Annotated in this window: 217 protein-coding genes and 3 tRNA genes (1 of these 220 running past the window's edge); 123 read left to right on the top strand and 97 right to left on the bottom strand. The window is 59.5% G+C overall.

Annotation, left to right across the window (positions count from 1 at the left end; genetic code table 11):
- On the top strand, window positions 1-4,339 hold the 3' portion of the coding sequence (locus tag JMN37_RS04480) for an ATP-dependent helicase (protein ID WP_252931126.1). It extends 293 nt beyond the left edge of the window; 4,339 of the gene's 4,632 nt are visible here — the last part of the coding sequence; its start codon lies beyond the left edge, outside the window; it ends in the stop codon at window positions 4,337-4,339.
- 14 nt (window positions 4,340-4,353) lie between these two features.
- On the opposite strand, the gene JMN37_RS04475 is transcribed toward JMN37_RS04480, so the two are convergent.
- Window positions 4,354-5,784 (bottom strand): HNH endonuclease signature motif containing protein, encoded by a 1,431-nt coding sequence (locus tag JMN37_RS04475; RefSeq protein WP_071573781.1) that lies wholly within the window; start codon window positions 5,782-5,784, stop codon window positions 4,354-4,356.
- 75 nt (window positions 5,785-5,859) lie between these two features.
- On the bottom strand, window positions 5,860-6,087 hold the full coding sequence (locus JMN37_RS04470) for a hypothetical protein (RefSeq protein ID WP_070362839.1): 228 nt from the start codon (window positions 6,085-6,087) through the stop codon (window positions 5,860-5,862).
- A gap of 10 nt (window positions 6,088-6,097) precedes the next feature.
- On the opposite strand from JMN37_RS04470, the gene JMN37_RS04465 reads away from it, so the two are divergent.
- The gene (locus JMN37_RS04465; RefSeq protein WP_071573791.1) at window positions 6,098-6,925 is read left to right on the top strand and encodes a DNA-formamidopyrimidine glycosylase family protein; all 828 of its coding nucleotides are present in this window, start codon (window positions 6,098-6,100) and stop codon (window positions 6,923-6,925) included.
- On the opposite strand, the gene JMN37_RS04460 is transcribed toward JMN37_RS04465, so the two are convergent.
- From JMN37_RS04460 to JMN37_RS04450, 3 genes are all read right to left on the bottom strand, one after another.
- The gene (locus JMN37_RS04460) at window positions 6,870-7,508 is read right to left on the bottom strand and encodes a DedA family protein (RefSeq protein WP_143000848.1); all 639 of its coding nucleotides are present in this window, start codon (window positions 7,506-7,508) and stop codon (window positions 6,870-6,872) included. The genes JMN37_RS04465 and JMN37_RS04460 overlap by 56 nt on opposite strands.
- Window positions 7,509-7,575: 67 nt before the next feature.
- Complete coding sequence (pgi, locus tag JMN37_RS04455; protein ID WP_071573782.1) at window positions 7,576-9,216, bottom strand: glucose-6-phosphate isomerase; 1,641 nt, start codon at window positions 9,214-9,216, stop codon at window positions 7,576-7,578.
- 72 nt (window positions 9,217-9,288) lie between these two features.
- Window positions 9,289-9,582 carry a chorismate mutase gene (locus JMN37_RS04450; protein WP_070362837.1) on the bottom strand — a complete coding sequence of 98 codons (294 nt, stop codon included), beginning with the start codon at window positions 9,580-9,582 and terminating at the stop codon, window positions 9,289-9,291.
- Window positions 9,583-9,643: 61 nt separating this feature from the next.
- On the opposite strand from JMN37_RS04450, the gene pcrA reads away from it, so the two are divergent.
- Entirely contained in the window at window positions 9,644-11,974 is a 2,331-nt protein-coding gene (pcrA, locus tag JMN37_RS04445; RefSeq protein WP_071573783.1) for a DNA helicase PcrA, read from the top strand.
- Here the strand turns inward: pcrA and JMN37_RS04440 are convergent, their stop codons facing one another.
- Both JMN37_RS04440 and JMN37_RS04435 read right to left on the bottom strand, forming a co-directional pair.
- Window positions 11,975-12,664 carry a M23 family metallopeptidase gene (locus JMN37_RS04440; RefSeq protein WP_070976111.1) on the bottom strand — a complete coding sequence of 230 codons (690 nt, stop codon included), beginning with the start codon at window positions 12,662-12,664 and terminating at the stop codon, window positions 11,975-11,977.
- 308 nt (window positions 12,665-12,972) lie between these two features.
- Entirely contained in the window at window positions 12,973-13,689 is a 717-nt protein-coding gene (locus tag JMN37_RS04435) for a M23 family metallopeptidase (protein WP_071573784.1), read from the bottom strand.
- Between the two features lie 232 nt (window positions 13,690-13,921).
- Between JMN37_RS04435 and JMN37_RS04430 the strand changes: the two genes are divergently transcribed.
- From JMN37_RS04430 to purH, 3 genes are read left to right on the top strand one after another with little or no spacing between them, the layout of a single operon-like run.
- Entirely contained in the window at window positions 13,922-15,187 is a 1,266-nt protein-coding gene (locus tag JMN37_RS04430; protein ID WP_143110622.1) for a cell division protein PerM, read from the top strand.
- A 15-nt stretch (window positions 15,188-15,202) separates the two neighbouring features.
- Complete coding sequence (gene purN, locus JMN37_RS04425; RefSeq protein WP_070479243.1) at window positions 15,203-15,796, top strand: phosphoribosylglycinamide formyltransferase; 594 nt, start codon at window positions 15,203-15,205, stop codon at window positions 15,794-15,796.
- Window positions 15,793-17,319 carry a bifunctional phosphoribosylaminoimidazolecarboxamide formyltransferase/IMP cyclohydrolase gene (gene purH, locus JMN37_RS04420; RefSeq protein WP_071573786.1) on the top strand — a complete coding sequence of 509 codons (1,527 nt, stop codon included), beginning with the start codon at window positions 15,793-15,795 and terminating at the stop codon, window positions 17,317-17,319. The genes purN and purH overlap by 4 nt, the downstream gene beginning before the upstream one ends.
- Window positions 17,320-17,477: 158 nt before the next feature.
- Here purH and rpsR read toward each other — a convergent pair whose 3' ends face one another.
- The 4 genes from rpsR to rpmB are packed head-to-tail and all read right to left on the bottom strand — an operon-like array spanning window position 17,478 to window position 18,451.
- Complete coding sequence (gene rpsR / locus JMN37_RS04415; RefSeq protein WP_070362830.1) at window positions 17,478-17,729, bottom strand: 30S ribosomal protein S18; 252 nt, start codon at window positions 17,727-17,729, stop codon at window positions 17,478-17,480.
- A gap of 12 nt (window positions 17,730-17,741) precedes the next feature.
- Entirely contained in the window at window positions 17,742-18,047 is a 306-nt protein-coding gene (gene rpsN, locus JMN37_RS04410) for a 30S ribosomal protein S14 (RefSeq protein ID WP_070362829.1), read from the bottom strand.
- A 3-nt stretch (window positions 18,048-18,050) separates the two neighbouring features.
- Complete coding sequence (gene rpmG, locus JMN37_RS04405) at window positions 18,051-18,215, bottom strand: 50S ribosomal protein L33 (protein ID WP_070362828.1); 165 nt, start codon at window positions 18,213-18,215, stop codon at window positions 18,051-18,053.
- Complete coding sequence (rpmB, locus tag JMN37_RS04400; protein ID WP_070362827.1) at window positions 18,215-18,451, bottom strand: 50S ribosomal protein L28; 237 nt, start codon at window positions 18,449-18,451, stop codon at window positions 18,215-18,217. Before rpmB ends, rpmG begins: the two co-directional genes overlap by 1 nt.
- A 374-nt stretch (window positions 18,452-18,825) precedes the next feature.
- Between rpmB and JMN37_RS04395 the strand changes: the two genes are divergently transcribed.
- The 7 genes from JMN37_RS04395 to JMN37_RS04365 all read left to right on the top strand — a co-directional run bounded on the left by JMN37_RS04395 (window position 18,826) and on the right by JMN37_RS04365 (window position 23,832).
- Window positions 18,826-19,098: a type B 50S ribosomal protein L31 gene (locus tag JMN37_RS04395; RefSeq protein ID WP_038589209.1), complete on the top strand. Its 273-nt coding sequence runs from the start codon at window positions 18,826-18,828 to the stop codon at window positions 19,096-19,098.
- 19 nt (window positions 19,099-19,117) lie between these two features.
- Window positions 19,118-19,291, top strand: a complete 174-nt coding sequence (rpmF, locus tag JMN37_RS04390; protein WP_070362826.1) for a 50S ribosomal protein L32 — start codon at window positions 19,118-19,120, stop codon at window positions 19,289-19,291.
- 102 nt (window positions 19,292-19,393) lie between these two features.
- A complete protein-coding gene (locus JMN37_RS04385; RefSeq protein ID WP_070362825.1) occupies window positions 19,394-20,092 on the top strand; it encodes a response regulator transcription factor in 699 nt (232 codons plus the stop codon).
- The gene (locus tag JMN37_RS04380; RefSeq protein ID WP_071573787.1) at window positions 20,089-21,672 is read left to right on the top strand and encodes a HAMP domain-containing sensor histidine kinase; all 1,584 of its coding nucleotides are present in this window, start codon (window positions 20,089-20,091) and stop codon (window positions 21,670-21,672) included. Before JMN37_RS04385 ends, JMN37_RS04380 begins: the two co-directional genes overlap by 4 nt.
- Before the next feature lie 83 nt (window positions 21,673-21,755).
- Window positions 21,756-22,964, top strand: coding sequence for a S1C family serine protease (locus JMN37_RS04375; protein WP_252931124.1), 1,209 nt, complete (start codon window positions 21,756-21,758; stop codon window positions 22,962-22,964).
- A 64-nt stretch (window positions 22,965-23,028) separates the two neighbouring features.
- Window positions 23,029-23,598, top strand: a complete 570-nt coding sequence (locus JMN37_RS04370) for a MogA/MoaB family molybdenum cofactor biosynthesis protein (RefSeq protein WP_070362823.1) — start codon at window positions 23,029-23,031, stop codon at window positions 23,596-23,598.
- Between the two features lie 48 nt (window positions 23,599-23,646).
- Window positions 23,647-23,832 (top strand): hypothetical protein, encoded by a 186-nt coding sequence (locus JMN37_RS04365; RefSeq protein WP_141742264.1) that lies wholly within the window; start codon window positions 23,647-23,649, stop codon window positions 23,830-23,832.
- Between the two features lie 5 nt (window positions 23,833-23,837).
- Here JMN37_RS04365 and mscL read toward each other — a convergent pair whose 3' ends face one another.
- From mscL to JMN37_RS04350, 3 genes are read right to left on the bottom strand one after another with little or no spacing between them, the layout of a single operon-like run.
- Window positions 23,838-24,242: a large-conductance mechanosensitive channel protein MscL gene (gene mscL / locus JMN37_RS04360; protein ID WP_070362822.1), complete on the bottom strand. Its 405-nt coding sequence runs from the start codon at window positions 24,240-24,242 to the stop codon at window positions 23,838-23,840.
- Window positions 24,243-24,295: 53 nt separating this feature from the next.
- The gene (locus JMN37_RS04355; RefSeq protein WP_070362821.1) at window positions 24,296-24,901 is read right to left on the bottom strand and encodes an SAF domain-containing protein; all 606 of its coding nucleotides are present in this window, start codon (window positions 24,899-24,901) and stop codon (window positions 24,296-24,298) included.
- Window positions 24,902-24,936: 35 nt separating this feature from the next.
- The gene (locus JMN37_RS04350; RefSeq protein ID WP_252931123.1) at window positions 24,937-25,512 is read right to left on the bottom strand and encodes a 5-formyltetrahydrofolate cyclo-ligase; all 576 of its coding nucleotides are present in this window, start codon (window positions 25,510-25,512) and stop codon (window positions 24,937-24,939) included.
- Window positions 25,513-25,576: 64 nt separating this feature from the next.
- Here JMN37_RS04350 and JMN37_RS04345 point away from each other — a divergent pair, with 64 nt between their 5' ends.
- From JMN37_RS04345 to JMN37_RS04320, 6 genes are all read left to right on the top strand, one after another.
- Window positions 25,577-26,548: a UTP--glucose-1-phosphate uridylyltransferase gene (locus tag JMN37_RS04345; RefSeq protein WP_070362819.1), complete on the top strand. Its 972-nt coding sequence runs from the start codon at window positions 25,577-25,579 to the stop codon at window positions 26,546-26,548.
- Between the two features lie 26 nt (window positions 26,549-26,574).
- Complete coding sequence (gene glp, locus JMN37_RS04340) at window positions 26,575-27,876, top strand: molybdotransferase-like divisome protein Glp (RefSeq protein ID WP_252931122.1); 1,302 nt, start codon at window positions 26,575-26,577, stop codon at window positions 27,874-27,876.
- Window positions 27,877-27,879: 3 nt separating this feature from the next.
- The gene (locus JMN37_RS04335) at window positions 27,880-28,545 is read left to right on the top strand and encodes a GNAT family N-acetyltransferase (RefSeq protein WP_330166359.1); all 666 of its coding nucleotides are present in this window, start codon (window positions 27,880-27,882) and stop codon (window positions 28,543-28,545) included.
- Window positions 28,546-28,639: 94 nt separating this feature from the next.
- Window positions 28,640-29,809, top strand: coding sequence for a divisome protein SepX/GlpR (sepX, locus tag JMN37_RS04330; protein ID WP_252931121.1), 1,170 nt, complete (start codon window positions 28,640-28,642; stop codon window positions 29,807-29,809).
- A 63-nt stretch (window positions 29,810-29,872) separates the two neighbouring features.
- Window positions 29,873-29,945: transfer RNA gene (locus tag JMN37_RS04325), tRNA-Ala, on the top strand.
- Between the two features lie 231 nt (window positions 29,946-30,176).
- Window positions 30,177-30,785, top strand: coding sequence for a cation efflux transmembrane domain-containing protein (locus JMN37_RS04320; protein ID WP_070362816.1), 609 nt, complete (start codon window positions 30,177-30,179; stop codon window positions 30,783-30,785).
- On the opposite strand, the gene JMN37_RS04315 is transcribed toward JMN37_RS04320, so the two are convergent.
- Complete coding sequence (locus tag JMN37_RS04315) at window positions 30,782-31,387, bottom strand: DNA-3-methyladenine glycosylase I (RefSeq protein ID WP_252931119.1); 606 nt, start codon at window positions 31,385-31,387, stop codon at window positions 30,782-30,784. The two genes, JMN37_RS04320 and JMN37_RS04315, sit on opposite strands and share 4 nt — an antisense overlap.
- A gap of 53 nt (window positions 31,388-31,440) precedes the next feature.
- Between JMN37_RS04315 and JMN37_RS04310 the strand changes: the two genes are divergently transcribed.
- On the top strand, window positions 31,441-31,848 hold the full coding sequence (locus JMN37_RS04310; protein WP_070976133.1) for a DoxX family protein: 408 nt from the start codon (window positions 31,441-31,443) through the stop codon (window positions 31,846-31,848).
- A complete protein-coding gene (locus JMN37_RS04305; protein WP_070479267.1) occupies window positions 31,841-32,509 on the top strand; it encodes a zf-HC2 domain-containing protein in 669 nt (222 codons plus the stop codon). The genes JMN37_RS04310 and JMN37_RS04305 overlap by 8 nt, the downstream gene beginning before the upstream one ends.
- Window positions 32,510-32,513: 4 nt before the next feature.
- Here JMN37_RS04305 and pmt read toward each other — a convergent pair whose 3' ends face one another.
- On the bottom strand, window positions 32,514-34,070 hold the full coding sequence (pmt, locus tag JMN37_RS04300) for a protein O-mannosyltransferase (protein WP_252931167.1): 1,557 nt from the start codon (window positions 34,068-34,070) through the stop codon (window positions 32,514-32,516).
- 118 nt (window positions 34,071-34,188) lie between these two features.
- On the opposite strand from pmt, the gene rsmI reads away from it, so the two are divergent.
- The 4 genes from rsmI (at window position 34,189) to JMN37_RS04280 (ending at window position 40,154) form a co-directional block, all read left to right on the top strand.
- Window positions 34,189-35,064: a 16S rRNA (cytidine(1402)-2'-O)-methyltransferase gene (gene rsmI / locus JMN37_RS04295; RefSeq protein ID WP_070479269.1), complete on the top strand. Its 876-nt coding sequence runs from the start codon at window positions 34,189-34,191 to the stop codon at window positions 35,062-35,064.
- Between the two features lie 117 nt (window positions 35,065-35,181).
- Window positions 35,182-36,999 carry a BCCT family transporter gene (locus JMN37_RS04290; protein ID WP_252931117.1) on the top strand — a complete coding sequence of 606 codons (1,818 nt, stop codon included), beginning with the start codon at window positions 35,182-35,184 and terminating at the stop codon, window positions 36,997-36,999.
- 89 nt (window positions 37,000-37,088) lie between these two features.
- Window positions 37,089-38,933, top strand: coding sequence for a methionine--tRNA ligase (gene metG, locus JMN37_RS04285; RefSeq protein WP_070363552.1), 1,845 nt, complete (start codon window positions 37,089-37,091; stop codon window positions 38,931-38,933).
- Between the two features lie 27 nt (window positions 38,934-38,960).
- Window positions 38,961-40,154, top strand: a complete 1,194-nt coding sequence (locus JMN37_RS04280) for an MFS transporter (RefSeq protein ID WP_252931116.1) — start codon at window positions 38,961-38,963, stop codon at window positions 40,152-40,154.
- Here JMN37_RS04280 and JMN37_RS04275 read toward each other — a convergent pair.
- The gene (locus JMN37_RS04275) at window positions 40,135-40,545 is read right to left on the bottom strand and encodes a DUF3806 domain-containing protein (RefSeq protein ID WP_070362810.1); all 411 of its coding nucleotides are present in this window, start codon (window positions 40,543-40,545) and stop codon (window positions 40,135-40,137) included. The two genes, JMN37_RS04280 and JMN37_RS04275, sit on opposite strands and share 20 nt — an antisense overlap.
- A gap of 12 nt (window positions 40,546-40,557) precedes the next feature.
- Between JMN37_RS04275 and JMN37_RS04270 the strand changes: the two genes are divergently transcribed.
- The 5 genes from JMN37_RS04270 to JMN37_RS04250 all read left to right on the top strand — a co-directional run bounded on the left by JMN37_RS04270 (window position 40,558) and on the right by JMN37_RS04250 (window position 46,382).
- Window positions 40,558-41,397: a TatD family hydrolase gene (locus tag JMN37_RS04270; RefSeq protein WP_070362809.1), complete on the top strand. Its 840-nt coding sequence runs from the start codon at window positions 40,558-40,560 to the stop codon at window positions 41,395-41,397.
- A gap of 188 nt (window positions 41,398-41,585) precedes the next feature.
- A complete protein-coding gene (locus JMN37_RS04265; protein ID WP_070362808.1) occupies window positions 41,586-42,704 on the top strand; it encodes a resuscitation-promoting factor in 1,119 nt (372 codons plus the stop codon).
- Between the two features lie 11 nt (window positions 42,705-42,715).
- The gene (rsmA, locus tag JMN37_RS04260; RefSeq protein ID WP_252931114.1) at window positions 42,716-43,561 is read left to right on the top strand and encodes a 16S rRNA (adenine(1518)-N(6)/adenine(1519)-N(6))-dimethyltransferase RsmA; all 846 of its coding nucleotides are present in this window, start codon (window positions 42,716-42,718) and stop codon (window positions 43,559-43,561) included.
- Window positions 43,558-44,550 carry a 4-(cytidine 5'-diphospho)-2-C-methyl-D-erythritol kinase gene (locus tag JMN37_RS04255; RefSeq protein ID WP_252931113.1) on the top strand — a complete coding sequence of 331 codons (993 nt, stop codon included), beginning with the start codon at window positions 43,558-43,560 and terminating at the stop codon, window positions 44,548-44,550. Before rsmA ends, JMN37_RS04255 begins: the two co-directional genes overlap by 4 nt.
- A gap of 17 nt (window positions 44,551-44,567) precedes the next feature.
- Entirely contained in the window at window positions 44,568-46,382 is a 1,815-nt protein-coding gene (locus JMN37_RS04250) for an ABC-F family ATP-binding cassette domain-containing protein (RefSeq protein ID WP_252931112.1), read from the top strand.
- On the opposite strand, the gene JMN37_RS04245 is transcribed toward JMN37_RS04250, so the two are convergent.
- Window positions 46,379-47,020 (bottom strand): GntR family transcriptional regulator, encoded by a 642-nt coding sequence (locus tag JMN37_RS04245; RefSeq protein WP_070479279.1) that lies wholly within the window; start codon window positions 47,018-47,020, stop codon window positions 46,379-46,381. The two genes, JMN37_RS04250 and JMN37_RS04245, sit on opposite strands and share 4 nt — an antisense overlap.
- Before the next feature lie 171 nt (window positions 47,021-47,191).
- Here JMN37_RS04245 and JMN37_RS04240 point away from each other — a divergent pair, with 171 nt between their 5' ends.
- Entirely contained in the window at window positions 47,192-47,515 is a 324-nt protein-coding gene (locus JMN37_RS04240) for a putative quinol monooxygenase (protein WP_070362804.1), read from the top strand.
- A gap of 47 nt (window positions 47,516-47,562) precedes the next feature.
- Window positions 47,563-48,429, top strand: a complete 867-nt coding sequence (gene ppk2 / locus JMN37_RS04235) for a polyphosphate kinase 2 (RefSeq protein WP_252931111.1) — start codon at window positions 47,563-47,565, stop codon at window positions 48,427-48,429.
- 85 nt (window positions 48,430-48,514) lie between these two features.
- Here ppk2 and JMN37_RS04230 read toward each other — a convergent pair whose 3' ends face one another.
- The 6 genes from JMN37_RS04230 to JMN37_RS04205 all read right to left on the bottom strand — a co-directional run bounded on the left by JMN37_RS04230 (window position 48,515) and on the right by JMN37_RS04205 (window position 54,198).
- The gene (locus tag JMN37_RS04230) at window positions 48,515-48,658 is read right to left on the bottom strand and encodes a hypothetical protein (RefSeq protein WP_168156192.1); all 144 of its coding nucleotides are present in this window, start codon (window positions 48,656-48,658) and stop codon (window positions 48,515-48,517) included.
- Window positions 48,655-49,443 carry an HtaA domain-containing protein gene (locus JMN37_RS04225; protein ID WP_070362802.1) on the bottom strand — a complete coding sequence of 263 codons (789 nt, stop codon included), beginning with the start codon at window positions 49,441-49,443 and terminating at the stop codon, window positions 48,655-48,657. The genes JMN37_RS04230 and JMN37_RS04225 overlap by 4 nt, the downstream gene beginning before the upstream one ends.
- Window positions 49,444-49,542: 99 nt before the next feature.
- Window positions 49,543-50,322, bottom strand: coding sequence for a heme ABC transporter ATP-binding protein (locus JMN37_RS04220; protein WP_070362801.1), 780 nt, complete (start codon window positions 50,320-50,322; stop codon window positions 49,543-49,545).
- Window positions 50,319-51,362, bottom strand: a complete 1,044-nt coding sequence (locus JMN37_RS04215; protein ID WP_070362800.1) for a FecCD family ABC transporter permease — start codon at window positions 51,360-51,362, stop codon at window positions 50,319-50,321. The genes JMN37_RS04220 and JMN37_RS04215 overlap by 4 nt, the downstream gene beginning before the upstream one ends.
- On the bottom strand, window positions 51,359-52,426 hold the full coding sequence (locus tag JMN37_RS04210) for a heme/hemin ABC transporter substrate-binding protein (RefSeq protein WP_070362799.1): 1,068 nt from the start codon (window positions 52,424-52,426) through the stop codon (window positions 51,359-51,361). The genes JMN37_RS04215 and JMN37_RS04210 overlap by 4 nt, the downstream gene beginning before the upstream one ends.
- Window positions 52,427-52,440: 14 nt before the next feature.
- The gene (locus JMN37_RS04205) at window positions 52,441-54,198 is read right to left on the bottom strand and encodes an HtaA domain-containing protein (protein WP_070362798.1); all 1,758 of its coding nucleotides are present in this window, start codon (window positions 54,196-54,198) and stop codon (window positions 52,441-52,443) included.
- 247 nt (window positions 54,199-54,445) lie between these two features.
- On the opposite strand from JMN37_RS04205, the gene JMN37_RS04200 reads away from it, so the two are divergent.
- Complete coding sequence (locus JMN37_RS04200) at window positions 54,446-54,877, top strand: hypothetical protein (protein ID WP_145945257.1); 432 nt, start codon at window positions 54,446-54,448, stop codon at window positions 54,875-54,877.
- Here JMN37_RS04200 and JMN37_RS04195 read toward each other — a convergent pair.
- Both JMN37_RS04195 and JMN37_RS04190 read right to left on the bottom strand, forming a co-directional pair.
- Entirely contained in the window at window positions 54,863-55,516 is a 654-nt protein-coding gene (locus JMN37_RS04195) for a biliverdin-producing heme oxygenase (protein ID WP_252931110.1), read from the bottom strand. The genes JMN37_RS04200 and JMN37_RS04195 overlap by 15 nt on opposite strands.
- Before the next feature lie 102 nt (window positions 55,517-55,618).
- Window positions 55,619-56,197, bottom strand: a complete 579-nt coding sequence (locus JMN37_RS04190; RefSeq protein WP_070362796.1) for a DNA-3-methyladenine glycosylase — start codon at window positions 56,195-56,197, stop codon at window positions 55,619-55,621.
- 148 nt (window positions 56,198-56,345) lie between these two features.
- Between JMN37_RS04190 and JMN37_RS04185 the strand changes: the two genes are divergently transcribed.
- Both JMN37_RS04185 and JMN37_RS04180 read left to right on the top strand, forming a co-directional pair.
- Window positions 56,346-57,884 carry an FMN-binding glutamate synthase family protein gene (locus JMN37_RS04185; RefSeq protein ID WP_070362795.1) on the top strand — a complete coding sequence of 513 codons (1,539 nt, stop codon included), beginning with the start codon at window positions 56,346-56,348 and terminating at the stop codon, window positions 57,882-57,884.
- Between the two features lie 39 nt (window positions 57,885-57,923).
- The gene (locus tag JMN37_RS04180; protein ID WP_168156190.1) at window positions 57,924-58,100 is read left to right on the top strand and encodes a hypothetical protein; all 177 of its coding nucleotides are present in this window, start codon (window positions 57,924-57,926) and stop codon (window positions 58,098-58,100) included.
- Window positions 58,101-58,103: 3 nt separating this feature from the next.
- Here JMN37_RS04180 and JMN37_RS04175 read toward each other — a convergent pair whose 3' ends face one another.
- Window positions 58,104-58,904, bottom strand: coding sequence for an HAD family hydrolase (locus tag JMN37_RS04175; protein WP_252931109.1), 801 nt, complete (start codon window positions 58,902-58,904; stop codon window positions 58,104-58,106).
- A gap of 339 nt (window positions 58,905-59,243) precedes the next feature.
- Here JMN37_RS04175 and JMN37_RS04170 point away from each other — a divergent pair, with 339 nt between their 5' ends.
- The 7 genes from JMN37_RS04170 (at window position 59,244) to JMN37_RS04140 (ending at window position 69,002) form a co-directional block, all read left to right on the top strand.
- Entirely contained in the window at window positions 59,244-60,704 is a 1,461-nt protein-coding gene (locus JMN37_RS04170; protein ID WP_256007874.1) for a glyceraldehyde-3-phosphate dehydrogenase, read from the top strand.
- A gap of 169 nt (window positions 60,705-60,873) precedes the next feature.
- Window positions 60,874-62,892, top strand: coding sequence for a Rib/alpha-like domain-containing protein (locus tag JMN37_RS04165; protein WP_252931108.1), 2,019 nt, complete (start codon window positions 60,874-60,876; stop codon window positions 62,890-62,892).
- A gap of 18 nt (window positions 62,893-62,910) precedes the next feature.
- Window positions 62,911-65,277 carry a zinc metalloprotease gene (locus JMN37_RS04160; protein WP_252931107.1) on the top strand — a complete coding sequence of 789 codons (2,367 nt, stop codon included), beginning with the start codon at window positions 62,911-62,913 and terminating at the stop codon, window positions 65,275-65,277.
- Between the two features lie 163 nt (window positions 65,278-65,440).
- Entirely contained in the window at window positions 65,441-66,397 is a 957-nt protein-coding gene (locus JMN37_RS04155; protein WP_070362790.1) for a metal ABC transporter substrate-binding protein, read from the top strand.
- A gap of 3 nt (window positions 66,398-66,400) precedes the next feature.
- The gene (locus tag JMN37_RS04150) at window positions 66,401-67,150 is read left to right on the top strand and encodes a metal ABC transporter ATP-binding protein (RefSeq protein ID WP_070362789.1); all 750 of its coding nucleotides are present in this window, start codon (window positions 66,401-66,403) and stop codon (window positions 67,148-67,150) included.
- Window positions 67,150-68,103 (top strand): metal ABC transporter permease, encoded by a 954-nt coding sequence (locus tag JMN37_RS04145; RefSeq protein WP_070362788.1) that lies wholly within the window; start codon window positions 67,150-67,152, stop codon window positions 68,101-68,103. The genes JMN37_RS04150 and JMN37_RS04145 overlap by 1 nt, the downstream gene beginning before the upstream one ends.
- Window positions 68,100-69,002 carry a metal ABC transporter permease gene (locus JMN37_RS04140; protein WP_070362787.1) on the top strand — a complete coding sequence of 301 codons (903 nt, stop codon included), beginning with the start codon at window positions 68,100-68,102 and terminating at the stop codon, window positions 69,000-69,002. The genes JMN37_RS04145 and JMN37_RS04140 overlap by 4 nt, the downstream gene beginning before the upstream one ends.
- On the opposite strand, the gene JMN37_RS04135 is transcribed toward JMN37_RS04140, so the two are convergent.
- The gene (locus JMN37_RS04135; RefSeq protein ID WP_070362786.1) at window positions 68,905-69,606 is read right to left on the bottom strand and encodes a metal-dependent transcriptional regulator; all 702 of its coding nucleotides are present in this window, start codon (window positions 69,604-69,606) and stop codon (window positions 68,905-68,907) included. The two genes, JMN37_RS04140 and JMN37_RS04135, sit on opposite strands and share 98 nt — an antisense overlap.
- A 5-nt stretch (window positions 69,607-69,611) precedes the next feature.
- The gene (locus tag JMN37_RS04130) at window positions 69,612-70,055 is read right to left on the bottom strand and encodes a hypothetical protein (protein ID WP_070479302.1); all 444 of its coding nucleotides are present in this window, start codon (window positions 70,053-70,055) and stop codon (window positions 69,612-69,614) included.
- Here JMN37_RS04130 and JMN37_RS04125 point away from each other — a divergent pair.
- Window positions 70,054-71,196 carry a YihY/virulence factor BrkB family protein gene (locus JMN37_RS04125; RefSeq protein ID WP_252931106.1) on the top strand — a complete coding sequence of 381 codons (1,143 nt, stop codon included), beginning with the start codon at window positions 70,054-70,056 and terminating at the stop codon, window positions 71,194-71,196. The two genes, JMN37_RS04130 and JMN37_RS04125, sit on opposite strands and share 2 nt — an antisense overlap.
- A 6-nt stretch (window positions 71,197-71,202) precedes the next feature.
- Here JMN37_RS04125 and JMN37_RS04120 read toward each other — a convergent pair whose 3' ends face one another.
- Entirely contained in the window at window positions 71,203-72,849 is a 1,647-nt protein-coding gene (locus JMN37_RS04120) for a peptide chain release factor 3 (protein ID WP_252931105.1), read from the bottom strand.
- Window positions 72,850-72,981: 132 nt separating this feature from the next.
- Here JMN37_RS04120 and JMN37_RS04115 point away from each other — a divergent pair, with 132 nt between their 5' ends.
- Window positions 72,982-73,536, top strand: coding sequence for an NADPH-dependent FMN reductase (locus tag JMN37_RS04115; protein ID WP_252931165.1), 555 nt, complete (start codon window positions 72,982-72,984; stop codon window positions 73,534-73,536).
- Window positions 73,537-73,546: 10 nt separating this feature from the next.
- On the opposite strand, the gene pth (JMN37_RS04110) is transcribed toward JMN37_RS04115, so the two are convergent.
- Window positions 73,547-74,140: an aminoacyl-tRNA hydrolase gene (gene pth / locus JMN37_RS04110; protein WP_252931104.1), complete on the bottom strand. Its 594-nt coding sequence runs from the start codon at window positions 74,138-74,140 to the stop codon at window positions 73,547-73,549.
- 54 nt (window positions 74,141-74,194) lie between these two features.
- On the opposite strand from pth (JMN37_RS04110), the gene JMN37_RS04105 reads away from it, so the two are divergent.
- Window positions 74,195-75,118 carry a nitronate monooxygenase gene (locus JMN37_RS04105; protein ID WP_071573297.1) on the top strand — a complete coding sequence of 308 codons (924 nt, stop codon included), beginning with the start codon at window positions 74,195-74,197 and terminating at the stop codon, window positions 75,116-75,118.
- Here the strand turns inward: JMN37_RS04105 and pth (JMN37_RS04100) are convergent.
- From pth (JMN37_RS04100) to JMN37_RS04070, 7 genes are all read right to left on the bottom strand, one after another.
- Window positions 75,115-75,690 (bottom strand): aminoacyl-tRNA hydrolase, encoded by a 576-nt coding sequence (gene pth, locus JMN37_RS04100; protein WP_070362779.1) that lies wholly within the window; start codon window positions 75,688-75,690, stop codon window positions 75,115-75,117. The genes JMN37_RS04105 and pth (JMN37_RS04100) overlap by 4 nt on opposite strands.
- A gap of 84 nt (window positions 75,691-75,774) precedes the next feature.
- Window positions 75,775-76,407 carry a 50S ribosomal protein L25/general stress protein Ctc gene (locus JMN37_RS04095; protein WP_070362778.1) on the bottom strand — a complete coding sequence of 211 codons (633 nt, stop codon included), beginning with the start codon at window positions 76,405-76,407 and terminating at the stop codon, window positions 75,775-75,777.
- Between the two features lie 141 nt (window positions 76,408-76,548).
- Window positions 76,549-77,613: a histidinol-phosphate transaminase gene (gene hisC / locus JMN37_RS04090; protein ID WP_252931103.1), complete on the bottom strand. Its 1,065-nt coding sequence runs from the start codon at window positions 77,611-77,613 to the stop codon at window positions 76,549-76,551.
- 33 nt (window positions 77,614-77,646) lie between these two features.
- A complete protein-coding gene (locus JMN37_RS04085) occupies window positions 77,647-79,005 on the bottom strand; it encodes an amino acid permease (protein WP_070976174.1) in 1,359 nt (452 codons plus the stop codon).
- Window positions 79,006-79,167: 162 nt separating this feature from the next.
- A complete protein-coding gene (locus JMN37_RS04080; RefSeq protein WP_070362775.1) occupies window positions 79,168-80,145 on the bottom strand; it encodes a ribose-phosphate diphosphokinase in 978 nt (325 codons plus the stop codon).
- A gap of 9 nt (window positions 80,146-80,154) precedes the next feature.
- Window positions 80,155-81,594 carry a bifunctional UDP-N-acetylglucosamine diphosphorylase/glucosamine-1-phosphate N-acetyltransferase GlmU gene (gene glmU / locus JMN37_RS04075; protein ID WP_071573299.1) on the bottom strand — a complete coding sequence of 480 codons (1,440 nt, stop codon included), beginning with the start codon at window positions 81,592-81,594 and terminating at the stop codon, window positions 80,155-80,157.
- A gap of 66 nt (window positions 81,595-81,660) precedes the next feature.
- Window positions 81,661-82,887 (bottom strand): MFS transporter, encoded by a 1,227-nt coding sequence (locus tag JMN37_RS04070; RefSeq protein WP_252931102.1) that lies wholly within the window; start codon window positions 82,885-82,887, stop codon window positions 81,661-81,663.
- Window positions 82,888-82,941: 54 nt separating this feature from the next.
- Between JMN37_RS04070 and JMN37_RS04065 the strand changes: the two genes are divergently transcribed.
- Complete coding sequence (locus tag JMN37_RS04065) at window positions 82,942-84,474, top strand: multicopper oxidase family protein (RefSeq protein WP_071573301.1); 1,533 nt, start codon at window positions 82,942-82,944, stop codon at window positions 84,472-84,474.
- Between the two features lie 41 nt (window positions 84,475-84,515).
- Here JMN37_RS04065 and JMN37_RS04060 read toward each other — a convergent pair whose 3' ends face one another.
- Complete coding sequence (locus JMN37_RS04060) at window positions 84,516-85,559, bottom strand: DUF3800 domain-containing protein (RefSeq protein ID WP_070362772.1); 1,044 nt, start codon at window positions 85,557-85,559, stop codon at window positions 84,516-84,518.
- A 355-nt stretch (window positions 85,560-85,914) separates the two neighbouring features.
- Between JMN37_RS04060 and JMN37_RS04055 the strand changes: the two genes are divergently transcribed.
- From JMN37_RS04055 to JMN37_RS04040, 4 genes are all read left to right on the top strand, one after another.
- On the top strand, window positions 85,915-86,547 hold the full coding sequence (locus tag JMN37_RS04055) for a TetR/AcrR family transcriptional regulator (protein ID WP_070362771.1): 633 nt from the start codon (window positions 85,915-85,917) through the stop codon (window positions 86,545-86,547).
- 47 nt (window positions 86,548-86,594) lie between these two features.
- Window positions 86,595-90,179, top strand: a complete 3,585-nt coding sequence (gene mfd / locus JMN37_RS04050) for a transcription-repair coupling factor (RefSeq protein WP_083433236.1) — start codon at window positions 86,595-86,597, stop codon at window positions 90,177-90,179.
- A gap of 74 nt (window positions 90,180-90,253) precedes the next feature.
- A tRNA-Leu gene (locus JMN37_RS04045) sits at window positions 90,254-90,327 on the top strand.
- 98 nt (window positions 90,328-90,425) lie between these two features.
- Window positions 90,426-90,986: a hypothetical protein gene (locus JMN37_RS04040; RefSeq protein WP_143110580.1), complete on the top strand. Its 561-nt coding sequence runs from the start codon at window positions 90,426-90,428 to the stop codon at window positions 90,984-90,986.
- An 18-nt stretch (window positions 90,987-91,004) separates the two neighbouring features.
- Here JMN37_RS04040 and JMN37_RS04035 read toward each other — a convergent pair whose 3' ends face one another.
- The 3 genes from JMN37_RS04035 to JMN37_RS04025 are packed head-to-tail and all read right to left on the bottom strand — an operon-like array spanning window position 91,005 to window position 93,697.
- The gene (locus JMN37_RS04035; protein ID WP_070362768.1) at window positions 91,005-91,631 is read right to left on the bottom strand and encodes a class I SAM-dependent methyltransferase; all 627 of its coding nucleotides are present in this window, start codon (window positions 91,629-91,631) and stop codon (window positions 91,005-91,007) included.
- An 8-nt stretch (window positions 91,632-91,639) separates the two neighbouring features.
- Complete coding sequence (locus tag JMN37_RS04030; RefSeq protein ID WP_252931101.1) at window positions 91,640-92,332, bottom strand: SGNH/GDSL hydrolase family protein; 693 nt, start codon at window positions 92,330-92,332, stop codon at window positions 91,640-91,642.
- Window positions 92,333-93,697 (bottom strand): acyltransferase family protein, encoded by a 1,365-nt coding sequence (locus JMN37_RS04025; protein ID WP_256472657.1) that lies wholly within the window; start codon window positions 93,695-93,697, stop codon window positions 92,333-92,335.
- Between the two features lie 205 nt (window positions 93,698-93,902).
- Here JMN37_RS04025 and JMN37_RS04020 point away from each other — a divergent pair, with 205 nt between their 5' ends.
- Window positions 93,903-94,733, top strand: a complete 831-nt coding sequence (locus tag JMN37_RS04020) for a Bax inhibitor-1/YccA family protein (protein WP_071573303.1) — start codon at window positions 93,903-93,905, stop codon at window positions 94,731-94,733.
- Between the two features lie 136 nt (window positions 94,734-94,869).
- On the opposite strand, the gene JMN37_RS04015 is transcribed toward JMN37_RS04020, so the two are convergent.
- The 3 genes from JMN37_RS04015 to JMN37_RS04005 form a co-directional block, all read right to left on the bottom strand.
- Complete coding sequence (locus JMN37_RS04015) at window positions 94,870-95,400, bottom strand: hypothetical protein (RefSeq protein ID WP_252931099.1); 531 nt, start codon at window positions 95,398-95,400, stop codon at window positions 94,870-94,872.
- 52 nt (window positions 95,401-95,452) lie between these two features.
- Window positions 95,453-95,974 carry a transcription elongation factor GreA gene (gene greA, locus JMN37_RS04010; RefSeq protein WP_070362764.1) on the bottom strand — a complete coding sequence of 174 codons (522 nt, stop codon included), beginning with the start codon at window positions 95,972-95,974 and terminating at the stop codon, window positions 95,453-95,455.
- A gap of 107 nt (window positions 95,975-96,081) precedes the next feature.
- Window positions 96,082-96,546: a DUF4307 domain-containing protein gene (locus JMN37_RS04005; RefSeq protein WP_071573304.1), complete on the bottom strand. Its 465-nt coding sequence runs from the start codon at window positions 96,544-96,546 to the stop codon at window positions 96,082-96,084.
- Window positions 96,547-96,661: 115 nt separating this feature from the next.
- On the opposite strand from JMN37_RS04005, the gene mca reads away from it, so the two are divergent.
- The 3 genes from mca to JMN37_RS03990 are packed head-to-tail and all read left to right on the top strand — an operon-like array spanning window position 96,662 to window position 98,719.
- Entirely contained in the window at window positions 96,662-97,570 is a 909-nt protein-coding gene (mca, locus tag JMN37_RS04000; protein ID WP_071573305.1) for a mycothiol conjugate amidase Mca, read from the top strand.
- Between the two features lie 30 nt (window positions 97,571-97,600).
- Window positions 97,601-97,903, top strand: a complete 303-nt coding sequence (locus JMN37_RS03995; RefSeq protein ID WP_141742271.1) for a hypothetical protein — start codon at window positions 97,601-97,603, stop codon at window positions 97,901-97,903.
- Between the two features lie 45 nt (window positions 97,904-97,948).
- On the top strand, window positions 97,949-98,719 hold the full coding sequence (locus JMN37_RS03990) for an isoprenyl transferase (protein ID WP_070363549.1): 771 nt from the start codon (window positions 97,949-97,951) through the stop codon (window positions 98,717-98,719).
- A gap of 14 nt (window positions 98,720-98,733) precedes the next feature.
- Here JMN37_RS03990 and coaA read toward each other — a convergent pair whose 3' ends face one another.
- Entirely contained in the window at window positions 98,734-99,669 is a 936-nt protein-coding gene (gene coaA, locus JMN37_RS03985; protein ID WP_070362761.1) for a type I pantothenate kinase, read from the bottom strand.
- 188 nt (window positions 99,670-99,857) lie between these two features.
- On the opposite strand from coaA, the gene glyA reads away from it, so the two are divergent.
- Window positions 99,858-101,150, top strand: a complete 1,293-nt coding sequence (glyA, locus tag JMN37_RS03980) for a serine hydroxymethyltransferase (protein WP_071573306.1) — start codon at window positions 99,858-99,860, stop codon at window positions 101,148-101,150.
- 3 nt (window positions 101,151-101,153) lie between these two features.
- Here the strand turns inward: glyA and JMN37_RS03975 are convergent, their stop codons facing one another.
- The gene (locus JMN37_RS03975) at window positions 101,154-101,513 is read right to left on the bottom strand and encodes a DUF5997 family protein (RefSeq protein WP_070362760.1); all 360 of its coding nucleotides are present in this window, start codon (window positions 101,511-101,513) and stop codon (window positions 101,154-101,156) included.
- 23 nt (window positions 101,514-101,536) lie between these two features.
- On the opposite strand from JMN37_RS03975, the gene JMN37_RS03970 reads away from it, so the two are divergent.
- From JMN37_RS03970 to JMN37_RS03960, 3 genes are all read left to right on the top strand, one after another.
- Window positions 101,537-102,247 carry a LysR family transcriptional regulator substrate-binding protein gene (locus JMN37_RS03970; protein WP_252931098.1) on the top strand — a complete coding sequence of 237 codons (711 nt, stop codon included), beginning with the start codon at window positions 101,537-101,539 and terminating at the stop codon, window positions 102,245-102,247.
- Between the two features lie 49 nt (window positions 102,248-102,296).
- Window positions 102,297-102,905 carry an LGFP repeat-containing protein gene (locus JMN37_RS03965; protein WP_071573308.1) on the top strand — a complete coding sequence of 203 codons (609 nt, stop codon included), beginning with the start codon at window positions 102,297-102,299 and terminating at the stop codon, window positions 102,903-102,905.
- A gap of 70 nt (window positions 102,906-102,975) precedes the next feature.
- Window positions 102,976-103,527: a GNAT family N-acetyltransferase gene (locus JMN37_RS03960; RefSeq protein WP_071573428.1), complete on the top strand. Its 552-nt coding sequence runs from the start codon at window positions 102,976-102,978 to the stop codon at window positions 103,525-103,527.
- Between the two features lie 16 nt (window positions 103,528-103,543).
- Here JMN37_RS03960 and JMN37_RS03955 read toward each other — a convergent pair whose 3' ends face one another.
- The 5 genes from JMN37_RS03955 to glpX form a co-directional block, all read right to left on the bottom strand.
- Complete coding sequence (locus JMN37_RS03955) at window positions 103,544-105,082, bottom strand: MDR family MFS transporter (RefSeq protein WP_070479327.1); 1,539 nt, start codon at window positions 105,080-105,082, stop codon at window positions 103,544-103,546.
- Window positions 105,076-105,702 carry a TetR/AcrR family transcriptional regulator gene (locus tag JMN37_RS03950; RefSeq protein WP_168161642.1) on the bottom strand — a complete coding sequence of 209 codons (627 nt, stop codon included), beginning with the start codon at window positions 105,700-105,702 and terminating at the stop codon, window positions 105,076-105,078. The genes JMN37_RS03955 and JMN37_RS03950 overlap by 7 nt, the downstream gene beginning before the upstream one ends.
- A 41-nt stretch (window positions 105,703-105,743) precedes the next feature.
- Window positions 105,744-106,259, bottom strand: a complete 516-nt coding sequence (locus JMN37_RS03945) for a hypothetical protein (protein WP_141742272.1) — start codon at window positions 106,257-106,259, stop codon at window positions 105,744-105,746.
- Window positions 106,260-106,320: 61 nt separating this feature from the next.
- Entirely contained in the window at window positions 106,321-107,721 is a 1,401-nt protein-coding gene (locus tag JMN37_RS03940; RefSeq protein WP_070479330.1) for a class II fumarate hydratase, read from the bottom strand.
- A 46-nt stretch (window positions 107,722-107,767) separates the two neighbouring features.
- A complete protein-coding gene (glpX, locus tag JMN37_RS03935) occupies window positions 107,768-108,781 on the bottom strand; it encodes a class II fructose-bisphosphatase (RefSeq protein ID WP_070362753.1) in 1,014 nt (337 codons plus the stop codon).
- Window positions 108,782-109,041: 260 nt separating this feature from the next.
- Between glpX and JMN37_RS03930 the strand changes: the two genes are divergently transcribed.
- Window positions 109,042-109,614 carry a DUF4245 domain-containing protein gene (locus JMN37_RS03930; RefSeq protein WP_252931096.1) on the top strand — a complete coding sequence of 191 codons (573 nt, stop codon included), beginning with the start codon at window positions 109,042-109,044 and terminating at the stop codon, window positions 109,612-109,614.
- Between the two features lie 16 nt (window positions 109,615-109,630).
- Here the strand turns inward: JMN37_RS03930 and JMN37_RS03925 are convergent, their stop codons facing one another.
- Both JMN37_RS03925 and xseA read right to left on the bottom strand, forming a co-directional pair.
- Window positions 109,631-109,903: an exodeoxyribonuclease VII small subunit gene (locus JMN37_RS03925; protein ID WP_070362751.1), complete on the bottom strand. Its 273-nt coding sequence runs from the start codon at window positions 109,901-109,903 to the stop codon at window positions 109,631-109,633.
- Window positions 109,904-109,949: 46 nt separating this feature from the next.
- On the bottom strand, window positions 109,950-111,212 hold the full coding sequence (gene xseA, locus JMN37_RS03920; RefSeq protein WP_252931095.1) for an exodeoxyribonuclease VII large subunit: 1,263 nt from the start codon (window positions 111,210-111,212) through the stop codon (window positions 109,950-109,952).
- A 112-nt stretch (window positions 111,213-111,324) separates the two neighbouring features.
- On the opposite strand from xseA, the gene JMN37_RS03915 reads away from it, so the two are divergent.
- The gene (locus JMN37_RS03915; RefSeq protein ID WP_252931094.1) at window positions 111,325-112,284 is read left to right on the top strand and encodes a 4-hydroxy-3-methylbut-2-enyl diphosphate reductase; all 960 of its coding nucleotides are present in this window, start codon (window positions 111,325-111,327) and stop codon (window positions 112,282-112,284) included.
- A gap of 18 nt (window positions 112,285-112,302) precedes the next feature.
- Here the strand turns inward: JMN37_RS03915 and JMN37_RS03910 are convergent, their stop codons facing one another.
- The 3 genes from JMN37_RS03910 to JMN37_RS03900 are packed head-to-tail and all read right to left on the bottom strand — an operon-like array spanning window position 112,303 to window position 115,454.
- Window positions 112,303-112,962, bottom strand: a complete 660-nt coding sequence (locus JMN37_RS03910; RefSeq protein ID WP_252931093.1) for a DUF6542 domain-containing protein — start codon at window positions 112,960-112,962, stop codon at window positions 112,303-112,305.
- A gap of 57 nt (window positions 112,963-113,019) precedes the next feature.
- The gene (locus tag JMN37_RS03905) at window positions 113,020-114,072 is read right to left on the bottom strand and encodes a DNA recombination protein RmuC (protein WP_252931092.1); all 1,053 of its coding nucleotides are present in this window, start codon (window positions 114,070-114,072) and stop codon (window positions 113,020-113,022) included.
- Between the two features lie 32 nt (window positions 114,073-114,104).
- On the bottom strand, window positions 114,105-115,454 hold the full coding sequence (locus JMN37_RS03900) for an AI-2E family transporter (RefSeq protein ID WP_252931091.1): 1,350 nt from the start codon (window positions 115,452-115,454) through the stop codon (window positions 114,105-114,107).
- 101 nt (window positions 115,455-115,555) lie between these two features.
- On the opposite strand from JMN37_RS03900, the gene ychF reads away from it, so the two are divergent.
- Entirely contained in the window at window positions 115,556-116,659 is a 1,104-nt protein-coding gene (gene ychF / locus JMN37_RS03895) for a redox-regulated ATPase YchF (protein WP_252931090.1), read from the top strand.
- 46 nt (window positions 116,660-116,705) lie between these two features.
- On the top strand, window positions 116,706-118,058 hold the full coding sequence (locus JMN37_RS03890) for a hypothetical protein (protein ID WP_252931089.1): 1,353 nt from the start codon (window positions 116,706-116,708) through the stop codon (window positions 118,056-118,058).
- A 287-nt stretch (window positions 118,059-118,345) separates the two neighbouring features.
- On the opposite strand, the gene JMN37_RS03885 is transcribed toward JMN37_RS03890, so the two are convergent.
- Complete coding sequence (locus tag JMN37_RS03885) at window positions 118,346-118,711, bottom strand: helix-turn-helix domain-containing protein (RefSeq protein WP_252931088.1); 366 nt, start codon at window positions 118,709-118,711, stop codon at window positions 118,346-118,348.
- Between the two features lie 458 nt (window positions 118,712-119,169).
- Here JMN37_RS03885 and JMN37_RS03880 point away from each other — a divergent pair, with 458 nt between their 5' ends.
- The gene (locus JMN37_RS03880; RefSeq protein ID WP_252931087.1) at window positions 119,170-122,991 is read left to right on the top strand and encodes a hypothetical protein; all 3,822 of its coding nucleotides are present in this window, start codon (window positions 119,170-119,172) and stop codon (window positions 122,989-122,991) included.
- Between the two features lie 390 nt (window positions 122,992-123,381).
- On the opposite strand, the gene JMN37_RS03875 is transcribed toward JMN37_RS03880, so the two are convergent.
- The 3 genes from JMN37_RS03875 to arfB all read right to left on the bottom strand — a co-directional run bounded on the left by JMN37_RS03875 (window position 123,382) and on the right by arfB (window position 126,340).
- A complete protein-coding gene (locus tag JMN37_RS03875) occupies window positions 123,382-125,274 on the bottom strand; it encodes a heavy metal translocating P-type ATPase (RefSeq protein ID WP_252931086.1) in 1,893 nt (630 codons plus the stop codon).
- A complete protein-coding gene (cmtR, locus tag JMN37_RS03870) occupies window positions 125,271-125,630 on the bottom strand; it encodes a Cd(II)/Pb(II)-sensing metalloregulatory transcriptional regulator CmtR (protein WP_148792111.1) in 360 nt (119 codons plus the stop codon). The genes JMN37_RS03875 and cmtR overlap by 4 nt, the downstream gene beginning before the upstream one ends.
- 266 nt (window positions 125,631-125,896) lie before the next feature.
- Entirely contained in the window at window positions 125,897-126,340 is a 444-nt protein-coding gene (gene arfB / locus JMN37_RS03865) for an alternative ribosome rescue aminoacyl-tRNA hydrolase ArfB (protein ID WP_148792751.1), read from the bottom strand.
- A gap of 88 nt (window positions 126,341-126,428) precedes the next feature.
- Between arfB and JMN37_RS03860 the strand changes: the two genes are divergently transcribed.
- Entirely contained in the window at window positions 126,429-126,713 is a 285-nt protein-coding gene (locus JMN37_RS03860) for a VOC family protein (RefSeq protein ID WP_252931085.1), read from the top strand.
- Window positions 126,714-126,889: 176 nt separating this feature from the next.
- Entirely contained in the window at window positions 126,890-127,336 is a 447-nt protein-coding gene (locus JMN37_RS03855; protein ID WP_148792112.1) for a GNAT family N-acetyltransferase, read from the top strand.
- 23 nt (window positions 127,337-127,359) lie between these two features.
- Here the strand turns inward: JMN37_RS03855 and JMN37_RS03850 are convergent, their stop codons facing one another.
- Complete coding sequence (locus JMN37_RS03850; RefSeq protein WP_252931084.1) at window positions 127,360-127,908, bottom strand: DUF488 domain-containing protein; 549 nt, start codon at window positions 127,906-127,908, stop codon at window positions 127,360-127,362.
- Window positions 127,909-127,918: 10 nt separating this feature from the next.
- A complete protein-coding gene (locus tag JMN37_RS03845) occupies window positions 127,919-129,409 on the bottom strand; it encodes an HNH endonuclease signature motif containing protein (protein WP_252931083.1) in 1,491 nt (496 codons plus the stop codon).
- A gap of 146 nt (window positions 129,410-129,555) precedes the next feature.
- Between JMN37_RS03845 and JMN37_RS03840 the strand changes: the two genes are divergently transcribed.
- The gene (locus tag JMN37_RS03840) at window positions 129,556-129,942 is read left to right on the top strand and encodes a hypothetical protein (protein WP_252931082.1); all 387 of its coding nucleotides are present in this window, start codon (window positions 129,556-129,558) and stop codon (window positions 129,940-129,942) included.
- Window positions 129,943-129,980: 38 nt separating this feature from the next.
- Window positions 129,981-130,571: a 2'-5' RNA ligase family protein gene (locus JMN37_RS03835; protein ID WP_252931081.1), complete on the top strand. Its 591-nt coding sequence runs from the start codon at window positions 129,981-129,983 to the stop codon at window positions 130,569-130,571.
- On the opposite strand, the gene JMN37_RS03830 is transcribed toward JMN37_RS03835, so the two are convergent.
- A complete protein-coding gene (locus JMN37_RS03830; protein ID WP_177224282.1) occupies window positions 130,482-131,540 on the bottom strand; it encodes an FUSC family protein in 1,059 nt (352 codons plus the stop codon). The genes JMN37_RS03835 and JMN37_RS03830 overlap by 90 nt on opposite strands.
- 150 nt (window positions 131,541-131,690) lie before the next feature.
- Between JMN37_RS03830 and JMN37_RS03825 the strand changes: the two genes are divergently transcribed.
- Window positions 131,691-132,989, top strand: coding sequence for an MFS transporter (locus tag JMN37_RS03825; RefSeq protein ID WP_252931080.1), 1,299 nt, complete (start codon window positions 131,691-131,693; stop codon window positions 132,987-132,989).
- On the opposite strand, the gene JMN37_RS03820 is transcribed toward JMN37_RS03825, so the two are convergent.
- Window positions 132,986-133,783, bottom strand: a complete 798-nt coding sequence (locus JMN37_RS03820) for a spermidine synthase (RefSeq protein ID WP_252931079.1) — start codon at window positions 133,781-133,783, stop codon at window positions 132,986-132,988. The genes JMN37_RS03825 and JMN37_RS03820 overlap by 4 nt on opposite strands.
- A gap of 37 nt (window positions 133,784-133,820) precedes the next feature.
- Here JMN37_RS03820 and JMN37_RS03815 point away from each other — a divergent pair, with 37 nt between their 5' ends.
- Window positions 133,821-134,240, top strand: coding sequence for a GNAT family N-acetyltransferase (locus JMN37_RS03815; RefSeq protein WP_070362721.1), 420 nt, complete (start codon window positions 133,821-133,823; stop codon window positions 134,238-134,240).
- Here JMN37_RS03815 and JMN37_RS03810 read toward each other — a convergent pair.
- Window positions 134,237-135,679, bottom strand: coding sequence for a DHA2 family efflux MFS transporter permease subunit (locus tag JMN37_RS03810; RefSeq protein WP_252931078.1), 1,443 nt, complete (start codon window positions 135,677-135,679; stop codon window positions 134,237-134,239). The two genes, JMN37_RS03815 and JMN37_RS03810, sit on opposite strands and share 4 nt — an antisense overlap.
- A gap of 62 nt (window positions 135,680-135,741) precedes the next feature.
- Between JMN37_RS03810 and JMN37_RS03805 the strand changes: the two genes are divergently transcribed.
- The gene (locus tag JMN37_RS03805) at window positions 135,742-136,695 is read left to right on the top strand and encodes a Dyp-type peroxidase (protein ID WP_252931077.1); all 954 of its coding nucleotides are present in this window, start codon (window positions 135,742-135,744) and stop codon (window positions 136,693-136,695) included.
- Here JMN37_RS03805 and JMN37_RS03800 read toward each other — a convergent pair.
- Complete coding sequence (locus JMN37_RS03800) at window positions 136,692-137,924, bottom strand: DUF4185 domain-containing protein (protein ID WP_252931076.1); 1,233 nt, start codon at window positions 137,922-137,924, stop codon at window positions 136,692-136,694. The two genes, JMN37_RS03805 and JMN37_RS03800, sit on opposite strands and share 4 nt — an antisense overlap.
- A 279-nt stretch (window positions 137,925-138,203) precedes the next feature.
- Window positions 138,204-138,701 (bottom strand): ferritin, encoded by a 498-nt coding sequence (locus tag JMN37_RS03795; RefSeq protein ID WP_252931075.1) that lies wholly within the window; start codon window positions 138,699-138,701, stop codon window positions 138,204-138,206.
- 154 nt (window positions 138,702-138,855) lie between these two features.
- Between JMN37_RS03795 and fdnG the strand changes: the two genes are divergently transcribed.
- The 3 genes from fdnG to nrfD are packed head-to-tail and all read left to right on the top strand — an operon-like array spanning window position 138,856 to window position 144,228.
- A complete protein-coding gene (gene fdnG, locus JMN37_RS03790) occupies window positions 138,856-142,125 on the top strand; it encodes a formate dehydrogenase-N subunit alpha (RefSeq protein ID WP_252931073.1) in 3,270 nt (1,089 codons plus the stop codon).
- A 9-nt stretch (window positions 142,126-142,134) separates the two neighbouring features.
- On the top strand, window positions 142,135-143,133 hold the full coding sequence (locus tag JMN37_RS03785; protein ID WP_070362714.1) for a 4Fe-4S dicluster domain-containing protein: 999 nt from the start codon (window positions 142,135-142,137) through the stop codon (window positions 143,131-143,133).
- Entirely contained in the window at window positions 143,134-144,228 is a 1,095-nt protein-coding gene (gene nrfD, locus JMN37_RS03780) for an NrfD/PsrC family molybdoenzyme membrane anchor subunit (protein ID WP_070362713.1), read from the top strand.
- Window positions 144,229-144,313: 85 nt separating this feature from the next.
- Here nrfD and selD read toward each other — a convergent pair whose 3' ends face one another.
- The gene (selD, locus tag JMN37_RS03775) at window positions 144,314-145,303 is read right to left on the bottom strand and encodes a selenide, water dikinase SelD (RefSeq protein ID WP_071573327.1); all 990 of its coding nucleotides are present in this window, start codon (window positions 145,301-145,303) and stop codon (window positions 144,314-144,316) included.
- Between the two features lie 24 nt (window positions 145,304-145,327).
- Here selD and JMN37_RS03770 point away from each other — a divergent pair.
- The 3 genes from JMN37_RS03770 to selB all read left to right on the top strand — a co-directional run bounded on the left by JMN37_RS03770 (window position 145,328) and on the right by selB (window position 148,521).
- Window positions 145,328-145,422 (top strand) — tRNA-Sec (locus tag JMN37_RS03770).
- 29 nt (window positions 145,423-145,451) lie between these two features.
- Complete coding sequence (gene selA, locus JMN37_RS03765) at window positions 145,452-146,741, top strand: L-seryl-tRNA(Sec) selenium transferase (protein ID WP_071573328.1); 1,290 nt, start codon at window positions 145,452-145,454, stop codon at window positions 146,739-146,741.
- Between the two features lie 7 nt (window positions 146,742-146,748).
- A complete protein-coding gene (gene selB / locus JMN37_RS03760) occupies window positions 146,749-148,521 on the top strand; it encodes a selenocysteine-specific translation elongation factor (protein ID WP_071573329.1) in 1,773 nt (590 codons plus the stop codon).
- A gap of 18 nt (window positions 148,522-148,539) precedes the next feature.
- Here the strand turns inward: selB and JMN37_RS03755 are convergent, their stop codons facing one another.
- From JMN37_RS03755 to JMN37_RS03740, 4 genes are read right to left on the bottom strand one after another with little or no spacing between them, the layout of a single operon-like run.
- On the bottom strand, window positions 148,540-148,965 hold the full coding sequence (locus tag JMN37_RS03755; RefSeq protein WP_071573330.1) for a cupin domain-containing protein: 426 nt from the start codon (window positions 148,963-148,965) through the stop codon (window positions 148,540-148,542).
- A gap of 49 nt (window positions 148,966-149,014) precedes the next feature.
- Entirely contained in the window at window positions 149,015-150,028 is a 1,014-nt protein-coding gene (locus tag JMN37_RS03750; RefSeq protein WP_071573331.1) for a hypothetical protein, read from the bottom strand.
- A 38-nt stretch (window positions 150,029-150,066) separates the two neighbouring features.
- Complete coding sequence (locus tag JMN37_RS03745) at window positions 150,067-150,954, bottom strand: EamA family transporter (RefSeq protein ID WP_071573332.1); 888 nt, start codon at window positions 150,952-150,954, stop codon at window positions 150,067-150,069.
- Between the two features lie 12 nt (window positions 150,955-150,966).
- Window positions 150,967-151,875 carry a DUF808 domain-containing protein gene (locus tag JMN37_RS03740; protein ID WP_070362706.1) on the bottom strand — a complete coding sequence of 303 codons (909 nt, stop codon included), beginning with the start codon at window positions 151,873-151,875 and terminating at the stop codon, window positions 150,967-150,969.
- 268 nt (window positions 151,876-152,143) lie between these two features.
- Here JMN37_RS03740 and JMN37_RS03735 point away from each other — a divergent pair, with 268 nt between their 5' ends.
- From JMN37_RS03735 to JMN37_RS03700, 8 genes are all read left to right on the top strand, one after another.
- Window positions 152,144-153,751: a peptide ABC transporter substrate-binding protein gene (locus tag JMN37_RS03735; RefSeq protein WP_070362705.1), complete on the top strand. Its 1,608-nt coding sequence runs from the start codon at window positions 152,144-152,146 to the stop codon at window positions 153,749-153,751.
- Window positions 153,752-153,869: 118 nt separating this feature from the next.
- Window positions 153,870-154,796, top strand: a complete 927-nt coding sequence (locus JMN37_RS03730; protein WP_070362704.1) for an ABC transporter permease — start codon at window positions 153,870-153,872, stop codon at window positions 154,794-154,796.
- The gene (locus JMN37_RS03725; RefSeq protein WP_083290976.1) at window positions 154,789-155,754 is read left to right on the top strand and encodes an ABC transporter permease; all 966 of its coding nucleotides are present in this window, start codon (window positions 154,789-154,791) and stop codon (window positions 155,752-155,754) included. Before JMN37_RS03730 ends, JMN37_RS03725 begins: the two co-directional genes overlap by 8 nt.
- On the top strand, window positions 155,751-157,430 hold the full coding sequence (locus JMN37_RS03720) for a dipeptide ABC transporter ATP-binding protein (RefSeq protein WP_070479428.1): 1,680 nt from the start codon (window positions 155,751-155,753) through the stop codon (window positions 157,428-157,430). The genes JMN37_RS03725 and JMN37_RS03720 overlap by 4 nt, the downstream gene beginning before the upstream one ends.
- Window positions 157,431-157,638: 208 nt before the next feature.
- Window positions 157,639-158,238 carry an ECF transporter S component gene (locus JMN37_RS03715; protein WP_252931072.1) on the top strand — a complete coding sequence of 200 codons (600 nt, stop codon included), beginning with the start codon at window positions 157,639-157,641 and terminating at the stop codon, window positions 158,236-158,238.
- Between the two features lie 5 nt (window positions 158,239-158,243).
- Window positions 158,244-159,602: an ABC transporter ATP-binding protein gene (locus tag JMN37_RS03710; protein WP_071573334.1), complete on the top strand. Its 1,359-nt coding sequence runs from the start codon at window positions 158,244-158,246 to the stop codon at window positions 159,600-159,602.
- A complete protein-coding gene (locus JMN37_RS03705) occupies window positions 159,599-160,360 on the top strand; it encodes an energy-coupling factor transporter transmembrane component T family protein (protein ID WP_070362699.1) in 762 nt (253 codons plus the stop codon). The genes JMN37_RS03710 and JMN37_RS03705 overlap by 4 nt, the downstream gene beginning before the upstream one ends.
- A 3-nt stretch (window positions 160,361-160,363) precedes the next feature.
- Window positions 160,364-160,843 carry a nucleoside/nucleotide kinase family protein gene (locus JMN37_RS03700; RefSeq protein WP_071573335.1) on the top strand — a complete coding sequence of 160 codons (480 nt, stop codon included), beginning with the start codon at window positions 160,364-160,366 and terminating at the stop codon, window positions 160,841-160,843.
- Here JMN37_RS03700 and JMN37_RS03695 read toward each other — a convergent pair.
- Together JMN37_RS03695 and JMN37_RS03690 are read right to left on the bottom strand one after the other, a co-directional pair.
- Complete coding sequence (locus JMN37_RS03695; RefSeq protein WP_070362697.1) at window positions 160,840-161,376, bottom strand: ribonuclease FAU-1 family protein; 537 nt, start codon at window positions 161,374-161,376, stop codon at window positions 160,840-160,842. The two genes, JMN37_RS03700 and JMN37_RS03695, sit on opposite strands and share 4 nt — an antisense overlap.
- Before the next feature lie 7 nt (window positions 161,377-161,383).
- The gene (locus JMN37_RS03690; RefSeq protein ID WP_070362696.1) at window positions 161,384-162,073 is read right to left on the bottom strand and encodes an Rv1157c family protein; all 690 of its coding nucleotides are present in this window, start codon (window positions 162,071-162,073) and stop codon (window positions 161,384-161,386) included.
- A 181-nt stretch (window positions 162,074-162,254) separates the two neighbouring features.
- Here JMN37_RS03690 and typA point away from each other — a divergent pair, with 181 nt between their 5' ends.
- The 7 genes from typA to JMN37_RS03655 are packed head-to-tail and all read left to right on the top strand — an operon-like array spanning window position 162,255 to window position 169,134.
- Entirely contained in the window at window positions 162,255-164,171 is a 1,917-nt protein-coding gene (gene typA / locus JMN37_RS03685) for a translational GTPase TypA (protein WP_070362695.1), read from the top strand.
- Between the two features lie 30 nt (window positions 164,172-164,201).
- A complete protein-coding gene (locus tag JMN37_RS03680; RefSeq protein ID WP_252931071.1) occupies window positions 164,202-165,881 on the top strand; it encodes an ABC transporter family substrate-binding protein in 1,680 nt (559 codons plus the stop codon).
- Entirely contained in the window at window positions 165,865-166,740 is an 876-nt protein-coding gene (mshB, locus tag JMN37_RS03675; RefSeq protein ID WP_256472651.1) for an N-acetyl-1-D-myo-inositol-2-amino-2-deoxy-alpha-D-glucopyranoside deacetylase, read from the top strand. Before JMN37_RS03680 ends, mshB begins: the two co-directional genes overlap by 17 nt.
- Window positions 166,737-167,114 (top strand): hypothetical protein, encoded by a 378-nt coding sequence (locus JMN37_RS03670; RefSeq protein WP_252931070.1) that lies wholly within the window; start codon window positions 166,737-166,739, stop codon window positions 167,112-167,114. Before mshB ends, JMN37_RS03670 begins: the two co-directional genes overlap by 4 nt.
- A gap of 13 nt (window positions 167,115-167,127) precedes the next feature.
- Window positions 167,128-167,454: a ferredoxin gene (gene fdxA / locus JMN37_RS03665; protein ID WP_070362691.1), complete on the top strand. Its 327-nt coding sequence runs from the start codon at window positions 167,128-167,130 to the stop codon at window positions 167,452-167,454.
- 6 nt (window positions 167,455-167,460) lie between these two features.
- Window positions 167,461-168,567, top strand: a complete 1,107-nt coding sequence (gene dapC / locus JMN37_RS03660) for a succinyldiaminopimelate transaminase (protein WP_252931068.1) — start codon at window positions 167,461-167,463, stop codon at window positions 168,565-168,567.
- Window positions 168,568-168,597: 30 nt separating this feature from the next.
- Window positions 168,598-169,134, top strand: coding sequence for a GtrA family protein (locus tag JMN37_RS03655; RefSeq protein WP_252931159.1), 537 nt, complete (start codon window positions 168,598-168,600; stop codon window positions 169,132-169,134).
- A 13-nt stretch (window positions 169,135-169,147) separates the two neighbouring features.
- Here the strand turns inward: JMN37_RS03655 and JMN37_RS03650 are convergent, their stop codons facing one another.
- The 3 genes from JMN37_RS03650 to JMN37_RS03640 form a co-directional block, all read right to left on the bottom strand.
- Window positions 169,148-170,518, bottom strand: coding sequence for an amino acid permease (locus tag JMN37_RS03650; protein WP_252931067.1), 1,371 nt, complete (start codon window positions 170,516-170,518; stop codon window positions 169,148-169,150).
- Window positions 170,515-171,945 (bottom strand): amino acid permease, encoded by a 1,431-nt coding sequence (locus JMN37_RS03645; protein WP_083329502.1) that lies wholly within the window; start codon window positions 171,943-171,945, stop codon window positions 170,515-170,517. The genes JMN37_RS03650 and JMN37_RS03645 overlap by 4 nt, the downstream gene beginning before the upstream one ends.
- A gap of 93 nt (window positions 171,946-172,038) precedes the next feature.
- On the bottom strand, window positions 172,039-172,977 hold the full coding sequence (locus tag JMN37_RS03640; protein ID WP_252931066.1) for a 2,3,4,5-tetrahydropyridine-2,6-dicarboxylate N-succinyltransferase: 939 nt from the start codon (window positions 172,975-172,977) through the stop codon (window positions 172,039-172,041).
- Window positions 172,978-173,092: 115 nt separating this feature from the next.
- Between JMN37_RS03640 and JMN37_RS03635 the strand changes: the two genes are divergently transcribed.
- Genes JMN37_RS03635 through JMN37_RS03610 form a run of 6 tightly spaced genes read left to right on the top strand, consistent with a single transcriptional unit; the run spans window position 173,093 to window position 176,910 of the window.
- Window positions 173,093-173,896 carry an LOG family protein gene (locus tag JMN37_RS03635; RefSeq protein WP_070362685.1) on the top strand — a complete coding sequence of 268 codons (804 nt, stop codon included), beginning with the start codon at window positions 173,093-173,095 and terminating at the stop codon, window positions 173,894-173,896.
- A gap of 3 nt (window positions 173,897-173,899) precedes the next feature.
- Entirely contained in the window at window positions 173,900-174,736 is an 837-nt protein-coding gene (gene folP / locus JMN37_RS03630) for a dihydropteroate synthase (RefSeq protein WP_252931065.1), read from the top strand.
- The gene (locus tag JMN37_RS03625; RefSeq protein WP_252931064.1) at window positions 174,736-175,509 is read left to right on the top strand and encodes a glucosyl-3-phosphoglycerate synthase; all 774 of its coding nucleotides are present in this window, start codon (window positions 174,736-174,738) and stop codon (window positions 175,507-175,509) included. Before folP ends, JMN37_RS03625 begins: the two co-directional genes overlap by 1 nt.
- 9 nt (window positions 175,510-175,518) lie before the next feature.
- Window positions 175,519-175,875 (top strand): hypothetical protein, encoded by a 357-nt coding sequence (locus tag JMN37_RS03620; protein ID WP_070362682.1) that lies wholly within the window; start codon window positions 175,519-175,521, stop codon window positions 175,873-175,875.
- Window positions 175,847-176,014: a DUF3117 domain-containing protein gene (locus tag JMN37_RS03615; RefSeq protein WP_070362681.1), complete on the top strand. Its 168-nt coding sequence runs from the start codon at window positions 175,847-175,849 to the stop codon at window positions 176,012-176,014. Before JMN37_RS03620 ends, JMN37_RS03615 begins: the two co-directional genes overlap by 29 nt.
- Before the next feature lie 32 nt (window positions 176,015-176,046).
- Window positions 176,047-176,910, top strand: coding sequence for a methyltransferase domain-containing protein (locus JMN37_RS03610; protein ID WP_070362680.1), 864 nt, complete (start codon window positions 176,047-176,049; stop codon window positions 176,908-176,910).
- Between the two features lie 21 nt (window positions 176,911-176,931).
- On the opposite strand, the gene JMN37_RS03605 is transcribed toward JMN37_RS03610, so the two are convergent.
- Together JMN37_RS03605 and glgA are read right to left on the bottom strand one after the other, a co-directional pair.
- A complete protein-coding gene (locus JMN37_RS03605; RefSeq protein ID WP_070479446.1) occupies window positions 176,932-178,320 on the bottom strand; it encodes a GH32 C-terminal domain-containing protein in 1,389 nt (462 codons plus the stop codon).
- Window positions 178,321-178,344: 24 nt separating this feature from the next.
- Window positions 178,345-179,502 (bottom strand): glycogen synthase, encoded by a 1,158-nt coding sequence (glgA, locus tag JMN37_RS03600; RefSeq protein ID WP_252931063.1) that lies wholly within the window; start codon window positions 179,500-179,502, stop codon window positions 178,345-178,347.
- 121 nt (window positions 179,503-179,623) lie between these two features.
- Between glgA and glgC the strand changes: the two genes are divergently transcribed.
- A complete protein-coding gene (gene glgC, locus JMN37_RS03595; RefSeq protein WP_252931062.1) occupies window positions 179,624-180,847 on the top strand; it encodes a glucose-1-phosphate adenylyltransferase in 1,224 nt (407 codons plus the stop codon).
- A gap of 72 nt (window positions 180,848-180,919) precedes the next feature.
- Here glgC and JMN37_RS03590 read toward each other — a convergent pair whose 3' ends face one another.
- On the bottom strand, window positions 180,920-181,612 hold the full coding sequence (locus JMN37_RS03590; RefSeq protein ID WP_252931158.1) for an O-methyltransferase: 693 nt from the start codon (window positions 181,610-181,612) through the stop codon (window positions 180,920-180,922).
- 101 nt (window positions 181,613-181,713) lie between these two features.
- Between JMN37_RS03590 and sigE the strand changes: the two genes are divergently transcribed.
- The 3 genes from sigE to tatB are packed head-to-tail and all read left to right on the top strand — an operon-like array spanning window position 181,714 to window position 183,154.
- Complete coding sequence (sigE, locus tag JMN37_RS03585; protein ID WP_252931061.1) at window positions 181,714-182,337, top strand: RNA polymerase sigma factor SigE; 624 nt, start codon at window positions 181,714-181,716, stop codon at window positions 182,335-182,337.
- Between the two features lie 45 nt (window positions 182,338-182,382).
- On the top strand, window positions 182,383-182,724 hold the full coding sequence (locus JMN37_RS11375; protein WP_305883252.1) for a zf-HC2 domain-containing protein: 342 nt from the start codon (window positions 182,383-182,385) through the stop codon (window positions 182,722-182,724).
- A 10-nt stretch (window positions 182,725-182,734) separates the two neighbouring features.
- Entirely contained in the window at window positions 182,735-183,154 is a 420-nt protein-coding gene (gene tatB / locus JMN37_RS03575; protein WP_252931059.1) for a Sec-independent protein translocase protein TatB, read from the top strand.
- A gap of 11 nt (window positions 183,155-183,165) precedes the next feature.
- On the opposite strand, the gene JMN37_RS03570 is transcribed toward tatB, so the two are convergent.
- Window positions 183,166-184,314, bottom strand: a complete 1,149-nt coding sequence (locus JMN37_RS03570) for an Mrp/NBP35 family ATP-binding protein (protein WP_252931057.1) — start codon at window positions 184,312-184,314, stop codon at window positions 183,166-183,168.
- Window positions 184,315-184,374: 60 nt separating this feature from the next.
- Here JMN37_RS03570 and JMN37_RS03565 point away from each other — a divergent pair, with 60 nt between their 5' ends.
- Complete coding sequence (locus JMN37_RS03565) at window positions 184,375-184,926, top strand: YflT domain-containing protein (RefSeq protein ID WP_252931056.1); 552 nt, start codon at window positions 184,375-184,377, stop codon at window positions 184,924-184,926.
- A gap of 50 nt (window positions 184,927-184,976) precedes the next feature.
- On the top strand, window positions 184,977-185,720 hold the full coding sequence (locus tag JMN37_RS03560) for a type 2 periplasmic-binding domain-containing protein (RefSeq protein WP_252931055.1): 744 nt from the start codon (window positions 184,977-184,979) through the stop codon (window positions 185,718-185,720).
- 83 nt (window positions 185,721-185,803) lie between these two features.
- Here JMN37_RS03560 and JMN37_RS03555 read toward each other — a convergent pair whose 3' ends face one another.
- Together JMN37_RS03555 and JMN37_RS03550 are read right to left on the bottom strand one after the other, a co-directional pair.
- Window positions 185,804-189,517, bottom strand: coding sequence for a multifunctional oxoglutarate decarboxylase/oxoglutarate dehydrogenase thiamine pyrophosphate-binding subunit/dihydrolipoyllysine-residue succinyltransferase subunit (locus tag JMN37_RS03555; protein WP_252931053.1), 3,714 nt, complete (start codon window positions 189,515-189,517; stop codon window positions 185,804-185,806).
- A gap of 560 nt (window positions 189,518-190,077) precedes the next feature.
- Entirely contained in the window at window positions 190,078-190,977 is a 900-nt protein-coding gene (locus JMN37_RS03550; RefSeq protein ID WP_070479458.1) for a hypothetical protein, read from the bottom strand.
- A gap of 102 nt (window positions 190,978-191,079) precedes the next feature.
- On the opposite strand from JMN37_RS03550, the gene JMN37_RS03545 reads away from it, so the two are divergent.
- A complete protein-coding gene (locus JMN37_RS03545; protein ID WP_070479460.1) occupies window positions 191,080-192,645 on the top strand; it encodes a carboxylesterase/lipase family protein in 1,566 nt (521 codons plus the stop codon).
- A gap of 54 nt (window positions 192,646-192,699) precedes the next feature.
- The gene (locus JMN37_RS03540; RefSeq protein WP_252931052.1) at window positions 192,700-193,299 is read left to right on the top strand and encodes a hypothetical protein; all 600 of its coding nucleotides are present in this window, start codon (window positions 192,700-192,702) and stop codon (window positions 193,297-193,299) included.
- An 8-nt stretch (window positions 193,300-193,307) separates the two neighbouring features.
- On the opposite strand, the gene JMN37_RS03535 is transcribed toward JMN37_RS03540, so the two are convergent.
- Window positions 193,308-193,769 (bottom strand): hypothetical protein, encoded by a 462-nt coding sequence (locus JMN37_RS03535; RefSeq protein ID WP_070976259.1) that lies wholly within the window; start codon window positions 193,767-193,769, stop codon window positions 193,308-193,310.
- Between the two features lie 124 nt (window positions 193,770-193,893).
- Between JMN37_RS03535 and JMN37_RS03530 the strand changes: the two genes are divergently transcribed.
- Both JMN37_RS03530 and JMN37_RS03525 read left to right on the top strand, forming a co-directional pair.
- A complete protein-coding gene (locus JMN37_RS03530; RefSeq protein ID WP_252931051.1) occupies window positions 193,894-195,102 on the top strand; it encodes an MFS transporter in 1,209 nt (402 codons plus the stop codon).
- A gap of 9 nt (window positions 195,103-195,111) precedes the next feature.
- Entirely contained in the window at window positions 195,112-195,924 is an 813-nt protein-coding gene (locus tag JMN37_RS03525; protein WP_252931050.1) for a nucleoside hydrolase, read from the top strand.
- A 61-nt stretch (window positions 195,925-195,985) separates the two neighbouring features.
- On the opposite strand, the gene JMN37_RS03520 is transcribed toward JMN37_RS03525, so the two are convergent.
- The 6 genes from JMN37_RS03520 to JMN37_RS03495 form a co-directional block, all read right to left on the bottom strand.
- Entirely contained in the window at window positions 195,986-196,984 is a 999-nt protein-coding gene (locus JMN37_RS03520) for an L-lactate dehydrogenase (protein WP_070976264.1), read from the bottom strand.
- A gap of 142 nt (window positions 196,985-197,126) precedes the next feature.
- Window positions 197,127-198,041, bottom strand: coding sequence for a NaeI family type II restriction endonuclease (locus tag JMN37_RS03515; RefSeq protein ID WP_070479467.1), 915 nt, complete (start codon window positions 198,039-198,041; stop codon window positions 197,127-197,129).
- Window positions 198,042-198,050: 9 nt separating this feature from the next.
- Window positions 198,051-199,100 (bottom strand): DNA cytosine methyltransferase, encoded by a 1,050-nt coding sequence (locus JMN37_RS03510; RefSeq protein WP_252931049.1) that lies wholly within the window; start codon window positions 199,098-199,100, stop codon window positions 198,051-198,053.
- 88 nt (window positions 199,101-199,188) lie between these two features.
- Window positions 199,189-200,571: an amino acid permease gene (locus JMN37_RS03505; RefSeq protein WP_252931048.1), complete on the bottom strand. Its 1,383-nt coding sequence runs from the start codon at window positions 200,569-200,571 to the stop codon at window positions 199,189-199,191.
- A gap of 84 nt (window positions 200,572-200,655) precedes the next feature.
- Window positions 200,656-201,540 carry a trypsin-like serine protease gene (locus JMN37_RS03500; RefSeq protein ID WP_252931047.1) on the bottom strand — a complete coding sequence of 295 codons (885 nt, stop codon included), beginning with the start codon at window positions 201,538-201,540 and terminating at the stop codon, window positions 200,656-200,658.
- Between the two features lie 15 nt (window positions 201,541-201,555).
- Window positions 201,556-202,527: a DUF418 domain-containing protein gene (locus JMN37_RS03495; protein ID WP_252931046.1), complete on the bottom strand. Its 972-nt coding sequence runs from the start codon at window positions 202,525-202,527 to the stop codon at window positions 201,556-201,558.
- Between the two features lie 113 nt (window positions 202,528-202,640).
- Between JMN37_RS03495 and JMN37_RS03490 the strand changes: the two genes are divergently transcribed.
- The 5 genes from JMN37_RS03490 (at window position 202,641) to JMN37_RS03470 (ending at window position 208,445) form a co-directional block, all read left to right on the top strand.
- Window positions 202,641-203,324, top strand: coding sequence for a response regulator transcription factor (locus tag JMN37_RS03490; RefSeq protein WP_252931045.1), 684 nt, complete (start codon window positions 202,641-202,643; stop codon window positions 203,322-203,324).
- Window positions 203,321-204,463, top strand: coding sequence for a HAMP domain-containing sensor histidine kinase (locus JMN37_RS03485; protein WP_252931043.1), 1,143 nt, complete (start codon window positions 203,321-203,323; stop codon window positions 204,461-204,463). The genes JMN37_RS03490 and JMN37_RS03485 overlap by 4 nt, the downstream gene beginning before the upstream one ends.
- Window positions 204,460-206,595, top strand: coding sequence for a DEAD/DEAH box helicase (locus JMN37_RS03480; RefSeq protein ID WP_070976269.1), 2,136 nt, complete (start codon window positions 204,460-204,462; stop codon window positions 206,593-206,595). The genes JMN37_RS03485 and JMN37_RS03480 overlap by 4 nt, the downstream gene beginning before the upstream one ends.
- An 89-nt stretch (window positions 206,596-206,684) precedes the next feature.
- A complete protein-coding gene (locus tag JMN37_RS03475) occupies window positions 206,685-207,503 on the top strand; it encodes a trypsin-like serine protease (protein WP_070362655.1) in 819 nt (272 codons plus the stop codon).
- A gap of 39 nt (window positions 207,504-207,542) precedes the next feature.
- Window positions 207,543-208,445: a trypsin-like serine protease gene (locus JMN37_RS03470; RefSeq protein ID WP_252931042.1), complete on the top strand. Its 903-nt coding sequence runs from the start codon at window positions 207,543-207,545 to the stop codon at window positions 208,443-208,445.
- A 3-nt stretch (window positions 208,446-208,448) separates the two neighbouring features.
- Here JMN37_RS03470 and JMN37_RS03465 read toward each other — a convergent pair whose 3' ends face one another.
- Genes JMN37_RS03465 through putP form a run of 3 tightly spaced genes read right to left on the bottom strand, consistent with a single transcriptional unit; the run spans window position 208,449 to window position 211,189 of the window.
- Window positions 208,449-208,934: a DUF2269 family protein gene (locus JMN37_RS03465; RefSeq protein WP_070479480.1), complete on the bottom strand. Its 486-nt coding sequence runs from the start codon at window positions 208,932-208,934 to the stop codon at window positions 208,449-208,451.
- A 30-nt stretch (window positions 208,935-208,964) separates the two neighbouring features.
- The gene (locus JMN37_RS03460) at window positions 208,965-209,600 is read right to left on the bottom strand and encodes an HNH endonuclease family protein (RefSeq protein ID WP_070362652.1); all 636 of its coding nucleotides are present in this window, start codon (window positions 209,598-209,600) and stop codon (window positions 208,965-208,967) included.
- A 2-nt stretch (window positions 209,601-209,602) separates the two neighbouring features.
- Window positions 209,603-211,189 (bottom strand): sodium/proline symporter PutP, encoded by a 1,587-nt coding sequence (gene putP / locus JMN37_RS03455; RefSeq protein WP_252931041.1) that lies wholly within the window; start codon window positions 211,187-211,189, stop codon window positions 209,603-209,605.
- A 105-nt stretch (window positions 211,190-211,294) separates the two neighbouring features.
- On the opposite strand from putP, the gene JMN37_RS03450 reads away from it, so the two are divergent.
- The 7 genes from JMN37_RS03450 to JMN37_RS03420 all read left to right on the top strand — a co-directional run bounded on the left by JMN37_RS03450 (window position 211,295) and on the right by JMN37_RS03420 (window position 221,289).
- Window positions 211,295-214,420, top strand: coding sequence for a DEAD/DEAH box helicase (locus JMN37_RS03450; protein WP_252931040.1), 3,126 nt, complete (start codon window positions 211,295-211,297; stop codon window positions 214,418-214,420).
- Window positions 214,417-215,280, top strand: coding sequence for an SWIM zinc finger family protein (locus JMN37_RS03445; protein ID WP_252931039.1), 864 nt, complete (start codon window positions 214,417-214,419; stop codon window positions 215,278-215,280). Before JMN37_RS03450 ends, JMN37_RS03445 begins: the two co-directional genes overlap by 4 nt.
- Entirely contained in the window at window positions 215,280-216,485 is a 1,206-nt protein-coding gene (locus tag JMN37_RS03440; protein ID WP_256472637.1) for a metallophosphoesterase family protein, read from the top strand. Before JMN37_RS03445 ends, JMN37_RS03440 begins: the two co-directional genes overlap by 1 nt.
- A complete protein-coding gene (locus tag JMN37_RS03435; RefSeq protein ID WP_252931036.1) occupies window positions 216,486-219,122 on the top strand; it encodes an AAA family ATPase in 2,637 nt (878 codons plus the stop codon).
- A 54-nt stretch (window positions 219,123-219,176) separates the two neighbouring features.
- Complete coding sequence (locus JMN37_RS03430; RefSeq protein WP_252931035.1) at window positions 219,177-219,650, top strand: MarR family winged helix-turn-helix transcriptional regulator; 474 nt, start codon at window positions 219,177-219,179, stop codon at window positions 219,648-219,650.
- Window positions 219,651-219,672: 22 nt separating this feature from the next.
- A complete protein-coding gene (locus tag JMN37_RS03425) occupies window positions 219,673-219,906 on the top strand; it encodes a PspC domain-containing protein (RefSeq protein WP_252931034.1) in 234 nt (77 codons plus the stop codon).
- Window positions 219,907-220,647: 741 nt separating this feature from the next.
- A complete protein-coding gene (locus tag JMN37_RS03420; protein WP_252931033.1) occupies window positions 220,648-221,289 on the top strand; it encodes a CAP domain-containing protein in 642 nt (213 codons plus the stop codon).
- A gap of 135 nt (window positions 221,290-221,424) precedes the next feature.
- On the opposite strand, the gene JMN37_RS03415 is transcribed toward JMN37_RS03420, so the two are convergent.
- The 3 genes from JMN37_RS03415 to JMN37_RS03405 are packed head-to-tail and all read right to left on the bottom strand — an operon-like array spanning window position 221,425 to window position 227,530.
- Window positions 221,425-222,483, bottom strand: a complete 1,059-nt coding sequence (locus JMN37_RS03415) for a hypothetical protein (RefSeq protein ID WP_252931032.1) — start codon at window positions 222,481-222,483, stop codon at window positions 221,425-221,427.
- Window positions 222,484-225,549: a type III restriction-modification system endonuclease gene (locus tag JMN37_RS03410; protein WP_252931031.1), complete on the bottom strand. Its 3,066-nt coding sequence runs from the start codon at window positions 225,547-225,549 to the stop codon at window positions 222,484-222,486.
- A 4-nt stretch (window positions 225,550-225,553) separates the two neighbouring features.
- Complete coding sequence (locus JMN37_RS03405) at window positions 225,554-227,530, bottom strand: site-specific DNA-methyltransferase (RefSeq protein ID WP_252931029.1); 1,977 nt, start codon at window positions 227,528-227,530, stop codon at window positions 225,554-225,556.
- Window positions 227,531-227,706: 176 nt separating this feature from the next.
- Between JMN37_RS03405 and JMN37_RS03400 the strand changes: the two genes are divergently transcribed.
- From JMN37_RS03400 to JMN37_RS03385, 4 genes are all read left to right on the top strand, one after another.
- A complete protein-coding gene (locus JMN37_RS03400) occupies window positions 227,707-227,886 on the top strand; it encodes a hypothetical protein (RefSeq protein WP_252931028.1) in 180 nt (59 codons plus the stop codon).
- Window positions 227,887-228,182: 296 nt separating this feature from the next.
- Entirely contained in the window at window positions 228,183-228,545 is a 363-nt protein-coding gene (locus JMN37_RS03395) for a hypothetical protein (RefSeq protein WP_252931027.1), read from the top strand.
- 310 nt (window positions 228,546-228,855) lie between these two features.
- A complete protein-coding gene (locus JMN37_RS03390; protein WP_252931026.1) occupies window positions 228,856-229,314 on the top strand; it encodes a hypothetical protein in 459 nt (152 codons plus the stop codon).
- A gap of 340 nt (window positions 229,315-229,654) precedes the next feature.
- On the top strand, window positions 229,655-229,952 hold a 298-nt coding region (locus JMN37_RS03385; protein WP_440271438.1), incomplete at its 3' end, for an IS1/IS1595 family N-terminal zinc-binding domain-containing protein.

The following is a 229,952-nucleotide window of genomic DNA, read 5'->3' as shown; positions in this document are numbered from 1 at the left end:
GGACGTCGAAAATAACCTGCGGGCCCCGCTCGGCGGGATTGGGCGCGTGGCGCAGCGCATGGGGATAGACATGCCGGACGTGTCGGTGGCGGTGCGCTCGGGCGACACCCCGCAAGCGGAGCGGTCCCGCCAGGTGCGCAAGCCGCCGGACATCCTGATCACCACGCCTGAGTCGCTGTATTTGATGCTGACGTCGAAGGCCGCGGGCATCCTGCGGACCGTGGACACCGTAATCGTGGACGAGATTCACGCGCTCGCGGGCACGAAGCGCGGCGTGCACCTGGCACTGTCGCTGGAGCGGCTCGGCCGCCTCGCGGGGGACTTTCAGCGCATCGGGTTGTCTGCGACGGTGCGCCCGCTGGAGGCCGTGGCGGACTTCCTCGGGCCTCGTACGACGATCATCCAGCCGCCGGGGGAGAAGCGCTGGGACCTCGCGGTGCGGGTGCCAGTTGCTGATATGAGTGACCTGCCGGTGCCGGAGGAGGCGTCGACAATTGGGGATGCCATCGTCGACGACGCCCTGGACTTCGGCGGGGAGACCGCGGCGCTGATGCCACCGGCGCCGAAGTCGATTTGGCCGCACATCGCGGAATCGGTGTACCGGGAGGTCATGGCGCACCGCTCGACGATCGTGTTCGTGAACTCGCGACGCACAGCGGAGCGGCTCACCAGCCAGCTCAACGAGCTGTGGGCCAAGGAGCACGACCCCGAAGCGCTCAGCCCCGCTACTCGACGCCCCCCTGCACAGCTGGGCAAAGGGGTCGACCTCGCGGGGGAGGCGGCGCCCGTGATCGCGCGGGCGCACCACGGCAGCGTGTCCAAAGATGAGCGGGCCACGACGGAAACGATGCTGAAAGAGGGCACGCTCAAAGCGGTCGTGTCGACGTCCTCGCTGGAACTCGGCATCGATATGGGGGCGGTGGAGCTGGTGATCCAGGTGGAGTCGCCGCCGTCGGTCGCCTCCGGGCTGCAGCGCGTCGGGCGCGCCGGGCACACGGTGGGCGCGATCTCGCACGGCTCGTTCTATCCGAAGCACCGCTCCGACCTGGTGCAAACGGCCGTGACCGTGCCGCGGATGCGCGACGGGCTCATCGAGGAGCTGCGCACGCCACGCTCCCCGCTGGACGTGCTCGCCCAACAGACGGTGGCCGCGGTAGCAGTTGAGGACCTCGAGCTTGATGACTGGTACGAGACCGTCACCCGCGCCTGGCCCTACCGCAACCTCGACCGGGATGTATTCAACGCCGTCATCGACCTGGTCACCGGCGTGTACCCCTCGACTGACTTCGCGGAGCTCAAGCCGCGCGCCTGGCTCGACGGCACCGTGCTCAAGGCGTTGCAGGGCGCGCAGCGCGTCGCGGTCACCAACGCCGGCACCATCCCGGACCGTGGCATGTTCGGCGTGTTCCTCGTCGGCTCCGAGGCCGAAGGCGGGGCGCCGCGCCGCGTCGGTGAGCTCGACGAGGAAATGGTCTACGAGTCCCGCGTCGGCGACGTGTTCACGCTCGGGGCGACGAGCTGGCGCATCGAAAACATCACGCGCGACCAAGTACAGGTCTCTCCCGCGCCGGGGCATACCGGCAGGCTGCCGTTTTGGTCGGGGGAGGGCGTCGGGCGCCCGTACGAACTCGGCAAGGCGCTCGGCGCGTTCAGGAGGGAGGTGCGAGGCGGAGCGGGCGTCGATAATTCGCTCGATGCGTACGCGCGCGACAATCTGCGGGCCTACCTTGAGGAGCAAGAGGAGGCCACCGGCGTGCTGCCAGACGAGACGACGCTGGTGCTCGAGCGCTTCACCGACGAGCTCGGGGACTGGCGCGTGGTGCTGCACACGCCGTTCGGCAAGGGTGTGAACGCCGCGTGGGCGCTGGCCGCCGGGTGGCGGATCGCGCAGGAGACCGGGATGGACGCCCAGGCCGTGGCCGGCGACGACGGCATCGTTCTGCGCCTGCCCCAAGGCGACCACGAACCCTCCGGGGCCCTGTTCCAATTCGACGCCGACGAGATCACCGACATCGTCACCGAGCAGGTGGGAAACTCCGCCCTGTTCGCTTCCCGGTTCCGCGAGTGCGCCGCCCGCGCCCTCTTGCTGCCGCGCCGCAACCCCGGCAAGCGCGCGCCCCTGTGGCAGCAGCGCCAGCGCGCCGAGCAGTTGTTGGATGTGGCCCGGAATTACCCGTCGTTTCCGATCATCCTGGAAACGGTGCGCGAGTGCCTCCAAGACGTCTACGACCTGCCAGCGCTGCAAGAGGTGATCCGTGACCTGCAGACGCGCCGGGTCCGCATCGCGGAGGTGACCACGCAGCAGCCGAGCCCGTTTGCCTCATCGCTGCTGTTCAACTACACCGGCGCGTTCATGTACGAGGGCGACACCCCGCTTGCAGAGAAGCGAGCGGCGGCGCTCGCGCTGGACCCGTCGCTGCTGGCCAAACTGCTGGGTACCGTGGAGCTGCGCGAACTGTTGGACCCGGAAGTGATCGCCGAGGTCGACGCGAACCTGCGCCGGGTGGGCCGCGCCGAGACGCCGGAACAGTTCGCCGACACCCTGCGCCTGACCGGCCCGGTGCCCGTGAACGAGCTCGCGATCTACACGACGGTGCCGCTCGCAGGACTCGAGGCGTCGCTCGGGCCGCGCGTGATGCGGGTGCGCATCGGCGGTAGGGAACACGTCGCGCAGGCGCTCGACGCACCGCTGCTGCGCGACGGCCTCGGCGTGCCGGTTCCACCTGGGGTGGCAGCGCAGGTGGCCACCATCCCCGATGCGCTTGCCCAGCTCGTGCGCCGCTGGGTGCGCACCCGCGGCCCCTTCACGCTGCGCGCGCTTGCCGACGCCTTCGGGCTCGCGCTCGGCGCGGCCTACGCGGTGCTGCAACCGCTTGTCGACGCCAACTCCGTCATCGAGGGGCGCTTCCGCCAAGGCGTCGACGACCAAGAGTACGTGGCGCAAGAGGTTCTGCGCGTGATCCGTTCGCGCTCCTTGGCGGCCGCGCGGGCGCAGGCCCGACCGGTGTCGGCGTCGGCGTACGGGCGTTTCCTGCCAGCGTGGAGTAACGTCGCCGCGGCGGGGACAACTCCGCCCCTCCGTGGCGCCGACGGGGTGTACTCCGTCATCGAGCAGCTCGCGGGCGTGCGGCTCCCCGCCTCAGCATGGGAGTCTCACATTTTTCCGTCACGGGTGGGGGACTACTCGCCGATCATGCTGGACGAGCTGACTGCCTCCGGCGAGGTCATCATCGTGGGCGCCGGGTCGGCGGGGGCGAACGACCCGTGGATCATGCTGCTGCCGAGTGACTACGCCGCGCAGCTCATGCCACAAGTCGATCCGCCGTTGCTGTCGCTTACGCAGCAGCACATCATGGACACGCTCGCAGCAGGTGGAGGCTACCTGTTCAGCGATCTGCTCACGCCCGCGACGAATTCTGAGGAGCTACGCGAATCCATGTGGGACCTCGTCGAGGCCGGACACGTCTCACCCGATTCCTTCACGCCGCTGCGCGCACGCCTCGCCGGCGGTAAGGCCGCGCACCGCGCGAAGCGTAGACCGTCCCGCTCCCGCATCCGTTCCGGCAGGACCTCGTTTACGCAAACCGCCCCGCCAGACATGGTGGGACGCTGGGCCGCCACCCCGCAGCCCGACACCGACCCGACCCGGCGCTCGCTCGCGCTTGGGGAGGCGTGGCTAGACCGGTACGGGGTGGTGACGAAGGGCGCCGTCGTCGCCGAAAACGTCATCGGAGGCTTCGCGCTGGCGTACAAGGTGCTCTCCGGGTTCGAGGACTCCGGCAAGGCGCTGCGCGGCTACCTCATCGAGGGGCTTGGCGCGGCGCAGTTCTCCACTCCTGCGACGATTGATCGGCTGCGTGGCCAGCAGGACAGCGACGACGTCGCCGGTTGGCCCTCTGGAGCGCGTGAACCAAAGGTGTACGTGCTCGCCGCGACCGACCCGGCCAACCCCTACGGGGCCGCGCTGCCGTGGCCCGCGACCGGGCCGACCAGATCGGCAGGCGCGATGGTGGTGCTGGTGGACGGGCTGTTGGCGGCCCACGTCACCCGTGGTGGCAAGAAGCTCACTACCTTCTTCGAGACCTTCCCGGAAGGCATCGAAGATCCGCTACCACTTGTTATCGACGCACTATCGGATGCCGTCGCCGCCGGGAGGATGCGCCCGCTCAACGTCGAAACCGTCAACGGCGAGCCCGCGTTCCGGCTCCGCGATCTTGGCGTGGCGGTGACGCACAAGGGCGTAAGAATCGGAGGCAAGCAGGCCGCGCCCCCGAAGCGGCGCGGGCGCAGCATGACGGAGGCCCTAGGGGATCTGGACGGGCTCTCCTTCGACGATTAGTGTTTCGGCTGGGTTTAGGGTCGCAGTATCACGCGAGGCACCGGCCGGTGAGTAGTCCCCGGTGGCCCTGCCCGCATCGCCCGTTTGTTCCGGATCCGATTCACCGCCGAGTGCATGGCGGGGTCCGAGGTGTTGGTGTGGCGGGTGCCGTCGGCCTTGACCAACAACGCGGTGCCGGTGGTGGAGTCGTAGTCCATGTAGCCCTTGTTGAAGGAGCCGTCCCGGTGGTCGTTGTTGCACCGGTGGTGGGTGGGGCACAGGCCGGTGAGGTTGGTGATGTCGGTTCCGCCGTGGCGCAGCCAGGAAATGATGTGGTGGGCTTCGCACTCGCTCATTGCGGTGGTGCAGCCGGCCCAGGAGCACACGCCCTGGATAGCAAACATGGCGATGCGTTGCCCAACAGAGGCGAGCCGCTTGGACCTGCCCAGATGCAGCGGCACGCCGGTGAGTCCGTCGACGGTGAGCAGGAAGTCAGACGTGCCATCCAAACCGAGGCGCACGAGTTCGAAGGCGTCCAGCTCCACGCCGACGTTGGTTTGGAACAGTGTGGTGGCGTCGGCGTCGGCGAGGTCGTCGAGAGTCACTGAGACCACCACGGAGGCTGCGCCACCGTGAGTGGCCTGCTCGCCGTGCTCGTATTGGCGCATGATGGCCATGAACTGGTCGTAGCGGCGCTGGCCACGGGTGCGGGGGTCGCGGTCCTGCTGGTGTTCGGGCGGGATGTTGGAGTGTGGCGCAAGCCCCTTGTCAGTCAGCGCCTTGTAGAGCGCGTAATCGCCTGCTGTCATGTTCAGGCGCACGTAATAGGTGCCATCGGAGTTTTCCTTGCCGAGCGTGGCCTCGCGCTTCTCAAAGCCCGCGTTGGGGTTCTTCTTCGCGTGTGGCCGGTTCGCCTTATCCACGAGGCGCTTGACCGTGAGGCGAAGGTCCTGCTCGTCTCGGGTCTTCGCTTCCTCCATGGCGTGGGCGTAGATGCTCATGTGCTCGCCCTCGGCGGCCTTGAGCAGCCTGTCGGTTTCACGTCGGATGATGTCCTGTTTGGCCGCGGGAACCGCGTCGGCGTGGCGGCGAGCATGCTCTTGGTCTTTGCGACGGCGCTCCGCCTCCTCCACATCGAGCAGGCCGCCACGGTCCGGCTCCGTCACCGGAGCGAACATCGCTTTGGCGCGCGCGAGCCGGTTATATGCCTCACCCTTGGAGATGCCCAACTTCTCCATGAGGTAGGTATCCGGGTAGTTGGCGCCGACGAGTTTGCCGGCGTCGGCGATAGCGCAGACCTGCGCGAAGGCGGCATCGATGTAGGCCTTCTTGTCCATCGCGTGTTCGAGGCGTGCGATGTCTTCGGCGATGGCGGAAAGGCGGAGGGAGGAGGGGTCGTCGAAAAGCGTGCGCAGCTGATCCAGGCCGTTAATGACCTGGTCAACGAGCTTGGTCACGTCGTTCATGTCCCCTCCTTCAAGTAGCTAAGGGCGACTATACAGACGTGTCAGACATGAAAAAATGAGATTCGAACAAAGATTCTAAAGCAGTTGCTTGACCAGGTGTGCTGCCGCGGCCAGGCCGATGCGCGGGTTCGCCACGCGCACGTCTTTCACGGCGCGAACAAACTCGGCTTCGGGGTCGGTGCCGGTCTCTGCCAGCACACCCCGCGCCCACTCGGTGGCGGCATCCATGTCGGGGAAGAACCCGACGAGCGACTCCTCTGGCGTGGGGCCGTAGTTGAAAAGGTTTTGTAAGAAGCGGAACATGGATACCACTATGCCTGAAGGGGATTCCGTCTATCAGCTGTCAAATCGCCTGCAGTGGATGCAACACCGTGAGGTCACTGCCACGAGCATCCGCGTGCCGCGCTTCGCCACCGTCGATTTCACCGGCATGACCTGCGAGCGCGTCTGGCCCTACGGCAAGCACCTCTTCATGGAGTTTTCCCGCGAAGGCCACGAATCACAAGTGCTACACACGCACCTAAAAATGGAAGGCACATGGGCGATCCATCGTGCGGGCACCCGCTGGCGCAAGCCCGGCCACACCGCCCGGGTGGTGCTGCGCCTCGCGGACGCGCCGAAGCCTGATATCGAGCTCGTCGGGCATTCGTTAGGCCTCGTTGAGGTGTTCCCCGCGCGCGACTACCCGCAGCGGATGGGCTACCTGGGCCCGGACATGCTGGTACGCGACTTCGACCAGGAAGAGGTCGTGCGTAGGATCAGCGAGCACCCGCACCTCGAGATGGGGCGCGCGCTGCTCAACCAGCGTTTCGTCGCGGGCATCGGCAATGAGTACCGCGCAGAAATTCACTTCATCGCTGGTACGCATCCGGCACGCAAGGTGGGGGAGGTGGACGTCGAAAAGCATGTGGCGATCGCGCGGCGCCTCATGTGGGCAAACAAAGACTCCCCGGTGCGAGTGACCACGGGGATCAAACGCGCCGGGGAGACCAGCTACGTATTTGGAAGGAACAACAAGCCGTGTCGGCGGTGCGGCACGCTCATCGAGAAAGGATTCCTCGGGGGAGCGGGCGACTTAGAACGAGTTATTTGGTGGTGCCCTCAGTGCCAGCCGCCTTCTCCTTCATGGAGCGGCGAATGAAGTACGCCAGGAAGCCGAGCATGATCAGGATCAGCAGGACGTAGACCACGGTCGAGTACGTATCCACGTAATGGGAGACCGTCTCCCAGCTTTCGCCGAGGTACATGCCGAGCGTGATCAGGATTGCGTTCCAGATTGCGGAGCCGAGCCCGGTCCACAGGGCGAACATCGCGAGGTTCATGCGGTCCAGGCCTGCAGGAATCGAGATGAGGGAGCGCACCCCCGGAATCAGGCGGCCGAAGAAGACCGAGGATCGGCCGTGCTTATCAAACCACTCGAGGGACTTATCGACGTCCGACGCCTTCACCAACCACATCCAGTCAGCGATCGCGCGCAGGCGCTCGGCGCCCAGCCAGGCACCGAGGCCGTAAAGGAAAAACGCGCCCGCGACGGACCCCATCACCGACCAGATGAACACCGCCAGGTAGCTCAGCGAGCCCTGCGCGACCGTGAAGCCGGCCAGCGGCAGCACTACCTCGGAGGGGATCGGTGGGAAGACGTTCTCCAAGAAAATCGCTATCCCGACGCCGGGGGCGCCGAGAAGCTCCATCAGGTTGACGATCCAGTCGATGATGGCTTGCACGTTCACTCCTTAGTTGTAGGTAAAACAACTGCCTATCTTGCCCTACTAAGGAGTGATGCACCAAGCGCTAGCGACGGTTTTCGCGGTACCAGCCAATCAGTGCGTCGGTGGAGGCATCGCCGGTTGCTGGGGTTTCCTCGCCCGCGACGGCCTTGGCCAGGTCGTTTGCCTGCTGCTTGCCGAGCTCGACGCCCCACTGGTCAAACGAGTTGATGTCCCAAATCACACCCTCGGTGAACACGATGTGCTCGTAGAGAGCGATGAGCGCGCCGAGCGTGAACGGGGTCAGCTCCTCGGCCAGGATGGTCGTCGTTGGACGGTTGCCTGGCATGACCTTGTGCGGGGCCAGCGTGGCGTCGACACCCTCGGCCTCGATGGCGGCCTGGTCCTTGCCGAACGCGAGCACCTTCGTCTGTGCGAAGAAGTTGCCCATCAGCAGGTCGTGCATGGAGCCTTCGCCGGTCATGGTCGGGAAGTCTTCCTTCGGGGTGGCGAAGCCGATGAAGTCCGCCGGCACGAGCGAGGTGCCTTGGTGCAGCAGCTGGAAGAACGCGTGCTGGCCGTTCGTGCCTGGCTCGCCCCAGAAAATCTCGCCGGTGTTGTAGGTCACCGCGGTGCCGTCGTGGCGCACGGACTTGCCGTTGGACTCCATGGTCAGCTGCTGCAGGTAGGCAGGGAAGCGAGAAAGGTCCTCGGAGTACGGCAGGACGGCGTGCGTCTCGGCGTTGTAGAAGTTGCGGTACCAGACGTTGAGCAGGCCCATCAGCACCGGCACGTTCTGGGAGAACTCGGTGGTGCGGAAGTGCTCATCCATGGCGTGGAAGCCCTCGAGCATGCGCATGAAGTCCATCGGTCCGATGACGGCCATCAGGCTCAGGCCAATCGCGGAGTCCATGGAGTAGCGGCCGCCGACCCAGTTCCAGAACGGGAACATGTTCGCGGTATCGATGCCGAACTCGGCGACCTTTTCCGCGTTCGTAGACACTGCGACGAAGTGCTTCGCCACAGCGGAGGCGTCGCCGTCGAACTGCTCGATGAGCCAGCGCTTCGCCACGTGTGCGTTGGTTAGGGTCTCCTGGGTGGTGAACGTCTTCGATGCGATGACGAACAGCGTCTCTTCAGGGTTGCAACGGTCGAGGACTGCGGCGATGTCCGCCGGGTCGACGTTGGAGACGAACTCTGCGGTAATGCCCGCGGTTGCGTAGGCGCGCAGTGCCTTGGTTGCCATCGCAGGTCCCAGGTCCGAACCACCAATACCAATGTTGACGATCTTCTTAATGGTGTGTCCGGTGTGGCCCAGCCATTCGCCGGAGCGAAGCGCCGATGCGAAGTCACGCATCCGGCCCAGCACCTCATGCACGTCCGCCGCTACGTCTTGGCCGTCGACCTCAAGGTTGGCCTCTACCGGAAGGCGCAGCGCCGTGTGCAGCACCGCGCGGTCCTCGGTGTCGTTGATGTGCTCGCCCGCGAACATCGCGTCGATCTTGGTGCGAAGCTGTGCGGTTTCTGCGAGGGAGACGAGCGCATCGACGACGTCGGCGTCGATAAGCTGCTTGGAAAGGTCAACGTGCAGCCCTGCTGCGTCGAAGGTGAGCTTCTTCGCGCGGTCTGCGTCGCGGTCGAAGAGCTCGCGCAGGGTCGTATCAGCCTTGGAGGCGTGGAGCTTCTCCAAGTTAGACCAGGCTGGCGTGGCGGTGATATCGGACATAGTTCCTCCTTGAAACGGATGGTTGTCTGCCTTGATATGGTACTACGAAAGTTGGGGAGTGCGTTGTTGGGGCTAGCCCAGCTTTCCGCGTCCCAGGCGCAGCAAGATATTTGCCAGCGCCGGGCCTTCCTCCCCAAGCTCATCGCGGAATTGGTTAATGATCGCGACCTCGCGGGTGTGCACAAGCTTTGTGCCGCCTGACCCCATCCGCGTCTTGCCGATCGCCTTCGACACCTTGGTGCGACGCTTAATCGCGTCCAAAATCACACGGTCGAGGCGGTCAATCTCTTTGCGGTACTGCTGGATCTCCGCATCGGAGAGCGGATCGTCCGTCCCGGACGGCATGCGGATTTCGAAGTCACTCATGGTTGCTCATTATGCCACTGCTCCAGCGGTTGTGTCCGGGGTGTGAGTTAGGGTGTGTGACATGAATGATCTGACGCTAGGACTCAACCCCCAACAGGAAGCCGCCGTGCGCCACAGCGGCTCGCCTCTTCTGATTGTCGCGGGCGCTGGGTCCGGCAAAACCGCAGTGCTGACCAGGCGCATCGCATTCCTACTGCAGGAGCGAGGCGTCGCGCCCTGGCAGGTCCTGGCGATTACATTTACAAACAAGGCTGCCGCGGAGATGAAAGAGCGCGTCGCTGCGCTGATCGGGCCGCAGACCGAGCGGATGTGGGTGGCAACCTTTCACTCGATCTGCGTGCGGATCCTTCGCCAGCAGGCCCAACTCGTCCCCGGGCTGAACACGAACTTCAGTATCTATGATGCCGACGATTCCCGCCGGCTGCTCTCGATGATTGCTAAAGAGAACAATCTCGACCTGAAGAAGTTTTCACCCCGGGTGCTCGCGAACGCGATCTCGAACCTCAAGAACGAGCTCATCGACGAGCAGCAGGCGGCCGATGACGCGCAGCGCACCCACAACCCATTCGACTCCACTGTTGCCAAGGTGTTTGCTGAGTACCAGCGCCGCCTGCGCTCGGCAAACGCTGTCGACTTCGACGACCTCATCGGGGAGGTCGTGCGGATTTTTAAGGAGCACCCGCAGGTTGCGGATTATTATCGACGCCGCTTCCGCCACGTACTCGTGGACGAGTACCAGGACACGAACCATGCGCAGTACGAACTCATCCACACCCTGGTGGGCAAGGGGCCTGAGGCTTCTGAGCTTGCCGTAGTTGGCGACTCCGACCAGTCGATTTACGCGTTCCGTGGCGCGACGATCCGCAACATCGAGGAGTTTGAGCGCGACTACCCCGACGCAACCACCATCGTGCTGGAGCAGAACTACCGCTCGACGCAAACCATCTTGGACGCTGCCAACGCGGTGATTTCCCAGAACACCGGGCGGCGCCCGAAGAAGCTGTGGACGGACCACGGCACCGGCGACCAGATCGTCGGCTACGTCGCGGACAACGAGCACGACGAGGCTCGGTTTATCGCTGGCGAGATCGACCGGCTCACAGACAGTGGAGTGCCCTACTCCGACATCGCGATCATGTACCGCACCAACAACGCTTCGCGTGCGTTGGAAGACATCTTCATTCGCACCGGGATCCCGTACAAGGTGGTAGGCGGCACGCGCTTCTATGAGCGCAAAGAGGTTCGCGATATCGTGGCCTACCTCAAGGCGCTAGAAAACCCGGACGATACGGTCAGCCTGCGCAGGATTATTAACGAGCCAAAGCGTGCCATCGGGGACAAGGCGCAGTCCACGGTGGCGCTGTACGCGCAGACCTACTCGGTGAGCTTCGGCCAAGCGTTGCGGGTGGCGGCCGACGGCGGCATTGACGCACTGGGTACGCGCGCGAAGAATGCCATCAATGGTTTTGTCACCATGATGGATGAATTGCGCGAGGAAATGGCAGCGGACCAGCGAGAAGAGGCTGGCAACACTGACCTCGGGGAGCTGGTCTCCACGATTCTGGACGTCACCGGGTACAAAGCGCAGTTGGAGCAGTCGAACGACCCGCAGGATGCCACGCGCTTGGACAACCTGAATGAGTTGGTGTCGGTCGCGCGCGAGTATTCCTCGGAGTCTGCACTGCAGCTGGCGTACCTCAGCGACGAGGAAATTTCGGAGATCTTCGACGAGGGCGAACCGCTGCCAGGAACCCTGCAAGCCTTCCTGGAGAAGGTGGCGCTCGTCGCTGACGCGGATCAGCTTCCTGAGAACGATCAGGGCGTAGTCACGTTGATGACGCTGCACACCGCAAAGGGTCTTGAGTTCCCCGTCGTGTTTGTGACCGGGTGGGAAGACGGGCAGTTCCCGCACCTGCGCGCCTTGGGGGATCCGGCGGAGCTCGCCGAAGAGCGTCGCCTGGCGTATGTCGGCATCACCCGTGCGCGCAAGCGCCTTTACCTGACGCGCGCGATGGTGCGGTCCTCATGGGGGAGCCCGGTGACAAACCCGGCGAGCCGATTCCTTGGGGAGATTCCGCAGGAACTCATCGATTGGAAGCGTGAGGAGCCCACGTATTCTTCGGGCTCTTCGCACTCACCGTGGTCCACTGGTGGCCGGAGCCGTAGCAACGGATTTGGGCGGTCGCAGTCGCGCGGCGGTAGCAGCAGGACCAAGGTGAACAAGGACCTGCAGCTAGCGGTCGGGGACCGGGTCAACCATGCAAAGTACGGCCTGGGTACCGTACTGGCCGTTGATGGCGCGGGAGTGCGAGAAACCGTGACGATTGACTTTGGTTCCTCCGGGACAGTCCGCCTGATGCTGATCGGCGGAGTCCCGATGGAAAAGCTCTAGCTACTGGATGCGGATACCGGCCTGCGCGAACCACGGCACGGGGTCTACTGGTGTCACGCCATCTGGGTGGATCTCGAAGTGGAGGTGCGGCCCGGTGGAGAAGCCTTCGTTGCCGATCTGCGCGATCTGCTGGCCGGCCGTCACGCGTTGGCCGACGCTGACGTTGTAGACCGCCATGTGGCCGTAAACGGAGACCTCGCCGCCGTCGTGCTTGATTACGACCCAGTTGCCGAAGCCCTGGGCCGGACCGGCGTTGATGACGGTGCCATCCATCACGGCGTAGATCGGGGAGCCGAGGTTGTTCGCGATGTCGATTCCCTGGTGGACTGTGCCCCAGCGTGGGCCGAACCCGGACGTAAACGTCCCCGTTGCCGGGGTGACGACCGTGCGGCCATCGGCGGTGCGGCCACGCTGGTAGCGGACGCCACCGTTCGCACCTTCCTGCTGGAAGGAGAGACCGAGGTTTTCCTGAATGACGCGCGGGTCGTACACGAGTGAGTAGTCTCCGACGCGCAGGGTTGCACCGCTATCCAGAATCGTGTCTGCTGCTTGCGCAACGGCCTTCACGGCCTGATTGTGGTCAATCGGAGCGCCGTTCAGCGTGAGACCTACAGCGTTCGCAGGGGAAGCGGTGAGAGTGAGCATGGACGCAGTCGCGACGGCAAGTGCCGAAAGTACTGTGCGATTCATACGGAGAAGCAACCTTTTCTAAAAAATCCGGGTGGCCACGCTGCAGCCACATACAGCGAAAAAACTTAGTCACCTCCCGTGGGCTTAGCAATGCGTAACTGCAGGTAGGGAGGGAAAAGTATGTTCGAATGCTTCTAGAATAACCGCAAACTCGCTGGCTGGGCGCCCGTGACGAATGTGACAGATGGGAACAATGGTGCCAATGTGGTTTATGGCGGGGGTAGGTGACGGTACCCCCCGGCTGGTGTGTCGAAAAAGAAAAACCGTCGCAACTCATGTACGAGTCACGACGGTTTGAAGCCTTGGGGTTAGAGCTGAATACCTCGCTCTGCGAGCCACGTCGCCGGGTCAACAGGGGTGTTGCCGTCGGGATGAATCTCGAAGTGTAGGTGGGAACCTGTCGAGAAGCCCTGGCTACCCATACCTGCGATGAGTTCTCCGGCGTGCACAACCTGGCCAACGGTTGCGTAGAGGGAATCCATGTGGCCGTATACGGAGACAGAGCCATCCTCGTGTCGGATGCGGATCCAATTACCGTAGCCCTGTGCCGGGCCGGAGTCGATGACGGTGCCGTCCATGACGGCCAGGATTGGGGTGCCATTCACGTTGGCGATGTCGACGCCAGAGTGGAAAGAGCCCCAGCGTGGGCCGAAACCGGAGGTGAACACACCCTCAGCTGGCTTCACAACCAGCGGTGCGCGAGCGGCTTCATCGGCGCGTGCGACCTCCTCGGAATGTGCGACTGCCTTCACGAGCTGATCCGCAAGGTTTTCAACCGGCTTGTATTCCGCGATAGCGAGGATCTGTGGCGCAGCCTCATCGGTCAGTGCCGTGAGCTGGTCGGTGTCTGCGGCGAGGGTGTAGCTGTCAGCTTGCTGGGTGCCATCGCCCTGAAGCGCAGCTGCGGCAGCGCCAGAGAGTCCGGCGGTGGAGACGGCGCCAGTGGCAACGGCAACCATTGCGACGCGACCCTTGTTAGGGGACTGCTTGCGGTGCTTGCCAGCTGATTTCGTTGAGTGGAGCATGGACCCTCTTTAGACTTCCCGTTGGTTACAGAACTGTAACGTTTGTAACCTTCCTGTTATCTACGAGAGGTAACTGTAATGAATCGAATGCGCTAAGGCAAGCTATAACCTGAGTATTTCTTAATCGTTTTCTTTGCGTATTACGTTACATCGCCTAAAACGCCAGGCAGTGAGTGGAATGCGGTAGTGTCGAACGGCAGAAAACGGTCAACCAATGGCAATATAAGGCGCAATGTCGAAGAAAACAAGACCTCAATCATCACCGGTGGACCGCTCCTCGCGGGGCAGCGGTCGCGGTTTCCTGAGTAATGCACGGCGCGGTGCGAAGTGGGCGTCGAAAAGAAAGCCTGATGCCGACACCGTTCCGCCGGAGGAGCGCACCTGGAAGACGCGTATTCGGACGTACCTCCCTTATATAGGTATCCCGACGCTCGATGTCATCCTTGGCATCGTTGCAGTCTGCGCCGCGACGCTCCTGATTGGTGGATGGAAGACTGCGTACCTGCCCGCCGCAATCGGGCAAACATGGTTTGCCCTTCACGGCGTATCCTTCACGATCGACGGGGTGTACTTGTCTCAGGTGCCGCTGCTTCCAGCCATTGGGATCGTGGCCCTCATGGCGTGGCGAGTACGTGCCGCAACTGCGAAGCAGGTCAGCATCTTGGATCTCGCGGTGATCGCTGGGCTGGTGATTGTGCTGCCGCTACTCGCAAGCGCGATGGCGCTGTTCATGGTGTCTGACGCCTCCGCAGTCTTCGCGATAGAGCCACCACCCGCATGGCAAGCGCTAGTGCTACCGCCTTGTATCCATCTCATCGGCTTCCTCTTTGGCATTCGGCATGTGCTCTGGCAGGCCCTCGCCACCACGGTCCGTGTGCCGGTGGTGGCCGTCGATACGGCCCGCGCTGCGAGCCTGCTTCTCCTCTTTCTATGCGCGGGGTGCGGACTTGTGCTGCTCCTCGTGCTCGCCGCGCGCTACCAGAGCATTGGCGAAGCCTACGCGGCATACCCCAACTCCGGGTGGGGGAGCGCCATCATGCTGATGCTCCTGAGCATCTTGTACCTTCCGAATGCTGTCCTGGGCACGCTCGCAGTGCTTCTCGGCGGATCCTTCCACGTCGGCAGTGGGGAAGTGTCGCTTTTCGACGTCCTCTCCGTCCCCCTGCCCCCGTTCCCTCTCTTTGCGGCAATCCCTGCGACAGTCGCGCCGTGGGCAGCCGTCCTCCTCGCCGTGCCCGTGACCATCCTGTGCGCGTTCTTCGTGCGGCGGACGTCAACGATGGTAGAAGTCGCCGCCATTGGCTCGTGGAGTGCAGCGATGTTCGCCGTCTGTCTCCTACTCGCGCGTGGGCACGCGGGGGCGTACGGCGTCGTTGGCGCTGACCTAGCTTCCGCAGTGCTTTTCCTCTTTATATGGACCGTCGGCGTGGGCGGATTGGTGTGGCTTGTGCGCTTTGTGCGAACTTTCTTGAACCGCTCACACGCGGAAGAAGAATGACTACACTGATGAACCGTGAGTGCTGATAAAGCTTTATCTGTGGCCGTCCTTGTTTCTGGTACTGGAACGCTCTTGCGGGCGATTATGGACTACCAGGACGCCCACCCTTGTGCATACCGTGTTGACCTAGTTGTTGCGGACCAAGTGTGTCCGGCAATCGAGAGGGCGAAGAACGCAGGCATCCCGACTGCAATCGTAGAAATGGAAAAGGACCGCGACGCGTGGAATGCCCACCTTGCGGAAACCGTCTCTAGTTGCAGCCCGGACCTTGTTGTTTCCGCAGGGTTTATGCGCATTTTGGGGCGCCCATTCTTGGATGTCTACGAAGGTAAAACAATTAACACTCACCCTTCGCTCTTGCCTGCTTTCCCAGGAGCGCACGCGGTGCGCGACGCCCTCGCTTACGGCGTCAAGGTCACCGGCTGCACCGTCCACTTTGTCGACGACGGGATGGACACAGGCCGCATCATTGCGCAGCGCCCCGTGCTGGTGCAGCCAGGGGATACGGAGTCCTCGCTGCACGAACGGATTAAGCAAGAAGAGCGCCGTCAGGTTACTGAGCTACTAGCTACTGCTTCGATACATGAAGGAAAGGTCACTTTCGAATGAACAACGCACGCACACCTATTCGTCGAGCGCTCGTGAGCGTGTACGACAAGACCGATCTTGAGCCGCTTGCAAAGGCGCTCCACTCGGCCGGTGTGGAAATTGTCTCTACTGGTTCGACTGCTAAAAAGATCGCCGCAAGCGGTGTGCCCGTCACCGAAGTATCGGAAGTCACCGGATTTCCAGAGGTACTTGAAGGCCGCGTGAAGACGCTGCATCCACACGTGCACGCAGGCATCCTGGCAGACCTCCGCAAGGACAGCCACAAGCAACAGCTCGAGGAACTCGGAGTTGCACCGTTCGAGCTCGTTGTGGTCAACCTGTACCCATTCGAGGAAACGGTTGCGTCCGGCGCGGAGTTCGATGAATGCGTCGAGCAGATCGACATCGGCGGTCCTTCCATGGTCCGCGCAGCAGCGAAGAACCACCCATCAGTGGCGATCCTGACCTCCCCGGACCAGTACCAGCTGGCGCAAGAAGCAGTTGAGCAGGGTGGATTCACCCTCGAGCAGCGCCGCGAACTGGCGGCTGCGGCGTTCGCGCACACCGCAGAGTACGACGCCGCCGTTGCAGACTGGTTTGCGGAGCAGCTCGGCGACGACGAGGACGGTGCGCTGCGCTACGGTGAGAACCCGCACCAGGCGGCAAGCGTCATCAACGAGGGCTGGGGCCTTGCCGACGCCACTCAGTACGGCGGCAAGGAAATGAGCTACAACAACTACCAGGATGCCGACGCCGCGTGGCGCGCAGCCTGGGACCACGAAGAACCGTGCGTCGCAATCATCAAGCACGCCAACCCGTGTGGCGTCGCAATATCTGAGGTATCCATCGCTGACGCGCACCGAAAGGCGCACGCCTGCGATCCTGTATCTGCGTACGGCGGCGTCATTGCAACGAACCGCGAGGTCACGCTCGAGCTTGCCGAGCAGGTCAAGCCAATCTTTACCGAGGTCATCATCGCGCCTTCCTACGCGCCGGATGCGCTCGAGCTGCTGCAGACCAAGAAGAACCTTCGCATCCTCGAAGTGGAGCCAGGCCAAGACACCGAAGAGATCAAGCAGATTTCCGGCGGCTTCCTTCTCCAGGAGCGCGACGCGTTCCAGGCCGAGGGCGATAACCCAGAAAACTGGAAGCTAGTGGCAGGCGAAGCCGTCGACGACGCAACCATGTCGGACCTCGTGTTCGCGTGGCGTGCAGTACGCTGCGTGAAGTCGAACGCAATCCTCGTTGCGCACGACGGCGCTACCGTCGGCATCGGCATGGGGCAGGTCAACCGCGTCGATTCGGCGAAGCTGGCCGTCGACCGCGCTAACTCGCTCGACGAGGGCCGCAACCGTACCAACGGTGCCGTCGCCGCCTCCGACGCGTTCTTCCCATTCGCAGATGGATTCCAGATCCTCGCGGACGCCGGAGTGCGTGCCGTCGTGCAGCCTGGTGGTTCCATCCGCGACGAGGAAGTCATTAAGGCCGCAGAAGACGCTGGCGTCGCAATGTACGTGACCGGTACGCGCCACTTTGCGCACTAGTATCGCCTAACCCGAGACATACTGAAGGCCCCCACGGTCGTGGGGGCCTTTTGTCGTGCCGCGTGTTTGCTTCAACAGGGCATGAAAAAACTCCCGCGCCTGGAGACCAGGGGCGGGAGTTCGTCGAAAGACTCTACGCTGTTATCGTCAACCGAACTTTAGCGGCTGGTGAACGGCAGAAGAGCCATCTCGCGTGCGTTCTTCACCGCAGTAGCAACTTCACGCTGCTGCTGTGGGGAAAGACCGGTAACACGGCGGGAACGGATCTTGTGACGATCAGAGATGAACAGACGAAGGGTGTCGAGGTCCTTGTAGTCGACCTTCTCGATGCCCTTGGCCTTCAACGGGTTCTTCTTCGGGCGGCGGGACTGCTCCATGCGCGCCTTGCGATGGTTATTATTGCGCTTCATTGGTCATCCTCCTTACCACGAAGACTTACGGACGCCAGGCAGCTCACCGCGGTGAGCCATCTCGCGCATACGGACACGGGAAATACCGAACTTACGGAGGTAACCACGTGGGCGACCATCGCGGGAGTCGCGGTTGCGCACGCGAACAGGGGAGGCGTCGCGAGGCTGGCGGTTCAGCTCAAACTGAGCGTCCAGACGGTCCTCGTCAGAGGTCTCCGGGTTGCGGATGATTGCCTTCAGCTCGTTACGACGCTCAGCGTAGCGAGCGACGATCTCCTTGCGCTTTTCGTTCTTGGCGATCTTGGACTTTTTAGCCATAACTTATCGCTCCTCGCGGAATTCGACGTGCTTGCGAACAACCGGATCGTACTTCTTTAGGGAGATGCGATCTGGGTTGTTGCGCTTGTTCTTACGGGTTACATAGGTGAAACCTGTGCCCGCAGTGCTCTTCAGCTTGATGATCGGGCGAATATCGTTGCGTGCCATTAGATCTTCTCACCTCGTGCACGGATCTTAGCGACGACGGACTCAATTCCGTCGCGGTCGATGACCTTCAGACCCTTCGTGGAAACGGTCAGAGTGATGGTACGGCCCTCGGAGGGCAGGTAGAACCGGCGCTTCTGTACGTTGGGGTTCCAACGACGCGAGTGGCGGCGGTGCGAGTGGGAGACGGTCTTGCCGAACTGTGGCTTCCGTCCCGTGACCTGGCAATGTGCCGACATGGGTTGACTTCTTTCTCTTCTGCCGCCCACGCACTGATCACTGAAAAGTTAGATACGGAAATGCGGAGTGAGGGTCCGCGACAAAGTATCTGAGTAATCGGTTGACGTAGGCGTATACGTGTACTTCGACAACAGCGAGAGTCAACAATACACGTCCAGCAAGGAAATGCATAATTCTATTTCGCACACCTACCGGTTGTTTGTCGGTGGCGTTGGTGGAACTTGATTATGTAAAACCGGATTCACCCTGTAGTATGTGCAAAGTTGTCCAGTGAACAGCTGGGCGGACATGAATCATTCGCACCCAACTCAGGCACGATCCCCAAGCGGGGAACCGACCTGAAGTATCAATCCTGAGGGAGACGAACTCACATATGAAAAAGGATATCCATCCGGATTACCACCCGGTAATCTTCCAGGACGCGAACACGGGCCATAAGTTCCTGACGCGCTCCACCAAGACCTCCGACCGCACCGATACCTGGGAAGACGGCAACGAGTACCCGCTCATCGTCGTTGATGTGACCGCTGAGTCCCACCCGTTCTGGACCGGCGCACAGCGTCTCATGGACACCGCTGGCCGCGTTGAGAAGTTCAACCAGCGCTTCGGCGGTATGGCTCGCCGCAAGAAGAAGACCGCAAAATAGGGCGTAAGGAGAAACAACAATGGCAACCCCTAAGTTTAAGAAGTCCCGCGCGAACACCCGTATGCGTCGTTCGCAGTGGAAGGCTGACAATGCGCCGCTGATCACCGCGAAGGTTGACGGCCAGGAAGTACGTATCCCACGTCGTCTGCTCAAGGCTGCACAGGCTGGCTTGATTGACGTCGAGCAGTTCTAAAAGCGCCTTACTATAAGCGTTCGCCGGGCCCAACGGGCCCGGCTTTTTCATGTATCTGACAGTCCGGTGTTAAAAGTCTCTCAGATAGGCAATAATGGGCGTATGAAGATTCTTGTTGCCGATGATGAGCAAGCCGTTCGTGAATCCCTGCGGCGTTCCCTTCGCTTCAACGGGTATGATGTACTGCTTGCTTCTGACGGCGAGGAGGCGCTCGATGTCATCCGTGACGAACAGCCCGATCTGACGATTCTGGACGTGATGATGCCGAAGATCGATGGGCTCGACGTGTGCCGCACATTGCGCTCCTCGGGATACGATCGTCCTGTGCTGATGCTTACAGCGCGAGATGGTGTCGCGGACCGTGTAGCGGGCTTGGATGCCGGCGCTGATGACTACCTGCCGAAGCCTTTCGCGCTTGAGGAGCTGTTGGCACGCGTACGCTCGCTGCTGCGCCGCGCTCAGGCTGACGCCATCCAGTCGCAGTCTGCTCCGAAAACAAAGTACGAGTTTGAGGACTTGTCTGTAGAGACCGATACTCGTGACGTCTTCCGCGGCGACCGCGCTATTTCCTTGACCCGTACCGAGTTCGCGCTCCTTCTCGTTTTGATTGAGAACCCACGCAAGGTGCTGTCGCGCCAGCAGATTCTTGAAGAGGTGTGGGGATACGACTTCCCGACGTCCGGCAACGCCTTGGAGGTCTACATCGGGTACCTCCGTAAGAAAACTGAGGCGGGCGGGGAGCCTCGCCTGATCCATACGGTCCGTGGGGTTGGCTACGTGCTTCGGGAGACCGCACTGTGATTTTGCGCCAGTCGGCGGATCACTTTGAGCGCACTACGGGCATGTCCCTTGAGGGGGTGGATCGCCAAGTGTCGGCAGCCGAGCAGGATCAGGAACCCCCGCGTCCGAACCTGCCGACGATCCTGTTCGATACCTATATTCGTGGTGCGTACCTCGGGTCGGAGATGACGCTTCGCCAGCAGCTTGCGGTGCTGACAGGCGTGCTCGTGGCCCTTACGATTTTGGTCACGGCATCGGTGAGCTACTGGGCGTCGTCGACGTCGATTATCGGCATGATGGACAACGATCTGCGCACGCAGGGCGCGATGCTCGCGTACGACTCGCAGGAAATGTCCAGCGATGAGGAGCTGGCGGCTGAGGTCGAGACTTTTCGACGCCGCAACCCTCACATCCTCGCCACGGCTTCACGCGCGGAGTCGAACCGGTTCGTGGGAGATGAAATTCCCGTGGGTGGGGACTTTGCTCGAATGAACTACGGAGCGGACGTCTCCGCACGCACCCTGCACGGTAACCGTGTGTTGGTTACAAGGCTGGATGATGGGACAGTCGTGGCCCTGTCGAAGGCAGTCGACCCGACGCGTCAGCTGCAGCGCAGTATTGCCGCGGCGCTGTTGGTGCTGCTCAGCTTGGGCTGGATAGTGTCGACGCTGGTGGCGTTCCTGGTTTCGAGTTCCGGTATGCGCCCGCTGCGTAAATTGCACCTTGCGCTGAAGGAAGTGACCAGGACGAAGGAGCTGAAGCCGCTTCCGGTGCAGGGCCATGATGAGATGGCGCGTATTACGAACGCGTTTAATGACATGATGGCTTCGCTGCAGGATTCGCGCACCAGGCAGGCACAGCTTGTTGCCGACGCCGGCCACGAGCTGAAAACGCCGCTGACCTCCATGCGCACCAACATTGAGCTGCTCATGATGATGTACTCCGCTGATCGGCAGGATCAGATTAGTGCGGAGGACCGCGCCGATCTTGAGCGGGATGTGCTGGCGCAGATGACAGAAATGTCGACGCTTATCGGAGACCTGGTGGATCTCGCGCGGGAGGATTCCTCGAACGTTGAGTTTGAGGAGATCCGCCTGGATGTGATCCTGGAGGAGGCCGTGCGCCGTGTTGAGCGTCGTCGGCCTGACGTTACGTTCCAGTTCAACGCTGACCCGTGGCTGATTATGGGTGATCGGTTCGCGATGGGCCGCGCTCCGCTAAACCTGATCGACAACGCGGCCAAGTGGTCGCCGGAAGGCGGAACGGTAAGGATTTCGTTGAAGGCAGCGAAGAAGTACGCAGTGTTGGTTGTCGACGATTCCGGCCCGGGCATTGCTCCGGAGGAGCGTGAGCGGGTTTTTGAACGCTTCTACCGTTCGGCGGAGTCGCGTTCGATGCCTGGTTCGGGCTTGGGGCTTGCGATCGTCAAGCAGGTGATGGACCGGCATGGTGCCCGGATCTTCGTGGAGGAGTCGGATGACCACGGGGCGCGCTTCCGTGTGGTCTTCCCGGGGAAGGCTCCGGATGCTGATGAGGATTTTTATCTGGAAGAAGAAGGCATCGAAATTCCGCGATTGCCGAACAAATCCCAGCTCAGCTAACACAGTGAACATTCAGGAAACATTGCGAGAGAACGAGTTTACTTTTTAGTGCTACCACAGTGGCGTCGTGCATACTACTGCACATGACGAACCCGTATTCACCACAATCAAATACGCCACAACAAAACCCGTACGAGGCCTCCTATCCACAGGAGGCCTCCCCGGAAACCGCATTCGTGCAGTCTGCACCGCAGCAAAAGCAGCAGCGTGGGCTGGGGGCGGCTACAGTGGCGTGCTCCGTAGTGCTTTCGCTGTTGGCCGGCGCCGGCGCCGGGTACGCAGTCGTCGCTGCGAACGATAACGGCGAACAGCAGCACTACAACGCACTTGAGAACCCGAGCCTCGCATCGCCAGAGACTGCGCCTGATGGCTCCGTTGAGCAGGTTGCGGCCGCAGTGCTGCCTTCGGTTGTATCCATCACTGTGGCGACGCCGAATGGTATCGCGGAAGGGTCGGGGTCGATTATTTCCTCCGACGGCTACATTTTGACGAACCACCACGTGATCGGCGCTGCGGCGACCGAACGGTCCGAGATTCAGGTGGTGTTCAACGACGGTTCGAAGCACTCGGCTATGTTTGTAGCGTCGGACGTCAACACTGATATTGGCGTGCTGAAGGTTGATGGCGTCGAAAATCTCCCTGTGCTTGACTTCGGCAACTCGGACGAGCTGAAGGTTGGCCAGCAGGTTGTCGCAGTTGGTTCCCCACTTGGGCTCTCGGCGACGGTAACCAGTGGCATCATCTCCGCGAAGAACCGCCCGGTGCGTGCGGCCCAGGGCGGTGGGGAGAGCTCGTTGATGGACGGGCTGCAGACAGACGCTGCGATTAACCCTGGTAACTCGGGTGGTCCGCTCGTGGATATGCAGGGGCACCTGATCGGGATGAACTCGGCTATTGCTTCGCTCTCGGCGGGCGGCTTTGGTGGCGAGCAGTCGTCGGGCTCGATTGGTCTCGGGTTCGCGATTCCGTCGAATTTTGCCAAGCGTGTCGCGCAGCAGCTCATTGAAACCGGCAAGGCGTCGCAGCCGATGTTGGGCGTCCGCGTTTCGATTCGCGGCACTCGTATCGACGGCGCCGTGGTCGCCGGAGTTGAGCCTGGTAGTCCAGCAGAAAAGGCCGGTGTCCGAGAAGGTGATGTGATTACCAAGCTGGACGGTCGGCTGATTGACTCAGCGGATGCGTTGATTGCGGCGACGCGGTCGAAGGACTTCGGGCAGGTCGTTCAGCTTGAAGTCTTGCGGGAGGGAGAAGAAGCTCCTCATTCCGTAGATGTAACCCTGAGCAACGGGTAAGTTTTGAAGCAAACAATGAAAATGAAACTGTGCGATTTCGCAACGACACGACAGGAGACCTGGCATGCCAACGACAGAAGTATTGCTTGACACGGTTGGGGAGCCCGACGAAGCATCGCTGAAGGCCGCAGAGCTCGCCGAGCAGACTCCGACGCCTCCTGCGGCCATCGCAGTGCTGGTTGGGGACCGCCGATACAGCTCAGAAGGGGATACCACGGGTGACATGCTCGTCGAGTTGCTCAGCGAGTTCGGGTTTACCGTTGACGCGGTGGTGCACGTCAATTCGAGCGAGGCGGAGATCCGCAAAGCGATCGAAACCGGTGTCGTTGGTGGGGTTGACCTGGTGCTGACCGTCGGTGGCACTGGCGTCGGGCCACGTGATACGGCGCCAGAGGCGACGAAGGCCGTGATCGACAAGAACGTGCCCGGTGTAGCACAGGCGGTTCGTTCGTCGGGCCAGGCGTGTGGAGCGGTGGATGCCTGCACGTCGCGCGGTGTGTGTGGCGTCTCTGGTTCGACCGTCGTGGTAAACCTCGCCGCAAGCCGCCAAGCGATACGCGACGGCGTATCGACGATCGCACCACTAGTCCAGCACCTGATCGGCGAGCTGAATACCTACTCCGTACAGGCGTAATCAGGAACGATGGCGAGCATGAAAAAGCCGCGCCACCAGCGGAGGCGCGTGGAGCGACGGTCGGAAGCAGAATACGACCGTAGTCCTGAACGCACGCAACTATTTGGTGACGCGGCTTCTGGGCGGACGGGCTATGATGCCGGGCGCAGCGTCGATATCGACGGCGACGGCGAGCCAGAACTCACAGGCAAAGCCTTTTATGAGTACGAGCGACCACCCCATTACGGAGAATAGCAGTACTACTGCTGCGCGGGCTTCTCGGAGAGCAGGTCGCGGATTTCGGTGAGCAGCTCGGTCTCGGTCGGAGCCGGGGCGTCTGGCTGGATGCCGCGCTTATGCTTCTGCATCTCGTCGAGCTTGTTCATCGGAGCGACGATCACGAAGTAGACGACTGCCGCGATCAGCAGGAAGTTAATCGCTGCAGTGATCAGCGCGCCGAAGTCGAGGAAGGTTGCGTCGTTGCCGGAAATGATGTGGAAGCCAAGGCCGGAGTAATCAGCGCCACCGACGGAAGCGATCAGCGGGTTGATGATGTTGTCGGAGAAAGCGGTAACAACTGCGGTGAACGCAGCACCAATAACAACACCGACTGCGAGGTCAATAACGTTGCCGCGCAGAATAAAGTTCTTAAAGCCCTCAAGCATTAGGGTCTCCTTTGTAAGGTTTGGATTTGGACCTAAAAACTATAGGCAACAAACTATCGTGTGGTCAATACAACTGTTAACGGGTCCGTCAGTGATGCGGCCGCAACGTTGGCTGCATCGACACTGCGCAGCAGTACTAGGATTGACCCCTCCTCGTTCGTCGTGACCACCCTTCCGCCACGCGCAATAACTCGCGGGCCTGGCGCGACCACGTCTACGCCGGCGCCGTGATGCAGCATCGGGATGAGTTCCGGTTCCGCGAGCGTGACCGGAACCATGGTGAAGTCGTGCGGGTCGTCATCGCTTTCGATCAGCGAAGCTTTAAGGTCCGGTCCGACAAGACGGGTGTTGGTAACTACTTCGTTCGCGGATGCACCAGCCGCGAGGACCTGTCCGACGGCGAGGTCTGTACTGCCCAAGGCGTTCGCGGGAACAACAGAGGGCGGCAGCCTGCGAAGCTCCACGTCCGCCGTGGTGAGCACTGTGCCGGCCTCAACGTCGCGGGCGAAGACAACAGCGGGTGGGTCGGCGGAGCGGGCGTCGAAAAGTATGCTTGCGCCTGCTACCAGCAGTAACACGACGGCGATCGTGCGGCGCACTGTGACGGTGCGGTGGTAGCCGGGCATGCGGAGGTCGCGAAGGAATGAGGCGGGCTTCATGCGTCTTTAGACGCGGGTGTGGCCCGGAAGGTTCCCTAGAGTTGGAAAAATCCGCGGTCTGTCACGATTGCATCGACGGGCACATCGTGAGGTTGCGCTGGCAGCGTGTCGACGACTTCTTCGTCAAACACCACCGCAACAATAGGGATGCGGTGGTCGCGGACCTGCTCAAGCGCCCGGTCGTAATAGCCGGCGCCCTTACCCAAACGTTGCCCGCGGCGGTCCACGGCGAGCGCCGGGATCACCAGCGCAGCGCAACCTTTGAGCACTTCGCTGGAGAACCGGGAACCGACTGGCTCCGCGATGCCAAGCGCGCCCGGCTGCTGTTCTTCGGTGCACGCGGCCCATTGCAGCACACCGTCAGGAAGCGAAATCGGCAGCCACACCGTTCTTGCGTGTTGGGCGAGCTGCAGCGGGTAGTCAGCGGCAGCGGGTTCCGTGCGCAGCGGGTGGTAGGCGCTGATTTCACTGCCCACGGCGCCGAAGTGATCGAGAGCCTCGAGCGTGTGCTGGAGAATGCTGGCGTCGCGTTGACGCTTTTCGTCGGGTTTGCTGGCGAGGTGGCGTCGAAAAGTAGTGTGTGCTTCGCGGATAGTTTGCTTGGTGTGCAAGTGGGGGAGCCTCCTCACGAGTCGGAAACGGTAGTCGGGCCATACAGAGGTAAAGTAGATCTTTATGCGGAAGTCTAATGAAGAAACCTCCCAGCAGCCTGCGTCGCGTGGCGTGAAGACCGTCGTGGTGCCGGCAGCTGGCATGGGTACACGGTTTTTGCCAGCTACGAAGACTGTTCCTAAGGAACTCCTGCCCGTGGTGGATACACCCGGTATCGAGCTGATTGCCGAGGAAGCGGCAGAGCTCGGCGCTCGCCGATTGGTGATCGTGACAGCTCCGGCAAAAGAAGAAATCATGCGCCACTTCGGCGAGTTCGAACTGCTGCGCGAGACCCTCGCGGCGCGCGGGAAAGACGACCAAGTGAAGAAGGTCGCCCGCGCCGCGGACCTTATTAATGCAGTCGCCGTGACGCAGGAGAAGCCGTTGGGCCTTGGCCACGCGGTGAGCTGCGCGGAATCTGCCCTCGACGAAAACGAGGACGTTGTCGCCGTCATGCTGCCAGATGACCTTGTGCTTCCCACCGGCGTGATGGAGAAAATGGTGCGCACCCGCGAGAAGCTCGGCGGCTCCGTGCTGTGTGCGTTCAACGTGACGCCGGAGGAAGTCTTTAACTACGGCGTGTTTGATGTCGAAGACGTCGACGAGACTATTGAGGGCGTCGAGGTCAAGCGCGTGAAGGGCATGGTGGAAAAGCCGGCCGTGGAAGACGCGCCGTCGACGCTCGTGGCCACCGGACGCTACCTGCTTGACCGGGCAATTTTTGATGCGCTGCGTCGCATCACGCCGGGCAAGGGCGGGGAGCTGCAACTGACCGATGCGATCGAGCTGATGATCCAGGAAGGTCATCCAGTGCACATCGTGGTGCACCACGGCAAGCGCCACGATTTGGGCAACCCGGGCGGCTACATTCCCGCTAATGTGGACTTTGGTTTGCACGACCCGAAGTACGGACCTGCACTGTACACGGCACTCAAGCAGATCATGAACGACTTTGAGGCCGAACACCCCGAACTCACGGGTGATGAACAACGCTAACGAAGGCGTAGAAAGAGGCGTGGCTGATGCGCGGTGTTGATGAGCAGCTTGCCATAATTGGCGACGCAATCCGGACCCCCGAGCCGATCCGAGTGGGGATCGACGACGCGCTGGGGCTGATGTGCGCCGAGGAAGTCGTAGCGACACGCGCGCTGCCCGGCTTTTCGCAAGCAGCCATCGACGGCTACGCCGTCCGCGCGGTCGACGTCGGAGGATCCGCAGGCCTGCGGGTGAAGCCGCGCCAGGCGGAAGAAGACGGCGAGCCGGAGCACGATTCGCGCCCACGCGCCAACGCCGATCGTGCTCTACCCGTGGTGGGGGAGGTTCCCGCCGGTTCCCAGAAGCCGTTGCGCCTGCAGCCACGCCAAGCGGTGCGGGTTGCAACAGGTGCCCCGCTTCCCACACTTGCCGACGCCGTGTTGCCACTGGAATGGAGCGACCGGGGCACCAAGCGGGTTACGCCGCAACGCCCAGTTGCAAGTGGCGAGTTCGTACGCAAGCCGGGGGCTGATATCCAGCCAGGCGACATCGCAGTGCGCCCCCGCACGGTCCTCGGACCTGCACAAATTGGGCTGCTAGCCGCTGCTGGGCGCACAAAAGTACTGGTGTATCCCCGGCCGAGGGTCACCGTGCTGAGTTTCGGCATGGAACTCGTTGACATCGAACGAGAGCCAGGCTTGGGCCAAGTTATCGACGTCGCCTCCTACGTCGTTTCCGCTGCCGCCGAGGAAGCGGGTGCAGATGTACACCGTGTCGGCATCATGAACGCTGAGCCGCGGAAGATGCGGGAAACCCTGGCTGGCTACATTGGGCGCAGCGAGATGATCGTGATCACCGGCGCTGTTGGTGGTTCAGGCGCGCAGACACTCCAAGAAGTGCTGCATGACCTCGGGGAAATCGACACCACTCGAGTGGCCATGCACCCCGGGTCCGTCCAGGGTTTCGGCACGCTGGGTGAGGAACATGTGCCGGTCTTCCTGCTGCCGTCCAATCCGACGGCCGCGCTCGTGATCGCCGAAACCATCGTGCGACCGGCAATCCGCCAAGCGCTGGGCAAGCAGTCTTGGCAGCGCCCAGTCGTTCGCGCACGCTCGATGCGGGCAATTACCTCGCAGCCGGGGCGGCGTGGTTACATTCGCGCGCGCCTCATGCGGGACACGGAGACCGGCGACTACTTAGTCGAAGGCCTCGGCGGTGCCGGTGGCGAAACCTCCCACCTCTTCGCAGGCTTCGCGGAAGCCAACGCCATGATTCGCCTGCCGGAGTCCACCGCGGAGATCCGCCCAGGCGACGTGGTGGACGTCGAATTCCTCCAGCAGCGGGGATAGACGTTGGGCCTGCTGCGAAGGATTGAAACTTGGCTGCACGGACCCACACCTGGTTGGCCCGAACGCACCCCGTTCGTCAGACTTCCGAGTGGAGAAACCGTCACGCTGCGGCCCCTGCGCTTGCAGGATGGCGGGGAATGGTGCCGTACCCGCCTGCTCGACCAGCAGTGGTTGCAGCCGGTAGAACCAACGATCCATTCCACATGGGAAGCTGCTCACACCAAGAGCGCTTGGGCGGGGCAGTGGACGATGCTCAAAGAAATGGCTGCAGATGGCACCGTCGTACCGATGGTGATAGAGGTCGACGGCCACTTTGCCGGCCAACTGACCCTCGGCGGTATTCAGCGCGGAACCGTCGACGAGTGCTGGATCGGCTACTGGGTGCACAGCCCGTATCAAGGGCGCGGCGTCGCGACGGCCGCGTGCGCCTTGGGCGTTGACCACGCCTTTGCGCGGGTGGGCCTGCACCGCGTGACTGCGACGTACCTTCCAGACAACCCAGCAAGCGGCCACGTCCTGCAGACCGTGGGTTTCCGCGAAGAAGGATTCATGCGGGGAAACATTCATATCGACGGCCGTTGGCGCGACCACTACTTCGTCGCAATGACCGAAGATGACTACCCGACCACGGCCGTAGACAGGCTGCGGCGTTCCGGCCGAATTCGATGACGCGGCCCCGGCGTGGCTCGGGCCGGAAGAGCGGATTGCTCGCTACCGTTAAAGGTCAGTTTCGAGGGTAGTTTTAGGAAGGTGGCTTCGCTGTATGGGTAGCCCGAGCTTGATCATTATCTTGATGATCGTCGTGTGGGTCATCGTGCTGGCACCACTCGTATTTGGCAACAACAAACCAATTCGCCGCTCCGGCGAAGGGTACGACGAGACGAGGGTCCTGCACACCGGTGGTACGGAACCCATGGAGGTTCGTCGCCGCCCACGCGTGACCGCTGCGGACGTGCACCTGCACGACGAAGACACTGCGGACGTGGAACTCGTCGAAGCCGTCGAACACGAGCCAGCTGCCGGCGAAGTGCTCATCGATGACAGTGCGGTCATCCGAAACTTCTTCTCGAAGAACCAGGAAGACGCTGGCTCCGAAGAAGATACCGACTCAAACGTTATTGAGGGAGAGGTCATCGAAGCGGAGCCAGTCGAGGATGCGGCAGTTGAAGCAGAGTCCGCTGAGGCTGAGACTGAGTCCGCCGATGAAGTGGATGAAGCTTCAGACGATTCTTCAGACGACGCCGATGCGGTAGCACTCGAGACTGCGGAGGATCCGGAGGCCTCGGTAGCAGAAGCCGAAAGCATCCCCGACTCGTACTACTCCGCAGCTGACTTCGGATACGACACTGGCGTGACGGCAAAGATGGACGCCGAAGAGCTCACTGCCGAGGAACCTGAGGACGACCAGGACGGTCCAGATGCAGAGGTCGCAGTCACCGACGAAGATCTCGCGTTCGCAGAGGCCCGCCGCGGCCGTGGCGGCTGGGACCCAGACCGTGCACGCCGGGCACGCGAAGACCGCTTTATGCGCCGTCAGCGCACCTTCCTGGGCCTCATCATCGCCTGTGTGGTCACGTTTGTGATCGCGTTCGTCGCAGGCGGCTGGACATGGATCCTGCCAGCAGCCTCCGTTGCCTTGACCGCCTGGTTCATGGTTGTGCTGCGCAGCGTCGTCCGTCAGGAGCGCGCACTGCATCGCCGCCGCATGCGCCAGCTGCGCCGCGCGCGCCTCGGCGTCGCCACAGCAGATTCGACGCACCCCAGGCAAGAGTGGCCACGTCGATACGGAGAATCCGTAGCCCTCGACCTTGACGACGCCCACCCCGACTTCACCGACCTCCCCGAAGCATCCTCCGCAATCTTCGAGGACCACACGGATTCCCCCCACTACCCATACGGCGAGGACGACAACCGCGCCCCACGGGCGAGCTAAATCGCCTGGGTACCCGGACGATTTAGCATCAGCGGAGAAGAGGAGTAACGTCTTCTCCAGCGAGGGGCTATAGCTCAGTTGGTAGAGCGTCGCGTTCGCAATGCGAAGGTCAGGGGTTCGATTCCCCTTAGCTCCACAGTTCCGTAAAACCCCAGGTCGTTGGTGGCCTGGGGTTTTGTTGTGTTTGTGCTGGCTCCAAATTCCGGGTTTTTCGGCAAGCGGGCTGGCAAAAGCCCAGGTCGCATGATTGGGCTAGTGGATTGCGGTGCCCAGCCAACGTTCAGGAACGCTTAGAACAGAGCAACCAACGTCGCTAGAGTGCTACAGGAGTGCTACACGCAAGACAGCCGAAGAAAAGGAGAACCTCGTGGCTACAGAACGGATCCGCCGAGCAGTACTGGTGGTTGCGCTGCTGAACTTGGCGTACTTCTTCGTTGAGTTTGTGGCGGCTGTCTCGATTGGGTCGGCGTCGTTGTTTGCGGACTCGGCGGACTTCCTGGAGGATACAGCGATTAACTTCCTGGTGTTCTTCGCGGTCGCTTGGCCGGCATCGCGGCGTCGTACGGCGGGCAGTGTGTTGGCGGCGTTGATTCTGATTCCGGCGGTCGCGGCGGTGGTGACCGTTGTTGCGAAGGTGCTGGACCCGGAGCCGCCATCGCCGGAGGGCCTTACGGGGGTCGCGGTTGGTGCGCTCGTGGTGAATGTCGTGTGCGCGGTGATTCTGCTGAGGCTGCGGGACCAGGGGTCGTCGTTGGCGACGGGGGCGTGGCTGGCGGCGCGCAACGACGCACTGGCGAACCTGCTCATCATTGCGGCCGGGTTGCTGACGTTCGTGTGGTCCACTGCCTGGTTCGACATCATCGTTGGCGCCATCATCGCAGCGGTGAACTTCTCAGCTGCGAAGGAAGTCTGGGAGGCGTCCCGCGAGGAGTACGACTCGGTGGAGGAAGCCTTCGCAGAGATGGATGACGACTAGCTCCACACCCCGGAGGCTCCTCGCCGGTGCGTGCCGATCAGATTCGTGTCGATGATGCCGGTCGATTCCATGAGCGCGTACATCGTGACGGGGCCGACGAAGGTGAAGCCACGCTTCTTCAGGTCGCGCGCGAGGCGGCGTGACTCCTCAGACTGGGTTGGAACCTCCTCCATCGTGCGGGGCGTAGGTGTGGTTTCTGGCTGGTAGGACCAGATAAAGGTTGCAAGATCCGTGCCGGATTCGCGCAACTCGCGGGTGGCGGACGCGTTGGTGAGCACCGCCTGGAGTTTGCGCCGGTTGCGGATCAGGGAGGCGTCGTCAAGAAGATGCTCGATTGAGTCCATCCGTGCGAGGGCGTCGGGGTCGAATCCGTGGAAGGCTTCGCGTAGGGCGTCGCGCTTTTGCAGAATGAGCTTCCACGACAATCCGACTTGGAACCCCTCGAGGCAGAGGCGCTCGAACATTCCGGCCTCGTCGCGGATGGGCATGCCCCATTCGGTGTCGTAGTAGTGGCGCAGGAGCGGATCGTGTGCGGCCCAGGGCGGGCGGCTGAGTCCGTCGTCGCCGATGATTGGGAATTGTTGCTTCGTTTCTTTATCCATACGTAGTTTGACGTTTTTCTGTCTGGTTCGGTTCCTTGAGTACTCTAGTGTGCATGAACAGGCCAGCAGTTCGAGATTTTGCGCTCTTAGTCATCCGCGCGGTGCTCGGGATCGTGTTTGTTGCGCGTGGGTACCAGCGCTGGTTTGAGCTGGGAATGCGGCGCACTGCGGAGGACTTTGCGGCGATTGGGGTGCCTCAGCCGACGCTGTCGGCGTACCTGGCGGGATTCGTTGAGCTGGTTGGGGGTGCGTTCCTCGTCATTGGTCTGCTGACTACGATCGTCGCGTCGGTACTTGCATTATTGGCGGTGGCGGCAACCTACTTCGTGCATTTGAGCAACGGTTTCTTCATTGCCGATGGCGGTATTGAGTACACGATGGTGCTCGCCGCGGCGTTGTTCGTGGTCATCGTGTTTGGGCCGGGGCGCGCAAGCTTGGACGGGGTGCTCACACGTGATTAGCCATGACGAGATTCAGGCCTGCCTGTCCGCGCGGCTCGACGGGGAGCAACCATCGCTTGACGACGCCATCGTGGACGCCCACCTGGCGCAGTGCGAGGAGTGCGCCGCGTTTTGGGAGCAGGCGCTTTCCTTGTCGCAGACGGTGCGCTTTGCAGAGGTTGACGGCAATGTGGCTCCTCCGAGCGACCTCGCTGACGCGATCCTCGCTGGGGTCAACGACCCGTGGCACGCGATGATGCAGCGCCGACAAGTCAACGTGATGATTGGCAGGGCCGCGCTGTGTGCGATCGCGGTGTGCTGGATTGTGTGGGCCATCGTTGGGGTCGTCGGTGTGGGCGAGGCGTTGGCGCAGACTCCTGAGGTCGCCGCAGCCACGCTGATGGGGGTTGCGGTCCGCTTCGGCGTGGGCCTGTCGTTGGGGCTCGCGTCCTGGAAGCCTGCCCAGATCCCCGGCATCGTGTTGATCGTGGGGACGATGTTCACGTTTACCCTTGGGTTTGCGGTGCTTGATGCTGTGCAGCGTATCGGAGCAGTGGCACCGATGACGGTCATCGCTCCGGGAATCGCGTTGTTGGCGCTCGCCTGGACGTGGATCGCGGACAAAGGCGTGGCCATGCGCCGCGCGTGGCACTTGCTCAACGCAGACCCGACCGGCCTCTAGCGAACTATTTCCAGCTCGGGAACCACATGAGGGACTCGTAGTAGCCGTCGGTGACTCGAAGGCCGTACAGGATCGGACCCCAGTAGACGAAGCTTGCCGCCACAACGGCGAGGTAGACAATCACGATGATTTGGCCGGTGCGAATCGGGGCGCCGGTCAGCTTCACCAGCCACTTAGGTTCCCGTAGCGTGCCTTTCTTCGCGATGTTTCCGAGCGCCAGCGCGAGCAGCACTGCGGTAAACGGAATGAGCGCGGTGGCGTAGAAGAAGTACATCTGGCGGTCGAACGCCGCAAGCCACGGCAGGAAGCCTGCGGCGAAGCCGATGACTGGCACGATGACGCGGAAGTCGCGTCGGGTAATCCAGACCCACGCTGCCCACAGCAACGCGGGGATGGTGAGCCACCAGATCGCCGGGGTGCCGAACAGCGAAATCATTTCGCGGCAGGTGTTGCCGTCGCCGCACTCGATGTCGGTGGAGGAGTAGTAGAGGATCGGGCGTGCTGCGACGAGCCACGCCCACGGCTTGGAGTCCCATGGGTGCGAGTGCCCGCTAGAGCTCGTGAGGGAGCCGTGGAACTCAAGCACGGAGAAGTGGTAGTACAGCCATCCAGCAGCGGCATCCGGCAGGTTGGCCAGCCATGGCCAGTCGGATCCTGCGATCGTGCCGTCCGCCAGGGAGTGGCGGTACACAGAAGTCTCAGAGGCGAACCATGCGCGCCACGACCAGATATAGAGGAGTGCGGGCAACAGCACGATCGAGGCGAGTGCAGAGGGCACGTCGCGCACCAGTGCGCCAGCCAGTGGCTTCTCGACGCCATAACGCTTTCGCAGCCACAGATCCCAAAACGCAGACATCAGGCCGTAGAACGCGATGTAGTACAGCCCCGACCACTTCACACCGAGTGCCAGTCCGAGCAACACACCGGTTGCGAAACGCCACCAGCGGAACCCGAGGCGCGGCCCGTACGGACCCGAGGACTGCACAGCACCTGATAGCCAGGCGTCGTGCCAACGCTGGTGTACCTGGCGCATGTCACCTGCGAGCGTCCACGCGGCGGCGACGATGAACAGCACCTGGAAGATGTCTAGCATGCCAAATTTGGCTGCGACCAGCAGCACGCCGTCGAAAAGCGCGATGACGCCTGCGATGGCTGCGATCGACGTTGACTGGCTCACGCGTCGGGCGAGCAGGAACGTGAACACGATTACTGCGGTACCAAAGAGCGCTGTCATGATGCGCCAACCCATCGGGGTGTAACCGAAGACGGTTTCACCAAGCGCGAGGAGCTGTTTGCCCAGCGGCGGGTGCACCACCAGTCCATAGCCGGGGTTGGACTCGATGCCGCCCAGCACTGGGTTAAAGGAGCTGCGCACCATGTCCCAGCCCTGCGGCACGTAGTGCTTCTCGTCGAAGACCGGGGTGCCAGAAGACGTCGGCTGCACCAGCCCGAGGAAGCGCGTGAACAGCGCGAGGACCGTCAGTACCGCCAGCGTCACGGTGTCCCTGCGATGCCATGGCACACTGACTGGTGCTCCCGGCTGGGGCCTGCCAGGCTTCATCAACGCGGGCGTTGGCGACGCTTCACTCTGGACGGTATCGATGGGCGCATTGGTATTCACGTGAATGGATACTACTGTGTTCGCCGCATTATCTGTAGCTGCACCTAGTATCTATTGCATGGATAGTGCAGACACTCAAGCGACGTTGCAACACCAGTTTCCAACACGTGGGGTAGTGCTGGCCGCTACGCCGCTCGGCAATATTGATGACGCCTCGCAGCGGCTTCAGCACGCACTCGCGAACGCAGACGTGATTGCGGCGGAGGATACGCGGCGCACCCGCGCGCTAGCGGCAGCCTTGGGGGTGGAACCGCGTGGGAAGATCATCTCGAATTTTGACCACAACGAAGAGCAGCGGCGGGACGAGTTGCTCGTGGCTGCTCGCAATGGCGTTGTGCTCGTGGTGACGGACGCCGGCATGCCGATTGTGTCCGACCCCGGCCTTTCACTCGTTGCAGCGGCACACGATGCCGGCGTCCCCGTGACTTGCCTGCCTGGTCCCTCTGCTGTCACGACGGCGCTTGCGCTCTCGGGCCTGCATGTAGGGCACTTCATCTTCGATGGCTTTGCTCCACGCAAGGCAGGCGCGCGGGAAGCCTGGCTCAAGGAGCTTGTGCACCAACCGCGCGCCGTGTGCTTCTTCGAATCACCGCACCGACTGGCACAGACGCTTGCCGACGCCGCTTCGGTCCTCGGCCGCGATCGACGTGCAGCGGTGTGCCGCGAACTGACAAAAACGTACGAAGAAGTGAAGCGCGCAACCCTTGGTGAACTCGCCGAGTGGGCCAAGGACGGAGTGAGGGGAGAAGTCACCGTTGTCATCGAGGGCGGTGATGCCGCAACAGCGGAGCCCGAAGACCTCGTGGAACTCGTCTTAGAGCTGGTAAGCGGGGGTATGCGGATGAAGGATGCAGTGAAGACTATCGCGAAGCAGCACGGGGTGAAATCGGGCGAATTATATGACCTCGCTCAGGAAGCTCGCAGCGCGGAATAGTCAGACTTTTTGGCTGAAAATGGGCACTACGTGGACGAATTGGATTAGATATAGCAGCCGAATTCAGTTAACCTGCTAAAGCTTTCTTATTTTCTATGGAATTGAGGAGAATTTTTCATGTCTCAGGGAGACCTGACCCAGGATCCGCATGATCCTGATGCAGAAACTCGGAGTACTGAACAGATAAATTCCGATGAAACCGAAATTGCCGCACCGTCTGCGACGAGCGAGCTTGCCGAGCTCATCGTTGCAGAGCGGCGCGGGGAGCGTAAAGAATCGGTCGACGCAGAGGAGCAGGTTGAGCTTGCTGCGGAGGACGAGAACGCGAAGATTGACTGGAGCATCGTTGTTCCGCTTCTCGTCGTGGTGGCGGCCGTCGTCGCTTGGGGCCTGTTAGCAACAGATAGTTTCTCGAGCTTTGCTGATACGTCCTTCAGCTGGGTGATTAACAACCTTGGCTGGGCGTTCGTGCTCTTCGGCACGATTTTTGTGTTCTTTGTCTTGGTAATCGCGTTTTCGAACTTCGGTACGATCCGCCTGGGCAAGTCGGACGAACAACCGGAGTTTAGAACGTCGTCATGGATTGCGATGATGTTCGCGGCAGGCATGGGCATTGGTCTGATGTTCTACGGTGCGTCTGAGCCGCTGGCGATGTACCGCGATGGTGTCCCTGGCCACCAGCCACACGAAGTGGGCACTGCGCTCGCGCAGACAATGTTCCACTGGAGCCTGCACCCATGGGCGATTTACGCGATCTTGGGCCTTGCGATCGCGTACTCGACGTTCCGCCTCGGCCGCAAGCAACTGCTCTCTAGCGCCTTCATCCCGCTGATTGGTGAAAAGGGCGTGAACGGTTTCTGGGGCAAGCTCATTGATGGTTTTGCAATTTTTGCAACGATTTTCGGTACCGCATGTTCGCTGGGCTTGGGCGCGATGCAGATTAGCTCGGGCCTGAACGCTTCCGGCTTTGTGGATTCGCCGTCGACGAAGCTGACGGTCGGCATCGTGTCCGTCCTGACTCTTGCATTCCTGCTGTCCGCGATGTCGGGCGTCGGCAAGGGAATCCAGTGGCTGTCGAGCTTCAATATGGCGATTGCTGCGTTGCTGGCTATTTTCGTGTTCGTCTTCGGCCCAACCGTCAGCACCCTGAACTTCTTGCCGACGGGCGTCGGCGCATACCTGTCCCAGTTTTTTGAGATGGCTGGCCGTACCGCTGAGAACCAGAACGGTGAAGCAGGAGACTTCCTGTCCGGTTGGACCATCTTCTACTGGGCATGGTGGATCTCCTGGTCACCATTCGTTGGCACCTTCCTGGCACGAATTTCCCGTGGCCGCACGATTCGCGAGTTCTGCCTTGGCGTCATGCTGATTCCAGCAGGCCTGTCCACCGTCTGGTTCGCCATCTTTGGCGGCACTGCGATCAAGTTCGAGCAGGACGGTCGTTCCATTTACGGCGAGGGTACCTCGGAAGAGCAGCTCTTCAACCTGCTGCACCAGCTGCCTGGTGGCTTCTACATTGGTATTTTCGCGGTGATCCTGCTGGGTACGTTCTTCATCACCTCGGCTGACTCGGCTTCGACCGTGATGGCGTCTATGTCGCAGAACGGTAAATCGGATGCGAACCCATGGATCGCAGCTGTCTGGGGCCTTGGCACCGCGTTCGTTGGCCTGACGCTGCTGATCGCTGGCGGCTCTGACGCACTGGGCGCGCTGCAGTCTGTGACGATTGTTGCGGCAACCCCGTTCTTGCTCATCCTGATCTTGCTGATGTTCGCGATTGTGAAGGACGTGTCCAACGACACTATTTACCTGGACAAGAAGGAACAGGATCGCTTCAACCGCCAGTTGGCTATTGAACGCCGTATGCACCGCGACCAGCTCGAGCTTGATAGGAAGAAGGAGCAGGTCAAGCGCATGTTGCGTCCGCGTAACTAAGCTCTGACATCCTGCGGTGAATACCGCTCATGGCCCCGATATGACCCGAAACATGGGTTGTGTCGGGGCCATAACTTATGCTTAAGGGCATGACTTCTGCGAAGACTCAAAAAAATATCCTTGTGTGCGTTGCGTGGCCATATGCGAACGGCCCCCGCCACATCGGCCACGTAGCTGGTTTCGGGGTACCTTCTGACGTGTTTGCGCGCTATCAGCGTATGGCTGGCAACAACGTCCTGATGGTCTCCGGCACCGACGAACACGGGACCCCGCTGTTGGTGCAGGCGGACAAGGAAGGCGTGAGCGTCAAGGAGCTCGCAGACCGCTACAACGAACAGATCGTGCACGACTTGGCCGGTTTGGGTCTGTCCTACGACCTGTTTACTCGCACGTCGACTCGTAACCACTATGCCGTGGTGCAGCAGCTGTTTAAGGGACTGTACGCCAACGGTTACATGATCAAGGAGACGACGCAGGGCGCGATCTCTCCTTCGAATGGCCGTACGCTGCCGGACCGCTACATTGAGGGCACCTGCCCAATCTGCGGCGCGACTGACGCTCGTGGTGACCAGTGCGATACCTGCGGTAACCAGCTCGACCCAGCAGACCTGATCAACCCTGTCTCCAAGATCAACGGCGAGACGCCGAAGTTTGTTGAGACCGAGCACTTCATGCTGGATCTCCCGGCGCTGCACGACGCGTTGAAGACGTGGCTGAGCACCCGTGAGAAGTGGCGCCCGAACGTGCTGAAGTTCTCGTTGAACCTCTTGGAGGACATGCGTCCGCGCGCAATGACGCGTGACATCGACTGGGGCATCCCTATCCCGGTCGAGGACTGGCAGGACAACCCGTCGAAGAAGCTCTATGTTTGGTTTGACGCGGTGGTCGGCTACTTGTCTGCCTCGATTGAGTGGGCGGAGCGAAGCGGCAACCCGGATGCGTGGAAGACGTTCTGGCAGGACCCAGAAACGGCGAGCTACTACTTCATGGGCAAGGACAACATCACGTTCCACTCACAGATCTGGCCAGCGGAGCTGCTCGGCTACGCGGGCAAGGGCTCGCATGGTGGGCAAGAACACGAGCTGGGCACCCTGAATCTTCCGACTGAGGTTGTGTCCTCGGAGTTCCTGACCATGTCCGGTTCGAAGTTCTCGTCTTCGAAGGGCGTAGTCATCTATGTCAAGGACTTCCTGAAAGAGTTCGGTGCGGACCCGTTGCGCTACTTCATTGCGGTGGCCGGACCGGAGAACAACGACACGGACTTCACCTGGGACGAGTTCGTGCGTCGCGTGAACAACGAGCTGGCGAATGGCTGGGGCAACCTGGTCAACCGCACTGTGTCGATGGCGCACAAGAACTTCGGCGAGGTTCCAGAACCAGGAGAGCTCGCCGAAGTGGACGAGAAAATCCTTGAATTGGCGGAATCCACGTTTGTTTCCGCAGGCAAGGACTTGGCCGAGGCTCACTTTAAGAGCGCGATCACCAAGATCATGCACGTGGTCGGGGAGACCAACGCGTACATCGCGGACCAGGAGCCGTGGAAGCTCGCGAAGGATCCGGAACAGCGCACTCGTCTGGCGACGGTCCTGTGGACCGCACTGCAGGTGGTCAGCGACTGCAATGCGATGCTGACCCCGTTCCTGCCGCACACGGCGCAGAAGGTACACGAGACCCTCGGCCGGACTGGTGTGTGGGCGGCAGAGCCGTCCATCGTTGAGGTTCGCGATGACGCTGACTACGATCTCGTCGGCGTCGGCCTGCCGGAGCGCGGCCAGACCTACCTCACCATCACCGGCGACTACTCCGAGCAGCAGGCGACATGGAAGCGCGTGCCAATGGAGCCCGGCGTGGCACTGTCGAAGCCGAAGCCACTGGTGGCGAAGCTCGATCCGGAGCTCGGGGAGACCGGCCCGGAGTGGGCGCCTGTGCAGTAACGCTGCGGCAGCGCTAGAGTGCTTCGAGTGTTTGCTCTTGTACTTTTCGTCGCTGTCATTAGTGCCTCACTGAATTTGCGTGCGGGCATTGCCTCCGTCGGGTCTGTACTTGACCAGGTCATCGCATACTATGACGCCCCGGCATGGGTCGGTGGCGTCATCACGGCGATCCCCGGCACGCTCTTCTTCCTGGTCGGTATCTGTGCGGTACCGATTGCGCGGCGGTTTGGCCTCACCCCCGTCATTCTGGGCGCTGCGGGGTTGCTGACCGCGGGCTTGGGCTTGCGCCCCTTCGCACCCGATATCGCGATGTTCTTACTCGCGACGGTGGGCGCGGCCGGCGCCATCGCACTTATGAACGTGTTGCTGCCTGCGTGGATCAAGCAGCACGGTGGGCGCTACATCGTCGCCCTGACTACGGTGTACTCCGTAACCCCGGGCTTATCGTCGGCGGCTGGCCCGCTCAGCGCGTTGGTGACACCCTCGTGGCAGTCGGCACTCGGCCTGTGGGCGGTGACGGCTGTCGTGCAGCTGGCGGTTTGGGTATTTGTGCTCTTCAAATTCGGGAGGGACATCCCCGGGAGCAAGGCTTCGACCCCGCAGGACGGCGCGGTTGCTACGCCAGAAGCGCCGGTGTGGAAGTCGCTCACTGCGGTGGCCTTGATGCTCTTCTTCGGGTTGCAGTCAACCAGCGCGTATATCCAGATGGGGTGGTTGCCCGCCATTTTCATTGACGCCGGGGTTGCCCCTTCCACCGCAGCCACGGGACTCGGGCTGCTTGGCGCGGTAGGCATGGTTGGTGGGCTTGTGCTGCCGACGGTCATCTCTCGCGCGCGGACGCTGACGCCGCTGGTGGTGCTGTTTGCGCTCTCGACGGCCACAGGGTATCTCGGTTTGTACTTCGCACCGGCAGCATCACCGCTGGGCTGGAGCTTCCTCCTGGGCTTCGGCGGGTGCTGCTTCCCGCTAGCAATCGCACTGATCCCGGCGCGCACACGCGACCCGCTAGTCACTGCACGGCTGTCGGGTTTTGTGCAGCCGGTCGGGTACGTGCTCGCGGCAACGGGTCCGCTGCTCATTGGCGTGGCCTATGGGCGGATCGGGGAGTTCCAGCCGATCCTGATCGCGCTGGTCATCATGGCGTTGGTCATGGGGATTGTTGGCATCGTGGCGGCGCGTCACGTCGTTATTGACGACGAGCTTAGTGCTGCAAGCCGCTGAGGAACTGCTCCAGGAACGTGGTGAGTTTGCCGGTTGCGTCGTCGTCGAAGCGGGCGTCGACAACCATGATGGGGGCGGTGTATTTGGGGGAGTTGGTGTCGGCATCGCGGACGACGACGAGGTCCGTGCCGTAGTCATCTTTCAGGAGTTTCCAGGTAAATCCGTAGTCGCGGACGAATGCGTCGCCGAGGGCGGTGCCGACGATACGGGCTGTGTCGCCGCGCGGGTAGCTGCGTTGTGCGTCGCGGGGAAGTGCAAGGAAATCCTCGAGTAACCCTTCGAACCGCTCGATGATTACTCGTGCAGGGCCATTGAGCCCCTGCGCCGCTGCCTCGGCGAGTGCGTTGTCGATGCTGGTTTGGGTCTGTGCGTCAATCGCGTGGAATGTCATAGGCTCTATCGTATGAGCAAAAAGAAACCTCGCCCGACACCAGTACCAGCAGCCCCTATACCAGGGCTTATCGACGCCCACACCCACCTGGCCTCTACCGGAGCCACCACGCAGGCGGATATCGATGCGATTATGGAGCGTGCGTTGAGCGCCGGTGTGGAGCGGGTATGCACCGTGGGCGATGGGCTCGCGGAAGCAGAGCAGGCGCTTGCTGCCGCGCACATGCATGAGGGCGTGTTCGCAGCGTGCGCGATCCATCCGACGCGAGCCGCCGAGCTCGACGACGCGACGCGGGAACGGCTCACGCAGATGGCCTCGGACGCTCGGTGTGTTGCGGTGGGGGAGACAGGCATCGATACGTATTGGATCCGCCACGACGCCGAGAACACCGCTGACCTTGCCACGCAAGAAGAGGCGTTTCGTTGGCACATTCAGCTCGCCGTGGACTCCGGCAAGGCATTGATGATCCATAACCGTGAGGGGGATGCGGACATGATGCGGATTCTCGCGGATACGCCGAAACCGGAGCATGTGATTTTGCACTGCTTCTCCTCGCCCCTTGACGTGGCGCGGGAGGCGATTGAGCGTGGCTATGTGCTCTCCTTTGCCGGCAACGTTACGTTTAAGCGCAATGAGGAGCTGCGGGAGGCGGCGGCTCTGGCGCCGGTGGGCCAGCTGCTCATCGAAACCGATGCGCCGTATATGACCCCGGAGCCGTTTCGAGGTTCGCGCAATGAGCCATCGCTGATTGGGCATACGGCACACGTGGTTGCGCAAGCTCGGGGAGTGGACGTCGAGACGCTGGCGAGCGAGGTATCCGCTACCTTCGATCGCGTCTATGGTCTGGGATGATGCTGTGCACGTGTCCGGGAACACACTGGGCGCAAGTAAGCGTTGTCCCAGGTCGGCTGTGAGTGGTGTGAATCGCGTGGCGCGAGTGAACGTGTCCACCATGGTGTGCAAACATGTGCTGGTAAAACGGTAGAAGTTACCGTATTGTTATCGAAGTATTATTTCGTGACGAAGGGGAATGACGCTTTATGGGCTCGCGTATCCAGCACAACAACACCGCAACGAAGCGAATCGCCGTCGGGGCACTCGCAGGTGTTGTCATTGCAGCCGGTACCACCACGGCGCTCGCCGCGCAGAAGGACGTCACAGTGGACGTCAACGGTGAGGCGACCTCGCTGAAGACCTTCTCGGGTGACGTCGCGGGTGCGTTGCAGGCTGCGGGCGTTGAGGTCAAGGACAGTGACGTTGTGTACCCGGCGCCTGCTGAGAAGCTGTCGAACGGCGATACCGTGACCGTTCGTACTGCGAAGCCAGTCGCCGTCGTCGTCGACGGGGTGGCAAAGGAAATCACCTCGACAGCGCTGACTGTTGGGGAAGTCATGGACGAGGTGGGTGTGTCCCCGGCTTCCTCGTCGGACCTGGACAAGGACACCAAGCTTGTCGACGGCCTCAATGTCGACGTGACCACCCCGAAGATCATCGCGATCAATGACGGCGGGAACGTGACCTACGCGTCGGTTGCGAAGAAAACCGTAGGCGAGCTCCTCGCGGACCGTGGCATCACCTTCGACTCCGATGATCGTTTGAACCACCCGCTTGATGCCGCGGTGTACCCGAACATGGAGATCGTGCTCGACCGCGTCAACGTGGTGAAGCGTGCTGAGGTCCTGCCAATCGAGGCACCGGTTGAGTACGTCGATGATGAAGAGCTGGAAACCGGCAACGAAGAGGTGCTGGAGGAAGGCAAGGACGGGGAGAAGGAAATTCTCCACGAGACCGTTCTGGTCAATGGCAAGGTTGAATCCGAGGGCATTGCAGGTGAGCGCGAGGTTCGTGCGCCGAAGGCGGCGAAGGTGCGACGCGGTACCAAGGAGTCGGCGAATGCTCCTGCTGTTGCAGCTGGTTCAGTATGGGACACGTTGGCGCAGTGTGAGTCTGGCGGCAACTGGTCCATTAACACGGGTAATGGCTACCACGGCGGCTTGCAGTTCTCTGCGTCGACGTGGGCAGCGTACGGCGGCACCCAGTACGCGCCGACCGCTGACCAGGCGACCCGCGAGCAGCAGATCGCAATCGCCCAGAAAACGCAGGCATCCCAGGGGTGGGGTGCGTGGCCTGCATGTACCGCACGGATGGGGTTGCGCTAACCTCGTCAGGTATGAGCGAAACCCAACTGCTTGGCCCGGTAGAAATCCGTGAGCTTGCGGCTGCACTAGGTGTCACCCCAACGAAACGGCTGGGGCAGAACTTCGTGCACGACCCGAATACCGTGCGGCGTATCGTTGCCGCAGCGGAGCTTTCCCCAGACGACCGCGTGGTCGAGGTCGGTCCGGGTCTCGGGTCACTGACGCTTGGCCTGCTCGATGAGCCAGCGCACGTGACAGCGCTTGAGATCGATGACAGGCTGGCACAGCAGCTGGGTAAAACGGTTGAGCTTCGAGCACCTTCGGCCGCGCACAAGCTGGATATCGTGCACATGGATGCACTGAAGACTTCGCAGCGTGATGTTTCCGGGGAGCCAACGGCCCTCGTTGCGAACCTGCCGTACAACGTTTCAGTGCCGGTGTTGTTACACCTGCTTGCGGAGTTCCCTTCCATTCGCCGCGTGCTGGTGATGGTGCAGAAAGAGGTCGCTGACCGCCTTGCCGCGAAGCCAGGCACGAAGATTTACGGCGTTCCTAGCGTAAAAGCGGCGTTTTATGGCGAGGTGTCGCAGGCAGGGACCATCGGCAAGCACGTCTTCTGGCCGGCTCCGAATATCGAGTCCGGGCTTGTTCGCATCGACGTCGATCCCGAGCGCGACCGCAGCGTGCGCGACAAGGTTTTCCCGCTTATCGACGCCGCCTTCGCCCAACGCCGCAAGACCCTGCGTTCAACGCTCGCGTCGGTATACGGTTCCGCGGCTGAGGCCGAGGCAGCCCTGCGTGAGGCCGGGATCGACCCCGGACTGCGTGGTGAGAAGCTCGGGGTGGAGGACTTTGTCAGGCTGGGGGAGGCCCGATGAGCAGCAACACGCGGGAGATTGTTGCATCAGCGCCCGGCAAAGTGAACCTGCATCTCGGCGTCGGCAACGCGCGTGCTGACGGCTACCACGAGTTGGTAACGGTTTTCCAAGCTGTTGAGCGGCGCGAGCGAGTTCGCATCGTCGTCGAGGATGAGGCGGCATGCGTCGAATCTGGCTCCGTGGTCGTTGGGATGCAGACGCACTTCCACGTGGACGTACCAGACGAGGATATCGATACGCCTCGAAACCTGACGTGGCGTGCGGTCGATGCCGTCGTCGACGCCGTCCGAGCCCGCAGTGGCGTGCAAGGATTGTCGTTGCCGAAGGCGAAGCTGGTCGTCGACAAGCATGTGTTTGTGGCAGGCGGGATGGCGGGCGGTTCCGCAGATGCCGCGGCTGGGCTCGTCGCGGCGAACGCCTACCTGGAGCGGTACTGCGGTGAGCGGCTCAGCGAAGAAGATCTCTACGACCTTGCAGTCGGGCTGGGAGCGGACGTGCCGTTTGCTCTCCACGGACACACAGCGCTCGGCACCGGGCGTGGCGACGCCCTCGTTGAGGTCCTCGGACGCGGCACGTACTGGTGGGTGTTTTGCAACCCGAAGATTGGGATCTCGACGGGCAAGGCCTTCGAAACACTCGATGACCTGCGTCACGACAACCCGGCGCTCGTACCGCATTTGGACACGGCCGCGCTGTCGCAGGCACTCGTGACGGGCGACCCGCGCGAGCTAGCGAAGCACCTGCACAACGATTTGGAAGCTGCAGCGGTGGCGATGCGCCCACGCATCGCAGCCCTGATCACACGCATCGAATCCGAAACTGAACTTGTAGCCCGCGCGATCGTTTCCGGGTCCGGGCCGACGATCGCCGCACTGTGCTTCGACGAAGATGCCGCGCGGACCCTCGAAACGGTGCTGCGTGACAGCGTCGAGGGCGTCGAGGTGTTCTGTACTTCCGGCCCGTCTGCGGGGGCGCAACTCGAGGCGTAGGCTACGATGGGTTTGCTATGGCGAACCTGATCAACCTCGAAAACGTATCCAAAACCTGGGGCTTAAAAACACTGCTCGACGGTGTCTCCCTCGGAATCCAGACCGGCGATCGCATCGGCATCGTGGGCGTCAACGGCGGCGGGAAAACAACGTTGCTTGAGGTGCTCACCGGCATCGAAGCCCCGGACAGCGGGCGCGTGTCGCACAACTCTGACCTACGCATGGCGGTGGTGACACAACGCTTCGAAATTCAAGACGACGCCACCGTCGGCGACGTCGTCGTCAAACCCTTGGGTCTCGAGACGTACGAGTGGGCGTCGAATAGCAAGGTGCGAGAGGTTCTCCAAGGAACAGGCGTGGCTGCCCTCGGGCTGGACACCCCGGTCGGGGAGCTTTCTGGTGGTGAGCGGCGCCGCGTGAGCCTCGCCGCGGCCCTTGTGCAGGACTTAGATCTCGTCGTGCTTGACGAGCCGACGAACCACCTTGACGTCGAGGGCGTGCAGTGGCTGGCATCCCACCTCATGCAGCGCAAACTCGCAGTCGTGGTGGTTACGCACGACCGCTGGTTCCTCGATACCGTCGCTACGCTGACCTGGGAGGTCCACGACGGCACCGTCGACGTCTACGAGGGTGGCTACAACGACTGGACATTCGCCCGCGCCGAGCGTGCCCGCCAGGCCGACGCCATCGAGCAACGTCGTCAGAACTTAGCGCGCAAAGAGCTCGCGTGGCTGCGCCGAGGCGCCCCCGCACGCACGTCAAAACCGCGCTACCGCATCGAAGCAGCCGAAGCTCTCATCGCAAATGTCCCGCCACCACGCGACAAGGTCGAGCTGATGGCGTTTTCCAAGCAACGCCAGGGCAACGTCGTCATCGAGTTTGAGGACGTCCGTATCGACGCTCCTGACGGGCGCACGCTCGTCGACCACCTCACGTGGCGGCTCGCGCCGGGCGAGCGCATCGGCCTTGTTGGTGTCAACGGTTCCGGAAAGACGACGTTGCTGCGGACGCTCGCCGGTGACTACCCGCTTGCCGCCGGCAAGCGCATCGAAGGCCTGACCACACGGATTGGGTGGCTGCGACAGGAACTCGACGACCTCGACCCAACGAGGACGGTGCTCGACTCTGTGGAGGACGTCGCGCACTACATCACGTTGGGTAAGAAGGAGGTTTCGGCATCCCAGCTCGCGGAGCGCCTCGGGTTTAGCCCGAAGCGCCAGCGCACACCTGTTGGGGACCTCTCCGGCGGTGAGCGTCGTCGACTCCAACTGACGCGTGTGCTGATGAGCGAGCCGAACGTTTTGCTCCTCGACGAGCCCACGAACGACCTTGACATCGATACATTGCAAGAGTTGGAAGACCTGCTTGATGGTTGGCCAGGGACGCTCGTGGTGATTTCACACGACCGCTACCTCATCGAGCGTATTGCAGACACCACCTACGCACTGTTCGGCGACGGCACGCTGAGCAACCTACCCGGAGGGATCACGCAGTACCTCGAGCAGCGAGCTGCCATGGACACCCAAACGGGCCCACTCGATTTGGGGGAGAAGACCGAAAACTCCGAAAAAGCGGCCCCCGTGGGGGAACCACGGCTGTCATCGCAGGAAGAACGTGAGATCCGGAAGCGGATGAAAGCGCTTGAGCGCAAGATCGCGACGGCGGAAGCACGTGCCAAGGAGTTGGAAGCGCAGATTGCCGACATGTCGGGTGAAGACGCGCCGGATTTCGAAGCGATCGGCGCGAAGACGCAGGAATTGCAGCGCACCAACGATGGCCGCGATGAGCTAGAAATGGAGTGGCTTGAGCTTGGGGAGCAGCTCGAGCACTAAATCGGGTACCCGTTATTGATCTTCTCGATCAGGTCGTTCACAATACGACCCTGCTCGAGAAGTGCTTCCTGCAGGTAGTCGGACGCCTCGTGGCGCTTTTCTTCGCGCAGCAGCTCCACAATGTGCTCGTTGACGGAGATGAACTGGCGGTTAAACGACGGCTGCTGCTGAATAATCGGAAGCGTTGCCAAGCGCATGAACGCGTCAAGCTGGTCCATGGTGTCGCCGAGGGTCTTCGAGCCCATTGCGGAGAGCACCACGTGGTGGAAAGCCTGGTTCACGGCCGTCAGCAGGTCATCGTCGTCCTGAGCGATTGCCTCGCGGGCTTCAGTGTTGAGTTTTTCGAGACGGTCAACATCGAGCTCTTCGCCCCAAAGGAGAGCCGCAGGCTCGATTGCGGCGCGCGCACGGTAGGTGTCAGTGACGAAGTCCGGGGAAGGAGTGGCGAGGAATACGCCACGGTTCGGAATGCGCTCACAAAGACCTTCTGACGTAAGCATTGCAAATGCTTCGCGGAGGGTATTTCTGGATACCTCGAAACGCTCAGCGAGGGCAACCTCGTTGAGCTTCTGGCCTGGGGAGAACTCACCACGCGAAATCGCGCGGCGGACCTCAGAGGCAACGTTTTGAGCAAGCATGGCATCCGTAAGTGTAGAACTATTTATTTAAGCTAGTCAGCAATGGTAAATAGAACCATCGGCCGACAACTGTTACGAGTATAACGCATCTATTGTTGAACAATTAACTGAGCAGCTTCGTAGCCAAAAGCGTCGGCTGACAACAATGCGAGATATGCGTAGGGTGGTGGCATGATTTTGATCAACGTTCGTTACAAGCCACTGCCAGAATACGTCGAGACATTTCGTCAAGAGGTAGAGGAATTCACCAACGCAACCCGCGCAGAGCCGGGCTGCATCTTCTTTGACTGGTACCGCAGTGAAGAGGATAAGAACGAATACCTGCTCATCGAGGCATTCCACGACGATGCCGCGGAAGCGCACGTGAACTCCGATCATTTCCGCGCCGCCCAGGAGCTGTTCCCGAAGATTCTGAAGGAAACCCCGACCATCATCAATACCCTGATCGAGGGTAAGACCGAGTGGGATACCATGGCTGAATTCAAGGTGGACTAGCCGAATCGGCTTAATTTCTCCCCGCTTTATGGGTACGGTTAGTACCTATGAGTGAAGAGAAGAATTCCACCAAGCCCCCGAAACTTTCCAAGAAGGCGTACGAGAAAGAACTCGTACGCCTTCAAGCTGAGTTGGTGGCAATGCAGCAGTGGGTCGTCAAGACCGGAGCGCGTGTTGTCATCGTGATGGAGGGGCGCGACGCGGCAGGCAAAGGCTCCGCAATTAAGCGCATCACCCAGTACCTGAACCCGCGCACCTGCCGTATTGAGGCGCTGCCGAAGCCAACTGAGCGCGAGCAGACGCAGTGGTACTTCCAGCGCTACGTCGAAAAGCTCCCCGCCGCAGGCGAGATCGTCATCTTCGACAGGTCCTGGTACAACCGCGCCGGCGTTGAGCGCGTGATGGGGTTCTGCACCACGGAGGAATACCGTCGGTTCCTACACCAGACACCGATCTTTGAACGCCTCCTCGTTGAGGACGGCATCATGCTGCGTAAGTACTGGTTCTCTGTATCGGATGAAGAGCAGTACAAGCGATTCCAATCCCGCCGGGAAGACCCGCTGCGCCAGTGGAAGCTCTCGCCAATGGACCTCGAGTCCATTACAAAGTGGGAGGACTACTCCCGAGCCAAGGATGAGATGTTTATCCACACGGATATTCCTGCGGCGCCGTGGTACACGGTTGAGTCGGAGGATAAGAAGCGCTCGCGCATCAATGTGATTTCTCACCTCTTGTCGACGATCCCCTACGAGCACATTGACCCTGATCTGCCAGAGATCCCTGAACGCCCAGAGATTATTGACTACGAGCGACCTCCGCGCGACGAGTTCCGTTACGTGCCCGATGCTGCTGCAAAGCTGGAACTCTCCAAGGTGAGCAGCAAGAAAAAGAAGAAGGGCAAGAAGAGCTCCTAGTTTGGTGTGTTGCCCAAATGGAGAAACCCAGCCATACCATGAGGTGGCTGGGTTTCTTGTTTTGCGGTCTGTATATCTCTGTATATCAAGGAATCGTTGGTAGCTGGATCCCGAGAATCGTCCCTGCGCCCTGGGCGAGTGCGGCGACGGTCATTACGACGCCAGCGATCGCCATGAGTGAAGTGATCACCGTGGTGATGTGTCCGCCGACGTTATCGACGGCGCTCATACGAGCTTCCCGAGCATCGCCTGGAAACCTGGCTGGCTCGCTGCAAATGCAAGGCCACCGAGGGCCGCGATTGCGGCAAGCACGATTCCGACGATCGCGCCGGTTCCAAGGCTTGATCCTTCCGGCGTGGGAGTGGGCGTCGTCTGTGCGGGAGCATCCTTGAATTTCAGTGCAAGGGCTACCTTGGAATCCGCGAAAGGCTCACCGGCCTTGTACTGCTTATCGAAGATCGCGGAGCCGTCCTCTGTCAGTTTGGTCGGGGTGAAGGTCGCAGCGAATTGGTTGTTCTTGTTAGCCTTCAGCGGCTGTTGGACGTCGAACTCGACGATGCGCTTATCGTCGCCGGTCAACGTGGTGGTCTCTGCACCGGGCATAGCGCCCTTGCGGACATAGTCTGCCTGGAGGAACCCTTTAGCCCCTTCGATGACGACCTTGAAATCAGACAGCTGGATATCCATCGCACCGTGGTGTGCGTTGATACTGATAGCGCCGTCGAGGTCTATGACCCCTTCGCCAGTTGCCGTGAGCTTGGACTCCTTTGCATTTACTGGCAAGGCGAAGTCAACCAGCTTGCTCGCGTCAAGTACCTTTTCTGCCCCATCGGACGCCGTGATGGTTGCTGCGGCAAACGGCTTCTGGATGTAGCTCAGGAATGATCCCTTGATGTTCCAGTTTGCGTGCCCGGACTCGAGCGTTGGGGCTTCCGCGAATGCGCTCGGCGCGACGAGGGCAGTAGAAGCAAGGAAGGCAGCGGTGAGGGTTGCCAGAGTGGTGGAGCGAGACATGTACGTCCTTTCATGAGTAATCGCAACCACACCGAATGGTGAGGTTAGGCTAACCTTAAATATTGGTTGGGGTTTGGTCAACGGCCGGGGGTAATGGGGCTAGGTCGCACCTGTCATAGGGGAGCAGTTTGCCTCATGAGGCGCGATGAAAACACGATTTCCGTCGTGCAGGACCGTAATAGGCCAGTCGTAGATCTCGCTCAGAATGTGGTCCTGGTACACCTCGGCCACCGGCCCCGCTGCCGCAACAGCCCCCTGCTTCAAGCACACCACGTGGTCGCAGTACCGCGCAGCAAGCTGAAGATCGTGGAGCACGACGATCACGGTCGCGCCATCACGTGCCAAGGTGCGGGCGACGCCCATCGTCTGCTCTTGGAAGCGCACGTCCATCGCGGCAGTTGGTTCGTCGAGAAACACCACAGGTGTTCGCTGTGCCAAGACTCTGGCAAAGGCCACACGGGCGCGCTCACCACCGGAAAGCGTGAACATCTCTCGTTCCTGGAGGTGCGTGATGCCCGTCGCGGCGAGCGCTTGGTTGACGATGGTGGCGTCGTCAGGCTGAGTGCCCCACGGATGGCGCCCCATCTCGACGACGTCGCGCACCAAGAACGAAAAGGCGACACTGACATCCTGAAGCATGACGGCACGCGTCCGAGCGAGTTGATGAGCGGTGCACCCAGATACATCCTGACCTACAAGCTGGACGCTTCCGCTCGAGAGGGATGTATCGCCGGAGAGCGCAGCGAGCAATGTAGACTTGCCAGCTCCGTTGGGGCCGATGAGGCCGGTGACCTCTCCACTCTGCGCGGACATGCTGACATCGTGGAGTATTTCGCGCCCCTGTCTATGGACTGTGACATGTGAAGCGGTAACTGTCATTGTGCATGGCCCTTTCGCATCATCTGCCGCAGCAGGAAGAAGAAGGTCGGCCCGCCAATCAGCGCTGTGAAAATACCGATTGGCAGGTCAGCGAATGGAATGATTGTGCGGGAGAGGATATCGCCAGCACCGATCAAAAGCGCGCCACCGAGTGCAGAAGCCGGGACAAGCACCGTATTGGACGGGCCGACCGCAGTGCGCACGATATGTGGGACGACGAGTCCTACGAACCCGATCAACCCAGCGAAGGAGACTGCTGCGGCTGTAAGCAATGTCGATAGTGCGATCGCCAACATGCGCAGGCGTGCGACGTTGATGCCTACATGGAATGCAGCTTGGTCGCCCAAAGCGAGGATGTCGAGCTTGCGCACAAAACACATGGCACATGCCAATGCGAAGGTGACAACGGCAGCTACCACCCCAGTTTGCGCCCAACTCGCCCCAGCGAGACTGCCCATCTGCCAGAAAACGATCTGTTCCCGCGCCGTGGTGGGGGCGATGAATGTGAGTGCTGAAATGCATGCGCCGCAGATAGCGTTCGCTGCGATGCCTACTAGAACCAGGTTCAGGACGCGGACTCTGCCACCTGAACGCGCTAGCTGGTACACCACCACGGTGACGAATATGCCCGTTGCGAACGCGAAGATCGGCACGGTCATCGTTCCGAATATGGTGATGCCGAATACGGTGGCGATTGCTGCGCCTACACCTGCCCCGGTACTGACGCCAACGACGCTTGGTTCTGCTAGGGGGTTGGCAAATACGGACTGCATGAGCGCCCCGCCTGTTCCCAGTGCCGCGCCGACGCAGAGTCCTAGAACGAGCCTCGGGATGCGGATTTGCCACAATACTGATGCTTCGAGTGTGGACGCTGACATTGGCCCTGCGGTAAGGATCGGCCAGAGCTCGCCGGGGGAGAACTCAAACTGGCCTACAACGAGAGAGGCAATGGCCGTGAGCACTAGCAGGGAAGCGGTGGCTGCGAAAAGCACAATTCTTCCAATGCGTCGTGCATGGATTGCTCCGTGGTGCTCGCTCATAGCTGCTCTCCGTAGAGAGCGTGCGCCGCGCGCAGCAGCAGTTCGCCAGTTTGAGGTCCGAACGCAAGTGAGTCACCGTCGGGAAGCGCCAGGACTCGCCGGTGCTGCCCCGCGGTGGTTTGTGCGACGCCGGGACGTTGGAGGAGGCCTTCAATATCGCCTGTGGACTGGAGCCCACCGTTCATCATGACGAACACTTCGGGGTTTACCTCGGCGAGCGCCTCAGGGCTTGCAGGCGAAGGCTGACCGATGCCGTGCTCGGAATTGACGTCCCTGCCACCTAGAGCAGTGATGAGTTCTTCAGTTCCTTCTTCACGCCCGAGTAGATAGAAGACGCCACCGGTGCCGCGAGCATACAAAAACGACATTCGCAGTGGTTCTTCAGGTGCCACCGCAGCGATTGCGTCGAGCGCTTGCTGGACTTCTTTCTCGCTGCGTTCGGCGAGGAGGCGGCCTGCCTCAGGCTCACCGACGAGGGTTGCCACATTAGTGATGTCCTCCGCGATCGAGGCCAGCGAACGCGTCGGCTCCAGCATCACAGTGGTGATACCGGCTGCCCGTAGCTGGTCGATCGCCTCAACTGGTCCTACTGAGCGGTCGACAAGCACCAAGGTGGGACGAAGATTCAGAATGGCCTCGACGTTGAGCGAATGCCCGTTTTCCGTGACTACGGGCAGATGCGCAAGCGACGGCTCCGAGGAACTTACGGTCCGCCCGACGATGTTGTCTGCCATGCCGACACCACGAAGCGTCTTGGTGAATGTGCCGTATAGGTCCAGTGCAAGGATGCGGGAGGTATCAGTAATGGTGACGTCGTAACCGTCCGCATCGGTCACTTCGACGGGCAGAGCTTGTTCCCGTGGCGTATCGATTGGCTCGACCTCGGAGATCTCAGAGACCATCGAAACCCCTTGCGCCTGGTGTGGGTCCCCGTTTGTCTGCAGCGACTCCGCGAGCTCGTTGGTGGTGTGTTGTGTTGGGTTGTCCCACTCCGCACACCCGCCGAGGCTCAGCGTTATCGCAGTCGCGGTAACCAAGGAAAGAGTGGTTTGCAGCATTTTCATAGTGTCATATCTCCCTATCCGATGACCGCGAATCTGATGAGCGCACCGCCTGCGCCAAGCAGCGAGGCAATGAGCACCAAGAGCGTCGCGACGGTCGCGTCATCCCAACCATCCGCCCCTGTACGCGAATTGGGCGCGGTGTTTTTAATCTGGAACTTTCCGCCTTCTGGCTGATCAGAGGACGAAACAGTTGCGTCCCCCAAATGCTCGTCGAGAACGCTTCCGCGGGAAGGCGTAGACGAGGATGTTGTAGACTTCCGAAGTTTCGCTCGAGCGTCGGCCCCCGCCGCATTGTTGGATGGAGAGGACGCCCCTCCGACGGAGCCCTGGCCTTCGGCGCAGTTAGCCGATCCGCCGAGTTGAGCGGTGAAGTGAATTGTGTCGAGCGGATCGCCAGGAGGGTAGAACTGCCCAAACGCTTCCGAACCTGTGCTCGTAAGCGTTGCTTCTGCTGTACCGGTTACCGCAGAGTCGCTCACATCGAGGTTCGTGAAAGTGAGGTCTGCGATGGCGATGCGCCCGTAGTCGCGGGGGTCGCCTTCCATGGTGTTCGACGTCGCGTTGAGGATCAGCTGGCCGGTATTGCCGGAGAACTGGATTTCCATGTTGGAAAAACGAGTGTCCAATACGCCCCCGTGCCCGGTAAAACGGATCGAACCGGGGTAGAGGATGGACCCCGACCGCGTCGCAGAATCAACTGCTCCCGAATTGCCGTTGAAAGTAAAGGTGTTACCGCTGTCTCCAACGCCTTGGAGCTCCCACTTTCCTTTCGCGATATTGCCACGGATGTATGTACGGAACGACTGCCGGATTCCCCACTGTGCCTCAGCAGAGGTGACTCCGTGTGAGGTGCCAGCATCACAGACGGTATTTGAAGATGCATTACCGCCTGACGGTGCTGTGGCTGAGGCATCGCGATTGCTGTGGGCCGATGCGTTGCTCGATGGGGAAGTCGGCGCTGATGCTTGGTTGCGCGCCGGGGCCGTGTTGGCAGCCGAAGCAGTCGTCCCCGGCGCCGTCGAAGAGCGGTTGGGACGGGCTGACTGTTGCGACGATGTAGCGCGCTCGTGTAACGACGTTGCGCTTCGCAAGACCTTGTCGGCGTTGGTAAACAGCCCGTTGACCTCGATGAGCGTGTCGTTTACCTGTCCGAGCCAGAAAGCCGGTCCGCTTGTCGCCTTTGAACGTGTGGCGCCACTGTGCCCCTGAGCAGCTGCGTTGCTATTGTCTCCTGATGGGGACCCGAGTGTGAAGTCCGGGACTGGTCCGGCACCCGAAGCCTCCGTGAGTGAGAGATCGATACTGATCGGGTCGAGGGGCTCGCCTGCTTCGTAGAATCCGGCGAAGATAGTTTCCCCAGAAGCGGTAAGTGAGGTGTGGCCGCTTATTGTCACTTGGCTTGCGGTGAAGTCCGGTGCGGCGTCAAGGGTGATGGTGGCCAGTACTTCTTTTTGTCCTTCTTCGACAGGGCCCACAGCTCCTGCGCCGACATACTTCCGTGTGCTGTAGTCCACCCGGAGTTCTGCGTTAGTGCCGTTGACCACCAAGATCGGGTTGCTGAGCGTCAGCTCGAGAGAGCCATCGTGGCCACTGAAGTGGACTGAGCCGGTGAAGTTGAATTGTCCGGAGGATGGGCCAGTAATCGCGGAGGATTCGGCTGGGAATTGGAATGCCGTCCCTGAGCGAGTTGCCCCTTCATCTGTGGAGATGGACCCCTTGGCGACGCCGGTTTCGATGTACTTACGGAACGATTCTCGCACACCCCAATCCATTGTTCCCGTGGATACAGTGCGGTGTGACGCGGTTTGTTCCTGTGCCGGAGCAGGGGGAGGGGTAATGAGGAGCGGGCTGAACGCTGTTGCTGCAAAGCCAAGCATGCTGGCAGAAGTGGCCAACGCGCATACGTAGCGGATAGACATAGTTCTTGGAAAATACTCTTCGTCGTCGGGATAAATGAGGGTAAGCTTACCTAATTAAAGTTAGGTGAGCATAGCCTTATGAAAGGGTGTTGTTGTGGTAGTGGACCAGGAGCCTGTAACCGAGCTCATTCCAGTCGTCTCAGAGGTGTCTCAAGGGCGGTTCGCGCCGTGGGAGCGTGCACTGTCGGCTGTAATTGCTGGCGTAGTGGTCTTTGGTGTGAGCGCCGGAAATCTGTGGGTAAGCTCCTTGGCCTGCTTGGGGTTGGTTGCACTAGTTTTTGCGCTGGCTGCGCTGCCGTCGCGACGTCGTTACCAGGCATCACCGCGCGGAGGTCGTCGCTCCGGGTTTCTCGTTGGTGTGGTGTGGGCTGGGGTGGTTGCAGTCTCGCTGGTGGTGTTGTTCGCCGTGCCTGAGCGCTACACCCTTACCGGGGGCGTGCTTGCCGCCTTTGTGGCGGCAAGTGCCGTGTGGGGTGTGTTTGCGTATCTCGACAGCAGTGACGCCAAGCGTCGAGGGCTAGTCGAGTCGTGATGTAAGCTCCTGGAACACGGCTTCATTCAGTGTGAAGACGTGCTTTGCTGTCTCGATGAGTTGGGCGCGTTCGTCGTCGCTCAGTTGCATGGCGTCCAGGGATGCTTTGTATTGCGCACGATATGGCGGGATTTTCCCAATCGCGGAAAAGTTATAGAAGTTGAGGGCGTTATCGCCGAGGTTGTATTCGCTGCGAAATACCCGGGCAAGCGCCTGACCGCCAGCGATGTCGCCGAGGTAGCGAACGTAGTGGTGTGCTATCACCTCGGGGCCGTTGTTGGGGGTGAGTGCGTTGAGCTCGGCCACGTAGCGCGACGTTGCCTCGAGTGGGTGATGGTGATCTTGCCAATCCGCGCCGAGTAGCGCTGTGAGGTCGGCGGAGATTGCGTCCACCCGCTCAAGTCTCGGGTCGGCGATCTGGGCCACGGCATGGTGAGTGGCTGTGCGGCGCACCGCGGCTTCGAGCGCGGAATAGATGTGGAAGTACTGCACGGTGAGCTCGGCGACGGCTGTTGCGTTGAGCTGGCCTCCGCTGAGGTGAGACATGAAGCGGGAGGTCTCGGCACTTGCGTGTGCGGCTGTGGTCTGCTCCTTCAGGGCGACGGAAAGTGGCATCTGCGCAGGGGCGATGAGGGTCATCGGTGACTCCGATCGTGTGTAGGTGGGGAGCGAGCGCTCCAAGCTGACCCACCAATAGTAAGGCAAGGCTTACCTAAAGAAAATCGCCCAAAAGTTTAGGATTTATGCCTTGTATTTATTGCTCGTTTTATAACCGCGAGGCGTGGAAACAGTTTTGTCTCCGGGGATCCAGAATCGCCAGGGGGCATCAGCATTCTTCGAGATGCCAATACGGGGGCCACAAACCCACTCCGGGGGAGCGGTAGGTGCGGTCAAAGAGACGGATTTATGGTTATCGGTGAGTTCAAACCCCAACGCTTCGCCCAGGTTTCCGGGGCCACGCGCCAGGTTGTCTTCTTCGATGGGAAGGCGGTCGGGTTTTTGGCGGCGTCGATAGGCGATGTCGTGGCCTTCGATGACCCTGCCTCCACGCAGTAGGCATCCCTGGCCGATGCCCTCCGGTGCGCACACAATGTTGACGTTGTGGTGAATGCCGTACGAAAGGTAGACGTAGAAGTGTCCTGGAGGGCCGAACATCGCAGCGTTTCGTGCCGTTTTGCCGCGATAGGTGTGCGCGGCGGCGTCTTCCTCGCCGAGGTATGCCTCGACCTCGGTCAATACGATGCTGACCCCGCCATGAGTGAGTGTGCACCCGAGTAGTTTCGGCGCGACGATGTTTGCGGGGCGGGAAAAGTCAATCATGGCCCCACCCTAACGAGAGTTCCCCAATGGTGGTTGAACGAAAGGGGGAAACACCACATGAAGTGTGGCTGGAGTTTGTTTTGTTATTTTTTTGCGTACGGTGAAAACAGGAACGCTTTTCTACACGCCACTTAGTCTAAGGAGCATCATGGCAGGCAAGCGCAACTGGGCAGCAACAGCGTCGATCGCGGCAGCGTTGGGGGTAGGAACTGTTGCAGCTGTGGATCTGACTCAGAAGAAACACTCCATTCGAAGAATTTACCCAGTCTTGGGGCGTGCGCGGTGGGCACTCGAGAAGATTCGTCCGGAGCTTCAGCAGTACTTTATTGAGCGTGACTGGGACGGCCGCCCATTCGACCGCCGCACTCGTAGTCTCATCTACTCGCGCGCGAAAGGGCAGACTTCGACCACTGCGTTCGGTACGCAAGAAAACGTCTACGAGCAGGGACACCGCTCCCTGGTGCATTCGATGCGCCCCGTAGATATGCCTGCGGAGCCGCCGCGCGTGCTGATTGGAGGCCCGCAGTGCTCCCAGCCGTACAGTGCAGCATTGCTGAACATCTCCGCTATGAGCTTCGGCTCGTTGTCTGGGCGCGCCGTCGAAGCGATGAACAAGGGAGCCAAGTTGGGCGGGTTCTACCAGGACACCGGTGAAGGCGGTCTGTCCCCGCACCACGAAAAGTACGGCGGTGACCTGGTGTGGGAAATCGGCACCGGGTACTTCGGCGCACGCACTCCGATGGGGGGATTTGATGCAGATACCTTCGCAGAGAAGGCAAAGCGGCCACAGGTGAAGATGACGCTGCTCAAGCTCTCACAGGGAGCGAAGCCTGGTTTGGGCGGTGAGCTGCCAGCCGCGAAGGCGACGAAGGAAGTTGCTGAAATTCGCGGGATCGAGGAGGGGAAGGCGTTCACGTCCCCAGGTGCGCACTCTGAATTTGATACCCCAATCGGCCTCCTGCACTTCATCGACCAGATGCGTACCCTCTCCGGGGGGAAGCCGGTTGGATTCAAACTGTGCATAGGCTCTCGTCGGGAATTCCTCTCGGTGTGCAAGGCCATGCTCGAGACTGGCATTCTGCCTGACTTCATCGTGGTCGACGGTTCCGAGGGCGGTACTGGCTCGGCGCCGAAGGAGTTTGAGGACCACGTGGGCCTGCCACTCACAGAGGGCCTGACGTTCGTGAATAATGCGCTGGTGGGCTGCGGCCTTCGCGACAAGATCAAGATCGGTGCTGCCGGCAAAATCGCCGCCGGCAACGACTTGGTGCGTCGCATGGTGCAGGGCGCGGACTTCCTGCTGAGCGCCCGCGCGATGATGATGGCCGTCGGCTGCGTGCAGGCAATGGAGTGCCACCTCGGTACGTGCCCGGCTGGTGTCGCGACGCAAGACCCGTGGCGTGAGCGTGGCCTGGATGTCGAGGACAAATCAATGCGCGTGATGCGGTACCAGAAGGCCACCGTTTCGTCAGCGCTGCGCCTCATGGCTGCGATGGGAGTGCAAGATCCGAAGGACCTGCGCCCTGAGATGATTCGCTGCAACGACGACTACGGGAAACCCCAGACGTACCGCGAGCGCTACGAGTGGCTTCGTGACGGTCAGCTAGTCGACGGCGACGTCCCAGAGAACTGGCGCGAGGACTGGGAATCTGCGAACGCGGAGTCGTTTCTAGCGAAAGGGAAGTAGCGCTTCGCTTCGGCGCGGAAAATTTGCCACAATAGGGGCATGACCCTAGATGAATCACAACGCGCGAAGGAACTGGCCGAGCTTGAGGAACGCCTCGAGCTCGGCCGTAAGCACCACGAAGAACTCATGGCGCAGATGAAGGCGAAAGTCCAGGAGTTCGAAGAGCGCCAAGCTGAGCTTGAGCGAGCTATTGCGGAGCGCAAGTCCGCAAAGTAAGCGCTATTGCTCACTGAGCCATGCAGCAAGTCGATGCACTGCTGCATGCTCAGCGTTAGTTCCGATGACCTCGTCCGCCACCGTCTTAAGATCCGGGTGGGCGTTGCCCATCGCAACCGCTGTTCCAGCCGCCTGGAGCATCGTGTAATCGTTCAGAAAATCACCGATCGCGGCAGTTGCTTCCTGAGGCACGCCCAAGGCGTCCGCGATCGCCAGCAGCGCCTTGCCCTTGTCTGCCGCTGGGCTCATGATGTCGATCCAGTGCTGGCCACTTACTACGTGGTCCAGTCCAGGCGCGTGCGCCTGCACCCACGCCAGCGCGTCACGCTCTGCATCACCGTCCACGTAGAGCGCGACTTTCACGGGTTGTTCGAAGGGGACGTCGACAAGCGAATCCACGTTTGTGTTGGCGTGATAGTACTTTGCAATCTCTTGCTCGACTTCCTTAGATGCACCGCGCAGCGAGTAGGACTGCTCGGGAGTGCACAGCACCGCCGACGCTGAAAACGGCGCTGTTTCAAACGCGCGTAGAAACTCGCGCACCGGCTGCTCCGGCATGGCAGTCACGTCGATTATGCGGCCGTCGTGGAAGACAACGGAACCGTTCTCCGCGATGAACGTGTGAGGCTGATGAGTGGTGAACATGTCACGAAGCGTCGCGAGCTGGCGTCCCGATGCCGGCGTGACCAGGACTTCGCGGTCGTCGGCAAGGCGAAGGAGCTCCCAGAAGGCGTCGGGAATGCGCCCGTGTTCGTCGAGCAGGGTGCCGTCCATGTCGAGGGCGATGATCTTCGGGCAAGGCATAGATTCGTTTCCTCCAATGCGTTGATGTACGTGCACAGGGTACCGAAGGTAGTTTCGCGCCAGCTTGTCGACGCCACGTTGGACAAATACCGCCATCCAGCACCGGGGGTGTGTTTTGGGGGTGGGGTGCGGGTTTACTTGGCGTTGCACTACAAAGCCCACCTAAGGCGACTGATGTAACCATATCTCGCGGTGCGGTTGGTTTAGCTGGAGTATTTGTAACAAAGATGGACCAATACACGCTACGATAATTCCTGTATTGGGGGTACGGCAGCTGTGTCATGTACCCCCAAGGCAAACGTTTCCCAATTGTTCAATTACCGCATGAAGAGGATGACTGTGTCTACGCCTACGAATACAACGCACCAACAGGACTGGAATCATAAGCTGACCCTGGCCCAGGAAATGCTTCCGCTCATCAGCCAGCTTCACCGTGAAAACAACGTTGTCACCTCGATTTTTGGCCGACTGCTGGTAGGTGTGACGGACATCGACATTATTAAGGCGCACCGGTACGCGCGTCGCATTGTGGAGAAGGAGCTTCCGCTCGAGGACACGTTGCCGGTGCTTCGTGAGCTTGTTCAGATGAACCTCGGCACGGCATCGATTGACCTTGGCCGTCTTGCCAGCGACTACAAGAAGTCCGGCGCGAGCGATCTGCGGGCCTACTTGAACGAGGCGCTTGCCGACGTCGTCGATACGGACTCGGAGCTCGAGCCACGCGATGTTGTGCTGTATGGTTTCGGTCGCATCGGCCGCTTGTTGGCTCGCATTCTGATTGCTCGTGAGGCGATGTACGGGGGAGCGCGCCTGCGCGCCGTCGTCGTGCGGAAGAAGGGTGACGACGACATCGTCAAGCGTGCATCTTTGCTTCGCCGCGACTCGGTGCACGGTCCATTTGACGGCACTATCACTGTGGATCACGAGAAGGAAGTCATCTGGGCCAACGGGACGCCGATCCAGATGATCTACGCGAACGACCCGGCATCCATCGATTACACCGAGTACGGCATCAACGATGCGATCGTCGTTGATAACACCGGTGTCTGGCGCGATGAGGCTGGGCTGAGCCAGCACCTGAAGTCCAAGGGTGTCTCCCGCGTTCTGCTGACCGCTCCAGGTAAGGGTGATATTAAGAACATCGTCTACGGTATCAACCATGCTGACATTGCGGACGGCGACCAGATCCTGTCCGCGGCTTCGTGCACCACGAACGGTATTACGCCGGTGCTGAAGGTCATCAACGATCGCTACGGTGTGGTCCACGGTCACGTTGAGACAGTGCACTCCTACACGAACGACCAGAACCTGGCCGACAACTTCCACAAGGGGGACCGCCGCGGTCGCGCTGCTGGCCTCAACATGGTGCTGACGGAAACAGGTGCCGCAAAGGCTGTGTCGAAGGCGCTTCCCGAGTTCGAGGGCAAGCTGACCGGCAACGCGATCCGCGTTCCAACGCCTGACGTTTCCATGGCGGTGCTCAACCTCGAGCTCGAAACCGAGACGACAAAGGATGAGGTCAATAACTTCCTCCGTAAGGTCTCGACGGATTCTAACCTGCGCCAGCAGATTGACTACATCCAATCGCCTGAGGTTGTCTCGACAGATTTGCTCGGTACCACGCACGCTGGTGTCGTTGACGGGTTGGCGACGATTTCGGCCGGCAAGCACCTCGTGCTCTACGTCTGGTACGACAATGAGTATGGCTACTCCCACCAGGTAGTGCGAGTTGTTGAGGAGATTGCGGGTGTTCGCCCGCGCATTTACCCCGCACGGACCGTTCCGGAGGATCTGAAGTAGTCATTTCTTTCCATGCCCCAGGCTGCACATGGCAGTTCCTGGGGCATGATGAGTTATTGGGGGGTGTACGTTTTGCGCTGGGAGTTCGCAAATTGACGTTCATACACTAAGTTAGAAGCGTACGTCTTTCGGTATGGGTGATTCGAAGAAGTGTAAGGCAGAGGCAATAGTGCGTCGAGGTAAGTGTAAAACCGGGCTCGCGGTCGCAGCGGCGACTTCAATCATGCTTGTGTCCGCAGGTATTGCTCCAACATATGCCCATGCCGAGCAAGATTCTCCGGAAGTGATCGACGAAGTTGCCGTCGATACTTCAAACTCGCTGGGGTTTGAGGAACTTCCGGAAGGGAAAGCGAAGCGCTCGTACCTCTTCCTCGATACCGATGGTTCACCACTGCAGGACACCGAGGTACGGTTCGTGAGCCAGGATGGGAAGACTTCGCACGTTGCGCGCACCAGCGAGAATGGTGCAGTTGCGTTTATCGTCGACCCAGGTTCGTACCGCTACCAAATCTATGGCGGAAAGGACCCGGAGAAACCGCGCTTTATTTCGGGTTGGATCACCGTCAAAGAAGACACGTTCATCATCACCTCGCTGAAGCTGCCTGCTGAGCAAACCATTTTCTATACGTGGCCGAAGATTGACTTGAAGCCAGGTGAGCGCAAAGTGGTCATGCCAAACGAGGAGAATGAGACCGGTACCGAGTTTGAAAAGATCGGTGGGACTCCTGAATGGGTGACTGTCTACCGTGACGGCACGGTGGAGGTTGCACCACTCGAAACGACGAAGGCCGGTGTGTACACCGTCAAGATTCGCGCTTCGAATGCACCTGACTTTGCCGTCAGGATTGAGTTGCAGGAATCAGCTAGTGGCGCTGATCGGTACGCCTTCAAGTACCCAACTAGCTACGTTCGTCCCGGTTCTGTCGGTTCAAGCATCACACCGAGCTTGACGCTGCGTAAAGACGGCTACGACTTCATTAACCAGCCGGTGCCTCGTGGGACGACGTTTGAGACTTCATACCCAGAAGCTACGATCGATAAGAACACCGGCGAGGTCAAGTACGTCGCTTCGAGGGGTACCAAGGTCGGGGAGACCGTCAAAATTCCGGTGACCGTGACGATGCCCGACGGCAGCCAGCTGAAGACGGACGCCGCTTTTGAGGTGATTCCGCCACTGCTCAAGACAGTAACGGACATCTCCTATGATGACGCCCGCGTGGCGCCAGGTGGAAAGTTCGTTGCAGATCTCAACTCCCGCGAACCGCTGCCCGTTGGCACCGAGTTCCGTTGGGACGCTAGAAAGAACGCTGACCTCCGCGGATGGAACGTCGCCGTCGACAGTGCCACGGGGGTCGTCGAGGCTGTGGTTCCCGAAGGCGTCGAGGATAAGGATTACAACTTACACATCCTGGCCAGCTACACGGATGGGTCAAGGGAGTACGTAACACTGCCTGTGCACATCGTGAACCAACTCAGCCCGGAGGAACTCGAGGCACACAAGCTGCGCTATGCACAGCAAATCGTGACCCCTGGTAAGGCGTTCACCGCTGAACCAGAGGGCGATCCTGTCTACGGCAGCGTGTTCTCCATCGAAAACGACGGTGGCATTCCGATCACCATTGACCGCGCGACAGGCCGCGTCACTGCAAAGATTCCGGCAGATACCGAGGCAGACAGCACCTACACCGCGAAGCTGCGCGTTGACTTCCCCGGTGGGCACCAAATCATCGAGTTGAAGGCAACTGCTAACTCGTTAGCTAGGAAGAACACAGTCGACTACGCTGTGCAAGAGGGCTTTGCCAAGCCGAAAGATCAGTTCTCTGGTGTGCACTACGGGCTGCCAAAGAGCTACAAGAACCAGGACGCGAACGTCGATATCAACCCGGAAACGGGCGAGGTGCGAGCTACGGTGCCACGTAGTCAGAAGCCAAAAGAGATTAACGTTCCTGTTGTTGTGACGTGGGAAGATGGCTCACAGCAGCTGATCGACCTACACGTTGTGCCTAAGCAAACAGCGACGCAAAAGGAGCTGAACTGGGAGCGCGTGTGGTGGATCGTGCCGTTCATGATCGCCGCTGAGGGCCTTGGTGTCTTACTCTTCTGGTTGTGGGACAGTAATAAGCATGTTCCGCCGTTTAATGCGGTGACGCATGCGTTGAAGAACGCCGGATTTGACGTTTCGGGATAAAGGACGAGAAAAGTGAAGATGAAACGAGCTCTTGCTATCGCGCTGTGCGCAGGCCTTGCCTTCGGTGGGGTGCAGCCCATCGCTGAGGCTGGCGTTCAAAAGATTCCCGGCGGCGTCTGGATCGAGAACGATTCGAAGACTGAAGGCTTTGCTATCTCGGACCTGGCGTACGGGTCGAAGCTGACCACGACGTTCCAGAACCCGCAGTCGGTCGGCGGTTTGCTCGAAAGCAGCCTGCAGACTGTACTGACCGTCGACGGGCGGCAGGTGGCGTTCCTCCCGACTGAGACGAAGTCTGACGTTGAAGAAAACGAGATCGGTTACAAGGTCATCCTGACGCACTACGATGCGAACACCGAAATCCAGATCACGCGCACGATTGAGATCGGCACAAATTCGATGGACGTGACGGTCGAGGCTACGAACAAGTCGAAGCGTGACCGCAAGATTGACATTGAGATGTTCTCTGCCGTGCCAAAGTATGCGCAGTATCAAGGTACCTACCGAGGCGGAAGGTTTAACTTCGGTCCTGCCGAAAAACCTGGCTACGATGTTTCGGTGAACTTCCGTGGTGCTGACGTCTCAAAGGCGGCGGGGCACGCGATCGAGTCTGGCGAAGCTAGCCGGGTGGGTGAAGTTGCCGAAGACGGCGCCGGCTACCAGTACGCGGCGTGGAACAAGGAACTACCAGTTCAGGGGACGGCGTCGGTTACCGCGAACATCTTCATCCAGACGCAGCCCACGGCGAAAGACACTGACCAGGATGGGCTGCCGGATGAGTGGGAGAAGGTGGGGTTTACCGCTGCTGACGGGACCCCGCTTCCACTCGACAGGTGGGGGGCGAAAGTAGGACAGAAAGATCTGTTCCTGCAGTTGAACTGGATGAAGTCTGAGTGGGAGACGCTGAACTGCAACGAGGTGAATAAGTTCGGCGCGAACATCCAAGACTTTGAGAAGTTTGCGAAGTGCGCTGAGGCGAACGCGAACGTGTACCGGCCTTCCCGTGAGTCCCTGATGGAGCTGGAGGATAAGTTCGCTGCGCACGGGATTCGTCTCCATATCGATGCTGGTGACCTCTACACCTCCATCCCTAACTACGAGAACAGGCACGGTGGCCCAACGGAGGACTTCACCCCGCTGTACTTCGCGGATGGTATGTCGAAGCGAGACAAGCTAGGGCAAAAGCGCCAGGAGCTGCTCGGTACTCGTGAGTCGGTGTTCCGCGTCGGCATTATCGGCGACCAGATGGAGAAAGGCGACTGGTCGACGGGTACCGGCCTGGTCAACGACTCTGCGTTTTACGTGTCTTACCACGAGAACGTGACCAACCAAGAGCAGCTGCGAAACACCATCCTGCACGAGTTCGGCCACAACCTAGGCCTGACCCACAATGGCGCACTGTCGACGAACCCGGTGGATACCGAGGCGTATTTGCCGACGTACAAGTCGGTCATGAACTACCTCTACCAGTGGTCGCACTTCGACTACTCCGACCAGGCCTATGAATCGGTCCCCAAGACCGACAAGAGGTACCCGAAGGAGAAGTGCGAACAGGACGGCGTCGTCTGCTACGAGGGCGAATACTCTGTACCAGCGGACTGGGACAACCTGAACCTCAAGGGCAAATACATTGGCTCAGGTGAAGGCACCGTTGGCACCGACGACATTCCGGAGCCAAGCCACAATATTTCTGCTCGCGAGCTAGAAATCATTGCTGCAGATCAGAACCCTGGAAAGGCCGGTTTCCGTCTGGCCGGTGGTGAAGATGCGGCGGTGGTGACGAACCGTTCAACCGACGTACTGACTGGTGAGATCCGCAACCTCGGTCTGGATCTGCACAAGTTCACGGTGTACGCCAAATACCCGACGATCACGGGTGCGGAGCCAATCGAAGTCACTGTTCCTGGCCAGATTAACGCCAGCGGTGCGGAACCTTCTGCACGTGTTGAAATCCCGATCAAGAATGCAACCTCGCTGCGGGACTCGACGATGCCGCTTGAGATCCGCATCGTTAACGCCGAAGGCGACGAGGTATTCAAGGAGGAGTACCAGGTTTCCGTTCTTGACTACACGGCGGAAGAGATGGAGCGCATCCGCAAGGAGATCGAGAAGGATCCAACCGCTAGTGACCGCCTGAAGGAATCTGCGCGCCGGATTCTGGACCCGAAGGCTGGGCGTCAGGCACCGGAGGAGCCGGACCGCATTGACGTTGAGACGCCGAAGCCTCAGGCGCCACCGACCGATACTGGTGTGAACACGGGCCAGTCGGACAAGTCGTCCGCGTCCGACAACGTGGGGATGATCGTCGGCATTATCGCTGCAGTCGGCGGTGTGTTGGCGGCGGTCTACGCTGCGGCATGGGCATCAGGTCTTCTGAAGTTCTAAACTTCTCTCTACAAAGGCCCCGTGGGAATTCTCCCGCGGGGCCTTTCTCTATTTGTGCAGCTCAACCATATCTTCGTGTGAGTTTGCACATAATAAGTTGCAAGTTCGGTAGGGCGAACTTTAGAGTTGGTGAGGTACACCTTAGTTTGAAAGGAAACACTTCATGTCACGCACATCCAGGATCCTCACTGCATGCGCGCTTGCCTTGGGCGTAGGGCTCGCAGGCTGCTCGTCTACCGAGGACAACCAGGCGACACAGGACGGCATCAACGCCGACGGTGCGCTGCAGGTCTACGCAACCACGGGTTACCTCGCGGATGCCATCGCCAACATTGCGCCTGAGGCGGAGGTCACCACGATGGTTGGCCCGGGCGGGGACCCGCACACCTACCAGCCCTCAACGAAGGACATCGACAAGATTCAGTCCTCCGATGTGGTGTTCTGGAACGGCCTGCACCTCGAAGCTCAGATGATCAAGCAGCTGGAGAGCCTCGGGGACCGCCAGCTGGCAGTAGGAGACAAGCTGCCGAACAATCTGCTGCTTGACTGGCCAGAAACCGATGCTGAGGGCAACCCTCTGCATGACCCGCACGTATGGAACAGTCCAGAGGCGTGGAGCCTGGTTGTCGGCGAGGTCGCAAACAAGCTTGCAGAGGTCGACCCTTCGAAGTCCGATGAGTACCACGAGAACGCCGCGAAATACCAGGCGGAAATCGCGGATGCGAACGAAAAGGCTGCAACCATGCTGGCGAACATCACTGGGCCACGCATCTTGATCACCGGCCACGATGCCTTCAACTACTTCGGCAAGACCTACGGGTTGGATGTGTACGCGACGGACTTTGTTTCCACAGAGGCGAAGCTGTCGGCGTCGGAACTTTCGGACCTTGCGGATCTCATCGCGGACAACAAGGTGCCGACGATCTTCCAGGACAATCAGGCGAACCCGCAGGCGATTAAGAGCCTGCAGGAGGCTGTGCACGCCCGCGGGTGGGATGTCGCCATTTCTGACGAGGAGCTCTTCGCCGACACCCTCGGCCCCACCGCGCCAACGGATACCTACATCGGGGCGTTCCTGCATAACGCTGAAGCAGTTGCTGCAGCGCTCGGGGGCAAGTAACCCATGACTACGCAGACGTTTGCGTGCGCGACGCATAATCTTTCCGTTGCCTACCACCTCGATCCGGTCCTGGAACAGGTGAATGTGCGGTTCCCCGAGGGCGCCATCATGGGGATCGTCGGGCCGAATGGTGCCGGCAAGTCAACACTGATCAAGGCGATGCTGGGGCTTATCCCGACGCTGACCGGGGAGACCGAGTTCTTCGGCCAGCCGCTCAAGGCAGTGCGCCACCGCGTGGGGTACATGCCACAACACGCGAGCGTCGACTGGGACTTTCCTACGACGGTGCTCGACGTGGTGACGATGGGTACGTACGGGAAGCTGGGCTGGTTCCGCAGGGCGGGGAAGCGCGAACGCGCCGCCGCATACGAAGCCTTGGAACGCGTAGGGATGCAGGATTTCGCTGGCCGCCAGATCGGCGCACTCTCAGGCGGGCAGCGCCAGCGCGTCTTTCTCGCACGCGGGCTAGTACAGGACCCGGACTTGTTCTTCCTCGACGAGCCGTTTCAAGGCATTGACGCGAAAAGTGAGGCGACAATTATCGACGTGCTCCGCACCATGCGCGAGAATGGCACAACAATCGTGATGGTGCACCACGACCTTTCGACAGTGCCGACGTACTGCGATGCGGTGACGCTGCTGGATAAGACAGTGATTGCATCGGGGCCAGTCTCCTCCACGTTTACGCCGGAAACGATTGCGCAGGCGTACGGGTTAGGCGCGGACTCGATGAGATTGTTGGGTGTGCTGTGATGGGGACGTCGATAAGCCTTGGTGCGTTCTTTGCGAACCACACCTATGCCATGGTGTTTTGGGGGACCACCATCATTGGCGCAGTGGCAGGGATGCTTGGGACGTTCGCGTACCTGCGCAAGCAGTCGCTGACCAGTGATGTGATTTCGCACTCCGCACTACCAGGCACGTTGCTGGCGTTTTTGCTGTGCGTCGGGCTGGGAGTCGACGGCCGTAACATGGTTGCGCTGCTGGTTGGAGCCGTAGTCACTGGTACGTGCGCGGTGATGGTGGCGAACACGATTACTGCCCGGACGCGGACGTCGATTGACGCGGCGATGGCGATCAGCTTGTCGTTCTTCTTCGGGTTCGGGATGCTGTTGCTGGACGTGATCACGAGCAATCCGTTCCCAGGCAAAGGTGGTATTCAGGACTACCTGTTCGGCAACGCATCCGTGATTACCAGGGCGGACCTGCGAATCAGCATCATCGTCGGGTTGCTCGCGGTCTGCGTGATGTGCGTGTTGTTTAAGGAGTTCGAGCTGCGCTCCTTCGACCCCGTGCAGTCCACGATGCTTGGGTTTCGCCCGAGGGTCATCGACACGGTGATGTTCATGACGATCGCGCTTGCGACGGTGATCGGCGTCAAATCTGTCGGGTTGGTGTTGATGGTGGCATTCGTCGTAACTCCGCCTGCCGCGGCGCGCCAGTGGGTGCAAACGGTGCCAGCGATGGTCGTGCTCGCGGGCGTGTTTGGAGCCGTCGGCAGTGGTGCTGGATCCTACTTGTCCATCGCGCTTGGCAACGTGCCGACCGGCCCCGTTATCGTGCTTGTCCTGTTCGCGGTGTTTCTGGTGTCGTTCATCTTCGCCCCGAAGCGAAGCGTCATCGCCCGGGCCCGTTCGCAGCGGCGAGCGACGGCAGCGCTGCGTGCCCGGCTGGAAACAACAGTTTCGGCGGAGGTAGCGTCGTGAGTTTCATCGTCGGAACACTTTTGCTCGCGGTGGTCACGGCGTGCGCATGCGCAGTGCCGGGAGCATTCGTTGTGCTGCGGAAGCACTCCATGCTCATAGATGCTATCGGGCATGCGATCTTGCCGGGCATTGCCCTGGGGTACTTGTTTACGAACAACCTGAACTCACCGGTGGTGATCGTGTGCGCGGCGCTGGCCGGTGTGGCGGTGGTCCTCGGCGCACAGTGGCTCGGGGATTCGGGACTCGTGACTGGAGACGCCCCGCAGGGCCTCATCTTCCCGGCACTGTTCAGCGTGGGCGTCATCCTGATTACCTCCCACTTCTCGAACGTCCACCTGGATACACACGCGGTGCTCGTCGGCGACTTGAACCTGGCTGCGTGGAATCAGCTTACTGTTGGCGGGGCGCAGCTGGGACCGGTGTATCTCTACATCATGCTCGCGGTGCTAGCGCTCAACGTGGTCGCGATTGGTCTTGTGTATCCGCAACTGCTCGCGTCCACGTTTGATGGCCAGTTCGCACGCAGCATCGGCGTGCCAGTGAGCATGCTGTCCGTCGCGTTTATGTTCCTGGTGTCCTTGACCGTCACAGCAGCGTTCAACGCAGTCGGGGCGATCCTGGTCATTGCACTGGTGGTCATCCCCGCGGCAGCAGCCAAACAGTTGGCCACGACGGTACCGCGCATGATGACCCTGACGGTTCTGCTCGCTGCGGTTGGGGCAGTCGCAGGCTTCGGCGTCGCCTACCTTCTCGACGCCCCCACCTCCGCCACGATGACTGTCATCTACGGGCTCGAGTTCCTCAGCTGCGCCCTCTGGGCACGGCGGGCTCAGCGGTCACCCACACGGCGTCCGCTGCGCGTTTCCCGAGCGCAAGTGGAGGTTGCTGGCCGTCGATAAGCACTTCGACGGTGTCAGAGAACGGGGCTGCCTGCTGGGTACGCAAGTGCGTACCCACCGTGATACCGGAGGTGTCGAAGAACTGCAGCAGACTCGGGTCACCGTCGGAGACACGTTGGACCACGACGTCGTTGTCTGGGGCGATCGTGCTCAGCGGCTCAGCGTGGAATTGCGGCACGGTGCCGTCGGCGGCGGGGATGGGGTCGCCGTGTGGGTCGCGGGAAGGGTAGTTGAGGTGGGCGTCGAGGCGCTGCAGCATGAATTCCGAAACGGCGTGCTCGAGGACCTCGGCGTCGTCATGCACCTGGTCCCACGAGTATCCGAGCGTTTCCACGAGGAATGTTTCGATGAGGCGGTGACGGCGAATCATCGCGACGGCGTGCGCGCGGCCTTCCTCCGTCAGCGTAATGGGCGCGTAAGGCTTATGGTGTACGTACCCTTGCTGAGCAAGCTTCTTGACGGCGTCCGACACGCTCGAGAGCCGAAGCCCCATGTAATCCGCCAGCACCTTGGTGGTCACCTTCGTGTCTGACCATTCGGTGAGCGCCCAGAGTGACTTGAGATAGTCCTGCGTACTGGTGGAGAGCTGGGAAACGGAATCCATGGGGCTTACTGTACAGACTCGAGAATGAACGCGAGGTGCATGGTCTGCAGCTCGAGCTCGCCTTCGGTCGCCGGCAGCGAAGCGATTTCCTGACGCGCCTCAGCGGTCAGCGGGATGACCCATCCAGCATTGGGGTCGAGTACAGGAACAGCGGGCTTTTTGACGGGCACCCAAGTCACGGTGCGCGCGCCGGGGCAGATCATTTGGAGCGGGCCGTCGATACGCTGGAGCTCCGCGAGTGCCGCCGGTGTAGAGGTCACGACGACCAATCGTTCGTCCGAACCTGGAGAGAGCGCCGCAGTCGTGACCTTGAGCACCGGGAGCTCCACACGCTCATACTCCGTCGGGTACTCTGCGAGTGCAGGAGCAGCGCCCGCCCCGAACCATTTCTTGATCTGACCCAACACGCTCATGGTGCACACGATACCCTGTACTAGGGTAAACGCCATGGAACACAGCGAATCGCCTCCGGCGACAGACTACGTCGTGCCCTATGGTCCCGGCGAACTCGTGCACGTGCCGCAGCACAGCGACAGGCCTGACGTGTTCACAAAAGATAACCGAGTGACGCCGCAGGGCTGGGTATACGTGGCCAAGCGTGTCATTGCAGACTTCTCCGTTGACGCGATGCTTGACCGCGCGGCTGCGCTGACCTATTACGCCGTGTTGTCTATCGCTCCGATGATTTTGGCGGTCTACTCGATCGCGACGCTGCTGCTGCCACGTGACGAGGCCGCCGTCAATGACATCATTGACGACTTCATTGCACTCTATGTACCCGAAGCATTGGAGGATGAGGCCCTGCGCTTCCTCCTGACGGTGATTGGCACCCCGGCGCAGAGCACGATTGCGCTGGTGGTATCGATCGTGGTCTCGCTTCTTTCCGCATCCGCGTACGTGCGGTCCTTCTCCCGGAACGCGAACGTCATGTACGGCCGCATAGAGGGGCGCAACCTGGTCCGCACGTGGTTCACCATGTGGGTCACCACGCTGATAATGGTGCTTGGGGTGATCGTGATCATCGTCGGCACGTTTTTGCGCGAGTCAATTGTGAACGGTCTGCTGCAGCCGATCGCAGAACCCCTAGGGATGACAGATACCGTTGATTACCTGACAAAGATCTTCCTGCCTGTCTGGGATTACGCCCGCTTCCCAGTCATCATCGTGACTGCGATCGCGTTGATCTCCGTGCTCTACTACGTTTCGCCCAACGTACGGCCGGAGAAGTTTCGCCTGCTCACCCTCGGATCTTCGATGGCGTTGACGGCGATTTTCATTATTTGGCTTGGCTTTTCGTGGTTTATCGGCACGATGGGGATCTCGAGCGCTTACGGGGCATTTGGTACCGCCGGGGCCGTCCTCGTCCTGGTGTGGGTGATGAACGTCGTGCTGCTCGAGGGCGTCAAGATTGACGCGGAGGTGTTGCGAGTGAAACAGCTGCAGGCGGGCTACGACGCTGAACACATCATCCAAGTCCCACCAAGAAGCACGAAAGCGGTCGACTTCCGGCTGAAAGTGCAGCGCTGGATTGACCGCAGTGCCTCAACGCTCAAAGCACAGGACGGTACAGGGGAGGAGCCGACAGGCTAGTCCAGACTAGTCAGCGACGAGCGGCTCCATCGTCAGGTTCGGGTGCTCCTTCTGGATGAAGGCCAGGCGCCACTTATCGCCGAATAGCGCGATCAGCTCGCCGTCGGAGCGCGTAAAGATCTCGACGCCGCGCTGGCGTCCAAGCGCCTCCGCAGACTCGGCGTCAGTCCGGCGGGCCACCGAGTACGGGATAGGCTCTGTGATGGTTTCCACGTTGTACTCGAGCTCCATGCGAGCCTGCATGACCTCGAACTGCATCGGGCCGACGGCAGCCATGACTGGTGCGGCGTCACCACGCAGGTCGTTGCGCAGGATCTGCACAACACCTTCCGCATCCAGCTGGTCGAGCGCCTTGCGGAACTGTTTGTACTTGCCAAGCGATTTCGCACGAAGCGTCTGGAAGTGCTCCGGCGCGAACTGTGGCATTGGAGGGTACTGCACCTTCTTGCCCGCGTAGATCGTGTCGCCCGGCGCAAGCGATCCGGCATTGACCAGGCCGATGATGTCGCCGGGGAAGGCGGTTTCCACGGTGTCGCGGTTTCGTCCGAACACGGTCAGCGCGTACTTGGTGGAGAAGGTACGGCCGCTTTGCGCATGGGTAACCTGCATGCCGCGGTCGAACTCACCGGAGATGACGCGCATAAACGCCAGGGTGTCACGGTGGTGCTTGTCCATGCCAGCTTGGACTTTGAACACCACGCCGGAGAAGTCGTCGTCGAGCTCGCGGTGGGAATCCATCGCGGTGGTGGAAGTCTCGACGGCCTTGGGGTCGGCGTCGCGGCCCTGCGGGGCCGGCGCGATCGCGCACAGCGTGTCCAGGATTTGGTGGACGCCGAAGTTCAACATCGCGGACGCGAAGATGATGGGGGAGGTCACGCACTGCTCGAACAGGGTCTGATCGTGCACAGCGCCGTCAGCGGCGAGCAGCTCGGCCTCCTCGACGGCGGTTTCCCACGTTTCGCCCTCGCGGTCGGCGGCCTCATCAGGGGAGTAGTGCTCCTCCGGTGCGATAGTGGAGCCGCCAGCAGTACGGATGAAGTGGATGTAGTTGTCTGCCTCGCCGTCAGCGTTGATGTGGGCGAGCCCGCGGAAGTCGCCAGCCTCGCCGACAGGCCAGTACAACGGCGTCGGCTGTAGGTCAATCTCCTGGACAATCTCGTCGACCAGCTCGAGCGGTTCGCGACCGATGCGGTCCCACTTGTTGACCACAGTGACGATCGGCAAGCCGCGCGCCTTGCAGACGCGGAAGAGCTTCAGGGTTTGCGGCTCGAGGCCCTTGGCGGCGTCGATAAGCATGACAGCGGCATCGACGGCGGACAGCACGCGGTAGGTGTCCTCGGAGAAGTCGGCGTGGCCAGGCGTATCAACCAGGTTGATCATGTACGGCGTGGTCGCCTCTGAGCCTTCGGGGAGGTACTCGAACTGGAGCGCCGAGGACGCGACCGAAATGCCGCGCTCCTTTTCCATATCCATCCAGTCAGAGACCGTCGACTTGCGGTTGCCCTTGCCGTGCACCGCACCTGCCTCCGAAATAATGTGCGCGTGCAGCGCGAGCGCCTCCGTCAGTGTTGACTTACCAGCATCGGGGTGGGCAATGACTGCGAACGTGCGGCGACGGTGGGCCTCTGCGCGGGTACCAGTAGACGTGCTCATAAGTGCTCAAGCGTAGTCGCAAGGCGGGGGAGATAGACAACCGGAGGCAGGTAGGGTGAGAAGCGGCGGTGCTATAGTCGCCGCGGTTGGGAAAGAATTAGGTCAACGTAACGCAACACTGTGAGGTTTGTGATGAAAGTCGGAATCGTGCTCGGATCCATTCGCCAAGGCCGCTTCGGCGAGCAAGTTGCCCACTGGGTCGCTGAAGCCGCTGCGAACAGCCCCGACATCACCTACGAGATCCTTGACCTCCAGGAGTTTCAAGTCCCGCTGCTCGACACGGCGACGCTACCAGGGGGCGCGAACAAACAGTACGCCGACGAGCGCGTTACCGCCTGGTCTCGCGCAGTCGATAGTTGCGACGGCTACATCTTTGTTACACCTGAGCACAACCATTCCGTGCCCGGCGCGATGAAGAACGCCTACGACAGCCTTAGCGATGAGTGGGCCATGAAGCCCGTCGCATTCGTTGGGTACAGCGCCGACGGCGCGATTCGCGCGGTGGAGCACTGGCGGCAGATCGTCGCAAACTTTTCGATGTTCGACGTGCGCAACCAAGTTGCCCTTTCACTTTTCGACGACGCCACCAACGGCACCCTCACCCCGCGCCCGCAGAAGAACACAGACCTGACGAAGATGCTGAATGCGCTGGAACAGTTTTTGCGTCACCACCACGCTTCCCAGTAGGAGAGCCGGGTTAGCTGCGCGGGTGGATCTCGTTTTGCGCTTGCGCGAGCCCGGTGCTGGTGATTGCGTGGACGGCATCGGCAGCTAACGCGATTGCGTCAGTGGGGGTGGTTGTGAATTCCGCAAGCACCCAATCGGGGATAGCGATGCCGCTTGCTTTCGGCGGCCTGCCGATGCCGACGCGCACCCGCACGTAGTCGCGCGTCCCGAGCTCCTGCGTGAGCGACTTCAACCCGTTGTGGCCGTTCTCGTTGCCGCCCTGCTTCAAACGAACCTTGCCCGGAGGCAGGTCCAGCTCGTCGTGGACGATCACGATCCGCTCCGGGGGAAGTTTGTAGCGCGCGGCGAGCGGAGCGATGGCCTTGCCGGACTCGTTCATGTAGGTGTGCGCGCGGGCGTAGGCCACACCGTCCTTCACCGCGAACGAGTAATCGCGACCTGCGATGACCGGAAGCGATTTCGCGAGCGCGTCCACAACGAGGTAGCCGACGTTGTGTCGCGTCCGCTCGTACTCGGTACCAGGATTGCCCAGCCCAACCACGAGCCAGTCGATGCTCTCAGGGGCGGGGTTGGCGCGCTTGAAGCGGCGGAAGAAGTTCAACACGGAGGCTAGTGTAAGGCAAAACCCCTCGATTCTCACGGTGGGAGCCGTTAGCGTATGGGTATGCAGCTACCGAAGATTATTGCGGCTCCGATGGCGGGAGGACCCTCCACGCCGGCCCTTGTCAACGCCGTGACGTTTGGGTTCCTTGCGTTTGGGACCTGTAGCGTCGCGCAGGCCCGCGAAGAACTTGCGGAGGTCGACGGCAACTTTGGCGTGAACTTCTTCATGCCACAGCAGATTGCGCCCGATCAGCGTGACGTCCGCGCGCTGGCCGCGGAACTTGGGGTGGAGGTGCCGGATGTTGACTTGAGCTGTGGCTTCGAGGATAAGTTTGCGATTGCGCTCGAGGCTGGCCCTGCAGTGGTCTCCTCGACGTTCGGGTGTTTTTCCGAGCACGAAATTCAACGCGCACACAACGCCGGCGCGCAGGCCTGGGCGACCGTCACCAACGAAGAAGAAGCGAAGGTTGCCGTCGCGCGTGGCGTTGACGCACTTGTGGTGCAAGGAATTTCTGCAGGAGGCCACCGCGCAACGTGGTCGCCGAACGACACTCCAGACCCGCGGGACACTCCGGAGCTCGTCCGCGCGCTCAAGGGCATTGGGGTACCAATCATCGCCGCCGGGGGCGCGCGGACCCCTGAGGAAGTCGACCTCCTCATTGATGCCGGTGCCGTGGCGGTCTCCTGCGGCAGCGTCTTCCTCCTGTCGGGCGAAGCCGGAACGAGTCCACGCAACCGAGAGCTTCTCCAAAGCGATCGACCAGCGGTGGCCAGCAGGGCGTTCAGCGGACGGGTCGCCCAGGGCATCCAGAGCGCATTCACGGTGGCACACCCAGATTTGCCACCGCTGTACCCCTACCTGCGCCCCATGACCTTGAACAATGACTACTGCCTAGTCGGTGCCCGCCGAGGCACCTTGCCTACGGGGCCCGCGGCGGCCGTGGAAGCGTGGATGGCAGGTACCGGCAAACTCCGTTAACCCTGCGCGTGGGCGATGAACGCGTCGGCCGCATCGGCAACAGCAATCGCGACATCGATCTGCTCTTTCGCCGCGAACTGGCGCAGCACGTAGTCCGCCGGCGGCATCTTGCCAGGCGGGCGTCCAATCCCGACCGCGAGCTTGTTGTAGTTCTTGCCGTTTTTCAGCTTCGACAGCGACTGGGTCACTGACTTCAGCCCGTTATGCCCGTGGTCGCCTCCGCCGGTGCGCAGCTTCACCTCTCCCAACGGAAGGTCAAGCTCGTCGTGGACCACGTACAGGTCCGCGGGGGAGGCGTCGAAGTAGTCAAGCAGCGCCTTGACCGGGCCGCCGGACACGTTCATGTAGCTTTGCGTACGTGCCAGGACTACTCGACGGTCCGCCAGAAGCCTGCCTGCGGCGAGCTCCGCAACCTGGGTATTCGTGCGCTTGTGCAGCGCAAGCGTTGCCGGCGACATCGTTGCTCTGCCCGCGAGCTCCTCAATAACAGACACGCCTACGTTATGGCGCGTTCCTTCGTATTTCGGGCCAGGGTTTCCAAGGCCTACGACGATGATTGGTGAAGCAGTCATTCCCACATCATAGGCAAAGACAGCAAAACGCCCCGTTCGCATGTGGAACGGGGCGTCGAAACGTTGTGAAACGCAGCGGGAGGATTACTCAGCTTCCTCAGTGGACTCTGCGCCAGCTTCAGCGCCGCCCTCTTCAGCTTCCTCAGCTGCAGCCTCGAGATCCTCGTCAACCTGCTCGTAGGTGAAGTTCACCAGCAGGTGATCCGGAGCGGACACCAGCTCAGCGCCCTCAGGCAGCGTGACGTCGGCAGCGGTGATGAGGTCGCCGATCTCCTTGCCATCGATGTTGACCTCGATCTCGTCCGGGATGTTCAGAGCGTCGATCTCGATCTCGATCAGGTCGGACTCGACCAGGACGACTGCGTCTGGGTGAGCCTCGCCGACAGTGACAACAGGGACCTCGACGACAACCTTCTCGCCGCGCTTAATACCGAGCAGGTCGATGTGGTCGATATCGAGGGTGATCACGTTCTGGTCGATGTGCTTGACCATCGCGAGCAGCTTCTCGCCGTCGAGCTCCAGCTCAACAATGGCGTTGACGCCCTCGTTGCGCACGATGGAGGTCATCTCGATGCGGTCGACAGAGAAGTGGATGTTGTCGATGCCAGCTTCGTAGAGAACGCCCGGGATACGGCCGTCGCGACGCAGGCGACGTGCAGCGCCCTTGCCGAACTCTTCGCGCTTCTGACCTGGGACAACAACTGGGGTAATAGCCATGTTTGTGACTCCTTTTGTAATTGGGCCACAAAAAACCTGTGACCACTGAACGGACAAATTGCTCGTCGAGTGATCACAGGCCAAAGTCTGAGATACATATCGCGTCGATAACGGCCAAAATCAGCCCTCGCCGAGACCCAGCTAGCTTAGGTTTCGACGCCCACCATTGTCAAGCGCCCGCCAGGCGGCAGTGCACGCATTGGTTTCTTCCTCGTTTGTCACCGTAATACGGATGCCTTCATCAAAGGCGCGAACAAGCACCCCGTGCGAAGCAAGCTGCGCCGCCAGATCCTGTGGTGATTCGTTCAAACTCTCTGCCGGAACCCACACGAAATTCGCCTCGGAGTGGGGAGTACCGTATGCAGCGAAGAACTCCTGCAGCCGCTCACGCTGCGCGCGCGTCCGGGCGACGCGGTCGTGGAGCTCGTCTTGTGAAGACAAGGAAGCAAGCGCACCGACCTGTGCCACCGAGCTCACACTAAACGGAACGGCGACCTTATTCAGCGCATCGATCGTCTCCTCCTGGCCGAACGCGTAGCCAACGCGCGCTCCGGCCAGTCCGTACGCCTTGGAAAAGGTCCTAAGGCACACAACGTTGGGATACACCTGAATTTCATCGACACCGCGCGGGGAGTCGGTAGCTGCGTTGTATTCGAAGTAGGCCTCGTCCAGCGCGACGATAACGTCTTGAGGGACGCGGGCCATGAAGTCAGCCCACTCGCGCTCCGTGATTGTGGTGCCCGTCGGGTTATTCGGGTTGCACACAAACACCAGGGAAGTTCGTGGGGTAATTGCATCCGCCATCGCTGGCAAATCCATCCGGTGGTCAGCCGTCAATGGCACTGCAACCGGCGTAGCTCCCGCGATCTGAGCGAAAATCGGGTACGCCTCGAACGACCGCCATGGGAAGACGACCTCGTTGCCCGGCTGCGAGGTCATGGTAACCAGCTGCTGGCACAGCGCTGAAGACCCGGTGCCGACAGCGACCTGCTCCGACCGGACGCCGAGCGAGGCAGCAATCGCCTCGCGCAGTTGCATCGCACCCATGTCCGGGTAGCGGTTCACCGACCGCAGTGATTGTGCCATCGCCTCCTCTACTGCGGGCAGTGGGCCCTCAGCAATCTCATTGGAGGAAAGCTTCACCGCACGCTCGTTCCTCTGGCCGGGGACGTAGGACGGAAGGCTATCGAGATCTTTGCGAATCAACTCGGATGCTCCTTGAGTAGAGAATAGAAAATTTTAGGCGCGCGACTTCGGCTTCAACGCCCAAATGATTGAAAGCGCGATCACCCAGCCGATCAGAGCGAACAGGCCGGTGCGGTAATCAGGCAGGAACGCCATCAGGACCAGCACCAGGATGAAGAACCCTGCACAGATCCAGTTTGCCACTGGGTACCACGGAGCGCGGAACGACACATCGGGGTGCGTCTTCCGGAAGTTCAGGTGCGCGAAGCACACAGCAGCCCAAGTAATCAGCTCGGAGCCGACGATGATGGCAAGCAGGATGGCGAACACACGACCCTCAAAGAAGTAGTTCATGAAGACCACAATGCCCATCAGCGAACCGTTGAACAGCAGAGCTCGAAGCGGCAACCCCTTTTTGGTCGTTGCGGCGAAAAATGAAGACGCCTGGCCATTGCGCGCGAGATCGCGCAGCATGCGGCTTCCCGAGTACGTCATTGTGTTACACACTGACGCAACCGCTACCAAAATAACAAGGTTGAGCAAGTGGGCGGCGCTGTCGATTCCCACAGAGGAGAGCACCCTGACGAACGGGCTGGCGGAAATATCCTGTTCGTCCCACGGCGCGAGCAGCAAGATGACGCTCATGCCACCGATGTAGAAGACCAAAATGCGCCAAATAACAGAGTTCACTGCGCGTGGGATCGTCTTCTCCGGGTGCTCTGTCTCGCCAGCTGCCGTGCCGATCGACATGATGCCGCCGAATGTAAAGGTCACCGCTACCAGGGAGAACAGCACACCAGATGCGCCATTCGGGAAGAATCCGCCGTGGACAAAGAGGTTGCCAAAACCGACTGCTGGTTCCGGACCAAGACCAAGCACCAGCACAACGCCCAGAATGATCATCAGGATCAGCGCAATGACCTTAAACAGTGAGAGCCAGTACTCGGCCTCTGCGAACACGCTCACGCGTGCTGCGTTCACAAGCATCACAACGACAAGCGTGACAAGCGCAGTGAGCCAGTGTGGAATGTCAGGGAACCAGAAGTCGAGGAAGGTACCCATCGCGGTGAGCTCAATCATGCCCACCACGATGGTGGTAAACCACCAGTTCCATCCCGTGATAAACCCGGCGCGCGGGCCGATAAACTCACGAGCATAGGCCGCGAACGAGCCTGAGACAGGATGCGCTACTGCCATCTCGCCGAGCATGCGCATCAGCAGATAGACGATGAACCCGACAATTAAAAATGTGAGCAGGACCGCTGGGCCCGCATAGCTAATGGATTCCGCAGAACCAAGAAACAGGCCAGTTCCGATACAGGAACCGAATGCGATCATCTGCAGCTGGCGGTTTTTCACCTTGCGCTGCAGGCCACCATCGCTGGTGACTTGGTGTTGTTCATCGCCGCTCATTGGCGTACTCCTTGCGATAAAGATTGCCGGATAGCCGGAGGCTTCCTCACACATTAATCAATTGCGTGTGTCAGACAACCGTTGGGTGTGCACAAAGAACCCCCTTGACGCCGCTTCGCGGGGAAGCGCGCAAGGGGGAGATCCCGAAAGTGAGGCGTAAGGCTATGCCTGTCCCTCGAAGAGCGTCGTTACCGAGCCATTTTCGAAAATCTCGTGAATGGTCTTTGCCAGCAGCGGAGCGATGGAAAGCACGGTGAGGTTCTTCCAGCCTTCGGTGCTCTGCGGAAGCGTGTCGGTCGTGATCACTTCCTCCGCGCCACAGTCGCTCAGACGCTCACGTGCCGGGTCAGAGAAGACACCGTGGGTACACGCGATGACGACCGACTTCGCGCCGGCCTTCTTCAGCACGCCGACCGCACCTGCGATGGTGCCACCGGTATCAATCATGTCGTCCATCAGGATGCAGTCTTTGCCGTCGACGTCGCCGACAACGCGGTTGGAGACAACCTTGTTCGCGGCGTCGATGTCTCGAGTCTTGTGCACGAACGCCATCGGGGCATCACCCAACATATTGGCCCACTTCTCAGCCGACTTCACGCGGCCAGCGTCAGGGGAGACCACCACGAGGTTGTCCATCGGGTACTTGGACTTGATGTAGTCCACCAGGATTGGCTGAGCGTGCATGTGGTCGACCGGGCCATCGAAGAAGCCCTGGATCTGATCCGTGTGCAGATCCACGGACACGATGCGGTCTGCGCCGGCAGCGGTGAGCAGGTCAGCAACCAGGCGGGCGGAGATAGGCTCGCGGCCACGGTGCTTCTTGTCCTGGCGGGCGTACGGGTAGAACGGCAGAATCGCGGTGATGCGCTTTGCGGAACCACGCTTGAGTGCATCAATCATGATGAGCTGCTCCATCAGCCACTTATTCAGCGGCTGCGCGTGCGACTGCATCACAAAGCAGTCCGAGCCACGCACGGACTCTTCGAAGCGGACAAAGATTTCACCATTCGCAAAATCGCGCGCGGTGGTCGGTACCAACTCGATGTTCAGACACTTTGCGACGGCCTCCGCAAGCTCAGGGTGGGCGCGTCCAGTAAATAGCTTGAGGTCTTTTTGGCTTTCCGTGGAATATCCAGTCATGGTGATCCTTTAGTTCTCGCGTGCTTTCTTTGCAGCATTCGCTGCGTCCGTACCCGGGCGGTTGGCCTCAACCCAACCTTCGATGTTGCGCTGATGGCCTTCCTTGATGGCCAGCGCACCCGCCGGCACATCCTTTGTTACCACCGTACCTGCGCCAGTGTACGCGCCATCGCCTACGGTTACTGGCGCTACGAACATCGTGTCCGAGCCAGTTCGGCAGTAGTCACCGATCGTGGTGTGGTGCTTCTGGACGCCGTCGTAGTTGGCGAACACAGACGATGCGCCGATGTTGGACTCGCGGCCAACGGTGGCGTCGCCAATGTAGGTCAGGTGTGGCACCTTTGAGCCTTCGCCAATCTTTGCGTTCTTGGCTTCGACGAATCCGCCGAGCTTGCCATTCGCGCCAAGTTCGGTGCCTGGGCGGATGAACGTGAATGGGCCGACGTTCGCGTTCGCGCCGATGACGGAGAGGGAGCCCTGCGTGCGGACAACCTGTGCACCCTCGCCGACCTCCATGTCCGTCAAGGTGGTATCTGGGCCGATGGTCGCGCCGTTGCCAATCACGGTTGAGCCCCACAGCTGTGTGTTTGGCTGAATGATGACGTCCTGGCCGATCTCAACATCCACGCCGATCCATGTCGTAGCAGGGTCGACGACAGTGGCGCCGGCGCGCATGGCGCGCTCGACCAGGCGACGGTTGAGTTCCTTGCCGGCCTCGGCGAGCTGCACGCGGTCGTTCACGCCGGCCAACTCGCGAGGGTCCTTCGCCACGTAGGCGCTGACGGCTTTGCCGTCGCCGCGCGCGATGCCGAGTACGTCGGTGATGTAGAGCTCGCCCTGCGCGTTGTTGGCGTCGATGCGGGTCAGCGCATCGCGCAGGACCGCGGCATCGAAGGCGAACACGCCGGAGTTGACCTCACGGACCTTCTTCTGTTCCTCGTTAGCGTCCTTTTCCTCCACGATTTCCAACACGTTGCCGGAAGCGTCGCGGATGATGCGGCCGTAGCCAGTTGGGTTGTCGAACTCGAGCGACAGCACGGTGACGGCGGCGCTGGTGGCTTTGTGGGCGTCGATAAGCTCGGTGATTGTCGATGGCTGCAACAGCGGCACATCACCGTTCGTAACAACGACAGTGCCCTCGAAGTCTGGGATGACCTCAAGCCCGCACTGCACCGCGTGGCCCGTGCCGTTTTGCTCCTCCTGCACTGCCTGCTTGATGCTGCGCCCCATCTCCTCGGCGATGGCATCGACGGCGGGGGAGACCTGGTCGCGCTGGTGGCCGACAACCGCGACGAGCTCCTGCGGGCCTACCGCATTGGCTGCGTGCAGCGAGTGCGCGAGCAGACTGCGTCCGCCGATCTCGTGCAGTGTTTTCTGGATGCTGGACTTCATGCGCGTGCCCGCACCTGCGGCGAGGACTACGACGGCGCATTCAGGATGATTTACCACTGAACGGGTACTCCTTAATTCATCGGTGAATGAGGTATAAAACCAACTGCACAACAGCATAACGCGCTACGCGCGCGAGTTTGCAGACACATCCTTCAAACCTGCCGCGCGCCACACACCCACCGCGCCGACTGCGGCCAGGAACAGCAGCGTTGCCTCAGGTCCAAGGGTCGAAACCGCCGATGAAATCGCACCGACGATCAGCAGGACGATCCCCATCGCTGTGTTCGCGGCGCCGGTGATCATCGTGCGTCGATCACCCTCCGCCATGTCCACGAGATAGGTCTTTCGGCCCACGCGCACCGTCGTGTGCGCCAAGTTGACCAGGAAAAACCCGTTTGGCATGATCCAGCGGTTGACCTCGGGAGCAAGCCAGTGCCCAGACATCACCAAGAGCACGAGCACGACGGATGCGGTGCCAGCAGCCCACGCCATCGCGTTTTTCGACGACTTATCCGCCCACATACCGGAGACCTTTCCACCAACGAGTGCGGCGCCACCCGACGCCAGGATGAAGCCGCCGAGTGAGGAAAGGTTCGTGCCCTGTTGCTGGGCCAGCACGACAATAAATGGCGTCGATAAGGCGGTGACCAGCATGAGGGAGCGAACGATGAGGAACTTCTGCAGGTTCCTGTCGTCCTTAATCAGGTCCCACGTTTGGCGTGCCCACCCCTTGCTGGAGGCCTCCGAGGGTTCCTCTTCAGGCTCCTTAATGGTGCGGAAAACCAGGGAGGCGAACGCCCACGTGGAGGCGCCCGCCGCAAGAAGCGTCACCAGGACCCATCGGGGTAGGTCATTCGGGAGAATTGCGAACAGGACACCGATCGCGAGGGTGACGGCGCCAGACAGCGCGGTAGCCCGCCCCGTGATGAGACCACGGCGACCCTTCGATACGGTTCGTCCCTGCACATCTTTGCCTGAGATTGAACACAGCGCACGGAAGATCGAGAGCGCTGCAAGCAGGATGACAACCGCAACGCCTAAGGCAGCACCACTGAGCAGCGCCGCAGAAAGCGCGATCAGACCAGCTGATGCGGCCTGGCCCCACGAACCAACCAACCACACCCATTTTCGCGAACGCTGCGAGGTGACCCATGGGCTCAGCGCGGCTTGCGGCAGCATTGAGCCTGATTCGCGGATCGGTACCAAGAATGCCGTGAATAGGGCTGGTACCCCGGCAGCTGTGAACAGCCACGGTAATACTGTCTTTGCAGCAACGATTTGGTCACCGATTCCCTGCAAGCCGTTGGCCCACACGAATCTGCGTGCGTTGTACTCCTCGTGAGACGTCATACCAAAGATAGTAGGGTCGGCAGCAGAGTTTACGCATTCGAAAGAGGAGAACCCATGGCTTCGGCACGCGCTCACCGCAACGTCATCAGTAGAAGGACATTCTTTAAAGGCGCACTGTTTACGCAGGTTGCGCTGTTGGCGGCGTGCGCCGGGGAAGGCCCGGGAGGGGTACGCTCCGGCCAGGCGACGCCCGAAGGCGCTGAGGCCGAAGCCCGCCCGCTTCCTATCCCGCCGCTGGAGCAAGGCACGCTCAATGGCACCACGCGCAGCTTTGAGCTGACCGCGCAGCAAGGCGAGTACGAAATCGTGCCCGGCACCACGACGAAGACTTGGGGCTTCAACGGCCCCTGGCTTGGTCCTACGCTGTACATGCGGCAGGGTGAAACCATTGAGATGAAGGTGAACAACGCGCTCGATGAGCCCACGGTGGTGCACTGGCACGGCCTGCACTTGCCCGCGGCGGCGGACGGCGGTCCAGCGCTCATCTTCGATCCAGGCACGAGCTGGGAGCCGACATGGCAGGTCGAGCAGGCCGCATCCACCTGCTGGTACCACCCGCACCCGCACGAGATCTCCGCTTTGCACGCCTACCGCGGGCTCGCCGGAGGCATTGTCATCGCCGATGACGCAGCTGATGCACTCGGCTTGCCGCAGGAGTACGGCGTCGACGACATCCCCGTCATCATCACCGACGCGAAGTTCACCGAGGACGGCCAGCTCGACGAAACCATCGACCCAACTTATGGCCTCCTCGGGACAACGCCGCTGGTTAACGGCATCACGAAGCCGCGCTTTGAGGCGTCGACAAGCCGTGTCCGACTTCGCATCTTCAACGGTGCAACGATGCGTTTCCACCACCTGAGCCTCGGCGTGCCGTTCAACATCATCGCAACCGATCAGGGGCTTCTCGACGCCCCCATCGAAGCCGACGCGGTCCTGCTGAGCCCAGGCGAGCGTGTGGAGATCATCGTGGACCTTGAAGTCGGTAAGGACTTGGTGCTGCGCAGCGACGGCGTCCCGAATGGGGGAGGCCTGCCTGACGAGGAAGTTGCTAACGGGTTCGGTCTGCAAGACACCTTCGACCTGCTTGAGATCGCAGCCCCGACACACGACACCCCTCTCGACGCGCTACCGACGCAACTCATCCCCGTGGTGCGCCCCGATGTCAGCGGCGCGCCGACGCGTGAATTCCGGCTCAACGGCTTCCAGATCAACGAGCAATCCATGGATATGGAACGCGTCGACTTTGTCATCGACCACAACGGTCCGGAAATCTGGCGCGTCACTAACGAGAACTCCGACTGGCCACACAACTTCCACGTCCACAACGCCAGGTTCCTGGTGGACAAGGTGGACAACGGCGAGGTTGCTTTCACCGAAGGCTGGCACGACACGATCTATGTACCGCCACTGTCAACCGTCACCCTCATTGTGGAGTTCGGCTGGCACCCGGATCCGACCTTGGCGTACATGTACCACTGCCACATGCTCTTCCACGAAGATGAAGGGATGATGGGGCAGTTCGTCATGGTTGAGCCTGGGCAGAAGGCGAACCTGCGGCCGATGCCGGAGGGGCATCACCACTAGGCTAAGTTCCAGGAAGACCACGACCTGAAAAGGTTTAAGAATTACTTGGAAGCTTTGCCTCCGCGAATGGCGTCTAACTTCCGTTGTAAGTCAGGGGAACCTGCCGAGACGATGCGCTGCAGCATTTGTTGGTTGCCTTGCATACGGCGTTTGTTTCTGGCTTCGTGCTCCGCAGCGATTTCCCAAAACTTTGTCGTGTTTATTAGATGCTTTGGAGAGCACTTCAATGAGTGATCGGTTGAATTGCTCCAAATAATCGAGTTGCTGGAGGGCGAACAGCGCTTGAACACATCTCTACAGAGGTCGACCGACCAAGCAAATTGTGACCGTTCTGCGAAGTGGTAGTCTGTGAGCCGTCCGAGCAACGCACACGTCCAGTCAGCAAACTGGATAGTTCCGTATAAGTGACTGTCGGCCTGAATCGGAACTTCAATGATGCTGCGGTTATCTTTGTTGGTTTTGCTGTAAATAGTTTTGCCAAGTGTTGCGACCGCACGTTCACGGTTGTCCGTATCAGTTGCATCCATGATGACCAGCAGCTCTTCATTGGCTTTCGTCGCTATCCTGCCAAGCCTATTGATGGCTTGGATCAAACAATGTTCCTCGCGCTCTTGAGAAGTCTCTTTAGTGACGCTGACTGGGCCAATTGGCTTCTCTTGTCCAAAGAAGAAGAGTTGACCACCAAGATTTCCCAGTTTTCGGTACAGCCTCTTAGTCGCTGGGTTGATTTCATCCTTGTACTCGCGGATATTCGCGGTGGTAAAGAGTGCTGATCCCTTCTTTTCCCACCGTCTTGGATGCGCATTAGCTTGCGTAATTTCCCAGTCAAGAAGCTGTTCTTTTACGTACTCAAAATAGCCACCAAATTGCCGAACGCTGTGCGACGGTATCAAATACCCGGCATAACCAAATACTGGGTGTGTATTAAACTTTTTATGGTCATGTCGGATGTAGGGGCCCTGGTGTCCGAATTCATCGAGGTAGGCTATGAGCATGGCGGTTCCTTCGAGATAGCTCAGCGGCCAGAACAATGCTTTGCTCTGGCCGCCGGAATTAGCGCGGTACGCGTGTTTCAGCGCCGCCACTGCAATTTCAATATAGCTTTTCCGGTAAACGGAGTCAATCGTGCAGTTTCGTGACTACATTTTGACTACATAAACCCCCACAAACGCCCTCAAACGCCCCACAGTTCACCCCGCTGGAAAACGAAAAACACCCCCAACCCAGGCAAAGCGCCAGGTAGCGGGGGCAATAAAAAGCTTCCCCACCAGGACTCGAACCTAGAATGACGGTACCAAAAACCGTAGTGTTGCCGATTACACCATGGGGAATTACTCGACCTAGTGTAACCGAAACCTCACGAAATGTTAAAAAGTGTGATGAGCTGGCAGTTTACGGGCTGTCGGGGTGATGCCCGGGGTGGGCTCTAAGCTAGAATGCATGGCTCGGCAGCGAATGACAAGAACGCAGCGCAGGGACCAGTTGCTCGCAATTGGTCGCGCTGCCTTTGCAGAACGTGGATTTGATGGAATCTCCATGGAGGAGATTGCGCTGCGTGCAGATGTGTCGAAGCCCGTCGTGTACGAACACTTTGGCAGTAAGACCGGGTTGTACGACGCCGTCGTTTCGCAGGAGATGGCGCGGTTCGAGCGCACGATTGTCGAAGTGATCCAGAACGGACGCTGGCGAGAGCGCATTGATAATGGCGTGTTGGCTCTGCTGACGTACATCGATGAGGAAACTGATGGGTTTATCATCCTGGTGCACGGTAGGATCCTCGGACGTGAACGAACGTACTCGACAGTGCTGAACCGCGTAACTGCGGAGGTGTCCTACCTGCTTGAGCGTGCGTTTGAGCACCGCGGCCTCGATGCTTCGGTGGCGGCACTGTACGGGCAGGCGCTGGTTGGGACCGTGTCGAATACGGCGTTGTGGTGGTTGGACCAACGGGGCGTCGATACGCGGTTGGATAAGGCGACGGTCGCGGCGCACATTTCGAACCTGTGCTGGAACGGGTTGAGCGGGTTGGAGGCACAGCCCCGCATCATGACGAACGAAGTGGAGGAACAGTAGTGGAAGAACAGACAGCTCAGGCGCCTGCGTTGGGTGGTTTGCTCACTATGGCGCTTACCGACCCGAAGCTTAAGGGCTTGGTGGGTAACATCGGCGTCGACTCGCTGCACGTGACTGGAATTGACCAGGTTCGTTCGTGGGCTACGGGTGCGCTGGCTCGCCAGGTTCCGGTGCTGTTGGTGACCGCAACGAGCCACGAGGCGGAGGATCTGACTGCTGAACTGCAGGCGATGCTCGGAAAAGGCAAGGTCGCCAACTTCCCCGCTTTTGAGACGCTGCCTCACGAGCGGTTGTCGCCGGCGCCTGATGTCGTGGGTGCCCGTGCGAAGGTGCTGTGGGAGATGCCCCAGGTCATCGTCGCCTCGGCGCGCGCCTTCTGCCAGCCAGTGTTGCCCGCGGTGGAGCCGATTACAGTGAAAGTCGATACCGAGTGGGACTTCACGGAGCTGACCGAACAAGCCGTCAACTTCGCCTACGAGCACGTCGACATGGTGGCAAAGCGCGGGGAGTTCGCCACGCGCGGTGGCATCATCGATATCTTTCCGACCACCGCCGAGTACCCAGTGCGCCTCGAGTTCTGGGGCGACGAAGTCACCGACATCCGAAGCTTCGCCGTCGCCGACCAGCGCACCATCGAGGAGCTCACATCCGTCGAGCTTTTTCCGGCGCGCCAGTTAATTATCGACGCCAGCGTGGCCAAACGCGCCGATGAGCTTGCCCGCACGAACCCGTCGAATACCACGCTGGTGCAGCTGCTCACGCGGATCTCTGAGCACACCCACGCCGATGGGGAAGAGGTACTCATCCCGGTGCTCAGCGACGCGAAGTACTCGGTGCTGCCGGAGCTCATGCCGAAGGGCAGCATTGTGTTCGTCTCTGGGCCTGAAAAGGTGCGCACCCGTATCGCGGACCTCGAAGCCACGGACCAGGAATTCTTGGAAGCTGGGTGGGAGGCCGCGGCGATGGGTGCGGAGGGCCCGCTTGCTGTGGAGGGGCTGGACGTATCGGCGTCCTCGTTCCGTTCGTTCGAGTCGTTGGAAGTGTCGGCACGCAACGCGGGCAACGCGTGGTGGACATTCGCACCTCCAGGCATGTTTGCCGCCGATGATGCGATGACGCTGCCGCTGGAATTCGAGGCTGCACCCGCACCGAAGGGCGAGCCCAAAGCAATTGAGCAGCTCTACGCGACGTTGAAACTGCACGTGCAAACCAACGGGGGCAAGGTAGCGTTCGTGGCGCCAGCGAAGGGCACCGTTGAGCGCATGGCGGAGCGACTGAGGGAGCACGGTATCTCGGCGCGCATCGCCACCCCTGGGTTGGAACCCGTCGATGGCGCGGTCACGGTCTACCAGTCCCTTTCACATGCAGGTCTCGTGTTCCCCGGACCCAACCTCGTGGTAGTGACAGAAACCGACGTGACCGGCAACCGCGTCGGCGACATCGCTGGCGCGAAGCGGCGCCGCCCGCGGCGCCGGAACCGGGTGGACCCACTCGCGCTGACTCCCGGTGATTTTGTTGTGCATGACACGCATGGCATCGGCAAGTTCATCAAGATGGCCGAGCGCACCATCAAAACCGGTGACGAAGCCTCCCGGCGCGAGTACATCGTGTTGGAATACCAACCAGCTAAGCGCGGCCAGCCCGGCGATCAGCTCTGGGTGCCGATGGAATCCCTCGACCTGCTGAGCAAATACACCGGCGGCGAGAAGCCTTCGCTGTCCAAGATGGGCGGCTCCGACTGGAAGAACACCAAGCGCAAGGCGCGCGCCGCCGTACGTGAGATCGCCGGCGAACTCATTGAGCTTTACGCTAAGCGTCAGGCCGCGCCGGGCCACGCTTTCGGCCCAGACACGCCGTGGCAACACGAGATGGAGGACGCGTTCCCGTTCGTAGAAACGGAGGACCAGCTCGCTGCCATTGAGGCGGTCAAGGAGGACATGGAGAAGCCGACACCGATGGACCGCGTGATCGTCGGTGACGTGGGATTCGGAAAGACCGAGGTTGCTGTTCGCGCCGCGTTCAAGGCAGTGCAAGACGGACAGCAGGTGGCGGTGCTTGTGCCGACGACGCTTCTTGCCCAGCAGCATTACTCCACGTTCAACGAGCGCATGGACGGCTTCGGGGTCACCGTTCGCGAGCTGTCGCGCTTTACTTCAGCGAAGGAAGCTAAGGAGATTATGGCAGGGTTGGCGGATGGTTCCGTCGACGTTGTGATCGGCACACACCGTCTGCTGCAGACGGGCGTGTTCTGGAAGCAGCTTGGCCTCATCATTGTGGATGAGGAGCAGCGCTTCGGCGTAGAGCACAAGGAGCACATCAAGGCCCTGAAGAGTCACGTCGACGTGCTCACGATGACCGCGACGCCAATCCCGCGGACCCTGGAGATGAGCCTGACGGGCATCCGCGAGATGACCTCGATCACGACTCCTCCGGAGGACCGCCACCCGGTGCTGACCTACGTTGGCCCGCAGGAAGAGAAGCAGGTTGCGGCAGCTATTCGACGCGAACTGCTCCGCGACGGCCAGGTGTTTTATATCCACAACCGCGTTTCCGATATTGAGAAGACGGCGCGCTCCCTGCGGCAACTCGTACCCGAGGCCCGCGTCGTGGTCGCGCATGGGCAGATGGGTGAGCAGCAGCTTGAGCAGACAGTCCAAGGGTTTTGGAACCGCGAATTCGACGTGCTTGTCTGCACCACCATCGTGGAGACCGGCCTGGACATCGCCAACGCTAACACCCTGATCGTGGAGAACGCGCAGAACATGGGTCTGAGCCAGCTGCACCAGCTGCGCGGGCGCGTCGGGCGTTCCCGCGAACGCGGCTACGCGTACTTCCTGTACCCGAAAGAGAAGACACTCACCGAAACGTCCTACGACCGACTTGCGACCATCGCACAGAACAACGACCTCGGCGCCGGCATTGCTGTCGCGCAGAAGGACCTGGAGATGCGCGGTGCCGGCAACGTGCTCGGCGCGGAGCAGTCCGGCCACATTGCAGGTGTTGGCTTCGACATGTACGTCCGGCTGGTCGGGGAGGCCGTCGAAACGTACAAGGCGCTCATGACCGGCGAAGTCGTCGACGCGACAGACCAGGGCCCGAAGGAGATCCGAGTGGATCTGCCTGTCGACGCCCACATCCCCGAAAGCTACATCAACGCCGAGCGCCTGCGCCTGGACGTGTACCGAAAACTTGCCGAGGCCCGCGATGAGCAGGACCTGCGCAAGGTTGCCGAGGAAATGATCGACCGCTTCGGACCACTTCCGACCGAGGTCTTGCGCCTCTTCGCGGTTGCACGCGTGCGCCACTTGGCTCGAACTGCTGGAATCTCGGATATCTTGACTCAAGGCACGAGGATCAAGTTCCACCCCGTGGAGTTGCCAGACTCGAAGCAAGTCAGGTTGAAGCGCCTGTACTCGGGAGCGAATTACCGTGCTGCGGCAAAGACACTGCAGGTACCAATGCCACGTGAAGGCAAAGGCATCAACCAGCCAAACCTGCGCGACATGGAGCTGCTGCAGTGGGTCGCCGACTTCATCGCGGACATTTTCGATGCCGAGAAGATCTCCGTTACTGGTGAGTCCGATGGCGACGGTGGCAGGAAAAAGAAACGCATCATCAGTGTGAGCCAGTAGCGGTTTCTACCGGGCTTTGTCCGGTGGTGCCTATTGGGAGTTTTCCCGGTGCTGCCTGTACTATGGGCCCGTGCGCCCCTATAGCCCAATCGGCAGAGGCAGTTGACTTAAAATCAATTCAGTGTGGGTTCGAGTCCCACTGGGGGCACAACGCAACGTCCCGCATACCTACAGGTAGCGGGACCTTTTGTGTTCCTATCGGCTATGCTGTGGGCACCCCTTTTCTCCGAAGACCTTGAGGAAGCAATGAAGCAATACGCAGCAGTCGGGATGATCGCAGTCGCTTGTTTGGGCGTTGTGGGTTGTTCCGGTGACAGTGGTTCGAGCTCCAGCAGCAACGATGCAGCCCCGGCCACGATCACCCAAACAATCACCACCACAGATTCACACGCGGAGGACACCGCCGCCCCAACCAGCGCCTCCGAGGATACCGAGACTCATACATTTTCAACGCGCCACTCCATCAACACTGGTCAAGTAGGAGGGGAGTGTGGCGCCACTGAGTTCGGCGACCGAATCAAGGCGGGACCCGCAACATCGTGCGAATTTGCAGCTGAGATCTTCGACGTCGCCTACGCCGCAACCTGGCGCTACGTAGCGGCGAACCCCAACGTGAACGCGGTGCCGCGGGCTGATATCTCGGTGACGAGTCCCGTCACCGGCGAAACCTACCCGATGGTGTGCAAGATGGGCAGCGATGGCCGTGACATGTGGTGCGATCACCCCGAAGACGAGAACAACTCGGTGCACTTCTACACGTCTGGCGGTAGCCAACGGATGGCGAATCGCGTCAACCTTGTTCAGTAAGGTCGGGCCAGCGAACTATTAGAGTAGGTTCGTTAACGAGCGAACGGCCTGCTCATCAACCTTTGGCTTTTGCAACACAGCAACCAAGAACCCGGACTGCTCCGTGAACGGCTCCAAGTCCCAGCTCGCAAACTGGTGCTGTGGCTGGAACCCGACTTCGTGGCACATGGTGAGGAAGTCGTCGAACTCCCATCCGCGCCCACGCCCGAAGCCGACGACGAACCGTCCGCCCGGACGTAGCGTTCGGAAGATGTTCTCAAGCGCGGGCCTGCGACCGTCGACGGCGAGGAACCCCATCACGTTGCCTGCCGAGACCGCAATATCGATATCGCGGACCTCGATCGGATCGGCGGAAAGGTCGCCAACTACCCAAGTTGCTTCGGGGAAGTCTTGCTTCGCGTACCCGATCAGCACCGGGTCGATGTCCACACCGAAGACGATATGTCCACGCTTTGCCAGATAGCCGCCAAGGCGACCAGTCCCGCACCCTGCATCGAGGATGCGGGAGTGGCGGGCGGAGAGGGCGTCGATAAGCCGGGCCTCCCCGTCGATATCTTTGCCCTGTTGCACGAAGTTGCGCCACCGCTGGGCGTAATTCTCGGAGTGGTCAGGGTTTGCAGCGACAATTTCTTTCCAAGTGGCCATGCCCAAAACTATAGCTTCGGCCCCTTGGAAGTCACCTCCGCGTCCGTTGGGATGGCGTCTACCGGGATATCCTTCGGGAACGCGTGAGCAAGTGCGGCAGCAAAGTGCTTGCCACGGATGTCATTGCCGGTGGCGTTGTAGTGCACCTCGTCGTCTGCGAGGAACCAATCCAAGTTGGAGCGCGCCTCGCTCGCCCAGTCGTAGACGACTACGTCTCGACGCTCCTTCGCAACCTTGCGCAATGCAACATTGAACTCGTCCATGTTCTCGTTGGCGTAGTAGCCATTCGACGGGTTACCCGTTGCGGCTGTCGGCCACATCACGCGGTAGCCCTCCAACAGGTCAAGCATCTTGCGGATGTTTGCCTCCAACTCACCCGTGGGGTCGTAGCCGTAGGAGCGGGCAGCGTCTGCGTTGGCGGCGTCGTTCACGCCGGTGGCGATGACCCAGCAGGTGCCATCGTCAGCTGCACCCTGGGCGAGCAGTTGCTGCACGGACTCAATCGCAGACGGGTAGTTCTCTCCGTTGCCGTTGAATCCCTGATTCGTCGCGCGAGCGCCAAACACGCTCGTATCTACCTCGCTTGCGCCAGCGTCCAAGTATCGGTCAATCGCAGTGACCGCGCCTTCAGGAAGCTGGTTGATATCGAACATGCCAATCGAGGTGGAATCGCCGACGTGGATGACCTTCTCGCAGCTCATCTACACGTCCGAAGGCTGGTCCTCCCATGAAGCTTTCTCAGAGGCGGACGTCGTCAAGCTTTCCTCAGTTTCCTTGGCTTTGTCCTTTCCCTCGCGATGGTCGCGCGTGCCTCCGCGTTGCGCATCCTGAGGCAGGGACATGGTGGTGTTCGGCTTCGAGGTATCCATGGCGAACACAGCCGGGATGCCTATTGCAATGATTGCGGCGAGCGTAATCGTCGAACCAAGCGTGATCGGGCGGAGTGCCTCCAACGGGTGTGCGCGGAATTGCTTCAGGGGCCCGAACACGCCATTGCGACGGATTGGGTTCTCAAACATGGTCCAGCTCAGCGCAGCAAGTGCAGTCGAAAGCACAAACACGAGGATGGAGGACCACACGCGGTGATCCTGCAACCACGCATCCGGCATGAAGTAAATCACCGGCATGTGCCACAGGTAAATACCGTAGGAGCGTTCGCCGATCCAGCGAAGCGGCTCCCAGCTGAAAATGGTCGTCCAGGGGCCGCGCGCCCCAATGACTGAGTAGATAGCAGCAACTGACGCAAGGTTCAGAAGCAGGATCCCACCCTTGTACAAGAACATGTTTTCCTGCGCGACGAGCATGCTCAGCGCGAAGATGCCGCCGAAGCCGAGGGTGCCAACAACGGTGCTCAGAACAGGGGAGGAACCAATGTTCTTACCGGCGTGCTTCCGTGAGGAAACCACGATTGCTAAGACCGCGCCGAGGAGCAGCCCGCCCGCACGGGTATCAGTGCCCTCGTAGACGCGAGTCGCGTCGATAGAAGGATCAGCGAGCACCCACATCCAGATAAAGGAAGCTCCGGCGAGCACCGTGGTCACGACGGCGACAATCCACCCACGACGGAACACCCTCAGCAGCACCCACAGCAACAGCGGCCACAAGAGATAAAATTGTTCCTCGATCGCCAGTGACCACATATGGTCCAGCGGACCGGGGCCATTGAACTGATCGAAGTACGATGAACCGACGGCGATGTTATGCCAGTTGTTCACGTAGAAAATGGAGCTCAACGCTTCAAACGAGCGGTCACGAAGGTTGCCCGCATCGAACGCGACGGAAAGAATCACGACTGCCAACACTGTGGTCAGCATCGCAGGTATGAGACGGCGGAAACGCCTGACCCAAAACGTCTTCAGGTGCAGCGAGTTATCCCGGTAGTGCCCACGCATGAGGTTAAGCGTGATCAAGTACCCCGAGAGGGTGAAGAACACGCCCACGCCTAGCAGGCCACCGCTGAACCCAGGGAGGTTGAGGTGGTACGCGATAACCAGCATGACCGCTAGCGTTCGGATCCCGTCGAGGGCGGGGACATAGCGGTGAGAACCTGATATTGGGGGCGGCATGGGATGGCGACCTTCCTGGAGTGCGACAAACGTACAGAAGTATAGCGCTGCCAGAAAGATGGACATGAATTGTGGTGCAGATTGCTGCAGAGGCCACGCTCAGTGGCGTGATCCGGACAAATTCTTTGGGCGCATGGAACTAAAACAACACCCAGTGCGTTGGAGTAGGTGAACGATTGTTCTCAAAAGAAAGGATCAGGGGTCCGTGAGTAGCAACAACCCTGTATTGAAAACTCTGCAGGGAGTAGATTCCCAACGTGGCACTGGATACCAGGGGTACGGTGCCGCGAACCCGTACGAGCAAGCACCCATGGGTGCACCGGCGGGCACAGTGTCTGAGGACCGTCCAATGACGGTTGACGACGTTGTCACTAAAACCGGCATTACCCTTGCCGTAATTGTCGCCTTTGCAGTAATTAACTTCGGACTGTACCTCGGTGGGTACGGCTCCATTGCCAGCATTCTGACGCTGGTCGGTGCCGTCGCCGGTTTCGTCCTCGTGATGATTCACGCATTTGGCAAAAAGTACGGTTCCCCAGTTATTACCCTGGCGTACGCGGCTGCTGAGGGCCTGTTCCTTGGTGGGTTCTCATTCGCCATCACCGGGCAGTTCAGTGTCGCCGGCGCGGACGCAGGCGCGTTAATCTTCCAGGCGATCTTGGGCACCTTCGGTGTCTTCGCGGGCATGCTTGTGGTCTATCGCACCGGTGCCATTCGCGTTACCCCGCGGTTTAATCGGATCCTCACCGCAGCCATTTTCGGCGTGCTCATCCTGGTTGTCGGCAACCTCTTGTTGAGCATCTTTACAGGCATGAATCCGCTTCGCGGTGGTGGCACCATCGCCATCGTGTTTAGCCTGGTCTGCATCGTGCTGGGCGCACTTGCGTTCCTGCAGGACTTTGACGTCGCCGATAAGTTGGTGCGCATGGGCGCCCCATCGCAGGCGGCCTGGGGCGTTGCACTTGGCCTGGCAGTGACTCTGGTGTGGCTCTACACCGAGATCCTGCGCCTGCTGTCTTACTTCCAACAGCGATAGCGCACGCGCTCACTGCAATAAATACCCGGCCCCACGACTGTGAGGCCGGGTATTTTTGTCTAGTTGCGCTCAAAAGCGCCCCGGCCAACAACATCGCTGGGCCGGGGCAGGGAGCTAATTGCTGTATTCAGTGTACTTAGCGTGCACCCTCAGGGTTGATAGACGTGCCGTCAACGGTGATGGTTTTAAACACGAGCACACCATCTATGATGTCTGGGTTGCCCAGGACAACCTGCACATCTTCGATTTCGCGGTTCGGATTGACCGTGGTGCGGGTAGCGGTGCCCTGCGCGAGCTGCTCAGACCAGGTATCCCACACGATGTCCTGGAGGAAATCGTTCTGGTCGCTGCAGTTGAGAGTCAGCGAAGCTGGACGCTCAAGGCCGACGCTGCCGCAGTTATTGACCAGTGGGGTCTTGTCCGAAGCACCCATAGCGGTGACAGTCTCGGTGACTGCAGCCTCAGAGGTAGCGCCTGCTGCATCGGTTACGTTCGTCGGGGTTGCCTTCGCGCGCTCACCAGGAAGCGAAGTTGGGTCCTGGCTTTGTGCCGTATCAACCTTCAGGTCCGACGGGTTTTGGTGTGGTGGGTGGCAGGCAGTCAAGCCCACAGCACCGAGTGCGACCACGCTGGTGAGTACTAGCTTGCGGGAAAAGAACTTATTCACAGGAATTCCTTCAATGTCAGCGATCACGGATAACGCCGATGGCGTAGACAGGCTACTTCGCCCGTGGCGTGGAAGCCTTAACAGAATCATACGGTTCTGCGGAGACGATTGTTACCGAAATCTCTCGGCCATTTGGGGCGTTGTAGGTGCGGGTTTCACCCTCGGAAGCACCGACTACGGCTGCGCCGAGCGGAGAGTTCTCCGAGTAGGTCTCCAGGTCCTCGTTGTCCGTCGAAGCCGCGCGGGTACCGATCAGGAACGTTTCCTTATCATTTTCGTCATTGTTGTAGTAGACGTGCACGACGGAACCTACGTGGGCTACACCCTCGACGATGCCGGAGCGCTCCGTGGTGGAGTTAGCCAGCAGTTCGGAAATCTGCTTAATGCGAGCTTCTTCCTGGTCCTGCTGCTCACGCGCGGCGTCGTAGCCAGCGTTTTCCTTGAGGTCGCCTTCTTCACGGCGTTCGTTAATTTCGGCTGCGATGACAGGGCGATTGTCGATGAGCTGCTGAAGCTCAGCTTCAAGCTTGGCCTTCATCTCCGGGGTGATGTACTGCTGCTGAGTTTGCGCCATCAGGTAAAAACCTTCCCTATATATGTCAAACGAGCCCGCCGGTTGGCGGGCAACTTTACCAGGCGGATAATAGCACAGCTGCCGCGCAGGTGGTGCACTGGTGAGGCTTAGCGGGCGTCGTAAAAGGTGCTGGTGGGGTCCATGTAGAACGGCAGATTGTCCGAGCAGCCGTAGACACGTCCTGAGACTGCCGGCTCGCGCACCGGTAGTTCGACGACGACCCGCTCGAGCTCCTGCCCGCCAGCGGGGAGTACTACTTCTCGACGCCCAACTTCAGCATGCGCGTAGTTGACCGCAGTGACGATGCAGTACGAAGGGGCCTCGAGGTCTCTGCGTGATACATCGATCCACATGCGTGTGGTGTTGTCGTCGACAGCTTCGAGCGAGATGAAATCCGCAGTGACGGTGCGGGACTCCTGCTTCTTGAAGTAGTCAAAGACGCTGTAAAGCAGCACGACGACGAGGCCGATGGCGATCAGCGCGACGATCCGGCCAGCGGCGTTGCTGCGTTTCGTGGCTGTCGGGGTGGTGCTGGAGCCGTATCGGGATGTTGGGCGACTGGGAGAAGTCACGGTTACCTACCTCGCTGAATGACGCTGGATGACGCTGTAGCTGCAATCCGTTCCAATGGTACTAAGATGGCGCGAAGTTACGGAATCAGACCTCGAAGAAGTTCTAGGAGGAATAGTGGCCGGCTTGCGCTTGATGGCGATCCACGCACACCCAGACGACGAGTCCTCTAAAGGTGCAGCAACGATGGCAAAATACGCATCGGAGGGGAACCGGGTGCTCGTCGTCACGTGTACTGACGGGCGACGAGGCGACATCTTGAACCCTGCGATGGATCGGCCGGGCGTGCTGGAGAACATCCTCGAGGTCCGGGAGCAGGAGATGGCGGAGGCCGCGGCGGCCCTCGGCGTGGAACATCAGTGGATGGGGTACGAAGACTCGGGTCTGCCACAAGGCGACCCGCTGCCCCCGCTGCCGGAAGGCTCGTTCGCGACCCAAGACCCGGAGGCAGTGACGGCGCATCTCGTCGAGTCGATTCGAGAGTTCAGGCCGCATGTCATCATTACCTACGACGAAAACGGTGGCTACCCGCACCCCGACCACTTGATGGTCCACGAAATCTCGATGCTGGCCTGGGACAAGGCGGGAGATCCATCCTTTGCTCCCGAAGCAGGGCCGGCGTGGACACCATTGAAGCTGTACTACAGCCATGGATTTATCCTCCAGCGGATGCGTCTTCTGCAGGACCGCTTGTACGCGCAGGGAAAGAAGAGCCCGTACGAGCTGATGATTCAGCGGTGGGAAGAAAACAAAGCGGATGTGATGAGTCGCGTGACCACAAGGGTGGAGTGCGCGGAGTACTTCCCCCAGCGTGCAGCAGCGCTGACGGCACATGCGACACAGATTGATCCGGCGGGCGCGTTTTTGGCGAGCCCAGTTGAGGACCAGCAGGAGGTATGGCCGACAGAAGAGTTTGAGTTGGCCAGAACTCGCGTAGCATCAACGTTGCCGGAAGATGATCTCTTCGCCGGTATTGACCCGAAGACCGCGGACGCGCTCGCTGAAGGTTTCGGGCAAGAGCGCTAACATTTTCAGCACAAGGAAGACGAAATACACATGATGACGACAGCACACGCAGCGATTATCAACACCTCTGCTTACTTGGTGGCGCAGGCGCCGAAGGAAAACCCGGTGGGGCCTGACTTTGGCAAGGCTTCGCCATTCGGCCTGTTGCTGTTGGTGATGCTGGCTGTGGTCATTTTGTCTCTGGGGTTTGCGTTCCATCGCCGGTACTCGCGGTTCCGCCGTCGCAGCCTCTTCGCTGAGAAGCACGGAATCGACCCGTTTGACCAGGAGGCGCTGGATAAGGCCATGGCGGAGGCGGGTGTGCTTGATCGCCGGAAGAAGCGTTGGATCTAAGGCATCTAACATACATACCGTTGATTGGTGAGTAAGGTTGGGTCCGTGAGTAGCCTCCAAAAAATTCTGTATCCGCTGTATGAAGCGCGCCTGAAGCGTGAGCTGAAGGGCAAGAAACGCCCGAAGCACATCGCGGTCATGGCGGACGGCAACCGACGGTGGGCCCGTGAGGCTGGGTTCACCGATGTTTCTCATGGCCACCGGGTGGGTGGGGCGAAGATCGGCGAACTTGTGCGGTGGTCGGCGGAAATGGACGTGGACGTCGTTACGATCTACCTGTTATCAACGGAGAATTTGCAACGGACTTCGGAAGAAGTTGAGCTGCTGTTCGACATTATTTCCGAGGTGATCGAGGACCTTGCGACGCAGTCTTACTCCTGCAAGGTTCGGCTCGTAGGGCACCTGGAGCTCTTGCCGGATGAGGTTGCAGAAAGGATGCGCCGATCTGCCGACACCACCACAGGCAAAGCTGGCCTGACCGTCAACATTGCGGTGGGGTACGGCGGCAGGCAAGAAATTGTCGACGCCGTTCGCAGCCTCATTAGCGACGCCGCTGCCAGCGGCTGCAGCGTGGACGAACTGGTCAACGCAGTGACCGTCGAGTCCGTGTCGCAGCACCTGTACACCTCAGGTCAGCCCGATCCAGACTTAGTGATCCGGACGTCGGGGGAGCAGCGCCTCTCCGGCTTCCTACTGTGGCAGGCGGCGTACTCCGAGATCTGGTTTACGGACACGTACTGGCCCGCGTTCCGCAAGATTGACTTCCTTCGCGCGTTGCGCGAGTACTCGCAGCGCTCCCGTCGCTTCGGCAAGTAGGCAGCTACCTGGCGCTACATTTTGCGCATGCGGACCCACTGCACTGAATGGTCGGCGCCTTTGCGTAGCACGAGCGAGGCACGGATACGGGTGGGGGCAATGTTTTCCACTAGGTTCGGCAGGTTGATGGACTGCCAAATATCGCGTGCCTTGTGACGGGCCTGCGCCTCATCGATGTCGGCATAGTGCGCAAAGTGCGCGCCGGGCTCTCGAAATGCCGTGTTGCGAAGCTTCATGAAGCGGTCGATGTACCAGCGTTCAATATCGGTGGTGAGGGCGTCGACATAAATTGAGAAGTCGAAGAGGTCGGACACCATGAGGGTCGGGCCGGTTTGGAGGACGTTGAGCCCTTCGAGAATGATGATGTCCGGCTGGCGGACCTCAATGAACTCGCCTGGGATGATGTCGTAGGCGAAGTGAGAATATATCGGCGCTTTGACCAGTGGTTGACCCGACTTGACCTCGGTGACAAAGCGCATGAGGTCGCGCCGGTTGTAGGATTCCGGGAATCCTTTGCGGTCCATCAGGTTGCGCTCTTTGAGCACTTTGCTGGGATAGAGGAATCCGTCGGTGGTGATGAGGTCTACTCGAGGATGAGAGTCCCAACGCTGCAGCAACACTTGCAGTACACGGGCAGTCGTTGACTTGCCGACGGCCACCGACCCCGCAATCCCGATAATGAATGGCACGTGGCCTGGGTCATCACCGATGAACGTCTCTGTGGCCTTCGTAAGCTTTTGTCGAGCCCGTACCTGGAGGTGAATCAGGCGAGAGATCGGCAGGTAGATGTCTTCAACTTCCTGCATATCGAGGTTCTCGCCGATACCACTGAGCTTGGCTACTTCGTCCTCCGTCAAGACTTGTGGCATTTGCGCACGTCGGTGCCGCCAATCGTCGCGGTGAAAGTCCAAATAAGGGCTCGAATCCGAAGTGCGGGGAGATTTCGCCATGCGTATCATTGTTACATTTGTTGTTTCGTGTCGGGGAACTCAGGTGCAGATACTTCTGAAGTTCCTGAATAAAGTGGACGTCTTTCGTAGCGCTGATGCTTATACTGCTTAGCAGTGCCAGGCATAGGTGTGCCTGGACATGAGCTAAAACATGATTGACTGTCTGATCTTGAAAGGACCCGGTGCACGTGTCTGAAGACCTCCGCTACCAGGATCTCGCTACTTTTGACCCCGAAGTTCACGAAGCGATCGTTCAGGAACTGTCGCGCCAGCGAAACACGCTGGAGATGATTGCCTCCGAGAACTTCGTCCCGCGAGCAGTGCTGCAAGCACAGGGTTCGGTGTTTACGAACAAATACGCCGAAGGCTACCCAGGTCGTCGCTACTACGGTGGCTGCGAGCACGCCGATATCGTTGAAGACCTGGCGCGCGACCGCGCGAAGGAGCTCTTCGGCGCGAAATACGCGAACGTGCAACCACACTCCGGTGCGCAGGCGAATGCGGCTGTGTTGATGGCGCTGTGCGAGCCGGGCGACACCATCTTGGGCCTCAGCCTCGCTCACGGTGGCCACCTGACGCACGGTATGAAGATCAACTTCTCCGGCAAGCTGTACAACGTCGCTGCGTACGAGGTTGAAAAAGACACGTGCACCATCGACATGGAGAAGCTGCGTGAACAGGCACGCGAGGTCAAGCCGAAGGTGATCATCGCGGGTTGGTCCGCGTACCCTCGCCACGAGGACTTTGCTGAGTTCCGCTCGATCGCAGACGAGGTTGGTGCGTACTTGTGGGTCGATATGGCGCACTTCGCTGGCTTGGTTGCTGCTGGTCTGCACCCGTCGCCAGTGCCTCATGCACACGTTGTGTCCTCCACGGTGCACAAGACGATTGGTGGACCACGCTCCGGCTTCATCCTCACCAACGATCTCGAGCTGCACAAGAAACTCAACTCCGCAGTGTTCCCAGGCCAGCAGGGTGGCCCGCTGGTGCACGTGATCGCTGCGAAGGCTACCGCCTTCAAGCTCGCCGCGACGGAGGCTTTCCGTAACCGCCAGGAGCGCACGCTCGAGGGCGCAAAGATTCTCGCCGAGCGCTTGACCCAGCCAGACGCCAAGGAAGCCGGCATCGACGTCGTCTCCGGCGGCACCGATGTCCACCTTGTGCTAGTGGACCTGCGTAACTCCGCGATGGATGGCCAGCAGGCAGAGGATTTGCTGCATAAGGCTGGCATTACGGTGAACCGCAACGCCGTTCCTTTCGATCCGCGTCCGCCAGCCGTGACGTCGGGGCTGCGTATTGGCACCCCGGCGCTGGCGACCCGCGGCTTCGGCAAGGAAGAGTTCGAGGAAGTTGCGGAAATTATCGCCGAGGCGCTTATCCAGGGTGAGAACGCCGACGTCGACGCCCTGCACGCCCGCGTAGACGCGCTGGCGGAGCGGTTCCCGCTCTACCCGGGCCTCGAAGATTGGAAGATGCTCTAAGAGCTACTGCTGCTGCTCGGCCTGGCGCTGCTCTGAATGAGTGGTGCGGGCCGAGCTCAACCATTCCGGCTGGTTTTTCAACAGCTCGTTGATCTCCTCAGTGGTGAGCGGCTTGTCCATGTCGTTTGCTTTGAGTGCGGTGATTGAGATCCCGAGTTTGCGCGCCACCTCGGGGCGGGGGTGTGGCCCATTGCGGCGCAGTTCCTGCAGCCACTCTGGGGGATTGTTCTGTAATTCGCGCAGTTGCGCGTGCGTCACGGCATTGTCTTGGAACTCCTGCGGCGTCGCTGGCAGGTAGATCCCGAGTTTCTTCGCGGCGGTCGCGGCCTTCATCGCGGTTCCGGATGGCTTCTGTGTAGTCATACACCAAACGGTAGCATTGTGCCATGCTATCGCTTGCTTTCGTCACCGGCACAGAGCCAGGGAAGTGGTTTAAACGCTTCGCACAGTCCACACCGCACTCGCTCGATATACAAGGTGTCGACGACCCCTTCGCTGATCTCCTGGACGAGACGACTTCTACATCGCTGGCGCTGATGCGCCTGCCCGATGACCGTATTACCGATGAATTACACGTGGTCCGTCTCTATACCGAGGCTCCCGGCGTTGCCGTGCCCAAGGACTCTTTGTTTGCAGAGCTTGGGGAGCGCGTCGATTACGCGGACCTCGAAGGCGAAATCATCAACTGGGTCTACCAGCCGGAGGCGTCACTTGAAGAGCTTCGTGGTGCATTGCAGGTCGTTGCGGCAAACGTTGGCGTGGCATTGGCTCCGTTGCCGTTGTTGAAGGTGCTTTCGAAGAAACAGATCGCGTGTTTGGAAGTTTGGCACGCTCCGCTGGTTGAAACTGAGATTGCGTTGGTGTGGCGGAAAGCCGACGACGGTGACGAGATCCAGGACTTTGTGGGCGTCGCAAAAGGGCGCACCGCTCGCTCGTCGAGGGGGAGTGAGCCGACTGCTGGGACGAGGCGGCGCAAACAGGTGTCAGACTCCCGTGCTGCGCAGGGCAAACGCTTATATACGAAACGTGGGCAAAAGCGCAAGGGTGCAGCCGGGAAAACACCCCGAACGGGGGTGAAACGGAGGCGGCGAAAGTGAAATTTGCATAATGGACACCAGACAAATTCAACAACGAAAGGAAATTTTGATGAATTACAAGAAGGTTTTTACTTCCGCCGTTGCTGCTACCGCTCTGACCGCAGGCTTGGTTGCTTGCTCTGACGGAGAGGGCGCCGATAGCACTGCTACCACCGCTGCGGATGGTGCTTCCGGCACCGCAACGGTGACCAACATCGAGACAGCTACAGAGGCAGCCGAGACGGAGACTGCTGCTGAGACCGCCACCGACGCTAATGGCGCAGAGGGCTCTACGGAGTCTGTCTCCTTGACTACCGCAGACGGTGAAGAGGTCAAGGTTCCAACCGGTCTGGTCCAGGCAATCGGCCAGTACGCTGACTCGGAGTGGGGCGAGCCAATGAAGGTTACGGAGCACGATGGCAGCTGGATCGTTGACTTTGACAATGACCACCACGTCGCCTGGAATGAGAACACCGGTGGCGCTCCGATCTGGGGCCAAATTGCTAACGTGTGGCTGACGAATGAAGGCGTTATGGACAAGGTTGGCTTCCCAACCGCAGCCGAGACCCCACTTCCAAATGAATCTGGCTGGTCCCAGGAGTTCGAGCACGGCACCATCGAGTGGACTCGTGAGAACAACGACACCGGCGCGTTCGCTGCAAACATCATCGAGAAGTAATTTGTAGCTCTACAACGGCTTTTGTCCCCGTTGGTTGCACGATGTGTGACCAATGGGGACAATGTTTTTTATGACCAAAAAAGGGTTTACCATTCGACCAATCCGGCCAGAAGACTACCCGCAGGTGCGTAGCATCTACGAGATGGGTCTGAGTACCGGAAACGCAACTTACGAGACGCGCGGCTTGACATGGGAGCAGTTTTCCAGGGCGAAGATCATGGAAACGGTGTTTGTTGCCGTTGATGAACACGATGACTCGCGTGTGCTCGGATGGGTAGCTGCGGCGAAGGCGTCGTCGAGAAGCGTGTTCCATGGAGTAGTTGAAGACTCCATCTACGTGCATCCGGATGCGCGCGGCATGGGGGTATCCGGTGCGCTGCTAGACAAGCTCATCGCGACGTGCATCGAACTTGATAAGTGGTCGATTCACTCGTGGATCTTCCCGGAAAACGAAGGATCGGCAGGGCTGCACAAGTCGCGCGGGTTCGAGAAAGTTGGCACCTTCCATCACATGGCGAAAATGTCCTACGGTGAGCGGGAAGGCCAGTGGCGTGACTCGGACATCTACGAGCTGCTGTTGCCGAAGCCGGGAGAAAAGAAACCAGGCGAAAGCCAGGTCTAGTCACGCCTCATCGTTCCTAGTCCAGCGTCTCTTTCAGCGGGTCCTCCCGGACCGGGAAGAGCAGCACCAACGCAACGGCGGCCAATGGGACCATCAGTAAGAACACTGGAGTCAGGCCGTCGTTGTAACTATTAAGGACGGCGTCGCGCAGTACGTCAGGCAGTTGTGCAACCGCGTGCGGGGTGAGGGAGTTGTGCCCACCGGCGCTCGAGAATTGCTCGGCGTAAGGGGCTGCCTCGCTAGGGGCCATCGAGGCCAATGCTTTTGGCAGGCGTTCCGCGAGCTCCTCCGTCATATTGTGAATGAACAGCGAACCAATAAGCGACGCACCGATCGCGGAGCCGATCTGTCGGAAGAAGTTGTTCGTCGCTGTTGCAGTACCGACCATTGCTAGTGGGAACGAGTTCTGGACAATAAGTACCAGTACCTGCATGACTAAGCCGAGTCCGAACCCGAAGATGAACATATAGATACCCAGCGTTGTCAACGGTGTGGACACTTCGAGCTGCGAGAAGAGGAAGAGTCCGACCGAAACGATGGCCATACCGATGATCGGGTAGACCTTGTAGCGGCCCGTTTTCGCGATAATGAACCCCACGGTAGTGCCAGTGCCCAAGATGCCGATGACCATTGGCAGCATCATCAGCCCCGCGTTCGTTGGCGTGAGTTCGTGCACCATCTGCAGGTAGGTAGGCAGGTAAGCAAGCGCACCGGTCATAGCCAGTCCCAGCACGGTGCCGGAGGCCGTCGTCAAGACCATGTTGCGATTGCGGAACAAGTGCATGGGGATGAGCGGGTTCGGTACGCGCAGCTCAACGAAGACGAACAGCGCTGCAGCGACAACCGCAAGCGAGGAAGTACCCAAAATGATAGGCGAGGACCACTCATACTGAGTGCCGCCCCACGTCGTGGTCAAAATAAGAGAAGTCGTGGCAACCGCCATGAGCACGGTGCCCAGCCAGTCGATGCTCTGTGCTGACCGCGAACCCTTGCGTAGGTGGAGCACGATTGTGCAGACCGTCATCGCGAGAAGCCCCAGCGGGATGTTCATCCAAAGGCCCCAACGCCAGCCGGGTCCATCCGTAAACCATCCGCCCAGCACGGGGCCAAGCACGGAAGAAACACCAAATACTGCCCCCATCACACCCATGTACTTGCCGCGGCTACGGGCTGGAACCACCTCCGCGATGATTGCCTGGGAGTTGACCATCATGCCGCCAGCGCCGAAGCCTTGGACGGCGCGCCCGATAATGAGCAGCTGCATCGACTGTGCAAGCCCACCCAAGGTGGAACCAATGACGAACAGGCCAATCGAGCCAATATAAGGCCACTTGCGTCCGACCCTGTCACCGAGCTTGCCATTAATTGGCATCGCGATTGTCATCGTGACCAGGAACGACGAAATCACCCAGCTCATGTGATCTACGCCACCAAGCTCACCGACAATTGTCGGCAGGGCAGTGGAGAAAATCATCTGGCCCAATGAGCTCATCAGCATCGTGATGAGTAGCGCTCCAAAGATCAGGCCAACGTGTGGCTTAGTGTTGTTTACCACTGCAACTCCTTTGCATACTTCGTGACGACGGCAGCTACGCTACGAGCCTGCTCCTTCGGCGAACCCTCCTCTTGGAAATGAAGGCTTCGCGCATAAAGCACAAGCGTTGTCCGAAAAAGTTCCACAACGATTCGGGCTTCTGCCTCTATGGTGACATCTAGACGGCGGTCTTCGGGGTGGCTCGCAAAATGCTCACGCACAGCCTGCTCGAGGTGTCGTAGCGTATCGCGTTTGCGGGCCAGCATCGCGTTTGCCAACGATGGGTTGTCCTGCATGAGCCGCTGGATTCGGCAGGCATCCTCGGCTCGATCTTCGGCACCTGATTCTTCCATTGCATCGATTACCAGGGACAACATGTTCGTGGACGACTCATCAGCAATGCGTGCAAAGCTCTCGCTGGTGAACTCGAGAGGGAAGGGACCAAGCACAGCGTCATCTTTTGAGTCCATGTAGTTGAAGAACGTCCGCCGTGAAATGCCTGCACCTTGGCAGATCTCCTCGACTGTGACATTGTCATAGCCGTCGCGTGCCACAAGCGATGCAGCTGTATCGAAGATTCGCTGCCGTGTTTCGCGGCGCTTTCGCTGCCGGAGACCTTCTGACTGATCGGGAAAATTCACGGAGTGCAATCTTACACTCCGTGCAAAAATATCAAAGAAACCTATTCAACCAGGAGCGATAGTGAGCCTTCCACGTTTGGAGAGCTATCACCGCGGCGCTCGAAAAACTGTGCCTCAACGATTCCCGGCTCCGGGCTGGAGAAGCTCCAGAAACCATCATCAGTAGTTGGAGGGCACTGTTTCGTCAGAGCGGAAGCACTGCCATCATGCGCGATAAGCGCCACGCAACCGCTCAGAGGATAGCTGACCATCCCTTGTCCTTCATGGAGGGAGAACACCGCCGGCCACGCCGCTACGGCAGCATCAGGGCTGTGCGATTGGAGGGTGCCTTGGAATGTTCCAGAGGGGGCGTCGTCACGCACTTGCGGAGCTTCAGGAAACGCAGTCACCGTCACAACTGTAGGCACCCCGTTAGGCTCCGGCTTTGGCTGAGCGGACCAGTACGCTGCGGCGAGCGCTATCCCGATAAGCGAGACCACCAGAGCTAAGACACCGCCAATAACCCATGGCTTATTTGAGCCCCCAGCTGTACGAAGCTGCGAAAAAGAATCAGACATAAAAATCATCCCTGGTCGTGCTCATGAACATGGGCAGTAGCAGGGATGATTGTAGCGAAGACTAGTTGCGTTCGGTATGAGCCATCGACAGGACGTTCAAACGCTTGTCGAGCTCCTCCTCAGTCAACGTTTCGCCGTCCACGAAGCCGAGGTCAATCACAGCCTGGCGGATCGTGATGCCCTCCTTCACCGCATGCTTTGCCACTTTCGCAGCGTTCTCGTAGCCGATTGCACTGTTCAGAGGGGTGACGATTGATGGTGAAGACTCCGCGAGCTGCTTCATGCGGGCCTCGTTCGCCTCGATACCGTCAACCAAGCGGGTAGCGAACTGTCGAGAGACGTTCGCCAGCAGGCGAGCGGACTCCAGCACGTTGCGCGCCATCATCGGGATGAACACGTTGAGCTCGAACTGGCCTTGCGAGCCGCCGAATGCCACTGCGGCATCGTTGCCGATCACCTGGGCTGAGACCTGGGTTGCCGCCTCGCACAGGACAGGGTTCACCTTGCCAGGCATGATCGACGAGCCTGGCTGCAGATCTGGGAGGTGAATCTCCGCGAACCCTGCGAGTGGGCCTGAACCCATCAGACGGATGTCATTTGCAATCTTGTACAACGAGACTGCAACAGTGCGCATCGCACCGGAGAATTCCACCAGAGCGTCGCGTGCGGCCTGGGCCTCGAAGTGGTTCTTTGCCTCCGACAGCTGTGTCAGTCCGGTGAGCTTCACCAGCTCTGCGGTCACCTTTGCGCCAAAGTCTGCTGGGGTGTTGATGCCGGTGCCAACCGCGGTGCCGCCAATGGCGAGCTCGCCGAGGCGGCCAACAGTTGCCTCAACGCGCTCGATGCCGAGCTCGATCTGACGCGCGTAGCCGGAGAACTCCTGACCAAGCGTGAGCGGGGTCGCGTCCATCAGGTGAGTGCGGCCCGACTTCACTACCTCGTGCCATTGCTCAGCCTTCGCAGCCAGTGACTTCTGCAGCACCTGCAGGGCCGGGACCAGCACTTCGACGGCAGCTTCGGTGGCAGCAATGTGCGTTGCAGTTGGGAAGGTGTCGTTCGAGGACTGTCCCATGTTGACGTGGTCGTTCGGGTGGACTTCCACGCCGTTTGCGTGCGCGATCGAAGCAATGACCTCATTAGTGTTCATGTTCGAGGAAGTGCCAGAACCCGTCTGGAAAACGTCAATTGGGAACTGGTCGTTGTGCTTGCCGTCTGCGATTTCCTTCGCCGCAGCGATGATCGCGTCAGCCTTTTCCGCATCGAGCTTGCCCGAATCCTTGTTGACCTGCGCACACGCGGCCTTGAGGAGCCCAAGGGCGCGGATCTGCTGGTTCTCGAGGCCCCGGCCAGAGATCGGGAAGTTCTCTACAGCACGTTGAGTTTGAGCACGCCACAGTGCATCAACAGGTACTTTGACCTCACCCATGGTGTCGTGCTCGATACGGTACTGCTTATCGGCCATTCAATCTTTCCTTTACTTGATACTTACAGAAAATCGACGCTTTGAATTACTTGATCGGGCCGGAGTAATCGATCACCGAGTACTCCTGAAGCTTCGGCAGCTGGTGGAGGGACTCCACGTAGCGGACGGTGCCAGACTTCGAGCGCATTACCAACGAACGGGTGGTAGCGCCATTCTTACGGTAGGAGACGCCGCGCAGCATGTCGCCGTTGGTGACACCGGTAGCCGCGAAGTAGCAGTTATCGGAGGCCACCAAGTCGTCGAGGCCAAGCACACGGTCGAGATCGTGGCCCGCTGCCAGCACGCGTTCGCGCTCTTCATCGGACTGCGGTGCGAGCTGGCCCTGGATCTCACCACCAAGGCACTTCAATGCACACGCCGTGATAACCCCCTCCGGTGTGCCACCGATGCCCATCGCCATGTCAATGGAGTTGGTGTTCTGGGCAGCAGCGATGGCACCAGCAACGTCTCCGTCCATAATGAAACGTACCTTGGCACCAGCCTTGCGAATCTCCGCAACCAGCTTGTTGTGACGTGGGCGGTCGAGTACCACCACAGTCACGTTACCAACGCCGACTCCCTTGGCTTCTGCCACTGCCTTAATGTTGAACTCGACGGACTTCGTAATATCGATGACCCCGACAGCCTCAGGGCCGACTGCAATCTTGTTCATGTAGAACGCGTCCTGCGGGTTGAACATGGAACCACGGTCGGCAGCCGCGATAACCGAAATAGCATTCGGGCGACCTTCCGCCATCAGGCGCGTGCCGTCGACTGGGTCAACCGCCAGATCAACCTGTGCGCCAAAACCGTTGCCGACACTTTCGCCGTTAAACAACATCGGCGCCTCGTCCTTTTCGCCCTCGCCAATGACGATGACGCCGTCCATCGTGACGGAGTTGATCATCTTGCGCATGGCGTCGACTGCGGCGCCGTCACCTTCATTTTTCATCCCGCGACCTACCCAGCGGCCAGAGGCAAGCGCAGCAGCCTCGGTAACGCGCACGAGCTCCATTGCAAGGTTACGGTCAGGGAAGTTTTCAGAAGTTTGTTCAGACATGAAACAGTGCCCTCCTGCGGCAAACTAGTTTTAGTTGTGACAACATCGACATCATGCCGCGTTGCAAAGCCATACCACTGCGGTCTGGCACACCTCTATCATGGCACTTTTGCCAGACATGAACCGTCGTTTCTACACCTAAAATAGGGCAATGCTGCGAATAGTGGTGTCTGAACTGGGGACTTCCTGCGTAAAAAGCCAACGCGCGGGGGTAAAAGACAAATTCGGGGGTATCAGGAATCCATGTCATACTGGAGCGCGTGGCTCAAGAAAACAAACCTCGCATTTTCCAAGACGGCAGAGACATGCTCATCAACGTCATCTTGATCGTGGTCGTCATGATCATTGCCGTTGGTGCGACCGGGCTGTGCACGTTCAATCCCGGTAAGCCCGAAAATGGGCCTGTGCAAGAAGTCGATGCGAAGACGTTCCTTGGCCTTGAGGCTCGCGGAGTCGATTTTCCGGTGCGCTACCCTCAAATGCCAACAGGTTGGGTGACGAACTCCGCGCGGCGAAGCATGATCGCTCAGCAGCCAGCTCCAGTCGTAGGGTGGGTCACGCCCGATGGTGGCTTCATCCAGCTGACGCAAACGGGTGCGGACAGCAAAACGGTCCAGTCCGAGGTCGACGGAAAGCAGCGCACGCTTGACCGCCAGGACACGATCGATGGCTACAGCATTGAGATATTTAAGGGTACCGAGGCGAAAACTCGCCCACTGTGGGTTATCGATGCTGGCGACGCACGATTCGCCGTCACAGGTGCCGGAACAGACGCCGAGTTTGAGGAACTGATACGTACTGCGCTCGCGACCGAGCCGCTGTCAGCGCAGTAGATGCCGTGGCAGCAGGCTATTCCGACTGTGGTGTTTGCTCAGTCGCGTCGCGCTGCTGAATAGCGGCCTCGACACGTTTTGATGCTCCCTCGAGTAGCTGCTCGCAGCGCTTCGCGAGCCCCTCGCCGTACTCCCAATACTTCAGTGATTCGTCAAGGCTCATTTGCCCGAGCTCGAGGACCCTCACTGTTTCTACGAGTTGCTGCCTAGCTTGTTCGAACGAAAGCGTTGCGGGGTCGGGGAATGCGGCGTCGGTGGGTTGGCCATTGCCATACGTGTTTTCGGACATGGATTGTCTCCTTGATGCTAGATGCTAGTGAAATTGCTGTGTGGATTTAATCGGCGGGGGTGGTCCCCATTGCTGCTGCGGTGATGGAACCGTCCGCGACGCGGATGCGCAGCTGCGATCCGGGTGGTGATTGTTCGATGCTGGTGACAACCTCAGGATCGGCATGGTCGCGGGGGAGGACTTGTACTACGGAATATCCGCGCGCCAGAGTTGCTGCTGGCCCTAACGCCGAAACTTGTGAGCGGAGCGCAGCGACCTGCTGCGTTTCTCGTGCCAACAGGTGGCTGATCTCTCGTCGCATCGAAGCAACCTGCTGTGAGACCTCTTCGCTTCGACGCTCAATTGCCAGTAACGGGTTCTGCATCACCGGACGCGAGCGCCAGTACTGGATCTCTTCGGCTTTGGTGGAAACCCAGGTACGCAGCGCCTGCGCGCTGCGTGCGCGCGCCTCAGACAGAAACGCAAGCTCCTGGGCCGCGTCGATGACGACGCGCTTTGCCGCATCAGTTGGCGTCGCGGCACGGAGGTCTGCGACGTTATCAAGCACCGGGTTGTCTGGTTCGTGCCCAATGGCGGATACCACCGGCGTTCCCGCCGAAGCCACAGCGCGCTGCAGTGCCTCCTCAGAAAACGGAAGGAGGTCCTCGACCGAGCCTCCGCCACGGGCAATGATGATGACCTCAACATTGGGGTCCGCGTCAAGCGTCTGCAGGGCCTGAATGACCTCGGGTACCGCGTTCGGTCCCTGTACCGCGGTGTTGATCACGCGGAATTGGACCGCGGGCCAACGGCTCTGCGCCACGGAAAGCACGTCGCGCTCGGCGGCTGAGCCGCGACCAGTAATGAGGCCAATCGTGTTCGGGAGCAGGGGAATCGGCCGTTTGCGGGCGCGGTCAAAGAGACCCTCACTTGCAAGCTGTTTCCGAAGCTGCTCAATCTTCGCGAGCAATTCACCGATACCGACGTGGCGAATCTGCGTCGTCCACATCGAAAAGGAGCCGCGGCCCTCGTAGAAGGCCGGCTTGCCGTAGATGACGACGCGGTCACCGTCCTTTGGTGGCGTCGGCAAGCTCCTTAAGTAGTCCGAGGAAACCGTAAGCTGCACGCTCGTTTCCTGCTGCGTGTCGCGGAGGGTGAGATAGGAGAATTTCCAGCTCGGCTTGTAATTCACCTGCGTGAGCTGGCCTTCAACCCACAAGTGGCCCAGACGGTTAATCCACCCCTTGACCGACTTATTCAACTTTGCCACTGGCCATGGCTGTTCAGGGCTACTTGGTGAGGCTGAACGCTCACCTTGTGCTTGTGTCAACACCGCTCCTTTCCCAGCGTGTCGATGGAATACGCTGTCATTGTTTCATAGATAGATCACCACAAGAATGTGTACCTACTGTTTTAGACGTTGATTCGGTAGGGTCGGTTCCATGACAAATCAGGGTAAAAAAGTTCTTCTGGCAGCACCTCGCGGTTACTGCGCAGGTGTGGATCGTGCAGTTGTCACTGTAGAAAAGGCGCTGGAAAAATACGGAGCCCCAATTTATGTGCGAAAAGAGATCGTCCACAACAAGTACGTAGTGGAAACACTAGAGAAGCGCGGCGTCATATTTGTTGACGAAACCGACGAGGTCCCCGAAGGCTCGCACCTTGTCTTTTCCGCGCACGGAGTTTCCCCCGCGGTCCGCGAAGCAGCGGACGGGCGCAACTTGCTGGCGCTCGACGCCTCGTGCCCGCTCGTGACCAAGGTGCACAACGAGGTGAAGCGGTTTGCCAAGCACGGATACCAGATCTTGCTTGTCGGCCACGAGGGCCACGAGGAGGTCGAAGGTACCGCAGGTGAGGCCCCGGAGGTCACCCACCTCGTTGACGGGGTCGAGGGTGTCGACGCCCTTCCCGACTTCCCAGAGGGGACGAAGCTAGTGTGGCTATCCCAGACCACCCTGTCTGTTGATGAAACGATGCTGATCGTTGAAAAGCTGCGCGAGCGCTACCCAGATCTAGAAAACCCGCCTAGCGACGACATCTGCTACGCAACGCAAAACCGTCAGGTAGCAGTGAAGAAGATCGCACCGCAGACGGAACTCGTTATTGTGGTCGGCTCGCAAAATTCTTCCAATTCGAAGCGCCTGGTGGAAGTAGCGCTCGACGCTGGTGCCAACAACGCATACCTCATCGACTACGCCCACCAAGTACAAGACGAATGGTTCGAGGGCGTCAACACCGTTGGCGTAACATCGGGAGCTTCGGTGCCGGAAATTCTGGTTCAGGAGCTGCTCGCGGAGCTGGCGAAGCGCGGTTACACCGATGTAGAGGAAGTCACCACTACGGTAGAGACGATCACGTTCGCGCTGCCGCGGGATCTGCGTCAGCCGCGCCGTAGCAGCTAGTGCTCGTCTAGCCTTCGCCTAGCGATCTTCGTTTTTGTACAGGTCCTCGCCAAGGCGTGAGGCAACTCGCCGGGCCCGCTCCCCACGGGGGCGGGCCTGACTGCGTTCTGCCTTCGTTCGCTTCAACAGCTCATCGACCGTGATGCCACCCTGGCTGCGTTCACGGGCCCGACGACCTTCGCTATTGGTCCTGCGGTTCGACTGGCTCATGCGGCGGCGCTGCGCTCGCTCCCGGCGCAGGACTTCATCGTTATGGCGTTGGATCAGCCAGTAGCGCACGATGGCGATCACCAGGGCACCAGCAGTCACCGTGAAGAGAATAGGGAAGTGCTCGATTACTGGGTAAAGCACCATAAGGATAGCGGTTTTCCCGCCTGCACCAGCGGCCCCGAGCTGATTGCGTGCTGAAATCAATCCAAACCCAAGCAGCGCAATGACGAACAAAAGCGGGGTAGCCGCGACGGTAAGGAACAAACCCCGCGGGTCTACCAGCGTTGTCACGGCGATGACCGCGACGCTGAACAGTACGAGCAGAGGCCATCCGATGTATCCCGCCGACGTTGCGATGACGACGCCGGTCAGCAGCGCAGCAAAGATAATGCCGATGCTGGAAACGGTAGGCAAACCGTGGAAGGTGGCGGTACCAGGGCGCGGGGATCGGAGAGAGTTTTGAGACACGCTGGGCATTCTACCCGGCCTACCCCCGAGTCTTGCCAGTTTGACCCGCTCCAGGGGCTAACAATTCGACGAATCTGAGTCGCGGAGTCTCGGTCGCGCATCGATAGGGTGAAGCTCCGGCGCGCTCGACGAGTGCCCCGCTGCACCTAGTTCCTCGAGCTTACGAGCGGTGACCATCACCCGACTCTCGAGCGACGCCAGTGTTGCGTTGTACGACTCGACCGCCTTCTCAAGACTGCTCCCGACGCGGTTGTAGTGCTCTGTCAGCGTGCCGAGACGCCGGTACAGCTCTTCGCCAAGACGCTGGATGGTCTGTGCCTCCCGATTCATGGAATCTTGCCTCCACCCAAGTTCAACCGTGCGCAGCAGTGCGAACAGCGTCGTGGGGGTTGCGATGACGACGTTGCGGGCAAAAGCGTAGTCGAGCAGCTCCGGGTCGATAGCGAGACCGGCGTCCAAGAATGGGTCTGCTGGGACAAACATCACGACGAATTCTGGGCTGGGCTGAAATGCCTTTATGTATGACTTTGAGGACAGCGTATCGACGTGGCTTCGCAGCAGGTGAGCGTGTCTACGCAGGTAACCTTGCTTTTCTTCCGGGTCTTCCGTGTTGAGCGCATCGAGGTATGAAGAAAACGGGACCTTGGCGTCGACGATGATGTTTCGATCCTGGGTGAGCCGGATAACCATGTCCGGGCGTAGCGAGGCGCCGTCGAAACGCATGTACGCCTGAGTGTCAAAGTCGACGTGCTCTACCATCCCACCCAGCTCTACCACGCGCTGCAGCTGCACCTCACCCCATCTGCCTCGGACCTGCGGTGAGCGCAGTGCAGTGATGAGCTGATCAGTCCGGTCCCCGAGCCTGGATGAGGTGCGCGCAATTGCTTGTACTTGTCCTGCCAAGGCAGACTGCGCTACTGCTTGCTCTTTATCGATGTCTTCGAGACGAACCTGTAGGTCACGAAGTGCCTGTGCCAGCGGGCGCAGATCAGTAGGCGGGTGCTGCTGGGGGTTGGTACGCTGCATCCAAAACGTTCCGCCGAAAAAGCCCACGATGGCCCCGACGAGGAGGCCCGTAAAGATCAATAACAGTGCAGTCGATGCGTCCATGTGCATTAGTAGAGCACATGGGCGGGACAAGACTATGTGTTAGGGCGCAGTCGCTCGAACATATGTTTTAACTTGTCGGGCTTGTATCGCGGGCGGAAACGGCGATCGGGCTGATCAGGATCCTCCTCTATGGCCTCTCCCTGTGCAGCCTCCGAGGGGACAGTGGCTGCCCATTCATCTTCCTCGCGCAGCGCATCGCGCTTGTGTTGGCTTTCGATGCTTTCCAGCTCAGCAATCGCACGACCTTCCTCGGTGATGAAAGAAAGATCTTCCGGGCGTACTTCCCCTGAGTGGATGCGCACGATATCGAGCGCGTAGCGGTAGCAAACCGCGATCATCGCAGCTACGGGGACTGCTAAGAAGGCACCAATCAGGTTGAAGAGTCCACCACCTACGGTCACGGAGACCAGCACGATCACCGGATGCAAGTTCATCGCACGGGACTGCAGCATCGGGGAGAGCACATTGCCCTCCAGCTGCTGGACAACAATGACGATGGCAAACACAATCAACGCTTGGGTTACGCCAAGCGACACCAACGCGACCAAAATGGCAAGCGCGCCTGCCACAACCGCACCCACAATCGGGATGAACCCCGCGATGAACGTTAAGACGGCGAGCGTAAAAGCCATTGGGACGCCTACGAAGTAGATGCCGAGGCCGATGAAGATGGCGTCGACAAGTGAGACCACTGCCTGGGCGCGAATGAACCCCCCAAGTGTGTTCCATGCACGGGTGAAGAGCTCAGTGAAATGAAGGCCTGCGCGGCCACCGGTAGCGCTGCGAAGCCATGGCAGGAACTTGTGTCCGTCTTTGAGGAAAAAGAAAGTTAAGACGAGCACGACGAACAGTGTGACAATCAGGCCTGCGGCAGTGCCAATGCCTGTGAATACACCACCAGCGATTGCCCCGGCCTGTTTCTGGAGCCACTGCGCAATCTCGTTCACGCCCTCATCAAGATCATCGGGGTTGACGTTCAACGGAGGGCCCTGGAGCCAGAGCTGGAGACGCTGCACGCCTTCGAGAGCCTGCAAATACAGGAGCCTCGAGTGAGCTGCGATATCCGGAGCAATGAGAGAGATGAGGAACCCAAGAAATCCAAAGAATCCAAGCAGCGTCAGCAGCGCGGAAAGACCGGCTGGGAGGCCATGGCTACGAAGCCATCCTGCGACAGGGGCGAGCACCGTACAAATGATGAGTGCAAGCACAACGGGGAGGATGCCCGCCCAAAACATGCCAATTACTTTGCCAAGCGCGGCCAAAAACACTGCGACAATGAGGACCCGCAGCGTCAGCGTTGCTGCGGACTTGATCCACGCGCGGTAGACAATGCCACGATCGATCGGATTGGCGTCGTAGTCGAGAGGTTTTTGAGTGCTCACCCGACCTATTGTGCCCCATCCGAGGGGGAAAGAAACGTAACCCGACCGCGAGCTGCAAACTTTTCGACGGCAACGTGATCGGTGGGCTAGGATTGGCCAGCGTGAGTCTTACACTTGGAATCGTCGGTTTGCCCAATGTTGGAAAGTCAACCCTATTTAACGCGTTGACGCGGAATGATGTGCTCGCTGCGAACTACCCGTTCGCAACCATCGAGCCGAACGTGGGGCTGGTAGAGCTGCCAGACCCACGTCTGAAGCGGTTGGCTGAGATCTTTGAATCTGAGCGCATTCTGCCTGCCACTGTGTCGTTCGTTGACATCGCCGGCATCGTCAAGGGTGCTTCTGAAGGCGAAGGCATGGGCAACGCGTTCCTTGCAAACATCCGAGAAGCCGACGCGATTTGCCAGGTGGTGCGCGCGTTCGCCGACGACAACGTCATTCACGTTGACGGCAAGGTAGACCCGGCGTCCGACATCTCCGTCATCAACACCGAGCTGATCCTCGCTGACCTACAGACAATTGAGAAAGCATTGCCACGCCTAGAAAAAGAAGGCCGTAAGAGCAAGGACGTCGCCGCGGAAGCTGAAGAAGCCAAAAAAGCACAAGCAGTGCTTGAGGACGACCGCACCCTCTTCGCCGCGGCAAAGTCAGGGGACATCGACCTCGATTTGCTGCACCACCTGCACCTCATGACGGCGAAACCATTCCTGTACGTCTTCAACTCCGACGAAGCCGTGCTCACCGACGAAGCCCGCAAGCAGGAACTGCGCGAACTTGTCGCGCCTGCTCAGGCCGTCTTCCTGGACGCGCAAACCGAGACCGAGCTACTCGAACTTGATGAAGAGGACGCATCGGAGCTCCTCGCATCTGTGGGGCAGGACGAGCCCGGACTGGAGACGCTTGCGAAAGCAGGTTTCGCAACCCTCGGCCTGCAGACGTACCTCACTGCAGGTCCGAAGGAAGCTCGCGCCTGGACGATCCACCAGGGTGACACTGCGCCGAAGGCCGCGGGAGTCATCCACACCGACTTTGAAAAAGGCTTCATCAAGGCCGAAATCGTAAGTTTTGAGGACCTCGATAAGTTTGGCTCCATGGCGGAGGCCCGCGCCAACGGCAAGGTGCGTCAAGAAGGCAAGGACTACGTCATGGAAGATGGGGACGTGGTCGAGTTCAAGTTCAATACAACTGCTGGCAACAAGAAGTAATTTATTACTTTGAGCAACTCGAATAGCCGAGGTCTGGTGTTATTGAATGAAGGATTTAGGACAGGTTGAAAATGAAATTCGGGATTCGAGAACTAAGCCACTCGTCTCGGAAGCGATCAGGTGTTACAACGCAGGTGCATATAGAGCTGCGCTAGTTTCGCTTTGGATAGCCGTAAACGTCGATCTTATTCAGAAGCTGCAAAACTTGTCCGATACCGGTGATGGAGCAGCTCGGGATTACTTAAGTACGTTCACGAAAGCGATTGAGACTAGAAACGTGCATCAAGCGCAAAACTTTGAACGAAACCTTCTCGAAAAATGCAAAGATGATTTTGACCTGCTAACGCATCGTGAGTATCAAGAGCTCAAACGGCTGCGGGAAGATCGTGATTTATGTGCACACCCAGGATTTACCGATACCGACACCCTCTTTCAACCGGGTAACGAACTTGTTCGGGCCCACATCATTTCAGCGCATCTAGCTACTTTTTCACATCCGCCGATCGCTGGTAAAACCCAAATTCAGCTCTTGGAAAGTGAAATCGCTGGTGATGGCTGGCCGGACACTAGTGACTACTTTGTCGAACGGTTCTTTAAACGATCCACAGAGTCAGTTCAAAAAAACTTGGTCAAACTTATTCTTAAGTGGAGCCTGAGGCCTGAGGCCAATGGCCAGCAACTCAACCCTCGAGTCGGTACTCGAGCGCGGAAATCGATTCTCAGGCTGGCAGAAGAAGCCCCCGCGGTTTTCAACGAGTCCTTGGAGTCGGTCCTATTGAACTGGGAAGACAGTGGTAAGCTCGATGATGCGACGCTTATAAGAGCTGTGGGAACCTTTGGCGCGTACCAAGTATTTTGGGATTTACTGCCATCTACCGCGGAGAGGCGAGCATCAACTTTAATCTCGGGAGCAGACGATCGAAAACTTTTAAGCCAGGGGTTCCTTGTTGGTGGTGTGCCGTTGAGGGACGAATACGCTTGCCGATGGAGGAAGATTTTAGGAACTCTGAATGCAGATGACTTGGTAGGGTTACAAGAGTTAGCTACACGACACGATCTCTTACTCAAAAGAGCGTTCGAGCTCGTTGAGGAATCGGGCAACTTTCGAGTGGCAGAGGCGAATCTCCGGGTTGTTGAGACTTTCGCGTCTTGGCTGCAACCCCAGCATATTGAAGCTCTTGAGTATGCGATCAAACATAACGATCACGATCAGGTTCGTTTGGCAGCAGCCACCGAGGCGATACTAATGAGCATCCTTGATCAGCAGGTGGAGCCGGTAAAGGCGAAGAGTGCTTGGACCTCTTTAGCGGAATGGCTATCGAAGCGAGGGGAGCAAGACGGGGGAATTGACTACCGTTATTCGAATTTGCGCGAAGCCGTACTGATGCTGGGAGACTAGCAGAGCGGTAGTTTCGAAGTGGTATGAGACAGTGAACTCTAAGCAAGCACTGCCCGATGGAGGTCAGGCTAAGATCCGTATCGCGGTATTCGGAATCCGGAAACGTGCCCAGCGGTGATGACGAGGTAACTTTGCAATGGCATCCCGTTTAATTCAAGTTCAACGTGTAGCTCCGGGCATTAATGACGCTTCGCGTTATTGGGGGGGGTAGCTTGAAAGGTGGCCCAGTAGGTCACAGACAAGGACGCTGAAAGATTGTGGAATTGAGAGCGCGGTGGAGAGTTTGATTACCTCTGCCAAGCTTCCCCTGTCCAAGCTGGTGGGGTTTTATTTGTGCTCATTGCTGGCCACCGCCCAGGAGCCGAGCGAGACGGTGGATCTGCTGATCGCTCAGCCGGGGGAGCAGCGGCGGCGATGCGGCTCACGGCCGACTCGATATCCTCAAATGTCGGCTGGCGGCCGGTGGGGTGTTTGAGGGCCTCGAGGTCAGCCCTCTCGATCTTGATGCGCCCACCGATTTTGCTGGCGCGCAGATATCCCTCGGAGATGTACTTGCGGAGGGTGGAGTAGCCGCCGAAACCTTCGGCCACCGCATCCTGCAGGGTAAGAAGTGTTTTCTCGTCTTCTAGTGACGGTAACGCGAATGCGCTCATGGAAACTCCCGGTAGCGTTTCTCCTTCTGTCAAGAAGGCGCTACCGGAGCCAATTGGCGCTCCGGCCCGGGGTCCATCCCCTCAGGCGTGTTCGGCGAGCTCGTTCCGTCGCGCGGGCCAGTGGCGACCATTGTCGCCAGACGTCCAATCCAGTGACGTCCCAGGCAATTACTCCCGTCATGCTTTAGATGAAGGATGGTCACACCATCACAACGTGACGCCAGAATAACACGGATGAGCGGACCAGAGCGTGACTGAGCGTTGTGAAGTTATAGTTATGTGAAACGTGGTGGTCCAGTTCAACATATAGTGCTCTGTCGTAATTACACTTCTGATATTGATCAATTTTGGGCTGCGCGTTCAGGTATAAGGAATCGTTTATCCATTAAACTCTCTAAACCTGGATCTGGAGCGACCTAGTTTATGGGGAGTAACTTGCGCGACTGGAGGCGTAACCCGTGAGGACTAGAGCAGGCTACATTGACCGAAGTAAGCTGAAGAACTGGGCCGATACTCGTAATTCGGAGTCTGAACTCCCGCGTCTGGTGCGTCGTCTCATCCTTGAAACGACACCGGGGTTGGTCCAGCTAGGGATGCCCGCAGGCGACGGTGTGGCAGCAGGGGATTGGGACGGTTCTGTTCGGGCAACCGAAGCGACGGCTTGGGTTCCAGATGGTTTGTCGGTATGGGAGCTGTCGGTTAATTCCAGCCCTAACAAGAAGGCCGATGAGGACTATTCTAAGCGAACAGACACTCCAGACGGCACATGGACCGCTGAGTGCACCTATATCGAAGTGATCCTGCGCACTTGGACGGCACGGGACAAATGGGCTAAAAATAAGCGAAACGACCAGGTCTGGAGAGACGTCAAGGCTTTCGGGCTTGATGATATCGAGACCTGGCTTGAGGCCGCCCCAATTACATGGGCGTGGCTATCGGAAGAACTGGGACTTTCTCCATACGGACTTCGCACCGGTTTGACCTGGTGGCGAGATTGGGCAGCACAAACGAATCCAACATTGATACCGAAAGTTGTGCTCGCCGGTCGAACTGACACTGCCAAGGATCTTGAAGACCGGCTTGGTTCATCCGGCTCCGTCACTACGATTGCTGGTGCCTCGATGGAGGAAGTATGCGCCTTCATCGCTGCGATCGCCGTCAACCTTGATGACCAGAGCAGCGGCGAGATGCTCGCACGGCTCGCATTCGTCGACGACATATCCACATGGAGGCAGTTGACAACCTCGTCCCAACCGCTCGTCTTGGTCCCTCTCAAGCCCGAGTTGGCAAGCGAGATCCCCGCAGGTTCTGTGCATAACTTTTGCGTGCCGGTTGTCTCCAACGAAGGTGCCGACGTCACACTTCCAGCGTTGGATGCTGCTGAGGCAGCAGTCGCGCTGACGAGCGCCGGAGTCACAGATGGAGATAGGGCCGATGAGCTCGGTAGGCTCGCACGGCGAAGCTTGACCGGTCTGCGGCGAAACTTGGCTGTAAAGGCCGTCCTGCATCGACCGACCTGGGCTGATGCGAGTCCGTCCCGAAACTTCCGATCAATCCTGTTGGCTGGCTCCTGGGGAGACAATGCAGAAGGGGATCGTTCGATCCTCGAGGCGCTCACGGGAACCGACTACGAATCGTTTAGAGAGGCGATCACAGGAATAGCCGATAATCCTACCGATCCTCTGGTAATCCGCACTGGCGAAGCTTGGCATCTTGTCTCACCGGTGGATGCTTGGATGCTGTTGGTGCCGAAGCTGACTCACGATGACATGAAGCGGTTCGGGACCATCGTCGAGAGGGTCTTCGCAGAGGACGATCCGGCCCTCGACCTACCGCGGGATCAACGGTGGAGAGCATCGATTGATGGCAAAATCCGTCGCTACTCCGGTGACCTCCGCCGCGGCCTCGCTCAGTCGCTCGCTCTATTGGGAATGTACGGCGAAACTGTCGTCTTGTCGGGTGGGGTATCAGGGGCAGAATTCGCAAACTATCTGGTTGGGAAGCTACTCGAAAGGGCGTCGACAGATGATACCGGGCGAGCGTGGCAATCACTAGCTGACATCTTGCCTCTCCTCGCTGAGGCCGGGCCGGACGCCTTCCTCGAAGCGGTCAGTGCAGCAACAGCGGGCGATGCCCCTCTATTGGCCACCATGTTCCAGGACAACGCCGACGAGTCGGGAATCTTCTCGGGCGGAACTCCCCACAGCAATCTGCTGTGGGCGCTCGAGTGCGTGTCCTGGTCCTCTGATCATTTCGGACGTGCTGTCGATCTCCTGGCACGCCTTGACGAGATCGATCCGGGTGGTCGGCTGGCTAACCGTCCCGCGGCCTCTTTGGCTGCAATATTCCGCCCGTGGCATCCAGATAGCTCTGTCGATCCTGACCGGCGACTTATTGTCCTCGACACGTTGCGCCGAAGACGCCCTGGCGTTGCTTGGAAGTTGGAGTGCAGCATGCTTCCTGAGGGGCACGGGACACATTTCCCGATTAGTACACCTGCGTTCCGAACTTGGAGGCCGGACAAACTATCTGTGACATACGGCGAATTATGGAAGATGACGACCGCCGCGGTAGAGCGTTGCATCGAAGATGCTGGTCAGGATGCGCAACGCTGGTCAACGATCCTTTCTCACACGGCAGAGTTACCACCAGCAAACCGAACTCGAGTGGTGGATGCTCTCGAATCGATGGCCGACCAGCCGCAGTTTACGGCTGACTTTCGAGAAGCGGTGTGGCGAACCCTGGTGGACCTCATCGGCCGTCATCGTAAGTTTCCGGATGCTGCCTGGACACTTCCAGACGAGGAACTCAGCAAGCTCGACTCACTGGCAGCGCGCTACCAGCCAAGGTCTGCGTATGTCCGACTGATCGGACTCTTTCAATCATGGACTCCGTATATCGGCGCTCACAAACAAGATGATTATGAAGCCTTTGAACGTGAGCTCGGGCGCCGACGCGTCCAAGCCGTAGAGAAGATCGAGGCCGAGGGCGGTTTTGACGCCATCACGAGACTGGCACGAGACGCGTCGGTACCGGGGGCCGTTGGTATCGCCTTGGCGAAAATCGGCTCGTCGCACGATGATGAGTTGCTCGGTTGGTTGACATCAGCCGACCAGGATCTCGCCAGCACCGCGATGTCGTATTTCTCGACTCGCTATTCCCTAGAAGGTTTCGCTCTGATCACAGACTTCCTTGAACAGAGCGATCTTACGGTCGATCAACGTGTTCGACTCCTGCTTGTCGCGCGCGGCAACCTCGCTGAGGTATGGGCTCTGGTTGATACGGACCCGGATCTTGCGGCCCGATACTGGAGGGCATTCCAGACAATCGGCTTGGGGCAAGAAATTGACAAGATCGACGAGATTGCTGAGCACTTGATCCAAGTTGGCCGCCACGCCGACGTCGTACATCTCATGAGCATGTACACCCACATCGACAAGGACGGCCCGCGTCCCCAGGTAGCGAAACTCATTGTGCGAGCACTGGACGGGCTCCTGGCAGATCAAACTCTATCTGCCGCAGCTCGTGATCTATCGTCCTATGATTTTCAGCGGCTCTTCGCCTACCTCGAAGCTATGCGCGAGCACCTTGAGCCTGGCTGCCTTGTTCGACTGCAGTGGTCGTACCTTCCGGCGCTCGGCTATGACGCGAGAGTCCCAGCGCTATCCGAAGGCTTAGCTGCCGACCCTGAAAAATTCGTCGAGATCGTATGCACTCTTTACCGTGCCCGGCCGAGCGGTGAGGACGAAGAAGGCGCCGAGGACTCGGCTGGCGAAGAACAACACGACGCTTCCCTGGCAACCAATGCGTACCGCTTACTCAATGCATGGGACACACCGCCCGGCCTCGTCGATGGCGTCATGAATGCCGAGGTGCTTCGAACCTGGCTTGATCAAGCTATGGAGCTCCTGGCTGAACGAGGCCGGACCGAGGTCGGCCTGCAGCAGATTGGCCAGGTTCTGGGCCACACCCCACCAGACGCTGACGGCACCTGGCCGGGCAACGTCGTGCGGGATCTCATTGAAGAAGTGCAGCTTGATCACATTGAGACCGGCTTGTACCTCTATATCCTTAATAGTCGTGGAGTTACTAGTCGCGGCTTGGAAGACGGCGGCGAGCAGGAGCTCAGGCTTGCTGCGGACTATCGAGTCAAGGCCCAAGTATTTGCCGACATCGCGCCTCGAGTGGCTGGTTTATTTAGGAGAATCGCTTTCTCGTACGAAAACGACGCACGACGGAACGAGGAGGACGCAGAACGTTTCCGGCGCGGGCTGCACTGAGCGGCATAAATCGCGTCACACAGCGAGTTTGCAGGACACTGTGAGCTGGAGTGTGTATGCGCATCGCTCGAGACGTTATAGGGATATGGAATGTGGTGGAGTTCAAATTTAACGTGTAACGCGGAGCGTTAATGACGTTTCGCGTTATTGGGGGGTAGGTTGAAGAGCGCTGTCTCTAACTCCGGTTTTCGTTCGGCCTCGGTCCATTCCGCTACCTCGTGTGTAGAATCTGCAAGCGGTATCGGGCCGTTGAACTATTAGGTTCACCCACAGTTCCCGTGCCTGCACGCATCGAGAAGGACCAGGTGGTGAACTCGAATGACTCGCCTGGTCCAACGTGTGTGCGCTCGGCGCGTGGTTTAACTCTTATAAGACTTGCCGGTCACAGCCTCAGCGTTTCGCTCGTGCAGCCCGCAGGCCGTTCAAGATCACGATGACTTCGGCGACTTCGTGAACCAACACGACGGCGGCCAGGCCCAGCACACCGCTGATAGCCAGTGGCATCAACACGATAATGATGGCCAGAGACAGCACGATGTTTTGGTTGATGATCCTGCTGCCTCGGCGGGCGTGTTGCAGTGCCTGAGGGATCAGCCGGAGGTCGTGGCCGGTGAAGGCGACGTCAGCGGACTCGATCGCGGCGTCAGAGCCGGTCGCTCCCATCGCTATACCCACCGTTGCGCCCGCCAGTGCCGGAGCATCGTTGATGCCGTCGCCGATCATGGCCGTCGGTGTCTTGGAGGAGAGTTCGGCGACGATGCTTGCCTTGTCCTCTGGGCGTAGCTCGGCGCGCACATCGTCGATCCCGGCGATCTCAGCCAGCGCCCGGGCGGTGCGAGTGTTGTCGCCGGTGAGCATGCTCACCTTCACGTCGTTAGCGTGCAGGGTCTGCACAGCTTCGGGAACCTCGGGACGCAGCTCGTCGCGGACCCCGATCGCTCCGGCGAGGGTGTCATCGACGGTGACCAGGACGCAGGTCTGACCTTCGGACTCCATGCGCTCAACGTCTGCCTTCAGTGGCCCGGCGTCGATCCACCGGGGGCTGCCCACCAGCACCCGTCGACCTTCGACGGTGCCGCCGATGCCATGCCCGGCTTCCTCGCTGATGTCCAGGGCGGCGGGCGCTTCGGGCTCCGCTGCCGCGATCGCCGCGGCGAGGGGGTGCGTCGATTGCTGCTCAACTGCCGCCGCGAAGGCAAGCACCTGCGCCCGATCGAATCCCTCTGCCGGGACCACTCCGGTAACCTCGGGCTGGTTGCGGGTAAGGGTTCCGGTCTTGTCCACCGCCAGGTGACGGACGCCACCGAGCCGCTCGAACGCCGCGCCGGACTTGATGACCACGCCAAACTGGCTGGCCGCGCCGATTGCGGCCACGACCGTCAGCGGCACGGAGATTGCCAGTGCGCACGGCGACGCTGCGACCAGGACCACCAACGCACGGGTGATCCACGTCTCGGGGTCGCCCAGCAGTGAGCCAATCACGCCGACCAGCACCGCCAGGATCATCACCCCGGGCACTAGGGGTTGGGCAATTCGGTCGGCGATCCGGGCGCGGTCACCCTTCTTCGCCTGCGCCTGCTCGACGAGGTCGACGAGTGTGGTCAGCGAGTTGTCCGTTCCAGCTGCGGTCGTCTCTACTTCCAGCACACCGGCGGAGTTGATCGCACCCGCGGGCACCTCGTCGCCGGGTGCAACCTCCTCCGGAATGGATTCTCCGGTGATCGCTGAGGTGTCAAGGCTGGAACGTCCAGACTGAATGATGCCGTCCGTGGCGATCCGCTCTCCGGGGCGCACGAGCATCAGTTCGCCAGCCACGAGGTCCTTCGCTGCGACCTTGACCGACGTGCCGTCGCGCAGCACCGTCGCGGTCTGCGGTACCAACTTCAACAGTGCCCGCAGTCCGCCCTGTGCCCGATCCATTGCCTTGTCTTCCAGCGCCTCGGCGATCGAGTACAGGAACGCTAGCGCCGCGGCCTCTCCGACGTAACCGAGGATTACCGCGCCGACCGCGCTGATCGTCATCAGCAAACCAATGCCGAGCTTGCGCTTCGTGACAAGGTTTCGGATCGCGCCGGGCGCGAACGTATACGCCCCTAGCAGCAGGCCGACCCAGAACAGTACTGTCGCGGGTGTCTCTACCCCGGACCAGTCCAGCGCCAGGCCTATGCCGAGGGCTACGCCGGAGAAGATCGGCAGTAGCAACTCGGGGTCCTTCCACCATGGCCGATCGAGTTCTTCGATCTCTGTGGCGGGTTCGTGTGCGCATCCACACGCCGAGCTCATGCGTCCGCTCCCTGCTCACCGCAGCCGAGCACCGAGCATTCAGGGTCGATGCACGGGGCGTTTTCGTCGACAGCCAACGTCGCGTTCACCAGCGCGTTGAGCGCTGCCGCGAGGTGCGGATCGGCGATTTCGTAGCGTGTCTTGCGGCCCTCCGGCTCGGCGACGACGATGCCGCAGTCGCGCAGGCAGGTCAGGTGGTTCGAGACGTTCGAGCGGGTCAGGTCCAGGTCGCGCGAAAGCACGGCCGGGTAGCTCGGGCCGTCGAGTAGTGTCATCAGGATTCTGGAGCGCGTCGGATCCGCCATGGCCCGGCCGAGCCGGTTCATGACGTCTAGGCGTGAAGCAATGGTCAGCATGTGCTGAACAATACATCGTGTGCTGAACTATTCAAAATGTGCTGAACTGACAGTTACGCGAAGGTCCTGCGACCTGCAAGAATTAGTCGATGGGATAGCAGATGACTGATCCTTTGTGGTTCGGCTACCACCCAACGCGGGAGCGACGTGGGCGGCGAGGTTCTCGAGAAAGTAACTTTGCAACTACATACCGTCGAGTTCAATTTCAACGTGTAGCGAAATCGTTTCCTGGAAGCGAGCGGTGGCTGCCGATTCCGCTCTTTGCTCTACGGGATCTGCGGCCGTCGCCTTGTGGACTTGAGCTCCGAGCGCCGCTTCTTCGCTTCGAGACGGCGCCGTACTGACCCCCGCGTTGGCTTCGTTTTGCGGCGCGGAGGAGGCGGCGGTGCGAGCGCCTCGCGCAACAGGGCAGACATGCGTTGACGTGCCTCGGAGCGGTTGCGGACCTGTGACCGCTGGGTCGACACCGCCACGGTGAGGACGGTGCCATCCAGGCGGTGCTCGAGGTTGCGGAGCGCGCGGCGCCGCTGGACGTCGGTAAGTGAGGTGCACGTGGCGATATCAAGGGATAGCTGGACCTTGCTGTCCGTGGTGTTCACACCTTGTCCTCCTGGCCCCGACGCCTTCGCGAACCGTTCCGACAAGTTGGCGGCGGCGATGACCACACCGTCGGGGATTCCCGGGCCGGGTGCGATGGTCAGGTCGTTCATGCCGTCCACCCTACAAGCACAGCCCCACAGGTACCGCCAGGGGCTCGGGGACTTCTCTGCGGATGCTTGTCTCCCCACACTGGCACTCATGAAGACTTCGCTTTACGTATCTTTCCCCGGCAATGCTCGCGAAGCGCTCAAGTTTTACCATGAGGTGTTTGGAGGTGAGCTCAACATCATCACGTATGGCGAGCAGCTCGACCGTGGCGCGCAGTTCCCGTTCGACCCGCCACGCGACGCTGTCGCTCACGGCACCCTGACTGGTCCGTTTACGTTTGGGGGCGGCGACGACCTGCAAAACAACGCGAGTATCTTGAACCGCGGAGTTTTCGGCTTTACCGCCGAAGTAGATTCGGTGGAGGAAGGTGAGTAGCTCATCGAGAAGCTCACCCGCGACGGCGGAAATGTCACTATGCCGTTCGCGCAAGCTCCATGGGGTGCGCATTTCGGTGTTGTCGAAGACAAGTTTGGGCTGGCCTGGAACATTACTACTGGAGATGGGAGATAGGGCCAGGATGTGATTGTATCGGCCTGGTACCATCTGCATCTATGACTACAGCAAGTAAAATCCGAGTGGCTGGCGTGGGGGATGCGGAGCTCGTCGCAAAGCTTTTGCGCGACTTCAACGTTGAATTCGACGCCCCGGTGCCCGACAACCTCGAGCGGAGGTTCCGGCAGATCATTGCATGTGACGACGCCACCGTGTTGCTCGCCGACGATATCGGGTTTGCATTCTTCACGCTGCGCCCCAGCCCCTATTATGACGGTCCGGTAGCGATGCTTGAGGAGCTCTACATTGCACCATCCTGCCGCAATCGAGGCATCGGTACGGCGCTGCTGCGACGGGTATTCTCGGAGATCCAGAACCGCAATGCAGGCGAATTGCAGATCAACGTCGACGAGGTAGACACCGATGCGCGACGCTTCTATGAACGCCATGGACTGACCAATATTGAGCAAGGCTCCCGAATGCTTCTATATGCGTGCGAGTTGTGATGGAGTGTGGAGGGGAATGAGCATTATTTGGTTTCTTGCTGTGGGTAGCGCACTTTCATATCTTTGCCGACTACGGCTCCGTCATTGAGCTTTGCTGCGTTCAAAGTAGGGCCGTGCTGCGTTATTCCCATGATGTGTTGCACGTCGTCGCCGTGGGCAAGCAGGTGGTCTGCAATGATGCGGCGGTGGCAACGCCACCAAACAGCTTCTGAGCACATGATCACCGTCGGGGTTTCGGCGGCTTGTGTCCTGAGCTGCTGGAGTGCCTCTGCGAACTCGTGGCCAAGAGCATGGTTTGCGTAGTTGTGGAAGCTTCGGTTGCGCCAGTTGCCGTTGATTTCGAAGGGAACTGTTTTGGACACGTTGCGTCGCCCAGTGAGCCCTTCGCTCCGGGAGTACTGGATGCCGTGGTCAGGCAAGTGCTTGGCGAGGTAGCTGTCATTGAACCAGGGATACTTCTTAGACCCGGGAAGCTTGCGTACGTCCACGATTGCACGCACGCCGGAGGCTTCGAGCATGCTTACGAATTCGTCAAACTCGAGGTTGGAATGGCCGACGGTGAAAATGCGCATGACTCCGACCTTAGGCACCTGTTGATAAAGGTGCGGTGTTGGGTGGTGCCTGGCTTCGTGGATACAGCACGGGGTCTCGTTCACCGATCTGAGCGCAGTCGCATCTCCCTTTTGTTGCGAATATCCTGCTCACAGCGGAGTGCTTTGCTGGGACGGATTGGTTGAACTTCATCGGGGCAAACGGGTGCTTTCGGTGCCCAGCCTTGCCGGTTTGTGGGTCGAAATCCATGTAGCCCTTGTTGAAGGATCCGTCTCTGTTGTCGTTGTTGCATCTGTGGTGCTCGCGGCAGAGCCCAGTGAGGTTTTCGATGTCGGTCGTTCCGCCCTTTACCCAGGCGAGAATATGGTGCGCCTCACACTCTGTCATTGAGGTTGTGCACCCGAGCCAGGAACACACCCCTTGGATGGCAAACATCGCGATGCGCTGCTCGACCGAGGCGAGCCGGGTGGTTCTGCCCATCCACAGCGGTACTGAGATGACACCGTCCACTTGGAGGAGGAAGTCTGTAGTTCCGTCCATGCCGAGCCGGACAAGGTCGAAGCAGTCGACTTCGATGCCGGTGTTGGTGTCGTATAGCATGGAGGCGTCGCCGTCGGCGAGATCGTCGAGTGTAAGTGAAATGACCACCGAGGCAGCGCCACCGCTCATTTTCTGGTGCGATTGCTCATGCTGCTGGAAAATGGCGAAGAACTGGTCAAAGCGACGTTGCTGTGGGGTGCGGGTGTCCGCTTCGCCGTGTAGTGCTGCGGGCAGGTTGGAGTTCGGCGCGAGGCCTTTGTCCGTATGTGCCTTGATCAGCGCCGCAGCACCGGCCGTGGCATTGATGTAGATATCTACGGTCCCGTCTGCTTTCCGGCGGCCAAAGGATAGACCGCGGTTCTCGTGGCCTGCATTGGGGTTAGATCGTGGGGCATGCTTCCGGTTGATGTCGTCGACTGCGCGGCGGACGAACTGGCGGAGGTCTTCCGGGTTTCGTTGCAAGCCTTCGGTCATAGCGGCGGAGTAGATACGGGTGCGCTCACCTGCGCCCGCTTTGAGCAGCCTATCGAGCTCACGCCGGATGATGTTCTGTTTCTCCGCACTGACCTGGGGAGACGTCTTTCTGGCAGTTGCCTGCTGTTGCTCCACTTCATGGGTACGGGAGAAAAGGTCTTCGGCGCCTTCTCCACTCTCGGGATGAGCAGTGGGCTCTGGCGGTGGGCCGAAGAGGAGCCGGCCACGTTCGAGGCGGTTGTAGGCCTCGCCTTTTGATAAGTCGAGGCATTGTTGGAGGTATGCGTTGGGGTAGTTGGCGCCGACAATGCGACCCGCCTTTTCGCGTTCGGCGATGAAGGCGAAGGCGGCGTCGATAGTTGCTTTCTTTTTAAACTGCTCCTCGAGGCGCTCAATGTCGTGTCGGATGTCGTCGAATGTGAGAGTGGAGGGGTCCTCGAAAAGCTTGCTTAACGTGCGTAGCGCTGCGGAAATGTCGTTGACGCATTGGGTGATTTCGCTGGTCATGGCCCCTCCTTTCCTGAGTTGTCATCACCCTATCAACCCAAACGGACATGAACGTCCGGCATCCGAACAAATGAGCGAACTTCCTAGGGGTTTGGTACGTTTGGACATAACCGACACAAACTTGAGGGCGGAGGTGCTTGAACAGGATGGTGAGCAACGACATTGAAGACCGCTACCGCTACATGGGCCTCGAGATGATTCCGACACCACGCTACGACGCGAAAACCAGTGAGCCCTGCCCGGGAATAGGATGGATGTGGCGGGTTGAAAACGGTGTTATAGCGCTCGAGTTCAACAATGACGAAGTGCTTACCGGCACTGAATATGGGTTTGAAGACTATGTGGACTGGGGCCGAGAAAACGCCCTACAAGACGTGATCTTAGGCGCTTCCGCCGACGGGTTAAGCATTCCCGAGGCCCTCGAGCGCGTCCGCAGTGCATTCGGTAACCCCGACGTGATTGTGGAGTTGAAAGACTTAAATGAATCGGCAGACGAGCTCCGCCCCGCGGCACAACAACGCCTGAAGTTGTAAAAAGGAAGCGTAAAAAGGAAGCCGTGGCGGTTGAGTGAATGTCTCCAGAGAATATTTTGCTGCGCTTGCCTGAATCCCAGGAGCAGGAGATTCGCAAGATTTATGAGGAGCTGGCGCAGCGCGGATTTCCCGTTCAGCAGCAGCGCCCGCACGTGTCAGTGACGTTCGCTCCTCAGATGGCTCGAAAGGTGATCGCCCGAGCAGGGGAACTCCTGCCCCAGTTATTGCCTGCGCGTCTGGACAGGGTAGGCACGGTGGTGTTCGGGACGAAGTCGAAGCAGACGGTGGCGTGGCTGCTGCAGGGCCCGGACGAGCTTGAGCGAGCAGCGCGGGAGCTCAACGAGCTCAATCCCGATGGCCGTGGTGCTCGGTGGATTCCGCACCTAACGATGGGGCTGCGCCTGCCGAAGGCGATCGTAGGGGACTATATCCAGGCACTTGCTGAAGTGACATCGCCACACTTCAGGGCTGTGGATGTGGAGTATGCGGCGCTGTACCAGCCGCGGTATGGCTCCGAGTATCGGTTTGAGGTTTATGCCTTAGGCTTTAGGGGTGGCAGCCTTGAGGCGTTGGCGTACCAAGTGCGGGTTGGTTCTGGTATATCCGATGGCGATAATTACGAGCGCTGAGGCAGCACCGAGGATGGTTTCCGCACTGCGCGCAAGGAGCATTGGCGCGACGGGGGCAGGTTCGACGGCTTGGATCATCAGCAGGGCGGTCGGGGTGATGAAGCTCGCTGCCAGCGTGTAGTTGCGGGTGACATAGGTTTCGGTCAAGAACTGCAGGATGATGATCCATATCACGAACTGCCATTCCTGCATGTGGTGCGAGAGGAGGAACCCGGCGACGAGAATGCCGGAAAGGGTGCCGAGCATACGTTGCAAGGCACGAAAGTACTGCACGCGGTAGCGGTTGTTGACCAGCGGCACTACCGCAGCGACCATCGCCCAGTAGAAGTGCGACAGCGGGTCAATGAGAGCGACGGAGATGATGCCGATCGTTCCAGCGAGCAGGGGAGCGAGGAAGAATCGCGCTGCCTCTCGCTTCAGCGCCTGCTTATCGACGCCCACTTCCTCCCCTCGCGGTTCACGCACATTGGGACCTTCCCCTATGAGGTGCGATATTCTCCCGAGCCCAAAGCAAAGACCGGCCGTCGCAGCAGCGACTGCTGTAGCGATCAGTGGGTGTGCCGGGTGGGCAAGGGACCCTACCGCGGCGATTGCGAAGAGTACGAATACGGACCCGGTTGGGCGTGTGCCTGACCACAGTGCGATGGTCGCCCACACGGAGGACGCGACGGCAGAGATGAGCATAATGAGCCATTGGTTGGTGTGGGTCCAGGACATCGTCGCGCCAATTGCGATCGCGACCACGATGGCGGTACCTGCAAGGAGCTGGTGCCGTGCCCTATCCTGTCGGGTTTCGTGGCGTCCATAAACACCCGTAAACGCGCCGAAGTTGGCGTAGATGGCAAGGTCGAAGCGGCCGATCCAGAGCAGGAGTAGGAGTGGGATGGCTACTCCGGCGGCTGTGCGGAAGGCAGGGATATGGTCCCGGCGTGCGGGTGCCATCGTGAACATGGCGCGAAAATGGTTCAAAGATCAGCCCTTTCTCCCGGAAGTAACAGAGTTGTTACCTTAGCCCTCTGCCAGCCCTCTGTCACAGAACCCAAAAACGCCAATTGTGTCGGAGGCGGACGTACACTAAGTCCATTCAAATTCTCTTTTGACTGCGAGGGAGTAGCGGACATGGCTGCGACTGAAGGGCATATTCAATCCGCTGGGAAAATCCCGGCACGTCACCTGATGGTCATTATCGGTGCCTTGCTGGTAGAGGTGGCGTTTTCAATAACGCTGACTGGTCTGAGTTTCTTTACACCGGCGGTGCTCGGGGACTTTCCTGGGACCCGTGCAGGTGCGTTTATGATTCATTTCACTTTGTATGGCTTCGCTTCCGCGGCGTCAATGCCGGTGGCTGGCATGCTCATTGACCGAATCAAGGCGCCTGGCTTGTTGGTCCTTGGTGGTCTCATTGCTGCGGGTGGCTTGGTTGTCTTTTCCGCCGCACAATCTCTGTGGTGGTTTTATGCAGCCGGAATCGTCATTGGTATCGGCGTGGGGCTTTCGCTGCAGTACGTCCCGATCGTCGTTATCAATCGCTGGTTTGTGGCTAAACGAGGAACCGTGTTGGGCATCGTCCTGGCGGGAACAGGAGTGGGCGGTGTGATCCTCGGCGTAGTAGTGCCGATCCTGCTGAGGACCGTTGGATGGCGGACCTCGATGGTGATTATGGCCGTCGCAATGGTTGTGCTGACAACGGGACCGGCGTTGTTCTTGCTCCGCAGCAATCCTGAGGATCTCGGCCTACGCCCGTACGGTGCGGAGGTGGCACCGGCAGATGAAGTGACCACGAAAACTGGTAACGAGCCGGGAATGACGCAGCGGGAGGCTTTTGGCAGCATCTGGTTCTACGTATTGGCGGCCTCATTGCTGTTGTTGGGCGCGATCTACGGGATGACGCAACACTTCGTGAACTATCTTTCTGGCAAGCCGTGGGGTGTGGAGCTTCGCCCAGAGGAAATTTCAACAATCATTATCACGGCAACGATTTGTCTGATCGTGTTCAAACCGTTTCTTGGCTGGTTCATCGATAAAATCGGCCTGGAGCGGGCCCTGTGGATCGTGCTGCTGATTGCGGCCGGCGCGACCGCGGCGTGGGCATACATGACCACGCTCCTGCCTTACGTGTTCTTCGTGATCTTCATCTTCCTCGGTACTGCAAGCGGCACCGTCGCCCCACCACTGATCGCAGAGCACTCGTTTGGTCAGAAAGAGTTCTCGAAGATTTGGGGCACGCTGGGGATGGCCTACCCAATTGGGCTTTCAATTGGTGCGGCTGTCTGGGGGTGGGTGAAAGACTACTTCGGCTCCTACGGCTACGGTTTTGTTTCTGTGCCGGTGTTCACATTGTTGGTGCTGCTCGGAGTGAGCGCAACGTTCCGCGGTGCCCGCAAGCTTTGGGTGCCGGAAGCGCAGCAGTTAGCCTAGTCGCGCCGGGCAAGGCTGTCAGTGGAAACGCCCGTGAGCAGGGCCGTACCGTCTTTCACGGCCACGGTGGGGTCGGAGGTGGCGTCGAAAAGTAAGGGTGCGTTGCTCGCGGCGACGATGACGTTGCCGTACTCGTGGCCGTCGAGCATCGCTGGTGGTGCGACAACCGCGGTGTGGGGGAAGACCTCGAGGAGCCCGGCTATTTCGGCTCGGGTGTTGGGAAGCTGCTGCCTATCGCCGATGTTCGCGATGTAGATGCCTCCCGGGCGCAGTGCCACGGTGCACGCGCGGAAAAACTCGACGGTGGTCAGTGGGCGTGGAGTGTCGGGGCCGCTGAAGACGTCACGAATGATGACGTCGAGGCTGCGTGGTTGGCAGGCATGAGTGAACGCGCGTGCTTCTGCGCAGCGAATCGTGACAGGCTCGACGTTTTCGTGAAAGGCCCAACGCACGAGCTGCGCAAGCTTGCGGTCGATCTCCACCGCCGTTTGATGGCTTTCGGGGTAGCGGTGCGCGAAATGCGCAGGCAGGGTGCACGCGGCCCCGCCGAGATGTACTGCCCGGAAGTCTGAGGGCACGGTGTCGCCGGGGCGGATGAATCCCGTGATCCACTGCATGTAGTCGAAGGTGAGCACCTCCGGCGCACCGAGTACAACGTAGGAGCTAGGGACGCGGTTGAGTTCGAGGGTGTAGCCGCCGTCGCGAAGTTTGTCGGCGATGATGGTCGCTCTGCCGGTGTCTACGGGGAATGTTCCCGTAATGGATTTCTTTGGGGTGCGGGGTTTACGTCGCATTTCATGCTCTACCTTTCAGCGTTTATTCTTACCTGTTATGTACACATTGCGTGAAGCCCGCCCTGAGGACCGCCAGGCGGTCGTGGATGTTTGGGACGAATCTGGCATTACCCAGGAATGGAATGACCCGCCGACTGACTTCGATCTTGCGATGGAAAGCCCCGGCAGCACAGTACTCGTAGCGGAGTCGCCCCAAGGTGTCGTCGACGGCGCGACCATCGTAGGTTTCGACGGCCACCGCGGGTGGATCCACATGACCGGTGTGCGTCCTAACGCACGGGGAGGCGGCGTTGGACGCCTGCTTTCCGACGGCTGCGTGGACTGGCTGCGCGAGCGCAAGGCCCCCGCAGTGCACCTGATGGTGGCGGAAGGAAATGACGCAGGGCGTGCTTTCTGGGAGCACCTCGGCTACTTCAAGATTGAGCCACCTGTGTACATGATTTCCCTGGAAGATTAATCGTTCCAAGACTGGGTGCGCACAAATCTGGTGGAAACCAGTACACCAACGATGACGAGGCTCAACGGCAGAAGCATAGACGTGGACATCGCCTGCGCGAATGGTTGGTGAAGCACGTCGGGGAGCGCTTGGGTGCTCCCGCCGCCGGAAAAGTCGGCAGCCGTCGGCCCGAGCTGGCGCGTGAGCTGCTGCGACATCATTGCCGCGATACCTGCAGAGCCAATGACCGCGCCAAGTTGGCGCACGGTGTTATATACGCTGGAGCCCGCCCCTGCCAGGCGCGGATCGAGGTTTCGCGTCGCGATCATGGACAATGGCCCCCACACCATGGAGTTGCCAAACCCGTTGATCACGGAGACCGCGAGTAACCACATTGGGGAGACACTCGGGTCGGTAATGAAGGCCGCGGCACCAATCGCGACCGCGACGAGCGAGAGCCCTGCGATCGCGAACGGCTTGGGCTGATGCGTGTTGGTGAGCTTGCCGACCCAAGGCGAGAAGCATCCAGAAATCAATCCCGCGGGAAGCAGGAGCAGCGCTGCTTGGGTTGGCGAGTAGTGTTGCACGTTTTGCACGTAGATCATCCACGGAATGACGTAGGTGGAGATTGCAAACCCAACCGTAGAAATTGCTACGCAGGCGAGGGAAAAGTTTCGGTCAGAAAACAGCTCCAACGGCACCAATGGATCCCGGGTGGTTTTCGCTTGCCACCATACGAAGAGCGACAGCAACACGGCGCCGGCGCAAATGAGTGCAACGATGGCGAAGCTCCACGAAAATGTCTGTCCTTCCTGGATGCCGAACACCAGGCAGAACATGCCCGAAGCCGACAGAGCGACGCCAACCCAGTCAAACGTCCGTGCATTTTGCTCGAGCCTCGGCACGAAGACCCACGCCAATGCGATGCCAACAATGCCCACCGGGACGTTGATGATGAAGATCCACGCCCAGCCCCAGGCGTCCACGAGGAGACCGCCGAGCAGCGGCCCAACGATTGTCGCTACCCCTGCCGTTGCGCCCCAGACGCCCATGGCGCCACCCCGCTGCTGCGGTGCGAACGTGCGCAGCATCACCGACATCGTCTGCGGTGTCACTAGGGCACCGCCAAAGCCCTGCACAGCCCGGGCAAGAATCAGTGCCTCGATCGAGGTCGCCAAACCGCACGCCAGCGAGGCGACCGTGAACAGGCTCAAGCCACACAGGTACACGGTCCGCGGTCCGATCCTGTCTCCTAGCCGCCCCGTAATCAGCAGCGGCACCGCGTACGCCAGCAAGTACGAACTGTTCACCCAGATAATCTGGCTGTAGGTGGCGTCAAACGCGGTGGAAATCGCAGGAATAGCGACGGCAACGATCGTCGAGTCCACCAGAATCACGAAAAACCCGACCATCATCGACCACAACGCCGCCCAAGGCCCTGTGCTGCGGGAAGTCTCCATCGCACTGACTCTACCGGGTGGTCGCCAGTGGCGAAAGAGCATAGGGGCATATGATGGCACCTATGAGCGACATACATTCGACAGAAGTCTCCCAGAACGTCATCCTCCCGCAGTCAAAAGACGCAATCTTTTTGACGTTGACCATCGCGCCGGGTCATGAGGGGGAGGTGGTGGACATCATCGGTGGCCTCGCGGGGCTCGTCAACGGCGTCGGCTTCCGCTGGCCCGAGGCTCACTTGAGCGCAGTGCTCGGCATCGGTGCCAAGATGTGGGATCGCCTCTTCACCGTGGAAAAGCCTGAGGGCCTCCACGAGTTCGTTGAACTGCAAGGAGAGAAGCACCACGCGCCGTCGACACCAGGCGACCTGTTCTTCCACATCCGTGCCGACGAATATGACGTCGCATTCGAGCTTGCTCGCCGCATCACGAAACAGCTCGGTGACGCCATCGAAGACTTTGACGAGACGCACGCTTTCCAGTACCAGGACTTCCGCGACCCTCTCGGGTTTGTCGACGGCACTGAGTCCCCGCGCGGCCAAGACGGCATCGCAACGGCGATTATCCGCGAAGGAAAGTGGGCGGGTGGCAGCCATATCGTCCTGCAGAAGTACGTTCATGACCTGAATTCCTGGGACGATCTCCCCGTCGAGGAACAGGAGCGCGTCATCGGCCGCACGAAGCACGAGGACATCGAGTTTGACGACGACGCGAAGCCTGCCAATAGCCACGTCGCGGTGAACTCCATCGAGGACGAGGATGGAGAATCGCTCGAGATCGTCCGCAACAACCTCACCTTCGGTGACGCAGCCGGCCAGCAGGGCACGTTCTTCATGAGCTACGCGAAGGACGTCGCCATCACCGAGCGGATGCTACGCCGCATGTTCATCGGCGAACCAGTTGGCAACTATGACAGAATCCTAGACTTTTCGACTGCGCTGACGGGCTGCAACTTCTTTGCACCGCCGAAAACATTCATGGAAAACGTCGAGGATTACGTCAAGGAAGAACTGCGCTAACCCACAAGCTGCTGTAACTGCGGTGGTAGGTACTCGCGGATGGTGGGCCATGCCACCGCACCGATAAGGCCCAGCCCGGCGAGCACACCAACCGTGATGAGCGCCGCCTTCGTCTTGGAACTGCCCTCCGAGGACATCAGGTTATCTTCGGCGTCCATGTCGTCGGTCTGCGGTGGGTTTGGTGTGACGTTGACGTCGACATCGTTTTGGTCGTGCGGGCGCATCGATTCAGGGTCAATACCGAAGAACGTGTCCAGGCCCTTGACGTTGAACTGCGTCGACATGTAGCGCTCGTTGGTGTTCGTGTTCCACTGCGAAATGACGACGTCGAGGTTCGCGATCGTGGAACCCGGTACGATGTACCCACCGTAAGGTTGGGAGAAATTCATCGGCGTCTGCTGAAAGTCCCAGTAGCCATTCTTGGCGATTGTCGCGACAGGCACGTCGTTCCAGCTTTGTGGCAGCGTATCCGAAATGCGGACCTCGACGGCGAGCGTGGCCTCGTTGAACATCACGAACACCCAGTGGTTGTCGATGAAGCGCAGGTTCATCTCGCCGGCCTTGATCTTGTTACCGTGCAGGATCGCGCCAGCTTCGTTGCCCCACTCGCCGGTGTTCGGATTAAACAGTTCCCAACTTGGCTGGTCGCCGATCTGGTCCTCGGTAAAGCGAGCCAGGTACACGTCGTGTTTGCGCTGGAAGCCCGACATCACTGCATAGATGTAGCCGTCCGGGCCCTTTTCCCAGGAAATGAGCTGGCCAAGTCCATTGAGGTAATGGTTGGGAGTGCGCCCAATGCTCTTCCACGTTTTCCCTTCATCGGTGGACTTCCATGTCTGTGTCTCGAGCACATTGCCGATGCCACGGTTCCACATGCCCTGCATGTACAGCGTTCCGTTGATGTTGATCACGTCGGACGGGATGAGGGTCAGGTTGTCGCCTTCTTTCCGGTAGTAGTTGATCAGGCCGTATGCGTCACGGTGCCCCTTGAGCGGGCGAAGGATTTCGATCTGTCCGTTATTCATTCGTGCAACCACGCCAATGGGGCTGATCCAGTCGCCTTCCCCAAACTTTTTGCCGCGGAATGAGTCGCCGAAGATCATCGCGAACTCATCACCGTTGAGCGGGGTCATCGTACCTAGATCGCCAGCCCCGATACCGACGTGCGCGGCCCACGGGCCGAGCACATCACCCATGATTTGGACGACGGTGCCATCTGGCATCTTCATCGGTTTTTGCTTTGGCTTCGATGGAAGGTCTTCGGGTCCATTAGGACGAACAGTAGGCCACGCGGGCAAAATCGAGTTGGTTTGCGCCTGCGCGCAGGGAACCGAAATCCCCGTCGCAGCAAGAGCAAGAGTAGTGGCACAGGCGATAATTCGGGTCAAAGGCGGCAAAGGCATGGGGCTCCTGGGATGAAACGTCGTGAGGCAAAATATTCGACGTCCCCTTTCACCGCAGCAGGCTGTGGGGAAGTGGACGTCGATAATTATTGGGCGAATATTGGGTTAGTTCGAAGAATCGTTACGCTGACCAAGACCCGAGTCCAGGCGCAGCAGTCCAGAACCATCATTGCCGACAAGTGTCAGCTGGTCAACAATCTCGGAAACCGTTGCCTCTTCGCTGATCTGCTCGTCGAGGAACCAGGTGATAAGTGAGCGCGAGTCAAAGTCCTTGACCTCATCGGCGATGCCGGCGATGTTGCGAATCATCGCGGAGACCTTGCGCTCGTGCTCCAGCGCTGCCTTGAACGCTGCGAGCGGGGAATCGATCGATGGGGCGTCGAGTGCGACAGTGTGCAAGGTGACGTCGTGGCCGCGGTCGATCAGGTGCGTTGCGAACTTCTCCGCGTGGTCGCACTCTTCCTGCGCCTGCTCTGCAAACCAAGAGGCGAAGCCCGGGAAAGACTGTGCCTCCATCGTGTATGCGAGCTGGCGGTACAGTAATGCCGCCTCGTATTCCGCAGTGACCTGCTCGTTCATTGCATCTTGCAATTTCTTGTCCATAGTCAAGCTCCTTTGAAGGTGTAGTTGAAAACTGATGTTACGGCGCTATTTTACGCCTGCGAGGCAAAAATGCATCAAAAGTAAGGGTATCCTAATCAATGACCTGGGGGTATGTCGATGGGGAACCTTCGCAAAATGGGCTATCCTTGCCGGTATGTCTCGTTTTAGTCCCTTAAATTGGCCGGTTGTGCGCCAGATACGCGGTGGTGACGCCTTCGCCCGAGGCGAAAATACCGAATCTGCGCGCAGCCAAGAAATGGAAGGCCGCATTGTAGAAGCGGACCGCGTTGTCAAGAGCGTGTGTCCGTACTGCGCTGTTGGCTGTGGCCAGCGCGTATATGTAAAAGACAATAAGGTCATTCAAATTGAAGGCGACCCGGATTCTCCGCACTCACGCGGACGCCTGTGCCCGAAGGGTGCAGCTTCCGAGCAGCTCGTCAACGCGGAAAACCGCGTGACCAACATTCTGTACCGAGCACCGCGCTCCAAGGAATGGGTCAAGCTTGACCGCGAAACCGCCATGGAAATGGTCGTCGACAGGTTCCTCGAAGCCCGTGAAAACGGCTGGCAGGACTTCGACGACAAGGGGCGCCCTGTGCGTCGAACCATGGGCATCGCAGGCCTGGGCGGCGCCGCGATGGATAACGAGGAAAACTACCTGATCAAGAAGCTGTGGACTGCAGCGGGCGCGGTGCAGGTAGAAAACCAAGCTCGTATATGACACTCTTCCACGGTTCCCAGTTTGGGATCCTCGTTTGGACGCGGTGGAGCGACCCAGCCACTGCAGGACATGGCGAATGCGGACTGCATTGTCATCCAAGGGTCAAACATGGCCGAAGCGCACCCAGTTGGGTTCCAGTGGGTCATGGAGGCGAAGGCGCGTGGTGCACGAATCATCCACGTTGACCCTCGATTCACGCGTACGTCGGCGATGGCGCATAAGCACATCCCGATTCGTGGTGGTACCGACATTATTCTGTTGGGTGCTGTCATCAACTACGTGCTGGAAAACAACCTGTACTTCGAGGAGTACGTCAAGGCATTCACCAACGCTTCGACGTTGATCAGTGAAGACTTCCAGGATACGGAGGACCTTGAGGGTCTGTTCTCTGGATACGACCCTGAAACGGGTGGCTACTCCAACGATTCGTGGCAGACGCGTAAGAAGTGGGATGCGCAGACTTCGTGGGACGTTGAGAAGGATGAAACCCTTCAGGATCCGCGAACAGTCTTCCAGATTTTGAAGCGCCACTACTCCCGCTACACCCCGCAGGTTGTTGCTGAGTCGTGTGGTATTTCCGAGGAGGACTTCTACTTCCTCGCGAACTCGATTGCGGAGAACTCTGGCCGCGATCGCACCACCTGCTTCGCGTACGCGCTTGGCTGGACTCAGCACACGTTGGGCGCACAGTTCATCCGTACGTGTGCGATCCTGCAGACGCTGATGGGCAACATCGGCCGTCCGGGTTCGGGCATCATGGCGCTGCGTGGCCACGCATCGATTCAGGGCTCCACGGACGTGCCGACGCTGTTCCACATCCTGCCTGGCTACCTGCCGATGCCGCAGTCCACGCACCAGACGTGGGACGAGTACTTGGCAGCAGTGTCGAAGCGTGATCAGAAGGGCTTCTGGCAGACCGGCGACACCTTCGCTGTGTCGTTGATGAAGGCCTACTGGGGTGACGCCGCAACCGAGGAGAACAACTGGGGCATGGACCTCATGCCAAGGTTGACTGGTGCGCACTCGACGTACCACACGCTGCAGCTGATGAACCAGGGGCTTGTCGACGGCTACTTCGTCTTCGGCCAGAACCCTGCGGTTGCGCAGTCGAACGGTCGCATTCAGCGCATGGCGCTGACCAAGCTGAAGTGGCTCGTCGTACGTGATTTCTCTGAAATCGAAACGGCAACGTTCTGGAAGGACTCTCCAGAGGTGCAGTCCGGTGAGATTTCGCCGGAGGAGATCGACACTGAGGTGTTCCTCTTCCCAGCTGCGAACCACGTTGAGAAGGCAGGTACGTTTACCCAGACCTCGCGCGTGCTGCAGTGGCGCTACAAGGCCAAGGATGCGCCGGGCGATGCCGAGAGTGACCTCGAGTTCTTCTACGACTTGGGACTTCGCTTGAAGGAGCGAGTCAAGGACTCGACCGACCCGCGCGACGTGCCGTTGCAGAAGATCACCTGGGACTACGAGTGCGATGAGCACGGTGAGATTCTGCCGGAGTCGGTGCTGAAGGAGATCAACGGCTACTATCTCGACGGTCCTCGCAAGGGACAGCTTGTAGACAAGTTTGCGGATCTCAAGGCTGACGGCTCAACCTCCTCTGGTTGCTGGATTTACTGTGGTGTGTACGCTGACGACGTCAACCGTTCGGCGAACAAGCGCCCAGGCCAGGAGCAGAACGCGATGGCGTTGGAGTGGGGCTGGGCATGGCCGATGAACCGCCGCGTGCTCTACAACCGTGCTTCTGCGGATCCGGATGGCAAGCCATGGTCGGAGCGCAAGAAGCTGGTCTGGTGGAACGAGGACAAGGAGCTGTGGGAGTCCGACGATGTTGTGGACTTCCCGGTCAACCGTGCTCCTGGTTTCAAGCCGGAGCGCGACGCGGTCGGTCCTGCAGCGCTTGCAGGCGACGATGCGTTCATCATGCAGGCGGACGGCAAGGCCTGGCTGTTCGCGCCAACCGGAATGGTTGACGGCCCGATGCCGACGCACTACGAACCACAGGAGTCCCCGTTTGCGAACCCGCTGTACAAGCAGCAGCAGTCGCCGTCGCGAATTGTGATGCGTGGGGAGGACAACCTCTCGGCGCCGAACTTTGGCGAGCCGGGTGTTGGCGTGTACCCGTACATGCTGAACACTTACCGTCTGACGGAGGCGTACACCTCTGGTTCGATGACGAGAAGCTTGCCGTTCTTGGCGGAGTTGCAGCCGGAGCTGTTCTGTGAGGTCTCGCATAAGCTGGCCGAAGCGGTCGGGCTCAAGAATGGTGACTGGGCGACGATCATCTCGCCGCGCAACGCCATCGAGGCGCGAGTGCTGGTCACGGAGCGCATGAAGACCCTGGTCATCGACGGTCATGAGTTCCAACAGATCGGTATGCCGTATCACTTCGGCGCAGGTTCCTACGCCGAGGTCGAAGGCGATGGACCGAACGACCTTTTGGGCATCATGCTGGACCCGAACGTCAACATCCAGGCGTCGAAGGTTTCCGCGGTTGATATCCGGCCGGGCCGACGCCCGCGCGGCGAGGACCGCATGAAGCTGGTGCGTGAGTACCAGCGCCGTGCGCGCCTGACGGAGGACACCGGTACCAAGCTGACCGACGAGTCGAAAGACGTCATCGTTGGTGAGCAGCTCGGTGACACAGAGGCGGCGAAGTACGACTCGACGAAGAAGAATATGGCGAACGGGGAAGGATAGGTTTTGACGATGAAAACGAAGAATCAGATCACCGAATCCCCAGCCAACATCGGGTACGAGAAGGAAGCTCGTAAGGCTTTCTTCACGGATACGTCGATTTGTATTGGCTGCAAGGCGTGTGAGGTTGCATGTAAAGAATGGAACCGAAACCCGCAGGACGGCTACAAGTTGTCTGGTAACTCCTACGACAACACCGGTTCGCTGAACGCGGACACGTGGCGCCACGTGGCGTTCATTGAGCAAGGCGAGGACCGGATTCTGCAGGCTCGTGAAGAGGGTGCAAAGCTCGTCGGGCTTGGAATGCCGAGCGTCAAGCCTGCCGAAGAGGCTTCCACCCGCGCGGTATTGCCGGATACACCGGATTTCCGCTGGCTGATGTCCTCCGACGTGTGCAAGCACTGCACGAACGCTGGTTGCTTGGACGTGTGCCCGACGGGTGCGTTGTTCCGCACCGAGCACGGCACCGTCGTCGTACAGGATGACGTCTGCAATGGCTGCGGTACCTGCGTTGCTGGCTGCCCGTTCGGCGTCATTGAGCGTCGTAGCGATGGTGGCGTTCGCAAGCGCAACGAGCGTTCCGGCAAGGGCGAGGACTTCACACCTGGTGAGAGCGCGCCGATTAAGAACATCGGGGTGGCCCAGAAGTGCACCATGTGCTTCGACCGCCTTCAGGTCGGCGAGCAGCCAGCATGTGCCAAAACCTGCCCGACGACGTCGATCAAGTACGGCACGTACGACGAAATGCTCGCGCTTGCGAAGGCGCGCGTGAAGGAACTGCACGCGCAGGGCATGACGGAAGCTCGCCTGTATGGCGCAAACCAGAACGACGGTGTAGGCGGTACAGGCTCAATCTTCCTGCTGCTGGATGCGCCAGAGGTCTACGGGCTTCCGCCAGACCCAGTGGTTCCAACGGCGAACTTGCCGGAGCTGGCGAAGCGCGGCGTCATTGCCGCAGCCGGAATGGTTGGCACTATTGCAGCCGCGGTCCTGATCGGAGGTAGGAAGTAAATGGCTGAGTTTGATAGCTACCGTCCACCGCAGGAGCCGCGTCGTCCGCGGCGACGTGATCAAGCGGAAGGCGAGCGCCCACGTGGCCCGAAGAAGCGTCGTGGCGAGGAGCTAATGGTGCCGGAGGCAAGCTTTGAGCACTTTGACTCCTACTACGGTAAGCCGATTGTGAAGTTCCCGCCGTGGGAGTGGCCGATTGGTGTCTACTTCTTCCTCGGCGGCCTCGCCGGAGGCTCCTCCTTGTTGGCCGTGGGAGCTGACGCGACAGGCAACAAGGAGCTGCGTCGCAACATGCGGATTAGTTCGATGGCTGCCGCCGCGGTGGGCTCCGGTTGCCTGGTGCTCGACCTTGGTCGCCCGGAGCGCTTGCTGAACATGTTCCGCGTGTTCAAGCTGTCGTCCCCGATGAGCGTTGGCTCTTGGTTGCTGGGTTCGTTCTCCGCGCTGCAGGGGCTTGCTATGCTTCCGGAGCTCGACGAGCTGACTGGCAAGAAGCTGCCGCTGCCAAGCCCGCTGCGCTCGTTTATTGAGTTCGCAGCGACCCCGGCTGGTATTGCTGGCGGTGTGCTTGCCTCGCCGCTCGCGGCGTACACCGCGGTGCTGATCGGCAACACGTCGGTGCCTGCATGGCAGGAGGCGGGCAAGAACCTACCGTTCGTGTTCGTATCATCTGCGACCGCAGCGACGGGTGGCATGGGCTTGCTCACCACTTCGACGGAGAATGCTGCTGTGCCGCGAGCACTCGGTGTCGTGGGCGCAGCCGCCGATGTAGCAGCGACGTCCTACATGACGAGCCAACTGGACGACGTCTCTAAGGAAGCGTTTTCCACGGGCAAGGCAGGCAAGCTTTTCAAGGCTTCCGAGGTTTGCCTCGCGGTTGGTGGCGTTGGCGCGCTGTTCAGTAAAAAGAGTCGAGTACTCGCAGGTATTTCGGGTGTCGCGTTGATGGCGGGTTCCTGCCTGACTCGTTTCGCGGTGCTCGAGGCCGGTAAGCAGTCCACCGAGGACCCGAAGTACGTCGTTGAACCGCAGCGGGAGCGCCTGCGCAAGCGCCGTGAAGCGGGCAAGGTTGATGACGGCATCACTACCGCCTAGCTGCGACTGGAGCTAACACACAACACTGCCCCTCTCACACACCGTGTTGGAGGGGCAGTGTTGTATTTCTAGTTTGGTATTTCGGCTACTTCACCTGAACGCGGCCGGTGCCTGCGACAGTTTCGCCGATGACGGGGTAGCCGGGGATCTCGCCGATGACGAGCAGCCCGCCGGAAGTCTGGGCGTCCGCAAGGAGCAGCAACTCGTCGCCGTCCAGATCGGAGTCGACGTTGGGGCGTACCCAGTCAAGGTTGCGCTTCGAGCCGCCAGGGATGTAGCCGGCCTCGAGCGTTTCACGGGCGCCGTCGATAAATGGGACCTTCGTGTGGTCGATGACGGCGTCGATCCCGGAAGCGCGTGCCATCTTGAACAAGTGGCCGAGGAGGCCGAAACCAGTGACGTCGGTAGCGGCTTTCACACCGGCGGCGACTGCCTTTTCGGAGGCTTCCTTGTTCAGCGTGGTCATTACTTCGATGGCCTGCGGGAAGACATCGCCGGTTGCCTTGTGGCGGTTGTTCAGTAGGCCAGAGCCGATCGGCTTGGTCAAGGTGATGGGCAGGCCGGCCTCTGCGGCGTCGTTGCGCATGAGCTTGGCCGGGTCCACGATGCCGGTGGCAGCCATGCCGTAGATCGGCTCGGGTGCGGTGATCGAGTGCCCGCCGGTCACGCTGATGCCGGCTGCGGTGGCGGCGTCCATGCCACCGTGCAGTACGTCGCGGATGAGCTCTGAGGGGAGGACATCCCGTGGCCAGGCGAGCAGGTTGATGGCGGTGATTGGGGTGCCGCCCATCGCGTAGACGTCTGAGAGCGCGTTGACGGCCGCGATCTTGCCCCAGGTGTAGGCGTCATCGCAGACCGGGGTGAAGAAGTCGGCTGTGGAGATGACGGCGAGGTCGTCGCGGACGTGAATCGCGGAGGCGTCGTCGCCGTCGTCGAGGCCAACGATCACGTTCGGGTCAGCGAATCCAACCAGTCCCTGGACGGCTTCTTCGAGCTCACCGGGTGGAATCTTGCACGCACACCCGCCACCGGATGCGTACTGGGTCAAACGAATCTTAGAATTATCAGCAGTCATACCCACATGGTAGCGTTGCTTTTCGGAGGCGTACGTGTCCTGGTGGCCACCCCAGTCTTCAAAACTGGTGAGGTCGAGCATCTCGGCCTGGCAGGTTCGATTCCTGTCCGTCTCCGCCAAAACGTTGTGTTGTTGTAAGGGGAAGCACATGAATGATCCTCGCCGTCGAATCCCTCGCACAGACGCACTGCTTGCGCTTGCAGCGCAGGAGCACACCGCGTTGGCGCCACACGCGCTTAAGGCGCTCGCAGGGAAGTTGCAGCAGCGCGCCCGCGACGGCGAGATCACCCCTGAAGAGGTCACCCCGGAGTTTCTCCACGCTTGTCGACGCCACCCCGGGTCCCTGACGCCAGTCCTCAACGCAACAGGCGTGGTTGTGCACACCAACATCGGCAGAGCACCGCTTGCCCCGCAGGCAATAGACGCGATGGTGGATGCTGCGCAATATGTGGATGTAGAGATGGACCTCGCAGCAGGCGTTCGATCCCGCGATAGAGGCAGGGCGGCCACGGATGCAATCCTGGCTGCATGTCCAGCGGCGGAGGACGCGCTGGTAGTAAATAATGGCGCAGCAGCGTTACTCCTTGCCGTGGCTACGTTCGCCGAGGGGCGTGACGTCGTTATCTCTCGCGGCGAACTTATCGAGATTGGGGCGGGGTTCCGCCTGCCTGAGCTCATTGAGAGCGCGCGAGTGTCTTTGGTTGAAGTCGGCGCGACAAACCGTACGCATCCTTTCGACTATGAGCGGGCGCTCGACAACGCGGGAGCGGTGCTGAAGGTGCATCCCTCGAACTACAGGGTGCACGGGTTTACCGCGGAGACCACTATCGCGCAGCTTCGCGAGCTTGTCCGGCCCCGCGGCTGCGCCCTGATCGCTGACATCGGCTCGGGCCTGCTTCACCCTGATCCGCTGCTGCCGGACGAGCCAGATGCCACCACAGCTTTGGGCGATGGCGCGGACGTGGTGCTGTTTTCCGGCGACAAACTACTTGGTGGGCCGCAGGCAGGCGTTATGGTCGGAACGAAGAACGCCATTGCGAAGCTGAAGCGGCACCCGCTGGCGCGCGCAGTGCGCATCGACAAGCTGCGCCTCGCGGCGCTGGAGGCAAGCCTGAACATCGCCAGCACACCAGTCCACGACTACCTACACGCAAACTCCGACCAGCTCAAAGCCCGCGCAGTAGCGATTGCAGCGGAGGTTGGAGGCAGTGTGGTTCCGCACGACGGCCGCGTTGGAGGAGGCGGCGCGCCGGGCTTCCCACTGCCCGGTTGGGCTGTTGCGCTTGATCAGTCGTTGGCAGCCCCGCTACGGGCAGGTACCCCGGTTGTGCTCGGACGTGTCCACGAGAATGAGTTGTTGATTGACTTGCGCTGCGTGCCACCCGAGCGCGACCACGAGATCGCAGCCGCGATTCGAGCGGCCCAAGGAAAGGACTGAGTGTTACGTGTTTGTAGTTGCGACAGCTGGCCACGTCGACCATGGAAAGTCCACCCTGGTCAAAGCGCTTACCGGAATGGAGCCGGACCGCTGGGATGAAGAGAAAGACCGGGGGCTCACGATCGACCTCGGGTTCGTGTGGACCAACGTCGATGGCGAAGACATCGCGTTCGTGGACGTCCCTGGGCACGAGCGCTTCATCGCGAACATGCTCGCGGGTGTTGGGCCAGTCACGGATGTCTTGTTTGTCGTCGCTGCGGACGAGGGCTGGATGCAGCAAACATTGGATCACCGGGACGCTATCGACGCGTTCGGCGTCCAGCACGGTGTTATCGCGATGACACGGGTGGATAAGGCGGATGCTGGGCGTCGACAAGCTGTGGCTGAAGAAACTCGCCGGAATGTCGCTGGTACCAGTATGGAGCGTTGGCCTGTTGTCGAAGTTTCTGCCAAGACGGGCGAGGGGGTTGAAGAACTCAGGAGCGCGCTTGTGACGATGCTGCGGCAACAGCCGACGGCGGACCCCGCCGGGCGAATCCGGATGTGGGTCGACAGGGCGTTTCACATCAAAGGCGCCGGCACCGTTGTTACGGGGACGCTCACCAACGGAACAATTCAACCTGGGCAGACGCTGACGCTACAGACCGCTGCAGGTCAACGCGAAGTCACCGTGCGTGGTATCCAGTCGGAGGACACCGCAGTTGAAGAAGCCAAGCCGACGATGCGCGTCGCGCTCAACCTTCGCGGAGTGAGCGTCGACGAAGTTTCGCGTAGCGCGGCGCTGTGCACGCCAGAGAAGTGGCACACGACCTCTGTGGTGGATGTGCGCCATACCCACGGGGCTGCACTGAACGACGTGCCGCAGGAGGTTGTGGTGCACGTCGGTACTGCAGGAGTCAGCGCGAAAGTGCGACCGTTCGGTGCAAAGCACGCCAGGCTCATCCTCGAGCACGACCTGGTGCTGAGCATCGGGGACCGGTTGGTGCTGCGAGGCTCCGGTGCGCAGCAAATTCTCGGCGGGGTAGAGGCTATCGACGTCGACCCGCCCGCCCTTCCCCGGCGCGGCGACGGGCGGAGGCGCTCGGCGCAGCTTGAGGAGCTGCCGGATATCAACGTGGAGATCGCCAGACGGGTGGCCGTGCGGCCAGAACTGTTGGCAAGCCTTGGATTTGAGGTCGGCGATAAGCCCCCGCAAGGTACCGTGGCGTTTGCCGGGTACTGGATTCGCGCGCAGCAGGTAATGGAGTGGAAAGACACGTTGCTGCAGGCATTGCAAGCACACCTTGCGGCGCATCCACTGTCGGCTGGGTTAGCTACTGGCGCGGCCGTGGAAGCTCTGCATCTGCCAGACGCGAAGCTGTTGCCGCTTGCTGTCGCCGCTGCGAAACTCAACACTCGCGACGGGTACGTCTGCAACACCTCCGAGGTCGATCTCGGGGAGGCAGAGCCAGGGGTCCAGAAACTCGAGGCGCAGCTTCTTGCCCATCCATTTAAGGCGCCCGAGGCGCGCGATCTCGAACGGCTCGGCCTGGGGGCGAAAGAGCTTGCGGCAGCGGAGCGGGCCGGAAGGATTCTACGACTCGGTGGCGGCGTAGTCGTTGCCGCAGATGCGATCACGCTTGCAACCGCGAGGCTGCGGGACTTGCCTCAGCCTTTCCGCACGACGGACGCGCGCCAGGCGCTCGAAACGACCCGCCGCGTTGCCATCCCGCTGCTCGAGCTTCTAGACGCACGCGGAATCACCCGCCAGATAGAGGCGGGTGTTCGAGTACTGACGTAGCAGCCTCGTTCGGCTGTTCTAGTGTTCGTGCTCGTCTGCGTCCGCGTCGGCCTTCGTCTCGTGGACAGTGCCAGGCTTATGCTCTGGAGCGGCGTAGATTGAGTACACCTTCGCCGGGGCGTCGGACTCGTTCACGAAGTTGTGCCACTGGCCAGCAGGAACGAACGCTGCGTCATCGTCGCCGATGACCTTGTCAACAGTCAGATTGTCTTCGGATGGGCCGATCATCGCGCGCAGCTTGCCGGATTCGACGCGAATGAACTGGTCGTGATCGTCGTGAATCTCTGCGCCAATCTCGCCACCTGCTGGGATGCTCATGACCGTCAGCTGAAGGTGCTTTCCGGTCCACAGAGTGTCACGAAATGCATCGTTATCAAGCGTTGCCTGCTCAATGTCGAACGTAACTGGGTTCGGCCCGTGGTCAGTGCGCAAAATCTTGGACATGATTCCTCCTCGCAAATAGGTTCGGTTTCACTCCACAGCATAGCGCGCTTTAGGGCTTGCGGTGCCGGCCTGCGTCTTGGCTGCGGCGCCGCCGTGCTTTTTGAACCTCGGTCAGGTAATCGCCGTCGTCGCTGCTAGGGGGCTCAGCAGTAGCTGTCTCAGCAAGTATCGACGCCTCTTCGTCCTCCACGACGTCGATGTCCACCAGCGGTGCAGGCTCAGCACCCTGAGTGTTCGTTCGCGGCCGGGTAGGAACTGCGGCACGGGAACGATCAACGGTGACAGCCCACGAGCCGTCGGGGAACTGAACCGTTTCAAATTGTTTCCCACCGTCCGGGCTAGAGTGCGTGAGGTCAGGCACGTGCAGCCACATCGGGTCTGCTGCGTCTGAATAATCAGCAATGTCGAGGGCCGCCATGCCATCCAAGAAAAATGCGCGGGCGACTACACATCCGTTGTCGGGCGAAGGGGCGTCGAGAAGCATGGCACGAACATCGTCAAGGTCAGCTGCCGAGACGCAGCCGAGCACGCGCTCACCCAACGTCACTACGACGTCGGCGTCACCCGCGGTTTGTAGTCCAACAAACCACTGGCCCGGCGCGAGACTTGCGAGCTGCTCTGCGCTGAACTCGCCCCGTTCCGTATCGATGATAGCCATGTCACCACTTGGCAGTACCAGGCTATGCAGACCTGCGTTGTTGCGCGGTACCGCCAGCTGGGGCGGCGGCAGAATTACATCAACAGCGAATTTGCCTTGCTCGGCGTCGAACTTGACCGCAGCTAAAGTCACCGGCAGGAGCTGAGACTTGTGGATCCGCTCCAGGTCGACATAGCGGGCCCTATCGAACTGAGAAATTTCTCCGACAATGCCATGGCCGAGCCTGCGCACCCGCCAGCTCTCCTCGACCGCGTTTGGCTCGAGCACTACCGGCACGTATGACGTGTGGCGCGTGCCGCCGAATTCAGCAAACAAAGGCGACTGCACGACGTCAACGACAGTCACCTCCTCGCCGGCGCCCCACGTCGATGGCGCAAGCGGGTACACGGGGAGAGAGAGTTCCACAGCGTCATACTCCTATCTGCATCCAAAAAGTCACAACCTCATTGCTGCGGCCAGCGCCGCGGGGCCTGTTCAACAGGCGGTGGGGGAGCAGCGCCAAACCATGCGATTACAACACCCGCGACCGTGACACACAAGATACCTAACACCAGATGGGGAGTGAGCACGTCACCACGAAACACCACGCCGAGAACCGTGCCCAGCACCGGCTCCATCGCGAACAACGTGCCGACAATCTGCGCCGATGTAAACCGTGCAGCCAGCGTGTCCGCCATATAGGGGATGACGACGCCAACGAAGCCCGCCAACGTCAGGAGCATCCAGCTATGCGCATCGAGCCTGACTGCATCATGAATTGAAAAAGGCAACGTAAGCAGAGCTGCGATCGTGATTGCGATTGCAAGCTCTCCCATTCCACCCGAGGACTTGCCCACCTTTTCCGCGAAGATTGTGTAGAGCGCGCAGAACGCGGCGCCGCACAACGCGAACACCACTCCCAGGGGATTGAGCCCCGACGAAGGCCCAGCAATCAATGCAACCCCGGCGAGAGCAACCAGCGCCCACAGCCGAATCCACCATTGCCGAATACCAAAAAATGTCACGCAGCACGGGCCCAAGAAATCGATAGTGATTGCAGCACCCAGGGGGATACGTGCGATAGCTGCGTACAAAAACTGATTCATCAGCGCGATCGACGCGCCGAAGATGAATGCCTGCTTCCACTGCTCTTTCGACATCTCACCAGGGTTCGGCCGAAAAAGTACGAGAAGAATAACGGCGCCCAGCAAGAAGCGCAGTGTTGAAATGCTGACGGTACTAGCGACGACGAACAGGGAAGCAGCTAGCAACGCGGAGACCTGATTGCCCAGGGACCCAACGAAGATAAGGCCAATGGGGCGAACCAACGTACGGGTCGAGCGCGCTGCCATGGAACCTCCCCCTTACCGGACGCGCCGAATCGCGGACACCACACCGACCACGATCAGGCCAACTACCAGGCCCGCGGTCAGAGAAATCCCAGTCTCCACGAACCAACCAAGGACACCGTTATGCACGGTGTTCACAGCGCGTTCGATCACCTCATGAATCACATGCAGTCCAAAGACCTCGTCGAGGCCACGAAGGATGAGGTGCCCGCCAACCCACAGCATCGCAACGGTGCCGATCACACCGATCGCCGAAAGCACAACGGGCATTGACTTCACCATCGCGCGCCCCAGCCCCGCTGCGCGATCGCGTTGGATCATCGCTCGGCCGATGTCATCGATCTTGACTAACAGCGCCACAGCGCCGTAGACCGCAAGGGTGATGAAAATGCCCACCGCAATGAGCACGGCAGCTTCCATCCAAATGGATTGATCCGCCACCTCGTCAAGGGAGATGATCATGATCTCCGCGCTCAAGATGAGGTCTGTTCGAATTGCGCTTTTCACGAGTGCATCTTCGTCCTGAGCAGTACGGTGTACGGCCGCATCTTCGTCAGCCTCAACATCACTGGTCAATTTGTGCACGATCTTCTCGGCGCCCTCGAAACATAAATATGTGCCACCAATCATCAAAATTGGCACCATTGCCCACGGCGCAAACGCGTTGAGCGCCAACGCGATCGGCAAAATGATGAGCAACTTGTTCCGTAGCGAACCTTTCGTGATCTTCCAGATCATTGGAAGTTCGCGCGCCGGGGTGACGCCGGAAACGTATTGGGGCGTGACGGCGGCGTCGTCGATGACGACACCTGCGGCTTTGGCAGACGTTTTCGCCGTGAGGGAAGCCACATCGTCTGCAGAAGAAGCTGCGGTTCTGGCGATGAGGGCGACGTCGTCAAAGAGGGCGAGGAGACCTCCGGCCATGTGTATTTCCCTTCCTAGGAATCGTTGCGGTGGGCGACCGAAAGTCTACACGGCGCTCTCTAGATACCTTTGTGCGCTCAAGGGCGAAGGAACTGTGAAAAGGCTGTCAGTAAGCACCCCCAAAAGTGTAGAACCATGTCAGAAACCTGAATTATTTACCATTGTCGCAATCTTATGTGGTGGAATAGAATGCATCTCATCGGGTGTGATGTAGTCCACTTGAATGAAGGTAATTGAAGCTAGCTAACAACAATCTGAAGGAGGCGCTGTGCGGACAGTAAAAGCTGCAGCGATCTTGGCGGTAGGAACCCTCACACTCGGATTGGCTGCGTGTGGTGGATCCGGCAACGATGAGGCTGCGAGCGGTCAGACTGAGTCGACCGGCGGCGACAACTATGTACTGGCATACGGCACCGAGCCACAGAACCCACTGATTCCGGGCAACACGAACGAGACTGGTGGCGGACGCATTATTGATGAGATCTTCTCGGGCCTCGTCTACTACGACACCGAGGGCAAGATCCACAACGACCTTGCAGAGTCCATCGACCTTGAGGGCGACACCCTCTACAAAGTCACGCTGAAAGACGGCGTGAAGTGGCAGGACGGAACTCCAGTTACGGCGAACGACTTTGTTGACGCATGGAACTACATCGTTGCGAATTCGCTGCTCGGCGAGAGCTTCTTTGAATCCATCAAGGGCTACGACCCAGAAGGCGTGCCAACCCTTGAGGGCCTCAACGTCATCGACGATAAGACCTTTACCATCGAGCTGAGCCAGCCTGAGGCGGATTTCCCAACCCGCCTTGGCTACTCCGCGTTCTTCCCAATGCACCCTTCGGCGTTCGAAGACATCGACGCCTACGGTGAGAACCCGATCTCCAACGGCCCATACAAGCTGGCGGAGTGGAACCACAACCAGGACGCAACCATCGTTCCGAATGAGGAGTACGCTGGCGACAAGAAGCCGCAGAACGATGGCGTGACTTTCGTCTTCTACGCACAGCAGGATGCTGCATATGCTGACCTGCTCGCGGGCAACCTGGACGTTCTCGACGCTATTCCAGATTCCGCATTCGCAAGCTACGAAACGGAATTGGGTGACCGCGCAGTAAACCAGCCTTCGGCAATCTTCCAGTCCTTCACCATTCCGGAGAACCTGGAGCACTTCAACGGTGAGGAAGGACAGCTGCGTCGTCAAGCTATCTCGATGGCGATCGACCGTGATGAAATCACGAAGACGATCTTCCAGGGCACCCGCACCCCGGCGACCGACTTCACCTCGCCAGTCATCCCTGGCCACTCTGATTCGCTCAACGGGGCAGAGGTACTCGAGTACAACCCAGAGGAAGCAAAGCGCCTGTGGGCTGAAGCAGACAAGATCAAACCATTCACCGGCGAGTTCTCCTTGTCCTACAACGCTGATGGCGGCCACCAGGCATGGGTCGATGCAGTTGCAAACTCCATCCGCAACACCCTTGGCATCGATGCAGTTGGCAACGCATACCCAGACTTCAAGTCCCTGCGTGATGACGTCACGAATAGGACCATCAAGGGCGCATTCCGTACCGGCTGGCAGGCAGACTACCCATCGCTGGGTAACTTCCTGAGCCCGCTGTACGCCTCCAATGGTGGTTCCAACGACGGTGACTACGCTAACCCTGAGGTGGACAACCTGCTGAAGGAAGCCGCTGCTGCGGGCGACGTCGAAGCCGCTACACCTATCTACAACAAGGTGCAGGAGCAGCTCCTGAAGGACTTGCCGGCAGTTCCGCTGTGGTACGCGAACGTCAACGGTGGCTCCTCGGAGAACGTTGAGAACGTCGCGTTCAACTGGAAGTCCGTTCCGGTGTACACGCAAATCACCAAGAAGTAACAAAACCCCTACGCTCTGACCCATCCCACCCCGCCTGCGTACAAGCATGCGGGGTGTTGGGTTTGGGTGCGTCCATAAGCTCATGTTCAAAACGAAGAATTAAGGAGAGCCTGCAACCATGTTGCGATATATCGGGCGACGGCTCCTTCAGATGATTCCCGTGTTCTTTGGGGCCACGCTGCTGCTCTATGCGCTGGTGTTCCTCATGCCCGGTGATCCTGTCCAGGCCCTCGGCGGCGATCGTGGCTTGACCGAGGCCGCGAGAGCGCGCATTGAAGCCGAATACAACCTCGATAAACCTTTCATCGTCCAGTACCTGCTCTATCTGAAGGGCATTATGGTTGGCGACTTCGGAAAGACATTCTCTGGCCAGCCCGTCGCCTCTGTGATGGCAAATGCGTTTCCGGTGACCATCAAGCTCGGCCTGATGGCGCTCGCGTTTGAGGCGTTCTTCGGCATTCTCTTCGGATTCTTCGCAGGAATCCGCCGCGGTGGAATTTTTGATTCGACCGTGCTGGTTGTGTCCCTGTTTGTAATCGCAGTGCCGTCCTTTGTCATCGGCTTCGTGCTGCAGTACCTCGTGGGCGTGCGGTGGGGCTTGCTCCCCGTGACAGTGGGCAGGAATGAGTCTTTCATTGCCTTGTTGATGCCGGCCGTCGTGCTGGGCGCCTTATCGTGCGCGTACGTGATTCGGTTGACCAGACAATCCATCAGCGATAACCTCCGCGCGGACTATGTGCGCACCGCACGTGCTAAGGGTCTGTCTAAGGGCACAGTGATGTCCCGCCACGTGCTGCGAAACTCCCTCATTCCAGTGGTGACGTTCTTGGGTGCTGACCTCGGTGCGCTCATGGGCGGTGCGATTGTGACAGAAGGCATCTTCGGCATCAACGGTGTCGGTGGCACGATTTACCAGGCCATCATTAAAGGTGAGCCCGCGACAGTCGTGTCCTTTACCACCGTGCTGGTGATCATCTACATCGTTGCCAACCTGATAGTTGACCTGCTCTACGCAGTACTTGACCCAAGGATCCGCTATGCATAACTCTCAAGATCTCACAGCAGCTGCCCGCGCTGGGCAGGAGTATTTCATCGCGGAAACGGACGAAACCGGACTCGGTGCTGTTGACGCAGTCCAGGACGAGTCCGCTCCTACAAGCCAGTGGGGCGAGGCCTGGCGCGCGTTGCGACGCCGTCCTCTGTTTTGGGTATCCGCACTCCTGATTTTGTTCGCCATTCTGCTTGCCTTGGTGCCGGGCCTGTTTACTAGCGTGGACCCGCGTGAGTGCATGTTGTCGCGCTCACTTGGCGCGCCGGAGTCCGGTCACCCGTTTGGCTTTGACCGTCAAGGCTGTGACATTTACGCTCGCACAATTTATGGTGCGCGGGCATCGGTCACAGTCGGTGTGCTTACTACGATCGTCGTGACGGTCCTAGGTTCACTGATCGGCGCGATCGCCGGTTTCTACGGCGGTATCTGGGACACCTTGCTGTCTCGCCTGACGGATATCTTCTTCGCTGTACCACTCGTGCTGGCAGCGATCGTGGTGATGTCCATGTTCCAGAACCAGCGCTCCATCTGGATGGTGGTGTTCGCGCTCTCTATGTTCGGTTGGACGCAGATCGCGAGAATCGCGCGCGGCGCGGTGATGGGTGTGAAAAACGACGAGTTTGTGACTGCCGCCCGCGCATTGGGTGCGAGTGACGTGCGGATTATCTTCTCGCATATCTTGCCCAACGCGGCAGCACCGATCATTGTGTACGCTACCGTCGCGCTGGGTACGTTCATCGTCGCAGAGGCAACGCTGTCGTTCCTCGGCATCGGTTTGCCGACGACAGTCGTGTCGTGGGGCGGCGATATTTCTGCCGCACAGGCATCCCTGAGGACCCAGCCCATGGTGCTGTTCTACCCTGCAATTGCTTTGGCACTGACAGTGCTGAGCTTCATCATGATGGGTGACGCCGTACGCGACGCCCTTGACCCTAAATCGAGGAAACGATGAGCGAGTTACAAGATCAACCGCTACTCGAGATAGCGGACCTGAAAGTTACATTCGAGTCAACTACCGGTGTTGTCGAAGCGGTGCGTGACTTCGACCTGACGGTGTATCCAGGCCAGTCGATCGCTATCGTGGGCGAGTCCGGGTCGGGAAAGTCCACTGCAGCGATGTCCATCCTGGGATTGTTGCCCGGAACAGGCAAGGTCACCAATGGTTCCATCAAGCTCAACGGTGAAGAGCTCACCGAGCTTGATGAGAAGGGGTGGCAGAAGGTTCGGGGTAACAAGATTGGTCTGGTGCCACAGGACCCGATGAGCAACCTCAATCCAGTGTGGAGGATTGGCACACAGGTAGAGGAGTCCCTCCGCGCAAACCATGTTGTGGAGGGCTCTGAACGTCACGCACGCGTCGTCCAACTGCTCGAGGAAGCGGGACTTCCAGAGGCCGAACGCCGCGCCAAACAGTACCCGCACGAGTTTTCGGGTGGTATGCGACAGCGTGCGCTCATCGCTATCGGTCTCGCGGCACGCCCAGAGTTGTTGATTGCCGACGAGCCAACATCCGCGTTGGATGTGACGGTGCAGAAGAAGATTCTCGACCACCTGGAGACGCTGACGGAGGAACTCGGCACAGCGCTGCTGTTCATCACGCACGACTTGGGACTGGCCGCCGAGCGCGCAGATCACCTGCTAGTCATGCACCGCGGACGCATCGTTGAAAAAGGCCCGAGCCTGCAGATTCTGCGCAACCCGCAGCACCCGTACACGAAGCGCCTCGTTACTGCCGCACCTTCCTTGGCATCCGCTCGTATCCAGAGCGCGAAAGCTCAGGGCATTGAGTCCAGCGAGGAGCTCGCCTCGGGACACCACGACTCCGAAGAAGTGGTGCTGAGCGTGCAGAACTTGGTGAAAGAGTTCGACGTCCGCGGGCAGAAGGGCAAGCAGAAGGTGCTTCGTGCTGTAGACGACGTCACGTTCGATGTTCGCCGTGGCACAACGCTTGCGCTCGTCGGTGAGTCCGGCTCCGGTAAGTCCACGGTGGCGAACATGGCGCTTCGCCTCTTGGAGCCAACGAGTGGCCGTGTCTTGTTTGAAGGACAAGATATCGCGAAGCTTAAAGGGCGCGAGTTGTTTGAAATGCGCCGCAAAATGCAGGTGGTGTTCCAGAATCCATATGGTTCGCTGGACCCGATGTATTCCATTTACCGCTGCATTGAGGAACCGTTGACGCTGCACAAGGTCGGTAACCGAAAGGAGCGCGAGGCGCGAGTCGCCGAGTTGCTTGATTTGGTGCAGATGCCGCGATCGGCGATGCGCCGATACCCGAATGAGCTATCCGGTGGCCAGCGCCAGCGCATCGCAATTGCACGCGCGATGGCATTGGGTCCGGAAGTGATTGTCCTCGACGAGGCTGTTTCGGCGTTGGACGTGCTCGTTCAAAACCAGATTCTCCAGTTGCTGACTCAGCTGCAGGAGGAGATGCGCCTTTCATATCTGTTCATCACTCACGACCTAGCGGTGGTTCGCCAGACTGCTGATGACATCGTGGTGATGCGGCAGGGTAAGGCAGTGGAGCAGGGCCGGGCCGATGACATCTTCGATAACCCTCAGGATCCGTATACACAGAACCTGATTAATTCGGTGCCTGGTCTCAACATTGAATTGGGAGTAGGAGAGTAGGTCCCACCTGCTGATTTGTTACGTGTGCTACGCCACAATCGCAGCGATGAATACTGCGATTGTGGCGTAGCGTTTAGGGAATGTACAGTATTGTCACAACTTCATACACGGGTGTCTTCGTTGGAGAGAAAAGCGAAGGCTGAGATGCACAAGCGAACCGTTGAACCTGATCCGGGTAATGCCGGCGTTTAGGAAGGAATGTAAGCGTATGAATACGCGTGGAAGCCATTCGTGGCGTGTCATTGATATTGTTACTGCAGCCGTTTTGGGGGTGGCATGCGGGCTCATTTTTTGGATGTGGAACAGCGTCGGGTACGCAGGATTTAAGGCCTTTGATGCGCTCACCCCGGGGCTTGGTGGCCTGTTCACCGGTATCTGGTTCCTCGGTGGCACGCTTGGTGGGTTGGTAATTCGCAAGCCTGGCGCTGCGGTGTTCGTGGAAGTGCTGGCGGCGTCTGTGTCCGCGGTCATCGGAAGCCAGTGGGGGATCGAGACGCTGTATTCAGGATTGGCACAGGGTCTCGGTGCAGAGATCGTGTTCCTGATCTTCGCCTACAAGAAGCTTTCGACGACTGTGGCGGTGCTTGCCGGTATGGGCAGCGCAGTGGGCGCGTTCGTGCTTGAGCTGTTCCTGTCCGCCAACTTCGCGATGGGCCTGGCGTTCAACGTGATTTACCTCAGCTGCATGCTGGTATCGGGCGCGTTGCTTGCTGGTATTGTTGCAAAACTCTTGGTTGATGCTCTGGCTAAGACTGGTGCGCTTGACCGCTTCGGTGCAGGACGCGAGCGGTTCCAACAGGAGGTGTAGCCTCGGTGGCTACGGGGGACCAGGTCATCCAGGCACAGGGCCTGGGCTATAAACACGCGACTCGCCCGAAGCCTGCGTTTACCGGGGTGGACTTGACCGTCTCTCGTGGGGAGCGCGTGCTGCTCACGGGAGACTCTGGCGCTGGCAAGTCAACGCTGCTTGCCGTTTTAGCTGGGTTGGCGGCAGATGGTGAGGAAGGCCAAGTTCTTGGCTCCGTGAGTGTCAACGGCACGGTTGGCATGGTGATGCAGGACCCAGAGGCACAAACGATTTTGACTCGCGTTGGCGACGACGTTGCGTTTGGTGCCGAGAATATGGGGATTCCGCCAGAGGAAATCTGGCCCCGTGTGCGCGCTGCGCTGGATGCAGTGGGCCTGGATGTGCCGTTGGACCACAACACCGCGCACCTTTCTGGTGGGCAGAAGCAGCGACTCACATTGGCGGGAGTATTGGCCATGGGCGCTGACATCATTCTGCTGGATGAGCCGACGGCAAACCTTGACCCGGAAGGGCGCGACGATGTTGTGCGGGCAGTCGATGCCGTGTGTCGCCGCACAGGGGCGACCTTGATTGTGGTGGAGCACCGACCTGCACACTGGGTAGGCTTCGTGGACACGTTCTATCACCTCACCGCGGATGGGCTACAGCGCAGCGGCCCGGATCAGCTCCCAATGCCACCGCAGTTGCCGCCAGCGTTGAAGGTCCCTGCCAGCGCGGTAAGCGCGCTGCGTACTGAGAATCTCCGGGTTGCATTCGGTTCACCCCGCAACATCGCGGTACCAGAGGGCTTTTCTACCGTGATTACAGGCAAGAACGGTGTTGGAAAGACGACGCTAGTGCAAGCGCTCGCTGGGCTCGTCGCGCCACTCAGTGGCACTTTGGAGTACTCGCCGCGGATTCGAAGCGGGCTGACTACACCGTCGCACCGCTGGAAGTCGAAGGACTTGGCCCAACGGATTGGTTATGTGTTCCAGGAACCGGAGCATCAGTTCGTGACCGCGAATGTGCGCGATGAAGTTGCGTTGTCGGGTGCGTCGGCACACCGCGTCGATGAGCTGTTGCAACGACTGAAGCTTGAACACGTAGTAGCAGCAAATCCCTTTACACTTTCAGGAGGAGAGAAGCGCAGGCTTTCGGTAGCGACTGCGCTAGTGAATGCCCCTGAGCTCCTCATTCTTGATGAGCCGACCTTTGGGCAGGATGACAAAACCTTTGTAGAGATAGTTTCATTGATCCGCGAGTTGGCCGACGAGGGGAAAACCATCATCTCAATTACTCACGATGAGGCCTTCGTCAGTTCGTTGGGCGACCATATGGAGGAGCTGCGCAACGAGACGAATGCGGAAGGCGGGGTGCGGGAATGAACGTGCTCAATGGGGTGAATCCGGTAACACGGATTCTGGGATTGGCGTTGCTGACTACACCGCTTATGGTGACGATCGATTGGGTTTCTGCAGTTGTCGCCATTGCGTTTACGCTGGCAGTCGTGCCGCTGTGCGGGCTGTCATTTAGGACGTTTTTCAAACGCGCGTTACCAATTCTTGTTGTTGCCCCGCTCGCGGGTATCCCGATGGCGCTATACGGCCAGTCAGGTGGGGAAACCTACCTTGAGTGGGGTCTCATCCATGTGACGGAGCTGTCCATTTCGCTCGCATTATCAATGGTGCTTCGCGTGTTTGCCATTGCGCTGCCCGTCATTGTGTTGTCTGCGCACGTGGATCCAACGGATCTTGGCGATGGGCTGTCCCAGGTGTTGAAGCTGCCAGAGCGCTTTGTCCTGGGATCAGTCGCTGCGTTTCGTATGTTGACGCTACTTCGTGAGGATGTTGAGGCGATGCGGATGGCGCGTCGTGCCCGAGGTATCGCGGATACGGGACGCGTGAAGTATTGGTTTTCGTTGGCTTTCGGCTTGCTGGTGATGTCTCTGCGCAGGGCAGGCAAGCTTGCTACCGCGATGGAGGCTCGCGCATTCGGCGGCCCGCAAAAGCGTACGTGGGCTCGAGAGTCGCGGCTTACCAGGCGCGATTGGGTTGTCATGGTTGTATGCATCGCTGTCGCGTGCGTCGCGCTGGGGCTTTCAGTTGCCACTGGGTACTTCCGGCCAGTGTGGAGCGTCTCGTAGCTCATGGCTTACACACTGCTTATCGACGGCCCCTCCGGCGCCGGCAAAACCACATTGGCTGAACAAATTGGTGCTGCGCTCAGCGTTCGAGTGGTGCATTGCGATGAGTTTTATCCTGGCTGGAGCGGGCTTGAAGAAGGATCCAGAATTGTGGAGCGGGATGTACTTTCGCTCAATGAGCCGGGATACTGGCGTTGGGACTGGGAGCGTCAACGCCGCGGGGAGTGGGTCAGCCTTGACCCAGAAGGCGACCTTATTATTGAGGGCGTTGGTGCAGTGACCGAGGCGTCGATCGCGGCGGCGCGGGCGCGTGGCTGTGTGAACACGCTGTGGGTAGAGGCGGCAGAGTCGCTGCGTCGTTCGCGGGCGTTGCAGCGTGACCCAGGGTATGCGCCGTTTTGGGATATGTGGGCGGCCCAGGAGCAGGAGCACAGAGCTAGGCGAGGTGCCGTTTACTTCGACGTGACTATTGAGCGGCGTTAGTCAGCCGGGGTGAGCGTGACGCGCTCTGCCCAAGTGAGGTCGATGCCGAGGCTGGAGAGCCACCGCATCGCGTCGTCGCCGTGGCGGGTAATTCCCTCGACGGCGTTGAGGGTCACTTCCATGGCGCGTTCAGCTTCTTCTGCAGTGATAAGCCCTGCGGACGTCGCCGCGGCAAGCTCGTCGATGTCAAGGACTTCGATCGGACGTCCGGTCAGGGACACTAGGTCGACGTAGAGGTCGCGCGTCTGCCAGACGCCATCTGTTTCGGTGATATCTGCGACGTCGAAGTAGAAATCTTGTTGTACATCGATGCCTTGGCGGAAGTGGAAGATGTTTGCGCGGAGACCAAGCGATGGAAGCAGCCAGCTTTCCAAGTATCCAAACCGTGGGTGGTTTGCGCCTCGGGCCATGTAGAGGCCGAAGTTGGTCGTCGTGAAGACATCCACCTGGCGTAGGAACCCCTTCGGATCGGTGTTGACCTTCGCGGAGATGTCGAAGGTTTCCTGCTTCACTGGATGAAGATCGACGGTCATAGGCTGGCTACCTTACGTTGAACTGTGCTGCTGTTGGGGCGAAGTGACAGACATTGTTTTCGGTGCGCGCGGCACCATTGATCACTGCGAGGACTTTGCCGGGCCCTGTTTTTGCGGTTGCGGACAGGGTGGTTGGTCCTGTTGGGTTTATCTGATTATTCGCAAGCGGCGTTACACCGGTCTTGCCCGAGTTGAGGTTGATCCAGTACGCGTTCATGAGGCCTTGACGCTCTGCCGCTGGTGGAGTACCGAGGGCGGTAAACACGAATGTGGCTTCCCCAGCTTTGGCGCCTGGGGCTGGTGCGGGTGCGGGTCCAGGTACAACGAGTGCGGAGGCCGTGGAGTGCAGGCCTGGACCGATACAGTTACTAGAGACCGTCGGCCAGTAGAACTGCGTAAACGCCGGTGCGTCTTTTGGCAGTGGCGGGCCGCCAAGTTCGCCTGTACCGGCGAAGAAGTTTACGGCGGTGCGCAGTGCGTTAGCTACCTGTGGCGGTACGAAGGGTTGATCTGCGAATTGGTTGACGCGAGCAACGGTGTTGTTCGTGGGGCGTCCGAGTCCATCAACCGCGGATGAGAGAGATGACGGGATGCTGGGCTGTTGAGCGCTCGCGAGTGGTGCAGTAACGAGGGCGCACGCAGCGCAGAGCGTAGTAAGGCGGATCGCGGCGCGACGCGTGAAGTGGGAGGGGCGCACGTGGTGACCTAACTTTCCTTCGCATGACAGGTAGGGTGGCCGTCGAAAAGCCATAACCCTAGTCACAATAGTCACTTTTGTAACAGGGTCAAGTGGGGAGCGGGCTACAAGGTGCATGTTTTGTGCTTTGCGAGTAGCATTTAACCGTTATTTCCACCTATGCGAAGGAGCACCGGTTTCAGTGTCGCATCCTGAATTTCGAAACGTAGCGATTGTCGCTCACGTTGACCACGGCAAGACTACATTGGTCAACGCAATGCTGGAGCAGTCCGGCGTATTCTCTGACCACGGCGAACACGGTGACCGCGTGATGGATTCCGGCGAGCTCGAGTCCGAGCGTGGCATCACCATTTTGGCGAAGAATACCGCTATCCGCCGCAAGGGGAAGGGCAAGAACGGTACAGACCTTGTTATTAATGTGATCGATACGCCGGGTCACGCCGACTTCGGTGGTGAGGTCGAGCGTGGCCTGTCCATGGTTGACGGCGTTGTCTTGCTTATCGACGCCTCCGAAGGCCCACTGCCGCAGACTCGTTTCGTGCTGGGCAAGGCACTGGAGGCGAAGAAGCCGGTCATCATCTGTGTAAACAAGACCGACCGCCCGGATGCCCGCATTGACGAAGTTGTTGAAGAGGCCCAGGACCTGCTGCTCGAGCTTGGTGCGGGGCTGGAGGATCCGGAGGCAGCAGAGGCCGCGGAGAACCTGCTCGAGCTCCCTGTGCTGTACACGTCGGGTCGCGCTGGCCGGGCTTCGCTCGAGAACCCAGGCAACGGTAATCTGCCTGACAATGATGATCTGCTCCCGTTGTTCAACGTCATCTACGACGTGCTGCCGGAGCCTTCCGCTGAGATCGATGCACCGCTGCAGGCGCAGGTCACGAACCTTGACTCCTCTTCGTTCCTGGGCCGTATCGCGCTGATTCGCGTGTACAAGGGCACCGTCAAGAAGGGCGACACTGTTGCTTGGGTGCACTATGACGCCGAGGGTGAGCAGCACGTGAAGAACGTGAAGATTGCCGAGCTGCTGGTCACCGAGGGGCTCGACCGAGTTCCGGCGAAGGACGGCGTCGTCGCGGGTGACATCGCTGCAGTGTCGGGCATCGACGAAATCATGATTGGTGACACGCTGTGCGACGTCGACCACATTGAGCCGCTCGAACGCATCAAGATTGACGATCCCGCAATTTCTATGACGATCGGTGTGAACACCTCGCCGATGGCTGGGCGCAACGGTGGCGATAAGCTGACCGCCCGCATGGTCAAGGCGCGCCTGGACCAGGAGCTCATCGGTAACGTCTCCATCAAGGTGTTGCCGACCGAGCGTCCGGATACCTGGGAGGTGCAAGGACGCGGTGAGATGGCCCTGACCGTGTTGATTGAAACGATGCGTCGTGAAGGCTTTGAGCTGACCGTTGGTAAGCCACAGGTCGTGACCAAGGAGATCGACGGCAAGGTGTACGAGCCGTACGATCACATGGTTATCGACGTCCCCTCCGAACACCAGGGTGCTGTTACCCAGCTGATGGCGGCCCGCAAGGGCCAGATGACGGCGATGGGCAACACGGGCTCCGGCGATTGGGTTCGCATGGAGTTCGACGTTCCGGCTCGTGGCCTGATTGGCTTCCGCACGACGTTTCTGACCGAGACCCGTGGCGCTGGCATTGCGAACTCCTACTCGATTGAGCACCGCCCATGGGCGGGCGAGATCAAGGGTCGCCCGACTGGTTCGCTGGTCGCTGACCGCTCTGGCCAGGTCACCGCGTACGCGCTGACGCAGCTCGCGGACCGTGGCGATTTCTTCGTGGAGCCTGGTGCAGAGACCTACGAGGGCATGGTCGTTGGTGCGAACAACCGTGATGAGGATATGGACATCAACATCACGAAGGAAAAGAAGCTGACGAACATGCGCTCCGCAACCGCCGACGCGACCGTCACGTTGGCGAAGGCCCGTACGCTGTCCTTGGATGAGGCAATTGAGTTCTGCGACGAGGATGAGTGCGTTGAGGTCGCTCCGGAGGCGATGCGCGTGCGCAAGATCATCCTCGACTCCACGGAGCGTGGCCGTGCCCGTTCACGTGCAAAGCAGCGCAATAAGTAGTTACGCACTGGTGCGGTAGTATCTACTGCGATGAATCCGCACATCTTTTCAGCGCCACGTCGCTCGCGATCACTGCGAGTCGGCGTGGCGCTGTTTGCGTGCTCTGGCGTGGTTGCGCTTTCTGCATGTGCCGCGTCGCCTGGCCCGCCGCCTCTCGTTGATCCGAACGATGTTGCTGCTCGTGAGATGTACGAGCAAGAGGATTCCACGACTACTTCCGCTCGACCGGAGGGCAAGACTCGCGTGCGCTCCCAGGTGGAGGTTGGTGTGGATTCGCTCCGAAACGGGCTGAACCCGCACCTTATCGCTGATGAATCTGCGGTTGTGAAGAGTGTGGCGAATCTGGTGCTTCCCAGCGCATTTCATGATGGGGTGAGAAATTCCGCACTGCTCAATGGGGCGACGGTGCTCTCAGAATCGCCGCGTGCAATGACGGTGCGCTACATCATTCGCGAGACCGCGCAATGGTCTGATGGCACGCCGGTGACCGGTGCGGACTTTGTGTACCTGTGGCGGGGGATGCGGGACACGCCAGGAGTGCGAAACCCGGCCGGGTATCGCGCGATCGATGCCGTGCGTGTCAGTGGCGCGACGGGCAAGGTCGTCGACGTTGACTTCGCTGAGCCGGTTGCGGATTGGCGTGGCCTTTTCGACCACTTGTTGCCGGCGCATGTGTTTGCAGCCGACGGCTCTGATTTCGGGGTGGCGCTGCGCGACACGATTCCGGTTTCTGCTGGCCGGTACATGGTGCGCGGGGTAGACCGTGGTCGTGGAACGATTACGCTGAACCGCAATGATAGGTTTTGGGCGGCCAATCCTGCCAAGATAGATATCTTGACGCTGCATGCGGTACGCGGGACCACCCAGATTGCAGATCAGCTGCGCACCGGCCAGCTGGTGTTTGTGGATCGGGTTCCTAGCGAGACGACCGGGCGTGTGCTCAGCCTGGTACCGGGTGTGCAGACGCGGATGCTCGATACGCCACGGGTGCTAGGCGCTGTGCTTTCTGCGACGTCTGGGATGTCGCCTGAGGTTCGTTCGGAGCTTCGTTCGCTGATCGACGTTCCGCTGCTTGCAAGCATTGCGTTGGACCGCACGGCTGATGTTTCGGTTGCAAAGCACGGTCAAGTGAGCACGCATGAGCCGCACGCGGTGTATCAACACGTTGCGGCTCACGGTGCGATACGCATTGGTGCCGATCTTGCAGATCCTGCAGCGGTAGCAGCGGCTCGATCGATGGCGGACATGCTGCACGATCGTGGAGTGTCGGCACGAGTTGTCGCGACGGATTTCGGTTCGCTGATTCGCTCAGGTCTCGAGGGAAATACCGTCGATGTTTTGGTGGCGTGGCAACACGATCCGGAAAATTTGCCGGATGCTGCGAGTCGCTTGGACTGCGTCGCGGACGCCCCTCGTGCAGGTAACCTCGCCGGTTTTTGTGAGCCTCAGTCGGTGGGGCTTGCGAAAGAAATCTTGGCCGGTTCGTACGGGCTTAAGCAAGCCACCGAGGCGGTCAATGAGGTGCTCGAGCAAGAGGCGCTATGGATGCCGATTGCGCGCGAGCGTCGTATTATCGCCCTCGGGGAGGGCATCATCGGGCCGGATGCAGATTTGAATAACTGGAAAGCAGGCTTATCGACGGCCGCTTCGTGGCGCCTGCAACCGAAACGAAACGAAGGAGATCGGATTAATCATGCACAACTCCCGTGACCTACAGGGCTACCGGGTGCTCGCCGTGCACGCGCACCCCGACGACGAGTCCATCACCATGGCAGGAACGCTGTTTGACCTTGCGCGACGCGGCGCGGACGTACTAGTGGTGACCTGCACGTTAGGGGAGGAAGGCGAGGTCATTGGAGAGCCATATCAACTGCTGACGAATGACCATGGTGATCAGCTAGGCGGGTTCCGCATTGCGGAGCTGCACGGCGCGCTCCAGGCGATCGGCGTCCGCGGTGAGTTCCTTGGTGGCGCTGGTTGCTTCCGTGACAGTGGGATGGCGGGGTCGGAGGCCAGCAAGAACCCACGTGCATTTGTCAATAGCAGGCGTCGCGCAGTCGACGCGTTGCTGGAAGTACTGCGCCGGGAGCGTCCACACCTCGTTTTGACCTACGGTCCCGACGGTGGGTACGGGCACCCGGATCATATTCGTGCGCACGAGATTGTGCACGAGGCCGCTGAGGAGTTTGATATCCCGCGCATCCTGTGGGCAGTGCGCAAGAGGGAGGAAACCGACGCACTTTTGCCTGAGGTCGCGCCTGAAGGCTGGCGCTTGCCAAAGCCTGGCGAGCTCGACGGCGTGGACAGCGTCGATGTTTCGGTGCGCCTGGACGGTGAGGCGTACAGCGCCAAAATCGCTGCGATGGCGACGCATGCGACACAAATCTGGGTTGCGGACGGGCGGACCAGCGCGACGAACCCGCACGCGGTGCTGGGCAAGGGGCCAGTCATGTACTACGCGCTGTCCAACTTGATTGTGCAGCCGATTCAGCCGTGGGAGCATTTCCAACTGGGCGGTGGCGAAGCAGTCGTCGATACGTCGGATGTGCTCAGCGGACTTGAGCGATGACTGAAACCCGTTCCAAGGCGGACATTGCCCGCGGCGAGAAAGCAGCAGGTCTCATCTGGCTTTCTGTCGGCGCGCTCATTTCACTTTTGTTAGAAGCTGTCAACTTGGACACACGTATTGTTGGAATCGCGGTGCCGTTTACGGTAGTCATCGCTGCGCTCTTTAATGCGGTGCTCACGAAGACTGCGGCGCTGTGGTCAGATCATCTGCTGGTCAAGCTCGTTCCACTCATTGTTTGGGTGGTAGGTTTCTTTGTTCTGCTTATCGCTCTCCCGGCGCGGGGAGCGGTCGTGCTCCCCGCGAGCCCGCTGACGCTGCTGCTCCTTTTTGCGGGTTTGGGTGGGGGCGTTTGGCCCCTTTTCGGTCGAAAGTGACATACTGGAACGCATGACTTATGTGATTGCTCAACCATGCGTGGACGTAATGGACCGCAGCTGCGTCGAAGAATGCCCAGTCGACTGCATCTATGAGGGCAAGCGCATGCTCTACATTCACCCAGACGAGTGCGTCGACTGCGGTGCATGTGAGCCAGCTTGCCCGGTAGAGGCCATCTTTTACGAGGATGACACCCCGGAGGAATGGGCCGAGTACTACGACGCAAACGTCGGCTTTTTCGACGAGCTCGGATCGCCAGGCGGGGCGACAAAGCTTGGGCCACAGGATTTCGACCACCCATTCGTGGAGGCGCTACCACCGCAGAACCAGGACGGTTAAACCTGCATGAGCACGCACCATCGCGCCGGCTTAGGGGAGCAGCTACCGGAGTTCCCTTGGGATACCATCCTCGATGTCAAGCAGAAGGCAGCCAGCCATCCCGGCGGACTCATTGACCTCTCCGTCGGGACACCGGTAGATTCAGTCGACCCTTCCATCCAGCTTGCCCTGGCTGAGCATGCCGCTGCGCCTGGCTACCCGCCGACGCAGGGGTCGGTGGAACTACGCCAAGCGATTGCCGACTCGCTGGAGCGCCGATACAACATTCAGGGCCTGAACGCAGACGCCGTGCTTCCCGTCATCGGCACAAAGGAGGCTGTCGCGTGGCTTCCAACCCTGCTCAACCTGCGCGGTGGCATAGTGGTGATCCCGGAGATCGCGTACCCAACCTACGAGGTGGCCGCGATCATAGCGGGATGCAAGGTCGTGCGATCTGACGTTCCAGTCGATGGTGCGTCGCTAGTATTCTTAAACACCCCGAGCAACCCAACCGGTCGCGTCCTCTCCGCAGAGGAGATGCGCGTATGGGTTGACTACGCGCGGGAAACCGGCGCGATCATCGCCTCAGACGAGTGTTACATGGGCCTTGCCTGGGATGAGGAACGCAGGCCGGTATCGCTGCTTGACCCGGCAGTCAGCGGTGGTGACAACACCAACCTCTTGGTCTTGCATTCGCTGTCAAAGACATCGAATATGGCCTCCTACAGAGTCGGTTTCATCGCTGGTGACGAGAAGCTGGTGCAAGAACTTCTGCTGTTGCGCAAGCACACCGGAATGATGGTGCCAGGACCAATCCAAGCAGCAACGCTGACTGCACTCCGCGACGATCAGCACGAAACACTCCAGCGGCTTCGCTACGCCAACCGTCGGGTGACACTCTTGCGCGCGCTGCTCGCGGCAGGGTGCAGCGTTGAGCATTCCGAGGCCGGGCTGTACCTGTGGACACGCAGGGAAGGCGCAGATGCCCGCCAGACGCTCGACTGGTTCGCGCAGCGTGGAATCCTCGTTGCGCCAGGGGACTTTTACGGCCCTGGCGGCTCGCAGCATGTTCGAGTTGGCCTCACGGCTTCCGACGAGGCCATCGCTGAGGCCGCACAGCGACTCTCGGAGTAACACGTGACCACTCCAACAGAGCATCGTGGGATGCGTGCGCTTCGAAGCCTGCGCGAGTTTTTGCGCTTCGGCATTGTGGGAGGCTCCGGCGTCCTGGTCAATCTTTTGGTGTTCTACCTCACCAAGAAAGCGATCGAAGTCGGCTTCAATCTGCATGAGAGCGATATCTTCTTCAACCTTTTCGGCACCCGCTTTAACGTCCGCTGGTATCACGTGCTTGCTACCGTGGCGTTTCTCGTGGCGAACACATGGAACTACCAGCTCAACAGGTCGTGGACCTTCCGGGGCCCGCAGCGGCGTTCGTGGATCCGCGGGTTTTTCCCGTTCCTCACCACCGGCGTGATGGCATTCGTTGTTTCGCTGGTGTTCTTGACGTTGTTTATGAACCCGAACTCCCCAATTGGCTTGCCGGACAGTATTTTCGACGACTCCACCGGTCTTCGCACGAAGTCCTACTGGTCGCAGGGCCTGGCGACGCTGATCGCGACACCGGTGAACTACATCATTAATAAAATTTGGACGTTTTCGAAGCCGAAAACAGCTCCGAAAACGTCCGCGTCTTCCTAGTTTTGCTTGCCCGTTAGACGCTTTCCTTGGATGGGCGCACCAGGAAAGATGCGCCGATCAATACCGCGGAGACGATGAGGACCGCGATAATTTGGCCTCTGGTGGAGGCGTCGAAAAGCATGAGGACGGTGAGTCCCACGAGGGCAATCAGCGTTGCCCACGGAACCCAGGTCGCTCCGCGAACCTGCACTGCGGAGTTCTTGATCTGCGGGTGCAGTCGGATGTAGCTCAGCGTGATCATTACCCACGTGACCATGAGGCAGCCGCCGACGGCGTTCATGAGGAAGTCGAGCAGCCCTGGTGGGTTCCACCACTGCAGGCCGACTGCGGCGAAGGCGAAGAACATCGACACCAATACGGAGTTCATTGGGACGGCGTTCTTGTTCGTGGCGCGAAGCCAGCGCGGCGCGTCGCCTTCGAGCGCCTGTTGGTAGGCGAGGCGAGACGTGCCGTAAATCTGGGCATTGAACGCGGAGAGCAACGCCAGGACGATGACGGCCTCCATGAACCCGACCACGCCTGGGATGTTTGCCATGCTGAGCACCTGGGTAAATGGTGAATCTGCTGCGGAGTCGGCACCGTCGATCTGTGCGTATGGGATCAGCAAGATGATGACGATGATGCTTCCGATGTAGAAGAGTGCGATGCGCCAGATAATGGAGTTGACCGCGCGCTTGACGGCCTGTGCGGGGTTTTCCGACTCCGCCGCCGCGATGGTGACAACCTCGATACCGCCGAAGGCGAACGCCACGGCGAGCAGCCCAGCGGCGACGCCGGCGAAGCCGTTCGGCATGAAGCCCGACTCTCGGACGTTGTCCAGGCCGACGAAGTCGTGGCCGGGGAGGATGCCGAGGAAGAGCGCGGCGCCGATGGCCAAGAATAGGATAATGACGGCGACCTTAATCATGGCGAACCAGTACTCAAACTCGCCAAAGCCTTTCACCTGCGCGAGGTTGATGACAGCGAAGAATACCACTGTGACCAGCGCTGGAACCCATTGGGGGACGCCAAACCAGCCAGACATAATTGCGGCTGCGCCGGTGATCTCGGCGCCACCAACCATGATGAGGAGGAACCAGTAGAGCCAGCCCAACAGGAAGCCGGCCCAGTGGCCGAACGCCTGGCGCCCGTACGTCGCGAACGAGCCGGAAGACGGGCGGGCTGCAGCCATCTCGCCGAGCATGCGCATAACCGAGATAACAATCAGGCCTGCGATCGCGTATGCGACCAAGATGGCGGGGCCTGCGGCCCGGATGCCGACGCCCACTCCGAGAAAGAGACCGGCGCCTACCGCCATGCCCAGACCCATCAGGGTCAGGTGACGCGATTTGAGGCCGGTGCCCAGCGTGGCGTCGTCGGATTCAGTGTTGCGTTGAGTTGTCATCGGATGTTCCTCTCGGCGGCGTCCTTAGCGCGTTGTTGGAAAGTGTCGGTGCGGGTCCAGAGGACGCCAGCGATTGAAATGATGCCCACGACGACTGCTACCGCGAACATTTGGAAGCGGCCGTCAGGGTTGGTCAGCATGAGCACCACGATGGCTCCCGCCAGTACAACCGTTGCCCACGGCAAGACTCCTGGAGCCCACATGCGAACGTGCGTGATCTCGTTGCGCTTCACTAGCTGCGGGTGGATGCGCAGGAACGAGAATGTGATGGCGAACCACAACACGATCAGGCAGCCGCCTACCGCGTTGAGCAGGAATGCGAGCAGTCCAGGGGGATTCCAGTACTGTAGTGCGACAGCTACGAAGCCGAAGAACACGGAGAGCACGACGGCGCGCATCGGTACGCCGCGGTGGTCGGTGCGTGCGAAAGCCTCGGGGGCGTCGCCGCGCAGGGCCAGGTTGTGGAGGAACCTGGAAGAACCGTAGATCTGTGTGTTGCACGCGGAAAGCAGCGCGATGACGATGACGGCTTCCATAATGCCTACCGCGCCCGGAATGTTTGCCAAGTGCAGCACGGCGGTAAACGGGGACTCGGAAGCGTCGTTCGCCCCACCGATGTCTTCGTATGGCAGCAGCAAGACGATGAGCAACACGGATCCGATGTAGAAGACGCCGATTCTCCAGATGATGGAGCGGATCGCAGAGTGCACGGCAACCTCGGGGTCTTCAGATTCGGCCGCCGCGATGGTGACCAGCTCAATACCGCCGAATGCGAACGCAACTGCAAGCAGTGCCGTGGCGACGCCACCCCAGCCGTTCGGCATGAACCCGAACTCGGCAATGTTCGTCGTGCCGACGAACGACGTTCCCGGCAGGAGCCCCAGCCACAGCGCCACGCCGAGGGCGAGGAAGAGACAAATCACGGTGACCTTAATCAGGGCAAACCAGAACTCGAATTCGCCGAGGTTTCGCACTGCGGCGAAGTTAATCGCCGTGAAGATAACAATCGCTGTCAGCGCCGGGATCCACGGAGACACCGCGAGCCATGATGCGATGATGGCGGAAGCGCCGGTGATCTCGACGGCCATGATCATGATCATCATGAACCAGTAGAGCCAGCCGATGGCAAAGCCTGCCCACGGACCGAAGGCCTGCTCCGCGTAGGTAGAAAACGTGCCCGAAGAAGGGCGCGCGGCAACCATCTCCGCGAGCATCTGCATGATGCACACGGTGATTGCGCCAGCGATCATGTACGCAATGATGACAGCGGGGCCTGCTGCGGCGATACCCACACCAGTGCCAAGGAAGAGCCCGGCGCCAATTGCTGAGCCGAGGCCCATCATGGTCAGGTGCCGGGTCTTCAGTCCGCGCTGTAACGATGTCGACGCCCGAGTTGGGGCCACAACCGGTGAAGCTTTCAAAGACATGGCAATTACCTTAAACACTCATGTACTTTCATGCCTATCATTCGCAGTTGTGTCGCCCCGTGCTCTGCGAATTCGGCCCGTAAAAGTAGAGCGTTAGCTGTTTCGCGCGCGCAGTACGGGCGTGGTGCTTGCCGGCTCTTGGTGGATGCTGATATCACTCTGACCAGCAATCTCACTTGCTGGAATGTGTGTCTCATTTCTTGTGTCGTAGATAATTGTCGACGGCTCCAGCATCACATTGACACCGATCTCGCAGTTGTCCCCGAGATCCACCCCGATTACACCCGATGCGGGGTGAAGCGTGCAATTGTGTCCGACTCGTAGCGGGATCCGGTTATGTCCGCTGCCGCGCGCAGCCATCAGCACCGCCGACAACGCAACCTCGGTACCTTCACCAACCGTGACAGCGGAGGAGAGCCGCCCCTCAATCTTTGCCGGTCCAAGAGCTCCGGAGTTGTGCGAGACGTAGCCCTCACGGATCACGGACGTTCCCGGAGCCAAGTAGGCCCCGAGGCGGACGCGCTCCGCCTCAGAAATTGAGACCCCAGTCGGCACCACGTAGTCGACCATGCGGGGAAGCCGCTCGATGCCGTAGACGTGGATGTTGCCCCTGCTACGCAGGCGAGTTCGCACGAATTCGAAGTTATCCGCCAAGCATGGGCCCTTATTCGTCCATACCACCGGCTCGAGGTGTTCGAGGCAGTCTTCCATGTTGACTTCGAAGGGACGCACCAGACGGTGGGAGAGCAGGTGGAGCCGAAGGTATACGTCGTGGGCATCCACAGGGGGTTGGGACAGGTCCGCGATTGTGGTGCGCACCGGCACGTGCTCGACGAGCCGGTCCGAGTCCATGCCCACCAGGCTGAGGAATGCGTCCCCAAGTTCGTGCGCGCTGACTCTGCGGGATCCGGAAGTGAGGCCGGAGGGGTCGTCGATAAGTGAAGGGGAAGGGTACCAGGTGTCGAGTACCGTACCGTCCAGCGAAATATTGGCAATACCTGTGGCCTGCGCTCCTTGTAACATGCTTGTCATCTTAAACGCACAGTCACAAAGGGCCGGACTCGGACGACAAGCGGGGGAGGGGTTGGCCTAGCATATAAGTTTTTGGCAGAGTCGAACTCAACGTGTTTTGAGGAAGGAAGGACCCATGGCACCTCACAAGTCACCGCGACCGGACAAGGAGCGAAAACTGCGCGGCCCAATCATGCTGCGAAGCGAGGACACCGAACAGCCGACGACGCACGACCGTCGCCTCCTGGAGTCCTTGGGCTACAGCGACCACGACTGGAAACACGCGGACCCGTGGCGTGTGATGCGAATCCAGTCTGAGTTTGTCGCAGGCTTCGACGCACTGAGCGACTTGCCGAAGGCGGTCACTGTGTTTGGCTCCGCGCGCCTCAACGAAGGCACGGAAGAGTATGCGCTGTCATGCGAGGTAGGCAAGGCGCTCGTCGAGGCGGGATACGCGGTCATTACTGGTGGCGGTCCAGGCTTGATGGAGGGGCCGAACCGCGGTGCTCACGATGCCGACGGCATCTCGGTGGGGCTCGGCATTGAGTTGCCGTTCGAACAAACGCTTAACGATTGGGTCGACCTCGGCCTGAACTTCCGCTACTTCTTCGCGCGCAAGACAATGTTCTTGAAGTACTCGCAGGCGTTCATCGCGCTGCCGGGCGGGTACGGGACCATGGACGAGCTGTTCGAAACGCTCGTGATGGTGCAAACCCAAAAGGTCACCAACTTCCCGATAGTGCTCATGGGCACCGAGTTCTGGTCCGGCCTGGTTGCGTGGATTGAGGAGCAGCTGCTCGGCCGCGGCCTCATCTCGCCGGGCGATGAATCCTTGTTCTACGTCACCGATTCCGTCGACGACGCGATCGCGCACATCGTGCACGCACATAAGGTGATGACAGACGCGCGCCTGCGAGATGCTCACAACGAGGACGTCTAACAGATGCCTGGCCGCATCGCAGAGGTAATGGCGATCATCAACCGGACGCCAGATTCGTTTTACGACAAAGGAGCAACGTTCGCGATAGAGCGAGCACTTGATCGAGCCGATACGGTGATCGCGCAGGGCGCGTCGATTGTCGACGTCGGCGGGGTAAAAGCAGGTCCCGGCGACGAAGTCGACCCCGCAGAGGAGATCGAACGCGTCGTCCCTGTCATCCGAGGCATCCGCCTCCGGCACCCGTCAATACGCATCAGCGTGGACACCTGGCGCGCCGACGTTGCACAGACTGCAATCGAGGCGGGTGCCGACCTAATCAACGACACCTGGGCTGGCTACGATCCCGAGCTCGTCGAGGTCGCCGGAGCGCATCGCGTAGGGTACGTCTGCTCCCACACCGGCGGTGCGGTACCTCGCACACGCCCACACCGCGTCCACTACGACGATGTCGTCGCCGACGTCATCCGGGAAACCACAGCGCTCGCCGAGCGCGCCGTTGCTTGCGGCGTGCCCGAAGAGCTCGTGATGATCGACCCAACGCACGACTTCGGCAAGAACACCTTCCACGGACTGGAGTTGCTGCGCCGAGTCGACGAGCTCGTCGCAACAGGGTGGCCAGTGCTCATGGCGCTGAGCAACAAAGACTTCGTCGGCGAGACGCTCGACCGTGCAGTTGGCGAGCGAGTCGCAGGGACGCTCGCAGCGACAGCGTGGTCCGCCGCACGCGGCGTCGCAGCCTTTCGCGTCCACGAAGTCGCCGAAACCCTCGACGTGATCCGAATGACCGCCGCCATCCAGGAACATATGCCACCGATCAATACCGTGCGGGGGCTTGCGTAGTGCGCGTCAGTGTGGTCATCCCGGCGCTGAACGAGGCCGCAACCGTCGGACACGTTGTGCGATGCTGCTGCGTTGCAGATGCAGTTCGGAGTGATGGGGAAGTACTGGTCATCGACTCAGATTCACACGACGACACCGCGGCGCTTGCCGCCAGGGCGGGGGCCCGTGTGGTGAACTGGCGCGAGGTCAGCGCGATTGAACCGCAGGAAGGCAAGGGCGAAGCACTGTGGCGCGGTGTGAAGGCCGCGCGCGGAGAGTTCGTCGTGTTTATCGACGCCGACGTCACCTCCCTCGAGCCGTGGTGGATCGATGCACTCATCGAGCCCTTCAAGACCCCGGAGATCCACCTTGTGAAAGCTCGTTACAAAAGATCCCTGGACGGGCGGCCTTCTGGCGGCGGGCGTGTCACGGAACTGACTGCAAAGCCTTTGCTACGACAGTTTTTCCCAGCATTGAGTGATATTGGTCAGCCACTGGCCGGCGAATATGCAATACGTCGAGATACAGCGCTGCAGCTGCCGTTCGTTGCGGGATACGGCGTTGAGTCGGGGCTGCTCATCGACACTTTTGCAAGGTATGGACGCAATGCTATTGCGGAAGCGGATCTTGGAACTCGCGTACACCGCAACCGCCCGCTTGAGGAACTGCGGCCGATGGCGGACGTGGTGGCGTCGACAATTCTCGACAGGGCGTTGGTATCCGGACAGCTTGGTTCCGAGCAGAAGACGAGGCAACGGCTGCCCTGGTGCGAAATTCTGAGCACTGAACGCTAGTATGATGACATGCTTTCTTGGATCATCCTGATTATCGCCATTGCCGTTTTTTGCGTGCTTGGTTTCTTGCTCTTTAGCCAGCTGTTTGGGCGCGGCGAACAGCTGCCACCCATGATGGAGACCGAGGACGTCAAGTCCGCGAACCGGCTCGCAGTTGAGGAGGGCAACATTGGAGACGTGCACCTTGAAGTGGTGCACCGTGGCTACCGGATGGACCAGGTCGATGACCTGCTTACCGCACTCGGTGAAAAGTACGGCTTTGCTCCGACTATCAGTCAGCTAACCGAAAACAGCGTAGTATTGGATACAAACGTTTTGACTGAAGGAGAAGCGACAGATGGCAGCAATGAAGCCGCGCACCGGTAATGGACCAATGGAAGCCGCAGAAGAAAGCCGGAAGATTGTCATGAGAATTCCGTCCGACGGGGGCGGCCGCCTGGTCATCGAGATGAGCAAGGAAGAGGCAACTGAGCTCGGAAATCTGCTGATTGAAGCCGTAGGATAAGAATTCTCTAAACTTAAGGTAATATATCCAGCATGCTCAAAGACATAATTGATGTGCTGGCAGATCCTATAGACCTTACCCCTCTTTGTGGTGAAGAGGAGTTTTCACGCCTCGTTTCCGAAAGTGGCCACTCGTACGATGTGGCGAAGCAGGGCTACGTTACGCTGGCGAGCGGAAAAGGTCTGCAACATGTCGGTGACTCGTTGGAGATGGTCCTCTCCCGCGAGTCATTTTTGTCGCAGGGGCACTTCGCCCCGTTCGTTGAAGCGATGACGGAGCACGTAGAACACGTGCTTGACCTCAGCGCGCCTGAGGAAGACCACCCGGCGATCCTCGAGGTTGGCGCGGGGACCGGCTACTACCTGTCGCACACCCTGGACTCCGTGGTTGGCGCGCGCGGCGTCGGACTTGATATCTCGGTTCCAGCTGCGAAGTATCTTGCAAAGGCACATCCGCGAATCGGCTCGATTGTGGCCGATGTGTGGCAACAGCTTCCAATTGCGACCGGGAGCATCCACGCGATTACCGTGGTGTTTGCCCCGCGTAACCCAGCAGAATTCGCTCGCGTGCTTGCGGATGACGGCCAGGTTGTAGCGCTCATTGCGGATCAAGGCCACCTCGATGAGCTGCGTGAACCCCTCGGTATCTTAGGCGTCGAGCCCGGCAAGCTGGACCGCCTCGTCGAGCAGTCAGAGGGCCACCTGGAGCTGGCCGAAGACCCAAAGGAACTTGTCTTCCCGATGCGTTTGGACCGCGAATCTATCGCGGCCCAGGTCGGAATGAGCCCATCCGCCCGCCACATTGAGCGGGGCGAGTTGGCGCGTCGTCTTGACGCCCTGCCGGATCACATGACCGTAACCGCGCATGCACAGCTCGTGCGCCTGCGCAAGGCGTAAGCCGTTCCGCTCAGGAAGCACCTAGCGACTACGACGCCACTCGTTCAAGATGCTGGCGTCGCCCTTTGCGCGGGAGCGGATGCCGATGCATCCGTTCTCCGGCCAGATGCGCGAGGACATCACTACTGCACCGCCGTCGGCATAGACCTCGAGCGTCGAACCGTCCACGATAACCGTGATGGTATCTTCCTCGTCCTCGCCGATTTCGGCTTCCGCAACTTGGCCATCGAATCGATCGACGGTGAGCTTGTCGCCAGCATGGGTGACCCGAGCCGCGACCTCACCATTACCGTCGACAATCTCAGCGACGACACTGCCACCTGCGGAGATCTCGCATAGCGCAGTCCACAAATGGGCGCCGCGCGTCGTGCTCACCGCCTCGGGGAGCCCTGGCGCAGGTACTTGGTACAGGTGGCCATCCTGGAGTGTGACATAGCGTGGCAGTGTGAGCGTATTTGCCCAGCCTTCGGTTTCCCAGTTCGGCTCTTTCGTCGGGGACCCTTGGCGGCCAGAGGGCGTCATAAAGCCAAAGAGATAGGTGCCTTGGTAGCGCTGCGCCGGGTCCATCGCAACCGGGAGGTAGTTGGTGTTGCGGGGGCGAGTGAAATCGTGCCCGAAATCGAGCGCCTGTGCAGGTGTGGTTACCCGGAACGTGTTGTTCTCCAGCTTGCCGATGATGTAGGCCGAACGGTCTTTGCCACCGCGCTCAAGCGTGAAGAAGAAGACGTCGTAGATCTTGGAATCAACTTCATCGCGGAGCCTGCAAATACGTGGCGCTACCAGCGTCTCATCGAGGTCGATTCCGGGGTCGCCATCAAAAGTGAGAGGTCCTTCGAAGCGCCACTCAACGCCATCGATAGAGCGAAGCACGACTGGCTTCGGCGTATCGACGCTGCCCGTGATCGCCAGCATGAGCCAGCCATCGTGCTCCTCGCGCTCGTCATCTTTCCAGTCAGGAACGACGCAGGGCGAGCGGAAGTTGTTGTACTCAGGCGTGTCCTCGACGATATCGCCAAGTCGCTGCACGCCAGGTGTGGCGTTTGTATCTTCGAGGAGTTCATCGCACAGCCCTTCCAGCTCAGGCGCGTGGGCGAGCTGGATGGTGTTGCCAGCAGCAGTTGCTGAAGTGAAATACAGGTAGATGCCTTCCGGCGCACCAATTACGGCACCTGCTCGAACCGCGGATTCGCCACCGGCGGGGACAATGGCATCGTTGCATTCGACCCAGCTAAACGGGTCGCCGTCGCTGACGTTGTGGCCCCAGCGGCTCGGGGCTTCGGGTGTGGGGCGGTATTGGTAGAAAATATGCCAATTGTTTTCTCCTTCGCGCCCGTCGAAAATGACACCAGCTGGCCCCTCGAGGATGCCACTGTCTGCGGTGACGTGAAGTTCTGGTCGGAAAGTACTCATCGTTAAGTGGTGTTCACCCCTGCGTTATTTCGTGAGTTGTTCATAAATCTTGACGGTGTCTTGCGCAATTGTCTTCCACGAGAAGTCATTGCGGGCGCGCGTCAGGCCAGCTTGGCCCAGCCTTCGGGAGAGATCCTTGTCACCAGCCACCCGGTTGACTGCCTCGGCGAGATTGCGCTCGAAGGCTTCCGGCTGAGTTTTGTCGTAGTCAACGAGCACACCCGTCTCACCATCCACGACGACCTCCGGGATGCCACCCACGCGAGATGCCACAACAGCGGTTTCGCATGCCATGGCCTCCAAGTTCACGATGCCAAGCGGCTCGTAGATTGACGGGCACACAAAGACGTCGGCTGCGGAGTAGACCTCGCGGATCTTTTCTGCCGGCAACATGTCCTGTACCCAGAACACACCATCGCGCTCAGATTGCAGCTTTTCGACGAGCCCCTTCGTCTCTGCGGCGATCTCCGGTGTATCAGGCGCACCTGCGCACAGCACGAGCTGGACGCCTTCCTCAAAGTGCGACGCCGCCTTGAGGAGGTGCGCGACGCCCTTTTGGCGCGTGATTCGACCAACGAACGCGACGATCGGCTTCGCCGGGTCTACACCGAGGTCTGTCAGGACGGTTCCCTCGGTGGGATACCACTTTGCCGGATCGATGCCGTTGAGTACGACGTGAATCTTGTCCGCCGGGATGCTCGGGTACGCACGAAGGATGGCTTCTTTCATACCCGCGGAAACGGCAATGACTGCGTCCGCATTCTCGAAAGCGTTCTTCTCGCTCCACGAGGAAACGTTGTAGCCACCGCCGAGCTGCTCGCGCTTCCAAGGGCGGTCAGGCTCGAGAGAGTGCGCAGTGACAACGTGCGGAATGTCGTAGAGGAGGCCTGTGAGGTGGCCACCGAGCCCGGCGTACCACGTATGGGAGTGAGCCACGTCAACATTGTTGGCGGCGTGGGCGATCCGAAGGCCCGTCGATAAGGTCTTGATGGCACCGTTCGCGTTTTCAAGGGCAGGGTCAACCCCGTGGACGTAAACGTCCTTCATGTCGCGGGGAGTGCCCATGCAGTGAACATCGACGTCAACGATCTCCCGCATAAAGCGAGTGAGCTCTGTGACGTGGACTCCGGCTCCCCCGTAAATCTCGGGAGGATACTCTTTGGTCATCATTCCGACTCTCATACCGCCCGAGCATAGTGACGAATTCACGTCGGTGCAGGAAAGCAAAAACTGAAATGTAGCGCTGCCCACTTTAGGAGGCAAAAGGCTGCAAGGTCACGAAGTTTTCAATAGGCTCGGAAGCGTGAGAAGTCAGCCTAGAGTACTTGCAATTGTCCTTGCCGGTGGCGAAGGGAAGCGCCTGTTTCCGTTGACCGCCGACCGAGCCAAACCGGCCGTTCCTTTTGGAGGCAACTATCGATTAATTGATTTTGTTCTGTCGAACTTGGTCAACGCTGGGTACATGCGAATCGCAGTGTTGACACAGTACAAGTCGCACTCGCTGGACCGGCACGTGGCGACGGCTTGGAACGTATCGGGCCCGACTCCGCAGTACATCGCATCGGTGCCGGCGCAGCAACGCCGTGGCAAGCGCTGGTACAACGGCTCTGCAGACGCGATTGTGCAGTCACTCAACCTCATCTACGACGATAAGCCGGATTATGTGCTGGTCTTTGGCGCAGACCACGTCTACCGGATGGATCCTTCGCAGATGGTGGAGAACCACATCAAGTCAGGCAAGGCTGCAACGGTGGCCGGTATCCGCGTGCCTCGATCAGAAGCTACGGCGTTCGGCTGCATCCAGTCCGAAGAGGACGGCACCATCACCGAGTTTTTGGAGAAGCCCGCGGATCCACCAGGAACCCCGGACGATCCGGATATGACGTTCGCTTCGATGGGTAACTACGTATTCTCTACGGAACCGCTGATTCAAGCGCTGCTCGAGGACGAGCAGAACGAGGACTCTGATCACGATATGGGTGGCGACATCATCCCGTACTTCGTGCGCAAGGGCGAAGCAAACGTGTACGACTTCTCGCAGAACGAAGTACCCGGCGCGACAAAGCGCGACAAGGGATACTGGCGAGATGTCGGTACGATTGATTCTTTCTACGAGGCGCACATGGACCTCATCTCTTCGTACCCAGTGTTCAACTTGTACAACTCGACGTGGCCGATTCACTCCACAGAGGACGGCAACCTTCCACCAGCGAGGTTTGTCGTGGGCGGTATCGCACAGGAGTCGATGGTCGCGTCGGGATCAATCATCTCGGGCGCTACCGTACGCAATTCAGTGCTTTCCACGGATGTGCGTGTTGAGGAAGGCGCGACCGTTGAAGGTTCTGTGCTGATGCCAGGTGTGCGCATCGGTAAAGGGGCGGTGGTCCGCCACTGCATCCTCGATAAGAACGTCTATGTAGCTGACGGTGAAATTATTGGCGTCGACCTTGAAAAGGACCGCAAACGCTACACTGTTTCGGACAACGGCGTAGTGGTCGTCGGCAAAAATCAGGTGGTTCAGGAATAACTGACACTCATAGGCAAGGCCCGCTCGAAGCTCAGCGAAGTTCGAGCGGGCCTTGTTCGTGCGTACGTAGAGCTAGCGCTTCGTAATGATGGTCAGGCCACCGTCGAGAGGCAGGCGAGCTACGAGCGCTCCGTGGTCGGCGGCGAGGCTGCTCACGTACCTATCTGCCTCTCGTGCTGCCTCGGTTTCGCGGTCCCTGCGTGTCGAATCGCTGACGGTACCGTCCAGCAGAGAGTCGGCGAGAATCAGCGTGCCGCCCTCGCTGAGGAGCGGCCAGGCGGCATCAATAACCGCGGTGAACTCGATCGGCGAGACATCCGCGTAAACGAGGTGGTAGGCGTCGTTCGCAAGCCTGCCCATAACCTCAAGCGGGCGCGCGGTGAGGAAACGTGTGCGGGAGGTTGGGTACTCGGCGGCACGGAATGCCTCCTTTGCGCCGGTTTGTAGCGTGACCTCGGGTTCGATGCAGGTAAGCGATGCGCGCTCTGGAAGACCACGCAGCAAGTGGAGCCCGACGACGCCTGCAGCCGGAGTGATGGCGACTGCGCCTTGCGACTGACCATTTGGGCAGGCTGCAGCGAGCGTCGAAAGTAACGTGCCGACGATGACCGACGGCGCACGGACTCCGTTCTCCTGCGCTTCTACGCTGGCGTACTTCAACGCTTCGCGGAAAGCAGCAGGGAACGGCTGTTGCTCGGCATCAGTGAAAGACTGATGGATGTAATTTGTCAACTGATCAAAAGCGGTCGCACTCACAGCCAACATCATAACCAGAACTGTCCTCACAGCGTGTGCGCTACGCGCATGCAGTAACCTTTACGTTTTTCCGTTGGTGAATGGGATTTCAATCTGCCACAATATGAAGCATGCAACCTGATGATGCTGCCGCCCAACATGATTCCGTCGCGCCCGAAGATTTGCGCGGTACGGCTGCATTTGATGCTGGGGTGGGGGCGATGCCTTCGTGGGCTGAGCTCGTCGCAGAGCACGCCGACAGTGTGTATCGTCTTGCGTACCGTCTTTCAGGTAACCAGCACGACGCGGAAGATCTTACGCAAGAAACCTTCATCCGCGTGTTCCGTAACTTAAAGAGTTACCAACCGGGTGCGTTCGGTGGCTGGCTTCATCGGATTACAACGAATCTGTTCCTTGATATGGTGCGTCACCGGGCGAAGATCCGGATGGAAGCACTCCCGGAAGACTATGAGCGCGTTCCCGGCACTGATATGACTCCGGAGCAGGCGTATAACGTCGCGCACCTCGATCCTGCCCTGCAGCACGCACTCGATGAATTGAGTCCGGACTTCCGCGTTGCCGTGGTGCTTTGCGATGTCGTCGGTATGACGTACGAAGAAATCGCTGAGACGCTTGGAGTCAAGATGGGTACCGTCCGTTCACGCATCCATCGCGGTAGAACTCAGCTGCGTGAATCGCTCGAGGAGCAGGCGCGGCATGACATCGCCACCGAAGAGTTAATTCGACTACGCTAGGGCGCGAGATAGTGGTTGACTACGGATGCGAAAGGAGCGTTACCGATGCGAGCGTTTTGTTCCACTGAGCATTTGAACCCTGAAGCAATTGCAGCTTTCGCAGACGGTGAACTTTCGCGCTCTGCAAGCCGTCGCGCTATGAAACATATGTTGGAGTGCCCAGAGTGCTTCCAAGATGTTCTTGTGCAGCGGCGAGCGTCCGCACGTGTAAAGGCCTGCAAGGATGACGACCTGCGAGCCCCAGATTCGCTGGTGGCGAAGCTCAGCGGTCTGTGCCACGAGATGCAACCTGCCGAGCCTTGCGGTGAAGATGCTCATCACAAGGAACGATCACCGATTGTGGCCGCCGTTGACGCCACGCTTCGGGCGCTGCAGCACCGAGAGTAGGATGTGATCCGTGTTTTCCAGTATTGGCTGGGGTGAAGTCTTTTTCATCCTGATCATCGGCCTCATTGTGATTGGTCCGGAGCGGCTCCCAAGCGTTATCGAGGATGTCCGCGCAGCCATTTACGCTGCGCGCAAGGCGATCAACAACGCGAAGCGGGAGCTCAACGGTGAGCTCGAGGAGTTTGAGGAGCTACGCAAGCCACTGGATACGGTGTCGCAGTACGCGTCGATGGGGCCAAAGCGCGCGATGGCGAAGTTTTTCTTCGAAGATGACGAGGAATTTCTCGAAAGTTTTGATCCGCGCAAAATGATGGAAGACGATGCGCCTCTGGCTCGCCAACCATCAAAGCCACAGTCCCGGGCAAAGAAAGGGCCGGAGGACGGGGGACAGCCCAGTGGAGGGGGATTCTCCTGGGCTGACGTTACCTAGTTCCCACCGATCTATTCGTCAGTGTGCTTCACACCAAGGTTGAGGGACTTGCCAGCAAGTGAGTTACGGCGAATCTTCAGCTTGGTGACGATCTCCTGGATCGCCGCAGCGGCAGGGGAGTCTGGTTCTGCTGTGACGACAGGGGTTCCGGTGTCACCGTTTTCTCGTAGCTTCGGATCCAACGGGATGGAACCTAGCAGCGGCACGTCACTATCTGTGAGCGCGGTCAGGCGCTCCGCAACCTGCTGGCCACCACCTTCACCAAAGATATTCATGACGGAGCCGTCAGGCATGACCATCCCGGCCATGTTCTCGATGACGCCAGCAATTCGCTGCTCAGTCTGCTGAGAAATTGTGCCGGCACGCTCAGCGACCTCAGCTGCGGCTGCTTGCGGAGTGGTAACAATGAGCAGTTCGGCATTTGGAATCAGTTGCGCCACTGTGATCGCCACATCGCCGGTCCCCGGTGGAAGGTCAAGGAAGAGTACGTCAAGATCGCCCCAGTACACATCAGACAGGAACTGTTGGATTGCGCGGGTGAGCATCGGTCCACGCCACACCACAGGGGCATTGCCCTCCACAAATTGCCCCACAGAGATGTGGCGGACGCCGTGTGCGATCGGCGGCATGATCATGTCTTCGACCACAGTCGGCCCCATGTCGGAAGAGCCGAGGAGACCAGGGACGGAGTGTCCGTAAATGTCGGCGTCGACAATTCCGACGCTGAGGCCCTGTGCTGCCATTGCAGTGGCCAAGTTCACTGTCATCGAGGACTTGCCGACGCCACCTTTGCCTGAAGCTACCGCGAACACCCGGGTGTGCGACGACGGGTCAGCGAAAGGGATGTCGGGCCCGGGCTGCTGTGCACGCAGCTTCGAAGCCATTTCGCGACGCTGCTCCGCGCTCATAGTGTGAAGCGTGACTGTCACGTTCTCCACGCCGTCGATTTCCTCTACGACTGCGCGGACGTTGCCCTCGATGGTGTCACGCATCGGACAGCCGGCGATGGTGAGGTAAATGCCGACGGTGACGTTGGGGCCGTCGATACGTACGGACTCCACCATCCCGAGTTCGGTAATGGGTTTTCCAATTTCGGGATCGTCAACGCGAGCAAGCGCTTCGCGGACCTGGGATTCTGAAATGAGTTCTGCGTTTGCCATAACGGGCTTCAGTATAGTCAGAGAAGCTGGATGTTCATACGAGCAGAGGAGTGACAACGAATGGCCCAACTCAGCAACAACCGCCTGGTAGCGCGCGAAGTGCCAACAGGGTGGCCGGTAGGCAGTTTTAATACCTACCAGGAGGCGCAAGAAGCTGTTGACACGCTGTCGGACAAGGAATTTCCGGTAGAGAAGCTCACAATTGTCGGTGTGGACTTGATGCAGGTTGAGAGTATTACGGGCCGCCTCACGTGGGGAAAGGTACTTGGTGGCGGCGCACTATCGGGCCTGTGGATGGGCATGTTCATCGGCATCATTTTCTCGCTGTTCGCGGAAGAAGGTGGGTGGGGCATCTTCGCCTCGTGCGTCGCGATGGGTGGCGTGTTCGGAGCAATTTTCGCAGCTATCGCTTACGCGTTTACCGGTGGCAAGCGTGACTTCGCCTCAGCGACAAGCATCGTCGCGCGCCGATACGATGTGCTGTGTGCACCTGACGCTGCGCGTCGAGCCCGCGACATGATCGCCGCAATGCGCCCACAGCGCGACACTGGACGGCCAACTGAGCCGTCGTCCACCGATAGCGACGCCTCCGAAGACAACGCAGCGCGCTAGACTAGCTCTGTTTTCCAGGCTCGTCTGAGCACACTACGAAGAAGGTATTTATGGTGTCCCTGCGTCCTCTCCGTACACTGATTGCTGCGGCACTGGCAACGAGCCTTGTCGGCGGGTTGACTGGCTGCACAGATGACTCGCTTTCACCGGTGAAGTTTGTCAACGGCGAATCCCGCGGCAACATCGTCAAAATCGGGATTGATACCTCAGAACCTGAACAGGTAGTGCTGGGGGAGATCTACTACGAGATCATTACAGCGATGGGGCACCCTGCCGGAGTAGTCCCGTTCAATGACGTCTACTCCCGAAATGCAGCCGAACTGCTGCAAGAAGAAGACGTCGATATGGTCGTTGCGTGCTCTGGTGTTCTGTTGCAAGCGCTAGACGCACACGGAGCGAAGGAGCTCGACAACGATATAGCGCACGATCGTCTCGACGGTGCGGATCCGTCAGAAGCGACGTTCGCTCTTCTTGCGGGTGCGTTGCCCGGCAACATCCAATCGGTTGACCCTTCCCCTGCGCAGGGCTGTGCGTCGCACGTGGAGCTCGAGCACCTTCCTAACAGCGTCATCCCGCTGTTCTACAAATCAAAGTTTGCGCGCAAGGAAGTCAGGCGCATCAACGCAATGACGCGCGTGCTCAGCACAGCGCAGTTGGAAGAGATGAGCGAGGAAGTCGAGCAGGGCAAAGAACCCCGCGCTGTTACTGCGGATTGGCTCCGTGAATACGCCAGCATCAACGTTGAAAACCCCGATGCCAACGGCGGGGAAGCCGAAGCGACAACTACTCCGTAGGCGCAAGCCAAATGAGTGAATCCGCAACAGGGAAGCGCCCCAACCGCAGTAAGCGGTTGGGGCGCCATTGTGCGTAGCGCTAGTTACTTCGCAAACGCCTCATCCAGCAGAGTCTTCTCCTCTTCCTGGTGGACCTTCGCCACGCCGGTTGCAGTGGTCGACTGCGCACGGCGAGAGACGCGGACCATTTCAGGCATGTCCGGAATCAGTGTGCGCAGGTGCTCGTTGTAGAACGGCCATGCGCCCTGATTAGCAGGCTCATCCTGAACCCAGCGAATTTCCTTCGCGTTCGGGTAGTTCTTGAACGCATCCCGAATGCGGTTGAATGGAATCGGGTGCAGCATCTCGATACGGATGATGGCGACATCGTCGCGCTTATCCTTCTTACGACGCTTCTCCAGTTCGTAGTAGATCTTGCCGGAACACAGCAAGATCGTGGTGACCTTGTCGTGATCGGCGCCGTCAACCTTGACGTTGCCACGCTGTACGAACTCGGGGTCGTCGATAACTGACTGGAACTTGTCCACCTCGATGAAGTCTGCAGGTTGCGAGACCGCCGCCTTGTTACGCAGCATCGACTTCGGGGTGAAGACGACGAGCGGGCGCTTCATCTCGCCGAGCGCCTGACGGCGCAGCAGGTGGAAGTGGTTTGCCGGGGTAGAAGGCTGGGCAATCGTCATCGAGCCCTCGGCGACCAGCTGGAGGAAGCGCTCGATACGGGCGGAGGAGTGGTCCGGGCCCTGGCCTTCGTAGCCGTGTGGCAGGAGGGCAATCATACTGGAGAGCTCGCCCCACTTGGTCTCGCTGGAGGACAAGTACTCGTCGATGATGGTCTGCGCGCCATTGGCGAAGTCGCCGAACTGCGCCTCCCATGCGACCACAGCGTCCTTGTTGCCAAGGGTGTAGCCGTACTCGAAGCCCATACCTGCATATTCGGTCAGTGCAGAGTTGAACACCTCGAAGCGTCCGCCGTTGTCTTGTTCTTCCGCGTTTGCGTCGAGTGGGTTGTACGGAGTGCCGTTATTCGGGTCGTAGAGCACCGCGTGGCGTTGCGTGAACGTACCGCGCTGTGAGTCCTCACCTGCAAGGCGGACAAACTTACCCTGCTCTGCAAGGGAACCAAAAGCGAGTAGCTCGCCCCAGCCCCAGTCGATGTCGCCGTTTTCGAAGGAACCACCGCGCTTCTTGAGCACGTTGTTCAGGCGCTTGTTCGGCTCGAATTCCTCAGGCAGCTTGCCGTACGAATCCGCAAGGCGCTTGAACGTGTCCTCGCTGATCGAGGTATCCAGGCCACGAGTGAGCTTCTGCGAGTCCGTGATGCCGGTCTGCTCGCTTGGCTTGCCCTCAGCGGACTTGACGTCGGAGAAGACTGCGTCAAGCTGATCGTGGAAGTCCTGTGCCGCGATCTTGGCTTCTTCCTGCGTGAGGTCGCCACGGCCGATGAGGTCCTTGGTGTAGCGGGTACGCACCGAGTCGTGGGAGTGGATGCGGTCGTACATCACTGGCTGCGTCACGGTCGGGTCGTCTGCCTCGTTGTGACCGCGCAGACGGTAGCAGATGAGGTCGATGAAGACGTCCTTGCCGAAAGCGCGGCGGTATTCGGTTGCCAGGTGCGCAACCCAGGCGGCTGCCTCCGGGTCGTCGCCGTTGACGTGGAACACCGGGCAGTTGAAGCCCTTGGCCAGGTCGGTGGCGTAGTAGGAGGAGCGGCCAGAGTCAGGGGTAGTGGTGAAACCAATCTGGTTGTTCACAACGATGTGGACGGTGCCACCAACGGAGTAGCCAGGGAGGCGAGACAGGTTCAGTGTCTCCTGCACGATGCCGAGGCCAGCGAATGCGGCGTCGCCGTGCAGCATAATCGGAACCACTGGATTGTCGTCGCGAACACCGTTTTCACGCAGCGTGTCCGCCTTTGCGCGGGCAATACCGACGAGCACTGGGTCAACAGCCTCGAGGTGTGACGGGTTCGCAGCCAGCGAGACCTTGATCTCGCCGTCGCCGAACATCTGGATGTGCTTGCCCTCGAAGCCGAGGTGGTACTTCACGTCGCCGGAGCCACCTTGCTGTGCGGACTGCATGTTGCCCTCGAACTCGTTGAAGATCGTAGCGACAGGCTTGCCCACGATGTTAAACAGCACGTTCAGGCGACCACGGTGCGGCATGCCGATGACAGCTTCGTCGAGGCCTTGGCCAGCGGCGGTATCAATCACCGCGTCCATCAATGGGATGAGTGTTTCCGCACCCTCGAGGGAGAAGCGCTTCTGGCCGAGGTACTTCGTCTGGAGGAAGTTCTCAAATGCTTCAGCAGCATTGAGCTTCTGCAGGATGTACTTCTGCTCAGCATTCGTCGGCTTCGGCATGCCAGCCTCGATGCGCTCGAGTAGCCACTCACGCTCATCGCGGTCGAGAATATGGGTGTATTCAGCACCGACGTGCAGGGTGTAGGCCGCACGTAGGCGACTAAGCACCTCGCGCAACGTCATTGTTTCCTTGCCCCCGAAACCACCGACGTGGAACGTGCGGTCGAGGTCCCACAGCGTCAGGCCGTGGGTTTCCATCAGCAGGTCACGGGAGTCCGGTTGCTGCAGGCCCGGCTGGCGCCAACGAAGCGGGTTCGTGTCAGCAATGAGGTGGCCGCGGGAGCGGTACGCCTCGATGAGCTGCATGACACGGGTGTCCTTGTTCACGCCGGAATTCGGCAGGTCCTTCGCCCAGCGCATCGGGAGGAACGGGATCTCGAGGGACTCGAAGATGGAATCCCAGAACTTATCGTCGACGAGGAGCTGCGAAATATCGCGCAGGAACTCGCCAGACTCTGCACCCTGGATGACGCGGTGGTCATAGGTGGAGGTCAGTGTCACAAGCTTGCCGACGCCCAGCTCCGCCAAACGGTCCTCGCTGGCACCTGCAAACTCTGCAGGGTAGTCCATTGCGCCGACACCAACGATGGTGCCCTGGCCCTTTGTCAGACGCGGAATCGAGTGGCGGGTACCGATGCCACCTGGGTTGGTCAGCTGAATGGTTACGCCAGAGAAGTCGTCCATCGTGAGCTTGCCGTCGCGCGCGCGACGCACAATGTCTTCGTAGCTTTCGACGAACTCCGCAAACGACTTGTTCTCGCACTCCTTAATCGCAGCGACGACCAGGGAGCGGGACCCGTCTTTCTGCGGCAGGTCGATTGCTAGACCCAGGTTGATGTGCTCAGGCTGAACTGCGAAGGACTTCTTGCCGTCCTCCTTGTAGTTCTTATTCATGTCCGGGTGGAGCTTGGTGGACTGAATGATTGCGTAGCCAAGGATATGCGTGAACGAAACCTTGCCGCCGCGAGTGCGCTTGAGGTGCTCATTGATCAACGTGCGGTTTTCAAACATGAGCTTGACCGGCATATCGCGCACGGTGGTGGCGGTTGGCACCTCGAGCGATTCGTTCATGTTCTTCGCGATAGCGCGGAACGCACCCTTGAGCTGTTCCTCGCCTGGAGTGACCTTGACACTATCGAGCTTGTCCAACGGGGAAGCGGTCGGCTTCTTGGTGCGCTTTGGAGCTGCTTCGGCGGCTGCGCGGTCTACCTGGGTTTGACGGCCGTCCTGGGTAGGAGCGCTCGTGGAGCTGGTGACGCTCGTCGCAGTCTTCGAGGAACCTTTTGGCGCCGGGGTGTTTGTCACCGTCGGCGGGGTGCCCTTCTTCTTGAAAAGATCGCGCCACTCCGCGTCAACGGAGTTGGGATCCTGTTTGTACTGCTGGAACATCTCCTCAACCAGCCAGTCGTTCTGGCCGAACGTATCTTCGCTGCTCACGGCAGGTGCTCGCCTCTCTTCTTGGGTTGTATGTAACTTTTCAACGACTTTAATTGTCTGGGATTAGGTAGTGCTACCTTACATTCCCGAAAAGCCCTCGTACTTGTGAGATCTACCCCCTTTAGCGGTTGATACACCACAAATGGGCATATCTTCCGTTTTGAGTGAGAAGGGTCTCATGAGAACCGTTATCAATGATACGTCCTCATTCGACAACAAGTATTTGAACGGTTGCTTGCTCGTGATTGATTGATTTCGAACTCTTGAAGAGGTGGGGCGGGCACGTCGACTTTGGCCTGGTGCGTGGGGAAGTGCAGAGTGGGCGTCGAGCAGTATTCACGGTGGCAGCTGTCGAGAAGCGCTCGTGTGCAGTCTCGGGGGGACCAAGAAGGTGGGGCCAAAGCAGGCTCGCGTATTTGAGGGGGCGCTGTGTTTCGGCGGCGGTGCAGGGTGTGGATCTCCAACTAAAGCAGAGGTGCTACCGGGGGTAGGCGAAAGATGGAAGTGCGTGATTCCCGCCTCAGTTTTGGGGGAGGCGGGAATGAACTTCGGAGCCGAAGCTATTTGGTAATTTCTTGCTGATTGGTGTCGCGTACTTTGTCGTCGTCACCAAAGAGTCGGAGTACCCAGCGCAGAAGGTTCTTTGGATTCGCACTGAGGCCAGCCTCCTCCTGGTCAGGCTTTTCCGGAAGAGGGCTCAAGAATTGGGAGGGAGGAGTGCCGAGGGCGACGGCGATGTTATCCATCAGGTGGTCGGCAAGCTTGCGGTTGGCGGCGGTGCCCGCGATCGCGCCGAGCCCCAGAGGCAGCATCTTGCCAATCCATGCTCGGCGGAACCGCTTCGTAAACGACTTCATGGCCACACGAGACAGGATGCCATTGACTTCGGCGAGGCCCGGGCCAGCAAAGCGCGTCAGGACATTTTTCGACGCCAACTCCCTCGGCCGAGCTCGGTCCGCGCCGAGCAGCGTGTCAACAATCGCAACGCCCTGGGCGCCCATCATGACCGTGAGCACGCCTGCGCGTCGGCGCTCTTTGTCTTCGATATTGACGTCGCGCAAGTACATGGAGGAGAGGGTGTAAAACGCGGCAAGGTCTAAGAAGACTACCGATTCGCCAGCAACGGCTGCTGCGCCGGTGACGAGCCCTACGCCAGGAACCGCGGCTGCTGCGCCCACGCCTGCACCTGTTGCGGAGACTACGTTTTTAAAATGCTTGTCCATCGTGTGCTGGATTTCCGCAGGACTTTGCTCCGGGTGTTGACGGCGAAGCCAGTTCACGTAAGCCCGAATGGCACCGGACTGAAGATGGACAGCCTTATCTACTGCTGCGATAAACGCTCGGCCTGCTGGGCCTGCTTCCTCCTCGAGGGAGCTTAAGTCTTCAGCACGGGCGTCTTCAATAATTTCGACTACAGGTTCGTCGTCTTCGTGCTTGTCTTTGCGGAACTTTTCTAACATGCTGTGTGTTTTTCTCCTTATTAATTATTGGTACGAGCGTTCATCGTACCCGCCTTAGAAACTCCACGAGAATAGACAGAATTCCGGGCTAGGCTAAAAGGCATGCATCTCAACAGCAACAATCCGCAGGAGCACCTCCAGGTGCAGACCACCTCGGGAATCGTTGCTGGCACTATTGATCCACAAACCGGGGTTCGCACTTGGCGCGGGGTACCCTACGGTGCAGATATGGGCGGTGAGAACCGATTTCGGGCCCCACAGCCTGCGCCTTCGTGGTCAGGTGTGCGCACCACAACCAACTATCGGCCACCTGCGATGCAGACGAATTTCGGGTGGAAAGACACAGTAATCGGCACCGAGGACTGCCTACACGCAGACATCGTTCGGCCTGATACGGACGACGTACTCCCCGTCGTCATCTATTTTCACGGTGGATCGTTCGTAAGCGGATCGAGTCATGAGAAAGTACTCCAGGGGCACTTTCTGGCTAATGCCACCGATATCGTCTATGTCTCCTTAAACTTTCGCCTCGGGGTGCTTGGGTACTTGGATCTGCGCAGTATCGGCGAGGACTGCGCTGCCAACCCCGCCATTTTGGACCAGATCCTCGCGCTGCAGTGGGTACACGAAAACATCGCGGCCTTCGGAGGGGATCCGAACAACGTAACCATCATGGGCGAGTCAGCCGGGGCAGCTTCAGTAATCCATATGATGTGCGCCCCGGCGGCTCGGGGGTTGTTCCACCGGGCAATCGCCCAGTCCACTCCGCTTTCTTCCGTGCATACGAAGGCACAAGCCGCGATGTGGACGTCGACACTTCTTGACGGCATGGGGCTATCGCGACTATCTACCCTCGAGCACCTCCGGGAGGTACCTGCCGAGGAACTGGTTAGAGTGGGGCAGTCCATGCTGTTTACTGGCCGCGAGCTGCGCGAACTGAATTTGAGCTTCATGCCGACGGTCGATGGCACCACGCTACCAGCTCACCCGCTGGACATGTTCCGCGCCGGGCAACAGGCGCCGGTGCCGTTGATCATCGGGACCAATGCGGATGAGGCCAGCTTTGCAAAGGCGCTGTATCAGCGGACGAAAGCCCGTCAGCGTGCAGCACGCCGCTTGCTCGAGGCGTATGACGCGAAGAACGCGACAGCGGTCATCCAGGCGTATAGCGACGTGAGCCAGCGAACGGACTTCGCCGAGTTTCTCGCTGACGCCGTGTTTTGGGGACCGTCGGTGATCGCTGCAGGGGAGCACCGTAAGGTGGCTCCGACTTGGATGTACCGCTTTGAATACGCATCGGCGACAATGCGGCGGCTCGGGTTGGGAGCAATGCACACAGCCGACCTGATGGCGGTGTTTGGCGATAGGGAAGGTACACGCTCATCGAAGATCGACCGGTTTGGCTCCACCGTTGCGTTTGAAGCAGTAGTTGAAGTGATGCAGCGCAACTGGGGGTCGTTCTTTCATACCGGCGAACCAGGGCCGAACTGGCCCCGCTACGATTTTCGTGGCGACGACCACCCCGGGCGCGCGACCGCGATCATCAACGAACATCCGTCAATCGTGTACGACCCAAAACGTCACAAACGCCGGGCATGGGAGGCTTTTGATATGCGTAGCTGGCAGGGCCGCGAAGCGTGGATGCGCATCATGGGGCCAGAACAGTAGGCTTGGCATCGTCCGCCGGTGACAACCACGATGAGGAAGAGTAGAGGATTCTTCGTGAGCTTTTTAGAAGACATTGCCGCGGCTCTAGACCGTGAAGGTATTGAGTCTCGTGTGCACGATGACACGATGTTTGTTCCTATCACCCCCGAGATTGAGATCCAGTTCGTTGTTATCGACGAGCAACTGCCAGCGGCGAACGTGTATATCGCGGCTGCTGACGTTGATGAAGACGATGAGGACTTTGAAGCAGCATTAGTCGCAGTCATTTTTTCTGCCGAAGATGCTGTGTCTGCTGTCGCTGAGCACATAGCCACTGACGAGGTGGTTACCGTGTTCCGCAGCCTGCTCGAGGCTGCAGATGAACGTATCGCCGGGCTTGAATTCTTTCCGGACGCCGAAAACCATCAACTCGTCTTCGCAGAAGTTGGTACAGAGGCTGAAGTCCACGTGGAGGTCGAAGTTATCGACGCCACAGCCACTGCCCACGTGCAGTTCGTGGTTCCTGGAGACGATGAGGAAGCAGATTCCGAAGAACTTGACTTGGGAAGCTTCACCGACATCGACAGGCTTTTCGATGTCTTGAATCTGGTAGCTGACCAGGCTGAAGACTGGGAGAGCCAGATGCTTCCGCTTGACGACGAACCAGGGCAGTAGCCAGCCGGTTACGCTACGTTCAGTCCGGCGAACAGGGATGAAGGAGAGCGGACGGGATCGAAGTGGCCGTCGACTAGCCAGACATACGTTGCCGCGTATGGATGTGGCAGTAGATGAAGCATGTCCTCCGTTGCGTCGGGGTAGAGCGCACGCATCCAGCCCTCAGCTACCGCGGGGTTGACCGGCGCACCCGACTGGACGGTGAATCGTGCTTCGATGATGTACGCGGGCCGCGCAGACGCTCCGTAACCTTGCACCATCGCCTGAGCCCGCGGGCCGACTCTCCGCCGCGTAAGCGCAAGGTTGATGTGTTGCTTGTCTATGACTCGCGGCAATGCGATGACCGGCGGGCGCCACGAGCCAGTTGGTCGTGCAAGAGAGCGAGGGTGCTTGACTGTGGCGCTGAGGGCTTGGACGGTGTCGTCAAAGCGATGAATAATTTCTTGAGCAATCGTTGATTCGTAGAACATGCTTCGAAGCGTACGAGAGCAGCTAGACACGAAGTGGCCAAATCACCCATAGATTCGAACAACCGTGCTAATGTTATTGCGTAATGGGACGCGAACGCGAAGAAAGACTAGTGTTGTCGCTGGTATGACGGAACAAACATATAAGGGCGGCGCGTCACCAAAGCTGCCTTCAGTGATATGGGTGCTGTGCACCGCAGCGTTTATCATTGCGCTCGGCTACGGGTTCATCGCCCCGGTGTTGCCACAGTTCGCCGCCAGCTTCAACGTGTCCATGGCGGCCGCTGCAGCGGTGATCTCCGCGTTTGCGGCAGCTCGCTTGCTTGGTGCGCCAGGCGCTGGCGCTCTGGTGGATAAGCTCGGATCGCGGCCGGTGTACCTCACCGGGCTGAGCATTGTTGCGACTGCAACCTTTGCCGTGGCGTTTGCTCAGGCGTACTGGCATATTTTGGCGTTGCGCTTTATCGCTGGCTTTGGATCCACGATGTTTACGCTCTCAGCACAGGCCTTCATCGTTCGCGTGATTCCTCCTGGCATCCGTGGGCGAGCGAATGCACTTTATGCATCGTCATTCTTGCTTGGCAACATCTTCGGGCCAATCATCGGCGCTGGCCTCAGTTTCCTTGGATACCGAATTCCGTTCGCAGTCTACGGTGTTGGTGTCGCTCTTGCGGCAACTATCGTGTGGGTTGCTACGTCTCGGCAACACAAGCCAGAGGCGCCGAAAATACAGCGGCCGCCAATGCCACTGCGCCGAGCCTGGAAGCAACCCACGTACCGTGCGTTGCTCGCCGTCGCCTTTACAAATGGTTTTGTGAACTTCGGTGCGCGCGTTTCGGTCCTTCCGCTGTTCGCTGCGGCGATATTTGCAAATGGTGGCGCGGCATCCGGACTTGCGTTGACTGCGTTCGCGCTGGGCACGGGCGTCACGCTGCAGTTTTCTGGTCGGCTGGCTGACCGAATCGGACGTCGTCCTTGCATTCTCGCAGGTCTTGCGGTCTCGGCAATATTCACGGGCACACTCGGACTCGCCACGACAGTGTGGGTGCTGTTGCTGGTCTCAGTGTGCGCGGGTGTTGGCGGTGGGCTGATGAGTCCTGCCTCGCAGGCGACGTTAGCTGACATCATCGGCAATGACCGCTCGGGTGGCAAGGTAATTTCTACCTATCAGATGGTGCAGGACTCCGGCCAGATTGCGGCACCGATTGCGATCGGCTTTCTGGCGGAGGTGTTCGGCTTTGCTATCGCGTTTGGCGCCTGCGGAGTAGTTGCTCTGGTCGCTCTATTGCTCTGGGCAATGTACGGTAAGGAATCTCTGCACAGGTCCACTGCGTAAAGGAGCACGGTGCGAATTATTATTGACTGCGCCCCGGGGGTCGAAGACACGCTTGCGTTGGCATATGTCGTGGCTGCGCACCATCGCGGGCGAGCTGAATTGGAGTGCGTGACAACCTCAAGCGGTAGCGTCTCAGCTGCACAGTGTGCCCAGCATGCTGCGTGGGTGTTGGCACGCTGTGGCCTGCCCGCTGTTGCGGTCGCAGCAGGTTGTGACGCGCCAAAACATCAACCGACGCGCGATGCTGGTCTGGGCGACGCCCAAGTCCCAGAGCGGTACGTTGCGAATGACTGGGACCTGTTGTGGGCCGACGCGTGCGCGCGAGGTACACGGGACCTGTGCTTGATTTGCACGGGCCCGTTGACAAACCTCGCCGAGTTTTCACGGCGCTACCCCGAGTACTTCGACGCACTTGAGCACATCGTTGTGTCTGAATCCAGCCTTCTACTCGACCGAGAAGCCTCCGATGTGGTGTTGCAGGACACCCCGGTGGCGATCACCGTCTGTGCAGCACCGGAAACGTTGGGGCAGGTAGATGTGCAACGGTGCGCACCGCTGGCAGAAGTCGGGGCCACCGCGGTTACTGGCGTTTCGCTTCTCGCGGCCCAGGTCGCGCTAGGTGATATCCAGACTGGTGGGCAGTGTGTGACGCTCGCGCCTGCCGAGGAAGATGATGACCCGAACGCGCTGGTGCTCGACACCGCGGATGTAGACGAAGAGGACGTCGTCAAGCTTTTCGACGCCTGCTGCGCCACGTTTGACGCTCTTGCACGCGGCGATGATGCTCTGGACGTAACGAGGCACCTCCGGGCGGAGGACTAACGCAGACAAAACGCCCGCCGGGGTGTGTCCGGCGGGCGCAATCGAAGGGTATGGGAAAGGCTTATGCCTCGGTGAGGCCAGCTTCGACCATCACGCCACGAAGGGTGTTGGCGGAGTGATCGAACTTTTCCTTCTCGCTATCTTCAAGGTGCAGCTCGACAACCTCGCGGACACCGTTGCGGTTGATAACAGCCGGGGTGCCGATGTAGATGTCTTCCTGACCGTACTGGCCTTCAAGGAGAGCAGAGACTGGCAGTACGACGTCCTCGTTCATCAGGATTGCGCGGGTGATGCGGGCAAGGCCAGCACCGATACCGAAGGACGTGGAGCCCTTGGCTTCGATGATCTTGTAGGCGGCATCGCGGGTTGCGACGAACATCGCGTCGATGCGCTCGTAGATCTTCGGATCGGTTTCTGCTTCCTTCTCCAGACGACGACGTAGCGAAACGCCAGCGACGGAGCCGGATGCCACGACAGGCAGCTCGGTGTCGCCGTGCTCACCGATGATGTAGGAGTGGACAGAGCTTGCGGAAACACCGAAGTACTTGCCGAGGTTGCAGCGCCAGCGTGCGGTGTCCAGGATGGTGCCGGAACCCACGACCTGTGCGGAGGAAAGACCGGTCTGCTTCCACGTGGCGTAGGTCAGGACATCGACAGGGTTGGTTGCAACCAGGTAGATGCCGTTGAAGCCGTTGGCCATCACTTCCTTGTTGATGGACTCGAAGATCTTCACATTGCGGCCCACGAGCTCAAGGCGGGTTTCGCCGTCGCGCTGTGCAACACCTGCACAGTTGACGATGAGCGCTGCGTCGCGGCAGTCCTCGTAGGTGCCGACCGTGATCTTGGTGTTGTGGCCTGAGTACGGCATTGCGTGGTTGAGGTCCTCGACCTCACCCCACGTCTTCTTCTCGTTCAGGTCGATAATTGCGAGGTGGTCGCAAATACCCTGGTTGAGGATTGCGTATGCGAACGCGACGCCGACATCACCAGCACCAATCAAGACAATCTTGTTGCCTGGCGTGATGTTGTTCGACGGGGTAGACGGATTGGTGATAGTCATGTGATCTCTCCTGAATCCAGTAAAACTATGTTCCGCTACCCATCATTGCAGATTTTCCACCACAATGGGAATACCAATCGAAATATGTAACCAAGATAACGGAAATAGGCGGGCATAACCGGGCATTGATGGCTTTGGGGTATTAAAAGGGGAGGCGTGGCGCACGATGGAGTGAGTCGGCGCCCGTGGCGATTCGCCAAGTTTGACCTTCGATATCTACTGCAGGACCAACAAAATGCGGTTCAGCTGGAGTTACTCGTACGGCGAGGCTATCGCCATTCTTGCAAATCGGAAGGCAGAGGGCCTCTGCGATAGCTTGGTGGCGCCGGTAGTCCCCAAGGATCAAGATGCCTTCCTCCTGGAGGCGTGACCTTGATCCGCCGTTGTATCGAATGCGCTTCATTGGGTCTTTCTGCTGAGCGACAGTGTAAATGATGCCGCGCGGAATGAGCACCTGCTGGATTGAGCGAAACAACATGTCGAGGCGCTGTTGCCCAGAAGGCAATTCCATAATTTTGGCGACAGTTTCCTCATCCGCATGGAGGAGCACGTTATTCGGGTACGGGTGATCGAACCAGGCCCACGCAATTTTGTTGCGTGCTGCTGCCATGATGGTTCGCTTGCGGTCACGGTTTCCACCTGCGGTGAGGATGTCGTCGGTGATTTTGACGAAGCCTACTCGGAAAGTGGAAGTAACCTCATTTGCGTGGCAGAGCATGGCGTGGTGGCCAACTGCTTCCATCGGGATCATCCAGCCGTAGGGGTTTTTGGAGTATTTACAGTCAACTTCATGGCCGAGGATCTTGAAATCCATCTTGTCGCCGTCCGTGATAGTGCCGTCAAACCCTCGGCGAATGTTAATTTCAACCAACGATCCAATGTGGGCAAGTTCTGTCTTGCTCAGCTGCGCTGGGTCGAACCGGCCCGTGTGCTGGCCGTCATAGGCCTGGTCGAAAGTTTGTCGAAATATTCTTCCCATTGCTTCGCCGTCGGGAAACTCGTTACGGAAGAGCTCGGCGAGTTCATGGGAAAAATCGCCATCAAGGTTGTGTGTCATGGGCAGATCCTATGCGTGCGTTTGAAGCGCCAGTTGTGGGGCCACCTCGGGGGCTTTCGTTACGGCATTGCAGGAAAGTAGTGCGTCCTTGATTGCGGTTCCGATTGCAGCCGCAACCGGTGGCGGAAATGCATTGCCGACTTGGCGCCATTGGGCGGTCTTGCCACCTTGCCAATCCCAATCTTCAGGGAACCCTTGGATAACGCCGCCCATCCGCACGGTAAGGCGGGGAAGGTTGTCCGGGTCATCGACAGGGAAGTCGGGGCCTGGTGCGCTGTCTGCGATCGAAGTTCCTCGGACGCCGAGCTTCTTCCATGCTGCCTTTGCTCGAGTCGGGCCAACGTCTGGTCCGCCGTGCTTCTTTGATCCGCCAACGAGCGTCGGTGCTACCGTATCGGCTCGATCTGCCCATGCGTCCGCTCCCGGCCAGCCATTTTCTCCCATTAGGTGGCGAAGTGCGCTACCAACGGATGCGTGATGCATATTCGGGGTCGGCCATTCGAAGTACTCGGCAAACTCGTGTTTCAGGGCTACCAAAATAAACCGTGGGCGCAGTTGGGGGACACCGAAGTCTGCCGATTGAAACAGTGACCAGTAGGTGGTGTAACCCATCCGATCGAGCTCACTGACAATTTCATTGCGGTAGGAATCAAACCGCTTTTGGCCAAGGCCTCGGACGTTCTCCAGCATGACGGCTTTTGGATTGATTTCTCCTACCAGTCGTAGGGCTTGCGGGAACAGATCACGCTCGTCGTCTGCGCCGAGCTGTTTTCCCGCGATGGAAAAGGGCGGACACGGAACGCCACCTGCAAAGAGATCGACCTGATCGCGCCATACGGTGCCGTCGAAGTCATGTACATCCATTTCGTGTACTGGCCACGGATGGGGATGGTCGCAGCCGCGATTGGCTCGCAGTGTCTCTGCTGCCCAGTTGTCGATTTCCACCACGGCTAGATGCTGGAAACCTGCTTGCTCGAGCCCAAGTGCTTGGCCTCCAGCGCCAGCGCAGATCTCGATAGAGGTCAACGTGGGCTCGGAAGTAACCGTAGACAGGCGCATCGCGTCTCCTTCTGGCTAAAACTTGGAATATGTAGGCATAGGATAGCGTGCACAGCAGACAATGGATACTTTTATTCGAAATTATGTGCTACTTCATCTCGTAAGTGACGTGCGCTGCCGCAACTGCCTTTGGGCGCCCGGTGACAAAGTAGAGCACAGTCATGATTACCACGAACGCAACGCCTACGGCGAGCGCCATGTGATACTGCGGCAGCCACACCATGATGCCGAATGTGAACAAGATGAAAATGATCGCGAACCACTGCCCGTAGGGCCAGAACGGTACAGGGAAGCTCAAGGTCTCGCGCTCTGCCGCGGACATGTTGCGACGAGATGCGACGTGTGCCAGCAGGATCATCAGCCACACAAACACGGTTGCGAAGGTGGCCAGCGCTGCGATGGTCTCGAAGACGTTCGGATAGAGCGCGTTGAGCACCACGCCGATGATGAGTACGAGCAACAGGGTAATGGTCGTCATTACTGGGATGTCGCGGATGGTGCGCTTCATGATCTTCGGGGCTAGGCCTTCCTTCGCCAGGCCAGTAAGAACGCGCCCAGTGCCGAACAGGTCTGCATTAATTGCAGAAAGGGCAGCAGTGATGACCACCAAGTTGAGCAGTGCAGCGGCCCAGTTCACGCCAAGTGTGTCAAAGATCTGAACGAAGGGGCTTTCTTCACCAGTCATTGCACGCCACGGGTTGAGCATCAAGATAACCAGGATGGCGAGGACATAGAACAGAAGGATGCGCAGCGGTACGGTGTTGACGGCCTTCGGGATCGAGCGGTCCGGATCGTCTGCTTCGGTGCCGGCGACGCCGATGATCTCAGTTCCGCCGAAGGCGAAGAGTACGAGGATGAACGCTGCGATCATGCCTTCGATGCCGTTCGGGAAGAAGCCACCGTCGTTCCAGAGGTTAGAGATTCCGGTCGTCTCTGGGTCGGTACCCAAACCAAATGCGAGGATGGCAGCACCGCCGACGATCATCGCCATTACGGCGACGACCTTAATGAGCGTGAATGCGAACTCCAGCTCGCCGAACCAGCGCACGGATGCGAGGTTCGCCGCACCAATGACCAACAGAGTAGTGGTAATCCATACCCATGCTGGGGTGTCGGGGAACCAGAACTTCATATAAATGCCGATGGCAGTCAAGTCCGCAAGGCAGACGATCATCATCTCGAATGCGAACATCCACCCGGTAATGTACCCGCCCAGGCCACCAAGGTGCTCCCTGGTGTACACCGCGAACGACCCACGAACCGGGTGCTGCACACTCATCTCACCCAGGGCGCGCAACATAAAGTAGACGACGGCCCCTCCGAGCAGGTACACGAGGAGCACCGAGGGGCCGGCGGCCTGAATCGCGCCGGCGGAGCCGTAGAAGAGCCCGGTGCCGATCGCCGAGCCGAGGGCGATGAAGTGAATATGGCGGTGTGTAAGCCCCTTGGGCTTCGACGAGCGGGAAGTCATGGCAGACATCATAACGTTTAATTACGCTGCTCTGTAAATTATTCACAGGTAATTCTGTGAGTTCGGTCGCGTTTTCAGGCAGCGCTACTGCGCAGTATCAGCATCGCGCTTCCGCGAGCGTGCAACTGCGGCAACTGCCAGTGCGATAACGACGGCGGCACCGGCAGTGATGAGCATCCACGTCGGCATACCACCGTCATTTTCTGTGGCGGTCGTTTCGGCCGAGTCTTCCTTGGCGGAGATTTGCTCACGGATCCAGTCCGCCTGCGAAGCAACTGGCGCAAACGCGACCTTCGGGCTCACTCCTTCCTCAGCGGAGTCCGGGTTGTCTGGATCCATGAATAGTGATGCAGACGCGATGGCTGCGACTTTGCCTTCGCTGAAGAGCGCGCCGCCGGAATCACCGGGCTGGGTTGCTGCCCCACCTTTCATGGTGGCTTCGACGCCGTCGGTGCCGTCAAACAGAATCATCGGAGTTGGGCCGTCGACGGTAGCGTCTGCGTACGGAAGGGTGCGTCCGGCACCAGAGCCATCAGAGGACCAGCCGTAGAAAGTAGCGTCGCTGCCTGCAGCTGGGATATCGCTAGCAAGCTCAGGATAAGCATCGAGTCCGAGGTCCTCAGAGGTGTGCAGCAGCGCGATATCGCCTTTCGGGGTTGTCATCCACTTATCGACGTCATAAAACTTCTGGTTATCACCCTGGCCAGTACGCACGGACCCGCCAGCTTGTGGCAGGTGGTCCATACAATGGCGCGCAGTAATAACCCAGTGGGACGCAATTGCGGTGCCGGTGCACACGCCAGTGTCCGGGTCATCGTCCGCGGTGCGGACGGAGACTACTGCGTTGGACTCTGCCGAAGGCTCAGCGAACGTATCGGACTGCATTGCCAATGCAGGTGCTGCCGGGAGTGCTACGAGCGCGGCAGCGACGCAGGAGCTAAGAATACGAGTGGAGGTGTGTAGTTTCATGAGTTTTCCTTTTCTTTAGTGTTGGAGCGGAGGAAGATCGGTCCGGGTTGCGCGAGCCACGACCATGCGCATCGCGGCCTCGAGTGGTCCGCGGGCGTAGAAGCTGCGCCACAGCACAGCGAAGGCGAAAGCAAGTGCCAGCGTGAGTGCTGCGTATATCACCCCGCTGTGGCCGTTGGCGGTGACAACGTGTGCGCAGTACACCGTCAGGGGCATCCGGCCCATGTCACAACCGAATGGAACAAACTGTGCGAGGATGAGACACAGCGCAGTGATACCAGTCGCGACGGCGCACTCGCTGATCACTGAAATGAGTCCCCCGGTGTGCCCATTCGGATCGATCGCGGCGATGAATAGGCCAGCACCTGCCGTGTTGAGGTGCAGCCGAGCCGCAATCACCGCAGGCAACGCCGTTGCCGCGACAATGACTGCGCCCCAACGACGCCATGGGTGGTGGAGGATGACACGCCACGACACCATGCCCGCAACCATGAGTGCCGCCCACGAAAAGACCGGGTAGGGAGCACCGAAGACTGCGGCCGGTAGCGCAACAACCGTGCCGAGCGCCGTCGTTGCAGCCGAAGCAAAGAGCAACCCCGCAAGCAGCAAGCCCAAACGCGCAGTTGGCCAGTGGGGAAGCGTCGCTAAGCAGAGGTAGCAGATGCCAAAGACAAGGAGCACAACCTCGATGTCGCCAGCGAACGGCACGAGGAGCACATGCAGCACAATCAGTAGCGTCCCACGAACATAAAAGCCATGGCGACAGCGCGCGACAGCCTCGCCGCCTACCGCTTGGGCGCGCCGGGCCATCAGCTCCATCGAGATGCCAGCCAGGAACGCGAACGTTGCCGCGGGGAAGCCGTAGAGCAACTGACCCGTGACGCCAGCAGGATGGGTGAGGTGCGCGAAGATCATGGCTGCGAGTGCTACGGCTCGCGCGTAATCAATACCGTGAACTCGCAGATCCGGTGTGGAAGTCTTTGACATGCTCCTCACGCTATGCAGGGCGATGTTGCGAGAGCGTTAACATTGCGACCCCGTAAGAAGCCCCAATTAGAATCACAGCAGAATACAAGAATTCCAACGTGGAAGGGGCTGTTGTGGCTGCACCGCCGAAGATTTTGATCGTTGAGGACGAGACGCTGCTCGCCGATGCGTTAGGCAAAGCACTGCGCCGTGAGGACATGCTCGTTGATGTGCGTTACGACGGCCGCTCCGCGCTCGACCGCCTGGAATCACAACCGATAGATGTGATCGTGCTCGACCGAGATATCCCCGAGGTTCACGGCGACGACGTCTGTGCAACCGTCCGTGAGCTGTACCCAAACACGCGGGTGCTGATGCTCACGGCGTCCGCAACACTTGAGGATCGTCTCGAAGGCTTCGAGATTGGGGCGGACGACTATCTGACTAAGCCGTTCGAGCTGCCCGAGTTGCTGGCTCGCGTCAAAGCCTTGTTGCGACGAGCCGCACCCGAAATAGCCTCGACGCTCACTTGCGGCGACGTCATCCTCGATCGAGGCACTCACCAAGTCCGCCGAAGTGGCGCGTCGATTGCGTTGTCGCCGAAAGAGTTCGCGGTGCTTGAAACACTGATGCGAGCACAGGGGCACGTTATTTCCGCGGAGCAGCTCTTAGAAGAGGCATGGGACGCGAACGCGGACCCGTTCTCCAATTCGATTCGCGTCACTATCTCGCACTTGCGGCGCAAGCTGGGGCAGCCTTGGATTGTGCAAACAATGCCCGGCGCTGGCTACTACGTTGCGGAGGAGCCGTACCAATGAGGCTTTCACTTCGCGCGCGTACGTCGTGGTTGTTCGTGGCAACGGTTTTTACCGCAGGGCTGAGCCTGACCGCGGTGGTGTACCTCTACCTGCGCCTGACTCCGGTACCTGTGCAAGCTGTCATCGAGGGCGTCGGGGGCGTTCCCGGCAGTGACGGAGCATTTATTGATGGGTCCGTGCCTATCTCGCACGAGGTGCTCAATGTGATGCTTGGTGCCTCACTCGTCGCTCTGTGTGTGCTGACCGCTCTAGCCGGCGCCATCGGTTGGTTCGTTGCGGGTGCGCTGCTCAAGCCCGTACGCACCATCGCGACGACTGCACGTTTGGTCTCTGCCGGCGACCTTGACCAGCGGTTCGACTACGAAGGCCCTGCTGACGATGTCGCTGACCTCGCGCACGCACTCGATTCGATGCTGGAGTCCCTGGCACGCTCCATCGCGGCGCGCCAGCGCTTTGCTTCAAACGCATCCCATGAGCTGAAAACCCCGATCGCTACCATTCAGACCATCGCAGATGTCGCGCTACTAGACCCGAATGCGCCTGCAGAGGAGCTACGCGACGCCATCCGCGACATCCGCACCGTGAATGCGTCGTCTGCGGAGATGGTCACGTCGCTGCTGAACTTCAGCCAGGCCGAGGCCAAAGTACTCGAGGCGCGCGACATTGACATCTCAGAGCTCATTACCACTGTCGCCTCGAGCGCCGAAGGTATCGACGCCACCATCGAGCCAGACATTCACGTCCTCGGCGACGTCGTGCTATTGCGCCACGCGATCCAAAACCTCATCGAGAATGCTCGTATCCACGGCGTGGACGGGACTGTGCAGGTGCGTGTTTGCCGGACTGGATCCGGTGATGGGGCCGAAGTGGGCGTCGTCAATGATGGGGACGTGTTGGACCCTGCCACAGTCAGCCAGCTCGTAGAGCCATTTAGCAGGGCGAATGCGCGCGTTGCTGGTGCGCGTCCGGGGCACGGACTAGGGCTGGCGCTGGTTGATACGATTGCGCGTGCGCACCACGGGGAGTTGGAGCTCGAGGCGCGAAGCGCTGAAGTTGGTGGCGGACTCGTGGCGCGGATGACATTGCCAGTGGCGAATAGGAAAATCACTGCAGGGTGGCGTACTGTGGGGAAACAATGATCACTTCCGAAAACGCCACCGGCGGCGAGAAAGAGCCGGATATGAATGTGTCGGAAAATCAGGAAAACCCGCAGGATGTCGCAGCGGATGCTGCACGTGAGGACACCAGGGATGCGGGAGTTTCTGAGGAAACCGGCGCTGCGCAAGACGCAGCCAATGCCGAAACTAATGAGACTGAGCAGATTTTGAGCCTTGCCGACGTCGTCGGTGGCGACGTGGCGGACCTCGCTGGGAGCGAGGCGGACGAGGCCACAGAGGCAGACGAGACCGCTGAAGAGCCAGTGAACGGGTTCGAGAACCTGAATCTGCCTGAAGAAGTCGTGGATGCCGTGAAGAAGGTTGGCTTTGAGCAGCCATCCGCGATTCAGGCTGAAACCATTCCACTGTTGATGGAAGGCCGCGACGTTGTCGGCCTTGCGCAAACGGGTACCGGTAAGACGGCCGCGTTCGCGCTGCCGATCCTTTCGCGGATCAACCGCAAGGAGCGCTACCCGCAGGCACTGATCCTCGCGCCAACACGTGAGCTTGCGCTGCAGGTATCAGACTCCTTCCAGTCGTTTGCAGACCACCTTGGCGGGATCTCCGTGCTTCCGATTTACGGTGGCCAGGCATACGGTATCCAGTTGTCCGGTCTGCGCCGCGGTGCCCAGATCATCGTGGGTACTCCGGGCCGCGTCATCGATCACTTGGAGAAGGGTTCGTTGGACATTTCCAACCTGCGCTTCCTTGTCCTCGATGAAGCAGACGAGATGCTGAACATGGGCTTCCAGGAAGACGTGGAACGCATCTTGGAGGACACACCGGAAGAGAAGCAGGTTGCGCTGTTCTCTGCGACGATGCCGAATGCAATTCGCCGTATCTCGAAGCAGTACCTCGACAACCCGACTGAAGTCACGGTGAAGTCGAAGACGCGCACCAATACGAACATCACCCAGCGTTACCTGTTCACGGCGCACCGCAACAAGCTCGATGCGATCACCCGAATCCTTGAAGTCACTGAGTTTGAGGCAATGATTGTCTTCGTGCGTACGAAGCAGGAGACTGAGGAGCTGGCTGAGAAGCTGCGTGCCCGCGGGTTCTCCGCAGCTGCGATCAACGGTGACATCGCTCAGCAGCAGCGTGAGCGTACCGTTGATCAGCTTCGCGACGGCCGCCTTGACATCCTGGTCGCTACCGATGTCGCTGCTCGTGGTCTGGACGTCGAGCGCATCAGCCACGTGCTGAACTACGACATCCCGAATGACACCGAGTCATACGTGCACCGCATTGGCCGCACCGGGCGTGCAGGCCGCACTGGTGAGGCGATCCTTTTTGTCACTCCGCGTGAGCGTCGCATGCTGCGCTCCATTGAGCGCGTAACCAACGCGACCATCGAAGAGATGGATCTGCCGACGGTCGACGAGGTCAACGAGAGCCGCAAGACGAAGTTTATGGACTCCATCACCGAGTCGCTCGAAGCGAGCGAGGTGCAGGTGTTTAGGTCCATGGTCCGCGAATACTCCGCAGCCAACAACGTGCCGATGGACGACATCGCCGCTGCTTTGGCAACGCAGGCTTTGGCGGGTGACGAGTTCCTGATGAAGGAGCCGCCGAAGGACCGTCGCGATCGGCGGGACCGTGATCGGTGGGATCGCGACGACCGCCGTGGCCGCGGGCGTGACCGTGATGACCGTCGTGGAGGCCGCAGCCGCTTCGACCACGATTCGGAGAACTTCGACACCTACCGCCTGGATGTTGGCAAGCGCCAGCATGTTCGCCCGGGTGCAATCGTTGGTGCGCTCGCCAACGAGGGGGGCTTGAGCTCCAAGGACTTTGGTCGCATCACTATCGGTGGGGACTTCACCCTGGTTGAGCTGCCGAAGAACCTGGACAGCGCGGTCCTTGATCGTTTGACGGATACCCGTATTTCCGGTCAGCTGATCAATATTCAGCGTGATCACGGTGCACCTCCGCGCGGACGCGGCGGGCGCGGGCGCGGTGGATACGACCGCGATGATCGCCGCGGTGGCCGCGGGCGCGGGCGTGGCGGTTACGACCGCGATGATCGCCGGGGTGGCCGCGGCCGGGGACGTGGCGGTTACGACCGTGACGATCGCCGCGGTGGACGCGGGCATGACCGCAACTGGGACTAATTGCCCTTGATCCTGAGCGCACCTGCTGAGTAATGACTACTCGGCGGGTGCGTTTTTCATTGCTTGGTTGTGCAGTAGACTGCACAGGCATGAAGTTGAATCGCCGTTTGCTCACGCTGGGGTGGGCGCTTGCGCTCGGAGTGGGCGTCGTAACGAACTTGCCAACTGCGCAGGCACAGAACCTGCAGCGAGTAGAGCAGGGCGGAGCCGTGATGGTTGAAGGCGGCGGTTACTGCACCGTCGGATTTAATGAACCGTCTCGCAGGCGAAGCCTGGTTGCGGCGCACTGCGGACCGGACGGTGCGCGTGTGCGCATCGTGGACCACAACGCGAGGGTTGCTTCGCCACAGCTCGGCACCCTGTATCGCTCGAAGGCGTACGACGGCCGCCTTGGCAATGACTGGGCCGCTATCCAGTGGGACGCGCCGGTGCAGATCGGCGGCAACCGGTTCTCCGGTGACGCGTGGGTAAACCCAAACACAATCGCCGTCGGTGAGCGCGTGTGCTACTTCGGGCAAACCTCGAACCGGCCGACGGGCGCCCCCACGTGCGGTCGCTTCGGCGGAGCAGAAGGAAATACGTTCTTCGTCGAAGCGCCGATGACCCGTCCCGGCGACTCCGGTGGCCCGCTGTGGATTCCGGGCCGCGGATTTGTTGGCGTTGTTTCTTCGCAGTGGGTTGCACAAAAGGTACCGCTGCTGGGCTCGCGCGACCTGGTCGTTGGCGTGCACGCTACTGATGGGCCTCGCGTCGCTGAGTCACGCTTGTTGGGCCTGTATGCGCAGAACCTCATGATGCCGGCTTCGGGCTCGGCCGTTGGCCCGGCTGCTGATGCGGTTCGTGGCGCTGTGACGGACGGGTTCAGCGCACTCGCAGGGTTCCTACCAGGTGTAGTGAATTACAGCTAGCTCACTAGCATTCCTGCAGAACTGTGCCAGTATAGAAGTATGTTGACAAGGAAATTCATATCTTCGCTGGCCGTCGCAGCATGCTCGACTGCAGTCCTCGTGCCAAGCGCTACAGCGGCACCAATCCAGCCGACCCAGGGTGATGCTATTAGCACTGGATATAGTTCATGCACGCTAGGCTTTAACGACCACGAAGCCGGAGTCAGCTACACCGCAGCGCACTGTGGACGCGATGGCGACAGGATCTTGTTGGTCGACCGAAAAACGAGCCGTCCGTTGTCGAAAGACATTGGGACATTGCGTATTTCACCAGGCTACGACCGGCAGTACTCGAACGACTTCGCCTGGATCGAGTGGGACCGGGGCGTCACGATGGGCGAGAACATCTACTCAGGTGACATCAAAGCGGATGCCACTTCCATCAAGCGGGGTGCGAAGACGTGCTACCACGGGGAAACAGCCCATACGGGGACAAACGATGTCACGTGCGGGAAGTTCCACCGCGCTGCGCGTGGTGGAGGCGGGTTTTCTGCCACGATACGGTCACCAAAGTCAGGCGATTCCGGTGGACCGATCTGGATCGAAGAACAGGACGGGGCAAAGAAATTCGCTGGTGTCATTTCTATAGGTCCTGCGTTCGAAAACTCCACCTACACTCGGATCAATGGCATAAAGATTGACGGGAAAGACTGGCTCTGGGGAGCACCAATCGCTCAAGGAAAGGCAGTCAGCCAGTCCGAGGCGTCGGACCTGGTTTTTGGAGCTGCTGGCATAAATGAAGCCGGTCTCTATGACCGGCTGCTGTCCTCTGATAAGAGCTCGGAGCGGGACTCCTCGTCGAAGTCCGAAAGCTCCAGCGATATGACACCGGGTGAGATTGCCGCGATCGTTGTTCCGATCGTGTTGGCGTTGCTTAGCCTGGCGTCGTCGATAAAGTTCTAGTAACTACACAGTTGGTGCTGGCAAGAACATCAGCACCAACACGATGAACCACAAAAGGTTAAAGACACCAGCGAACGCGGAAGCCTTAGCTTTCGACTTTTCAAAGTTCGCGGTGACATCGGCTGGGTCGGCCTCGGCTGGCTCCAGCTCACCGAGTGTACCGACCATCTTGCGCTGGGTCGGGATGACCACGAAAAGCAGCAGTGCCCAGGCGATGACTGCCAACACGATAGAGGTGTGCAGGAAGTAGTTCGTCTTGTACGCAGCCCAGTCGCCGAAGAGGATGGCGACACCGAGCAGCGGAACGAGTGATGACGCGATGCCGTAAGTGCGCGAGATGCGGTACAGGATCGACGCGCGACCGGCAGCGGCCGCATCGCCCGCCTGTGCTTCGGCGGCCTGGCGCGGGAACATCGAGGTGGATACGACGATCGGGCCCAGCAGCAAGATGGCGGCTGCGACGTGAAGGAAAGTTAACAGAGTAGTCATAGGCAACCACTGTACTTGATACGTCCACCATCATCTAGGCGAATTGGTGGTAGGGAACATACCAATTCCAATGAGGTGGGCGGCGACGCCTCGCCATCCCTTGCATGCACGGCGCATTGTGCGAAGGTCATTGGTGGTTACGCGCAGGTCGTACATGTTTGCAACGCGTGCCAGCTGCCGTGCGTATGCGCATTGCTGCGGGATCGATGGAGGCATCCACTCGCTCGGAAGCATGTCTGACTTTTGTTGGTTCGCCTTGCTCGAGGTCACGATGAGGTTGTGGGGGTCATTCGCGAACCGGAGTCGCTGCTCGTCGCTCCAGGCGAAAGCACCCATGTCCCATGCTGCGGAGAGGGGGAAGAGGTGGTCGAGCTCCACATCCTTAGGTCTGATGCGTTCGCGGGTGTACGGATCGATAGCGTCAACCGGCTCCCACTGCCGGTGGGGAACGTTGCAATTAGGCTGCTCAAACGCGTACGCCATGGCATGCTCGCGAGTCGTACATCCGGTGGCATGGCGCTGCCAGCCTGGTCCGAAGTTGTCCCGCTCGTAGCCGATGATAGTAACGCGTTGGCGGGTCGTGGGGGCGTCGATACGCGAAAACCCCGTTGGAAACGGGGCGTACGCGATGGTCAGGATAAGTAACAGAGTGAGGTAAACACGCACGTCTAGTTAGACGCGTGGGAGGCCCCTTCGGTTCCCGCAGTCGCCTTGAGCGCGTCAGCGAACGTTGCGTCCGGAGTGGTGAGCGCAAAGTTTGTCACTGCAAGAGCATGGTCAAACTCGTCTTCGACGCCCTGCTTCGGCTTGGTCAGCAAGGAGACAGCGACAAGCGCGATCGTCGCGAATGCGATACCCGGAACGATTTCGTAGATGATGCCGGACAGCGTGTCGGAGGAGCCCCACACGAATACCGTGATTGCACCGACGATCATGCCAGCGATGGCGCCCGGGGCAGTGAGACGACGCCAGTACAACGATGCAATTACAACGGGACCGAAGCTTGCGCCGAAGCCTGCCCACGCGAACGCGACCAGGCCCAGGATCGTGTCCGATGGGTTGATTGCCAGTACCATCGCGACCGCTGCAACCAAGACCACCATCGTGCGCGAGAGCACCAGCAGCGCCGTCTGGCTCGGACGCTGCTTCGCCACGGCCCGATAGATGTCTTCAATAAGCGCGGAGGAGGTGATCAATAGTTGGGAGGACATTGTGGACATAATCGCCGCGAGCACCGCTGTAAGGACGATACCTGCAATGAGTGGGTGGAAGAGGATGCGGGCCAGGTCCAAGAAGATGGTTTCGAAGCCGCTTTGGTCAGTGACACTGTGCGGTGTTTCAGCGAAGAAGACCGTCGATACGAGCGCGGTGAACACCGCACCCGCAAAGCAGATGGTGACCCAGCTGATTCCGGTCCGGCGTGCGCTGGCTGCCTCAGCCGGGGAGCGCAGCGCCATGAATCGGGTAACAATATGTGGCTGTCCCAGGTAGCCGAAGCCCCACGCCAAGTTGCCGATGATGGTTGCCAACGAGACACCGGCGATCATGTTGAAGTAGTCCGGATTGCCGGCCTCCCACGGGCCGTAGGCGTTGTGGGAAGCGAACGAGAAGATATCAGAGGGGGTATCGAGCGAGAGCAGTGCCATCAGTGGCACCGTGACCAGCGCCAAGAACATCAAGACCCCTTGGACAACGTCGGTATAGCTCACAGCGAGGAAGCCGCCGATGAACGTGTACAGCACAGTAATCGAACCGACGATGAGCACGCCTGTGAGGTAGTCACCATGGAAAGTGGATTCGAAGTAACGGCCACCCGAGACCATGCCTGACGAAACGTAGAACGTGAAGAAGAAAATAATGATCACGGCCGCGACAAACCGCAGGACGTGTGAGGAGTCTCGGGTGCGGTTCTCAAAGAAGGACGGCAAGGTAATCGAGTTATTTGACACTTCCGTATAAGCGCGGAGGCGTGGTGCGACGAACTTCCAGTTCGCCCACGACCCGACCAAAAGTCCAATAACGATCCACAGCTCGCTCATGCCGGAAACGAACAATGCGCCCGGCAGCCCCATCAGCAGCCAGCCCGACATATCTGATGCGCCCGCGGATAGGCCTGCTACGAATGGGTGCAGTCCACGGTCGCCAAGAACGTAGTCGTCATACTTGCTCGTCTGGATCCACGAATAAAACCCGATGGCAACCATGACTCCGAAATACAACACAATGGCAAGGACAAGCCAGAAGCTATCGGCCATGTTTGCCTCCCTAAAGCAATAGAAAAAATAAGCGAGTAGAGTTTTAAAGATTACCGTTAGAACCGTAGTCGATGTAGCGAAATCAAGGATGGTATAAGGGTGGGCTTGCCAAAATTCCTTCTTCACGGGCTGTGGCTGCCAGATTCTGGCTTGCAGGTCTGGGTCGAGCAGGTGGCTGGCCATAAAATCATCACACTCGACGAAGTGCCGAAGGGGACCTTCCCCAAACCGGTCCACACACTGCTCGAAGGGGTCAAGTTCCGCCACCGCGGCAAGGTCATGTTGCGCACGCCGAAAGGCAAACTATTGCGGCTCCGGGTGCCGACGGCAGCATTCGCCCCCGATGAGGCAGTACAGTTTCTACGAGCAATGTCCTTCCTCCTGGACCCAGACGTTCCGGCACCGGAAGGTTTCACGGAGCAGCAGCGGGCGTCGGTAGCTCCGGATCTTTTGTGGCTCATCCAGATGTTTCTCGGGCTGGAGCGGTTTGTGCAGGCTGGGAGGGTGTCGATTCACGTGCCGTCTCAGGACTTTCAGTGGTTCGCGCAGTGGCAGCTCGGCACCGGGGTGGAGGAACGCGGTTGGCTCGCGGACATGATTGCGGCTGCGCCAGGCGTACTTACGGAGAACAACCGACGGCTCGACGAAGACTGCTCGCGCACATTTGTGCACTGGATCGCGTCTGCCCAGCTGCGTAACTCCCCTATGCTGCGCGGTGAGCGCCCGTTTCCGTGGCACGATTTTGTACAGTCGTTGCTTCACGGGACGCCGTTACGGCGAGGCTCTAGCGCGTTTTCGCGACAGATGAGCCAGTGGAACGGCTCAATCACTGCGACGAATTTCCAACTGGTCTTCATCGTGGAGCAGCCCGCAGACGCAGAAGATGGGGGCGATGAAGCGTTCACGCAGTGGCCGATCCGGGTGAACGTGCGCTCCGGCGATGAATCGCCGCGGCCTATCCGGCTGTCGGAGTATGACGCCTATACGGTGCAGCAGCTCCACTCCGTGCTTCGCGACGCCATCAGGGTCTCCGAACTGATTGATCCGGCAACGCACCGTCGTGCCGCGACAACGCCGGGCTCTGCGCTCGATGGCGACTGGGACGTGTACCTGTCCGCGGAAGAGATTGTGCAATTCGTGGAGACTGAGGTGAGCAAGCTTCGGCTTGCGAACTACGCGGTGATGCTGCCACGCGCCTGGACAACTGCAGAGACAACATCGAAGCTGCACCTTTCGGAAGCGAAGAACCCGTACGACGCAACAGCGGTGACCCGGCTTGGCTTCGGCCAGCTGGTCAATTACGACTGGCGCGTCAGCATCGGCGGCACTGAACTGACGGATGACGAAATGCAGCGGCTCGTCGAGTCGAAGTCTGGGCTGATCAAGTTGCGCGGTGAGTGGGTGCTTGCCGATACGCGCCACCTCGAGCGCACGAAGCGCTACATGGAAAAACTTCATGGGACCGCGCTTGCGCGTGCAAAGCGTGAAGCTGAAGAGGCACGGATGACGGCGCAGCTCGCAGCAGATGCGGGAGCAGACGATGCGGAGGCCCTTGCTGCTCGCGCAGATCAGCTTGAGGAGGAGTACCAAAAGCTCGAAGCCTCAGAAGAACACGGCGCGGTCACCGCCGCGGAGCTTCGCCAACTTGCGCTGGAGGGCGGGCCGGAGTCGCCGCTCGAATTCACCGGTTCCCGGTGGTTTACTTCCCTGGTTGGTGGGATGGACCGACCTGCGCCGGAGCGCGTCGACATCCCAACGACCGTGCACGCCGAGCTTCGTGAGTACCAACGCCGCGGCGTGGACTGGCTGTACTACATGTCGCGCAACCATCTAGGTGCGGTGCTTGCCGATGACATGGGACTCGGCAAGACGCTCCAGCTGCTCACGCTGCTTGCCGTCGAAGAGGAACGGGGGCAGCGCACCGGCCCAACTCTTGTCGTCGCGCCGACCTCAGTGGTAGGCAACTGGGCCCGTGAGGCGGCGAAGTTCGTCCCGCACCTCTCCGTATATGTCCACCACGGCAGCGCCCGATACAAGGCCGAGGAGCTCCGGGATGCCATCAAGAAGCACGACATCACCATTACTTCCTACGGGATTGCGTCGCGCGACGTCATCGATTTGTCTCTCATCGAATGGGATCATGTAGTGCTCGATGAGGCCCAGGCGATTAAGAATGCGGGGACGAGGGCGTCGAAAAGCGTGCGAGCGCTGCCAGCTCGCCACCGCATCGCGCTGACAGGCACCCCGATCGAAAACAAGCTCTCCGAGCTACGAAGCCTCCTCGACTTTGTGAATCCAGGCATCCTCGGCTCGCAGTCCTTCTTCCGCAACCACTTCGCTCGAGCAATTGAGTCGCGCCGGGACGAGGGCCTCGCCGACGAGATGGGGGAGCGGCTGCAGCGCCTTACCGCACCGTTCATCCTGCGCAGGCTGAAGACGGACACCGCGATCATTGACGACCTGCCGGAGAAAGCCGAGCACGTACTGACCGTCGACATGACCGCTGAACAAGCGGCGCTCTACACAGCGCTTGTCGACCGCATGCAGCGCGAACTGCAGGAACGCCAGGGCATGGCGCGTAAAGGCCTGGTGCTTGCCACGATTACTCGCATCAAGCAGATCTGCAACCACCCGGCACACTTCTTGGGCGACGGCTCGCCTGTACTTTCCGACGGCCACCACAGGTCCGGCAAAATCGCGCGCCTTGCGGAGCTACTCGACGAAGCCGTACGCAGCGACCAGCGCGTCCTGATTTTTACCCAGTACAAGGCCTTTGGCGACATTCTGCAACCATTCTTGAGTGACTACCTCGGTGAGATCATCCCGTTTCTCCACGGCGGGGTAGGAAAGAGCACGCGCGATGCTATGGTCGCGCATTTCCAGGAGCCGAACGGGCCGCGCGCGATGCTGCTGAGCCTCAAAGCCGGCGGCACCGGGCTCAACCTCACTGCCGCATCGATGGTGATCCATCTCGACCGATGGTGGAACCCCGCCGTGGAAAACCAGGCGACCGACCGCGCGTTCCGAATTGGCCAGAAGAAGGACGTCACCGTGTACAAGATGATTACGCGCGGAACCATGGAGGAATCAATCCAGGACATCTTGGACGGCAAGATGCACCTCGCGGGCGCCGTGATCGGTGAAGGCGAAGGTTGGATCACGGAGCTCGACGCGGACGACCTTGCACAACTGATGAGCTACCGAGGCAACGGAGGCGAGCGCAACCTATGAGCACACAGCGGCCACATGAAGATAACGTCATCTACGCCAACTTTGGTGCACGGCGACGCTCACCGGAACAGAAGCAGGCGAAACAAGCAGCGGAGACTCGCTCCCGTTATGGCGATGTACCCGCGACATGGAATGCAGCCGGCGGCAGAATCTGGGAAGCAGTAGTACGCTACAGTGATGCCGGTCGCATTAAGCGGGGCATTGCGTACGCCAACGGCGGCCACGTCGCCGAGCTCTATCCGCGGTTAGGCGGGATTGATGCGGTTGTGACGGGCTCACAAATCGAACCGTTCCACACCGTGATCGAGCTGCCACGACGCACTGCTGCTGACATAGGCGGGCTGCTTTCCGACATTGCGCATGATTCAGCCGCGCTGATGAAGGCACGCAACGGTCTGTACACCGACGAGGCACTAGACACACTGATCGCCAACGGGCCCGAAGAGTTCCGGCTGCACTGCAGCTGCCCTGACCCTGTCGTGGCCTGCAAACACATAGTGGCCGTGGGGTACCAGGCCGCGCAGCGCATGAGTGAGCACCACGAGTTCATTCTGCAACTTCGGGACAGCTCGATTGCGCGTTTGACCGGCATGGCACCGCCGACCGTGCAGTACGAGGCAGCACAGCCGGATGCGCCAGGCGAGGTTCCTTCACCTGGGCCACGCCCGGAGGCAGACTTTTGGGAAGGCGGCACGCTTCCAGATTTGCCCACGCCACAGGTCGCGCCGATGATCGAGGATTCCGACATCACGATGTTGCATAAGGCCATGCAGACGATCTCGTTTACGAACATCGATCAGCTTCGCGCGGTCTCCGATATCGAAGATCTGTTCTATGCCATGACTGAAACTGAGGACTAATGTCCGGGCCGTTTGGTAGTAGTGAATATGTGAACACTTTTCGATTTATCCACTCCTCTGACCTGCAGCTTGGCATGACTCGGAAGTTTCTGCGCGCCGAGGCTCAATCAAGGTTTGACGACGCCCGCTTGCGCGCCGTCGAGCGTCTCGGGCAGGCCGCCACGGAGCATGATGCCTCCTGCATCGTGATCGCCGGCGACGTTTTTGAACACAACGCGTTGGAACAGTCGACGTTGGGCAGGGCGCTCGAGGCGCTGAAGCGTCTCCCTGTGCCCGTATTTCTACTCCCGGGTAACCACGACCCGCTGGTCGCTGACTCGATTTTCAACGTCACCGAAGATCTTGAGAATGTTCAGGTGCTGGATTCCTTCGACCCCGTGGAGGTGGCGCCCGGTGTCGAGTTCGTCGGCGCACCCCTGAAGGCTCGGTATGCTTCCGAGGACCTCTGCGCCCGTGCCGTACGTGACTTAGCGCCGACGGATACGATCCGTGTCCTCGTCGGGCACGGCCAAGTAGACGGCTACGGCAAAGAGCAGTCCGAAGCGCTTATCGACCTGGATTTGCTGGAGGAAAAGCTGGACTCGGGGGTGATCGATTATGTCGCGTTAGGGGATACACACTCTACACAGTCACTCGGCACGAGTGGGCGCGTGTGGTTCTCGGGTAGCCCGGAAACCACTGATTTCCACGACTTCGCCACCGGCGGCCCCGACGGTGGCGGCGAGGTCAACTCCGGTAATGCACTCGTCGTCGAGATTACAAAGTCCTCCGCGGAAGACTGCACTGTGAACGTCGAGCCAATTGAGACTGGGGCCTGGACGTTTGAGGCACTGGACTGGGAGGTCAGTGACGAAGGAGACGTCGAAAAGATCGTGGATGAGCTCGAACGCTACGAGCATAAGGACCGCACGGTGGTGAAGTACTCGGTGCGTGGCACGCTCGGACTTACGGCGATGGCGACCTTTGAGCAGGCGATCGGGCGGCTTGAGCCGGTGTTCGCCGCCTTGTATGAACGTGAGCGCCTTATGAGCCTGCACCTGGCGCCTAGCGATGAAGAGCTCGAAAACCTTCCGCTGAGTGGGTACGCAGCCGAGGCGATGCGGGATCTGATCTCCCAGGCATCCGCGCAAGATGATGCCACAGGCTCCGCGACAGCACGTGACGCAGTGAACCTTCTGTTCCGATTCTCCAAGGAAGTGAACTAAATGCGCATCCATTCGATCACCATTGAAAACTTTCGTGGAATTCAGCGACTAGAGCTCCGCGACCTGCCAGATACCGGCGTGATCGTGATCCATGGCAATAACGAAGCAGGCAAATCCACCATCCTTGACGCACTGACGACAGTGCTCAACGAACGCCACACTGCCGGAGGCAAGAAGATTGGTGTGCTCACTCCGATCGGGAGGGACGTTTCGCCTGCGGTACGGCTTGAGGCGACGGTTGGCGATTACAGCTTCACCATTGCCAAACAGTGGGGGAAAGGGAAGTACTCGGAGCTCAACATCACCAGACCGCAGCTGCGCCAGTACACCGGGCGTGAGGCTGACGACGAGCTTGCACGGATCCTCGCGGAAAACCTTGACCAAGAGCTCGCCTCGACGCTCTTCCTGCGCCAAGGACAGTTTGCGGCAGGGATCAGCGCAGCTGGTATCCCAAGCGTTGTTCGGACCCTTGACGGGGACGCTGGTCTTAGCGCCGAGGAGTCTGCTTACGATGACACCGCGCTCATGCAGCGCGTCAGCGACGAATACGCAGCGTTCTTTACCCCCACTGGTCGCCCGCGTGGCGAATACGACAAGCTCCGGAAAGCCGCCGAAGATGCGCGTCAACAGCATGAAGAGCTGGTGAATCAGAAGCGGAAGTTCGACGATGAAGTCGTAGAAGTAGAGCGGTTGCAGCAGCAAATGCAGCAGATTCAGGATGAGCTGCCCCAGGCGCAGCAGAACCTCCAAGCCCAACAAGTCGCCGCAAAACATGCCGAAGAGGTCGTCGCTCAGCGCCAGGCTGCGCAAGAAGCCGTGAAATACGCGGAGCTTACAGCACAACGCGCCGCACAAGACGTGGAGAACAGGAAAAAGCTTGAGCAGCGCCTTGCGCAGTTACGTGAGCAACACGTCGCGCTCGAGAAGGAGAGAGATCTCGCGCAGCAAGCCAACGATGAGGAAGCAGTAACCATTGCCTCACTCACCGATGCGTTAAAGCGGCACCGAACCGAGTTGGCGAAAGCACGTGAGAACGCACGTCGTACCCGCGCCATGCGGGAGTACGCGCTGTGCCAGCAGGAGCTTTCAGAATTGCAGGTAGTGCTTGACCAGATCGAGTCCGCACAGACTGAATATCAAAAGCTTGTTTCCGAATCACCCGTCCGACCTATCACCGACGTGGACGTGACTCGCGCTGAGGAAGCTGCAAGCGAGGTGAAAATCCAACGCACCATCCGCGCCGCGGCGACCGCAAAGCTGACCGTGCGTGCCGAAGACGCCACGTTCGTCCACGATGACGCCCCCACACACGTTGATGGGGAGCACACCATCGAGCTTTTCGACGCCACCACCCTCCAATTCGGCGAATTCCACCTCACGTACCGCGCGGGTGCCAACAGTGTGGGTGAACACGGCGCTGTGGAGGCCGCAGAACGTGCGCTTGAAGAGGCGCTCGCGGAGCTCGGTTGCGAAGACGTTGCGGAAGTGCGTGCGAAGCGCGACGAGCACCGAGCTTTTGTCCAGGGCGTGGAGGATGCGAAGCGGCGTCGAGAAGATATTCTCGCAGGCAGAGACCTGTCTGCGCTCCAGGAGCGCCACGTGCGACTGCAGAAGCTGCGCGCGGAACACGCAGCAACCCTGGGCGAGGATCCCACGGCGTTGGAACGAGAAGCTGCGGAGCAGGAATTCGAAACCGCCGAAGCAGCCTTACAGACGGCACAGCATGATGCAGAAGTAGCTGCCGCCGCATTGGAGCCCCACCGAGAACGCAAAGCGCAAAAAGCGCTACTGGTTCTGGAGACGAAGCTTTCGACCCACGAGGAAGCTGTGCAAAACGCAAAAGAAGAGCTGCGCGCAGACCAGGAACACGCCACATCTGAAGAATTGGATGCGGCTCAGCAAGCCGCAGCAGAAAGCCTTAGCGCCGCCCGTGCCACGCTGGATGAAATGACGGCGGCGGCACAGGACGCAAATGTTGATATGGCACAGGCACTGCTCGAGAGCGCACAGACCCGTTTAGTGAACCTGCAGGATCGCTACACAGCGGCCGACAAGCGCATCGCGGAGCTGAAAAGCTATTTCGAGATGGCCTCTGGTATCGCAGAAAAGGTCGACCGCGCTGAAGCAGTACTCGATGCTGCCGAATCTGAATACCACCGCACGAAGCGTCGCGCTGATGCAACCAAACTCTTATACGACACACTGCAGCGCTACCGCGAAGAAGCGAATGCGCGCTATGCGGCACCGTTCGCTGCGGCGCTCGAAGGATACGCGGGGGCATTGTTCGGCCGAGATGTTGAATTTGAGCTGGACGATCAGCTCCAAATCACTCGACGAAATGCTGCGGGCGTGTCACTACCGATCGAGGAGCTATCCGGTGGTGCACAAGAACAGCTGGCGCTGCTGACCCGCTTCGCGATTGCAGAGCTTGTCGCACGCGACGGAACCTCGCCGGTTCCTGTGGTCATTGACGACGCCCTCGGGGCAACAGACCCGCACCGCCTGCAACTGATGAACGCACTGTTTAATAGGGTGGGCAAGCATGCTCAGGTTATTGTGCTGACCTGCTATCCCAACCGTTACGATGGCGTGGCCAGCGACAACCGTTACGAAATTGAGCAGCTGAAGACTAATTGATGGATGCTATGAACATGATTGGGGAGCGCTGAGATTTCTACTACAGTGAGAGGTATGTCTGACGCACCACACTGGCTCAGCGACGCCGAACAGGACCTCTGGCGGCTCATGCTTGCCACTTCGCGGAAGATTTCTCGCGCTCTCGACGACACCCTCCAGGCAGATTCCAAGCTCTCTTCGCCAGAATTCTCGGTGCTTGTCAGTCTGTCTGAGGCCGAAGAACACACGATGCGGTTGCGTGATCTGTGCTGGGTTCTGGAGTGGGACCGTTCTCGCACTTCGCATCAGGTCACCCGCATGGAGAAGCGCGGGCTCGTGTTGAAACAGAAATGCCCTGGTGATGCCCGGGGCGTTCTGGTCACCTTGACTGACGACGGCCTGCATCGCCTCGAGGCTGCAGCACCAGGCCACGTTGAAAGTGTTCGGCGTCTCGTCTTTGACCATCTTGACCCCGACGATATCCCGACACTGACTAAGTTCTTCCAAGGAGTACTTGGGGCTCAAATCAACTCTGAACTCCATAGATAGCAAAGAAGGAAAGTGAGGCGTCATGTCCTTCCCGACAAACCAACCCCAGTACCAGCCAAACCCTAGCCCAAAGCGACTGCAGCGCTCCATGGTGGACAAATATATTGCCGGGGTCTGCGGGGGAATCGCGGAGTATGCTGGTCTCGACCCTGCTCTTGTTCGAATCGGTATCGTGCTTATTGGGCTCGTTACGGCGTTTGTGCCTCTGTTCATTCTTTATCTTGTGGCCTGGATCGTGATTCCGCCGGAGTTCTAACGCATGAAGGCTCTCTGACGAAGCTGGAGTGATACACTCATCCCATACTGTACCGAGCTGTCTATTGTGTGTAAGGGAGATGTTCGCGGTGCCGGAAACCAAGAATGAGATGCGTAATCGCCGACCGGCCTCGGCCCGTCCACTGGCGTTCGTAAAAGTTGACCCCGATGAGATTGATTCGAGTGATGACTTTCAGTGGATTGTGGATCTGGTCAAAAGGAGCGTAGAGAAGGGAAGCGGGCAGTAGTTGCCGCTTTGTTGTAAACGAAGCGAGAACCCCGCCACCAAGCAAAACGCCAGGCAGCGGGGGTAATGGAGCCATTTGCGAAACTCCCTAACCTCCCCAAACGCAACCCCTTACAAAACGTTTCCCGCCAAAACCCACGCACATTTCCCGCCCACTCCTCGAAAAACGTTATCACCAGCACAAATGCACTCCTACCATCGGATCTAAAATCGCTCTCGGATACCCCCTTCCCTCGACTGAGAGCAAGCCATTGTGCATGGTGATGGTGTGGAATGAGTCATCTTTCATGCTTGTCTACTGCGTAAATGACAGCGCCAGTTTTGACCACGCCGAAAAGATTGTGATCACTGGTGTAGTTGATGATGCGTATCAGGAGATGAGAGTAGATCCTACGGGAACGATGCCGGACTACCGCGCAGCCTAAGTGGGGTGGGAGGTTATGATAATGAAGACTTCATAGTTTTCGTATCAACTTTTCCAAGAAAGTGTTTACAGTGCCTAACCCGCAACAACTCATGCAATACGCCGGTGCTGCTGTTACCGTCATCGTCCTGATCCTGGGACTTATTTTCGGGACAGGGGATTTATCCTCGTCTTCCGATAATGGGGCACAAACGCCCCCATCGAACAGTGCGAAACCGTCGAATAGTCCTGCGCCCTCGAACGGTGGGCGCAAACCGGATGCTGACGGGTGCGTGAAAAACACTCCTGATTATTTCAAGTGCAAACAGGAAAACAGCAAGCTTGGTAAGAAGAACCCGCCTTTAACCTCTAGTGATATTCAGCAAGCGCGTAGGGCTCAATTCATGCAGATTGTCGAATGGCGGTCTAATGATAAGCACGCTAACCCACTTACGTATGATCTTTCTCTAGAAGCAACAGCACAGCGGTTTGCTAATGAACTTGCTCAAACGCCTGGGGATGAGATCTGGCACTCGAATTATAATACTCATGGGCTAGAAAACGTGGCATTTGATACATACACTTACAAGAATTTCTTTAACATTTTCGCTGGTTCGGTTGGGCATGCAAGTACCATGGCAACGAACGGGCGTGCTCCTAAAGTCGGTATCGGTATTGCTCAAGACCCCGTAACAGGACATTACTTCTGCGTACAACACTTCGCAGACAAGTAATCGGGTATCTGGGGAGAGCACACCTACTAGGTAGTTGGAATAAACCTACCTAGTAGGTTTTTCTGTTTGCGCTGGGTGGTGTAGGAACAGGCGTGTGCCAGATTGACACAGCGTGCCCCCATGCGCGAACCTTCCTCAACTCGATGGAGGATTCTTCCTCTTGCGCGTTGAATTCGCTTCAAGATCAAACCCGAGTTGATCAAACAGTTTCTGCTGGTGTCCTAGCACCCGTTGAGCATCTGCCTGGATCACTTTCTGCCTGACACTTAACGCGACACTGCGCGCAAACATCTCTTCAGCAGAAAACTTCCCTGAATCCTGATCCGCTTCGAACTCCTGATAATCCTCGGTGAACTGTTGAACTTGCTCGATGACTCTTTCAACATCATCTTTTATCTCAAATACTTCATTGCGCCGTGGCAGACCATCCCAAAGATTCTGATATGGCAATTCGGATACATCTCGCATGTACGCCACCGGCTGAAAACCGAAACAAAATGTTTCTGTTCGTCGGGATGGATCGTCAATCCAGTGGAACGTCGCCCCGATAAAACCATCTTGAAGACACGCTCCAAAACCAATCTCGTCGTGCATCTGCAAATCGAGAATCTGACAGGCGTTTGAATACGGCGCGAACCAGTCCTCTGGGCAGGTTGGATCAAGTCCTCGCACGTGCTCGTAATCCTTGTAAAGTAGAAGATTGAACGTTTGAACCATGTCAAGATCGTGCAAGTAGCGCCGAAGATCTTCCGGTACCTCATAACCTACGTCGTACATCTTGCACCCGAAATGCTTCACGTAATACCGAGCAAGGTGACGCTGATCAAAAGGGGTATCCGCAAAAATCTCATCCCAGTTGAATTTGCGCCGGTTTTTGAAATACTCCAGGTCATCCAAGATGAAATCCATGAAATGGTCATACGCCATGTCAAACGGCTGCGAGAACTGGTTATTGCAGTAAGCACAGATGGTTTTACCAAACATGAAGATTCCATGATTCGGACCACTCATCTTGTAAAAGCGTCCATCACTGCCGATAGTGCCTAACGGTTGTCTACCGCCTGCTTCCCAAATCTTCTTGATCCGGGAACTCTTGAAAGCGTGTTCCTGGGTATCAGCGGGACGTTCCTCACAAATCCAGCACATCTTGCGATCACGCCGAGGAAACGCCGGGTTCGACTTCTTCTTCACCATTTACTCGCCCGCTTTCGTCCTCGCTTTCACTCCCACGGACTTACCCTCGTGCAAGTCCTCAATGATCTCGATGACCCCATCTGAGTTCAGCACGGATGTGAAATACACGTCCACGTCGTTGTTCCGCAGTTGCTCGAAGAACTTAGATGCACTCGTAATTGCTTTTACTTCAGTCCCGCGCAGTTGCGAATCCTCATCCATTCCCTTCGTTTCAGCCACGAAGTTGACTGATTTGCGCCCGTTCTTGCGCTTGATCACGTACATAAAGTCAGGCGAAGTCGTTTGCCCCGAGTAGGTGGGGATCTTGATCGAACGGGTGGGGATCTTGCCGAATACTTCAACTACCCCGTCGAATTTCTTCGAGAGTGAATCCATGATGGTGTCGCGCTCAATCGAACTATCCCAGTCGAACACGTCATACAGGTACGTCTCCGGGGGAACCTTTTCGTTATCCTGGAAGCGTCCCAAGCGGGTGCGCTCGATGGTGTCTTTCGGGGGACCGTCAGTCTTGGTCAGCGGATTGTCACCACCGCGCACGCCGACGAGGGCGTATTCAAACCGGGTAGCGAACTCCCGGTCAAACCATTCGTGGAACCGGCGCAGGAACCTATTGAGACTTTCTATGTTGAAGTGGGAGTCTTGCAGGTTGAGCACATCATTATTCCGCGCGAGCGCCCGGTGGATCGTGTCCACGGGAAGTGCCGTGGACGTGTGCGCCCGCTTCAAGAACTCCCCGTAAGGCAGATGCGTGTTCGACTCGTGGTGTCCCGCGACCGTATAAGTCTCCGGCAGGGACAGTTCCCGCCCGCGTCGAACCTCTTTTTCTAAGACCTTCCTCGTATCGCGCACGAAAATGCGGGCATTGTTTTGCAAGACCTCATCCAGCCCCGCGTCGATCTGCTCCGGCGACAACTCTTGGATGAGCAGGATGTACTTCTGCGTGAGCGTTTCCCACAGCGAGTGCAAACGCTCGTAAGCCCTCGGGCGAATCTTGGCGCTGCGCTTGAGGGCTTCCTTGTGTCCTGGTTTCTCTTTCCTGATGCGATTCTTGTTCACGCCCGTTGCGAACTCGGGGTAGGTCTGGAGGAACGCGCCTAGTTTGTCCTCTTTCACCTCGCCGGACGGTTCGATGAAGCCACCCATAAGCATTTCAGCCATGAGGAACGTCGGCTCCACCCCACGCGCCTTCGCCACGTCCGCCAGCCGGTCATTCACGTTAATCACGCGCACGGTGTCCGCATTAATCTCATCGACCAACTGATCAGCAAACTCGCGCTCGGTGAAGTCCACGAGATAGGTCAAGAAGAACTGATCAGCATCAGCAGTCACCCGATTGCCGTACTCATCCACCGGAAGGCGAAGCCCACGCCCAACCTCTTGCAGTTTCGAGTTCTCCGAACCGGACGAGCGCATCTTCACGATCTGGAATACCGTGGGCAAATCCCAGCCTTCTCGAAGGGTCCACTTCGAGAAGATGAACCGCATGACGTTGTAGTGCCCACGCTCATCTCTAAACGACATGAGTTTGTTCTTATCGCGCAGAATCGCTTGAACCTGTTTGGTCACCTGCTCATCAGTAGCGTTCAAGTCTTCCGCGAAATAGCCACCATGAGCACCTTCTATGTTTTGCAAGGTCGCTTCCAGATACGGCAGGTACTCCTGCATAGCCGGGGTGAGCGCCCCGTCCTCGTAAATCTCGGTGATTGTGTCCTCGATGGACTTTCTCAGTTTGCGCTCGAATGCAACCTTTAACCAACCGTCGTTGTTTTCCCCACGGTAGGAGTGAATGGAGTCGATGAAAAACAGCGTGGACGGCTTGATCTTGCGCTCACGCTCAAATAAGTCTCGCTCGATCTTGAAGTGGTTAGCGAGCGCTTGCTCCAGCATCGTCTCCTGATAGGACTGGGAGAACGAGCCGGTCATGATTGCGTAGTCCTTGGGCAACTCCGCACCGTTAGACAACATGGCGACGTTTACGCCGGAATCTTTCGACTTACCCACGTTCTCTAGCAAGATCCCGGATAGTGACGGGTGAATCATCCCGAGCAGGTTGTTCTGTTTATCCAGGTGGTAGGACTTGCCGGTGGACTCATTGCGGATCGTGACCGTCTTCTCCTTTGCGTTAAGCGCGGTCACTTTCAGTTTGACCTCATCTTCCCCGATAGCATCCGGGTACTGCACCTTCACACCCTTGACGAGCAAGTTGTTGAAGGCTTGCGCTGAGTTCAGTTCGTAGACAAGGTTTTCATAATCCGGCGTGGACGGCTTGGTTTTCGTCCCTTTAGTTCTGGGGAAGGTCGCGCCATAGCGGATGATGACCCCTGGCTGAAGCTCTTCGACAATTCTCTTGAAGGTGGCTTGGTTGCGGGCGAAACGGTGTGGCTCATCGATAATCACGACTGGACGAGTGCGGGCGAGAATATCCAACGGGCGAGACGAGTCATATCCATCAGCGGTAAGCGTTTGGTCGTAATCGTCGCGCGAGAGCGTGGGAGATTGCAGCATTGCGCCGGTCATGATGAGCGCGTCGATGCGTTTAGCATCGTAATCAGCACCTTCGGCGTACTCCCGAATCTCGGGCGGGATCATCCGTCGCCGTCCCCGCTTGTGCTTCGGCTTGCCCGCGAGCGTTTGCAGCACAATCTGTGAATCGTAGAACTTACGGAAGTGTTCGTCCGCGTAGTCCGAGCGGATGAAATCACTCGTACCCTCTCGAATCGGCGCTGATGGGGTAAGCAAAATGAACTTATTGAACCCGTAGCGAGCGTGAAGTTCGTACATGGTGCGGGTAAACACATAGGTCTTGCCCGTACCAGTTTCCATGCGCACGTCTAGCCCGAGGTAGTTCTTCGCGCTGGACATGCGCTTCTCAGGAGGAATCATGGGTAAGTCGATAACGCGCCCACCTTGTATGTCCTCGATGTTCTCCTGAATCGTCGGGAGCATGTCCGAGGTGATCTCGGGGTTGACGGCTGATCTCGCACCGAAGTCCACTCCCTCAAACACGGTCGTGACCGCTTGCACCGCTAGGCGCTGATGCTCTAATTCCTGGAGCCTGACTTTCATTGTCCTACCACCGCGCTTCCACGTGAATCTTGCCAGTAGAGACCTGGTTGAGCGCCTGCTTCAACTCCGTGAGCACTACGAATGACAGTGCCGTATTGAAGTATGCGAGGTGGTTAATATGAAGTTGGTCGGACTCAATTAAACGGATGAGCGCAATTACGTCCTTGGGGGTGAACCCGCCATCGATGATGTAGGCGGATGAGCCAACCACGTCGAGCGTGTAGCCGTCGAGCTCAACTTGTTTGACCTCTGGGGTGAGTCCGTAACCGTCGTGAACCGCCCAGGTTGTGAGCATGACCGTTTTCGCGGGCGCGTCCTCGAAATTCAAGCGCTCTAATGGATCAATATTGAACAACCCCTCGCCCGGATTGAAAGATTCCAGCCGGTCGATTTCATCCTGCTCTGGAGTGACTAGCGTGTAGTGCTTGAAGCCGTAGTCGATGCTCGCGCCGGTGTCTTGGGCGATCTTGTCCGCTGCGAGTTCGATGCGCTTGCGCCCGATCTCATCGATGGTGGAGAATCCTTGGGCGAGAGCATTGCGCCCAGTGTCATTTTTATCCGTGATCGGCTCCGCAATCTGGACAGTGATCATGCGCCGGTTCGCCCCGTCTCGGGCGTTAAGCGCCATGACCGCGTGTGCGGTAGACGATGAGCCGGAGAAGAAATCGAGAACGGTGTCTCCGTCCTTAGCAACAAACGAAAGCAACTGGGTAAGAAGACTCACCGGCTTGGGGTTAGTAAAAACCTTCACGCCCCCGAACAATTCTCGAACCTCGTTCGCCCCCGTGCGACTATCCAGATTAATCACGCTCGGGAGTTTCACCGCGTACTCGTGCGCGTAGACCTTTAATTCCACGATCTTGTTCTCATCTGCGCCGAAGATGATCTTCTCCTGGTCTAGGAGTTCGCGCATGGTCGATTCGGGGAAGCGGTAACCCATCATGGGCTGCGTTGTGGGCTTGCCCGTTTCAGGGTGAATCACGTCGTAGCGGTATCCCTCTTTACCGGGGTTGTGAACGGAACGACTGCCCTGGTAGATGCCTTCCTGGTCGATGTATTTGTAATTATCGAGTTCACCCATTTCCTGACGGTGCGCTCGCAACCATGCTGAATACTCAGCCTGAAGACGGTCAGTTTCCCCGTACTTCTCGATGAGTTCCTCACCCTTGGCAACGAGCATGTCTTTAATTGCACTTTCGGGTGAGCGCCAAACCTCTTCGACCACGCGCTCATCCTTGGCGAACACGACAATGTACTCATGCTCTTCAGCGACTCGTGAGGGGTTGTTGTCTGTGGCATTTTTCCAAACAATCGTTCCCAGCCGGTTCTGTTCTCCGAACACGTCACTATCGAGCAGCAGTTGCAGGTTGCTGAGTTCGTTTCCATCGATGGAGATGAAAATAACCCCGTCATTGCTTAAGAGGTTTCGAGCGAGCACGAGACGGGGAAGCATGAACGTCAGCCACGCCGAGTGAGAAGCCTTGCCGTGCAGGTCAAGAATGTGCAGCGCTTCTTCGTGGGAAACCCCGATGAGTTCTTCCAAGTCTTTAGGCGTGAAATCGAACGAATCTACGTAGGCGAAATCGTCCTTGCCGGTGTTGTAGGGAGGATCGATGTAAATGCACTTGATCTTCCCCCGGTACGACTTCGAGAGGTGCTTGAGCGCGTCCAGGTTGTCGCCAGTGATGTAGACGTTGTGACTATCAGCGTTGCGCTTGTCCTGGTTGTGCGCGGTGTTTGGCACGATGACGGTTTCTGTCTGTGCGGACGTGAGTAGTTGCGCGTAGGACTTGCCGAGAAAACCGAGTTCGTAGGACTCGCGGGAGAGTTCGACTTCCTGCTCTTTCAACATGGTTTGGAACTTCTCTAGTTGGAAGTTGCCGTCCGCATCGAAGTAATTCGGGAGCGCTTCTTGTAGGCGCTGCACTTCGAAGGAGTTCGGGGAGATTTCCTCGTTTGCTGCTTGCGCGTCGCGGATCATGAACTACCTGCTTCCATTGGGGTAAGTACTGTTTCGCATTGTCTCATAACCCGCGCGAAGAAACGCGAGCGACTTGGGAAGTGATCGCACACCTACTATGTCGAACAAATGTTCTTGACATTTCGCACGAAACGGCGCTACCGTACCAAGCGGTCTAGTTGTGCAAGGAGGGCATATTGGACAAACCAGGAAAGAAGCGCCCCTCGATAGACGATCTGATCCCAATAGCGATGATCGATACCGATGACGAAATTGATTACGGCTGGATCTGTGATCTGATCAACGAACTGCGTGGTAATGCAGGGTTGGAACCACTTTCACACGAGGAACTCAACGCTGATCCGGGCGAGGAGTAGTCCAGTCAGCACGAGCGGGAACAACTGCCTGCTTGCGTCCTGATTCGCCCTTACTTTCTATGTAGGTTCACCTTCATTGAATGCCAGCTTCTTCCGTGGAAACGCACGTCCCCAGCTGCTGATCGCGCGACACTTTCACACCCCAATATAGCGCCATAAAACACCTCTACTTACTACGTGTATCCCACGCCTACTAAGTGATAAAAATACCCCTTGAAATGCGCAAACACCCTGGACTAAGGTTCTAAAATCGTTGGCGCAACTCCGTGCTGGCAACCCAAGCAAAAGGAGACAATTTGGGAGAAATTCTCAACGACGCAGTGATGCAAGTGATGACTCCATCACTGGAGTACTACGACAAGACCGCGCTCGCACATGTGAGCAAATACGCCGATGACTACACCGGAGAAATCACCGACCGTCACGGGAACTTCCGCCATGGTTGTGTCGGGATGATTCACTACATCCCGGAGGAAGCCTACGAGCGTCCCTGGTGGCGCGAACCGGAGTATCCACTCAAAGAGTGCATTGAGCGTTTGGTGCATGCCGGGTGGGTCAAGCGTGTAAACGGTGAAGCACTTGATGGGGCGATGATTCTCAACACGTCTCGTTTGATCCGCCTGATGGACATTGCCGAGACGGAAATGGCGCAAAACTAGCACGTCATCGACTACGAGTACTTGCCGGATGGCACTGTGGTGGAACCGCCATGCGAGGACTTTAACGACCCGTTATTTCTGCCATTTATCCGATGGGCCGATGCTCTATTTCCTGGCGATTTCGCTTACACACTGGCAGGTGACGTAACGGACGCGACCGCCCGCCTTCTAGACGGGCATCTTTCTGTCGAGCGTGACCACGGGTGGCAAGAGACTGATCCCACCCGTTGGAAACGTGCCATTTTGGATTGGAAGGACCATTACCTCGATGATGGCGGTTTTGCAATCCCGGAGCAGTGGAAGGTGACTGATGATTGCTAATTTCAAACCAAACGTAAGTGCTGGACATCTCCGCGCAGAGGTTGCGCAATGGCGCGAAGTCGATGAGATCCCGGACGAGTTTCTGGTCCTAATCGACCCGCGCGAGAACCCACTTCTGAAGCTTCTGCAAATCGCCAAACTGCATGCTGCAAATGCTTGGGAGCCAGGATGCGACCTCACGTTCGGGGACGTAGACGATGCTTCTACTCGCTACATGGCGTTTACGTATCGCGGGAGTCGTGAGGATTTCTGGTACGGACTTTCCGTGCTGACCGAGCAAGTCATTCTGGATGCTGAGGGGCTAGAAGATGAGCACTATCCGAGTCAGCGACCGTTTGGGCGCATGCTCATGTCGTTTGGGATTCCACCGTTAGAGGTACTTCCCGCTGTAGGCGTGTCCGATGACGGGACTGTGCTGGTAGATGCTGAGTGGGAAGAACTGATGTAGTCGGGGGAAGTGAGTGTTTGGGGTGCGCTCACAGGTGCCGAGAACACATAGAAGGTATGTGGGTTCTCGGCGTTTTCGTCATTTTGGAGCGAGTTTCCCATTTTGGGTTAAGCGACAAAATGTGTGCTTTTTTGGATATGGATTCCAGGTCCTGCCTGGGCCTACGGCGGGACAGTGCTCGTTGAATCGGGATTCCCTGCCGTAGACCGGAAGGTCCACCACTTCAGGCGTTGGATGTGCTATGACAGCAGACTGTTAAACCAGCTGCATGCCAACTCAACACAGAAAGAGAAAACACAACAGGCCCCTATGCCCGGCATGCGAACACACCGCCACAAAAATGGGCACCACATCCAGCGGAAAACAGCGATGGCGCTGCACAGACTGCGGGCACACCTTCACCAACCCCAACACAGCCAAGACCAGCGCATATCGGTTTGCCATCTTCATTGACTGGATCACCAACCAGCGTCCCCTCGACGCTGTCGCTGCTGCGCACAACGTCTCCAGACGCACACTCATCCGCTGGTTCACCTACTTTTGGTTCATCATCGTCCCGTGCAAACCGGACCCGTACCGCGTCTACGACCAGCTCTTTATTGACGGCACCTACTTCCACAAAAAATGCCTGCTTGTCG

This window comes from Corynebacterium lipophilum (genome assembly GCF_024102595.1).
In the GTDB taxonomy this organism is placed as follows: Bacteria; Actinomycetota; Actinomycetes; order Mycobacteriales; family Mycobacteriaceae; genus Corynebacterium; species Corynebacterium pseudogenitalium.
This window is presented reverse-complemented; position numbering and strand designations above follow the sequence as displayed.

Coding starts and splice junctions, on each gene's coding strand:
- JMN37_RS04475 (WP_071573781.1), bottom strand. CDS start 5,784: ATGAACGACGTGACCAAGCTCGTTGACCAGGTCATTAACGGCCTGGAT.
- JMN37_RS04470 (WP_070362839.1), bottom strand. CDS start 6,087: ATGTTCCGCTTCTTACAAAACCTTTTCAACTACGGCCCCACGCCAGAG.
- JMN37_RS04465 (WP_071573791.1), top strand. CDS start 6,098: ATGCCTGAAGGGGATTCCGTCTATCAGCTGTCAAATCGCCTGCAGTGG.
- pgi (WP_071573782.1), bottom strand. CDS start 9,216: ATGTCCGATATCACCGCCACGCCAGCCTGGTCTAACTTGGAGAAGCTC.
- JMN37_RS04450 (WP_070362837.1), bottom strand. CDS start 9,582: ATGAGTGACTTCGAAATCCGCATGCCGTCCGGGACGGACGATCCGCTC.
- pcrA (WP_071573783.1), top strand. CDS start 9,644: ATGAATGATCTGACGCTAGGACTCAACCCCCAACAGGAAGCCGCCGTG.
- JMN37_RS04440 (WP_070976111.1), bottom strand. CDS start 12,664: ATGAATCGCACAGTACTTTCGGCACTTGCCGTCGCGACTGCGTCCATG.
- JMN37_RS04435 (WP_071573784.1), bottom strand. CDS start 13,689: ATGCTCCACTCAACGAAATCAGCTGGCAAGCACCGCAAGCAGTCCCCT.
- JMN37_RS04430 (WP_143110622.1), top strand. CDS start 13,922: ATGTCGAAGAAAACAAGACCTCAATCATCACCGGTGGACCGCTCCTCG.
- purH (WP_071573786.1), top strand. CDS start 15,793: ATGAACAACGCACGCACACCTATTCGTCGAGCGCTCGTGAGCGTGTAC.
- rpsR (WP_070362830.1), bottom strand. CDS start 17,729: ATGAAGCGCAATAATAACCATCGCAAGGCGCGCATGGAGCAGTCCCGC.
- rpsN (WP_070362829.1), bottom strand. CDS start 18,047: ATGGCTAAAAAGTCCAAGATCGCCAAGAACGAAAAGCGCAAGGAGATC.
- rpmG (WP_070362828.1), bottom strand. CDS start 18,215: ATGGCACGCAACGATATTCGCCCGATCATCAAGCTGAAGAGCACTGCG.
- rpmB (WP_070362827.1), bottom strand. CDS start 18,451: ATGTCGGCACATTGCCAGGTCACGGGACGGAAGCCACAGTTCGGCAAG.
- JMN37_RS04395 (WP_038589209.1), top strand. CDS start 18,826: ATGAAAAAGGATATCCATCCGGATTACCACCCGGTAATCTTCCAGGAC.
- rpmF (WP_070362826.1), top strand. CDS start 19,118: ATGGCAACCCCTAAGTTTAAGAAGTCCCGCGCGAACACCCGTATGCGT.
- JMN37_RS04385 (WP_070362825.1), top strand. CDS start 19,394: ATGAAGATTCTTGTTGCCGATGATGAGCAAGCCGTTCGTGAATCCCTG.
- JMN37_RS04375 (WP_252931124.1), top strand. CDS start 21,756: ATGACGAACCCGTATTCACCACAATCAAATACGCCACAACAAAACCCG.
- JMN37_RS04370 (WP_070362823.1), top strand. CDS start 23,029: ATGCCAACGACAGAAGTATTGCTTGACACGGTTGGGGAGCCCGACGAA.
- mscL (WP_070362822.1), bottom strand. CDS start 24,242: ATGCTTGAGGGCTTTAAGAACTTTATTCTGCGCGGCAACGTTATTGAC.
- JMN37_RS04355 (WP_070362821.1), bottom strand. CDS start 24,901: ATGAAGCCCGCCTCATTCCTTCGCGACCTCCGCATGCCCGGCTACCAC.
- JMN37_RS04345 (WP_070362819.1), top strand. CDS start 25,577: ATGCGGAAGTCTAATGAAGAAACCTCCCAGCAGCCTGCGTCGCGTGGC.
- glp (WP_252931122.1), top strand. CDS start 26,575: ATGCGCGGTGTTGATGAGCAGCTTGCCATAATTGGCGACGCAATCCGG.
- sepX (WP_252931121.1), top strand. CDS start 28,640: ATGGGTAGCCCGAGCTTGATCATTATCTTGATGATCGTCGTGTGGGTC.
- JMN37_RS04315 (WP_252931119.1), bottom strand. CDS start 31,387: ATGGATAAAGAAACGAAGCAACAATTCCCAATCATCGGCGACGACGGA.
- JMN37_RS04310 (WP_070976133.1), top strand. CDS start 31,441: ATGAACAGGCCAGCAGTTCGAGATTTTGCGCTCTTAGTCATCCGCGCG.
- pmt (WP_252931167.1), bottom strand. CDS start 34,070: ATGAAGCCTGGCAGGCCCCAGCCGGGAGCACCAGTCAGTGTGCCATGG.
- rsmI (WP_070479269.1), top strand. CDS start 34,189: ATGGATAGTGCAGACACTCAAGCGACGTTGCAACACCAGTTTCCAACA.
- JMN37_RS04290 (WP_252931117.1), top strand. CDS start 35,182: ATGTCTCAGGGAGACCTGACCCAGGATCCGCATGATCCTGATGCAGAA.
- metG (WP_070363552.1), top strand. CDS start 37,089: ATGACTTCTGCGAAGACTCAAAAAAATATCCTTGTGTGCGTTGCGTGG.
- JMN37_RS04275 (WP_070362810.1), bottom strand. CDS start 40,545: ATGACATTCCACGCGATTGACGCACAGACCCAAACCAGCATCGACAAC.
- JMN37_RS04270 (WP_070362809.1), top strand. CDS start 40,558: ATGAGCAAAAAGAAACCTCGCCCGACACCAGTACCAGCAGCCCCTATA.
- JMN37_RS04265 (WP_070362808.1), top strand. CDS start 41,586: ATGGGCTCGCGTATCCAGCACAACAACACCGCAACGAAGCGAATCGCC.
- rsmA (WP_252931114.1), top strand. CDS start 42,716: ATGAGCGAAACCCAACTGCTTGGCCCGGTAGAAATCCGTGAGCTTGCG.
- JMN37_RS04255 (WP_252931113.1), top strand. CDS start 43,558: ATGAGCAGCAACACGCGGGAGATTGTTGCATCAGCGCCCGGCAAAGTG.
- JMN37_RS04250 (WP_252931112.1), top strand. CDS start 44,568: ATGGCGAACCTGATCAACCTCGAAAACGTATCCAAAACCTGGGGCTTA.
- JMN37_RS04245 (WP_070479279.1), bottom strand. CDS start 47,020: ATGCTTGCTCAAAACGTTGCCTCTGAGGTCCGCCGCGCGATTTCGCGT.
- JMN37_RS04240 (WP_070362804.1), top strand. CDS start 47,192: ATGATTTTGATCAACGTTCGTTACAAGCCACTGCCAGAATACGTCGAG.
- ppk2 (WP_252931111.1), top strand. CDS start 47,563: ATGAGTGAAGAGAAGAATTCCACCAAGCCCCCGAAACTTTCCAAGAAG.
- JMN37_RS04230 (WP_168156192.1), bottom strand. CDS start 48,658: ATGAGCGCCGTCGATAACGTCGGCGGACACATCACCACGGTGATCACT.
- JMN37_RS04225 (WP_070362802.1), bottom strand. CDS start 49,443: ATGTCTCGCTCCACCACTCTGGCAACCCTCACCGCTGCCTTCCTTGCT.
- JMN37_RS04220 (WP_070362801.1), bottom strand. CDS start 50,322: ATGACAGTTACCGCTTCACATGTCACAGTCCATAGACAGGGGCGCGAA.
- JMN37_RS04215 (WP_070362800.1), bottom strand. CDS start 51,362: ATGAGCGAGCACCACGGAGCAATCCATGCACGACGCATTGGAAGAATT.
- JMN37_RS04210 (WP_070362799.1), bottom strand. CDS start 52,426: ATGAAAATGCTGCAAACCACTCTTTCCTTGGTTACCGCGACTGCGATA.
- JMN37_RS04205 (WP_070362798.1), bottom strand. CDS start 54,198: ATGGATTGGGGTGTGCGAGAATCGTTCCGTAAGTACATCGAAACCGGC.
- JMN37_RS04195 (WP_252931110.1), bottom strand. CDS start 55,516: ATGACCCTCATCGCCCCTGCGCAGATGCCACTTTCCGTCGCCCTGAAG.
- JMN37_RS04190 (WP_070362796.1), bottom strand. CDS start 56,197: ATGATTGACTTTTCCCGCCCCGCAAACATCGTCGCGCCGAAACTACTC.
- JMN37_RS04185 (WP_070362795.1), top strand. CDS start 56,346: ATGGCAGGCAAGCGCAACTGGGCAGCAACAGCGTCGATCGCGGCAGCG.
- JMN37_RS04180 (WP_168156190.1), top strand. CDS start 57,924: ATGACCCTAGATGAATCACAACGCGCGAAGGAACTGGCCGAGCTTGAG.
- JMN37_RS04175 (WP_252931109.1), bottom strand. CDS start 58,904: ATGCCTTGCCCGAAGATCATCGCCCTCGACATGGACGGCACCCTGCTC.
- JMN37_RS04160 (WP_252931107.1), top strand. CDS start 62,911: ATGAAACGAGCTCTTGCTATCGCGCTGTGCGCAGGCCTTGCCTTCGGT.
- JMN37_RS04155 (WP_070362790.1), top strand. CDS start 65,441: ATGTCACGCACATCCAGGATCCTCACTGCATGCGCGCTTGCCTTGGGC.
- JMN37_RS04150 (WP_070362789.1), top strand. CDS start 66,401: ATGACTACGCAGACGTTTGCGTGCGCGACGCATAATCTTTCCGTTGCC.
- JMN37_RS04145 (WP_070362788.1), top strand. CDS start 67,150: ATGGGGACGTCGATAAGCCTTGGTGCGTTCTTTGCGAACCACACCTAT.
- JMN37_RS04135 (WP_070362786.1), bottom strand. CDS start 69,606: ATGGATTCCGTTTCCCAGCTCTCCACCAGTACGCAGGACTATCTCAAG.
- JMN37_RS04125 (WP_252931106.1), top strand. CDS start 70,054: ATGGAACACAGCGAATCGCCTCCGGCGACAGACTACGTCGTGCCCTAT.
- JMN37_RS04130 (WP_070479302.1), bottom strand. CDS start 70,055: ATGGCGTTTACCCTAGTACAGGGTATCGTGTGCACCATGAGCGTGTTG.
- JMN37_RS04120 (WP_252931105.1), bottom strand. CDS start 72,849: ATGAGCACGTCTACTGGTACCCGCGCAGAGGCCCACCGTCGCCGCACG.
- JMN37_RS04115 (WP_252931165.1), top strand. CDS start 72,982: ATGAAAGTCGGAATCGTGCTCGGATCCATTCGCCAAGGCCGCTTCGGC.
- JMN37_RS04105 (WP_071573297.1), top strand. CDS start 74,195: ATGGGTATGCAGCTACCGAAGATTATTGCGGCTCCGATGGCGGGAGGA.
- pth (WP_070362779.1), bottom strand. CDS start 75,690: ATGACTGCTTCACCAATCATCGTCGTAGGCCTTGGAAACCCTGGCCCG.
- JMN37_RS04095 (WP_070362778.1), bottom strand. CDS start 76,407: ATGGCTATTACCCCAGTTGTTGTCCCAGGTCAGAAGCGCGAAGAGTTC.
- JMN37_RS04085 (WP_070976174.1), bottom strand. CDS start 79,005: ATGAGCGGCGATGAACAACACCAAGTCACCAGCGATGGTGGCCTGCAG.
- JMN37_RS04080 (WP_070362775.1), bottom strand. CDS start 80,145: ATGACTGGATATTCCACGGAAAGCCAAAAAGACCTCAAGCTATTTACT.
- JMN37_RS04070 (WP_252931102.1), bottom strand. CDS start 82,887: ATGACGTCTCACGAGGAGTACAACGCACGCAGATTCGTGTGGGCCAAC.
- JMN37_RS04065 (WP_071573301.1), top strand. CDS start 82,942: ATGGCTTCGGCACGCGCTCACCGCAACGTCATCAGTAGAAGGACATTC.
- JMN37_RS04055 (WP_070362771.1), top strand. CDS start 85,915: ATGGCTCGGCAGCGAATGACAAGAACGCAGCGCAGGGACCAGTTGCTC.
- mfd (WP_083433236.1), top strand. CDS start 86,595: ATGGCGCTTACCGACCCGAAGCTTAAGGGCTTGGTGGGTAACATCGGC.
- JMN37_RS04040 (WP_143110580.1), top strand. CDS start 90,426: ATGAAGCAATACGCAGCAGTCGGGATGATCGCAGTCGCTTGTTTGGGC.
- JMN37_RS04035 (WP_070362768.1), bottom strand. CDS start 91,631: ATGGCCACTTGGAAAGAAATTGTCGCTGCAAACCCTGACCACTCCGAG.
- JMN37_RS04030 (WP_252931101.1), bottom strand. CDS start 92,332: ATGAGCTGCGAGAAGGTCATCCACGTCGGCGATTCCACCTCGATTGGC.
- JMN37_RS04025 (WP_256472657.1), bottom strand. CDS start 93,697: ATGCCGCCCCCAATATCAGGTTCTCACCGCTATGTCCCCGCCCTCGAC.
- greA (WP_070362764.1), bottom strand. CDS start 95,974: ATGGCGCAAACTCAGCAGCAGTACATCACCCCGGAGATGAAGGCCAAG.
- JMN37_RS03995 (WP_141742271.1), top strand. CDS start 97,601: ATGATGACGACAGCACACGCAGCGATTATCAACACCTCTGCTTACTTG.
- coaA (WP_070362761.1), bottom strand. CDS start 99,669: ATGGCGAAATCTCCCCGCACTTCGGATTCGAGCCCTTATTTGGACTTT.
- JMN37_RS03975 (WP_070362760.1), bottom strand. CDS start 101,513: ATGACTACACAGAAGCCATCCGGAACCGCGATGAAGGCCGCGACCGCC.
- JMN37_RS03970 (WP_252931098.1), top strand. CDS start 101,537: ATGCTATCGCTTGCTTTCGTCACCGGCACAGAGCCAGGGAAGTGGTTT.
- JMN37_RS03965 (WP_071573308.1), top strand. CDS start 102,297: ATGAATTACAAGAAGGTTTTTACTTCCGCCGTTGCTGCTACCGCTCTG.
- JMN37_RS03960 (WP_071573428.1), top strand. CDS start 102,976: ATGACCAAAAAAGGGTTTACCATTCGACCAATCCGGCCAGAAGACTAC.
- JMN37_RS03945 (WP_141742272.1), bottom strand. CDS start 106,259: ATGTCTGATTCTTTTTCGCAGCTTCGTACAGCTGGGGGCTCAAATAAG.
- JMN37_RS03940 (WP_070479330.1), bottom strand. CDS start 107,721: ATGGCCGATAAGCAGTACCGTATCGAGCACGACACCATGGGTGAGGTC.
- glpX (WP_070362753.1), bottom strand. CDS start 108,781: ATGTCTGAACAAACTTCTGAAAACTTCCCTGACCGTAACCTTGCAATG.
- JMN37_RS03925 (WP_070362751.1), bottom strand. CDS start 109,903: ATGTCCGAAAACACGTATGGCAATGGCCAACCCACCGACGCCGCATTC.
- JMN37_RS03915 (WP_252931094.1), top strand. CDS start 111,325: ATGACAAATCAGGGTAAAAAAGTTCTTCTGGCAGCACCTCGCGGTTAC.
- JMN37_RS03905 (WP_252931092.1), bottom strand. CDS start 114,072: ATGGACGCATCGACTGCACTGTTATTGATCTTTACGGGCCTCCTCGTC.
- JMN37_RS03890 (WP_252931089.1), top strand. CDS start 116,706: ATGAAGGATTTAGGACAGGTTGAAAATGAAATTCGGGATTCGAGAACT.
- JMN37_RS03885 (WP_252931088.1), bottom strand. CDS start 118,711: ATGAGCGCATTCGCGTTACCGTCACTAGAAGACGAGAAAACACTTCTT.
- JMN37_RS03875 (WP_252931086.1), bottom strand. CDS start 125,274: ATGAGCTCGGCGTGTGGATGCGCACACGAACCCGCCACAGAGATCGAA.
- cmtR (WP_148792111.1), bottom strand. CDS start 125,630: ATGCTGACCATTGCTTCACGCCTAGACGTCATGAACCGGCTCGGCCGG.
- arfB (WP_148792751.1), bottom strand. CDS start 126,340: ATGAACGACCTGACCATCGCACCCGGCCCGGGAATCCCCGACGGTGTG.
- JMN37_RS03860 (WP_252931085.1), top strand. CDS start 126,429: ATGAAGACTTCGCTTTACGTATCTTTCCCCGGCAATGCTCGCGAAGCG.
- JMN37_RS03855 (WP_148792112.1), top strand. CDS start 126,890: ATGACTACAGCAAGTAAAATCCGAGTGGCTGGCGTGGGGGATGCGGAG.
- JMN37_RS03850 (WP_252931084.1), bottom strand. CDS start 127,908: ATGCGCATTTTCACCGTCGGCCATTCCAACCTCGAGTTTGACGAATTC.
- JMN37_RS03845 (WP_252931083.1), bottom strand. CDS start 129,409: ATGACCAGCGAAATCACCCAATGCGTCAACGACATTTCCGCAGCGCTA.
- JMN37_RS03840 (WP_252931082.1), top strand. CDS start 129,556: ATGGTGAGCAACGACATTGAAGACCGCTACCGCTACATGGGCCTCGAG.
- JMN37_RS03835 (WP_252931081.1), top strand. CDS start 129,981: ATGTCTCCAGAGAATATTTTGCTGCGCTTGCCTGAATCCCAGGAGCAG.
- JMN37_RS03825 (WP_252931080.1), top strand. CDS start 131,691: ATGGCTGCGACTGAAGGGCATATTCAATCCGCTGGGAAAATCCCGGCA.
- JMN37_RS03820 (WP_252931079.1), bottom strand. CDS start 133,783: ATGCGACGTAAACCCCGCACCCCAAAGAAATCCATTACGGGAACATTC.
- JMN37_RS03815 (WP_070362721.1), top strand. CDS start 133,821: ATGTACACATTGCGTGAAGCCCGCCCTGAGGACCGCCAGGCGGTCGTG.
- JMN37_RS03810 (WP_252931078.1), bottom strand. CDS start 135,679: ATGGAGACTTCCCGCAGCACAGGGCCTTGGGCGGCGTTGTGGTCGATG.
- JMN37_RS03805 (WP_252931077.1), top strand. CDS start 135,742: ATGAGCGACATACATTCGACAGAAGTCTCCCAGAACGTCATCCTCCCG.
- JMN37_RS03800 (WP_252931076.1), bottom strand. CDS start 137,924: ATGAAGATGCCAGATGGCACCGTCGTCCAAATCATGGGTGATGTGCTC.
- JMN37_RS03795 (WP_252931075.1), bottom strand. CDS start 138,701: ATGGACAAGAAATTGCAAGATGCAATGAACGAGCAGGTCACTGCGGAA.
- JMN37_RS03785 (WP_070362714.1), top strand. CDS start 142,135: ATGAAAACGAAGAATCAGATCACCGAATCCCCAGCCAACATCGGGTAC.
- nrfD (WP_070362713.1), top strand. CDS start 143,134: ATGGCTGAGTTTGATAGCTACCGTCCACCGCAGGAGCCGCGTCGTCCG.
- selD (WP_071573327.1), bottom strand. CDS start 145,303: ATGACTGCTGATAATTCTAAGATTCGTTTGACCCAGTACGCATCCGGT.
- selA (WP_071573328.1), top strand. CDS start 145,452: ATGAATGATCCTCGCCGTCGAATCCCTCGCACAGACGCACTGCTTGCG.
- JMN37_RS03755 (WP_071573330.1), bottom strand. CDS start 148,965: ATGTCCAAGATTTTGCGCACTGACCACGGGCCGAACCCAGTTACGTTC.
- JMN37_RS03745 (WP_071573332.1), bottom strand. CDS start 150,954: ATGGCAGCGCGCTCGACCCGTACGTTGGTTCGCCCCATTGGCCTTATC.
- JMN37_RS03740 (WP_070362706.1), bottom strand. CDS start 151,875: ATGGCCGGAGGTCTCCTCGCCCTCTTTGACGACGTCGCCCTCATCGCC.
- JMN37_RS03730 (WP_070362704.1), top strand. CDS start 153,870: ATGTTGCGATATATCGGGCGACGGCTCCTTCAGATGATTCCCGTGTTC.
- JMN37_RS03725 (WP_083290976.1), top strand. CDS start 154,789: ATGCATAACTCTCAAGATCTCACAGCAGCTGCCCGCGCTGGGCAGGAG.
- JMN37_RS03720 (WP_070479428.1), top strand. CDS start 155,751: ATGAGCGAGTTACAAGATCAACCGCTACTCGAGATAGCGGACCTGAAA.
- JMN37_RS03715 (WP_252931072.1), top strand. CDS start 157,639: ATGAATACGCGTGGAAGCCATTCGTGGCGTGTCATTGATATTGTTACT.
- JMN37_RS03705 (WP_070362699.1), top strand. CDS start 159,599: ATGAACGTGCTCAATGGGGTGAATCCGGTAACACGGATTCTGGGATTG.
- JMN37_RS03700 (WP_071573335.1), top strand. CDS start 160,364: ATGGCTTACACACTGCTTATCGACGGCCCCTCCGGCGCCGGCAAAACC.
- JMN37_RS03695 (WP_070362697.1), bottom strand. CDS start 161,376: ATGACCGTCGATCTTCATCCAGTGAAGCAGGAAACCTTCGACATCTCC.
- JMN37_RS03680 (WP_252931071.1), top strand. CDS start 164,202: ATGAATCCGCACATCTTTTCAGCGCCACGTCGCTCGCGATCACTGCGA.
- mshB (WP_256472651.1), top strand. CDS start 165,865: ATGCACAACTCCCGTGACCTACAGGGCTACCGGGTGCTCGCCGTGCAC.
- JMN37_RS03670 (WP_252931070.1), top strand. CDS start 166,737: ATGACTGAAACCCGTTCCAAGGCGGACATTGCCCGCGGCGAGAAAGCA.
- fdxA (WP_070362691.1), top strand. CDS start 167,128: ATGACTTATGTGATTGCTCAACCATGCGTGGACGTAATGGACCGCAGC.
- dapC (WP_252931068.1), top strand. CDS start 167,461: ATGAGCACGCACCATCGCGCCGGCTTAGGGGAGCAGCTACCGGAGTTC.
- JMN37_RS03655 (WP_252931159.1), top strand. CDS start 168,598: ATGCGTGCGCTTCGAAGCCTGCGCGAGTTTTTGCGCTTCGGCATTGTG.
- JMN37_RS03650 (WP_252931067.1), bottom strand. CDS start 170,518: ATGACAACTCAACGCAACACTGAATCCGACGACGCCACGCTGGGCACC.
- JMN37_RS03645 (WP_083329502.1), bottom strand. CDS start 171,945: ATGTCTTTGAAAGCTTCACCGGTTGTGGCCCCAACTCGGGCGTCGACA.
- JMN37_RS03640 (WP_252931066.1), bottom strand. CDS start 172,977: ATGACAAGCATGTTACAAGGAGCGCAGGCCACAGGTATTGCCAATATT.
- JMN37_RS03635 (WP_070362685.1), top strand. CDS start 173,093: ATGGCACCTCACAAGTCACCGCGACCGGACAAGGAGCGAAAACTGCGC.
- folP (WP_252931065.1), top strand. CDS start 173,900: ATGCCTGGCCGCATCGCAGAGGTAATGGCGATCATCAACCGGACGCCA.
- JMN37_RS03620 (WP_070362682.1), top strand. CDS start 175,519: ATGCTTTCTTGGATCATCCTGATTATCGCCATTGCCGTTTTTTGCGTG.
- JMN37_RS03615 (WP_070362681.1), top strand. CDS start 175,847: ATGGCAGCAATGAAGCCGCGCACCGGTAATGGACCAATGGAAGCCGCA.
- JMN37_RS03610 (WP_070362680.1), top strand. CDS start 176,047: ATGCTCAAAGACATAATTGATGTGCTGGCAGATCCTATAGACCTTACC.
- JMN37_RS03605 (WP_070479446.1), bottom strand. CDS start 178,320: ATGAGTACTTTCCGACCAGAACTTCACGTCACCGCAGACAGTGGCATC.
- glgA (WP_252931063.1), bottom strand. CDS start 179,502: ATGAGAGTCGGAATGATGACCAAAGAGTATCCTCCCGAGATTTACGGG.
- JMN37_RS03590 (WP_252931158.1), bottom strand. CDS start 181,612: ATGTTGGCTGTGAGTGCGACCGCTTTTGATCAGTTGACAAATTACATC.
- sigE (WP_252931061.1), top strand. CDS start 181,714: ATGCAACCTGATGATGCTGCCGCCCAACATGATTCCGTCGCGCCCGAA.
- JMN37_RS11375 (WP_305883252.1), top strand. CDS start 182,383: ATGCGAGCGTTTTGTTCCACTGAGCATTTGAACCCTGAAGCAATTGCA.
- JMN37_RS03570 (WP_252931057.1), bottom strand. CDS start 184,314: ATGGCAAACGCAGAACTCATTTCAGAATCCCAGGTCCGCGAAGCGCTT.
- JMN37_RS03565 (WP_252931056.1), top strand. CDS start 184,375: ATGGCCCAACTCAGCAACAACCGCCTGGTAGCGCGCGAAGTGCCAACA.
- JMN37_RS03560 (WP_252931055.1), top strand. CDS start 184,977: ATGGTGTCCCTGCGTCCTCTCCGTACACTGATTGCTGCGGCACTGGCA.
- JMN37_RS03550 (WP_070479458.1), bottom strand. CDS start 190,977: ATGTTAGAAAAGTTCCGCAAAGACAAGCACGAAGACGACGAACCTGTA.
- JMN37_RS03545 (WP_070479460.1), top strand. CDS start 191,080: ATGCATCTCAACAGCAACAATCCGCAGGAGCACCTCCAGGTGCAGACC.
- JMN37_RS03535 (WP_070976259.1), bottom strand. CDS start 193,769: ATGTTCTACGAATCAACGATTGCTCAAGAAATTATTCATCGCTTTGAC.
- JMN37_RS03530 (WP_252931051.1), top strand. CDS start 193,894: ATGACGGAACAAACATATAAGGGCGGCGCGTCACCAAAGCTGCCTTCA.
- JMN37_RS03520 (WP_070976264.1), bottom strand. CDS start 196,984: ATGACTATCACCAATCCGTCTACCCCGTCGAACAACATCACGCCAGGC.
- JMN37_RS03515 (WP_070479467.1), bottom strand. CDS start 198,041: ATGACACACAACCTTGATGGCGATTTTTCCCATGAACTCGCCGAGCTC.
- JMN37_RS03510 (WP_252931049.1), bottom strand. CDS start 199,100: ATGCGCCTGTCTACGGTTACTTCCGAGCCCACGTTGACCTCTATCGAG.
- JMN37_RS03505 (WP_252931048.1), bottom strand. CDS start 200,571: ATGACTTCCCGCTCGTCGAAGCCCAAGGGGCTTACACACCGCCATATT.
- JMN37_RS03500 (WP_252931047.1), bottom strand. CDS start 201,540: ATGAAACTACACACCTCCACTCGTATTCTTAGCTCCTGCGTCGCTGCC.
- JMN37_RS03495 (WP_252931046.1), bottom strand. CDS start 202,527: ATGTCAAAGACTTCCACACCGGATCTGCGAGTTCACGGTATTGATTAC.
- JMN37_RS03485 (WP_252931043.1), top strand. CDS start 203,321: ATGAGGCTTTCACTTCGCGCGCGTACGTCGTGGTTGTTCGTGGCAACG.
- JMN37_RS03480 (WP_070976269.1), top strand. CDS start 204,460: ATGATCACTTCCGAAAACGCCACCGGCGGCGAGAAAGAGCCGGATATG.
- JMN37_RS03475 (WP_070362655.1), top strand. CDS start 206,685: ATGAAGTTGAATCGCCGTTTGCTCACGCTGGGGTGGGCGCTTGCGCTC.
- JMN37_RS03470 (WP_252931042.1), top strand. CDS start 207,543: ATGTTGACAAGGAAATTCATATCTTCGCTGGCCGTCGCAGCATGCTCG.
- JMN37_RS03465 (WP_070479480.1), bottom strand. CDS start 208,934: ATGACTACTCTGTTAACTTTCCTTCACGTCGCAGCCGCCATCTTGCTG.
- putP (WP_252931041.1), bottom strand. CDS start 211,189: ATGGCCGATAGCTTCTGGCTTGTCCTTGCCATTGTGTTGTATTTCGGA.
- JMN37_RS03445 (WP_252931039.1), top strand. CDS start 214,417: ATGAGCACACAGCGGCCACATGAAGATAACGTCATCTACGCCAACTTT.
- JMN37_RS03440 (WP_256472637.1), top strand. CDS start 215,280: ATGTCCGGGCCGTTTGGTAGTAGTGAATATGTGAACACTTTTCGATTT.
- JMN37_RS03435 (WP_252931036.1), top strand. CDS start 216,486: ATGCGCATCCATTCGATCACCATTGAAAACTTTCGTGGAATTCAGCGA.
- JMN37_RS03430 (WP_252931035.1), top strand. CDS start 219,177: ATGTCTGACGCACCACACTGGCTCAGCGACGCCGAACAGGACCTCTGG.
- JMN37_RS03425 (WP_252931034.1), top strand. CDS start 219,673: ATGTCCTTCCCGACAAACCAACCCCAGTACCAGCCAAACCCTAGCCCA.
- JMN37_RS03415 (WP_252931032.1), bottom strand. CDS start 222,483: ATGGTGAAGAAGAAGTCGAACCCGGCGTTTCCTCGGCGTGATCGCAAG.
- JMN37_RS03410 (WP_252931031.1), bottom strand. CDS start 225,549: ATGAAAGTCAGGCTCCAGGAATTAGAGCATCAGCGCCTAGCGGTGCAA.
- JMN37_RS03405 (WP_252931029.1), bottom strand. CDS start 227,530: ATGATCCGCGACGCGCAAGCAGCAAACGAGGAAATCTCCCCGAACTCC.
- JMN37_RS03390 (WP_252931026.1), top strand. CDS start 228,856: ATGATTGCTAATTTCAAACCAAACGTAAGTGCTGGACATCTCCGCGCA.